Raw genomic sequence first — 230,686 nt, 5'->3', positions numbered from 1 at the left:
GGAATTGCTCAGTTTATTGCAGATTACGAAAAAGGAAATAAATAATTTTCCTAAACTAGATAAAAAAAAAGCGTTCTGAAATTTCAGAACGCTTTTTTTTATGTTTGGTATTTTCTTATTTCAAATTCTGTTCAAAATTAACATCAAACAAATTGGCAAAACCATTCTTAATGGTTCCGTCTGAATTTAAGATGATAATTCTATGAATTTTAGTAATTACCCACTGTTTTCTGATGGTTTCAAAGTCAACAGCGTGTAATTCTTTAATGCCTTCAAAATTGTATTTTTTCAACGAATTTTGCCAATTCATTGCGTTATCATTTACATTCACAGCCACAAAATCATATTCAGGATATTTTACTTTTAAATCACTAATTTTCTTGTGTGAGGCTATAAAATGTGATTCAGCATGACTCGTCCAAAAAAGTAAAATAGTTGGTTTAGTAATAATAGTATTAATATCTACGGGTTTATTTTCAGTATTTACTAATTCAATAGTTGGTAATCGATTCCCAACTTTTAAATTCTGTACAGAATTATATATTTCACTAATTTCTTTTTTGTTTTTTGAATCGGTTGTTAATTGTAAGTAGCGTTCAATAAATTTTTGATTGTTGTACATGTTTTGATCTTCTAACAAGTACATCATGGCAACATTGTTCAATACTACATTTTTTACTTTTTGATTTTTAATTAAAGTATCAGTGATGTTTAATTTCTCAATATTGTTTTCTAATGAATTTTCATCTAAATCTAAATGATCTTTTTGTAAGGAAACGTTATTCAACATAACACTTACATATTTTACAAAAGGAGAATAATTTGTTAATAGTGCGTTTTCAAAATCAACATTTTCTCTGTGCTCATAATAGTTAGAAGGTAATTTTGTTCTTATGTTCTCACCTGTTCTAAATTGGTGAGCGTAGGGATAAATTTCTTTTTTTGTAATGTGATGAAAATCTAATGAAGCTTTTGCTACCAAATCAAAATTTTCATCCCATCCAATTTCTGCTTTGCGTTTTAGATAAAATGATTTACGAATAGCGTAACTAGAATCAATATTTTTTATAAAACTTTTTACATCTTTATCGAAATTATCATACATCATAGATCGATCGGCTTCGTTTTTTAAAAACAATTCCATTAAAAAGTTATTCTTTTCATCTCCACGACCACAAAAAACAATAGAATTGTCAAATTCAAGAGTGTTGATTCTAACCATTAAACTGTCATTCTTATCAAAATAAACATATTGATATTCTGGATTGTGTTTAAAAGTATATAAGCCTGGCGTTAATGAATCAAATTTATGCATGAAGCGATTGTTTTTGTCAAGATAAATGGTATCAATGACTTCATCATCTTTTAAAAACAAAACGTATTTTTCTTGAGGGTTTAATACTTCTCCTCCAAAGTAGGCAACAAAATTATCCTCTTTAAAAACCTTTTTGCAAGAAGTTAAAGAAGTAAAGAGTACTATAGATAGAGGTAAAAAATATTTAATGTAATTCTTAATCATTCAATTGATTATTGATTTCTGAACAAATGTATTAGTTATATCCAAATCTTGTTGTTAAGGTACAGTTAAAATAAATCTATTTTTAATTCTAAATTAAAGTGTTCAAAAATCTACTATTTTTAGTACTTTTGCAACAGTTTTATAAAAAAATACAAAAATGTTAACAGTTTCAAATTTATCGGTTCAATTTGGGAAACGAATTTTATTCGATGAAGTAAATACAACGTTCACACAAGGTAACTGCTACGGAATCATTGGAGCCAATGGTGCAGGGAAATCTACCTTTATGAAAATCATTGCAGGTGAAATGGAACCAACGTCTGGTAGAGTTATTCTTGAACCAGGAAAACGTATGTCGGTTTTAAACCAAAATCACAACTTATTTGACGAACACACTGTTTTAGAAACAGTTTTAATGGGAAATAAAGTATTGCATGCAATCAAAACAGAAATGGATGCTTTATATGCTGATTATACCGATGAAAATGCCAACAGAATTGGCGAATTGCAATTGCAGTTTGACGAAATGAATGGTTGGAATGCAGAAAGCGATGCTGCAACAATGCTATCTAACTTAGAAATTGGTGCAGAATATCATTATACTTTAATGGCTGATTTGGATGGAAAATTGAAAGTTCGTGTCTTATTAGCACAAGCTTTATTTGGAAATCCAGACGTATTGATTATGGATGAGCCTACCAATGACTTGGATTTTGAAACCATTGGTTGGTTAGAGAATTTCTTAGCGAATTATGAAAATACGGTTTTAGTGGTTTCGCATGACCGTCACTTTTTAGATGCGGTTTGTACGCACGTTTCAGATATTGATTTCGGAAAAATCACACATTATTCTGGAAATTATACGTTTTGGTACGAATCTTCGCAATTAGCGGCACGTCAAAAAGCACAACAGAATAAGAAAGCTGAAGAGAAAAAAGCTGAATTAGAAGAATTTATCCGTCGTTTTAGTGCGAATGTGGCAAAATCGAAACAAGCTACTTCTCGTAAAAAAATGATCGAAAAATTAAATTTAGACGAGATTAAACCTTCAAGTAGAAGATATCCAGCCATTATTTTTGATGTAGAAAGAGAAGCGGGAGACCAAATATTAAATGTACAAGATTTAGCAGCTTCAGTTGATGGAGAAACTTTGTTTAAAAATGTAGATTTAAACATGGCTAAAGGTGATAAAATTGTAGTTTTCTCTAAAGATTCGAGAGCAACTACTGCTTTTTATGAAATTTTAAACAATAAAATGACTCCAGATTCTGGAACATTTGATTGGGGAATCACTACAACACAATCCTATTTACCAGTTGATAATCATGAATATTTTGATGGTGTAGATTTAAACTTGGTAGATTGGTTACGTCAATGGGTAAAAACCGAAGAAGAACGTGATGAAGTTTATGTTCGTGGATTCTTAGGAAAAATGATTTTCTCAGGAGAAGAAGCCTTGAAAAAATGTAACGTTTTATCGGGTGGAGAAAAAGTGCGTTGTATGTTGTCGCGTATGATGATGATTAGAGCAAATGTTTTAATGTTAGATGAACCAACAAATCACTTGGACTTAGAATCGATTACAGCTTTTAATAATTCCTTAAATAATTTCAAAGGTTCAGTATTGTTTACTACACATGACCACGAATTTGCGCAAACCGTAGGAAACAGAATCTTAGAATTAACACCAAATGGCGCCATCGACAGATACATGACATTTGATGAATATTTAGAAGATGACAAAATCAAAGAATTAAGACAGAAAATGTATTCTTAATATCATTCCCGTTGCTAGTTTTAGTAACGGGATTTTTTTTATAATACGATTGCTATTAGAAATTTAAATTCTAAATTTGTACAAACAACACATCATGAGTCAAAAAGTTTTGCTCACTTCAAAAGAAGTACACATTATTTTGCATCGATTAGCTTGTCAACTAATTGAAAATCATTTAGATTTCTCAAATACTATCTTAATCGGTTTACAACCTCGAGGCAAATTTTTAGCCGAAAGAATCAAACAAATTTTAGAATCAGAATACCAAGTTTCTAATATTCAATTGGGATTTTTAGACATTACGTTCTTTCGTGATGATTTCAGAAGAGGCGAAAAACCTTTAGAAGCCAACAAAACCCAAATCGATTTTTTAGTAGAAGATAAAAAAGTGGTTTTTATTGACGATGTTTTATATACCGGGAGAAGTATCAATGCTGCTTTAACCGCTATTCAATCTTTCGGAAGACCATCAGAAGTAGAATTATTGACTTTAATAGACAGAAGATTTAGTCGTCATTTGCCCATTCAACCGGATTATAGAGGAAGACAAGTAGATGCCATAAATAATGAAAAGGTATTAGTAAAATGGCTTGAAAACGATGGAGAAGATGCAGTTTACTTAATTACAAAATAAGTTTTTCATCCATCATTAATCAACTAACACCTAGCAATAACAAACACAACTATATATAAATGAAAGAATTATCAGTAAATCATTTAATCGGAATAAAATATATTACCAAACAAGACATTGATTTAATTTTCGAAACGGCTGACCATTTCAAAGAAGTAATTAATCGTCCCATCAAAAAAGTACCCTCATTACGTGATGTTACGATTGCAAACATTTTCTTCGAAAATAGTACCAGAACCAAATTATCATTCGAGTTAGCACAAAAACGACTTTCAGCCGATGTTATTAGTTTTTCGGCTGCACAGTCTTCGGTTAAAAAAGGAGAAACATTAATTGATACGGTAAACAACATTTTATCAATGAAAGTGGATATGGTGGTAATGCGTCACAGTAGTCCTGGAGCGGCTCATTTTTTATCACAAAATATTAATGCAAGTGTTGTAAATGCTGGAGATGGAGCACACGAACACCCAACACAAGCTTTGTTAGATAGTTTTACGATTAGAGAAAAATTAGGTGATGTAGGCGGAAAGAAAATCGTAATTGTAGGCGATATTTTACACTCAAGAGTAGCTTTGTCAAATATTTTCGCATTACAAATGCAAGGTGCAGAAGTTAAAGTTTGCGGACCAAAAACGTTGATTCCTAAATACATCGAATCATTAGGAGTAACTGTTGAGCCAAATCTAAGAAAAGCTTTAGAATGGGCAGATGTAGCCAATATGTTACGCGTTCAGAACGAACGTTTAGATGTGAGTTATTTCCCAACCACAAGAGAATACACCCAACAATACGGTGTAACCAAAGAATTATTAGATTCACTAAATAAAGAAATCGTAATCATGCACCCAGGACCAATCAATAGAGGAGTTGAAATTACTTCCGATGTAGCAGATTCACAGCAATCGGTGATTTTGAATCAGGTGGAAAATGGTGTAGCGGTTCGTATGGCAGTTATTTATTTATTGGCAAGTAAGATTAAGAATTAATTTGTTATATTAGCAATAATCAGTAATACCACCAAAATGAGAGTAGATCAAAAAGGGCATACCACCATCATCAAAGACACACAAAATAATGTGGAAGCTTTTGTGGGTAAAATTACCAATGAATATCATGTGTTTCAAGGTCAGAATTTAATTTTGGATGTATCACACAATAAAACACTTGCTAATGCTGATTTAGTTCATTTTAAAGAATTAGCTAAAACCCATAAAAAAGCAAAAAAATCAATGATTATAGTTTCTGATGTTGTTGATTTTGATAAAGTTCCCAATTATTTAAACGTAGTTCCTTCCGTTTTAGAAGCACACGACATGATTGAAATGGACGAAATTGAACGCGATTTAGGATTTTAATGATGGATGCTGGGTGATGGAAGTTGGAAGAAAAACTTGAAACCTGAAACTTGAAACTTTTTAACCTTGAAACTACAAATACTTGGCTGTTACGCAGCTACTCCAAGAACTATAACCAACCCAACATCACAAGTTTTAGACATAAAAAACCATTTATTTCTAATCGATTGTGGTGAAGGAACGCAAGTGCAATTACGCAAGCATAAAATCAAGTTTTCTCGTATTAATCATATTTTTATTTCGCATTTGCACGGCGATCATTTTTATGGATTAATCGGTTTAATTTCGACGTTTATGTTGCTAAATCGCGAAAATGATTTGCACGTTTATGGTCCAAAAGGAATCAAAGAAATTATTTTATTGCAATTGCGTGCTTCGGGTTCATTTACGGGTTATAATTTATATTTTCACGAACTAGAATCAAAAGAAAGTGAAGTAATTTTTGAAGATGAAACCGTAATTGTAAAAACTATTCCGTTAAATCATAGGGTGTATACCAACGGATTTTTGTTTCAAGAAAAGCTAGGAAAACGCCATTTGAATATTGAAGCCGTTGAGAAATATAAAATTGAAAAGGTATATTTTGATAAAATAAAATCGGGTGGAAATGTAACCTTAGATTCAGGGGAAGTGATTGATAATAAATTACTTTCATTGCCTCCTGATGCAACTAAAAGCTATGCTTTTTGTAGTGATACAGTGTATGATGAATCGATTATTTCAATCATTAAGGATGTAGATGTGTTGTATCATGAATCCACGTTCTTAGATTCCGAAGCACATTACACTGAAAAAACCAAACACACTACCGCAAAAGAAGCCGCTCAAATTGCGAAGTTAGCGAATGTAAAGCAACTAATTTTGGGACATTATTCTACAAGGTATGGTTCCATCGAGCCTTTCAAAACAGAAGCACAAACTATTTTTGAAAACGTACTTTTAGCCGATGACGGTAAAGAATTTGATTTTTAATATAAACAGAATTTTTTGGAACACAGATTAAAGAAATTTCAAAAATTTTAATAATTTCTTTGATCTGTGTTCCCAAAAAAAAACATTTTCAAAATTATAAATTATGATACAAACTGTAATTTTTGATATGGATGGCGTAATTGTAGATACCGAACCGGTACACCATTATGCGTATCACAAACATTTTAAGCAATTAAACATTGAAGTTACTTCCGAAATGTATGCTTCCTTTACTGGAAATTCAACGCGTAACATTTTTCAGAAATTAAAAGCACAATTCAATTTAGTGGAAGAGGTTGAAGATTTGATTTTAACTAAAAGAAACCTTTTCAATGATGCCTTCGATTCAAAAGAAGATTTGTATTTAATTGAAGGAGTTGAAGATTTAATCAAAGATTTACACGCCAACGGAATGCAACTAGTTGTGGCTTCTTCAGCTTCAAATGTTACAATCAACCGAGTGTTTACCCGTTTTAATTTGCATCAATATTTTACGCATATTGTTTCGGGCGAAGATTTTCCGAAGTCGAAACCACATCCTGCTATTTTTGAACATGCTGCGAGTTTATCGATTGCTCCAAAAGAAAATTGTATTGTAATAGAAGACAGCACGAACGGAATTCAAGCGGCAGTTTCAGCTGGAATTTTTTGTGTGGGTTACAATAGCTTTCATTCTAAAAACCAGGATTTATCAAAAGCAAATGTGGTGATTCAGCATTTTAACGAATTGAATTTTGAGAAAGTTCGTGATTTAAATTAACTCATTTCTCGATCTTGAAACGTGTGTTTTTCAACAATTCGTTTGCTGTCTTTTTTAACCGATTCTACTTTTCGCATGGACCAAAAGAAATCACTTGAAAATTTACGTGCTTCTTCCAAATTGACAATTGGAAAAGGATAATCGAGACCTATTTCAAAATCATACAACATTTGTTCAATAGGAGTTAATTTCCAAGGTTCATGAATAAACGCAGTTGGAATATTTGCTAATTCAGGCACCCATTTTTTGATAAAAGTGCCATCAGCATCGTGTTCGTAAGAGTTTTTTACAGGATTGTAAACTCGCAACGTATTAATTCCAGTCACACCCGCTTGCATTTGAATTTGCGGATAATGTATGCCAGGTTCAAAATCTAAAAATTGTTGTGCCAAATGCGGACTGCAATTTTGCCAAGGTTGGAACAAATGATGTGTGTAAAACGAAACTACCAAAGCGCGCATTCTAAAATTCAAATAACCTGTTGTGTTTAAACAGCGCATACAAGCATCAACCAATGGAACTCCTGTTTTTCCTGAAATCCAGGCTTTATGATATTTCTCGTTAACTCTTTGATTCAAATTGCGATAGCCTTTATTCACAGCGATGAATTCCATTGCGCTTTCCATTTCAAATTTCTGAATAAAATGGGCTTGCCAACGTAATCTTGACGCAAAATTAGAAATTTGACGTTTGAATTTTCCTTGTTGATGAATTTCCCAAGCTTTGGTATACACTTGTCGGATAGATAAATTGCCCCAAGCAATATATGGCGATAAACGACTACAACCTTTTCTACCTAATTCGGGTTTTGAAATGTGATTGCTATAATTTTGTACACGTTCTTCAAAGAAAGAATGCATATAACGCATTGCAGTAGGAACGCCACCTTTTTGAAAATTTGGATTATGAACTGTTTTAATCGAAGGAACATCAAATGCATTTTCTAACTCTTCAATTTCTATATATTTTACAAAACTTCTTGGCGTAGGTTGAAAAGGTAAACAATCTTTATCCATATAATCATACCAATCTTCTTTCCATGTTTTTCGGTTTTTGATGCCACGAATGACACCATTTGTGATGTATTCTTTCCAGATAATTCCTTTTTCATTAAGTAATTCAGCCACTGGTAAATCTCTTTCATATGTCAGTTTTATTCCTGTTTCTTGATGGGAATAAATTTCTCGTATAGAAATAAGTTGGGTTAATTTTTGAAAAACTGGTACCGCTTCTCCTTGAACAATTAGAATTTGCGTGTGATATTTTTGCAGTTCTTTTTGAAGCGCTTCTAATGATTGTTTGATGAAATCAAAATGACGCTGACTGTAATGATAATCTTTCATCAGCGAAGGTTCAAAAATATAAAGCAATAAGGTTTTACCCGAAGTCGATAGGGCTTCATGTAAGGCTTCATGATCGTGCAAACGCAAATCTCTCTTGAACCAAACAACTTTCATTTTAATAGGTTTGTGGTTTATTGTTAGTAGTTTATTGTTTTAAACTTACTGTAAATTAATTAACCAACTGCTTCCTTGTAGACTTTTAGGCATTTTTCTCGTGCTTCTTTGTGATCTACAATGGGGTTTGGATAATATTGGGTTTCCAATTCAGGAATCCATTTTTTAATATATTTTAAGTCTTTATCAAACTTCTTGATTTGTTCGGTTGGGTTGAAAATTCGGAAATATGGAGCAGCATCAACTCCTGAACCTGCGGCCCATTGCCAATTTCCAACATTACTCGCCATTTCGTAATCTAATAATTTTTGAGCAAAATAAGTTTCGCCCCAACGCCAATCGATTAGTAAATGTTTGCATAAGAAACTTGCTACAATCATACGGACGCGATTGTGCATGTGTCCGGTTGCATTTAATTCACGCATTCCCGCATCAACAAAAGGATAACCTGTTTTTCCTTGACACCATTTTTGAAATAAATCTTCATTGCTTTCCCAAATAATGGCATCGTATTTTGGTCTAAAACTCGCATTTTTTGTATGTGGAAAATGCCATAAGATTTGCATGAAGAATTCGCGCCAAATTAATTCGTTCCAAAAGGTTTCGTTTTTTTCAGCTATAGCTTTTCCAACCATTTTTCGAATAGAAACCGCACCAAATCTGAGATAAATTCCCAAATAAGAGGTTTTATTCAAAGCAGGAAAATTTCGAGTAGCTTCGTAATTCTGAATTAAATTTTCGGAAACATCAAATGGTGAAACTTTAATACTTGATTTTTCAAAACCAATATCATCTAATGATAAAAAAGGGTAGGAGTGTTTCGTAATTTTATCCAATTTATCTTCCGATGGATAATGAACTAACTTAATTTTTCTGAAGTTCTCTTTCCATTTTTTGGAATATGGTGTGTAAACTACATAAGGCGTTCCATCATCTTTTACGACTTCACTTTTTTCAAAAATAACTTGGTCTTTAGAAGTTAAAAAAGAAATGCCATTGGAAACAAACAACTGATTCATTTCCTTATCGCGCTTACGAGAGTAAGGTTCGTAATCATGATTAGTATAAACCGCAGTAATTTTATTTTCGGAAATTAATTTGGTAAAAACTTCAATTGGATTTCCATGAAAAACAGCAAGCGATTTACCAATTTTATTCAATTCCGACTGAATTTTTTCTAATTGCTCGTGAATAAACGAAACCCGAGCATCATCTTTTGGAAGTTCCGACAAAATAATTTCGTCAAAAATAAAAATAGGTAATACTTCTTCATTACTATTAAAAGCATGAAAAAGCCCTACGTTGTCTTCTATTCTTAAATCGCGTCTAAACCAAAAAATGTTCATGTTTGTTTATTTGTTTCAAGTTTCAGATCTCAAGTTTAAGATTTGATTTTTGAATTTGTTATTGTCGTTGAATTTGTTAGCCGTTTACTAATAATGTTGACATTCCGCCATCTACATGGAAAATTTGTCCTGAAATCCAACTGCTTTTATCACTTAATAAAAAGCTTGCCATTTGGGCGCTGTCTTCTGGTTTTCCAAATCGTTTTAACGGATGGCGCTCGGCTGACTTTTCTTGTTTGGTTTCGTTGTTTAAGAATTTATCAGCTAATGGTGTGTCGGTTAATGAGGGTGCAATTACGTTTACTCTAATCTTTGGAGCATATTCGGCTGCTAATGCTTTTGCAAAACCTTCAATAGCTCCTTTAGCCGCTGCCACGCTAGTATGAAATGGCATTCCCATTGAAGCAGCAACACTACTAAAAAGCACAATGCTCGATTGTTCACCCGCTGTTAAATTCGGTAAAACAGCTTGAATTACTTTTACTAAACTTATGAAGTTAATTTGTAAATCGGCTTCAAAAGCTTCTGGTTTTAATCCTCTAAACGGACGTAAATTAATGCTACCCGGACAATAAACCAAACCATCAATTACAGCAGGTAATTTTGATGTATCTAAAGTATCAGTTGAAGCATTAAACGGAATATAAGTAACATTCAATCCTGCTAAATTTTCATTGGATCTAGATGCAACAAAAATATTATTATCGTTTTGAAGTTCTTGAGCAATGGCTAATCCTATTCCGTAAGATCCGCCTATTAATAATATGTTTTTCATGTTTTATTTTTTCTCTTGTTAGTTACGGACGCGATAAATCGCATCTCTACTTGAATTATCCAAACATTTCGATTAATTTTTTTCTTCTGTATTCGAAGATTTCATTCAATTTAGGTTTTACTAAAAACGGATGAACCAATTGTCCAATAATTCCCATAGGAACTTTATAATCTACAATATCTTCCATTTCCACGCCGCCGGGAATTTCTTTTATAAAGTGTTTGTGATGCCACAACGCATAGGGTCCAAAGCGTTGCTCATCTACAAAATACTGTTTATCAACTACATGTGTTATTTCGGTTACCCATTTAGCAGGAATTCCTAATACAGGTGTAACGATATATTGAATAATTTGTCCTGGATACATCGGTCTATCAGCACCTGATAAAATTTTGAAACCCATATATTCAGGTGTGATTTTTTGAAGGTTTTTTGGATCTGAAAGTAATTCCCACGCTTGGTCTATAGTAATGGGTAAATTTTGTTTGGTATGTAAACGGTATATTTTCATAGTATTTTTTTGTAAAGATATAAAATTGTTTAATAATAATTATAAATGATTAAACAAAAAATAATTCATTTAAGTTTATATTAACATTTGATTCTAATACAATTTGTAAATTTGGTCATCAAAATCAAAACCTATGAGAAAAATTATTGTTATGTTGGCTTTAGTAATAGCCAATTTTGTTATGGAAGCGCAAGTTAAGACGCCTCAATCTAGTCCTTTAGCTAAAATTGAACAAGTGGTTGGTTTAACAACAGTTCAAGTTGAATATTCTAGACCAAGTGCAAAAGGAAGAACCGTATATGGTGATTTAGTTCCTTTTGGGAAAATGTGGAGAACAGGAGCAAATGCAAATACTACTATTTCATTCAGCGAAGATGTAAAAGTGGGTGGAAAAGATTTGAAAAAAGGTAAATATGCATTATTTACATTTCCAAAAGCAGATAGTTGGGATGTTATTTTTTATTCTGACACGAATAATTGGGGTTTACCTGAAAATTGGAACGAAGCTAATGTTGCTTTAAGAGTTACTGTAAAACCAGAAACATTAAGCAAATCTGTTGAATCTTTTTCAATTTTCTTAAATAATCTTACAAACGATTCTGGATTAATTGAATTATCTTGGGAAAGAACAATGGTATCTATTCCATTTACGGTTCCTACGCAAGAAACTGCAATGAAAAGTATTGAAAAAACATTAGCTGGGCCATCTGCAGGTGATTATTTTTCTTCAGCTCAATATTTTTATCAAACGAATGGAGATATGACTAAAGCATTATCTTGGGTAAACAGTGCAATTTCAAATTCACCTAAAGATAAAGATGTACCATTTTGGTATTTAAGATTAAAATCGTTAATTCAAGCAAAAACAGGTGACAAAAAAGGAGCTATTGCAACTGCAAAAGAATCTTTAGCGTTATCTGTGAAAGCAGGAAATGGTGATTATGAAAAAATGAATAAAGATAGTATTGCAGAATGGTCTAAATAATAGAACACACTGAAATAATTTTATAAATATTAAAGCCTTGAGATTAAATTTCAAGGCTTTTTTTATGGAATAAACTTCTTAAATCGAAGTATCAATTTTATACGCCATCGTAAGCGTTAATACATATTGAATACCAACTTCTGTTTGGTTAGGATTAATGACTTTATCAAAACCAGCAGCTGAAATTCCGTCGTAGTAGAAGGTTTTGTTTTTTCGTGCGATTTTCTTTAGGTATTGGTTTCTGTTGTTTTGATTGGTTTCAATTTCTGCCGATTCAAAAGCTTGGTACATTTTGTATTGCGTTTTTGGGAAAACCGTTGCAAATTCTTCTGTTGCTGTTGGTGTACCAATGATTCGCTTTCCAAAGGATTTCATATATCTCATTTTTTTTGTTTCGGCTAAAACCAATGCTTCATCAAAAAGTGAATTGTGAATCGCATTCGTGTCATTATTAAAATATTCGACTTTTATGATGTCATGAATTTCAAAATCGGAAGCTATTGTAATTAATTTTTCCAAACTATTGGCATTGGAAGTAGTAATAATGATGTTCTTTTTGATTTCAAAACCCTTATCAATTTGTTGTGCGGTTTCTAAATTGACATTAAAATCATAAATTTTGGTTTGCGAAATAAAATCGATGTAGCAGTTATCTTTTTTTATTCCCAATGCTTTTATTTTATCTAAAAATCCATCAATTCGAGCATTTATTTTTTTGCTACAACCCGAAACTGTTTCGTCTTCTTGATTCAATCCCAATGTAATTACAAATCCGTCAGCTTTTTTATTAAGCAACATTTTTACGGTAACTGTTAAATGATTGTCATTGATAGAAACAACCGTATTATTAGGCAAACCATTCTGATTGTAATTGTTCTCGTTGTAGCGATTATTTCCATAGACTTGATTGCCGCTAATTTGAGCTTGAGCAACACTAAATGTGAATACTAAAGCTACAATAATCCAGTTGATTTTTCCGTTTAAATAAGAAACTTGTGTTTTCATAATTTTATATTTTTAATGATTTGACTGCAATAGTACTTTCGAAAAAAGAAAAACGTTTGGCAAAACTACTTTCCTGTTGCTGTAAAGTTTTTTCGCTACATTTACAGTGGTTTTACAGTAAATAAAAATTCGCAATCACTTACTTTTGACCCAAACAAACATGAATCTAATAGACGTATTTCATAAACTTAAAAACGATGTGCTTTTGACGTATCAGAAGCAGTATCCTTATTTTGAGGGAAATTGGAAAACGTTTAGTTCGCAAGACATTCAAAATTTAATTGATTTGATAGCTGTTCAAGTAAAACAAACGGTTAGCGAAAAATGGATTTACACGCATTTGAAAGTCGAAGCCAATGATAAATTGCCTCGAAAAGATATGTTGGATATTTTATCGCAATTGGTCGGTTATTCGGGTTGGGATGAATATGTGTTTAAATGGAAACAAGAAGTGGTTCCAAATGTGGTTCAACCAAAACGAAATTATAATGTTGTTTTTAGTCTTGGTTTTATTGGTTTGTTTTTGATAGGATTTTTTTCATATCGTTATTTGAATAGGGAAGAAGTACAAACTATTGAAGTAAAGAATGCGTTTACCGAAGAGCAAATCAACAGCGAAGAAGTAAAAGCTGTAATGATTGAAAATAATGTAGAAACACCAATTGAAATTGTAGATTCTAAAATTCAGATTACAACTAAAGACAGCGCGAAAATTGTTTTGAAAAGTCCGTATTATAAAGACAAAACAATTGTAGTAGGAAAAGAAAATTCCAATACAATTTCTTTACAACCAGATGATTATGCAATGATGTTAAAAGGTTTTATGAAATCAGATATTAAAGATTGGGAAACCCGAAAAGAACAATTGCAAAAGATTTTAGCCGATGATTTAGAAGTTTTGGTAATGCTTAAAAACGATTTGGGAATTGAATATTTTAACAAACAAGAATTTTCTGAAAAATTGATTGTTCCAAGTGTTGCTTTGAAGCGAATGAAAGTGATTGATATTCAAAGCAATGATAAAGATGAAATTAAATTTATACGAATTATACAAGAATAAGATGTTTACAAGAAGTTTCCTTTTGATGTTTTTACTATTTACATTTTCCTTGTTTGGTCAAAATGCAAATACGTCTGCGTCTTCTGCAATAAAAGCTAATTTTACAATAGCTTCAGTGAAAGCGTATCAGGAAAGTGCTACTTTAAAAGTGGAAGATTATTACCAATATCTGACTTTATTGTCAAGTGAATCCACATCGGAAACTTTAAAAGCTGAAATTAAAACCAGTATTTATAGTTTATTTGAAAGTGAAAAAGTAATGGTTATCGATTTTACTTCAATTGAAAATAATGCTATTTCATTACCTGATTTAATTGAAAAAATAATGAATAAGAATTACTCATTTTCCGTTTCCAATTATGAAAATTCGATTGTAGGATTTGATTATTGGACTACGCAATACCAATTGACCATTAGTCAAAATAATAAACGTACAGAAGTACGTTATTTCCAAAAAGTAGCATTTAAACCCATAATTAAAAGTTTTGGCGCTTCTAAAAAAGAAGTATGGACGTTGTTTTTAGGAGAAATCACATTGCCTTAAGTTGTAGTATGAAGTAGTAAAAACAAAAGCCTTGAAATTAAATTTCAAGGCTTTTGTTTTTCATAGCAATGATTCCCGAAAAATTAGAACGCTAACTTAACAGTTAATTCAAATTCGTCGCTAATTGTTTTGTCTCCTAAATCAGAAAAGAAACTACCTGAACCGTATTTGATATCGTATTTAGTTCTGTCAACTTTTAAAGTTGTTGCAGCAGTGTTTCCAGCAACTGTTAATTCAAATTTGATTGGGTGTGTAATTCCTTTAATAGTTAAATCTGCAGTTACAGCGTAAACTCCATTTCCTTTTTCACCAATAGTTTTGAAAACTAATGTAGCTGTTGGGAATTTTTCAACACCAAAGAAATCATCTGATTTTAAATGTCCGTCTAAGTTTGTTTTACCTTTTCCAGATAAATCAGTTGTATTGATAGTTGTCATGTCAACAATAAAGTTACCGTTAACAACTTTTTTTCCTTTGAATACTAAATTTCCTTCTTTAATAGCAATAGTTCCTTCGTGTGCGCCAGTTACTTTTTTACCAACCCAGTTAATAGTACTTTTTGCAGCATCTACTTTCTTAGTTTGTGCTGTAGTTGCGAATGATACGAAAGCTACAAGAGATAAAGCGATTGATTTGAAATTTTTCATGTGTAAAAATGTTTAAGTGTTAATTAATTGATTATTAAATAGTAGTAAATAATTCTTCTTTTGATTTTCTAACTTTTGCATAATGTTGCGTAGCATCTTCTTCATGACGATATCCTACTGCTGCAACTAATGATGCGTTTAATCCTAAAGCGTTTAATCCTAAAATTTCGTTGTATTGTTCAGGTTCAAAACCTTCCATTGGAGTAACATCAATTTTAAGTTCAGCAGCTGCATTCATTAAGTTTGCTAACGCTAAATAAGTTTGTTTTGATGTCCAAACCGATTTTTTATCTACGGGTAATGGTACAATTTTCGATTTCATAAAGTCAGAATAACCTTTTAAATCTTCTACTGATAACCCTCTTGTAGTAGCAATGTTTTGAACATATTCATCAATATGATTTTCTTGAACATCCACAATATTAGCAAAAACTAATAGGTGAGAAGCATCTACAATTTGCGATTGTCCCCAAGAAGCTGGTTGTAATTTTGCTCTAACTTCAGGATTTTCGATGATGAATACTTTGTATAATTGTAAACCATAAGAAGAAGTACTCAATTGAATTGCTTCTTTCAAGGTTTCTAAATCAGCATCCGAAACTTTTTTAGTAGCATCGAATTTTTTCGTAGCATAACGCCATTTTTGATTTTCTATAAAATTTGTCATAGTAATTTTTGGGTTTTTAATTTCTAAATTTTTCAAGCAATTCGTTTAACAATTCTAATTCTGCAGTAGTCAAATTTTTTGAAAAATAGCGCTCATGAGCTTCAACTAAGGGATCTAATTGAAGTAATAATTGCAAACCTTTCTCGGTAATGGTGATTTCCATTTTTCTTCGATTAATAGGGCAAACTTCTCTAAGAACTAATTCTTTTAATAACAGTTTGTCAACTAATCGTGTGGTATTACTTGTTTTTGCAATCATGCGTTCCTGAATCATACACATATTTGCAGGCTTTCCTTTTTGCCCTCTTAAAATACGTAATACGTTAAATTGTTCTGGGGAAAGGTCAAATGGTTTTAATAGCTCATTAAACTTTTCCGAAATGACATTTTCAGTATACATTACATTGAGTAATGTTTTCTTTTCCATTGCCATTGGAGTATTTGGTTTTATGATTTCTTCTATTCTCATTTGTCGTTGTAAAATTTGTATGTACAAATGTAGTAATAATTTTATTTGTATGTACAAATGTTTGATAAATTTTTGTTAAAGTTTTAAAATTGCATTTTTTGATAGTACTTTTGAAAAAAATAACAAAGATGACAAACTTAGATCAAAACACGTGGTGGAGCCAGTTTTCGCAAGATGAAAATGGTGTTATACTAGATGTTCGTACCGAAGATGAATTTAACGATGGTTTTATTCCAGGCGCAATAAATATCGACATTTATAAAGGACAAGGTTTTATCTATAGAGTAGAGGAGTTAGATAAATCGAAAAACTACTATGTGTATTGTGCGGCTGGAGTACGAAGTGCCAACGCTTGTAATGCCATGGAACAATTAGGTTTTGAAAACACCTTTAATTTACTAGGTGGTTTTTCTAATTGGGAAGGACCAACAGAATAAAGAAATCCGCTGAAGAGCGGATTTTTTTTTTTGGTTTATACTTTAAGAAGGGCGAGTAGTCATAAACTGCTATTTAGTTTTGATTTTAACGGTCCGCGGCTTGCCGAAGGCGGGGCATTAGAAGCACTAACCTGTCTGCAAGCACAAATGTAAAATAGAAGCACAACTGTTCAATTAAGCACGTCAGCCCCGCTTTTGGCAAGCCGATGTTAGCGGTTCGTTGTTTTTTCTTGTCCATTGTCCACATTGTTTCATCGGCTTTTTGTCAGTGTATATTTTTGTGGTGATGTCTTTGGAACTCTTGTAATGATTTGTCTTGCTTCAAGGTCAAGTTTAACCCATTCAAGATACCAGTTTAATGAGCCGTCAAATATTATTTTTTTGTCCTTTAAACTTTGAGCAATTCTCTGTGATATTTCTGAAAATGTCCCGTCTTTATTTTCAGTCAAATATTGAACTGTTTCTGTTGTCAATAATTCATACTTATCCTTGTTTATGCTGACAGCTTTTTTTCCCTGCGGATGTTTGAGTTGTATTTTTTGTTCTTCCATAATCTGTCATTTAGATAGTTTATAACCTAAGTAACTGCCAAGAAACTTTGCTGTATTGGCAATAGCAAATATTATGATAAAGTCAGACCATTTCACACCTGCTGCTGTTATTATGACAATGTCCAGCAGAACATAAATGAGTGGGTAGAGAATTACCAATTTTAAAACATTTGGGTATTCCTTTTTCTTCCAATGACGTGTCACGAGAAAGAAGAAAATAAAGCCGAAGATTCCTGAAATATACGGTGCAGAAATGTTTGCATGTGCTTCATAAACACTTTGGTCTTGTCCAGGGTTAATGAGGTAAGAATAAACAGCAACTTCAAGGAATGAAATAATGACTAAGGTTATCATAGTCAGTATTGCCAGTCCAATTAACTTTAAGATGATATATTTTTTCATAATTGATTTTTTTATTTTGCTCTACAAGAACATTCGTGATGTTCACTAATATATTTTATTGATTCGATGCAAAGTTCTTTCAATGCCGATATTTTGATGTCTGAAAGTTTCTTTACATAGATACATCCTTTCGTTATTTTGAATTTACCAAGGTCGGCTAATGCTAATTTACTTTTCTCTGTGTCAGAATATACATAAAGTGTAAGTGCTGGTTTTCTTGGTGAAAAGCCCAAAACTGGTGCATCTCCTTCGTGTCCGCTTGGGTATTTGTAATGATAATTACCAAAACCGATAATGCTCGGTCCCCACATTTTGGGTTCAGAGTCGGACCACTCTTGCATTAGCTCAATAAGTTGAAAACTGTCAACCCTTTTCTGGTCGTTGTCAACATAAGAGTTTATAAAGTCGGTAACGTCCTGCCCTGTGTATGTTGTCTTTGTCTTTGCCATATTTTTTATTCAAGTAGTTGTCTGTCGTGATTGGATGGTCGTCTTTACAATGACCGCTAACTCGTTTATATGCTCAGTTTTTTGCTATTTTATTGAGCATAGCTAACTGTTTTTGGGTAGCTATGCTCAACTATTATTGCGTATTATTTTTTTATAAATCATCAAAAGGACTTTTAATTTGCTGAATGTTTTTAGTACTCACATGCGTGTATATTTCAGTTGTTTTACTACTATTATGCCCTAATAATTCTTGTATGTATCTTAAATCTGTTCCACTTTCTAATAAGTGAGTAGCATAGCTATGACGTAGCCAATGCAATGTAACAGGTTTGTTTATTGTGACCAATTTAATACTTTTTTTCAATATTTCCTCTAAACTTCTTGCAGAATATTGTGTATTTTTTTATGTCCTTCAAAAAAATCCGCTGAAAAGCGGATTATCTTATGTTAATCGTTTTAATTTATTTTTATCTAACAGCGTAATCTTTTTGCCCGTTAACTCAATATGATCTGATTTATTTAAGTCGGATAACAATCGAATACAACTTTCGGTTGCGGTGCCAATCATTCCGGCTAATTCTTCTCTGGATAGTTGGATGTGCAATGAACCATCTTCGTTTTTACCAAAAGTTTCTTCTAAATATATTAAGGTTTCGGCTAAACGTTGGCGTACGGTTTTCTGTGCCATATTCACCATATGATCATCGGCTCCTTTTAAATCTTCACAAATCGTTTTCATTACATTCATCGAAAACTGGTTGTTTTTTGTAAAAAACTGCATCACTTCGCTTTTAGGAATAAAGCAAACTTCCATGTCTTCTAAAGCCACAGCACTTAAATTAGCAGGTTCATCGCTAATCATTGATCGTTGCCCTAATAATTCTCCTGGTTTTACTAGTTTTACGATTTGGTCTTTTCCATTGTCGCTTAACTTAGACAATTTGCAAACACCATCTTTTATACAGTAAATACCATTAGTTACTTCACCTTCTTCAAAAATGGGCTCTCCTTTTTTTATAGTGTAAGATGTTTTGCATTCGGCCATGCGTAGCAATTCTTCTTTATTTAAGGCCTTTAATGAACTAAATTGCCTCACAATACATTGTTCGCATTTACTCATTTTAAGAAATGTTTAAAGTTTGATACAAATATAAACAAAGTATGACAATTATCATATTTTGTTTTGCTTCGAAGTAAGAAATTTGTGCTTAGGTAAAATGAGCAAATCTATGGACACTGAAAATTGTTTCCATTGTGGTAATGAAATAATAAAAAAAGACGAAATTCTATTTGACGATAAAAAGTTTTGTTGCAATGGTTGTAAAACTGTGTACGAAATTTTTAGTCAGAACGATTTAACGTGTTATTATGATTTTCAGGCAGCACCCGGCGCCACACCACAAGATATTCAGGGCAAATATGACTTTTTAGACAATGAAGAAATTGTTTCAAAATTATTGGAATTCCAAGAGCGTACAACACATATTGTTTCACTCTACATTCCTCATATACACTGTAGTTCGTGTATTTGGATTCTGGAAAATTTACAAAGACTTCAACCAGGAATAAACGCTTCTCAAGTTAATTTTGGGGAGAAAAATGTCCGAGTTACGTTCAATCCAGAACAAACTTCCTTAAAAGATATTGTTTATCTATTGAGTTCAATTGGTTATGAACCTTACATCAGTTTAGAAAATTTTGATGAAGGGAAGAAAAAAATTGATCGAAGTTTAATCTATAAAATTGGAGTAGCCTTTTTCTGTTTTGGAAATATCATGCTGCTTTCGTTTCCCGAATATTTTGAAGTGGAGGAATTTTGGATTAATCAATACCGTGGATTTTTCCGTTGGTTGATTTTTGCTTTGTCGCTTCCTACTTTTATATATTCCGCTTCTGGTTATTATGTTTCCGCTTGGAAAAGTATTAAATCGGGCATGCTGAATATCGACATTCCAATTGCTTTAGGAATTGTAGTCATGTTTGTAAGAAGTACAGTTGATATTATTTTTGATTACGGTCAAGGTTTTTTCGATAGTATGGCGGGATTGATTTTCTTTATGCTTTTAGGGAAGTTATTCCAAAAGAAAACATACGATTTTCTTTCGTTTGAACGCGATTACAAATCCTATTTTCCAATTGCTATCACTAAGATTTTACCAAACGGAGAAGAAGAATCGGTTCAAGTTTATGAAATTGAGAAAGGAGACAGACTTTTAATTCGCAACCAAGAGCTAATTCCAGTAGATGGAATTTTAATTTCTGAAAAAGCTTCTATTGATTACAGTTTCGTAACAGGGGAAGCGGTTCCAATCGAGAAAAAATCAGGTGATAAAGTCTTCGCTGGCGGAAAACAATTGGGAAAAGTTATTGAAATGGAAGTTTTGTTTTCAGTATCAAATAGTTACTTGACTCAATTATGGAGTAACGATGTCTTCCAAAAACGCATAGAGCAACAACACAAAAATATTACCGATAGAATTAGTCGTTATTTTACACCAGCTTTATTGGGATTATCTATAGTTTCCTTTATTTATTGGTTTTTTATTGATGTTACTACTGCTTTCAATGTCTTTACAGCTATTTTAATTGTGGCTTGTCCGTGTGCTTTGGCTTTAACGGCTCCGTTTACGTTAGGAAATGTGTTGCGAATTTTAGGCAATCGAAAATTATACTTGAAAAATGCGTTGGTAGTCGAACAATTAGCCAAAGTAGATACCATTGTTTTCGATAAAACCGGAACGATTACAACCAATAAAAAAACAGCCATTACTTACGAAGGAACCGAATTAAATGTATCCGAATTAAAATTATTGAAGAATGTTTTACGAGGTTCAAATCATCCCTTAAGTAGAAGATTGTACGAGTTCATTCCGAATCAAGAAAAATTAGAAACTTCAAGCTTCGAGGAAATCATCGGAAAAGGAATTTTCGCTGAAATCGATGGAAATACAGTAAAGTTAGGTTCGTCACAATTCCTAAAAACCATGACCGAAAACACGCATAAGAAAACCAAAGTGCATGTTGAAATCAATGGAGTTTATAAAGGAAGTTACGTGTTCAATAACCAATACAGAAAAGGATTAGAGCAATTATTTGATGATTTAACGAAGCAATACAATTTAGTGGTTTTATCGGGCGATAATGATGGTGAACGTAGCATATTGGAAAAAATGTTGCCAGCAAAAACTACATTAGTATTCAATCAAAAGCCTGAGCAAAAATTACAATTTATTGAACAACTCCAAAAAGAAGGCAAAAATGTAATGATGGTAGGTGATGGGTTAAACGATGCTGGTGCTTTAGCTCAAAGTAATTTGGGATTGTCTATTTCAGAAAACGTAAATGTGTTTTCACCCGCCTGTGATGGTATTTTAGATGCATCTCAATTTGATAAGATAGCTTTTTTCATGCGTTATTCTAAAAACGCAATGAAAACAATTTACATGAGTTTTGGTCTTTCTTTATTATATAATGTAGTAGGATTAAGTTATGCAGTGACCGGTAAATTAGATCCAATTGTAGCGGCTATCATTATGCCATTGAGCACAATAACCATTGTTAGCTTTGTGACAATTATGACGAATTTGTATGCAAGAAAGCGATTAGTAGACTAAATTTTAAGAAAATTTTAATACATGATAAAAGTCATGTTTTATAAAAACGAGTAAAAGTAACTTTGTTAACACAATTTAAGGTATGAGTGTCATTTATTTATTAATCACGATCAGTATAGTAGTAGCTATAGCTTTTTTAATTGCTTTTATAAAAGCAGTTAAAAGTGGCCAATATGATGATGACTACACACCATCAGTCAGAATGTTATTTGACGATGAAATTGTAAAAGAGAATCCAAACAAATTAATACAAACAGAAAAACAAAAATCAATCTAATTTATGGAGAAGCAACAATTTTATTACGACAACAAAATTGTACGGAATTTCATCTACGCTAGTATCGTTTTCGGAGTAGTGGGGATGTTAGTAGGGCTTATTTTAGCTTTCCTATTTTTGTTTCCAAACTTAACAAGCGGCATTTCGTTTTTAAGTTTTGGGCGCTTAAGACCTTTACACACCAATGCGGTCATTTTTGCCTTCGTTGGAAATGCAATGTTTGCTGGAGTATATTACTCTATGCAACGTTTGTTAAAAACTAGAATGTTTAGTGACTTTTTAAGTAAAGTTCACTTTTGGGGATGGCAATTAATTATTGTTGCTGCAGCAGTATCTTTGCCATTAGGTTATTCAACTTCTAAAGAATATGCAGAGTTAGAATGGCCAATTGATATTGCAATTGCTCTAATTTGGGTAGTTTTTGGTATCAATATGATTGGAACGATTATTAAAAGAAGAGAACGTCATATTTATGTAGCTATATGGTTTTATATCGCTACGTTTGTAACAGTTGCAGTTCTTCACATTTTTAACAGTTTAGAATTACCAGTTTCAGCAATGAAATCATATTCGGTTTATGCTGGTGTTCAAGATGCTTTAGTACAATGGTGGTATGGACACAATGCGGTAGCATTTTTCTTAACTACGCCATTCTTAGGAATGATGTATTACTTTGTTCCTAAAGTAGCAAATCGTCCTGTGTACTCATATAGATTATCAATTATTCACTTTTGGTCGTTAATCTTCATTTATATTTGGGCTGGACCTCACCACTTATTATACACTGCTTTACCAGATTGGGCTCAAAACTTAGGAGTTGTTTTCTCTGTAATGTTGATTGCTCCATCTTGGGGTGGTATGATTAATGGATTATTAACATTAAGAGGTGTTTGGGATAAAGTTCGTACTGATGCTGTATTGAAATTCTTCGTTGTAGCTATTACAGGCTATGGTATGGCAACTTTTGAAGGTCCAATGTTATCATTGAAAAACGTTAATGCTATTGCGCACTTTACAGATTGGATTATTGCTCACGTTCACGTTGGAGCTTTAGCTTGGAATGGTTTCTTATCATTTGGTATGATCTATTGGTTAATCCCAAGAATGACAAAAACAAAATTATTCTCTGAAAAATTAGCGAATTTCCATTTTTGGATTGGTACTTTAGGTATTATTTTATACTCGCTTCCAATGTATGTTGCTGGATTTACGCAAGCTTCTATGTGGAAACAATTTAAACCAGATGGTGGAGCATTACAATACGGTAATTTCTTGGAAACAGTAACCGAATTAATGCCAATGTATTGGATGCGTGCTGTGGGTGGAACTTTATATCTTACGGGAGTTATTGTATTAGTATATAACATCATTAGAACCGTTAGACAAGGTTCTCCAGTAGAGAATGAATTAGTAGAAGCACCAGCTTTAGCTGTAATTTCTCCTAACCGTTTAAAAGGTGAAAAATTACACTCTTGGTTAGAAAGAAAACCAGTTCAATTTATGTTATTGACTACAGTTGCTATTTTAATTGGAGGTTTAATCCAAATTTTGCCAACCATTTTAGTAAAATCAAATATTCCAACTATTTCATCTGTTAAACCTTACACACCTCTTGAATTAGAAGGTAGAGATTTATACATTAGAGAAGGTTGTGTGGGTTGTCACTCACAAATGGTTCGTCCGTTCCGTTCAGAAGTAGAGCGTTATGGTGACTATTCTAAAGCGGGTGAATTTGTTTACGACCATCCATTCTTATGGGGTTCTAAACGTACGGGTCCAGATTTAGCTCGTGAGGGTGTAACAGGAAAACCGTTTAACGGAGGTAGATCAGACGATTGGCATTTTAACCACATGTATGATCCTCAAGGTTTAAATGAGAAATCAATTATGCCAAGATACCAATGGTTAATCAAAAATGAGTTGGATAAATCATCTACTCAAGATAAAATGAGAGCCATGGTAACTTTAGGGGTTCCTTATTCTGATGCGGAAATTAATAATGCTCTTAAACATATGGACGAACAAGCTACTAAAATTGAAACCAATTTATTGGCTAATCCAGATATTAAGAAATCATTTGGAAATGAAACAGCTGCTCCGTTGAAAAATAGAGAAATTATAGCTCTTATTGCATATTTACAAAGATTAGGTACTGATACTCAAGTTAAAAAATAATAATTATGCTAAAATTTATTAAACATAATTTAGAAACCATAACGGGAGTAGAAATTTATCCAATCATTTCATTGACTATTTTCTTTACAGCATTTGTATTGTTCACAGTTTGGGCTTTTACTTACAGTAAAGAAAAAATCAAAGAAATTAGCGAAATGCCATTAAACGACGAATAGTCATAATTATAATTTACTGAAACTGAATCAACCATAAGGTTTTATTTATGGTTGGTCAGCTTCACATAACATCAAAATTTTCTACATATGAAAAAATTAATTCCATCATACGTAAGAGTTCCATTACTGTTTGCATTCGTATTTGCAGCTATGGAATATTTTATCGATTCAGGAGATAGGCCAGCTTTTATAAAGTTTCCAATGGTAGCTTTATTTTTGGGAGTATTCTTGTTTTTATTAATTGCAATCGAAATTGTAATCGATGCGGTTGATAAAGTAACGTATCATTTATTAACAGATGAACAAAAGAAACAATTAGAAGAAGCTCAATCGGTTTCATTTACAGAAAGTAAATGGTATCAAAACATAGTTAGTAAACTTACTCGTTCTAAAGAAATAGAAAGAGAAGAAGATATCATGTTAGATCACGATTATGACGGTATCAAAGAGTTAGATAACGTTTTGCCACCATGGTGGGTTTATTTATTCTATGGTACAATTATATTTGCATTAGTTTATATGATTCGTTTCCATGTAATGAATGAATATGATCAAGAACAAGAGTTTAAAAATGAAGTAGAGTTAGCAGAATTAGAAAAATCTAAATTGCCTAAAAATGCTGCTGATGAAGTAAGTTATGAAACAGTAGTAGCTTTAACAGATGCAACAAGTTTAGCTAAAGGAAAAGAAATCTTCACAAACGCTTGTGCAGCGTGTCATAAAGCCGATGGTGGTGGTTTAGTAGGACCTAATTTAACGGATGACCATTGGATTAATGGAGGTGGAATCAAAAACGTTTTCAAACTAATCTCAGAAGGAAGTAAAAACAACCCTTCAATGGTAGCTTGGAAAAGTAATTTATCTTCTTCTGATATCCAAAACATTGCAAGTTATATCTTAACTTTAAAAGGTTCTAATCCTGCAGGAGCAAAAGCCGCAGAAGGTGAAGTTTGGAAAGAAACAGCAGAAGTTAAACCAGCCACAGAAACTGTTACAGATTCAACAAAAGTAGCAGAACCTGCAAAAAAATAACTAGTACATAAAAAAGGTTTTGAGAATTTCTCAAAACCTTTTTTAAACTAAAAAATGATTCATTATGTCAAATTTACCAGACGATAGTTTTAGAGACACCATTGCTACAATCAATGCCGAAGGTAAGCGAAATTTTATTCATCCAAAAAAGCCTTCTGGGCCTTTTTATGAAAAAAGAAAATTATTAAGTTATTTTCTTTTGGTTTTTTTAATTGCTTCTCCGTTTATCAAAATCAATGGAAATCAGTTTTTAATGTTCAATGTATTAGAAAGACGTTTTAGTATTTTTGGATTTGCTTTTTGGCCTCAAGACTTTCATTTGTTTGTCATTTCAATGATTGTTGGAGTAGTAGGATTAACATTATTTACGGTTGTTTTTGGTAGAATATTTTGTGGGTGGTTTTGTCCGCAAACTATTTTTATGGAAATGGTTTTCAGAAGAATTGAGTTTTGGATTGATGGAGACAGAGGTGCTCAAATGCGATTAGCAAGACAAAAGTGGGATGCTGAAAAAATAAGAAAAAGAATTATTAAATGGATTATCTTTTTTATTTTTTCATTTTTCATTGCGAATGTTTTCTTAGCGTATTTGATTAGCAGTGATGAATTAGTCAAAATGATAACCCAAGGACCAGCAAATAATTTAAGTACCTTAATTGCTCTTTTAATTTTTACAGGTGTATTCTATTTTGTATTTGCATGGTTTAGAGAACAAGTTTGTATTATAGCTTGTCCTTATGGAAGAATGCAAGGTGTTTTATTAGATAATAAATCAATTAACGTTGCCTATGATCATGTAAGAGGTGAAGGTGCAAACGGTAGAAAAAAATGGAGAAACGGAGAAGACAGAACCGCTGAAGGGTATGGAGATTGTATCGATTGTAATCAATGTGTGGTGGTTTGCCCTACAGGTATTGATATTAGAAATGGAACTCAGTTAGAATGTATCAACTGTACGGCTTGTATTGATGAATGTGACATCATCATGGAAAAAGTTGGATTACCTAAAGGGTTAATTCGCTATGCAAGTGAAGATGAAATTGTAAAGAAAGAGAAATTCAAGTTAACACTAAGAATGAAGGGCTATATAGCCGTTTTAACGTTGTTAGTTGGTGTTTTAATAGGAATGTTATTTTTACGTAATGATGTAGAAGCAAATTTCTTACCTATGTCGGGTCAATTATTCCAACATAATGGAGAAAATATCAGAAATTTTTACACTTACAAAGTGGTAAATAAAACAGAACAATCTTTTGATAATGTAATTGTTAAGATTGTAAATTATAAAGGAGAAATAAAATTAGTTGGAAGTCCAGTTATTAAAGTACCAAAACAAGGTTTAGCAAGCGGAACATTATATATTGATATTCCAGAGAGCTTGTTAAAAGAAGAAAAAGTACATTTAAAACTTGAATTATATAATGGAGATACATTGATTGAAGAAACATCAACTAATTTCCAAGGACCGAGAAACTTTAATTAAAATATTAAAAGCTATGAAATTTAATTGGGGAACAGGAATAGTTATTGCATTTGCACTTTTTATGACATTCATTTTATCATATGTATATAAAGTACAATCAAATGATAAATATGATCATGAACTAGTGGTAGAAGATTATTATAAGAAAGAAGCAACTGTTCAAGATAATATCGAAAGAGAGCAAAATGCAAATGCATTAACAAATAAAATAACAATTGAAAACACTGTAGAGGGAATTAAAATTCAATTTCCTTCAGATTTCGATTATTCTAAAATAAATGGAAAAGTGTCCTTATACAGACCGTCAAGTCAGAAATTAGATTTTGAAATTCCGATTTCATTATCTAGTCCACATTTGCTCATACCTAAAAGTAATTTGGCTGGCGGTCTTTGGGACATTTCTATCGATTGGGAATACGATGGTGTAAAATATTTAAACAAAGATTCGTTTAAAATTGATTAAATTGCATTATTGATTTTGAACTTATTCTTTACTTTGAAATTTGTAATTGATGGTATATTCGGCTTTCATATTTGGCTTAATTAGTAGTTTTCACTGCATAGGAATGTGCGGTCCAATAGCTATGATGTTGCCTGTGGATAGAACGAATGAAACAAAAAAAGTTACCCAAATTATAACGTATCATATTGGAAAATTAACCACTTACGGAATTTTAGGCTTAGTTTTTGGGTTATTGGGTAGAAGTTTTTATTTGGCAGGTATGCAACAACAATTATCTATAATCGTTGGGATTTTAATGATTTTAGTCGCAGTAATTCCAGAAAAAGTATTTGCTAAATACAATTTTTCAAAACCTGTGTATAGATTGATTACAAAGGTAAAATCGAGTTTAGGTCAACAGTTCAAAAACAAAAGTTATAAATCGTTATTCACTATCGGTTTATTGAATGGCTTTTTACCTTGTGGAATGGTCTATGTAGCACTTTTTGGCGCTATTGCCATGCAAAATGTAACTTTAGGAATAGGGTATATGTTACTTTTTGGACTAGGAACCATTCCAATGATGGTTGCAGTAATTTATGCTTCAGGATTGATTTCTTTTTCATTTAGAGGAACCATTCAAAAAGCAATTCCGCTAGTAGCGGTAATAATAGGAATGTTATTTATTGTAAGAGGTTTAGGTTTGGATATTCCATACTTGTCGCCAAGTAATATGAGTTTATTTGTGCAACCAGAAGGCAATTGTCATTAATAAAAATTAGTTAATAGGGAAAAAAGAGTGTTGAAGTTTTATCTTTAGCACTCTTTTTGTTTCTTAGGATTCGAATTTATTAAATATTTTTTGTAGTAGTAATGCGATTCCAACAGTTAACAGCGCTCCTATAAAATTCAACCATAAATAACTTACAATATCTAAATAAAAGATATAGAATATAGTTAATTGACTAATACATGCTCCAATAAAAACTGCTTTCCCTTTACAATATTTGATATAAAATCCAATTAAGAATATACCTAAAACAGTTCCGTAAAATATGGAACCAATTATATTTACTAATTGAATTAAATTTTCAAATAGTGAACTAATACAAGCAAATCCAATGGCAACAATGCCCCAAAATACAGTAAAATATTGGGTAGCGTACACATAATGTTTGTCGGATTTAGTATTTACGTTTCGTTTATAAATATCAATTGCTGAAGTTGCTGCTAAAGCATTTAATCCAGAAGCACTTGATGACATTGCAGCACTAAAAATAACAGCTAATAACAAACCTAAAAGCCCTTTTGGAAGGTAATTTAAGATGAAATATAGAAATACGTAATCTTTATCATTTGTTTCCGTTTTACCATCTACTTTTGAAATGACCACCTTTGCTTTTTCTCGTAAATCTTTCTCTTTTAAGGAAAGCGCTACCATTTGTTTTTTAAGCGTTGGATTTTCGTATTCGTTGTGTTTTAGTTGTTCAATGTATATTTGATTAACGATTTTTTTGTCTGTATTCAATTCTGCCAACTTTTTTTCTAAATTTTCATAGGCTTCCTTTTGATTAGAAGTTCTTACTTTTTCAACATTTGTAGGATTAAAGTGCAAGGGTGCATCATTAAACTGAAAGAAAACAAATACTAAAACGCCAGTTAACAAGATAAAAAACTGCATCGGAACTTTTAAAATTCCGTTCATAATTAATCCCATTTGGCTCTCTTTTACAGATTTTCCAGATAAATATCGGCCTACTTGTGATTGATCGGTGCCAAAATAAGAAAGCATCAAGAAAAAACCACCGGTTATTCCACTCCAAAAAGTATAACGAGTTTCTGGATTATAAGAAAAATCTAAAATATCCATTTTACCATTGGCACCTGCAATATGAAGCACGTTTGTAAAATCAACATCTTCGGGAAGATTGGTTAGAATGTAAAAGAAGATGATAAACATCCCCGACATAATTACAAACATTTGTTGTTTTTGAGTAACGTTGACGGCTTTTGTTCCGCCAGTAACAGTATACAGAATTACTAAAATACCTATGATGATATTAAGCATATTCAAATTCCATCCTAAAAGAGCTGATAAAATTATTGAAGGCGCATAAATAGTAATTCCGGTGCCTAATCCTCTCTGAATTAAGAAAAGAGCAGCTGCTAATGTTCTTGTTTCAATATTGAAGCGTTGCTCTAAATATTCGTAAGCGGTGTAAACCTTTAGTCGATGGTATATTGGAATAAAAGTGTAAGCAATTACAATCATTGCTAATGGTAATCCGAAATAGAATTGCACAAATCCCATTCCGTCATGATATGCTTGGCCTGGGGTTGATAAAAAAGTAATTGCACTGGCTTGTGTAGCCATAACTGAAACTCCAACAGTAAACCAAGGCGTTTCGTTGTTATCTAATAAATAGTCTTTTACATTGGCGCTTCCTTTAGTTTTCAGAATTCCGTAAATGACAATAAATGACAAAGTGACTGATAGTACTATCCAATCTAAATTTTCCATATTAAGTATAAATTTCCATTAATAAATAGAAAATCAAAATGTAGATAGCATTCAAAATCAGTACAATGCTATAACTTTTTTTCCATCTGTGTTTTTCTTCCATAAAGTTTTTTGTTTCAGGTTTTTCAGGTTTCAGATTCAAAATCAAATTGCATCATCAATCCAAAGCAATTATGTTTGCTAATAATCTATAAGCGCCACTTACACCTTCTGGAAGTTCTCTAAAGTAACTCAATCCGGTATAAATGTAATTTCCTTTTCCGTGTTTTGCGATTAATAAGGCTCCTTTTTTTGGAGTTTCTCCTTCGTCATTGGAAGCTAAAATAGGAATAAATTCTGAACTCCATTTATTTGGATAATATAAACCTTGTTCTTGAACCCAACCAGTGAAATCTTTTTCATTGATTTTATTCGGTTGATTAAGTACTTTATGATTTGGCGTTAAGAAAGTAACTTTCGCATTTTCATCGGTTACTCGATCTCTTGATAATTCTAAATTATAAGGAGCAATTTCTTTAGTAATCAGGTTGTTTGTGGTGTTGTATTGTACAATGACATTCCCACCATTAAAAACGTAATCAAACAATATTTTGTTTTTAAATTTTAATTCGTCAACCACATTAAAAGCTCGAATCCCTAAAATGATTGCGTCATACGATTTTAAATTTTCAGCAGTAATTTCATTCGGATTTAAATTGGTAACCTGAAAGCCTAAATTTTCTAGATTTTTATTCACTTCATCACCAGCGCCCATGATGTAACCAATATTTTTTCCTTTTGTAGCAATGTCTAATTTTACCGCTTTGGCTGCTGAAGTAACTAAAATAGTTTGTTTTGGAATATGTGGATATTGAATCGTAATCAATTCTTTATCTAAAGTTCCGTTTAAAGTAGCAATTTGCGCCACTAATTTTGTAGTAATTTCGGGTTTAGAAGGATAAATTTTGAAAGAGAATTTTCGCTCTTCATTTTTTGCTTCTATTGTAAACGGAATTTCTTGGGGTTCAATTTTCCAATCAGTAGGAATTACTACAGATAATTTTCCTGAAGCATTTGCTTTATGTGCTTTCACTTTAACTGAAATTTCTTTGGGTTGAGTTGAGTTAAAGATTAAAACTTTTGATTCAATAGTTGATGTAAATTCAGGAAGAATTTTGAAGGGAACATACGTTTCACCATCGTCTGGATTATTGAATTTATAACAAATGTTCTTTACAAATTCGATTGTTTTTCCTTCAATTTCAATTGTAAAAATCACCGGAAAGGAAGTTGAAACTTCGGGTAAAATACGAATCGATTTATCTGAAACCTGATACATTCCTTCAGTTTGTTGTTCTTTTAGCCAAAATAAATTCGAATAATCAACGGCATTACCAACCTCAACATCTTTGAATTGAAAATTTACTTTTTCGTTATTTTTTAAAGGTTTGTTTTGAGTTTCGTTTTTGATATTTAAAGCGTTAACCGAAATCAATTTCACATTTGACTGACTGCGATTTATTACTTCCAATTGCAGATTAAATTTACTGTCTTTCGTAATTGTTTCTGTATCGGCAAGTGCTTCCATAAATAAACCACTACAAGCTTCAATAATTTTGATAATTTGCTTGGATTTAATTTCTTTCCAATGGGAGTCTTCCAATTTTTGAATCAAATCATACGCTTTGATTAAATTTGGAATGTGTATTGATGGATTTCCAAAGTTGAAATTTTTCTCAATTTCGTTTAGTAATTTTCCAATTTCATTGCCGCCTTTTACTCGATTCCATGACGTATCAATTCCTTCAAAAAGATTGGTATTACTTGGTAAATTTCCTTTTAATAGTTCTAAATATTCGGTTTCGTCGCCACGACTTCCTAAAGTTCCAAAGCCTTGACATTTGTGCTGACTTCTGCTTAAAGCCGCGATTTCGTTGTTGCTTTTTCCTTTTAACGGATAATAAACGTTTGAATTTATAGCTAATAATTTTGATTTATCGGCAGCATCAAACGCTTCTTGGCTTCCGTAAAACCACCAAGAAGTGTTGAAAAATATTCGTTTAGGTTGGTATTTTACTAAATCATAGGCTTCCAAACTCAACATAGCCGAAGCCGTATGGTGTCCGTGGGTTGTTCCAGGCGTGTTATGGCTAAAACGATTCACAATAATGTCTGGACGAAAGGTTTCAATTACTTGAATAACGTCTTCCATTACCTCATTTTTATTCCAAATAGCAAATGTTTCATTTGGTTCTTTAGAAAATCCGAAATCATTGGCGCGTGTAAAAAACTGTTCGCCACCATCAATTCTTCTAGCAGCTAGTAATTCTTGTGTTCTAATAGCACCTAATTTTTCTCGTAGTTCCGTTCCAATTAAATTTTGACCTCCATCGCCACGAGTTAATGATAAATAGGCTGTTTGTGCGTGGTAATGATTTGAAAAATAGGTGATAAGTTTAGTGTTTTCATCATCTGGATGTGCAGCAACATACAATACTTTGCCTAAGAAATTAAGCTTTTGAACTTGCTCATAAATTTCAACGGAACTTAATTTTTGTGGGGCTTGCGCAAATGTTATGATTGAAATTAATAATATAAATATTGAAGTAAAGCTTCTGTTCATTTTTATTGATTTGTTTCAAAAATAAGGAAATAAAAAAAAGGAAGTTTTAATTGCTTCCTTTTTAACATTATTTTGTAATTGTTTTAATCAAAAAATTCTCTTTCTTCTGAATTATTTTTTAGCACCGAAATGCCTTTTTGCATCAATAAATTGTTGGGATAGGTAATCATTTCACCGTCCGAAGATTTTAAAATGATATAAAAAGCTTTGATGTCTTCAATTTCACCATCAATAGGAAAATCTTTATCGTGAATTTTTATTTTGTCTCCAATTTTAAATGGATACGAAAAGAATATAATTATTCCAGCCGTAATATTGCTTAAAATAGACCATTGTGCAAACGAGGCTACACCTACCACTGCAAAAACGGAAGAGATAAACAATAAAATTTGATCTTTTTTAACTCCCCAAATAATTACAATAGAAATGAAAGCTAAAACACCTAATAATAAATTGATGTATTTTACTACTAGGTTGGTACGATGCTCTAATATTTCGTTTAAATTGGCATATTTACGAACAAGTTTAGTAAAGCTTATTCTTAAAATAAAGTAAACCATCACAACAATTAATGTTGCAATTTCTTGATCTAAATAGGGATTATTGATTAGTTTAAGCATACTGCATTAATTTATGAAATAACATTTCTGTGGGTAAACCTACCACATTGGTATAAGACCCTTCAATATTTGAAATTCCGATTAGACCAATCCAGTCTTGAATTCCGTAGCTTCCTGCTTTATCGAAAGGTTCGTAATGCTCTAAATAGTAGCTAATAGCCTCGTCGGATAAGCTAGAAAAAGTAACCTTGGTAATGCAATGAAAAACTTCTGTTTTGGCAATAGATTTCAAACAAACAGAGGTAATCACTTCGTGTGTTTGATTGGCTAATTGTTGCAACATTTTAAATGCATCATCATAATCTCTTGGTTTGCCCAAAGCTTTTCCGTTTAACCAAACGATGGTATCACTCGTGACTAAAACATCGTTTTCTTCCAATTCATTTTCGAAAGCACTTGCTTTTAATTCAGCTAAAAAATTGGTTATTTCTGCTCCTTTTAAGTGCTCAGGATACACTTCTTCAATTTCTTTTAAGCGAATGATGTAATGCAAATCCATTTCTTTAAAGAATTGCTGTCTTCTTGGCGAACCTGAAGCCAAAATGATGTTGATTTTATTTAGTTTTTCTTTAAGCATTAGCTAATTTTAAGTTGAAAACAATTATCGCTACAGATAATATTCCGAAAAATAGAATGATTTTTAAAACCAAACTTAAGTGATGCAATTGTTTTTTAGTTTCAGCATTCATTAATTTTACCCCAAAATAAATTAGCGGGCCTATGATGAAAACCATGGTGTAATATATTACATAATCTAATTCAAATAAGTTACTGTTTATGTAATACGCCAACATTCCAATCGAAATTACAGTTAATATTCCAACGATTATTTTTGTTTTTGGAATTCCAATAGTAATAGGCAAGGTGTTGATTCCAGATTGATAATCGCCATCCATATCCTCTAAATCTTTCACAATTTCACGAATCAAATTGATGATAAAAGCAAAAATGGCATAATCCATTAAAATAGAAAAAGCTTCTTTCATTCTAAAACGATTATCTGCATCTATTGCAGGTAAAATATCGAATAAGCCAATAATTATAATACTTGTAGAAAGCAGTAATGCTACTACAACGTTTCCAAGAAGTGGAATTTGTTTAAAACTTGTAGCGTACATATACAAAAGTGTAGCTACAAGGATAAACATAGAGGCAAAAGTAGGTTTGTAAATCACATTGGATAAATAAAATCCAATTCCAACGCCAACGATGGTTAGCCCAATGTACCAATTATAAGCTACTGTTTCCGAAATAGAAACACCCACCACACGGTTTTGCGGTTTTGCAATTTCGTCGGTTTCCTGATCCATGATATTATTAATTACATATCCACCAGCGGCCACACAAACAGTAGCAATCACTAATAAAATATAATTAAAATCGGATAAGGCTAGATCTACATAGGATTGTTCTAAAAATAAATAACGAAATACCAATTGCATAAAGGCTAGCATTAGTAAGTTTTGGTATCGAATGAGTTTTAAGTATTTCATGTTTGTTTTGTGTTTCAGGTTTCAAGTTTCAGATTTTTTTTGGAGCACAGATTGAAGCAATTTGAGCAATTTTTAAAATCTTTTATGGCTTATATGTTTTAATTTTTGTTTCAAGTTTTAGGTTTTTACACAGAGCTTCACCGAGTTTTTTTGTCCCGATGCTTTGGGATGGATTGTTTTGAAAGAGTCACACAGACTCCAAAGCTTCTGACATTTCACTTTTTTAAGGAAACATCCATCTTCCATCTTTCATCATCCATCAATTAATCAAACTTCGCATCAAAATGTTCCATCCATTTGCCTTGCACTTTCATAACTTGTTCAATGACATCACGGACGGCACCTTTTCCGCCTTCTACATGCGAAATGTATTTGGAAATTCCTTTTATTTCAGGAACTGCGTTTTGTGGACACGTTGGTAAACCTACTAATTGCATTACGTGATAATCCGGAATGTCGTCACCCATATATAACACATTTTCAGGTTTGATATTGTAAATGTCTGTGAATTCTTTAAACGTTTCTACTTTGTTTGGAACGCCTAACTGAATATCGGTAATGCCTAAATTTCTTAATCGTACACGAACACCTTCATTACTTCCTCCTGAAATAATACAAACCGTATAGCCATTTTCAACAGCAGCTTTCATGGCATAACCGTCTCTGATGTTCATGTTGCGAAGCATTTCGCCTGTTGGGGTTACGTGTATAGTTCCGTCGGTTAACACTCCGTCTACGTCGAAGACAAAAGTGGTAATTTCGTTCATGAGTTCTTTATAACTTTTTGACATGTTGTATCGATTGTGTAAGTAATTGATAAAGGTTTTTATATTCTGGATTTTCTATAAAATCTAAATGTTTTTCAATGGTTTTGGTGTCGTTTCGTAAGGCTGGACCCGTTTGTGCTTCTCTTGGTGAAAGTTCCGTAATTTTATGAGCTGTTTCCTGAATTAACGGATGCAACACTTCAAAAGGAACGTTGTTTTCTTGGCAAATTTCATTTCCGATTTCGTATAAATGATTTACAAAATTACAAACAAAAACGGCTGCAACGTGTAAACTTTTTCTTTGTTCAGAATTGATTCGAACCACTTTTTGCGAGATACAATTGCCTAATTTTTCCAAAAGTTGATAATCGTCTTGATTTTCAGCTTCTAAACAAATTGGAATAGGAGCGAAGTCGATTTTTTTTTCTTTGGTAAAGGTTTGTAGTGGATAAAAAACGCCTTTTCTGTTTTTATCATTCAATACAGAAAGTTCCGACGAACCCGAAGTATGCACCACCAAACGATTTTCAAACGGTAATTGCGCAGCAACTTCCGCAATCGCATTATCAGAAACTGAAATAATATACAAATCAGCTTCTGTAATTTTTTGATAATCAGAAGTAATTTTGGTTTTAGGTAATAAATGCGATAAATGACTTGGGTTACGAGCAAATGCTTGCACCAAATCTACATTTTTAGCTTGCAACAACACCTGAATTAAATGTTGTGCCATATTTCCTGAACCGATTAAAACTACTTTTATCATTGGGTAAAAATAGTGAATTTTAATTTTATTTTAGTTAAAAATTATACAGGTTTTAGAACGAGATAAGTCTAAATTTTTGAAGTATAGCAAACCTGTCAGGTTTTAATTAGGAAATATTTGTAAAAATTTCTTTGTTACCATTTTTTTCTTTACTGAAATTTTGATGATATGGAAAAACTTTACATTTTATTATTTTTTACTATTGATTTTTCTGCTAATGCGCAGGTTGTGAATATACCCAATGCTAATTTCAAAGTGAGTTTTTTGAGTGCGAACAGATATCTTTGGGCTTTAACACAAACACTTTTGTGCTAATGCTAAGTTTGTGAAGGAATAGTTTTGTGTCATTTCGACGAAGGAGAAATCAGATTATGTAATTACTTTATGCGATTTCTCCTTACGTCGAAATGACAATAGGAACTTTAGATATAAAAAAACTCCCGATTCAAATGAATCGGGAGTTTTTTTATACTGTAAACTGCGACTGTTTTCTGAACACTCTAGCGTAAGCTCGCGCCTAATTGACTTTCAAAATTACCTTGTAACTTACTCATAATTTTATCAATTTGTGAGTCGGTTAGTGTTTTTGAATCGTCTTGTAAAATAAAACTTACTGCGTATGATTTTTTACCTTCAGGTAAATTGTTTCCAGTGTACACGTCGAATAAATTCACTTCTTTTAGCAAGCCTTTTTCGGTTTGTTTGGCAATGTTATAGATTTGTTCGAATGGTACGTTTTCATCTAACAATAAGGCTAAATCTCTTCTAACTTCTGGATATTTAGGAATATCGGTAAACTTAATTTTCGTAGAAACATATTTCTGAATCTTATCCCAAGCAAAGTCAGCATATAATACTTCTTGTTTGATGTCGAAAGATTTTAAGATTGATTTTTTAATCGTTCCAAATTCTACAATGACTTCTTTTCCAACGGCTAAAGCCAGTCCTTCTGCGAAAACATCATTTTCAAAAGGTAAAGAAATTACTTTCTTGTCTAATCCTAAACGACCTAAAACTGTATTGATATATCCTTTGAACAAGAAGAAATCTGATTTAGTGGCAACATTCGTCCAACTTTCACTTTGTCTGTTTCCAGTTACTAATAAAGTTAAGTGTTTCTTTTCTTCATGACCATTCAATGTTTTGTGGTAACTTTTTCCAAATTCAAAGAATTTTAAATCGCTTCTTCTTCTATTGCTATTGAAAGAAACCGCTTCTAATCCAGAGAATAATAATGATTGACGCATTGCTGATAAATCGCTACTTAAAGGATTCAACATCATTACATTACATTCTTCTTTCAATTGTTCAGAAAGTTTAACGTAATCTGGTGTTGTTAATGAATTGGCCATCATTTCGTTAAAACCTAACGAACACAATTGATTGGCAACAATATTTTGTACTTTATATTCTTCCGTTCTTGACGAGTTTGCTGTTGTAGCATTTACTTTTGAAGGAATTTTAATGTTGTTGTATCCGTAAACACGTAAAATTTCTTCTATAACATCAATTTCTCTAGTAACATCCACACGGTAGCAAGGAATAATTAATCCCAAACCAGTTTCTGTAATGCTATTTACTTTGATATCTAAAGAAGCTAAAATTTTCTTGATGGTTTCCGGTTTAATTTCTTCACCAATGATTTTATTTACCTTGTTAAAATGAATGAAAACACTAAAATCTTCAATCTTTTTTGGATAAATATCTATAATATCGGAAGTAATTTCACCACCCGCTACTTCTTGAATTAATAAGGCAGCACGTTTTAAAGCATATTGTGTAATATTAGGATCAACTCCTCTTTCAAATCGGAAAGAAGCATCGGTGCTCAACGTATGTCTTTTCGCAGTTTTTCTAACCGAAACGGGATTAAAATAAGCGCTTTCTAAGAAAATAGCCTGCGTTTTTTCACTCACACCCGAAGTTTTCCCACCAAAAACACCTGCAATACACATAGGTCCAGATTCATCACATATCATTAAATCTTCTTCGTGTAAAGTACGCTCAATATCATCTAATGTGGTAAATTTTGTTCCAGCTGCAACGGTTTTTACAATTACTTTATTTCCTTTGATTTGAGAAGCGTCAAAAGCGTGTAAAGGTTGTCCTAATTCGTGTAAAACGTAATTGGTTACGTCAACAATATTATTTTTTGGCGTTAAACCAATTGCTTTTAATCGGTTTTGCAACCAGCTTGGTGAAGGTTTAACCGTTATTCCTGAAATAGTAACACCGCAATATCTTGGTACTAATTTTTCGTTTTCAACTTTAACATCAATCTTTAAAGTACGTTTTTCTACTTTTAATTTACTAACTGATGGAGTAATCAATTCAGAGGTAATTCCTTTTTGAAGTAAACCAGCTCTTAAATCACGTGCTACTCCCATGTGTGACATAGCATCGGCACGATTTGGTGTTAATCCGATTTCAAATACTTCATCGCATTCTATATTGAATACTTTGGATGCAGGAGTTCCTGTTTTTAAGTCTTCTGCTAAAATCATAATTCCGTCATGACTTTCGCCTAAGCCTAATTCGTCTTCTGCACAAATCATTCCGTGACTTTCTTGTCCACGAATTTTACCTTTCTTTATTTCGAATGCGTTTCCGTCTTTATCGTATAATTTAGTTCCAATAGTTGCTACTGGTACTTTTTGTCCCGCCGCTACGTTTGGAGCTCCACACACAATTTGAACCGGAGTGTTACCATCACCTAAATCTACCGTAGTAATTTTTAGTTTATCTGCATCAGGATGTTTCTCACAAGTTATTACGTGTCCTACAACAACGCCTTGTAATCCTCCTTTTAAACTTTCGTATTTATCAACACCTTCTACTTCTAAACCTAAGTCGGTAAGAATGTCGGCAATTTCTTCCGTTTTTAAATCGGTTTTAATAAATTGTTTTAACCAATTGTAAGATATACGCATTTTGTATCGAATTTTAATAGGCAAATATAAGATAAAGTTTAAGAGTTTGAAAACTTAAAAATTAGTTTTTCAAGAACGAAATTAATCCACTAAAATAGGTTTTTTGGTCGTCTTAAAAAGCCATTTGACTTCCTTTTGGACAGAACAAATACGAACCGTATCGTAAGATTTTCGATATTTCTTCCATGTGCTTTGATCCATCGTATCGTGTTTGGCTCTGATAACCAGAGTTGGAATTTTTACTTTTTTTAAATCGGCTTTTCTATCCCATTTAATGTTTTTGGATGGTTTTAAATTTGAAAGTTATTCATTATTGCAATTATTACTTTATTATAGTAGAAGGTTTTGCTAGGGTACCACAACCTAACCTTTGGTATACCGTTGCTATACCGTTGCTATGGAGTATCTATATTTAAGGCTATAGATTGACCCGTCCTAAAATAACTATACAGATTAATAAATAAATCCTATTATAGTTATACAAATATAATTTTTAATCCTAAACTTACTATACAATTGTTTTTTCATGATAAAAACTCTTATTATAGTTCTTCCATCTTTTGTTTAATTTATCGGATTGCAAATGGGCTTGATTAGGTGTTAAATAATCACAACTTGCATGTGGTCTTAATTCATTATAAGATTTAATACTTCTACTTATTTGATTTCTTGTTTGTTCAAAACCTAATAGACTTGAGTAAAGATTAAATTCTGTTTTTATAATACCATTTACTCTTTCTGCTAAAGCGTTTTCATAAGGATCTCCATTCTCAGTCATGCTTATAGCTATATTATTTTTTAATAGTAAATCAACATAATTATGAGAACAATATTGCGAACCTCTATCAGAATGATGAATAATAGATTGGTTATAAATTCTGTTATTCAATGCCATTTTTAAAGCTTCTATGCATCCTTCCGCTGCCAAATCTTGACGAAAACTATATCCCATTATTTTTCTCGAATAAGCATCTGTAATTAAGCTTAAGTAGCCCCATTGATGAGTAAGACGTATATAAGTAATATCACTTACCCAAACTTGTTCTGGTCTTGTTATTTCAATATCTTTTATTAGGTTGCTATATTTTCTCATCCAATGCCTAGAATCAGTGGTCATAGCTTTTCTTTTTCTTTGCCTAATGAGTAATTTATGTTCTGACAATAAATCAAATAAATAATCTCTACCAAAAGATATTTGATGTGAGATCAACTTATTTTTTATTAGAAAGTGTAGCTTTCTAGTTCCTAGTCGTGGCAAGTTTTTTCTGATGTTAAATACTTCTTGGAGAATAACATCTTCTTTGACTAAACTACTCTCTTTACGCCATAAACTATCGTAATATGCGTGTCTTGTTCTGCCAAACAACCTACACAAAACAGCTATTCCCAATTTTGGAAAATCCTGTTTCATTTTTAGGACTGCTTGGCACCAGACTTTTTTCTAATATCAATTTTTAGTTGGTCTTCGGCTACATCAATTAGGGTGTTTAGGGCTTTTATTTTAAGCTCTGCTTCTTTTAAAGCTTGTAGTAAAGCTTCTTTTTCTAAATCTTTTTTTGTTTTTTTATCTTTAGCCAAAACAGAAGGTTTTTCAATACAAATTTCGACTTTTTCTGTTTTATATTGTGCTATCCAACTACGAATTATTTTTTCCGTTTTAATATTGTGAGCTATTTTTGCTTCTTTAACAGTTAACCTACCTTGTTCTATAGCGGCAACCACAGTACGCTTCAAAAGCGAATTATACGTTCTACGCTTCATGTTTTCTTTGTAGTCTTGTGAGCCGTAATTACGCATCCAACTATCCAAAGTAGGAACACTTAAACCATAAGTTTGAATTGCCTCTTTTCGGGGTAACCCTTTTTCAATTTCTGAAACAACTTTTAAAATTAATCGCTTATCAAAACGACTTTGCTTGTTCTTACGAACCACATAAATTACTTCTTTTTGATTTTGCATATACACTGTTTTTATGTATAGCTATTTTAGGACAAGACAGATAAGTTTGTATTTTGTTTGTAATTTGGTTGATAATTCTTCGTGAAAAGTACTTTTTTTTCAAATAGTATAGCTTATTTTTGAAAATAAAGAGTACCACAACTACGAACAAAACACGAACAAAACCTAAACCTAAACCAATTCTAACCATATATGGCAAAAATAACCTCTTATGAAGGAAAACCTCCCAAAAGGATTGGCGATTATATTGTGTATCCATTAGGAGACGATTTGATTGTTAGGCAAAAAACTGGATTTACAACTAAAAAGTTATTGACTAGCCCTAAGTATGCTTTGTGTAGGCAAAATGCTAGTGAGTTTGGATTGGTTTCTAAAACATGTAAAGCTATTCGAATGCTTTTGAAAGAGCATTTGACCCAACATAATAATTTGGAGGTTGTGAATTCATTCACTAAGAAAATGCGGAGTTTGTTGGTTCATGATGCGATACATCCTCGTGGTGCTCGGGTATTGAAAATGGCTTTGGCAACTACTGCAGCCCAACAAGCTATTGCTGGGTACTCGTTTAATCCTGAATGTAGGGTGGCGGTTAGGGTTACAGACCCTACTCTAACGACTTTAGTGCCTGATGATTTACTAACTACTCCTGCTGCCTATTTGGGGATGCGCGTGTTGTATCTCTTTTTTGATTTTGAAACTTTAACAGGACATTTAGAGGCTTCTACTTGGCAAATGGAAAAAATAGCTCCTGAAATTTCTTTTGCGCTGCCTGCTGAAGCACCCGATGGTTTTTGGTTGCGATTAGTTGCCGTTTCTTTTTTTTCTGATACTAACGGGGAATGGGCGCCTATTTTACCAAAAGAAAGAGGATTAGTGGTTGTTTAGTAGCAAAGACTTTGTCGATGCCTGCTTTGTTGGTGTTTTTTCTTTAGTTGAAAAACAATAACAATTGAATATTGTAAGTAAAAGACTTAAGTTTTTAAATCCCCTTTTTTTAGTTTGTTGTAATTAAATTACTTCCATGGCTTCCGAAATTTTTAATGTTACATCATAATAATTGAAATCATTTGGTGTTCCGTTTTCAGCTTCTATTAAATTTATTACACTATCTACTTTTGTCATTGGTTCAAAATATAACGAATAATATTGCCAATCTTTATTGGATTGGAAATTATGTTTTTGAGGTGCAATTGTTATTCCAGTAGCTTTTATCATTTTGTAGCGTTTTTTAGTAGCTACATTTTCAATAAAAGTGTCTTTTGACATTTTAATCCAGCCACCTCTTATGTATTTGTTAGTAGTGGTATATCCAAAATCAACTTTTGTAAATTCAGGTGTAAGCAACATTCTTAAAAGTATTGGGTTTGTTTCCCCATGTCCTATGCTATTCAACTGAAACAAGATTTTTTTAGTATTTTTTTGTTTAGTTATCATTTTAAAGATTGTGTTTGTTGACGTAACCAATTTGGATTTATAACTTCTAAGTGCTTACCATAAGAACGAAATAGCTTTATCAATTCCATGCTAGGAACAACATTGATTGTAAAATAACTAGAACCCGAACCATTTTTTTCTGCTTTTTGACTTGGGTGAATCGGATAGGCTTCAAAATAGTTTGTAATTTCAATAGAGGTTAAAAAAGTAATTACTTGTTTCTCCTGATTTTCAATCGGATACACTCCGTAAATGTCGTTACAGTAACTTTCAATTTTATTTTCTTTACAACTTATAAATTTTCTTTTCAATTGAATGGGTTCGTAAATTCGGTCTAAACCAAAGGTTCTAATAGTATTATGACTTTCAGAATATCCTATTAAATACCATTTATTATCAAATTCTTTTAATCGAATGGGATGCACAATTAGCGCATTAAAAATTCTTTTAGAATACGAATAATGAACAAATGAAATAGGATACTGATTTTTACAAGACTCAAATAGGATATTAAAATTTTCATATCCTTTTGCGCCCTCAATATAATCGGTTTGGATTATTTTTCTTTGTACATCACCCTCAGGGAACTCCTCCTTGTAAGCAGCTAATATTTTTTGAATAGCATCACCAAATCTTTCATTAACTCTATTACCACCTCCCAAATTCTTGATTAGATCTAGCGCTTCTTTTATGGTTAAAATATCATCATCCGTTAGAGGAATAGAATTAATAGAATAATTGGGATTTGTATAATAATATCCTTTATTTTTTCTGCAATATACAATTGGCGCTTCAAATACATCAGACTGTTTCATGTTGCGAATATCTTTTTCTAATGTATCTAAAGAGGGCGAAAAATCGAGTTTTTGCTCACAAGCTTCCTGAATATCTTCCAAATTAGGGAAAGGTTTGAATGTGTTTTTCAACATTTTATCAATAATACGATACCTACTGTAAGCTGATTTTGAGATTCCCATACTAAATAATTTATATAAAAGTAAGAAAAAAATAATTCCGTATGTAAAATACGGTTGTCTATTTCAACTTTGTATTTAATTACAAAGCAATAATACTTTACTGAAACCACATTTCAGTTAGCGTTATTACTATTGCACAAAACAATGGATATAAGAATTATAATACGAATAGATGAACTCATTTCAAAGGAAATGACCGGGAGCCCTAAAAATTTAGCTTCTAAACTTTCCATAACTGAACGAAGTGTTTACAACTACATTGCTTTTATGAAAAAAGAAATGAATGCTCCAATTGTATATGATTACCATAAAATATCTTACGTGTATTATGATGAATGGTGTTTTAATTTGAATACTAAACGATAAAGTGGAGTTCAGAAACCACTATAAAAAACGAGGCGGAATCGAAAAGCCTTATGAGTAGATAAATTAAATTAAAACAAATGAACATGAAAAAAATTAATTTTTTAATTTTAATGTTAGTAGGATTGACTTTTTTTTCTCTAACAAGTTGTAGTAATGACGACGAAGCAAGCGACCCAAGAGACCAATATGTTGGAACTTGGAATTCTGTTTCAACCGGTAGTTTAACTCTTTTTCAAAATGGTCAAAGTGTAGGAACTGTACCATTAAATGAAAGCCGTACAGTAAGTGTCTCAAAGTCTGGTACTAGTGCTTTGATTATTGATGGGAAAACGTATACGGTAAACGGAAATAGTTTAAGTTCAACTCCAACACCATTAACCGAAACTTCTAATGGGGTAACTATTGTAGCTACTGTAAATACCAGTGGAACATTAGGGTCAAACATAATTAATTTTAATGAGACAATTACGGGCACATGGAATGCAACTAATGGCGCTTCTGGGAACCTTTCAGGCAATGCAGTTACAACTTTAACAAGATAATTGGGGATTTTTGACTGAAAATAAAGTTTTTCAAAAAGACTATCTTTTTTTGATAGTCTTTTTTTATTCCGTATAAATGATGCGGTTTGGTTTTAGAAATTTGACGAATAAATCATAAAACAAATTTATATTACTTATGAAATCGCCACTAACAACAAGTTTGTTACAAACAAATACAATAAACAAAAAGGCGATGCCCTATAAGACCATTATCAAATAAATTTTACATATATGAAAGCAAATTTTAAAAACGAATCTCAACAAGAAATGACTCAAGCAGAAACTATTGTGTTTACAAGTCCAATTTCAGATTTCACACCAAATGAACACATGGGTATCGAGCAAATTACATTAAATGAAGAAAATACTCAAATTGATTTTGTGTATATCTCACCAAAAGATTATAAAAATGGAGGTTGGATTCAAATGGATGCCTATTGCTTTATTAGACCAGTAGGTTCTGAAATAAGGTATAAAATGATACAAGCAATCAATATTCCGATTACACCTAACAAATATCATTTTAAACGTTCTGGACAAGTACTTCGTTTTTCTTTACTATTCCCAGCACTACCAAAAGAGGTTAAAGCTATTGATTTTATTGAAAAACATGCCGAAGGCACTTATTTTAATTTTTTCAATATTGCATTGCAACACAATGAACCCACTTTAATTAGAATTGTCAATGAAAACTAAAATAAATTTTTTAAAAGATAATTTTATTAAAATCGAATTATACTATTAACTCATTTTTAAATATTCCAACATCATGACACCATGTACCATTAAATTTTTTTTAGGCGATGTAGTTCGCTTTAAAAATTACAAACGAAAACCAGAAGACAAAGAAGCTTATTTCATTGTTATTCAAGAAGAAGACGAAAACAATCAACTGGTGCTCTTTACCATCAATACAAATCGATTTTATAAAGCGGGTGAAACCATTATTCCAGAATTTCCAGCGCAAGATTTACGTTTTGTAGACTTAAAATATAGCGATTTACTAAATGAAAAAATCATCACTCAAGACACTACAAGCATGGAAGTTGGCAGTGGAACCGCCACAGCTTTTATTGGCGACGATGCTTACATAGAATTTGACCAAAAAGATGGATATCTACTGTCTAAAAAGGAATTTGAGTTTTTCTCGCATTCTCAATACCCTATACGTGGACATTTATTTATATTAATTGATTATAAAAATATGGACGATGAAAAATATAATATTGTTGACTAAGTACTATTTACAGGGCTTCATATTAGCCTCTGGTATAGGATGCCTTTTCATATTACACAGTTTGTTTATTGATGACACCTATAGTTTTATTGACTTTAGTTTGTTCATGCAAGTAAATAGTATTATGGCGGTTTTTTTTGGTTTGCATTTGTTTATTATTAAATACATAGACCAACCCCAACAAATTAAAAACCCATACCTCAGACGTTTTTATACCATTTTTGCCTGTTATTGGATTGGGGTTATTTTTAGTTTTGTAATATTGTGCTTATTGCAATCACTAAGCAATTTTATAGTGATACCTTATTCGTTTTACATTACTGATGAAAATTTGTTGGTGGGGAGTTTGTTAGGTGGAGTGGTTTTTGGAGTTGGAATATTCAATAAATATAATTATGTTTATGAATAATATGTAAAAAGTTTTTTAAAAATTAAAATATGTCATCAAGTCATCAAAATTTATACTACAAACTTAAAGAAATGGATTTAAGCCATTTTAAAATTGACTTTAGTGATAAAATAGAAGTTCCGTTAAATGTTAAAAAAAACATGCGATTTGTAGGAACAGAATTTGAAAGAGTTTTTACTTCAATTTTAGCAAATAAATATGGTTTAGTTTGTAAATCTATGGACGTTAAAATCAATAAAAAAATAATACATAGAAACATTAATATTGAAATTCTTCAAGGTAAAAATATTGACAAAATAAAGGATTTTAATTTATTAAATTTTATTGAAGATTATAAATGCAATTCATATGATAACGTATCTTTTAATGAAAAAGCAGAAATGGATTTATTTATTAAAGAAATATTAAATAAAGTAAATTTCAATAAATTTAAACCTAGAAGACATATTTCAACAAAGATAAAATTTAGAACTGAATTAGGAAATATAAATATTGCTGGATTATATGGTGAAATCGATTTAATTATAGACGATAAAATTATTGATGTTAAAACAGATACAATTTTGAAATTAAATAATGATTATTTAGTCCAGCTTTTATATTACTATTTTTTAATCAAATATTCTATTAAATTTAATCAATATTCAAATAGTGTTTTAAACAAAATAAAAATTAATAAGATTTGTTTATATTATGCATGTTTTGATGTTTTATTAGAATTTGATGTTAAAAAAATTTTTAAAAACAATAATTTAATTGTTGAAATAGAAAATTTAATTGACAATAATTTTATAAATTATAATTTTAATTTAAGAGAAATTATTCGTTATATTATATACAATAATCAAATAAATAACGATTATTTTGAAAATATACAAAAGAAAAGTAAAGAAAATCAATTTAAATCATATTATCATTACATTGATTCAGCATTTAATTTTGAAATTAATAATAAATATGACTACAATAATGAATTTTTATTACAATTTATAAAAATTAATTTATCATTGCTTGAACTAAGAAAATCAAATTCAATTTCAATTGAAAAATATAATTTAATTGTTAAAAATTTAATATTTTCTTTTAGAAATGCAAATAATAAAGTTCATACAAATAAAGTTCTTAAATTAAAAGATAAACACTTGTTTATGAGTTTAAGAACCTATTTTAAAATGAATAAAAACATAAATATTTTAAGTAATTACAACGAAAATTTAAATAAAAAAATAATTACAAAACACATTTTTGAAACTTCTGATTATTATTATCAATTTTATGAAAGATATATTAATATTAAAAATAATAATATCAATAATTTTAATGTTTTTCTTAAAAATTGGTACATCATATACAATGAAATTTGTGAACAAAAAATAAATAAATTAATTAATGTTACTGAATTTGAAATGATATCTGATTTTATAATAAAATTATTAAAATTTGAAACAAAACCAAATAATCATTTTATTGAAGGGGTAAATAAAATGCTACTTGATGCTAGAAATGATATTAAAAATAATTTAATTACAAAAAAACAATTTGCAGAAAAACATGAACTCATTTTTAAATTGGTTGAAAAAATTTAATTATCAAACAAAATAAACAATGAGCGAAATCCTCTAGCCCAACTGCAAAAAAGCCTTCAAAGTAGATGAGGCTAGTTTTATTCAGACAATCTCTTTAACAAATAACCTGTAAATACTTACTCTAACAAAGAATGGAACAAAAACTTATTGAATATAAAAAAGCAGGTTTTTTTGATACAAAAACAGTTGGCGGGAAAGAAATACTTCATTTATCTGCACCTTGTAGATTTAGAATTATTGATATAATTGTGGCTGACTTAAAAAACAATTGTAAATCAGATAAAGAAATTGGGGGTATATTGTGGTCAAAACCTACAATCCTAGAAGGAGAAATTATCCATATTATAGATAAAGTAAGTTATATAAGAAACGCAATAGGTGATAATCCAAGAACTGACTATAGAAATAGTTCCAATACATATTTGCCCAACTGCAAAGAATATAATAAAATTTTAAATGAACTTTTTTCAAAGGGGTATCTTCCTTTTAAATTTCATACACATCCAGTTCAAGAAACAAATTTTTTGTGTTCGTTAACTTATTCAGACCTAATGAGTGAAACCTCTGATAAAGACCAATATGAAAGTTTACAACCACTTAAAATAGGCAATCAGTATCTTTTAATGCCTCGTGCGTTAATAGTTAATAATGCTTTTTTAAGTAATACTATTTTTATAGGGGTTTACAATGGTTTTATAGCTCCTAACGAGTTTGAAAATAGCAAAAAGAAAATTCAGAAAGAGAATTTTAATAACACAGTAGCTCTACTTTCATCTATAAATCTCAAGGACACAGAAAAATTTGGTCTATCAATTGGAGCGGCATTGCTGCTTTATGCAATAGTTAAGAATCCTAAATTTAGTTTACCTGTTATTTTTGGTCTTAGTGCTATAATACCTTTGCTTATGACAAATACGAAAAATATTGATAATCCCTTTTATTTCAATAAATTGTCATACGGTAGTGCAGATATTTTTATTCCAAAATCATGAATATCGAATTACAGAGGCTCTAAAACATAAATATATCAAATTAATAGTGAATCTAAATTAATAATAAAAATTAATTAAATTGCTTGAACTTATTACAAATTGAATCTAAAAATGAAAACATTATGAACGAAATCATCTGTCCCAATTGTAAAAAAGCCTTCAAAGTAGATGAAGCAGGCTTTGCCGATATTTTAAAACAAGTACGTGACCATCAATTCCAAGAAGAATTGGAAAACAGATTGTCATTGGCTGAAAAAGAAAAAGAAAGTGCTATTAAATTAGCAGAAGCCAATCTTAAAAATAAATTACAAGAAGAACTCGCTCAAAAAGATAAAGAATTATTAGAATTAAAAGCTAAATCAGAAAAAGACTTAGCTGAAAAGCTTGCACAAAAAGAAGCCGAACTAGCCAATGCAAAGGCAAAACTAGAAAATGCAGAAACCGAGAAAAAATTATCGGTAACGGAGGCTATTCAAAAAATTGAAAAAGAACGTGATGCTTTTGCCAATGAACTAAAAACCAAAGAACTGGAAAAGCAAAATATAGAAAGTACTTTAAAGCAACAATTTACCACCGAATTGCAAAACAAAGACACTATCATTAAATACAAAGAAGAAGAAATTGCTCGTATAAAAGACATGAAAGCCAAACTTTCTACTAAAATGATAGGTGAAACATTGGAATTACATTGTGAAAACGAATTCAATAAAATACGTTCTATGGCATTTCCAAAAGCGTATTTTGAAAAAGACAATGATGCCAAGTCAGGTAGTAAAGGCGACTACATTTACAGAGAAAATGACGAACATGGAAATGAAATTATTTCTATCATGTTTGAAATGAAAAATGAATCCGATGCTACAGCAACTAAAAAAAGAAATGAAGATTTTTTAAAGGAGCTTGACAAAGATAGAACCGAAAAAAAATGTGAGTATGCTATATTGGTTTCTATGTTAGAATCTGAAAGTGAATTATACAATACAGGTATCGTTGATATGTCGCATCGTTTTCCAAAAATGTTTGTAGTACGTCCTCAATTTTTTATTCAAATCATAACATTACTAAGAAATGCCACACTGAATTCAATGCAATACAAAGCAGAATTAGCTTTGGTCAAAAGTCAAAATATAGACATTACCAATTTTGAAGAAAAAATGAATAAGTTTAAAGAAGGTTTTGCAAGAAATTACGATTTGGCAAGTCGCAAATTTAAAGAAGCCATTGATGGCATTGATAAAACAATTAAAGAATTGGAAAAAACCAAAGCAGCATTAATGTCCTCTGAAAACAATCTTCGCTTAGCCAATGAAAAAACAGAGGATTTAACTATTAAAAAATTAACGCATAATAATCCAACGATGAAAGCAAAGTTTGATGCGTTGGGAAGTATTGAGTAAAGTAAATTTAAAAATGTAGTAGAAAGCTTAAATAACATTAAGATATTTGAAGATTATATTAATACCCCGCTCGTGCGCGAATCCTTTCGCGTTCGTTTAGTTAGTAAGGAGATGCTTAAGCGATACTGAAACGAGTTCATCTTGACAAAAGGAGAGGAGATGCTGAAACGAGTTCAGCATGAACTGTGTTTATTTCCAAATTTATTTTAGTTAATTTTTACTGAATAATATTCTTTTTTTGTTGCAATTGCAAAAGCTTGTTTTAATAATTTGTTTACTACTGCAATTAAAGCTAGCTTTTTTGATTTTCCTTTTTCTACTAATCTATCGTATAATTCTTTACAACTCTTATTACATTTTTTTGCTGACCATGCACATACATAAAGCATTGCTCTTATTTTACTCATTCCCATTTTACAAATTTTCGATCTACCCTTAACACTTGTTCCTGATTCAAATATTCTTGGCGATATTCCAACATATGAAGCAAGTTGCCTATGATTATTAAACTTACTAAAGCCTCCAGATATTACAATCAATAGCAAAGATGTTTTAGTTCCCATTCCTGGTATACTTTTTAGTTGACTAAACATTTCTTGATGATGTGTTTTAATTATTAACTCCATTTTTTTCTCAATGTTTTTCATCTCTTGTTCTATGGTTTCTAAAACAGAATTGATACTTTTTTCAAGTGTTTCACTCTTAATAGGATTTTGATTAAATGCTTCTTTTTGAACTACAAATCCAGTTCTGTTTTTATTTAATTGTTCTAGATAGGCTTGCATTTGCTTAAGCTCTAGAACATGATTTGCTTCAGGTTTCCATATACCTGGATTTTCGGTTTTTCCATATTCTGCAATAAGCATAGCATCTTTTTTATCTGTTTTTGCTCTACTCATTCGCATTTGAGAAAACCTCCTAATTACCAATGGATTTATCACACAAACATCTATTGCTTGCTCTGACAAAAAAGTGGCTAATTTTAAATAATATGGACCACTAGCTTCCATCACACAAATTGATTCAGAGACCTTTAAATGTTCTAAAAACATCATAAAACCTTCATGATTGTTAGCAAATTTAAAATACTTGTACTTGTCATCATAACTAGAAATAGCGACATCAAAAGTTAATTTTGAGATGTCAATTCCAACATAATTGTTACTTTTTTTCATACATTTGTTTTTAAGGAAATTAAAGTAAACGGAAGAAATCTGCTTGAGACTTATCAATCCTAAATACGGTCTTTATGACCAATGAACTGTCCAAGTTCAAAAGCAGAGAGAGAAAGGAACTAGCATGCTGAACAGTCTTAATTGACCAATGACAAAATATAGCTTTTATCTTTCTCTTTCTTCTGTTGAAATAAATTTATAAAATTTTCAAAGAACTTCCTTTTGCAAACATAGGATGACAAGAAGGAGAAGAGATACTGAAACGAGTTCAGCATGGCAAAAGGAGAGGAGATGCTGAAACGAGTTTAGTGGGACAAAAAAGAGTAGTGAAGTTATGAATGAGTTCAGGATAAAAAGGAGTGGTGTTTTGAATGAATGTAGAAAAATTCCGTACAGAAATTTCTGGTGATTTACATTTTTTTTACAAAATTCACATTTTTTTTTACACTTTAGCTTCGGTTGGGAGTTGGATATCGAACTATATTTGCTTTGTCAATTTTAAAAACAGTAACCTTATGAAAAAATTTATTTCTGTCTTGGTCTTATCACTTGGTGTCTTGAGTATGCTAGTATTAGCAAATCGAGAAATTAATAATGAAACTAAACCAGCTCTCAAACCATTGTCAATTTCAGATAAGAAAGCTAACTTAGATCAACGAAAAAAATGGGAGGCTTCTCCTGATGGAATACATTATAAAAAATGGGAAGCTTCTGCTGAAGGTAAAAAAGTACAAGCTAGTTATCATAAAATAATGAATGACCTAAAAGCTTTCAAAGCTATGGAGGCTGTGGTAACTTCTGTAACATTTAAACGCAAAAACGCGAAGTCATCAGGTCCAAAATGGCTTGTAGTAAGAATTAATAAAGAAGAATATATGATGCAATTTATTCCGAAGGAATTTGAAAATTTAAAAAACCTGAAAGTAAATGATACGATACTTATAAAAAGTCGTAGTGCAGGGCTTTCGCCTAATCATCCTTATTTAATTTTATCTGGCGACTATATTTCGCAAAATAAAAAGGTACTTTTTAAACGTGATTTAAGCAAAAATAATCGTTGCTAAGTATAGTTTTATTAGCATTGGCTCATTTGTGATATCAATTTTAAACAAAGTTAATCTTTTCTAAAAAGTTGTGTATTATAGGTGGTAATGATATGATGTAAAGCATACCCCATTTATAAACTCTTTTTTCTTATTTTTTAGACGATTGAACAAAATTTAACTTTGCAAATTGCTCTAATCCATTACTCTTATAGTTGCATAAGAAATGGCTCCTATTTTTAACAATGAATTTTAATTCTTAAAGAATAAACAAAGATTAACCCGTTAGGTGTAATTATAAAAAAATCTAAATTCGATATTTTTTGTTTAGTAATGCAGAACAAAAATGTATTTAGAATGGTTTTGGAACTAAAATTTTATATTCTCGGTTCAGTTTTCTTTCAAAAAACTCTCGAAAAGTAGGAAATTTAGAATCTAAAATAATTACTCCCAACGGGATATCAAATAATTGTATGCTATATTTTTAAAGCCAGATTTAGTTGTTAAAACTTCACTTTCATTGTAATTTGTTTTCCTTCTCTTACTACGGTTACTTCTTTTTCATCGCCAACATTTAATTTGGCTAAACAATCCATATAACTATATACTTCTTTGATTTCGCAATCTCCAATTTTAACCAAAATGTCGCCCGATATAATACCCGCTGCATGAGCTGGTCGATTTTCGGTAACACCATCAATGTGTAAACCATTACCATGGTCTGTATAATCAGGCATAATTCCTAGGGTTACTTTGTATTTTGGAACTGTTTTTCCAGCATTCATTGCGGTTTGCGTGAATTCAATTTTATCTAATGTTGCAATTTCGTTCGCCACTCTAAATACATAATCCGTTATATTTCTTACACCGTAATAATTGATTTTATCTTCGTCATCACTTGGTTTGTGGTAATCAGTATGGGTTCCGGTGAAGAAAAACAAAACCGGAATGTTTTTTAAATAAAACGAAGTATGATCTGAAGGTCCTTGCCCTGTATTGTCTAAAGTAACATTAAAACCAGCAGGTTTGTTTTTGGTTACAATTGTTGAAAATTGTGCGGCAGTTCCAATTCCGCCCACAGTTAAACTTTTGTCTTTATCTAAACGACCAATCATGTCTAAATTAATCATGGTTATTACATTTGGATATAAGCTTTTTAGTGATTCTGCCATGTGTTTTGAACCAATTAAACCATCTTCTTCTCCAGAAAATAAAGCAAAAATGTAATTGACATTCTCTTTGGTTTTATTTTGAGAATACATTCTAGCTAATTCTAATACAGCGGCTACACCAGAAGCGTTGTCATCAGCACCATTATGTATTTCGCCCTGTGAATTAGGCTTAGAAGAATGGTTGTGTTCATTTAATCCCAAGTGATCATAATGTGCTCCAATTACAATTGTTTTTGAAGCTTTGTTGTCTAAAAAGGCAATCACATTTGTTCCGCTATTTGCTTTATCACTTGAAGCATCTGTGCTGTGCGGATTTATTTTTACTTTATAATTGAAAGTTTGTAAATACGATTTATTAGCATAAGGATTTAGCCCTAACGACTTAAATTCTTTCACTATATAATCTGCTGCTTTTTTTTCACCTGCCGAACCCGTTAATCGTCCTTGTAATTCATCAGATGCTAAATAAGAAATGTGTTTCTTTAATACTTTTGGTTGTGCTATTTCCGCTTTGTCGCCTTCAACCCAATCGGCAATAAAAACATTCGTTTCTCTTGGTTTACTTTGCATTCTATTGCTAGAGAAAACTAATTTTTTCCCATCAGGAGAAAACATTGGAAACGCATTGAATTCGCTTTCGTAGGTAATTTGTTGTAAATTTTCACCATCTGTATCAATCATAAATAACTGGAAATCATAGCCTCTAGTTGAATGATGATTCGATGAGAATATAATTTTTTTATCAGTAGGATGGAAGTAAGGAGCCCAATTGGCCTTTCCTAAATTGGTTATTTGTTTTAAATCGGAACCATCAATGTTGCAGGTATAGATTTCCATTTCAGAGGGAGCAACCAAATTCTGTGCTAATAAATCTTTATATTCTTTAACAGCTTCAGCGGTTTTAGGACGTGATGAACGAAATACAATTTTTTTACTATCATGCGAAAAGAAACAACCGCCATCATATCCTAAACCAGATGTGATTTGTTTTAAATTGGTTCCATCAATATCCATCGTGTAAATTTCTAAATCACCACTTCTAATACTGGTAAATGCAATTTTCTTTCCGTCAGGAGAAACAACTGCTTCTGCGTCATAACCTGGCGTATTTGTTAATTGTTTTGTGATGTTTCCTTTTAAATCGGCAACATAAATATCAAATTCAGGGTAAATTGCCCATAAATATTTTCCTTCAATCGGTTTTGGAGGAGCAGGACAAGCGTGGTCAGCGGCATGAGTGGAAGCATAAATAATATGTTTGCCATCGGGCATATAATAGGAGCAAGTAGTTCTTCCTTTTCCTGTTGAAACCAATTGCAGACTTTTCTCGTTGAATTCTTGTGCTTGTAAATCCAACATGAAGATTTGGTCACATGAAACACCAAATGCTTTATTGGTTACTTGTAGTGTTAATTTATCGCCTTTTGGGTTAAAATAGGCTTCGGCATTGTCGCCACCAAAAGTTAATTGTTTGATGTTTTTTAGATGTTTTTCTTGTCCAAAACCTGTTAGGGTTGCTAATGATAGTAAAAGAAAGAATACATTATTTTGTTTGCTATTGAATGAGAACATATGGTTTTTATTTGTAATTAAAATGAATAGATTGCTAAGGTACAAAAAAGACAAGTTATCAAAAACTTGTCTTTATAATTGTTTTCTATACTAAAATAAATTATTTCGTAGCAGCTGTAATTTCAGCAATTTTCACTATTACTTCTGTAGCTTTAACCATACTTTCTACGGGTACGTATTCGTACTTCCCGTGGAAATTATGTCCGCCCGCAAAAATATTTGGACATGGTAATCCTTTATACGATAATTGACAACCATCTGTTCCACCACGAATGGGTTTGATTAAAGGTTTTATACCTAAATCTTTCATAGCTTTTTCTGCAATTTCAACGATATGAAAAACGGGTTTTACTTTATCTTTCATGTTGTAATATTGGTCTTTTACTTCCGCAATTACAATTTCTTCTCCAAATTGTTTTTTCCATTTTTTATTGAATTTATTCGCTAATTCGTGGATAAATTCTTTTCGTTCTTTGAATTTTTTTGCGCTATGATCACGTATAATTAATTCTACGACCGTTTCTTCAATACTTCCCGAAATCCCTACTACGTGAAAAAATCCTTCATAACCTTTCGTTTTTTCTGGGATTTCGTTCTTTGGTAATTTCGAAATAAATTGATTGGCTAAAAGCATTGAATTTATCATTTTTCCTTTAGCATAGCCTGGGTGAACACTTTTTCCTTTGAAAATGATTTTCGCTCCAGCGGCATTAAAATTTTCATATTCTAATTCGCCAATTTGACTTCCATCCATAGTATAAGCCCATTCGCAACCAAATTGTTCTACATCAAATTTATGCGCACCACGACCAATTTCTTCATCAGGTGTAAAACCTACACGAATTTTTCCGTGCTTAATTTCAGGATGTTGGATTAAATATTCCATTGCCGACATGATTTCTGTTATACCAGCTTTGTCATCGGCACCTAGAAGTGTAGTTCCGTCAGTAGTAATTAAAGTTTGTCCTTTATATTGTAACAAGTCTTTAAAGTAACTTGGTGATAAAATGATGTTTTGTTTTTCATTTAAAACAATATCTCCACCATCATAATTTTTTACAATTTGTGGTTTTACATTAGCACCTGTAAAATCTGGAGTTGTGTCATAATGCGAAACAAATCCAATAGTTGGAACGCTATGTTTTACATTGCTTTCTAAAGTTGCCATTACATAACCATTTTTATCAATGGTTACTTCTGTCATTCCCATTGCTTTTAATTCTTTCACTAAAAGATTGGCAAGGTCTAATTGTTTTTTGGTACTTGGTGTAGTATCAGAATTTGGGTCTGATTCAGTATCAATAGTTACATAGCTTATAAAGCGATCGATTATATGTTGCATGAATTTTAAAATTTATACAAATATAGGGAATGAAGTTTTGAAATTAAAATAATGTAGTGTTTAATAAAAATCGTTAATAAAGGTTTTTAAACTAATTATGTAGAATAAAATTAAATCTCATTTCTGTAGGATTTAATTTGGTGGGCGATTGCTTGTTCCGAATTTCGGAAAGGGGTTCGAACCCGTGACCCTCCCGATGAAATCGGGATGCTCTGAACCAGCTGAGCTAAATGCTATTATTTTTAATTAATTCTTGAATTTTGATTTTACTTTTCCAATTTTTTATTTGTCTTTCTCTCTGAATAGCTTCGCTTTGTGAATTGAATTCTTCATGGTAAACCAAAATCCAATCGTTTGTAGAACCTGTGAAACCTTTGCTTTTTTGATTGTGACGAATAATTCGTTCAGTTAAATTGGCTGTATAGCCGATGTAGAATTTGTCTTTAGTAAGACTGTGAAGAATGTAAACTGTGTAAGGCATATAAATTTAATTTTGGCGTATAAAAAATCCCACATTTCTGTAGGATTTAATTTGGTGGGCGATTGCTTGTTCCGAATTTCGGAAAGGGGTTCGAACCCCCGACCCTCCCGATGAAATCGGGATGCTCTGAACCAGCTGAGCTAAATGCTATTTTTTTTAATTAATTCTTGAATTTTGATTTTACTTTTCCAATTTTTTATTTGTCTTTCTCTCTGAATAGCTTCGCTTTGTGAATTGAATTTTTCTTGGTAAACCAAAATCCAATCGTTTGTAGAACCTGTGAAACCTTTGCTTTTTTGATTGTGACGAATAATTCGTTCAGTTAAATTGGCTGTATAGCCGATGTAGAATTTGTCTTTAGTAAGACTGTGAAGAATGTAAACTGTGTAAGGCATATAAATTTAATTTTGGCGTATAAAAAATCCCACATTTCTGTAGGATTTAATTTGGTGGGCGATTGCTTGTTCCGAATTTCGGAAAGGGGTTCGAACCCCCGACCCTCCCGATGAAATCGGGATGCTCTGAACCAGCTGAGCTAAATGCTATTTTTTTTAATTAATTCTTGAATTTTGATTTTACTTTTCCAATTTTTTATTTGTCTTTCTCTCTGAATAGCTTCGCTTTGTGAATTGAATTTTTCTTGGTAAACCAAAATCCAATCGTTTGTAGAACCTGTGAAACCTTTGCTTTTTTGATTGTGACGAATAATTCGTTCAGTTAAATTGGCTGTATAGCCGATGTAGAATTTGTCTTTAGTAAGACTGTGAAGAATGTAAACTGTGTAAGGCATATAAATTTAATTTTGGCGTATAAAAAATCCCACATTTCTGTAGGATTTAATTTGGTGGGCGATTGCTTGTTCCGAATTTCGGAAAGGGGTTCGAACCCGTGACCCTCCCGATGAAATCGGGATGCTCCGAACCAGCTGAGCTAAATGCTATTTTTTTGAATTAATTCTTTAATTTTGATTTTACTCTTCCAATTTTTTATTTGTCTTTCTCTCTGAATAGCTTCGCTTTGTGAATTGAATTTTTCTTGGTAAACCAAAATCCAATCGTTTGTAGAACCTGTGAAACCTTTGCTTTTTTGATTGTGACGAATAATTCGTTCAGTTAAATTGGCTGTATAGCCGATGTAGAATTTGTCTTTAGTAAGACTGTGAAGAATGTAAACTGTGTAAGGCATATAAATTTAATTTTGGCGTATAAAAAATCCCACATTTCTGTAGGATTTAATTTGGTGGGCGATGAGGGGTTCGAACCCCCGACCCCCTCGGTGTAAACGAGGTGCTCTGAACCAGCTGAGCTAATCGCCCTAATAAGATGCTTTACTATTACCGTATTGCGAGTGCAAATATACAAGGATTATTTGTTTTTGCAAGCGTTTTGATGAAAAAAATTACTTTTTTTCTATCTTTTCTAAAAGGACTTTGTTTGTATAATTTACCATCGTAATGGTAATTTCTTCATTATTAGTAGTTTTGCCTTCGATAACGTAAATTTTACCTTTTCTGTAAGATTCGTTACTTTTTGAAAAATCTACATCTCCATAGCGTAAACTTTGTTTAATATCTTCCATTGTAACCCATTTTTCTGCCAGAGATTTCTTGGCTAGGGTATCAATGTCTAATGATTTACTTCTTAAATCTTTTAAAACACGACAATTCGGGAAGTAACAAAATTCAACTCCTTTATCACTTGCTTTTGCTTTTAAAAACCACATTACAAAAACACCTCCTAAAAATAATCCAAATAAATAATAGGCTAAACGAAACTTAAACTTCATAATAGTATAATTTGTGCAAATTTAGTATAAATTATACACATAAACACGTAGATTTTGTAGTGATTTCTAGTAATATTAAAAAACAATCAAGTCTATATCTCTGTGTTCTAAATTAAACCAATCGGCAATAGCTTTGTTGGTTAGAACGCCATGATAAGAATAAATGCCGTGTTTTAAACCTCTGTTGCAACGAATAGCGGTTTCTATTCCACCATCATCAGCAATATGTAACAAGAAAGGAGAAATAATATTGCTAATCGACATTGAAGCTGTTTTAGAATAACGAGAAGGAATATTGGGAACACAATAGTGAATTACACCATTTTTGATAAAAGTAGGTTTTTCATGAGTGGTTATTTCTGAAGTTTCAAAACATCCTCCTGTATCAATACTAACATCAACAATAACAGCTCCTTTTTTCATGTGTTCAACCATAGTTTCTGTAACAACAATTGGTGCACGATTTTTTCCTTTCATTGCTCCAATAGCCACATCGCAACGACGCAATGCTTTTAAAAGCGATTTTTCTTGAATAGTAGAAGTAAAAATTCTTTGATTTAACGTATTTTGTAAACGACGTAATTTCGTAATTGAGTTATCAAACACTTTTACATTTGCTCCTAATCCTAAAGCGGTTCTGGCTGCATATTCCGCAACGGTTCCTGCTCCAATGATAACTACTTTTGTTGGCGGAACTCCAGTTATATTTCCAAATAACAACCCTTTTCCAATGTTTTCACCAATCATTAATTCGGATGCAATTAAAATGGATGCTGTTCCAGCAATTTCTGATAACGATTTTACAGCAGGATAGGAGCCATCTTCGTCTTTTATGAATTCAAATGCTAAAGCCGTAATTCTTTTGGTTGCTAAAGCTTCAAAATATTCTTTTTTCTGTGTTTTTAATTGAATAGCTGAAATAACGATGGTTTGTGGATTCATCATTTCTAATTCAGCTAGAGTAGGTGGTTCCACTTTTAAAATCATTGGGCAACCTAATACTTTTTTGGTGTCTTGCGTAATTTCGGCACCTGCTTCACTGTATTCTTTATCGGTATAACTTGAACTTTCTCCTGCGCCAGCTTCTAACATCACTCTATGTCCGTGAGAAACTAAAGAAGAAACAGCATCAGGTGTTAAACAAATACGGCGCTCTTGATATGATGTTTCTTTTGGAATTCCAATAAACAATTCACTTTTATGTCTAGCCACTTCTAGCTTTTCTTCTTGTGGTAATAATTGAGATTTCGAAAATGGACTATAAATAGACATGGTGTGTTGTTTTTTGTGGTACCAATTTAGGAATAATTTTTAAAATAGAAAACAGCAATAAGGGAAAAGGGATAAGAATCTACTAATTCTTCAATACTAATTCTCTTTTTCCATCTGCCATAACCTTTATTGTAATGCTTGCGTGATCTATTGGAATTAAATTGGGCGTTTTTTCAGGCCATTCGATAAAACACCAATTATCGGAATAAAAATATTCATCTAATCCCATATCATAGCCTTCTTCTTCCGAATTTAAACGATATAAATCAAAATGATAAACGATTTCGCCTTCAAACGTGCGGTATTCATTCACTAATGAAAAGGTTGGACTGCTCGAATTATCTTTTACGCCTAATTCCTTGACCAATTCTTTTATTAAAGTGGTTTTTCCAGCGCCCATTTGCGCATGAAAAGTAATGACTTTTTTTAAGGAATGCGTCGCTAATATTTGCTTGGCAACGTTTGTGATTTCGTCTAATGAAAAAATTATGGTCATATTAATTTATAACTTTACTGAACACTTATAACTGAATACTGAACACTATTAACGCGGTTCTAAAACTAAAAACGGAATTACCATTTCTTCTAATGAAATTCCTCCGTGTTGGTAGGTGTTTCGGTAATAACTCACATAATGATTGTAGTTATTAACGTAAGCCAAAAATAAATCGTTTTTCGCAAAAATAAAAGAGCTACTCATGTTGAGTGCTGGCAATCCAATTTTCTTAGGATCTTTCACAGCATAAACGTCTTTGTCTTCGTAGGTTAAGCTTCTTCCTGTTTTGTAGCGAAGATTTAAACTCGTGTTTTTATCACCAATAACTTTCGACGGATTTTTACAATTGATAGTTCCATGGTCGGTAGTTATAATCAATTTAAAACCAAGTTGTTGTGCTTGTTGAATCATATCCAAAAGTGGAGAATTTTTAAACCAACTCGCCGTTAAGGAACGATACGCTTTATCGTTTGAAGCTAATTCTTTTACTACATCCATTTCGGTTTTAGCGTGCGATAGCATATCCACAAAGTTGTAAACAATAGTAGTCAAATCGTTGTTTTTTAACGATTTGAAGTTGTCTGCTAATTTTTTTCCTGATGTGAAATTGGTAATCTTATAATATTCTTGTTTGATGTTTAATCCCAAACGTTTTAATTGCTCGGTTAAAAATTCACCTTCATATAGATTTTTTCCTCCTTCATCAGGATCGTTTTTCCAATATTGTGGAAACTTCTTCTCCATATCTAAAGGTGTTAAACCAGAAAAAATTGCATTTCGAGCATATTGCGTAGCCGTTGGTAGAATAGAGAAGTAGCTCACTTCTTTTTCTAGTTTGTAGTGATTGTTTACCACACTTTCAAACGCTTTCCATTGGTCATAACGCAAGTTATCAATGACAATGAATAAAATAGGCTTGTCTTTTTTACGGATTTCAGGTGCTACTAATTCACCAAAAATTTCATGAGAAAGAAAAGGCTTGTCTGCTTTTGGTTGGAACCAATCTTCATAATTACGTTCGATGAATTTACCAAATTGCATATTGGCTTCGGCTTTTTGGCTTTCCAAAATTTCCACCATGCTTTGGTCTTCGATATTTTCTAATTCTAATTCCCAGAATAATAATTTTTTGTACAATTCTACCCAATCTCCATAGGTACGAACCATTGCCATATCCATCGCAATTTTTCGAAATTCTTTCTGATAATCTAAAGTTGTTTTTTCGGAAATCAATCGCGAATGGTCTAAATTCTTCTTCAAACTCAATAAAATCTGATTTGGATTTACAGGTTTTATCAAATAATCTGCAATTTTAGAACCGATGGCTTCTTCCATGATATATTCTTCTTCACTTTTGGTAATCATAATCACCGGAACCGAAGATTTTTTTTCTTTTAATTCTGATAAGGTTTCCAAACCACTTAAACCCGGCATGTTTTCATCTAAAAATACTACATCAAAATTGTTTTCTTCAAACAAATCAATGGCATCTTGCCCATTATTACAGGTAGTTACATGATAGTTTTTCTTTTCTAAAAATAGGATGTGTGGTTTCAATAAATCAATTTCATCGTCAACCCAAAGTATTTTTATTTGGCTCATTTCTTCTTAATTTGTGTGCAAGTTAGTATTTATTAAACGACCATTGTATTAAATTTAGTATAAAATTTCCCATTAGTTTTAAACAATTCTTTTTGTAAAAAATCGCTACATTTGTTATTCAAAATTTATACTTGTGAGCCAAACCAACAAACTCAAAATATTCAACGATCCAATTTATGGTTTTATTACCATTCCTAATACTTTAATTTACGATTTAATTCAGCATCCTTATTTTCAACGTTTGCGAAGAATTTCCCAAATGGGTATGTCGTATTTGGTTTATCCTGGAGCACATCATACTCGTTTTCATCATGCGTTGGGTTGTATGTATATCATGCAAAAAGCGGTTCAAACCTTGCAATTTAAAGGTGTTTCTATTTCGGAAGAAGAAGAAAATGCGTTGTATATTGCTATTTTGTTGCACGATATTGGTCACGGTCCCTATAGTCATGCTATGGAGCATAGTATAGTAGAAGAAGTCCATCATGAAGAATTATCGTTGTTATTCATGGAGCAATTGAATAAAGAATTTGAAGGTAAATTAGGATTGGCTATCCAAGTTTTTAAAGGAGAATACCATCGTAAATTCATGTTGCAATTGATTTCAAGTCAGTTAGATATGGATCGAATGGATTATTTAAAACGTGATAGTTTTTACAGCGGTGTAGCAGAAGGAAACATTAATAGTGAGCGTTTAATCCAAATGATGAACGTGCAGGATGATTATTTGGTCATTGAAGAAAAAGGAATTTATTCAGTAGAAAAGTTTTTGGTGGCTCGAAGATTGATGTATTGGCAAGCCTATTTACATAAAACCAGCGTGGTTGCGGAATTAATTTTGACCAAAATTTTAAAACGTGCTAAAGAATTAACTCAAAAAGGAATTTTATTACCTTGTAGTGAATCGTTACAATTTTTCATGCAAAACAAAATTTCCTTGTCAGATTTTGATAAAAGTGTTTTGGATAAGTTTTCTTATTTAGATGATTATGATGTAATGGGAGCTATTAAATCATGGCAGTTTCATGATGATTTTGTTTTACAATCGTTATGTAAAATGATTTTGAATCGTGATTTATTAAAAATTCAAATAACAGATGATAAACCCAACAAAGAGAATCTGTTAGCAATAAGAAATAAATATATTGCAATGGCTGGAATTTCTGATAAAGAAGCCGACTATTTTGTGTTCAAAGGAAAGTTGAAAAACCAAGCGTATAGTAAACTAAGCGAGCCGATTCGGATTTTAAAAAAGGACAAAACTATAGAAGATGTAGTTGAGGCTTCAGACCAATTACATTTAAAGGCTTTATCAAAACCCGTGACAAAATATTTTATATGTTTTCCAAAAGTGGTCTTAGAAGTATAGCTATTTAATTTAATTTCATATTTTTGCCAAGATGAAGTGGAATCAATGCTTTGGTATTGAATGAAAATGAGTATTTTTATATTTTCAAATCTATCTTTTTAGATAGTAATAAAAATTTTAAATGAAGTTTACAGCAGCGCAAATAGCAGGCATTTTAGAAGGTGAAGTAGTAGGTAATCCAAATGCAGAAGTTTTTAAATTGTCGAAAATAGAGGAAGGAACCGAAGGCTCATTGACGTTTTTGGCGAATCCTAAATATATAAATTATATTTATTCTACTCAAGCAACTATAACTATTGTAAATAATACTTTTGAGCCTGAGCAAGAAATAACAACTACTTTAATCAAAGTAGAGGATGCTTATAAATCATTTTCAAAGTTATTAGAATATTACAATCAAGTCAAATTGATGAAATCAGGAATTGAACAACCTTCGGTTATTTCAGAAGGAGTTACTTATGGTTCTGATTTATATTTAGGAAGTTTTTGTTATGTTGGAAAAAATGTAAGCATTGGTGACAATGTAAAAATTTATCCTAATACTTTTATTGGCGATAACGTTACAATTGGTGATAACTGTGTTTTCTTTGCAGGGGTTCGTATTTATTCCGAAACGGTTATTGGAAATCGTTGTACTATTCATTCGGGTACTATTATAGGTTCTGACGGATTTGGTTTTGCACCTCAAGAAGACGGAACTTATGTAAAAGTGCCACAAATTGGAAATGTAATTATTGAAGATGATGTTGAAATCGGTGCTTGTACAACCGTTGATAGAGCTACTTTAGGTTCTACAGTTATTAGAAAAGGAGTAAAGCTTGATAATCACATTCAAGTAGCACATAATGTTGAGATAGGAGAAAATACTGTAATTGCAGCTCAAACCGGAATTGCTGGAACCACCAAAATTGGCAAGAACTGCTTAATTGGTGGGCAAGTTGGTTTTGCGGGTCACTTAGTAATTGGTGATGGCGTTAAAATTCAAGCGCAATCAGGAATTGGAAAAAATTTAGAAGCAGGAGAAGTGGTTCAAGGAAGTCCAGCTTTTAATTATGGTGATTTTGCGAAGTCATTTGTTCATTTTAGAAATTTACCTAAAATTGTTTCCGATTTAGAAGACTTAAAAAACACAATTAAATAATTTAAATATAATTTTATCATGGCGAAGCAAACAACAATTGCTGCAGAAATATCATTAAAAGGTGTGGGTTTACACACAGGGCAAGAAGTTTCTATGACTTTTAAGCCAGCCCCAGTAAACAATGGATTTACATTTGTACGTGTGGATTTAGAAGGACAACCAATTATTGAAGCTGATGCAAACTATGTTGTAAATACGCAACGAGGTACTAATTTAGAAAAATTAGGTGTAATGATTCAAACACCAGAGCACGTATTAGCTGCTTTAGTGGGATGTGATTTAGATAATGTTATCATTGAATTAAATGCATCGGAATTACCAATTATGGATGGTTCTTCAAAATATTTTGTTGAAGCTATTGAAAAAGCAGGAATTGTTGAGCTAGAAGCTGAACGAAAAGTATATGTGGTTAAAGATGTAATTTCTTTTATGGATGAAGCCACTGGTAGTGAAATTACAATAATTCCATCTGAGGAATATTGTGTTACTGCTATGGTAGATTTTGGTACTAAAGTTTTAGGCACTCAAAATGCAACCATGAAAGGGATTAAAGAATTTAAAAAAGAAATTGCTAATTGTAGAACTTTTAGCTTCTTACACGAATTAGAGTCGCTTTTAAACAATGGATTAATTAAAGGTGGCGATTTAAACAATGCTATTGTATATGTTGATAAAGAAATTTCGACAGAAACGATGGAAAACTTGAAAAAGGCTTTCAATAAAGATACAATCACGGTAAAAGAAAACGGAATTTTAGATAATCTTACACTTCATTATCCTAACGAGGCAGCAAGACATAAATTATTAGATATTATTGGTGATTTGTCATTGATTGGAACTCGTATTCAAGGGAAAGTTATAGCAAACAAGCCAGGACATTATGTAAATACTCAGTTTGCAAAGAAAATGGCTAAATTAATTAAAATCGAAGAGCGTAATAATGTGCCTTCTTACGATATTAATAAAGAGCCTGTGATGGATATTCATGGCATCATGGATTTGTTACCTCACAGACCACCATTTTTATTAGTTGATAAAATTTTAGAACTTTCTGATACACATGTTGTGGGGTTGAAAAATGTAACTATGAACGAAGATTTCTTCGTAGGTCATTTTCCAGGTGCACCAGTAATGCCAGGTGTTCTTCAGGTTGAAGCCATGGCGCAAACAGGTGGTATCTTAATTTTAAGTACGGTGCCTGATCCAGAAAATTACTTGACTTATTTTATGAAAATTGATAATGTTAAGTTTAAAAATAAAGTACTACCAGGCGATACCTTGTTCTTTAAATGTGATTTAATTTCTCCTATTAGAAGAGGTATTTGTCACATGCAAGCATATGCGTATGCAAATGGAAAATTAGTTTCAGAAGCCGAATTAATGGCACAAATTGTTAAAGTAAAATAATTAAACATATGAAATCGCTACTAAAATAACTTTGCGTAAGCAAATACCAAAAATAAAGGCGATAACATATTTTTCCTATAAAAAATAAAATAATAAAATATGAATCAACCATTAGCTTATGTGCATCCAGGTGCCAAAATAGCAAGAAATGTTGTAATTGACCCATTTACAACCATTCATAATAATGTTGAAATTGGTGAAGGAACTTGGATTGGTTCAAACGTTACCATTATGGAAGGCGCTCGTATAGGTAAAAATTGTAATATTTTTCCAGGTGCGGTTATTTCTGCAGTACCTCAAGATTTAAAATTTGGAGGTGAAGAATCGTTAGCGGTTATTGGTGATAACACAACAGTTAGAGAATGTGTAACTATCAATAGAGGTACGGTTGCTTCAGGGCAAACTAAAATAGGTAAAAATTGTCTAATTATGGCAACGGCACATATTGCGCACGATTGTCATATTGGGGATAATGCTATTATTGTAAATGGCGTTGCTTTAGCGGGACACGTAACTGTTGGAAATTTTGCAATTATCGGTGGTTTAGCGGCTGTACATCAGTTCATTTCTATTGGTGACCACGCTATGATTTCAGGTGGTTCATTAGTAAGAAAAGACGTTCCTCCTTTTACAAAAGCGGCTAAAGAACCTTTATCTTATGTTGGAATTAACTCGGTTGGATTGAGACGCAGAGGATTTTCAACAGATAAGATTAGAGAAATTCAAGATATTTATAGAATACTATATCAAAAAAACTATAATACTACCCAAGCTTTAAGCATCATTGAAGCTGAAATGGAAGCTACTCCAGAAAGAGATGAAATTTTAGATTTCATTAGAAATTCTTCACGAGGAATCATGAAAGGCTATACTAGTTCAATATAAATTAGAATCATAAAATTAATAAACAAAATCAAATACAAATAAAACAAAATGGCAAGTACATCAGATATTAGAAACGGATTATGTATCAAATACAATAATGATATTTATAAAATTATTGAATTTCTTCACGTAAAACCAGGAAAAGGACCAGCTTTCGTAAGAACAAAATTAAAATCTTTAACGAATGGAAAAGTATTAGATAATACATTTTCTGCTGGACATAAAATTGATGAAGTACGTGTTGAAACACATACCTTCCAATATTTATATGCTGAAGGTGATCAGTTTCACTTTATGAATAACGAATCATTTGAACAAATTACGTTAGACAAAAAAGTATTAGATGCTCCCGATTTGTTAAAAGAAGGAACTAATGTAATGATTCAAATTAATGCAGAAACAGAAGCGCCTTTATCAGTTGATATGCCAGCTTCTATTGTATTAGAAGTTACATATGCTGAGCCAGGAGTTAAAGGAAATACAGCTACAAATGCTACAAAACCAGCTACTGTTGAAACAGGCGCTACAGTTAACGTTCCATTGTTTATCAATGAAGGTGATAAAATCAAAATTGACACAGCATCTGGAAACTATATGGAAAGAGTTAAAGAATAGTTTCCAGTTTACTGTCGCAGTTGGCAGATTCTAATAAGAACTGAAAAACTGCGACTGTAAACTGTGACTGAACACAAATCACTAATAAATGAAATTTCCAAAAGTTTATCCTCTAAAAGAAATTGCCCAAATTATCAATTGTAATTATGTGGGCGATGCCGATTTTCCAGTTCATGGTATGAATGAAATTCATGTTGTTGAACCAGGAGATATTGTATTTGTTGATCATCCTAAATATTATGATAAAGCCCTTCAATCGGCTGCTACTATTGTTTTAATTAATAAAGAAGTGGAATGTCCTGAAGGAAAAGCATTATTGATTTCAGATGATCCATTTAGAGATTTCAATAAACTTACCAAACATTTTAGACCTTTTCAAGCCTCACATGCTGCAATTTCTGATTCTGCATTGATTGGAGATGGAACGGTTATTCAACCAAATTGCTTCATTGGACATAATGTTCAAATTGGTAAAAATTGTTTAATTCATCCAAATGTTACTATTTACGATAATACCGTAATTGGTGATAATGTAATGATTCACGCAGGTACTATTTTAGGAGCTGATGCTTTTTATTACAAAAAACGTCCAGAAGGTTTTGATCAATTAATTTCTGGTGGACGAGTAGTTATTGAAGATAATGTAGGTATTGGCGCACTTTGTACCATTGATAAGGGAGTAACAGGTGATACAACTATTGGCGCTGGAACAAAAATAGATAATCAAGTACATGTTGGTCATGATACCGTTATTGGTAAAAAATGTTTGATAGCTTCACAAACTGGAATTGCTGGTTGTGTGGTTATTGAAGACGAAGTAACACTTTGGGGACAAGTAGGAACTACTAGTGGAATAACTATTGGCGCAAAAGCTGTAGTTATGGGACAGACAGGTGTTACAAAATCTATTGAAGGCGGAAAAACGTATTTTGGTACACCAATTGAAGAATCTCGCGAGAAATTAAAACAACTGGCCAATGTGAAACGCATTCCAGAAATTTTTGAAAAATTAAAGCAAAATGACAAATAGAGAGAAAATCGAATTTTTGTACAAGGAGGATGGCATCAGAGATAAACTGTTTTTAAATTCCTTAATACATGATGATTTTAAATTAGAATGGGATAGTTCTTCTGGTAATTCTATTTTGGATAAAAATTTTATTTTAAATTTAAGTGATGAAATTAACGCTAACTACGAAATCTCCTACTTTGAAATTTCGCACTTAATTGAAGAAAATAATCAGTTGGTTGTTAAGTATAACCACAAAGTTGCAACTATTGAAAATCCAAAAGAAATAATGTTGATAGCAAAAGTTGTTGCAATTTGGACTTTTCAAGACGAAAAAATTATTAATGGATATCTAATTAGCAAACCTAGTTAAAAAAATATAATAAAAATTACGTGTGTATTTGGTAAAAAACTTACTTTTGCATCACAAATTTAAACACAATTTAATTCATATATCATGAGCGTTTTAGTAAATAAAGATTCAAAAATAATTGTACAAGGATTTACAGGGAGTGAAGGAACTTTTCACGCTTCTCAAATGATCGAATACGGAACAAATGTTGTAGGTGGTGTAACTCCTGGAAAAGGCGGTTCAACACATTTAGACAGACCTGTTTTTAACACAGTAAAAGATGCTGTTGAAAAAGCGGGCGCTGATACTTCAATTATTTTTGTTCCGCCAGCATTTGCTGCTGATGCAATTATGGAAGCTGCTGAAGCTGGTATCAAAGTAATTATTTGTATTACTGAAGGTATTCCTGTGGCAGATATGATTAAAGCATATGATTACATTAAAGGAAAAGATTGTCGTTTAGTAGGTCCTAATTGTCCTGGTGTTATTACTCCAGAAGAAGCTAAAGTTGGTATTATGCCAGGTTTCGTTTTCAAAAAAGGAACAGTTGGAATTGTATCTAAATCAGGTACTTTAACATATGAAGCTGCTGACCAAGTAGTAAAACAAGGATTAGGAATCACTACAGCTATTGGAATTGGTGGTGATCCAATTATTGGAACTACAACTAAAGAAGCTGTTGAATTATTAATGAACGATCCTGAAACTGAAATCATCATCATGATTGGTGAAATTGGGGGTCAATTAGAAGCAGACGCTGCTAAATGGGTAAGAGCTGACGGAAATCGCAAACCAGTTGTTGGATTCATCGCAGGAGAAACTGCTCCTAAAGGAAGAACAATGGGTCATGCAGGTGCAATTGTAGGTGGTGCTGATGATACAGCAGAAGCTAAAAAACGCATCATGAGAGAAAATGGAATTCACGTTGTAGATTCTCCAGCTGAAATTGGTAAAAAAGTAAAAGAAGTTTTAGGTTAATCTTGAAACTAGATTATATAAAAAAAGTCCCGATTTAATCGGGACTTTTTTTATATAATTTCAGCACTTAATCCAGCATCTAATAATGCAGAGCATTGCGGCTTTAATTCGTCAAACGAGCCTGTTTTAACAGTACATCTTCCTTTATAATGTACTAATAAAGCGCATTGTTCAGCTTGTAATTCTTCGTGATTACAAACTCTTATTAAGGTATCAATTACGTGATCAAATGTGTTAACATCATCATTATGTAATACAATCTCATTATTGATGCTTACCGCTTCTTCTACTAAAACTTTTTCTTGTATTTTCTCTATCGTACTCATTTTCTTTACGGTTGAAAGTTCTACAAAAATAATAAAAAATTGTTTCAAATTCAATTACAAAAATCAAAATCAAATTCAAATTTTCATCTCCCCATTCCAAACTTCCAGTTTAAGCTATTTAACAAATTTCAAAGCTACCCAATTGTTGCGTTCAAATTGTTTTACATAGGATAATCCTTTCGATGTACAATTTTCTGAAATTACAGGAATATCTTCAGTGTAAAATCCACTTAAGAATAAAATTCCATTTGTGTTTAAACAATCTACATATTGCTGCATATCGTTTAGTAAAATATTACGATTAATGTTGGCAATAATAATATCGTATTTTTTACCAGCTAATAAAGATGCATCACCTTCATAAACCGAAATATGCTTGCAATTATTACGTTCTGCATTTTCAATGGAGTTTAAATAACACCAATTGTCAATATCAATTGCATCAATAGGTTGTGCACCTTTCATTTCGGCTAAAATGGCTAAAATGGCAGTTCCGCAACCCATGTCTAATGTTTTTTTATTGGTAAAATCTGTTTCTAAAATATGTTGAATCATCATGTGAGTTGTTTCATGGTGACCCGTTCCAAAACTCATTTTGGGTTCAATTACTATATCGTATTCGGCATTAGTTTTTTCATGAAAAGGAGCTCTTACATGACATTTACCATCAACTTCAATAGCTTCAAAGTTTTTTTCCCATTCTTCATTCCAATTTACTTGCTCAATTTCTTCAAAAGTATAACTGATGTTAAATTCGGAATTATCTAAAATTTGAATATCCTCTAAGATATTCTCACTCCACAACTCTTTTTGAACATAAGCAGAAATTCCAGTTTCAGTTTCAATAAAGCTTTCAAACGCTTTTTCGCCTAATTCAGCAATTAAGATTTCGCTACCTAATTCTAGCGGATTAATTTGGAAATGATATCCAATATATATGTTTGACATGTTTGTATTTTTTTGCAAAGGTAGTATTTAGTTCATTCTTAAATATTATTTTTGTATAAAATATCAACGTCACAACAATGAAAAAAATATTAATTTTCTTATTCTTTTCCATAAACACTATTAGTTTTGCTCAAGAGGTAAAAGTCACCACAAAAGATAATGATTTAAAATTAGATGCCCTTCCTTATTATAGTTTTGGAAAAGGGGTAGGAATAACATCACCTGATAGTTTATTTCAGTTAAATATTCGCTTTAGAATGCAAAACCGTGTGACATTTATTCAAAATGAAAGTGAAAGTGCTGCATATTCGGGAGAGATTAGACGATTACGTTTGCGTTTTGATGGATATGTTGGAAATCCACATTTTTTATACGTAATTCAATTATCTTTTGCGCCTGGTGATGTGGGTGAAGTTCAAGATGGTGAAAATATTAATATTATTCGTGATGCGGCTATTTTTTATCGACCAAATAAACATTGGAGTTTTCTTTTTGGGCAAACCAAACTCCCAGGTAATCGACAACGTGTAAATTCCTCTGGGGCAATACAATTAACAGATCGAAGTATTAATAATGCACGATTTACAATTGATAGAGATTTTGGTTTTCAAGCCTATTATTTGAATGAAAAGAAAGATAAATTTTCATATAATGTCAAAACAGCTGTTTCAACGGGTGAAGGAAGAAACTGGACAAAATCGGCGGATGATGGTGTTGCTTTAACCGGAAAATTAGAGTTAATGCCTTTGGGTTCTTTCAAAAAAGATGGAACTAATTTTGAAGGAGATGTTGCTCGTGAAGAAAAACCAAGATTATTATTATCGGGTGCATTTCATCAAAATAATTTAGCTAGAAGAACACAAGGTCAACTTGGAAATGATTTATTTGAACAAAAAACAATGAAATCGGTTTTATTAGATGCCATGTTAAAATATAATGGTTGGGCATTTATGTCAAGTTATATGTCGCGTTCAGCAAAGAATCCAATTGCATTTAATCCTGAAGACATCACAGAATTTAATTATGTACCAGTAGGAAGCGGAATGGATTACCAATTAAGTTATGTTTTTCCAACTAATTACGAAATAATAGGCCGTTTTTCTACTCAAAAAATGCATGAAGACATTAAAGCTTTAACTCCTGATTCTAAGCAATATTCCATAGGTGTTACTAAATATTTATGGGAACATGCGTTCAAATTACAAGGAGAAATAACTTTATCGGATTTAGATTATTTTAATGGAACTAACAAACAAAATTGGTATGTTCGTTTTCAAATAGAAATCGGAATCTAAGTTTTAAAAAATAAGTATAGAAACCACAAGTCAATATTTGATTTGTGGTTTTTTTATTTTCTATATTTCCAATTTTCTAAAATACATTTTCTAATTTTTTAATTGCTTACCTTTGCACTTTATTTATTCAATTATGTTACATATAGGAGAGTTCAATACGTTAAAAATACTTAGAGATACTAAAGTTGGTTTGTTTTTAGGAAGTGAAGAAACTCAAGAAGACGATGTTTTATTACCTAATAAATATGTACCCAAAGAATTTTCTATTGGAGATGATTTGACTGTATTCGTGTATTTAGATCATGAAGAGCGTCCCGTAGCAACAACTCTTAAGCCCTATGTCAAATTGAATGAATTTGCACATTTAAAAGTAAACTACATCAATAAATTTGGTGCTTTTTTAGATTGGGGATTAGAGAAAGATTTGTTTGTTCCTTTTAAAGAACAAGCGCGACCAATGGAAGAAGGAAAGCGTTATTTGATTTATATGCATATGGATGACAAAACGAATCGTTTAGTAGCATCGAGTAGAACAAATAAATATTTATCTAACGAAAATTTAGAGTTAGAGAAAAATGAAGAAGTTGATATTTTAATTTCACATATTACCGAAGGTGGAATTAATTGTATTATCAATCAAAAACACAAAGGGTTAGCTTATAAAAATGAAGTTTACGATGATGTAAAACCAGGAATGAAAACGAAAGGCTACATTAAAAACATTCGACCTGATGGGAAAATTGATGTGATGCTACGTAAGGTAGGAGTAGAGGCCATTGAACCATCTTCAAAAATAATTTTAGAAGAGTTGAAAGCCAATCGTGGCTTCTTACGATTAACCGATAATTCTCATCCAGAAGATATTAAAACGGTATTGAAAATGAGTAAAAAGAATTTCAAAAAGGCCGTTGGAAGTTTATACAAACAACAATTGATTGAAATTAAAGAAGACGGAATTTATTTAGTGTAAATGACAAACAAAAATAAAATATATCTTTTTCTGAGCGTATTGGTCTTATTCTCTACGTTTGTGGCTATTTTTCAAAATTTTGAAACCATTCACTTTATTGGTTTTGAAACGGAAATCATTTGGATTCCTATTTGGATAGCAGTTGTAATCTTACCACTTTTGAATTTGTATGAAATTGCTATAAATACGGATGATATTAATAAATACTATTGGATATCATTGGTTTTAAACGTTTTAACAATTCTTTTTATCCTTCGCTATTTTAAAATAAATTTATTTTAATTATTCGCCTTCTTCATCATTAAATTTAAACGGATAATCGCCAAATCTTGGAGCCAATCGTTTGGTTTGATATGGTTTTCTCGAAAATCTATTCGAGATTGCAATTATAGTTACGGAGTCTTTTTGTAAGGTTACATAAGAGGAAGTATTACCATGCCACCAACCATTATGAAAGAAATACTGTTGACCGGTTTCAAATTCTAACATGCGAATACCTAAACCATAGTTTTTGGTTCCTTTTCTTTCATAACTATATCCTTTAAACATTTCCTCCTTCATAGCTTTGCTTAAGAATTTTTCCGAATACAAAGCCAAATCAAATTGAAGCAAATCGCGAGGTGTTGAATAAATGTTTTTATCACCATACACTTGGTCTAAAAATTCAAAAGCCAAACGTAAATAATTATTTTTATAGGACTGACTAACGTCATCTTGTTTTGTAAGATCATCAAAAACAAAGGTATTTTTCATTCCAAGGGGATCAAAAATTAGTTCTTGAAGTACTTTGGGATAAGTCTTTTTCGTTACTTTTTCTATAATTAAGGCTAATAAAGCATAATTGGTGTTACAATACCCAAAACGAGTTCCTGGTTTGGATTCTAAGCCAATATTTTTCGTAGCCAGTAAAGTTAAAACATCTTGATTGGTTAAAGTTTTCTTTTTATCCCAAACGCCTTTATCATCTGTAAAATAGGCGTAATTTCGTAATCCACTTCTATGATTTAAGAGCATTCTAACCGTAGTATTTTCATGCGGAAATTCGGGTAGAATTGTTGTCACAAAATCATCTAATTTTAATTTTTTTGAATCAACTAATTTTAATAACGTAACAGCCGTTATAACTTTACTTACAGAAGCTATATGTAATGGTGTATCTTGTTTAATCGAATCACCTTTTTCTTTATAAGCAAAACCAGAGTAATTTTCATAGAGTATTTCTCCATTTTTGGCAACTAAAAACGAACCACTAAAATCTTTTGAATTGAATTTCGAATCATAAAAAGCCTCCATTTCATTTCCCATTCTTTTTTTATAAATAGTGGTAAGTGGTGAAAAATTTACGGCAAATTCAGACACATTTCCTTCCTTATCTTTAATGGTGGATTCTTTCGCTTTGTCAGGTGTTTCACGACAACTAAATAATAATAATGTTAGGCTTACAAATATTATTTTATTCAACATAGGGCGTATTCTTAATAGTAATATTGGGGTTTAAGGCTTGCAATGTAGCAATAAATTTGTCTTGTTTTTCAGGTGAAATATAAATATCATCATATTTGTTATAGGTAATAATTATTCCATTATGACTTAATGCTGGTTTCCAAATAGTTGGAACAATTATTCCCGAGTGATATTCAATTTTATTGATTTTAGTAATTTCAATTTTTCCGTAAAAGGGACCCGATTTCCAAAATAAAATTGTGTTTTCTATCTTGTAAAAAGTAGTTTTATACATCCAAATTAAAAATACAATCACTAAAAAATGTATTGAAAATAGAGCTAAAAATGGTTCGATAGAATCTTCAAAAAAAGCAGGAATTGTTAGGAGTAACAAAAAAACAATTACTCCTACATAAATGTACTTATTCAATTTACTTATTGCCGATTTAAAAATCATGCTATAAACCTAATTTTTTCTTTGTTTCTTTTGAAATTCCATCTTTGTGAACCATTACAGAAATTGCTTTTAATTTCATATAAGCTACACTGATATATACATAACCTCTATTGGCCACTTTCTTTTCATCAGTTCCCCATGAATTTTTTACTTTATAGTATATATTACCTTTTTGATCTTTCACTTTTCCAACAATGTGCATTAGATGGTCATCGGTAGTAGACAGATTTTCAAATTCTTGTTGGCGATATTCAGGCGTAATATTTTTTTCAGTGATAATTTCAGCTAAACCTGTTTTGATATCTTCATCATTTACTGGAACAAAAGCAATACCATATTTTCCAGAAAATGTTGGTTCAGAAACATCACAATCTAAAGAAAGCGAATAACCATTTGCCAAGGCACTATCTATATTTGCAATGAATTCGTTTAAAGGCAAATTATACATACTTCCGTTTGAAAAATTATCAGGAATATTCAAAATGAATGATTTGTAATTTGCTTCATGCGTAAACGAAGTCAATGTAATATAATTTTCAGGTTTAATTTGAGCAAATTCGGCAAATGATTTTGGCGTATAATTTTTTCCTTCGTATTCAAATTTAGTCGGAATACTTCCTAAATAAATATCTAAAACGGCATTAATGGCTTGTTTCCAGTTTGATGATAATTTCTTACCTGGATTTTCTACATACGTTTTTAACATCGCTTCTAAAACGGCGACCATTTCGGCATGGTTATGTTTGGTTGTTCCATCGTTCAATCCGTCATAAATACTATTTGGAACTAACCCATATTTTGTCAGACTATTAATTACATCGTGTGCCAAAGCACCTTCACTAAAATTAGCTTTTCCTTGACGCATTACGTAGTTATCGGCTTTAGTCAAATAAGTGGTTCTGGCTTGAAATATTTCTGAAAGGTCGATTTTCTTTCCTGTTAAGCGTATAATTTCCGATTCTAAAAAGGAAGATGTAGAGAAACTCCAACACGTTCCTGTATTATCTTGAGAGATTACAGGTAAGCGTTCAACATCAATAACATCTTGAAATTCATAGTTTTGAGCTGAAGCTGTAAATAGTCCAGATGCAAACAGCAATCCGATATATAGGTTTTTCATAAATCTAATTGTTTTGAACTTGCAATATAATGCAAAAAATGAATTATTTTTACGGAAATTTACAAATTATAAAAATTACAATATCTATTTTAAATATTTGAAAAATGAGCAATATCAATTGGAAAACTGTAAGAGAATTTGAAGATATTACCTATAAAAAATGTGATGGCGTTGCTAGAATTGCCTTCAACCGACCTGATGTTAGAAATGCCTTTCGTCCGAAAACGACAAAGGAATTAATAGAAGCATTTTACGATGCACAAGAAGATACATCAATAGGAGTAGTGTTGCTTTCTGCTGAAGGACCAAGTTCAAAAGACGGCATTTGGAGTTTTTGTAGTGGTGGCGACCAAAAAGCGCGTGGTCACCAAGGTTATGTTGGAGAAGATGGTTACCATAGATTAAACATTTTAGAGGTACAACGTATGATTCGTTTTATGCCAAAAGCGGTGATTTGTGTAGTCCCAGGTTGGGCTGTTGGTGGCGGACATTCGCTTCATGTGGTTTGTGATTTAACGTTAGCGAGTAAAGAACACGCAATTTTCAAACAAACCGATGCGGATGTAACTAGTTTTGATGGTGGTTACGGTTCGGCTTATTTAGCTAAAATGGTGGGACAAAAGAAAGCAAGAGAAATTTTCTTTTTAGGAAGAAATTATTCAGCACAAGATGCTTTTGAAATGGGTATGGTAAATGCCGTAATTCCTCATGCTGAATTAGAAGACACTGCGTATGAATGGGCGCAAGAAATTCTAGCAAAATCACCAACCTCCATTAAAATGCTAAAATTTGCTATGAATTTAACCGATGATGGCATGGTAGGACAACAAGTTTTCGCAGGTGAAGCCACTCGTTTAGCATATATGACAGACGAAGCCAAAGAGGGAAGAGATGCGTTCTTAGAAAAACGTAAGCCAAATTTTGAAAAGAAATATTTACCATAACATAGTAGATAACTAAATGAATATAGTGTTTAATAAACTATTTCTATGAACGAATTCACAAATAATTCCATCGATATTACCCAACTTCCGAAGTTTGAAGAAGTGCATTTAAAAGGATTAAATTCCAAGTATGTTACCGTTTTACTTTTTAATTTTTTATTGCTTTTCATATTGGTAATTGGAGGATTTTCAGCTTTGTTTTATTTCAAACAAGATGCATTTTCGTATCCAATTTGGACAGCAATTTTTGTTGGAATTTTAGTTGTTCTTGTGGGGTTAATTTTTTTTACTAAGCTAGGTTTTAATAAAAAAGGCTACGCATTTAGAGAACACGATGCCATTTATAAATCGGGATTAATTTCTGAAACCACTACAATTATTCCTTTTAATAGAGTACAACATGTAGCTTTGCATCAAGGGTTTATATCTCGAAAATTAGGTTTGGCTTCCATCGAATTATTTACTGCTGGAGGGAGTAGTTCCGATTTAGAAATACCAGGGTTACTATTGTCTGATGCTCAAAGTATTAAAAATTTAGTTTCTCAAAAAATAAATCCTCCCAAAGTGGAAGAAGTCGTAGAATCAAAATCAAACGAATCATTTTTAACAACTGAAAATGAATAATTTAGTTGATTTTTCACAACCACAACGTCAATCGCTTCCTGGAATTTTGGTAATGTTTGCCAATTCCTTGCAGAAGACGATTCGTGCTTTGTGGCCGATGTTGATTCTTTGGATAGTACGATTTGATTCCTTAAATAAAATTATCTTTTTCGGTAGTATTGCAGCGGCTGTTGTTTTGATAGGAGTAATTTCTTATTTACAGTATTTGTTTTTTACATTTCATATAGATGAAGAAAATAACGAATTTGTAATTCAAAAAGGTGTTTTTAATAAAACGAGAATTACTATTCAATTGCATAAAATTCAGCAAGTTAACATTAATCAAAGTTTAATTCAGCGATTAGTAGGGGTTCATAAACTAGAAATTGATACGGCAGGAAGCGATAAAAAAGAAGCGTCTATTAGTGCTATTTCTCATGAATTAGCAACCATTCTAAAAGAACGATTAATTAATCATTCGCAACAAGAAACGATTGTCGATTCTGAAAAAGTTGCTATTGAAGAAAGTCCGTCTTCTTTTATCAAAATTGGTTTATTGAGTTTGGTAAAGATTGGTTTCACATCAAATTATATCAAAAGTTTTGCCTTGATTTTTGTTTTTTTTACAACAATTGTAGAAAACCTTCAACAGTTAAATAAAGAAGTTATCGATGAAGATAAAGTGACTAATTATATTGACGAAATGCCAATTATCACTTCGTTTTTAGTTATTGCAGGTTTTTTTATTGGACTTATTTTAATTGTAAATTTAGTTCGAACAATTTTAAAATATTTCGATTTTACTATTCAAAAAAGTAAGCAAGCAATTATTTTATCTTACGGATTACTATCCACCAAAAATACTTTGTTGAATCCGAATAAAGTCCAAAAAATTAAGATTACACAAAACTATTTTCAAAAAAAGTTAGATGTTACCACTATTGGTGTTCATCAAGCCTCTAGCGATGTTGAAAAAGTAAAAGAAAAAGACCAAATAGAAGTTCCTGGTTGTAATGAAAGGGAACGCAATGCAATTTTAATATTACTATTAGGTCAACTGCCCAAAAAAGGAACCCAATATTTGCCCAATTGGAGAAAATTAGCAGTAAATACTTTTTTCTTTTTACTTGTTCCAATTTTGATAACGTTATTCCTAAATTATAGCACTGAATTCGTAACATGGACAGTATGGTTAATTTACACTTCTATATTCTGTGTATTTGCAGGAATTATGTTATGGTTTTCATTTAAAAATTATAAACTTTTTGTTTCCAATGATTTCATCATCAAGCAAAATGGAGCTTGGGATATTGATACCACAATTATAGAACCATATAAAATTCAAGCCATCGAAACCCAACAATTTTTCTGGCAAAAAGCAACGAATATTGGTTCGGTAACTTTATCAACTGCTGGTGGAACTGTTAGTTTTACCACAGCAAATTATTCCGAAATCAAGGAATTGGTGAATTATTGGTTATACGAAGTAGAAACTTGGGAAAAGAATTGGATGTAAACATTTTAAAATTAATCTATGGAAAAAAATATAAAGCCTATTATTGATAGTGTCATTTTTTTTGTTTCAATGTTAGTTATGTTTTTTTGGATATTAACAAATCGTATAAATATCTATGAAAACAAATTTATTGGCATCATTGCAGAAATACTTTGGTTGCCGTTTATTTTACTAATTTTTGTATTACCTATTTTAACAACGGTATTACTCTTAACAAGAAAGCTAAAAAATTCAAAAATTTTATTTTTGTCATTGACTATTCAAGCCCTTATAATAATAATGCAATTTACAAAGTAAAATGAATATAAAACATTGGATACAAGCCGCACGATTACGAACCTTACCACTTTCCGTTTCTGGAATTATTGTGGGAAGCGCTTATGCCTATCATCAAGGATACTCTGATTGGAGGATTGTTGTTTTAGCCTTGTTTACCACGTTAGGATTACAAGTGTTGTCTAATTATGCCAACGATTATGGCGATGGTGTAAAAGGAACCGATGCTAACCGAATTGGCGAAAAGAGATTAGTGGCAGCTGGAGTTATTACAGCAGAGCAAATGAAAAAAGCTGTAATTATTACAGCAATTTTGACTTTCATTATTGCTTTGTTATTGATTTACGTAGCTTTCGGAAAAGAAAATTTCGCCTTAAGTTTGATTTTTATCCTTTTAGGAATCGGCTCAATTGGAGCTGCCATTAAATATACAGTTGGAAAAAGTGCTTATGGTTATAGCGGTTTTGGTGATGTATTTGTGTTTATTTTCTTCGGATTGGTTTCTGTAGTAGGTTCTAATTTTTTATTTACTCATTTTATCGATTGGAAATTATTCTTACCCGCATCAGCCATCGGATTATTAAGTGTAGCGGTGTTGAATTTAAACAACATGCGCGATATTGAAAATGATAAAATAGCAGGTAAGAATACGTTGGTGGTGAAAATGGGATTAGAAATAGCTAAGAAATATCAACATTTTTTAATTGTGATTCCATTTGTTTTATTATTTATATTTTCAATTGGAATTAGTAAACAAATATTTTTCAGTTTTTTTGTTTTCATTTTCTTTTTAAAACACCTTGAAAAAGTTAGAAAATCAAAAAAATATGAAGACTTTGATCCAGAACTAAAAAAAGTAGCACTCGGAACATTCGTTTTAAGTATATTATTTTGGTTAACTTTAGTCTTTCTTAAATAATCACTTTTCACTAAAATAAAAACTATGAAAATCACATTCTACGGACACGCTTGTATCGGAATTGAAGTAAATGACGTTCACATTTTAGTTGACCCATTTATTTCAGGAAATCCAAAGGCTTCTCATATTGATATCAATACCTTGAAAGCCGATTTTATATTACTAACGCACGCACATCAAGATCATATTTTAGATGTTGAAGCAATTGCAAAACAAACAGACGCAGTAATTGTTTCTAACTACGAAATTGCATCTCATTTTGGTAATAAGGGCTTTAATTACCATCCAATGAATCACGGCGGAAGTTGGGATTTTGAATTTGGAACCGTTAAATATGTAATTGCTCATCACACTTCGTCTTTTCCAGATGGAAGCTACGGTGGTCAACCTGGCGGATTTGTAATTGAAGGCGAGCATAAAAATATTTACATCGCTGGTGACACCGCTTTAACCATGGATATGAAACTAATTCCTATGCGAACTAAGCTAGATTTAGTAATTTTACCGATTGGAAGTAACTTTACAATGGACGTGGAAGACGCCATCATTGCTTCTGATTTTGTACAATGCGATAAAGTGTTAGGTTATCATTTTGATACGTTTGGTTACATCGAAATCAATCATGAAGAAGCTAAACGCAAATTTTTCAATAAAGGAAAAGATTTGATGCTCTTAGAAATCGGACAAAGTATTGAATTGTAAATTTGGTACAAAAATTGGAATAGGTATAAAACACAATAGTCACATAGTATTTTAAATTATGTTTTCTATGAAAAGTGTAACGCCTTAAAAAACACACACAAAGTAAAACTATGATTCTATGTGTTTAAAAAATAAAAATAATGATTAATGAATAAACTGTATTACTTAGTATCCGCCTTATTAATTTCAGTATCGAGTTTTTCTCAAAAAGATGGTTTTTGGGACAAAGAACGTGCTACTACTAAAGAATTTACCCTTTCGGCAGGAAAACGCACTTTAATCAAAACAGAAGATTTGCCTGTTGGAACTACTGAATTCGTTTATCGAATTACCGTTTTAGATGAAAATCAAAAGTTAACATCAAGTTTGGTTTCGGTATTAAAAGCCATTCCTGATCCTACCGGAATTAGTCAGGGAACGGCTGGAGCTATTCATTTAACATCTGCAATTGCTGGAGATGACAAATGCACGTTTGCTTTGTTTCAAGAAGCAAATGCGGCTAATTTATTTTTGAAAGAAGGCAAAATGGATAGAGCCTGCTGGGAACAAAAAGAAAAAGTAAATAAAGACGCCAAGTTGATTTCGTCTTCTTCTTTATGTTTAACTAATTTACCTAATTTATGGTTCGGATTCGAAAGTCAGAATTGGGTTATGAACCAAAAAATTGTTTTAGAAGTCGTGCCTTGGGTAGATTATAAAGCGAGTAGAGGTTGGGATAAAACCGCTAAGAATGAAATTTTAAACTTAACTAAAAAGTTACCTGTAGTTTCAAAATTGAACAAAAAAGATGCGTTTTATGCTGCTTTTATTGAAAATATCAGTAAAAAGTTCACTTATAGAGAGTTTTTTCAACTTTTAGCAGTAGAGAAAAATAGTGCAATTGAAAAGCTTACCGAAGAAAGTTTAAAAGAAACTGGAGAAGTAAAAGCGTATTACGATATCATTCGTGAGAAATCAAATGCTGCTTTCCAAAAAGGAAATTATGAAGAAGCGATTTCGATTCTTTTAACCGAAATGTTTGCTAAAAACCGAGCGACTTATATCGATTATAGAATTTTAGGCGATTATTATTTGTATTCAAGACAGTTCACAAAAGCCGAAGAAACGTATAATAAAGTTATAAAATTAAATCCATCTGAAATTCATTTTCAGTTGAATTTAACCCACGTGTTTTTGTTTACTGATAGAATTTCAGAAGCCAAAGACATTCACAAAAAATACGTTCACGAAAGCCTATCCAACGGAAAAACCTGGATAGCACAAACGAAATTGGATTTCACAACTTTCGAAAAACACGGATTACCAACAGATGACTTCAAGAAAATCTTGAGGGTTATTGAATAATTTGCCAATGTCAAGTATTAGATTGTATTTTCAGGTTTTAATTTTGTTTTTTGCTTTTTCAATGAAAGCTCAAACGACTGATTCATTGAAGTTAGAAAGTAAAAAATCAGTTTCTTTGGAATCGTATAGACAAGTATTTTGGGATAATTTGCCTAAACCACATAATTGGACAAACGATTATGAGAATCTATTTTCGAAAGAGGAAGAGACTAAATTGAATCAAATTATTTCCGATTTCGAAAAAGAAACCACTGTCGAAATAGCCATTGTGACTATTGATACCTTTAAAGTTTCTAAAGAAAAGTTAGAAGATTTATCGCTTCACATTGCCAGAACTTGGGGTGTTGGTAAAAAAGAAAAATCAAATGGAATTTTAATAGCCATTTCTAAAGGATATCTAAAAATTAGAATTCAAAATGGAGATGGAATAGTACTATTTTTATCTGATGATGAAACAGCTAAAATTATTCGAAATGAAATTATTCCATACTTTAAAAAAGAAGATTATTTCGAGGGAACTAAAGCTGGAATTTTAAAATTAATAGAACTACTAAGAAAACGATTATAACCATTGGCACATTTTCAAATTGAAAATTGACACATTAACTTATGAAAGCAACCTATAAAAAATACATCCTTAATTTCAAACGCCCAAGCGGCACTTCTCGAGGCGTGATGACAGAGAAAGAAACTTGGTTTTTACTATTGGAAGAAAATGGTAAAACAGGAATAGGTGAGTGTGGTATTTTGAGAACGCTTTCATTTGATGATCGACCTGATTACGAGGAGAAATTACAATGGGTTTGTCAAAATATTCATTTAGGAAAAGATAAATTGTGGGACGAATTAGTAGCATTTCCTTCGATTCAATTTGGCGTGGAAATGGCATTTTTATCTTTAGCTTCAAAAACATCATTCGATTTGTTTCCTTCAGAATTTACAAAAGGTAAAAAAAATATGTTGATAAATGGTTTGGTTTGGATGGGAGAGGAGTCTTTCATGAAAACCCAAATCGAAGAAAAATTAGCACAAGGATTTTCGTGTATAAAACTAAAAATTGGAGCAATCGATTTTGAAAAAGAATTAGGATTATTGCGATTTATTCGTCAAAATTTTGATGCTAAAACCATTGAAATTCGTGTAGATGCAAATGGTGCTTTTGGTTTAAATGAAGCTTTAAATAAATTAAATCAATTATCTGAATTTGAATTACATAGTATAGAACAGCCTATACCTAAAAGCCACACTGATAATATGGCAAAACTGTGTAAGTCAGCTCCTTTTCCTATTGCTCTAGATGAAGAATTAATTGGCGTGCTTGGAATCGAAAATAAGAAAGAAATACTCTCTGAAATTCAACCACAATACATCATTTTAAAGCCTAGTTTAGTTGGAGGTTTTAAAGGAACTTTAGAATGGATTTCTATTGCTGAAAGTTTAAATATCGGTTGGTGGATTACTTCTGCTTTAGAAAGTAATATTGGATTGAATGCGATAACCCAATTTACTTTTACCTTAAATAATCCTATGCCACAAGGTTTAGGAACCGGTGGTTTGTACACGAATAACTTCGATTGCCCACTAGAAATTGAAAACGGACATATTCAGTATAATCCTGCTAAGAATTGGGATATTTCTAATTTAGGATTGGCTTAATACTTTTTATGTTTTTTCTACGTTTTTATGGAAATAAAGTCATAATTATGAAAAGAAACTTATTAATTGCACTTGTTGTTATTGCCTTTATGTCAATTATGTTTTTTAGTTTTAAAACTTTTATTTCAACTATTAATAATCAGAGAAATTGCGAATTTGCCAACATTGATAATATTGAAATTAATGTTGGAATTAATATTCCTTCGGTCGAAAGTTCAAATTGTAATTATGATGATGTAAAAAATGAAAAATCAGTTTATTTTAAGTTTGATAAAGATGTAAACATAAATGAATACTGTAGTTTAAACAAATTCTCTAAATTGAAAACTTCTAATTTAGAAGATTATTTAGATTTAAATTATACTGGAAATAATAATCCTTTTAAAAAAGGAATTGATAATTTTTATTCTAAAAGTGAAGCAAGATACTCCAATAATTATCATGCAATTTTAAATGCAAAAACAAAGGAATTATGGATTGTGATTTCTTTTAAAGATTGACACAAATAAGCTATTTTTGTAATCTTAAATCATCTATAAAATGTTTCGTTTAAAATTACCAACCGACCCAAGATGGGCTAACATTGCTGAAGGAAATTTAGAAGAAATTCTAACCGATCATGCTTGGTGTGAATTAAAAGCTTCTTCCAATGCCATTATGTTAATCAATATGTTACCTGAATTTACAGAGGTAACGACCGAGTTGACAAAAATTGCAAAAGAAGAAATGGATCATTTTGAGCAAGTGCATAAAATTATCAAAGCGCGTGGTTGGGTTTTAGGTCGTGAACGTAAAGACAGTTATGTAAATGATTTATTCAAATTCATGAAACCAGGAAATCGCAAGCATTTAATTGTGGAGCGTATGTTATTTGCAGCGATGATTGAAGCTAGAAGTTGCGAACGTTTTAAAGTCCTTTCTGATAATATTAAAGACGAAGAATTAGCTGTTTTTTACAGAGAATTAATGATTTCTGAAGCCAATCATTATACTTCATTTTTACAATTTGCTCACGAATTAGCAGAAGAAGGTTACGACGTTAAAAAACGTTGGGAAGAATGGTTAGAATTTGAAGCAAAAGTGATTGAAAGCTACGGAAAATCTGAGACTATTCATGGGTAAAAGTTTGCAGTCTCAGTCTCATTGTTCAGTTATATATTGTGACTGAATACTGCGACTGTCAACTATTCTTCGCTTCAATCCACTTGCTCATATATTTAGTGCTTTGTAAACTTTGATGTTGCAAGATTTGTCCCAAGAAGTTTTGGTTGCGATGTGCATTTAAATGTTCCTGAAGATTTTCTACTTCATTCATAAAATCAGTTTGATATAATTCCTTTTTGAAACGCTTTTCAATGATTTTATAACCATTTTTTTGAGCAGTTTCCCAAACGTTTTTATTAGTATATAATTCGATAGCTTTTTCTATAAAATCAGCTTCATCTGAAGTGATGAATCCATTCCAATCTATATTTCCGTTCATTGCTTCGGCGCCCATTTTGGTCGTTACAGATGGTAATCCCAATTGCATGGCTTCAAATAATTTGCCTTTTAAACCAGCTCCGTAAGGTATTGGTGCTAACAAAGTTTTAGCTTTCGAATACACATCTAAGACACTTTCGGCTCTTCCTTTAATTAAAAAACCTTCTTTTTCGTTATGAAGTTGCTTGGCTTTTTCCGAAACATAAGCGCCATAAATATGAAGTTCAGCTTCGGGAAGTTGCTTTTTAATTGATTTCCAACATTTTTTTAAGGCTAAAACGGTTTGCCAATTGGGTTCGTGCAAAAAGTTACCAATACTTACAAAATGGTTTCGTTCTTCAAATGAAGGAATATTTGTTTGAATTTCTTCTGATAAAAAAGGTAAATAAAACAAAAGAGAAGCATCAATTTTGAATGTTTCAGTGGACAATTGCATTTCATATTCTGAAATCAACAACGTCAAATCGCATCTATAAATGGAAGCCATTTCGCGTTTAAAAACATCGGAAATATAATCTTCAAAAACCAATTCCCGATTTTGTTTGAAGGCAATTTCTCTGGCTTTTCGTAAAAAATGTAAATCTTCAGTGTCTAAAACTCGTAAAGCATTTGGACAATTTTCCAACACGCGCCAACCGTATTGTTCTTCAATCATGAATCGGTCAAATAACACGGCATCGGGATTCAATGATTTAATTTCAGCATCAAAAGAACTATCATTTAATTGAATTGCTTTGGTTTTGACCGAAATCTGATTCAAATCAAACGAAAAATCCGACTTTGAAGCCGAACACAAAAACGTAATTTCATAATCTTGCTTTTGAAACAAAGAAATGAGTTGCAACATTCTGCTTCCAGCTGCTGTTGAAGTTGGTTCTGGCCAAACGGCTCCTATGATGACTAACTGCTTCATGTGACAAAGATAGTTATAAAGAAAAGTAAAAAGTAAAAAGTAAAAAGTAAAAAGTAAAAAGTAAAAAGTAAAAAGTAAAAAGTAAATTTGCACTAATCACTAATCACTAATCACTAATCACTAATCACTAATCACTAATCACTAATCACTAATCACTATAAAATGACTTTTTTCAAATTTTGTCCCAGCTGTGCTTCTACAAATTTTACGTTTCCAGATAATCGTCGGTTTTTGTGTGATGATTGTGGTTTTACGTATTATCACAACATAGCTGCTGCTGTAGCGATTGTTTTTACCTTTGAAGACAAAGTGTTATTTGCGGTAAGAAATGTAGACCCAGACAAAGGAAAATGGGATTTACCAGGAGGATTCATCGATCCGAATGAAACGGCTGAAGAAGCGGCTTGTAGAGAAATCAAAGAAGAATTAGGAATAGAAATTTTAACTAGCGAGTTAAAATATATCACGACGTCTCCCAATAATTATTTATACAAAAATGTTCCCTATAGAACAATGGATATTTTTTATGAATGTCCACTGAAATCAGATGTTATATCTATCAATGCTGAAGACGAAATTCAAGAATTGATTTGGGTAAAACGCTCAGAAATTGATTTGAATCAAATAGGTTTTGTCTCCATTCGAAAAGTAATTGGTGAAAAATATTTAGCTTAAGCACAATTAAAATGGCCGCTTGGCATTGGACGATAGGCGTAATATTGCAATACTTCTTCAATGGCTAATTTGAGTGCTTTATTTATCGGAACAATTACATTTCCCAATTGAAAATCGATTTGGGATAAATTCATGTAATAATCTGTAAAAATGGGAACAGGTAAGCCTTTATTGATTAATTCGGTTGATTTATTGTAGTTTTCAGCTTGTCCTTCTTTGATGATTTTACAAGTTGCTAATCGCAATTGACCATATTTATCAGTATTTGCTCCAAATCCAAAAAGACGACAAATTAATCCGCGGTATTTGTATTGGCTACAGTTTCCTTTATTTTTATCTAACAATGAAAGTGGATTATAGATAAAACATCGGTTTTCAGATGATTTATTTAATGCGGTTAAAACTTTTTCAGCTTCACCATTTAAAAATAAGTGAAAAGCCCAAGGCAAAAATTCGAGAGGTGATGCATCTAGTTCTGGATGATTGCAACATTTACCACAACCAGCAACACAACTTAAATGGGTGTGCGATTGGAATTCGGTTATTTCTAAATCTAAATTATGAAATAATTTTTCAACTAAAACAACCCGTCTTTCAATGGACATAATTTTTTACCGAAGATAGACTATAATTTGGTAGTTTGTTTGATTTGTCGGTTTTAATTCAACTAATTGAAAATAAGTGATTTAAATTTAATTTTTGTAGTTATCAGGAAAAGGTCTGTAGGCGTAATATTGCAAAACTTCTTCTAAAGCAGCTTTCATTGCTTTATTTACAGGTAGAAAAACATTTCCAAGTTTAAAATCTATTTGCGATAATTGCATATAATATTCAGTAAAAATAGGCACAGATAGATTTGTATTTATGGCTTCAGTGGCGTTTTTATAATTTAAAGTCTGACCCTCTTTGATAATGTTGCAAGTAGCAATGCGTAATTTTCCGTATTTATCTGTTGTAGCACCAAAACCAAAAAGTCTGCAAATTAAACCACGATATTGATAGGTACTGCAATTTCCTGATGTAAATTCAGCTAACGATTTTGGACGGTATAAAAAGCAAGTACTTGTTTTGCTTTGTTTTAACTCTAATAACGTTTCTTCGGCTTGACCTTTTAAAAAAATATGAAAAGCCCAAGGCAAAAACTCTAAAGGTGAAGCGTCAATTTCTGGTGTTGAGCAACATTTTCCACAACCTGCAATACAACCTAATTTAGTTTCTTTTTGGAATTCTATAATTTCCACCTCAAGATTTTGAAACAATGTTTCAACTAATCTTACGCGATGTTCAATTGAGTTATCCATTTTTAGCGTTGGTTTGCAAAGAGTTAAAAAAAGAGTTTAAAAACTAAATCAGGTATCAATCCTAACATTTTTTAAACTCTAATTTAAAAAAATAAGATATGCTTGCAGTTTACAAACTAGGCATCAGTTAATTTCTATAATGCAAATATATGAGTTATTTTAAATAAATTCATGGTTTAATTGTCGAGGTATAATTTTTTTAGAAACTCATTTCTTACATAACTTTTAATTACAACCAAAAGAAGTACTTGTATTAAATGTTTTTACGTTCTTTAAAATATTATATAATTTGGTAAAATCAAAAGATTAGAAAAAATTGATGCAGAGATTGATCATAAACAGTTTTTTAGAATTAATTGGAAATTTATAATAACAAAAGAATCAAATCAAATTTAAACAAAGTGAGCCCGATAAAATATCGAGCTCACTAGTATCATAATTTATTATAAATTTGTCTAAACTTTCGATTTCGAACTATTTATTAGGCATTTTTATTATAATTCAAAGGTTAATTATTTTCCACTTAAATTTTTCATTTCACTTTCTATCATCTCGTAAAATTGGTCAATCTTAGGCATAATGATAATTTTAGTTCTACGATTTTTAGCTCTATTGGCTGGGGAATCATTTTCTACTAATGGAATGTAAGAGCTTCTTCCTGCTGGAATTAATTGTTTTGGATTAACACCTAACTCTTTATGTAAAACTCTAACAATTGATGTTGCTCTTTTTACAGATAAATCCCAGTTGTCTAATAATACAGTATTTTTAATAGGCACATCGTCTGTATGACCTTCTACCATACATTCGAAATCAGGTTTGCTGTTGATTACTTTGGCTACTTTTGCTAAAACTCCTTTTGCTCGATCACTTACTTCATAACTTCCAGATTTAAACAATAAATTATCAGCAATAGAAATCATAATAACTCCTTTTTCAACATTGATATTGATATCCGGGTCATTAATTCCTACTTCACCTTTTAAACTGGTTACTAAAGCTAACGTAACACTATCTTTTTTAGTTAAAGCATCTTGTAAACGAGAGATTTTTAAATCTTTTTCTTTTAAACTCTCTAACGATTTTTCAAGGTTTTCAGCCCCTTTTGTAGTCAAAGTGGTTAAATTCCCCATGTTATTGATTAAATCGGTGTTGTTTTTCTTTAGAAAATCAACCTGATTTGCTAAGGCTTCTCTTTCTGTTAAACAAGTATTTAACTTAACCGTTGCCGTGTTTAATAAATCTTGGATTTCTTTGTTTTTAGCTTCTAATTCGGTGAATTTCTTTTTAGAAACACACGATGTAAGTGTCATAGTTGCTAATGTTACTATTAAGATTACTTTTTTCATAATGATTTTGATTTTTCACAAAATTAAATAGATATTGTTAAAAAATAGCTTTTATAAACCTAAACTATTGTTAAAATAGGTTTTCAAAAACCTTGCCATTTTTTACAAAAAAGCTATAAACAATGCTATTTGTTTTGTAATAATTTAATTTTTGATTTGTTCCACGTTTCTTATAAAATTGAAAGACAAGATGATAAAATGTAAAATGAGCTTCTATTATTGCCCAAAAATGTTTAAATTTTCCTTTTAAAATAAATTGTATTCCTGCTAAACCATCTAAACACATTCGCATAAAAAGGATTGGAAACAGTTGGTTTTTCGGTAAATTCTTAGTTAGCATGAACAATGAATTTCTGAAATTCAAAAACGTTTTTCTTGGATTACCTTCGTTTAAAGTGGCTCCTCCGACGTGATAGACAATAGACTTTGGAGTATATTTTGTTTTATATCCTAAATTAAAAGCGCGCCAACATAAATCGATTTCTTCTTGATGGGCAAAAAAATCATCGTCAAAACCATTTAGCTTTCGGTAGACTTCTTTTCGTATAAAAAAGCAAGCACCAGTTGCCCAAAAAATTTCAATTTCATCATCATATTGATGTTTATCTTCTTCAATGGTATCGAAAATTCTTCCACGGCAAAATGGATAACCAAATTTGTCAATAAAACCACCAGCACCACCAGCGTATTCAAAATGGGTTTTCTTTTTGAAGTCTAATAACTTTGGTTGGATAATCGCAGTTTCAGGCTCATTTTCAAAAAGTGCTAAAATAGGAGCAAGCCAATTTTCGGTAACTTCAATGTCAGAATTAACTAAAGCATAATATTCTTCTTCGACAAACTTCAGCGCTTCATTATACCCTTTTGCAAAGCCAAAATTACCGGTATTTTGAATAATTTTAACGGATGGAAATTGATTTTGAATCACTTCAATAGATGTATCGGTTGAAGCGTTATCAGCCACATAAATCGTAGCTTCATGAGAAAACGCCATTACCGAAGGCAAAAACTGTTCAAGTAATTTGGCTCCGTTCCAATTTAATATGACTACTGCTATTTTTTTCATTTAAAAAATTCTTAGAAATCGAATGATACAATCTAAAACCAAAATGCTTAAAAACAAAAAGTCTTTGTTAAATTTTAATTTGGTTTTAATTGAACTGTAAAGGTATAAAATTATTGGAATGACCATTGCGATACTAATATAAGTAGCAAAAGGCCAATTCATAAATGTAAATAACAATCCGACGCTAGTGAATAATCCTAAAACAATAAAATTTGTTTTTTCAATTTTAGAAAGATTATTCATTGTAAATCCTTTTATCATAATCCAAAACGACGCAAGAATACAACTAATTATTCCAATTGAAATAAAAATATCAGAAGTAAACCAAGTGACTAAAATTGAGAAACACAGCAAAAGTGAAACTTCTTTTTTGAAATTAGCCTTTAAATTATATGTTTTAATTAGAACAAATATTGCCAATAATGACATTAGAATTTTTGGAGTCATCTTTTTTCTATTTTCTTTGTTCTATAATCTATCAAAATCAGGAAGTTCTTTCAAGAAAATATATTTCTCATTTTCAAAATCCATTTGGCAAAAATAATGATTTAGTCCATTAGTCACCATTAAATATTTAGCTTTCAAAACTAAATTATAACGGGCAATTTGGTCAAAAGTTTGTTGGGAAATTGGAACTTCCGGTGCTTTGCATTCAATTAATAAAAATATTTCTCCATTTGGTTGAAAAACAACACCATCATAGCGTTTGCTTAAATCGTTAATCTTAATTAATTTCTCAACGTTTATATACGATTTTGGATATCTTTTATCTTGTAACAAAAACTGAATTACATGCTGACGTACCCATTCTTCTGGTGTAAGAAGAATAAATTTTTTTCTAATTTCATCAAAAATAGACACTTTATTTTCACTATTTTTGAACCGAAAGGAATAAACTGGAAAGTTCAACTTTTTCAATGTTTATAGTTTATAGTTAATTGTTTGTAGTTGTATGGCAAAAATAGAAAAATTCGAGGACTTAGAAATTTGGAATAAATCAAGAGAAATTTGTATTGATATTGAAACACTTTTTGAAACTACAAATTTAGGGAAAAGATTTTCAATGAAAGACCAAATGGACAGAAGTTCAGGTTCTATTATGGATAATATTGCAGAAGGTTTTGAAAGAAATGGAAATAGAGAGTTTGTAAATTTTCTAAGTTTTTCAAAAGGTTCTTGTGGAGAATTAAAATCTCAGCTATATAGAGCTTTGGATAAAAATTTAATTTCTCAAAGTGAATTTGATAATTTGTCGGTCAAAATTGAATTAGTAAAAAATAAAATTGGTGCTTTCATGAAATATTTGAATTCAACTGAAATTAAAGGTTTGAAGTTTAATAATAAACAATAAACCAAAAACAATAAACAACAAAATGGACGAAGTAATTCAAATTACGAAAGATATAAAAGCCGGAAACATCAAACCCATTTATTTTTTTATGGGTGATGAGCCGTATTATATTGATAAATTGACTGAGTTTATTGAGCAAAATGTATTGCAAGAACACGAGCGCGATTTTAATCAATCAATTTTATATGGACGTGATGTTACGATGGAAGATGTGATTGGCAGTGCTAAACGTTTTCCTATGATGGCCGACCGCCAAGTTGTAATTGTTAGAGAAGCTCAAGAATTATCTCGTCATATTGACAAAATTGAAGCTTATGCTGAAAATCCTCAACCAACCACGGTTTTGGTTTTCGCCTACAAATATAAAACGTTAGACAAGCGTAAAAAAGTCACGAAACTTTTAGATAAAGTTGGAGTGGTTTACGAAAGTAAAAAACTGTATGAAAATCAAGTTGGTGATTGGATTAAACGCGTTTTATCTGGACAAGGATATAGCATCGAACCCAAAGCAGCGGCTATTTTAGTAGAATTTTTAGGAACCGATTTGTCTAAAATCAATAACGAATTGGATAAACTGAAAATCATTTTACCAAAAGGACATACGTTTACGCCAAAAGACATTGAAGAGAATATCGGTTTTAGTAAAGATTACAACAATTTTGAACTACGAAAAGCAATTGGTGAAAAAGACCAATTGAAAGCGTATAAAATCATAGATCATTTTTCTCAAAATCCAAAAGATAATCCTTTAGTGGTTACTACTGGATTAGTATTTGGGTTCTTTTCACAATTATTACAATATCACGGATTAAAAGACAAATCGCAGTTCAATGCGGCTAAAGTTTTACGAGTGAGTCCTTATTTTGTGAAAGATTACGAAGTAGCATTTAGAAATTATCCTATGAAAAAAGTAAGTGCTATTGTGGCAGCTTTGCGCGATATTGATGTAAAAAGCAAAGGGGTGGGCGCTACTTCAATGACACAACACGATTTATTAAAGGAATTATTGATTAAAATTTTCAATTGATTCAATAAAATAAAAGTTTTAAAATTTGTAACTTCGCAGTCCTAAAATTTTAAAAAGTTTAGCAAAAAAACAGGTAGTATGGGAATGAATAAAAATACAATATTGGCTTGGGCAACTTTCATCATGATTTTGATGGGATTGCTTTTAATTGGTTTAGGAATTTATCGTTATGCAGATGTAGCTGGGTGGGGATTTTCAGCCGTAGGTGTTGGTTTCTTTGCTATTGCATGGGTTTTTAACGCATTAAAAGGTAGAGTTTAAAAAGTACGAAGTTATAAGTACTATTTTCTTTAATTATAAATAACAAACATAAAAATTATGTCAGACGATAAGAAAGTGATTTTCTCAATGCAAAAATTGAGTAAAAGTTATCCTGGAGCAGATAAACAAGTATTAAAAAATATTTATTTGAGTTTTTTCTATGGAGCAAAGATTGGTATACTTGGTTTAAATGGTTCTGGAAAATCATCGTTATTAAAAATTATTGCAGGTATTGATAAAAATTATCAAGGAGATGTAGTATTTCAACCAGGTTATACAGTTGGATATTTAGAGCAAGAGCCACAATTAGATGAAACGAAAACAGTACTTGATATTGTTCGTGAAGGTGCTGCAGAAACGTTTGCATTATTGGAAGAATTCAATAAAATTAATGACGATTTTGGTTTGCCAGAAGTATATGAGAATCCAGAAAGAATGGAAAAACTTATGGATCGTCAGGCAGAATTACAAGACAGAATTGATGCTTGTGGTGCTTGGGAAATTGATAATAAGTTAGAAATTGCAATGGATGCGCTTCGTACACCTGATCCAGAAACACCAATTAATGTATTATCAGGTGGAGAAAAACGTCGTGTAGCTTTATGCCGTTTACTTTTACAACAACCAGATGTTTTATTATTAGATGAACCAACCAACCACTTGGATGCTGAATCAGTTCTTTGGTTAGAACAGCATTTAGCTCAATATTCGGGAACGGTAATTGCTGTAACACACGATAGATATTTCTTAGATAACGTAGCAGGCTGGATTTTAGAGTTAGATAGAGGAGAAGGAATTCCATGGAAAGGGAACTATTCATCTTGGTTAGACCAAAAATCTACTCGTATGGCACAAGAAGAAAAAGTAGCTTCAAAACGCAGAAAAAACTTAGAACGTGAATTAGATTGGGTGCGTCAAGGAGCAAAAGGACGTCAAACGAAACAAAAAGCACGTTTACAGAACTACGATAAATTATTAAACGAAGATCAAAAAGAACTAGACGAAAAATTAGAAATTTATATTCCTAATGGACCGCGTTTAGGAACTAATGTAATTGAAGCAAAAAATGTAGCAAAAGCATTTGGTGATAAATTATTATATGACGATTTAAATTTTGTTTTACCTCAAGCAGGAATTGTTGGAATTATCGGACCAAATGGTGCTGGTAAATCTACTATTTTCAAAATGATTATGGGCGAACAACAAGCGGATGGTGGTACATTTGAAATTGGTGATACCGTAAAAATTGCCTACGTAGATCAGTCGCACTCTAATATTGATCCAAACAAAACCTTATGGGAAAACTTTTGCGATGGTCAAGAATTAATTCTAATGGGAGGAAGACAAGTAAACTCTAGAGCGTATTTATCTCGTTTTAACTTTGGCGGAAGCGATCAAAATAAGAAAGTTGCTACTTTGTCGGGTGGAGAACGTAATAGACTTCACTTAGCTATGACCTTAAAAGAAGAAGGAAACGTATTGCTGTTAGATGAGCCAACCAATGATTTAGATGTAAATACATTACGTGCCTTAGAAGAAGGTTTAGAGAACTTTGCAGGCTGTGCTGTAATTATTTCCCACGATAGATGGTTTTTAGATAGAGTTTGTACCCATATTTTAGCTTTTGAAGGTGATTCTCAAGTATATAGTTTTGAAGGAAGTTTTACAGAATATGAAGAAAACAAACGCAAACGTCTAGGAAAAGATGTTGCCCCAACACGAATTAAGTATAAAAAATTGATTCGATAATATAAAAACAAAACGCTGGTTAATACCAGCGTTTTTTGTTTTTCTTTGAAGCTTCCGATTTTCTTGAATTAGAATTCGGGTTTAACTTATTTTTATCTTTATTTCGTAAATCTGGTTTCGCATCAGGATTTACAACTTCGTCTTTCCAAGTGTACGGATGATCTGTCACCACTTTTACTTTCATTCGGATTAATTTTTCAATATCAAGCCAATAGGGTTTTTCGTCTTTTCCACAAAAAGAAATGGCTAATCCAGAATTACCGGCACGACCTGTTCGACCAATTCGGTGTACATAGGTTTCAGAAATATTTGGAATATCAAAGTTAATTACAAACGGAAGTTGTTCAATATCAATTCCTCTAGCCGCAATATCAGTGGCTACTAAAATGTCAATTTCTTTATTTTTAAATTGTTCCAACACGCGTTGACGTGCATTTTGTGATTTATCTCCGTGAATAGCTTCCGCTTTTATACTGGCTTTTTTCAATACTTTTACAATGTTATCAGCGCCATGTTTGGTTCTGGTAAAAACTAAAGCATTACTCAAACTTTCTTGAATAATCAACTGTTTTAAAAGTAAACGTTTATCGTCTTTATTAACAAAATATACTTTTTGAGAAACGTTTTCAGCCGTACTTGAAATAGGAGTTACAGAAATGTATTTTGGACGCGTTAAAAAAGTATCCGCTAATTCTCTAATAGCAATAGGCATCGTTGCCGAGAACAATAAGGTTTGTCTGTTACTTGGGGTTAATTTAATAATTTTCTTTACATCATTAATAAATCCCATATCTAACATTTGATCAGCTTCATCTAAAACTAGATGATGCATATGATCTAAATCTATAAATCCTTGTTTGTGTAAATCTAAAAGTCTTCCTGGAGTAGCGATTAAAACATCGATGCCCATTTTTAATTCGTTAACTTGTGGCACTTGATTAACACCGCCAAAAATAACTAATGATTTTACATTGGTATATTTTCCATACGTTTTAAAACTTTCATCAATTTGAATGGCTAATTCACGAGTAGGCGTTACTACTAATGTTCTAATGTGTTTTGCTTTTTTAGCCGAACCCACAATTCTGTGAATTAAATTTAAGATTGGAATAGCAAAAGCGCCAGTTTTTCCTGTTCCTGTTTGGGCACAAGCTACTAAATCTTGTCCTAATAATATTTCAGGAATGGCTTGTTCTTGGATGGGAGTGGGGTTGGTATAACCTTCTTCTTCAAGAGCTTGTTGTATGTTGTTGTATAATTTTAAATCGTTAAATGTCATATAATATTAATTTTCTCAATGAAAACGTTCAAAGAGAGTACAAAGATAGTGTTATTTTAAGGAAGTTGTATTTAACAGTTTTTAGCCTTCATGAAATCGGTAATTAATGAAGCTATTAATTTCCCTGTTAAATGGTTGTTTTTAGAATCATCAAGTGATGGTGCTCCCTCGCATATATGTAAGTAAGAAGCATTTTGATGTTTTCCAAAGTAATACACATAATGGCGAGCTTTATCTACACTAAACCCACTTAATGTCATAGCACTCGATGGAATATTTGGAATAGCATCTAAGTCTAATTCAACTCCAAAAGGTTCGTTTTTTATAAAGTTTAGCGCATTTTCTAATTCGCTTTCAAAATTTTTCTCTCGTTTTACTTCTACTTCTTCATAGGTAACATACTTTACTCTTGAAGTAAGTTCTTTTAAGGTATTAAAAACACTTTTTGAAACAAAGTTTTCGTGCAATCCAAAAACAAAATATTTTTTTAGGAATCCGTCTTCATAGGCATAACTAAAACCATTTCCTGAGTGTCTTCCTTCTAAAATTCTAAAATCGGTATGCGCATCAAAATTTACAGCATTTACAGGTTTTCCTTTTGCTAAGGCTAATCCTTTAATATTTCCGTAGGCATTATTGTGACCGCCACCTACAATAATTGGAATTTTTCCAGCGTTACAAATTTTGTGAATAATGTGAGAAACTTCAATGTCTAATTGCTCAACTAATTTAAATAATTCTTTTCGATGTTCTTTGTTGTTGCTATCTAAAAGATTGGCTTTTTCAACTAAATCTGTTACATTTAATTTACCTAAAACTAATAAATAATTCCCTTTACAAAATTTATTATGCTGAATATTTGCTAAACTACTCAATGCACTTTCATAGGCAGTAGCCGTACCAACTCGACCTAAATTAGCTTTTACTCCAATATCTTCAGGAATTCCTAAAAGTACAAATTTAGCTTCGCTATTAGTTATAAATTCCAAAACATCAGAGTCTTTAGGAATAGTGATTATTTTTTCTCCAAATTTTATTTCACCACTTCTGTGGTTGGTTATTTTAGCTAATTCGTTTTGGCTTAAAAGAGTAATATTTTCCATATGAGATTTATAATACAATCAAATGTACTATTTTTAAATAAAATTCGTTTAAAATATATAAAATACTTTAAAAATTGTATTTTTGGACAAACTTACTAATAACATTAATAACCATACAATGGAAAACAAATCAAACAATTCTGGATTAAAAGCTGCCGTAGTAGTTTTGGCTTTACTTTTTTTAGGAAGTGTAGGTTACATTTTTAAACTTACTTCAGCAAATAAAGAAACAGTTACTTCACTTACAACTGAAAAAAATACTTTAGCGGAAGAATTAAAGGGAAAAATAGCAGAATATGATACTATGATTGCTGATAACACAGCATTAAAAGATGAATTGCAAGCTGAACAAGCTAAAATGGTTGCTTTATTAGAGCAAGTACAAAAATCCAAAGGTGATGTTGTGGCTTTGGCAAAGTATAAAAGCCAGTATTTCCGTTTGAAAAGAGAAATGGATAATTTAATAGCTGAAAATAAGATTTTAAAAGAACAAAATGTTGCTTTGACTTCAAGTTTAGATAGTACAAAAGTAGTTTTAACTGATGCTAAAAAATTCAATGATACTTTGTTAACTCAAAACGAGAGTTTAACTAAAACTGTTGAAAAAGGATCTAAATTAGCAGTCTTAAACTTAAAAGTTTTAGCGGTAAAACAAAAAAGTTCAGGAAAACAAATTGAGACAGACAAAGCAGGAAGAGCTGATAAATTAAAAGTTAGCTTCTTAATCGCAGAAAATCAAATTGCAAAAACAGGATCAAGAGAATATTATGTTCAAATAATTGATAGTAAAAGTAATATTTTAGGAGAAAAGAAAACTATTCCTGCTGGAGATAAAACGTTAACTTATAGTTTTATTTCTACTGTAAAATATGAAAATAAAACAGTTCAGGTTAATGAAGAAGTTGCTGGTAAAGATTTTGCTAAAGGAACTTACTTTGTGAATGTATTTGATAAAAACGCTGAATTAGTTTCTAAAACTAGTTTTGAATTGAAATAATTACTTCTTTACAATATTTAAAGTCCAATGAGAGAAATTTCATTGGACTTTTTTTATAGATATTTTGATAAATAACTTCCTAATCCCACAGCTGAAATAGTTAATATTATTGAAGTTATTATGTATAAATAAGCAGTAATTTGTTGGTTGTTTTGAAATAAATTATAGTTTTCGAGTGCAAAACTAGAAAAAGTGGTGAATCCACCGCAAAAACCTACAATTAGTAAAAATTTTAACGGATGGTTTTCGGGAAAATATTTGCTTAAATAACCAATGAACAATCCAATTAGTAAACTTCCTAAAATATTAACTAAAAAAGTGCTCAAAGGAAATGAACTTTGAAAATATTTACTTGTTATCCAATGTGTTAGATAGCGAAATATGCTACCAAAAGCGCCACCCAATCCAATAAGTAAGAGAGTTTTTATCATGTGGTAATTGTATTAAATGAATTTGCCTTCAATCATTACTTTATCAATTAAATTGGTTCCAAAAGCATACGGCAATTGATAAAAACTCATAATTGGTTTTGTAATGATAAGATTTGCTTTTTTTCCTTTGGTAATACTTCCGTGAGTTTTTGAAACTCCCATGGCATAAGCTCCGTTGATAGTTGCTGCATTGATTGCTTCTTCGGGTGTCATTTTCATTTTTATACAAGCTGTAGCAACTACAAAATTCATGTTTCCTGATGGAGTAGTGCCAGGATTGTAATCAGTTGCTAAAGCTAACGGTAATCCAGCATTTAACATTTTTCGAGCTGGAGTATAGGGAATGCTTATAAAATAAGAACAACTTGGTAATGCTACGGGCATTGTTTTGCTGTTTTTTAAAACCTCCATATCTTCATCGGTTACAATTTCTAAGTGGTCAACTGATAAGGCACCGTTTTTAACACAAGCTTTGATTCCGTCTATAGCAGTAAATTGGTTTACGTGTATTTTTGGTTCTAATCCATACGTTCTACCAGCTTCCATGATTTTTACAGTTTCTTCTACTGAGAAATAACCAGTTTCAAGGAATGCATCAATGTAGTCAGCTAAATTTTCGGAAGCAATTTTGGGTAACATTTCATTGATAATTAAATCTATATATGCAGTATGATTTTGTTTAAATTCCATCGGAAAAGCATGTGCACCCAAAAAAGTAGCTTTTATGGCAATCGGATAATTTTCTTTTAAACGTTTTATGACGCGCAACATTTTTAATTCGCCTTCCACGGTTAATCCGTAACCCGATTTAATTTCTACTGCACCCGTTCCTTGTTGCATAACTTCTTCCAATCGTAATTTTGATTGTTCATAAATTTCGTCTTCAGAAGTTTCGTTTAATTTTTTTGCTGAATTCAAAATTCCGCCTCCACGATTAGCAATTTCTTCATACGATAAACCATTGATACGATCAACAAACTCTTGTATTCGGTTTCCTGCATATACAATATGAGTGTGGCTATCTACCCAAGTAGGTAATATAACTTGCCCGGTTGCATCAATAACTTTAACTTCTGAAAGTTCCGGGCAGTTTTCCATCGCACCAAAATCAGAGATGATATTGTTTTCTATTAAAAGATAGGCATTGTCAATTTTTGGTAATTTCGCCATCTCGGCACCAGAAACTTTATCAATATTAGCTTCCCTTATTTGTAATAGTTCTTTTATGTTGATAAATAGTGTTTTCATTCAAAAAATAAATTTCAGTAAAAATACTTCTCATTTTTAAAAACTCCTATCTTTATATAAAATTTGTTTGTTTTGAGAAAAATTAAATATAAAAAAGGAAGAAAAGTTCAGTCTAGTACACTTGAATATACAGGGATTCATAAAGATGTTGCAACAGAAATGCAAATGTTTGTATATGATTTAAATGATGTTACAGAATATCAGCAACTAGAACCTCAAGATATTGATTCAAGTGTGGAGGCTACTAAAGTAAATTGGATCAATATTCATGGTTTGAATAATCATGCATTTATTGAAAAAGTAGGAGCAAAGTTTGAAGCCGATTATTTTATTATAGGAGATATTTTAAATACTACTAAGCGAACAAGAATTGAAGAATATCATGATATTTTATTTTTTAATGTAAAGTCGTTATTACCTTTAAAAGCCTCTGATAATATTAATGTGGAACAAATTAGTTTTTTATTAAAAGACAATGTTTTAATTTCGTTTCAAGAGAAAAGGAGTGATTTTTTTACACATATTAGAGAACGAATTAGAACGAATTCGGGTGTAGTGAGAACAAAAAGAGCCGATTATTTGTTGTATTTATTGCTGGATGCTATTATAGAAAATTTTTACATTACTATTGAGAGTGAAGAAAACAAAGTGGATGATTTAATAGATTTGTCTAAAGAAAATACCAATCCAGAGGTTTTAGCTTTAATTGAAAAACATCGGGATAATTTTAATTTCTTGAAACGATCAATTATTCCATTGCGCGATTCATTGTACTCTATTAAGAGTATTAAAGACGATAATGTTTTTAATGACATTCAACCTGAGAATTTTACGTTCTTTTCCAGATTACATCAAAAATGTTTAGAACTTTTAGAACAAATAGACTCTGATTTAATCACTTTAGACAGTACGTCAAATTACTTTTTTTCGGCTCAAAATCATAAAATGAATCAGGTAATGAAGACATTGACCGTTGTATCGATGTTTTTTTTACCGTTAACATTCATAGTTGGGGTTTATGGACAGAATTTTAAAAATTTACCAGAGTTAGAATGGGAGTATGGTTATTTTATTATTTGGGGAATTATGTTGGCGGTTGTTGCTGGAATGTTTATTTATTTTAAAATCAAAAAGTGGTTTTAGTTGAAAAATAATTCAGATTCTATTGTTCAAAATAAATATTCCTATTATCTTTGGCAAGAATTCATAAATTCCGGAAAATATTATGTTTGAATTTCAACAGTACCTAGGTTTTTTACTTTTCTTAACCATATTAACTATTGGTTTTTGGTTGATGATATTCTTAGTAGGATTTGTTCACTATTGGTTGGGCGGAGCTATTATGGAATTGATTAAAGAGAAAAGAGCTAAAAGACAAGCTGAATTAGAAGGATAATTTCCTTTTAATTTTTAAAATAAAAAAGTCCCGATTAAATCGGGACTTTTTTTATTGTCAGTACTTCAAGAATTAGGGTCTTCTTATAAAATCTCCTTCACTACCGTTATCATCTCTGCGTAGTTGTCTGCCTATTTTAATTATTTGTTTGTAAAATGAAAATAAACATATTGATTATTATTTGCTTGGTTCTTCTAATTTTTTAATTTCAATTTTGAGTTCCTGAGCGGTTTCATCTAAATCCATAAAAATTTGATCGCCTTCATGTATTTTTGAAGTAATAATTTCCTCAGCTAAAGCATCTTCTACATATTTCTGAATAGCTCTTTTTAATGGACGGGCTCCAAATTGTTTGTCAAACCCTTTGTCGGCAATATAATCTTTAGCAGCTTCAGATAACTTAAGTGTATAGCCTAATTCTTTTACTCTTAAATATAATTTATCCATTTCGATATCGATAATTTTATCAATATCGTGTTTTTCTAGCGCATTGAAGACAATTACATCATCAATTCTATTTAAAAACTCAGGTGCGAAAGCTTTCTTCAAAGCGTTTTCAATAATTCCTTTTGAATGTTCTTCTGTTTGTGCATTTTTTGCTGCAGTTCCAAATCCAACGCCTGTTCCAAAGTCTTTCAACTGACGTGCACCAACGTTAGAAGTCATGATTATAATTGTATTTCTAAAATCGATTTTACGTCCTAAACTATCGGTTAAATGACCATCGTCTAAAACTTGAAGCATCATATTGAATACGTCAGGATGTGCTTTTTCAATTTCGTCTAAAAGAACCACACAGTAAGGCTTTCTTCTTACTTTTTCTGTCAATTGACCGCCTTCTTCATATCCTACGTATCCCGGAGGCGCTCCCACTAAACGAGAAATAGCGAATTTTTCCATGTATTCACTCATGTCAATACGAATTAAAGCATCTTCAGAATCGAATAATTCTTTTGCAATAACTTTAGCTAATTGTGTTTTTCCAACGCCAGTTTGACCTAAGAAAATGAATGAACCAATGGGTTTGTTTGGATCTTTTAAACCCGCACGATTTCTTTGGATTGATTTAGCAATTTTCATAACAGCTTCATCTTGTCCAATTACCTTACCTTTAATAAGTTCAGGTAAGTGAGCTAACTTATTACTTTCAGTTTGTGCAATTCGATTAACAGGAATTCCTGTCATCATAGAAACCACATCGGCAACATTGTCTTCTGTTACTGTTACTTTATTATTTTTAGAATCTTCTTCCCATTGTTCTTGCGCTATAGCTAAATCTTTTTCGATGCGTTTTTCATCATCACGAAGTTTAGCTGCTTCTTCATATTTTTGTTTTTTAACGACCGTATTTTTAAGTTCGCGCACTTCTTCTAACTGGCGTTCTAATTCTAAAATTTGTTTAGGAACATCAATATTAATAATATGAACTCGAGAACCTGCTTCGTCTAAAGCATCAATAGCTTTGTCTGGAAGAAAACGATCTGTCATGTAACGATTAGTTAGTTTAACACATGCTTCAATAGCTTCTGGAGTATATAAAACATTGTGATGATCTTCGTATTTAGGTTTGATATTGTTTAAAATGGTGATCGTTTCCTCAACGGTAGTTGGTTCTACAATAACTTTTTGAAAACGACGTTCTAATGCGCCATCTTTTTCAATATACTGACGGTATTCGTCTAATGTTGTAGCACCTACACATTGAATTTCACCTCTAGCCAAAGCAGGTTTAAACATGTTGGAAGCATCAAGCGAGCCTGTTGCTCCACCAGCGCCAACAATGGTATGAATTTCGTCTATGAAAAGGATTATGTCATCATTTTTTTCTAATTCATTCATTACGGCTTTCATTCGTTCTTCGAATTGACCACGGTATTTAGTGCCTGCTACTAAACTTGCTAAATCAAGTGTAACTACACGTTTATTGAATAAATTACGAGATACCTTTTTCTTAATGATTCGTAGTGCTAAGCCTTCGGCAATAGCAGATTTACCAACTCCTGGTTCACCAATTAAAAGTGGATTGTTTTTCTTTCTACGGCTTAAAATTTGTGAAACACGTTCAATTTCTTTTTCGCGCCCTACAACAGGATCTAATTTTCCTTCTTCGGCCATTTCGGTTAAATCGCGACCAAAGTTATCTAAAACTGGTGTTTTTGATTTTTTATTAGTTTTATTACCCGATGAAGGATTGTTAAAAGCGTTTTCTTTAAAACTGTCATCTTGTCCTGAATCGTCATTAAACGACTCCGCTTTTGGTAAGTTTTCTAAATAATCGTCTTCGTTTGTCATCATGGCAGTATATTGTTCTTTAACGGTTTCGTAATCAATTTTTAATTTGCCCATCAATTTAGTTGTTGGGTCGTTTTCGTTGCGTAAAATGCAAAGTAAAAGGTGAGCAGTACTTATTTCGGTGTTGTTAAAAAGCTTAGCTTCTAGAAAAGTGGTCTTTAATGCACGTTCGGCCTGACGTGTAAGGTGAAGATTTTTCTTTTCAATATTCTGAATAGCGTTAGGGTTTGCTGGACTTAAGATTTCAACTTTCTTTCTTAAGTGAGATAAGTCTACAGCTAAATTATTCAAGATATTAATTGCTTTTCCATTACCATCTCTAAGTATTCCTAGCATCAAATGTTCAGTGCCAATAAAGTCATGACCTAATCGTAACGCTTCCTCTTTACTGAAGGTTATTACATCTTTAACTCTTTGTGAAAAATTATCGTCCATAGCATTAGTAATATAAGTAAAAGTACAACATTCTATAAGTAAATACAAAAATCATACCTTATATAAAGTACAGTTAGGCTAAATGACAAAAAATATTTGAAAAAAGAAAGAAACTGATATAAGATTTATAAGCAATTTGTAAACAAAATTGTTAATAAATAAGTAGAAATAAGTGCTGTAAAAGTTGTTATAAAAGTTCAAAATGACGTATATTGGCACGTTTTAGTACTAATATATAATTTTAATATAAATACTTATGTCAGAAGGAGAAAAGTTAATTCCTATTAACATTGAAGATGAAATGAAATCAGCTTACATCGATTATTCGATGTCAGTAATTGTATCAAGAGCGCTTCCTGATGTTAGAGATGGCTTGAAACCCGTACATCGAAGAGTACTTTATGGAATGTATGATTTGGGAGTTAATTCACGATCTGCCCACAAAAAATCCGCAAGAATTGTCGGTGAAGTTTTAGGTAAGTATCATCCACATGGAGATACTTCAGTTTATGACGCAATGGTGCGTATGGCTCAAGAATGGAGTATGCGTTACTTATTGGTTGATGGACAAGGTAACTTTGGTTCTGTTGATGGAGATAGTCCCGCAGCAATGCGTTATACAGAGGCCAGAATGAAAAAGATTTCGGAAGAAATGTTGGCGGATATTGATAAAGAAACAGTAGATTTTCAATTAAACTTTGACGATACATTGCAAGAGCCGACGGTTATGCCAACAAAAATCCCTACTTTATTAGTAAATGGGGCTTCAGGTATTGCGGTAGGTATGGCAACAAATATGGCTCCTCACAACTTAACGGAAGTAGTGGACGGTATTTTAGCTTACATAGATAATCATGATATTGAAATTGATGAGCTAATCAATCATATTAAAGCTCCTGATTTTCCAACAGGAGGTATTATTTATGGTTACGAAGGTGTAAGAGAAGCATTCAAAACAGGTAGAGGTCGTATTGTAATGCGTGCTAAGGTTGGTTTTGAAGAAGTTAATGGTAGAGAAGCTATCATTGTGACTGAAATTCCTTACCAAGTAAACAAGGCAAATATGATCAAACATACTGCCGATTTAGTTAATGATAAGAAAATTGAAGGTATATCGAATATTCGTGATGAATCGGATAGAAATGGTATGCGTGTGGTATATGAATTAAAACGTGATGCAGTTCCTAATGTCGTTCTAAATACACTTTATAAATATACGCAATTACAAGCTTCATTTAGTGTAAACAATATTGCATTGGTTAAAGGTCGTCCTCAAATGTTAAATCTTAAAGATTTGATTTATCATTTTGTCGAACATCGCCACGATGTTGTTGTTCGAAGAGCTCAATTTGATTTAAGAAAAGCAGAAGAAAGAGCACATATCTTAGAAGGTTTAATTATTGCTTCTGATAATATTGATGAAGTAATCAAAATTATTAGAGCTTCTAAAGATGGAGATGAAGCGAGAACTAAGTTAATTGAGCGTTTTAAATTATCGGAAATTCAAGCACGCGCTATTGTAGAAATGCGTTTAAGACAATTGACAGGTCTAGAACAAGATAAATTACGTGCTGAATACGAAGAAATCATGAAATTGATTACGTATTTAAAAGAATTACTAGCAAGCAAAGAAATGAGAATGCAAGTAATTAAAGACGAATTGACAGAAATCAGAGATAAATATGGTGATGAGCGTCGTTCAAGAATTGAATATTCTGGTGGCGATGTAAGTATAGAAGATTTAATTGCGGATGAAAGCGTAGTAATTACTATTTCACATGCAGGTTACATCAAACGTACTTCGTTATCAGAATATAAAACACAAAATAGAGGAGGAGTTGGACAAAAATCTGCTGGAACAAGAGATCAAGATTTCTTAGAACATTTATTTGTGGCAACCAATCACCAATATTTAATGTATTTCACGCAAAAAGGTAAATGTTACTGGATGCGTGTATACGAAATTCCAGAAGGAACCAAAGCAAGTAAAGGTCGTGCGATTCAAAACTTAATCAACATTGAAAGTGATGATAAAGTTAAAGCATTTATCTGTACACAAGACTTAAAAGACCAAGAGTATATTGAGAGTCACAACTTAATTATGGTTACAAAGCAAGGCCAGGTTAAGAAAACATCTTTAGAAAAATATTCTAGACCTCGTATAAACGGTGTTGCGGCGATTACAATTAAAGATGGAGACGAGTTATTAGGAGCAAAATTAACCAACGGTTCAAGCCAAGTATTAATTGCTGGAAAATCAGGTAAAATTGTGCGTTTTGAAGAAGAAAAAACACGTCCAATGGGAAGAACTGCATCTGGTGTTAGAGGAATTACTCTAGCTGATGACAACGATGAAGTAATTGGAATCGTAACCGTTAACAAAGAAGACGTAAACGAAACTCAAATTTTAGTAGTTACCGAAAATGGTTATGGAAAACGTACCAAATTAGTGGACGACGACGGAGAAGACGTGTACCGAATTACAAATCGTGGTGGAAAAGGAGTAAAAACATTAAACATTACCGAAAAAACGGGTGCGTTAATTGCAATTAATAATGTAACTGACGATGATGATTTAATGATTATCAACAAATCGGGCTTAACCATTAGAATGATGGTGTCTGATTTAAGAGTAATGGGAAGAGCAACTCAAGGTGTTAAATTAATCAACATTAAGGGGAACGATTCTATTGCCGCTGTAACGAAGGTGCTTCGCGAAGATGAAGAAGTTATTTTAGATGAAAACGGAGAAATAAATGAGGCAGATAATAACACAGATGTAGATTCGACTGAGGAAGAAACACAAGAATAAAAAGGATAAGGCCCAAATTTATTTTGGGCTTTTGTTTAACCCACATTTTAAAAACATGAAAAAATTAGTATTAAGTGCAGCACTATTGTTATCGGTTGCAACATTTGCTCAAAAAGAAGAGTTAAAAACTTTAAAAAAAATATATGCTAAAGAAACTATTTCAGTTAAGGATCTAGAAGCATACAAAACAGCAAGCGATGCTTTAAATACTTTAGCGGCTGAAGAATCGGATAAAGTTTATGCAAAGTTTTATATGGTAATGTATCCAACTATTGAATTAGCTTCTAAAGGAGATAAAGCAACAATGCAAGATCAAATGAAACTCTATAATCCAGAGTTTATAAAACAATATGGTGCTGTTATCAATGAAACTATTGATTTTGAAACAAAATCAGGAAAAAAAATATATTCAGAGGAATTAATTCAAGAAAAAGCAGAATTCAAGAAAGGATTATCGGCTTTAGCTATGAATTTCAATAATACTTCAAAGTTTAAAGAGGCTTCAGCATTATTTTATTCATTATATACTTTTGACCCAAAAGAAGAAGGAAAATCTCTTAAAAATGCTTCAATTTTAGCCGTACAAAGTGAAGATTATAAGTTAGCTCAAAAAATGTATGAAGAATATGCTAGCAGTGATTATTTGAATAATGGCTTTACTTATTATGCAATTAGCATAGCAAATGGTAAAGAAGAAGAATTTAATTCGAAAACAGAACGTTCTCAATTTATAAAATTAGGTTCTCATGAAAAGCCTAGAGATGTTAAGAATGCATCAAAGAAATTTGAAATTTTAAAACTATTAGCTCTTATATATTCACAAAATAATGAGCTTGAAAAAGCAAAATTAACTTATACAGAAGCTAGAAAATTAGCGCCGAATGATGAAGAGTTAAAAAAAGGAGAATTTCAAATTTATTATAATGCTGGATACGCATTATTAGCAGATGAGGAAAAAATAGTTAATGAAATTAATAGCTCCAGAGACAATGCAAAAAAATACGATGAGCTTGTTAAGAAAAGAAAAGAAATGTTTGCAAAAGCATTACCAGATTTTGAAAAAGCATATTCAATTGATTCAACCAATGAAAGTTTAAAAAGTATTTTAAAGATGTCTTATGATATTGTAGGTCAACCTGAAAAAGCAAAGACTATAAAATAAAAATAGAAAATCCCGATACTTTCGGGATTTTCTATTATAATAAAATATTGATTGCGATATAATTTTTATTTATCGTATTCTAAAATACCCTATTTCTTAATTTCGTACTTTTGAAAATAGAAGCATAAAGGTTTTTATTTGTGCTTATTCAATTATAAAGTGTATTCGTATGAAAATTGTTATATCACCTGCTAAATCCTTAAATTTTGAATCGCCACTTCCTGTTCAAAAGCATACCGATAGTTTGTTTTTGAAAGAGGCCGAAACCATTCAAAAGGCTTTAAAAAAGAAAAAGCCAAAACAGTTAATGGAATTAATGGACATTTCTGAAAAGTTAGCCGATTTAAATTGGGAGCGCAATAAAAATTGGTCTTTACCTTTTACTGCTGAAAACGCACGTCCTGCAATTTATGCTTTTGATGGCGATGTTTATACAGGTTTAGATGCCTACACACTTCCGGTTGAAAAACTTCCGGTTCTTCAAGATAAATTACGTATTCTTTCGGGCTTGTATGGTATTTTAAAACCATTGGATTTAATGCAACCGTATCGATTGGAAATGGGCACTTCTTTGCCTATTGGGACAAAAAAGAACTTGTATGAGTTTTGGAAAAAGAAAGTAACGCAATCTTTAAATGATGAATTGCAAGAACACGAACTTTTCATCAACTTGGCAAGTAACGAATATTTTTCTGCCGTAGATACTAAAACATTGAAAGCTCCTGTGATTACACCTGAATTTAAAGATTACAAAGATGGAAAGCTAAAAATGATAAGTTTCTTCGCTAAAAAAGCCAGAGGTTTGATGGTGCGCTATATTATTGATACCAATGCTGAAACAATAGATGATTTGAAGCAATTCAATTATGAAGGATATGCTTTTGATGCCAACTTGTCTAAAGGAAACACCTTAGTTTTTACACGATAATAAATGAAATTACACCTCAACGATACTTTCAATCAGCAATTACCCGCCGATTCAAATGTTTCAAATACACGACGACAAGTCTTTGAAGCTGTTTTTTCATTTGTGTCACCACGAGTTCCTTCACGTCCTAAATTACTTCATGTTGCCGATGAGGTGTCTCAATTGTTAGGGATTTCTCAAGCAGAAACTCAATCTCTTGATTTTTTAAATTTGGTTTCAGGAAGTACTGTTTATCCCGATACCAAACCGTATGCTATGGCGTATGCTGGACATCAATTTGGGAATTGGGCTGGACAACTTGGGGATGGTAGAGCAATCAATTTATTTGAGATGCTGCATAATAATCAACGTTGGACATTACAGTTAAAAGGAGCAGGGGAAACACCTTATTCGAGAACAGCTGATGGTTTTGCCGTTTTACGTTCTTCTATACGCGAGCATTTGTGTAGTGAAGCGATGTATCATTTGGGTGTGCCAACCACTCGTTCGTTATCTTTGGTGACAACTGGCGACAAAGTTTTACGTGATGTTTTATACAACGGAAATGCCGCTTATGAAGACGGAGCTGTTGTTTGTAGAGTAGCACCTACGTTTATTCGTTTTGGTAATTTTCAATTGTTTGCTGCTCGAAAAGATAGTAAGAATTTAAAAGCGTTAGCCGATTATACGATTCAGTATTTTTATCCTGAAATTAATACTTCTGGCAAAGAAAAGTACTTGCAGTTTTATCAGGAAGTTGTCAATCGAACCGTTGAAATGGTGTTGCATTGGCAACGTGTTGGTTTTGTTCATGGGGTAATGAATACTGATAATATGTCGATTCTGGGATTAACCATTGATTATGGTCCGTATGGATGGTTGGAAGATTATGATCCAGATTGGACACCGAATACTACGGATGCTGAGGGTAGAAGATATCGTTTTAAAAACCAACCTGATATTGCTTTGTGGAATTTGGTACAATTAGGAAATGCTTTGTATCCATTGATTGAAGATATTGCTCCAATGGAACAAGTATTGAATAGTTATAGTCAGCAATTTGATAGCCAGTTTCCAATACTACAACAGCAGAAGTTAGGATTACAAGCAGAATATGATACTTCTTTTCAAGATGAATTAATTTCCTTGTTAACTGCTTCAGAAACGGATATGACCATTTTCTATCGCAACTTGGCCAATATAGTAAAAACAGATAGTTCTGATGAAGCATTCGCTAAAATTACCTTTGCGTTTTATCAACCCGATAAAATTGTATTAACATTAAAAACGAGTTGGTTGCATTGGACGGAATTGTATTTGGAGAAAATTAAAGCAGAAGTTGGTTCAGATGAAGAACGAAAACAAGCCATGAATGCCATTAATCCAAAATATGTGTTACGAAATTACATGGCACAATTAGCCATTGAAGCAGCAGAGAAAGAAGATTACACGCTTATTGACGAATTATATACGTTGCTTAAAAATCCATACGACGAACAACCGCAATATGAAAAATGGTTTGCTAAAAGACCAGATTGGGCGCGAGATAAAGTTGGGTGTTCTATGTTGTCGTGTAGTTCTTAGTTCAATAGTTCAAAATTCATCATTCGTTGATCAAAATTCAACATTTAAGAGATGCTTGACAGTATGATAAACTATGCGGATAGTTTTTGTTTACTATGAAAAGTGAAACGCCTATAATCAACAAAACATATAGCTTATGTATCTATGTGTTTAACAAAAAAATATAAACTATGAAAAACTGGAATCCCATTACTACAGAACAACAAGTAAGAGAAATTGTTGATAAATCGAATGAAAAACCTCAAATTATTTTTAAAGATAGCGTGACCTGTGGTATAAGTGCTTATGCGAAAGAGCGCTTGGTTATTGGAAATGATGTATTGATTGCTAAAGCCGATTTTAATTATTTGGATTTGCTTTCGTACCGAAGTGTTTCTAATTTTATTGCTGAGGAATTGAGTGTGATTCATCAATCGCCACAAATTATTGTTTTAAAGAATGGGGAAGTAGTATATCGTGTTTCGCATCATAGTATTCAGGCGGAAGACATTGCGAAGTATTTGTAGTTTTGATTGATTAAATCGCTGCCTTAAAAATGGATTGTGTAGCTGTTATTTTTGTAACTTTTTATAAAAATAGTATAATAGTTTAGTTTATAGAAGTATATAATTTTATGGTTATAAATTAATGCTAATATTATACTATTATGAAAAAATCAACACTTTACTTATTGATGCTAATTATGTCGATAAGTTTCTTTCCAAGCACCATGACAGCTGCAGCAAGTAATCCTTCAAACACACCTGCTACTGCGCCAAGTGAAGTGCCAGCACATGTACAAGTTCAGTTAGATCGTTTGAAAGAAATAAAAGCAATGGATAAGTCTGATATGACTTCTTCAGAAAAAAAAGCACTTCGAAAAGAAGTGAAAGTAATAAAATCTTCTTTGCGTGATAGTAAAAATGGTATTTATTTATCGATTGGTGCTATTATAATTATTGTTCTTTTATTGATTTTATTGTTGTAATAAGCGATAAATTCGTTTTAATAATACAATGTAAACCCCATAGTTTTTGCTATTGCAAAATGCTTTTGGTACAATTCTTCTACGATTTCAGTTACGTCGTCGTATTCTTGATATAATGCGAAGAATTGGTTGTCTAAAACGGTGCTCAACAATGGTACATTATTTTTATAACCTGAAACAGCATAAGCTCCTGTTACATCTAGGAAGTATTGTGCTGTTTCTTGGTTTATTTCCAATTGCATAGTATTGGCAAAATGTATAAGTTTCCCTGTTAGTTTGCCTTCAAAAAACTCGGCTATTTCTTCTAGGCTATACAAATAATTATCGATGATGATGTTGTTGCCGCTTCCTTGGAATACGAAGTAAATGATTTCGTAATCATTGAAGTTTCGGTCTTCGTAGAGTAGGGTGGATAGGATTTCTTCTAATCCTTCTATGCTGTCGCAGGTATTGTAAACATTGGTGACGTTGTATCGCAACGCTAGTTTTTCTAAAGAGGGTAGGATGATGCTGTTTGTTTGGGAAGTGACATCGGGAACGCTTTCTAGGCAAAATAGTTTTGATTGCATTGTTTTTTTACAAAGATATTGAATTTTTAGTATGCGGATGACACGGGTCCGCTTAGGTGGAGCGCAGATGAGGGCTGATTTTTTTTTAAAATACCTAGGCACATCGTTTTTTACCTTGAGCTACACAGAGGCGTTGCACTTTTTATAGAGCACATTATGTTAAAGGTGTAGTAAGAACTCTTTTATGAACTTTATTCTACGTATCGTTATACTTTTTGCTTATATGGCTTATATGTTTTAAAAATAGTATGGAAGTATTTTTATAAAGAATTGAGTAGATTTCGAAGTTTCGAACTTGTTTTGAATGTTGAAATTTGAAATTAAAACACATAGAATCATAGTTTATTACATAGAGCTGCACCGATTTTTTTTGGAAGTAGATTGTCTTGAGAGAGCTACATAGAGGCGATGCACTTTTTATAGAGCACATTAGGTTAAAGGAGTCGTTTGTTATTCTGTTAAGTATCTCTTCAACTACTTTAGATAAAAAAAACGGAATAAATGAAGACTTTGAATTTGAATTTGCTCATATTCTTGATTTTTTTCTTAAAAAAATAGTTCTATTTATTTACTGACATTCAAATGGTTGGGATTGGGGTGAAGAGGAAAGTGTATTTTTTTTACTTTTTTCTTTTGAAAACGTTTGCAGAAATAAAAAATCATTCTATATTTGCACTCGCAATACGGAAGTAGTGCATGACTTTTTGGAGAAATGGCAGAGTGGTCGAATGCGGCAGTCTTGAAAACTGTTGACTGTAACAGGTCCGGGGGTTCGAATCCCTCTTTCTCCGCAAATTTAAAACCTTAACGATTGACTATCAATTAGTTAGGGTTTTTTATTTCTTGTCCTAGTCCACTTCTAGCCCACAATCAATTTAAAATCAATTTACTAAAGAATACAAGCCTTTTAAGCTGTTTTTAGCTTGTAAATTCCATTCTTGATACAATTTTTAGAGCTTTATCAATTCTGCAAAAGAATAATAATAATTTAATAATATGGAATAAACCCAATTTATATCTTTTCAACTGTTTTAATTATTTTTATTTTAATAGTTATGAAACGTTTTTTCAGTTCCAAAAGCTGAAAAAAGAGCTTTAGCAAATATAAATACAACTCAAATTAAAAAACAACATTTTTGTAACTTGATTAATAATTAAATTAAATTTGCAATCTTTTACTATAAAACTCTTTTCTTATGAAATTACGTAATCTTCTACTTCTTTTTTTATTTTGTATTCTAATATCAACATCTGCCTTCACACAATCAGTAATGGATTGGCAAAAAAATATACTTCAAAATAATGTAGGGTCATCAAGTCCACAAACGCTTGCAAGAGGTGATATAAATGGTGATGGTTTGTCTGATATTGTGTCGGGAGATGCTTATGCAGGAATATGCTGGTTTAAAAATATAGACGGAAATGGTACTTTTGGAAGTTCAAATTCAGTAGTTAATACCTCGGGAAGCTATGGTGTTTCAAATATCTTTATTGCCGATATTGATGAAGATGGTTATAATGATATTGTTTATGTAAGCACTTTGACCTATTGGGTAAAAAACCTTGATGGTAATGGAACTTTTGGTACTCCAATTACGATTAGTACCACAACCTATTCAACAATTGGTTTGCAAGTACTAGATATGGATAATGATGGCGACTTTGATATCATTCAGTGCAGAGTTACTTCTTCACCATCATATACAATTGAACTATTAAAAAATAATGGTAATGGTACTTTTACTTCTCCCATATCCATAGCGGGATCGTCGTCTATGCTACGTTTTACTGCGATTGACATTAATGGAGATGCATTGCCAGATATTGTATATGAAAGCCCAAGTGCAGTAGTTTATTATCAACAAAATTCAAATAATACTTTTCCCTCCACTTTTACGGAAAATATGGGTTCTACAAGTAACAACATGAGTTCTGGAATGTTGAACATGGGAAATATTATGGGTGGTGATATTGATGGTGACGGCGATAATGATATTGTGAATATATATCAAAATGGAGCAGCTCGAAGTATTAAATGGTTTAGAAATGACAACAATGTTTTTTCAAATTCACAAGTATTGTTAAACATTCCACCTGATAATGGTTCTGCTAGTAACGATTATTTTAAACTAAGACTTAGAGATTTAGATAATAATGGAAAAGTGGATATCATTATACATAATTCTTTTACAAATAGTCTTACTTGGTATAAAAATTTAGGTAGTAGTACTTTTGGAACACAACAACTAATTTCTAATAGTGTATTACAAAACCGAGATGTTTTGATTGCTGATATAAATAGTGATACTAAGTTGGATATCATGGCTCCTGATGATACCAATAATATAATAAAGTGGTTTTCTAATAACAATGGAAATGCAACCTCATTTACAGAATTTGCAATAGACGACAATGTAAATCTTCCTTTTTTAGGGGATATAGGTGATATTGATGGAAACGGAACTAAAGATATAGTGCTAGCTTCAAGAAATACTGGAAAACTAGTTTGGCGTAAAAATAACGGTGTGGGAAATTATTCTGATTTGCCAAATATCATTACAACTAGTTTACCAAGTTTTACTTCTGTCATCTTGATAGATGCTAACAATGACGGACATAAAGATATAGTATGCAGTTCTACAAATGAAAAAATTGTATGGCTTACTAATAATGGACAAGGGAATTTTTCAAATGAACAAACATTATTTACTTCAAATGTGCATACACTAATTGCTGAAGATGTTGACAATGATGGCGATAAAGATCTTATTGCATATTATAGCTATACCAATAGCACCATAACTACATCAGATTTGAAAGTTTTTAAAAATAATGGAAATGGTTTTGATGCTCCAAACATTTTTAGTTACCCAACCAATACATTTAAAAGTATTAAGTCAATAGATATGGATAACGATGGCGATTTAGATTTTATGATTTATCTCTCAACGTCAACTCCTCAAAATGCAGCGGGTTTATATTGGATTGAAAATACAAATGGACAAGGCAATTATGCCACGCTACATCCAACCAATCTTACCCTAGTTTCTTCTAAAAATTTTGATATTGCAGATTGGAACGAAGATGGGTTAAATGATTTAGTTTATAATTACAGAACTCAAATTGGGGTAAGATATTTAAAAACAGTAACCATTAACAGTGATGGTACTTTAGGTACTCCAGAAAACATGACTATTCTTGGAGCAGATTTTAATTTATTGAAGTTGGTTGATTTAGATAATGATGGTGATTTAGATATACTTGCGCAAATTAATACAGGTAACACTGTTTTTGGATGGTATGAAAATATAGGAAATAACGCTTTTACATATCGTTCCATATTTAATTCTACAGTTCTTGTTACAACTCCAAATTTTTTAGAAGATATTAATGCTGATGGTAATATTGACTTTGCTTTTACTGATAATAATACAAACTCAGAGGTAGCATGGTATAAAAATTTAGGACTTAATTTCAACCAAATCAAAGGAAATGTAAGTTTAGATGTTTTATTAAATGGATGCACCAATGGTAACGTTGCTGCTCAACAAGTATTAGTAACCACTACTGATTCAAATTCTAACGAAAGTATTTCAGTTTTTACGACTCCAACTGGTAACTTTTCTTTTAAAGTTGAAGCGGGTAGTTATTCAACTTCTGTTACCCACGATTTACCGTATTTTAACTCTAATCCGAGTTCAGAAACTAGTCTTTTTAGTAGTAATACTGGTGAATCTATTGTTAATTTTTGTTTGGTTCCTACACAATTTTTTAATGACTTAGAAATTAGTTTTTATCCATTAGGCGATGCAAGACCTGGATTTAATGCTAAGTATCGTATTGTAGCCAAAAACAAAGGTACTAATCTAATAAACACAACTATTGGTTTACAGTATAACAATCAAAAAGTTAATTTCGCTAACGCTTTACCTTTACCAATTTCTCAAACGCTAAACTCAATGGTATTTGAAATAGCTAATTTGCAACCGTTTCAAACATTTCAAGCTACGGTTACCTTTTTAGTCAATACCATTCCTACAGTAACTATTGGTGAAACAATAGCTTTTGCTTTAGAAAATAATCTATCAAATGATATTACTCCAGAAAATAATAGCATTCTATATAATCAACAGGTTGTGGGTTCTTATGATCCTAACGATATGTTAGTCTTAGAAGGTGCACAAGTAGCAATAGATAATAGTGATAAGTATTTACATTATATTATTAGATTTCAAAATACAGGCAACTATTTTGCCGAAAGAGTATTAATAACCACTTTACTTGACGATAAACTGGACTGGGAAACAATAGAACTTGAAGGTTCGAGTCATGCCAATCGTGTTGAAATATCAAACGGCAGTTTAATGAATTTTATTTTTGATGCTATTTATCTTCCAGCGGTTAGTACTAATGAAGAAGCTTCTAAAGGGTATGTAGCTTTTAAAGTAAAACCAAAATCAAGTGTTGTTGAAAACGATACGGTATTAGGTACTGCATCAATTTATTTTGATTCTAATCCTCCAATTATAACAAATCAGGTTGCTACTACATTTGTTTCAACTTTATCAGTAGCTGATTTTGAGTCCAATAAATTGAGCGTTTATCCAAATCCTACAAATGGAATTTTGAATATTGCTCATGATGTTTCAATTAAAACTATTGAAATTTATAATTATTTAGGGCAATTGATGTTGTCAGAAAAAGAAACTTCGTTGATTAATGTTTCAAATTTAAGTGAAGGAATTTATACACTGATTTTACATGATTCAATGGGTAAAACATTCGTAAAAAAAATTATTAAGAAATAAAATACAGCATTAATAGAGCAGCCAACGCAAGTTCAAGTGGAAGATGAACCTGTAAAAAAAGAAATTCCTCAACAGTTATTCAATGCCAAAACAAATAGTCCAGAAACAATAAATAAAAGTGTTGGTATGGAACTAATTGGTGTTGCTACTGTAATCATTGTCATGCTTATAGTTTTAATCTATGCAATAGTTTCAGTAATTAATCTTCCTTAATAAAACAGTTAAAAAAATAATTTATTACAATTGATGAATACACCGCAACCTAAAACCGGTTCAGAAATGAATCGGTTTTTTTTATGGCTTTTTTTAAACACAATAGACACATGGTTTTTACACATAGCTACACAGCGCTTTTTTGAAGTAGATTATGTTGAGAGAGACACTCAGAGTCCAAAGTTTCAGATGTTCCACTTTTCATAGTTCACATAAACCACACACATAGTTTGTCATGCTGTTAAGCTGCTCTTTTATGAGCTTTATTGTGCGGAATAATATACTTCATTTTCCTTCTATGACTTATATGGTTTAAAACTGAACTAGCAAAAGCATATAGGGATTTGGAGAAATAGTGGCTTCGAGAGCCTCAGCCACCGTTTAGAAAAGTCAGCCACCGCTTCCTGTTGTTGCCTGAGGCTCTCGAAGGCAACAACAAGGCACTCGAAAAGGCAACAACAAGGCACTCGAAGGCAACAACAAGGCACTCGAAGGCAACGGTCTAAATTAGTTCTAATAAAAATTGTAATAAGAGTGGTTTTTGATGGGGGCTGAGGTTCTCGAAGCCACCATTTAATTGAAGGCAACAACAACAATACCTTTTTGCATTATTTTGATTTTAAAAAAATCCTCACAAGTTCTTTGTGAGGATTTACTATATAAGTTAAAAAAGAATTACTCAGCGCTTTCTTGCATCGTATGATACACGTTCATTACGTCATCGTCTTCTTCAATTTTTTCTAATAGTTTTTCAACATCAGCCACTTGGTCTGCTGTTAACTCTTTTGTTATTTGTGGTATTCTTTCAAATCCAGAAGATAAGATTTCTAAACCACGGGTTTCTAATTCTTTTTGGATGGTTCCAAAGCTTTCAAAAGGAGCATACATCAAAATACCGTCTTCGTCAGCAAAAATTTCTTCTACACCAAAATCAATCATTTCTAATTCTAATTCTTCCACATCTTGTCCTTCTGCTGGAATTCTAAAATTACACGTATGATCAAACATAAATTCAACCGAACCTTGTGTACCAAACGTTCCGTTGCATTTGTTGAAGTAACTTCTAATGTTAGCAACTGTTCTGTTGTTGTTATCGGTAGCGGTTTCAATTAAAATCGCAATACCGTGAGGTGCATAGCCTTCAAACAACACTTCTTTAAAGTTAGCCGTGTCTTTATCCGATGCTTTCTTGATAGCGCGTTCTACGTTATCTTTAGGCATATTCGCAGCCTTCGCATTCTGAATTACAGCTCTTAAACGTGAGTTGGTTTCAGGATTTGGTCCGCCTTCTTTAACGGCCATTACAATATCTTTTCCTATACGTGTAAACGTTTTAGCCATTGCTGACCAACGTTTCATTTTACGGGCTTTTCTAAATTCAAACGCTCTTCCCATTTCTTTTTTGGTTTAAAGTTTCAGGTTGCAAAAATAATAATTTCAAATTTAAACGCAAAGTTCACAAGGTTTTACGCAAAGTTCGCAAGGCGATAATCTAAAAATCTTTTATGAACTCGTATTCGCAATATCATTTAACTTAAAACTTATATGACTTTTATGTTTTAAAATTTAAAAGTGAAACGCTCTGTGAATCTCTAAATCAGCACAATCTAATTCAAAAATACTCTGCGAATCTCTGTGTAATTATACGTGCTTATTTTTTGTAAAACGGCATTTTAACCACTTTTGCTTTAATATCTTTATTTCTAATTCTAATATAAATTTCAGAATCTGGTGTAGCTAAAGCTGTTGGAACATATCCCATTCCAATAGCAATTCCCATAGAAGGTGATTGCGTTCCAGAAGTTACGATTCCCACTACATTACCATTAGCATCAGCAATTTCATATTCGTGACGAGGAATACCTCTCTCTATCATTTCGAAACCAACTAATTTACGAGCAACACCCGCTTCTTTTTGTTTTTTCAAGTTTTCAGAATTGGTAAATTCTTTATCGAATTTAGTAATCCATCCTAAACCAGCTTCTAATGGAGAAGTTGTATCGTTGATGTCGTTTCCATATAAACAGAATCCCATTTCTAAACGTAACGTATCACGCGCTGCTAATCCAATTGGTTTAATTCCAAAAGCGGCTCCAGCTTCAAAAACTTTGTTCCAAATGTATTCGGCATCTTCATTTTTAAAGTAAATTTCAAATCCTCCCGAACCGGTATAACCTGTAGCTGAAACAATTACATCGCTTTTTCCTGCAAAATCACCAATTTGGAACGTGTAATATCCCATATTCGTTAAATCGATAGAAGTCAATGATTGCATAGCAGCGGCAGCTTTTGGACCTTGAATAGCTAGTAAAGAATATCCTTCAGAAAGGTTTTGCATATCCACACCTAAATCATTGTGCGATGCAATCCAATTCCAATCTTTTTCAATATTAGAAGCATTTACTACTAACATATAATGATTATCAGCAATTTTATAAACAATTAAATCGTCAACAATTCCGCCTTCATTATTTGGTAAACATGAATATTGAGCTTTTCCATCAACTAATTTAGACGCATCATTTGAAGTTACTTTCTGAATCAAAGCCAACGCATTTTCTCCTTTTAAGAAGAATTCGCCCATGTGAGAAACGTCAAAAACACCAACGCCATTTCTAACGATTTCGTGTTCTGCATTTACTCCTTCATATTGCACAGGCATATTGTATCCTGCAAACGGAACCATTTTAGCTCCTAAACTTTCGTGAATGTGCGTTAACGCTGTATTTTTCATGATTTGATGTTGTATTATTTGAGAGCGCTAATTTATTGAAAATTCTTAAAAACGCACCCTGATTTCCCTTAAAATTTAGGAACTATTTATTTTTTGTTAATAATGCTGATAAATCTTGCATTTTAACAATTGTTTGCGGAATTTTGGACTTTTAAAATTAATCAAATGGAAACCACACATTATATAAGTTCAGATTTATTGTCTATTGATATGATTAACGAGATTGTTTTTCAAGGAAAACACTTGGCATTATCAGAGGAAGCTATCGTAAACATTGAGAAATGTAGAAAGTATTTAGATGATAAAATGAAATCAAATTCCGATCCAATTTACGGCATTAACACTGGTTTTGGTTCGTTATGTAATGTGAAGATTTCGAATGAAAATTTATCAAAACTGCAAGAGAATTTGGTAAAATCGCACGCTTGCGGAACAGGGGAGGAAGTACCTCATGAAATTGTAAAAATCATGTTGGTATTAAAAATCCAATCGTTAAGCTACGGACATTCTGGTGTGCAGTTAGTAACCGTGCAACGTTTGATTGATTTTTATAATAATGATATTTTTCCAGTAATTTATACACAAGGTTCGTTAGGAGCTTCGGGCGATTTAGCTCCGTTAGCACATTTATCATTACCATTGTTAGGAGAAGGTGAAGTGTATTTGGATGGTTTCAGACAGCCTTCAGCTAAAGTATTAGAGAAATTTGGATGGGAACCAATCGTTTTACAATCGAAAGAAGGTTTAGCATTATTGAACGGAACGCAGTTCATGAGTGCTTACGGTGTTTATTGCTTGATAAAAGCTGAGAAAATTTCGTATTTAGCCGATGTTATTAGTGCAGTTTCATTAGAAGGTTTTGATGGTAGATTAGAACCATTTACTGATTTGATTCATTTAGTTCGTCCGCACAAAGGGCAAATTCAAACGGCTGAAAGAATGCGCGTTTTGTTAGAAGATAGCGAAATCATTGCGCAAGCAAAAGTTCATGTTCAAGATCCTTATTCATTTAGATGTATTCCACAAGTGCATGGCGCTTCAAAAGATGCAATTGATTATGTGAAGAAAGTATTCCGTACAGAAATTAATTCGGTAACCGATAATCCAAATATTTTCGTAGGAGAAGATTTGATTATTTCTGGAGGAAATTTCCACGGACAGCCTTTAGCATTAGCATTAGATTTCTTAGGAATAGCTTTGTCAGAATTAGGAAGTATTTCGGAAAGAAGAACGTATCAATTGATTTCTGGATTAAGAGGTTTGCCAGCATTTTTAGTAAACGACCCAGGATTGAATTCAGGTTTCATGATTCCACAATATACAGCGGCAAGCATCGCAAGTCAAAACAAACAATTAGCAACACCAGCAAGTATTGATAGTATTGTTTCCTCAAACGGACAAGAAGATCACGTGAGTATGGGTGCCAACGCTGCCACTAAAACGTTGCGTATTGTTGAAAATGTGGAACGTATTTTAGCTATTGAATTATTAAACGGTTCGCAAGCTTTAGAATTCAGAAGACCTTTACAGTCAAGTGAATTTATTGAAAGCTTTGTAAAATCATACAGAGAGGAAGTTTCTTTTGTGTCTGAAGACAGAATTTTACATTATGACATTGAAAAATCTATTATATTTTTAAATAGTTTTCAAATAGATATGGAAGAATAAAAGAATAAAACATAATATAAAATGCTCATGATTTTCTTGAGCATTTTATATTTAGAGTTAACTTTAATTATTCAGTTCACCCAATGTTTTATGCACTTTTCTTTTGTGATGTGTTTGTTTTAAATTTTCATTTCCAGAAATAATACTAATATTTCCATCAATTTCAAACATTGCTAATTTCACATCTTTATAATATTCTATTCCGTGTTCTCGCATAGCTTCTTCTAATTCTTCTGCTGTAATTCCTAATCGTGCAATGGTTTTAAATTCAATCTTTCCATTATGAATTAGAACTTCTGGTTTATCTTGAACCAATTCTTTAATAAATTTTGATTTCAACATCACTTTCTTAAAAATATAATTGATTAAGAAAAGTGAAAATGCTGCAATTATACCTCCATACAAAGAAGTATTGGCGCCAACCATTGCATTTTGTACAGAATTACTAATTAGTAAAATTAGAATAACATCGGCAGTATTAAGTTGTGAAAGCTCTTTTTTACCAAATATGCGCAATGCAATTATCATAAAAAAATAAACAGCTACACTCCTTAGTGTGATGTCAAGATACGCATTCATTTCGTATTTTTTAGTATGACTACTATTAGGGTAATAATAGCAATAGCTTCAGTAAGCATTCCAATGATTAGCAAGAAATTAGCTCCAGGCCAATGCATTAATTTAAATAATGCACCAATAATTGTAATAATCATTCCCAAAAGAAACAAAACCAACGTAAGTTTATAATGCTTTTTCATAATTTATTAAATCTTGAACACTGAACTATTTCCACTTAAAGTTTTTCTCAATTGCTTTGATCATTTCACCTGCAATGTCTTTTTGAGTGGCACCTTCAATTCCTTCTAAACCTGGAGATGAATTCACTTCTAATAATAGCGGACCTTTTGAAGAACGAATAATATCAACACCAGCCACTTTTAAATTCATTGCTTTTGCAGCTTTGATGGCAATTCTCTTTTCATCAGGGGTTATTTTAACTACAGAAGCAGTTCCTCCCATGTGAATATTTGCTCTAAATTCTCCCGGTGCAGCTTCACGTTGCATAGCAGCTACTACTTTACCATCTACAACAAAGAGTCTCAAGTCTTTACCATTAGCTTCTTTAATGAATTCTTGAACTAAAATATTAGCGTTTAAACTTTTGAAAGCATTGATAACCGATTCAGCAGCTTTTTTAGTTTCAGCCAAAACAACTCCTTTTCCTTGTGTTCCTTCTAATAATTTTACGATTAAAGGCGAACCACCAACCATTTTAATTAAATCGTCGGTATCTAAAGGAGAGTTAGCAAATCCAGTGGTTGGAATATCAACGCCGTTATTTAATAACAATTGTAATGAAAATAATTTATCTCTAGATTGGGTTATTGCTGATGCATTGTTTAATGCAAAAACTTTTAAAGCTTCAAACTGACGTGTTAAAGCACAACCATAGTAGGTCATACTAGGACGAATTCTAGGAATTACAGCATCAAAATCGTTCAATACTTTTCCACCACGGTAATGAATTTCGGGTTTTGTAGCATCTAATTTCATATAGCAGTATTTTAAATTTAAGAAATGCATTTCGTGCCCTCTTAATTCGCCTGCTTCTAAAATTCGTTTGTTACTATATAATTCGGGATTACTTGCTAATAACCCAATTTTCAACCCTTTTTTAGATTCATTGGTTGCGTAGTAATATTCTTTTAGTTTTTCGGTGGTAGGTTGCCCAAGTAAATAGCGTTGTTCTGGATCAACCAAAACACGACCAGACATTGCTTCGCGTCCTAGTAGCATTCGGAAACCCATTGAATCACGATTGGTTAATGTAACTTCGATTTCCCAAGTTTTTCCACCAATCTCTAATTTAGTTTTGATTACATAGCGTTGCTCTCTAAAACCACTAGAACTTTTAACGACTCTTTTGTCAATCAAAGGAGCTTCACAATGTATTACCGCCTTTGCATTATTTTGGATAGGGTTGATATCAAACTTCACCCAATTTTCACTATCTTTTTCAAACGTGACAATATTGATAGCATGAAGAGCAGAAGTTTTTGCCCCAGAATCAACACGTGCTTTAATAATTGGAATTCCTAAAGTAGGGAAGGAACACCATTCTTCGCTACCTACGATAACTTTGTCTAACATTTTTTAAACGAATAAATTAAAAATCTAATGTAGTATTTTATATTTATAATTTAACTACAATTATATGATTTATCTAATAAAAATAATAAAAATAAACACTTGTAAATAATTTTACAAGTGTTTATTTTTATTGTAACCAATGAAATTTTTAAATAATATAAAAATTTAAGCAAATCTAGTTATGAACGAGTCAACTTTTAAGCTTCAACTCATTCTAAAAATTCAAGAATTAGGGTCTTCCCATAAAATCGCCTTCACCACCGTTATCATCTCTACGTGGTTGTCTGTCTCTTTCGTTTTTCTGTTTGTTAAAACGGTATGTAAAAGTTACCATCACTTGACGAACTCTCCATTGCATTTCACTGTAAGAGCATACTACATTTGGAATATTTGTTTCCATTATTCTTTTTCTTGAATTAAAAACATCGCTTATATTTAAAGAAATACTTGCTTTATCTTTTAAGATATCTTTGCTAAATGCTAAATTCATAGAAGCTACGCCTAATGATTTTCCTTGTGCATTGGTTTGTGGGGCATTATAAGTAGCATTAGTTTGCCAATCGATTTTATAAGGTAATGTAATTTTAGAAGTAATTCTTGTAAACCAAGTAAACGCCACATTATCAAAATTTTGTGAAATGGTATTTCCTAAATAATCAACATAGCTATAATCACCTTGGGTTTCGCTTCTAAATGTATTGAAGTTACCATTTAATCTCCACCATTTGTATGGTGTATAGTTTAAGTTAAATTCGAAACCAGCTCTATATTCTTTAGAAAGGTTAATAGGTGTACTTAAAATAACAGGAACTCCATCTACAAATAAACCTGATTCTTTTCTAATGAATTGAAAAACATCATTCGTAATATTGATATATGCAGAAGTATTAAAAGTTAATTTACTCCATTTTTTTAAATAGCCTAAATCGATTGCATCGGTTAATGAAGGGTCAATATCAGGATTACCTTGGAAGATATTGATGTTACTTGATAACGATGAAACAGGGTTTAAGAAACGGCCTCTAGGACGGTTAATTCTTTTACTGTAACTTAAACTTACAGAGCTTGATTCTGAAAATTCATAATTTACAGTAGCCGATGGGAAAAAGTTATTGTATTTTTTGGTGTTGTAATTGTTTAAAGATAAAGAATTTACTTCAATATGACTGTCTTCAAAACGCAATCCTAAGAAATATGAAAACTTGTTAAATTTAGACCCAAATTGGGTGTAAAAAGCATTTACATTTTCAACATATTCTAGAGTGTTTGAAAAATTTGATATTGGAGTTACCGCAAAATCAGTTAAATTCTTTTGAAAACTTCCTCTATAACCTGCTTCAAATCGACCACTTTTTCCAATTGGAAGTACATAATCGGTTTGTAATAAATTACGTTGTTGTTTGTTTTTATTTGTAGTACCTTGAGTTTCTAATGATGAAGGGTCTCCTATAATCTGATCGTAAATTGTTGCATATTCATTTTCTTTATTTTGAGAAAAAGCAAGATCAACGGTTAATTTATGGTCGTCTTTTTTGAATTTTTTTGTAAAGTTTGAAGAGTATTCCATACTTAATTCATCACTTATTTGATCGTTTAAACGATTTCTTACACCGGTTGGATTATAAGAAGCATCAAAGTAATTGAAATACACATTATCTGGATTTTTCCCATCATTTTCTCTAAAGGTTAATGCATTAGTCCAAGTTAATGATTTTGATAGATTTAAATCAATTCCAAAGTTAGCGTTGTAACCTTCGCTAATTCGATCATTCGTTCTTCTTTCTTCAATAAAACGACTTGTTGTTCCATCAGCATTAAAATATTCCGCATCTACCAATGAATTACCTGGGTTGTTTCTATAATTGTATCCAAAATTTGAAAACAAATTATAGTCGTCACTTTTCTTATTTAAGTTTACACTTGTACCATAAGTTTCAGGATCACCAGCGTTTACCATTATAGACCCATTAACACCATTTGCTTTTCCTTTACGTAAAACAATATTTATGATTCCTCCTCCGCCTTCAGCATCGTATCTAGCAGATGGATTGGTAATTACTTCAACTTTTTCAACAGCATCTGCAGGTAAAAGTTTTAAAGCGTCTGCGATGTTAATTCCCGCTAAGCCAGATGGTTTTCCATCAATTAAAATTTTCACACTTTCATTACCTCTTAAAGCAACAGTTCCTTCTGCGTCAACAGTTACAGATGGCACATTATCTAATACATCGCTTACAGTTCCACCTTTGACCATCATATCTTTACCAACGTTGTAAACTCTTTTATCTAGTTTAATTTCAACAGTTGATTTTTCAGCGATAATGTCAATATCTTTCAATTGAGCCACATCAGCTTCCATCTGAATAATTCCTAAATTAATATCTGAATTGTACTCTTTTTGTGGAATATTTACGTTTTTAAATGAAATATATTCAGCTCTAACATTATAATTTCCTGCAACAACTTCAAATTTAAAAACACCATTTTCATCGGTAATTCCACCTGAAAGTTGTTTTGTTTTTATATTTTCAAATACAATAGTTGCGTATTCTAAAGGAAGATCTGTTCCTTTCTCGATTACTTTTCCAGAAACGGTAATTTTTTTACTTTCTGGTCTTTGTGCAAATGCAGTTAAACTTATAAATAAAGTCACTACAGCAATAAGAAGTTTTTTGTTCATAGTTATTTTTCCTAGTATGACTGCAAAAGTAACTTTAGGTTTAGCCTTACTTTCCTAAATCTTTGTTAAAACTGCTAAATGATTTTGTTAATGTTTTCAATAGGTCTTCCAATTACGGCATTATTTCCATTAACTATAATTGGACGTTCTATTAATTTTGGATTTTCAAGCATGGCTTGAATGATTCCTAAATCGCTTAATTCTTTTCCTTTGTAATTATCAATCCAAATACTTTCTTTGGTTCTAACGAGTTCGATAGGGTGTATGTTTAGTTTTTTGATAACTTCTTCTAACTCGACTTTTGTAAAAGGTTCGTCAAGATATTTCCGTATTTTAAAAGGTTGGTTTAAGTTTTCAATTTCGCATAAACCTTCTCTTGATTTTGTGCATCTAGGATTGTGGTAAATAGTTATCATATTTTCTTTTTTACAAAGAAATAAAAAATAGTACTTTAGTGGCAAACTTAAGAACACTAAAAATTATGTATATAGAACAATTAAAAAACCGTAAATACAGTTTGGGAAGTTATATTCCAATTCCTTTGGGATTTATTTTATTAATGATTTTTAATTATATAATGTCTGATGGAGTTGATACCAATGAAGTTATCCAGCAGACTATTAGTATGATAGGAGTTAATTTAACTTTTGTTGTTTTGGTTGGTCCATTAGCTTTTGGATTATTATTGGTTTTATTTTGGGTGAAATTCATACAAGGTCAAACAATTTTAAGTTTAACTACATCACGATCAAAAATAGATTGGAAACGTGTTTTTTTCTCCTTCTTTTTGTGGGGAAGTATCACAACTTTAATGATTGTGTCACTTTATTATACTCAACCCGCTAATTTTGTTTGGAATTTTAAACCAGAAAAGTTTTTTATTTTTTTAGTATTAGCCCTATTTTTAATTCCAATGCAAACTAGTTTTGAGGAATATCTTTTTAGAGCTCACATGATGCAAGGAATTGGCTTGGCAACAAACAGCAGATTAATCCCTTTAATTGTAACTTCGGTTTTATTTGGTTTAATGCATATTGCTAATCCAGAAGTTGGTAAAATTGGTTACATTATTATGGTGTATTATATAGGTACCGGTTTTTTTCTTGGTATCATTACTCTTATGGACGAAGGATTAGAATTAGCATTAGGATTTCACGCAGCCAATAATTTAGTAGGCGCTTTGTTAGTAACAGCCGATTGGACTGCTTTTCAAACCAATTCTATTTTAAAAGATATATCAGAACCTTCTGCTGGTTTTGATATTTTAATGCCTGTGTTTGTAATTTTTCCAATTTTGTTATTTGTTTTTTCTAAAGTTTATAGTTGGACTAATTGGAAAGAAAAATTAACTGGTAAATTAATAGATAGTAACACCCAATCAAATGATACCTCATTATAAAAATATTCATAATCGCTTTAAAATTAATGGGATTCATATAGACAAAGAGGCTGTTTTTCTGTTTTCTTATAATTTAATTAAAGAAGGTGATGCATTTGAAAAGGAGTTGGGTAATTTCTTATTAGATTGGTTTGACGACAAAGAAACCATTGAGTTAACAACTTCTGGGACTACTGGAACACCTAAAAATATTACAATAAATAAACAATCGATGGTGCATTCTGCTATTGCAACTGCAGATTTTTTTAATTTGCATCCGCAAGATAAAGCATTATTGTGTCTTTCGCCACGCTATATTGCGGGCAAGATGATGATTGTAAGAGCTTTAATTATTGGATTGGAATTAGATATTTTAACTCCAAGTTCGCATTTAGACGATTTGCAATTAGATAAAAAATATGATTTCGTAGCAATAGTTCCTTTACAAGCAGAAAATAGCTTAGCTAGGTTGCACCAATTTAAAAAGATTCTTGTTGGTGGTGCTAAAGTTTCTGATGAACTAGCTAATAAATTACAATTGATTCAATCTGATATTTACGAAACATATGGTATGACCGAAACGATAACCCATATTGCAGCTAAAAAAATAGGGGAGGATTATTTTAATGTCTTATCACATGCTACTGTATCATCAGATACTAGAAATTGTTTGGTTATAGATGCACCAAGTATTTCTACTGAAAAAATTATAACGAATGATATTGTTGAAATTCAAAACAGCAAACAATTCAAGTGGTTAGGACGTTATGACAATGTAATTAATAGTGGAGGAATTAAATTATTCCCGGAGCAAATTGAAGCTAAATTAACTTCAAAATTAACAAATAGATTTTTTATTTCTGGCCAACCCGATGCAATTTTAGGAACTAAAGTTATTTTAGTTATAGAGGGTGAAGAATATAAAATTGATGCAGACTTTTTTAATTCACTATCTAAATTTGAAAAACCGAAAGAAATCTTTTTTGTTTCTCAATTTTCAGAAACAGCAACTAATAAAGTAAATAGAATACAAACATTAAAAAGTATAAGTAAGTTAAAAAAATAAAAGAAGACTAATTGTCTTCTTTTATTTTAACAAAAAACTGATTATCATAAATTTGAAAACTCTTTTTACTAAGTTTTTTTAATTTAATTTTTTGTTCTTTGATGGTAGGCTGCAATCTAATTTTTGTATCCTCGAAACCAATATCTAAAGGCATATTAAAATCATCAGTAGTATTATTCCATGAATAATAGAGATAGTCACCTTTTATTTTATACAAGAATACAGGCACCTGATTAGTATATAAGTATTGATGGAATATTGTTGATAAATCCATACCAGAAGCTTTATTGAAATAATTAATAACGGTATCTGAGGTAATTATTTTCTTTTTAAAAGTTTCTGAATAATTATATAAAATTTTCCACCATTTTTCATCGTCTCCAATAACATGTCTTAATGTATTCAATAATAAAGAACCTTTATAATACATATCTCCAGAACCTTCGTTGTTTACGCCATATTGACCAATGATAGGTTTGTCATTTCTAACGTTTCTTGCTTGACCGTTTACATATTTCATGGCATCATTATAGCCTTTAATGCATTCGATAAATACTGTTTCAGAATAAGTTGTAAAACCTTCGTGAATCCACATATCAGCAATATCAGTACTAGTTATACTATTTCCAAACCATTCGTGTCCAGTTTCGTGTATGGTTATAAAATCAAAAAACATTCCAACACCGGTACCTGATAAGTCCATTCCCATGTATCCTTTCTTGTACTTATTACCATAGGCTACAGCACTTTGATGTTCCATCCCTAAATAAGGAGTTTCAACTAATTTATAGCCATCTTCCCAAAATGGATAACGACCAAATTTAGACTGAAAACAATCCATCATTGGTTTTACTTCCATAAAATGTTCACGCGCTTTGGCTTCGTTTTCTCTCAAAACATAATAATCCAAATCTAAATCAGGCATTTTGTCCTGAATATGAACGTAATCAGCAATATTTACTGTAATGGTGTAATTGTTAATTGGATTTTTTACTTCCCAATCCCAACGAGTATAACCATTTTTTAAATCTTGAGATCCTAAAAATCGTCCGTTAGAAACATTCATTAATCCATTTGGAACAGCTACTTTTATTGAAGCGCCATTATCAGGTTCATCACTTTGAGAATCTTTCACGGGGTACCATAAACTAGCTCCAGTTCCTTGAACAGCAACACCTATAAAATCTTTTCCATTACTATCCTTTTTGAAAACAAAACCGCCATCCCAAGGCGCATTTTTAGCAATTAATGGATTTCCTGAATAATAAAATTTAAGTTTATGATTGGATTTAGAAGCTAATTTTTCAGGAAAATCAATAAAAACTGCATCATTATCGCGTTTATAATTTAATTTCTTCGTATTCCAAATAATAGAATCTACTTTCATATTCTCAAATAAATCTATTTGAATTTTTTGAGTAGGAGATACCACATCAAAAGTTATTTCATTAAATCCTTTGATGCTTCTTTGTTCCGGATTTATAGTGATGTTTAAATCATAACGCTTTATGTCATACGCTGTTCTTTCGGCTCGTAAACCTCCTTGTAAAGAATCACGGCGCGTAAATTGCGCATTCATTTGTTGAATACCAAGTAAAATTAAGATAACTAAAAATCTGTTTTTCATAGGTGTTATATACTTTATAATAATTTATTGAATATCTGTAAAACTATAAAGTTAAACTCATTAAGTACTAGTCTATTATAAATTTTTTAGTTTCTTTATGTCCATTTTCTTCTAAAACAAAAATATAAGTGCCTTTATTCAAAGAGGTTATTGAAATACTCTCAATATTGCTTTCAATATTGCTGAAAAATGTTCCATTCAAAATATTTTTGCCATCAATAGTATAGATAGAATAATTTGGATTTTGGTATTTTATTGGATCAAATTTTATAGAAATTGTGCCGTTTTTTATATCATTTGAAATAATGTTTAGGGGTATATTATTTTGTGAAGAAAAATTTGATGTACTTAATAATGAATTCCATGATTTAGAAACCGATACTAGGCCAATATAACCAGTTGGAATAACAGCCCAATTAGTTCTAAAATTCATTCTATCTATCGAAGTAAATTCACTTAAATTTGAACCTAAAGTGGTTGTAATGGAAGGAGTTGGTTCAGTAGATGAAATATCAGGATTTAGAAAAAGAGAAACGGCATCGTCAGTAGTACCTGGATTAAAAGTATATTTCATGACTACAAGATAATTTGTATTAAAATTTAATGCAGAGGTTAATACTTTGGTACCAGATTCTTTTTGTAATGCAAGAACAAAATTGGAACCCACTTTGTAGGCGCTTAATCTAAAAAGAGTATTATAATTACCAGCACCCATCACTCTAAAAAAATCAGTAGAACTAGAATTATTAGGATCTAAAACTGCATTAGAAAAATTTAGTACAAATGAAAAATAAGCTGTACCAGAGCTTATTGAAGAAAAGACTGTACCTGTAGCATCTCCACTTGGAGCAATATTAATCGCACTATTTGAAGAGCCGTAACCAGTATATGAAATAGCAAAATTTTTCACTTGTGTATTAACACAACCAAATCCAGAGCAAACACCCAATCCAGCAGGATTTGAGGAATTATTTGTCCATGTACCTTGACCACTTAAATTTGAATTAACAGTGTAATTAGAAAAGTCGTCATAAAACACATTTTGTCCAAAACTTGTAAAAAATAAAAAGAAAAAAAATAGAGATAAAGTTGTTTTCATAAAAATAAATTATATTTTAAAATATCTAAATTTCAAATATAATCAAATTAAAAAAAGGTACAAAAATAGTTGAAATTATATTTCAAAATAAATAGAAATTCTAATTAAAATTCAGCATTTCTTTGAATATAAATTTCTTTGTTAGATTTTGGATGAATAAAAATCAATTCCTCTGCGTGTAAATGCAAACGCTTGCCTTTTGTACCATATAAATCATCACCAACAATTGGGGTATTTAAACCTAATTCATGTGAAGCATGAACTCTTAATTGATGTGTTCTTCCTGTAATCGGGTAGAAGTAAACTAATGTTTGATTATTTCTAATTTCAATTTTTTTCCATTTAGTTTGTGCGGGTTTTCCATGTTCGTAACAAACTAATTGTCGTGGTCTGTCATCTAAATCTACTCGAAGCGGTAAATCTATAAAGCCTTCGTTTTCTTCTAAAACTCCATCTAATAAAGCAACGTATCGTTTTTTAATGGTTCTTTTAATGAATTGACTTTGCAATTTTACATACGTTTCTTCGTCTTTAGCAATCAGCATTAAACCCGAAGTTGACATGTCTAAACGATGTACAATTAGCGGTCCGGTTGCGTTTGGATATAATTCTTTAACTCTTTGATAAACAGAATCGGATATGATTTTTCCGGGAACCGATAAAAATTCAGCAGGTTTATTTATTACGGCAAAAATTTCATCCTCATAAACAATTTCAATATTTTTTCCTTCTGCTGGATTTTCCTGAAACGGATTCGCTTCCATATCCAAACCATCTAACATGTGCGATAATAAAATGGGTTCGCACTTGCTTTTACAAGCTGGATAAAATTGTTTGTGCTTACGAATTTCCGATTTTGGCGATTGTCCCCACCAAAATTCAGCCATTGCAATAGGTTTCAAATTGTGTTCAAAGGCATAATGTAATAATTTGGGAGCAGCACATTCCCCAGCGCCCGCAGGGGGATTATTGTTGAAAATTTCTCCAATGCTTTTTCGTTCGCCAAATTGATTTAAAAACGAATATTCAGCAAACAATTTTTGTTGTAAAGCACCCGATTTTTGTCGACGTTCATCTTTATGTTGATTGATTTCATCTAAAAGTAAATTGACTTCATTTTGAGCCTTTTCGATTTGAAAATTCCAATATTTGGTCATTTTTTTGAGTAAAATGCTTTCTTTTTTGCTTTCTTCGGATAGTTCAAATTCTAATTGTTCAATTTCTACTGAAGATAAATTGGTGAATGAAATTCGTTTTTCATCGCGTTCAACCTTCAATCTTTTGATTTTATCTTTCTGATTTTGAATGTCTGAATTGGCTTCGTTTTTTGTGTTTTCTAATTGCTTTTTTTTATCTCGAAGTTCGTCTGAATTTTCTAATATTTCAATTTGACGATTGATTGCATTTAAAACTTCTTCTTCTTTTCTAAAAAAACCATCTTCGTGTAACATATCAAAAATCGTTGGTACAAAGTAGGGAAGGTGATTCACACCCGCCAGTTTTCCAGAAAAAGCCCATAAATAGCCTAATTCTTCTTCTTGATTTTGACAAACTAAAACACCAAACATTTTTCCAATCACTAAACCTTCTTGATTTTCTTGTAAACCGAAATTGTGTTCAAAATCAGATTGTGTTTCTAAATATGCTTGCAATTCAATTGAAGCAATAATGCTCAACTCATGCGGTTCGTAATAAAATGGAAACGTAAATTTTTCGGGTAATGAAATACCTGAAATATTAGTTTTGAAAGGTTGGAAGATTGATTTTGACATGATGCAAAGATAAAGTAATTGAAATAATATTTATCTTTGTGTAAATCAGTTTACTTATGAATATCGAAACGCACAGAAAAATCATCATTCACAGGATATTAGATGTCCAAAATGAAGCAGTTTTAGATAAAATTGACCAACTTTTAAATCAAGAAGGCTATGTTTATGATGTTTCAGGAAAGTTGTTATCTGTTTCAGATTATATGCAAGAAATAGAGGATATTCTTAAAGTTTCAGAACAAAATGATGTGTATAATTCCGAAGCAATAAGAAATAAGATTTTTAAGAAATGAAATCTGTTCTTTGGTCAAAAGCTTCGTTAGATTCTCTTGAAACAATTTATAATTTTATTTTCGAAAATAGTCCTCAAAACGCAGAAATGGTAGTTGATACTTTGTTAAATTTAGGAGATGATTTAGCAAAGTTTCCAGAAAGAAATCCTAAAGAACCTTTATATAATGACGAATCTATTCGCTATTTTCCAAAATGGAATTTTAAAATTGTATATCGTATAGAAGAAAATAGAATTTTGATTATCAATATTTATTCGACTAAGATGAATTGGTAAAAAAAAAGAATTTCACGAATTAATACAAAAATGAATTAGTGTTAATTCGTGAAATCATAATATTAATTAAACTTGAATCACTCCTAAATTAAACTGTTTTTCAATAGGAGCGTGGTTAGCCGCTTCAATTCCCATAGAAATCCAATTTCTGGTTTCTAAAGGATCAATGATAGCGTCTGTCCACAAGCGAGAAGCTGCGTAGTAAGGCGAAACTTGTTCGTCGTAACGTGCTTTTATTTTATCAAATAATTCTTTTTCTTTTACTTCATCAATTACTTCACCTTTTGCTTTTAAAGAAGAAGCTTCAATTTGTGCTAATACTTTTGCGGCTTGCGTTCCACCCATAACGGCTAATTCTGCACTTGGCCAAGCGAAAATTAATCTTGGATCGTAAGCTTTTCCACACATCGCATAATTTCCTGCTCCGTATGAATTTCCAACAATTACAGTAAATTTTGGAACTACCGAATTCGCCATCGCATTTACCATTTTAGCGCCATCTTTGATAATTCCGCCGTGTTCTGATTTTGATCCTACCATAAATCCAGTAACATCTTGTACGAATACTAAAGGAATTTTCTTTTGGTTACAATTGGCAATAAAACGTGTTGCTTTATCCGCCGAATCCGAATAAATAGCGCCTCCAAATTGCATTTCGCCTTTGGCATTTTTCACAATTTTACGTTGGTTAGCTACAATTCCAACTGCCCAACCATCAATGCGAGCATACGCTGTGATTAAGGTTTTTCCATAATCGCCTTTATACTCGTCAAATTCTGAATTATCTACCAATCGTTTGATGATTTCATACATGTCGTATTGGTCAGCTCTTGATTTTGGTAAAATCCCGTAAATATCTTTGGGTTCTAATGCTGGTTTTTCGGCTTTCACACGATTGTATCCTGCTTTATCGAAATCGCCAATTTTGCCTACAATACTTTTAATTCTATTTAAGGCATCTTTATCGTCTTTGGCTTTATAATCCGTCACCCCTGAAATTTCACAATGTGTTGTGGCTCCTCCAAGTGTTTCGTTATCAATAGTTTCTCCAATAGCTGCTTTTACTAAGTAACTTCCAGCTAAAAAAATACTTCCCGTTTTATCTACAATCATGGCTTCATCGCTCATAATAGGTAAATAAGCACCACCCGCCACGCAACTTCCCATTACAGCGGCAATTTGGGTAATTCCCATACTGCTCATGATGGCATTATTTCTAAAAATACGACCAAAATGTTCTTTATCTGGAAAAATTTCGTCTTGCATTGGTAAATAAACACCCGCCGAATCTACTAAATAGATAATTGGTAATCGATTTTCCATAGCAATTTCTTGCGCTCGAAGATTCTTTTTTCCTGTAATTGGAAACCATGCACCCGCTTTTACTGTAGCATCATTAGCTACTACAATACATTGTTTGCCCGAAATAAATCCAATTTTTACAACAACTCCTCCAGAAGGACAACCACCGTGTTCTTTGTACATGCCGTCGCCAACAAAAGCACCAATTTCAATGCTTTTTGCTTTTTCATCCAAAAGATAATCAATGCGTTCACGAGCTGTCATTTTTCCTTCAGCGTGTAATTTTTCAATACGTTTGGTTCCGCCACCTAATTTCACTTGGGCAAATCGGTTTTTTAAATCGGAAAGTAAAAGTTTGTTATGATCTTCGTTTTTATTGAAATTAATGTCCATTTGGGTTTTGTTGTTTATTGGTTGGCTAAAATACGAAATCCATCTGAAAAATATATTCTTTAGATGGATTTGAAATAAATTTAACTAATGTTAATTTTTATTATTGTGAGTTAGTATCTCTAGCTTGACTATCTCTTGTGTTTTTTTGTACTGTTATGGCTCCAAAAATGGATAGTAAGAATGAAAATGCATAAAATCCTTTTTCACTTGCAAGCAAAGTTGCATTCCATAATCCTACAATTAGTAAAACAATTGATAATATGGTGGCAAACCAGCAAATTCCGTAATATAAATCGGTTACAGGAATATTTTCTAAACGGTCTCGAACACTTTTTTGCAAAGAAACCACAGCGAAAAGTCCGAACATTAAAACGGTGAAATAATATCCTTTTTCGTTTAATAGCATATCAGCTCTGAATAATCCGATTAAATAACCAATCATTCCAGTTCCTAATGCAATCCAAGATGCAGCAATAAAAGCCGCAGAAGGTTTTTGATACATAGATTTTTATTTTATAGTTATTACAATATTACTTTATTTTTTAGAATCGTTGACCATTCTTTTTAAAATAGCCCATTGCCTTAACGCATCTTTGGCATCAATTGCGGGATATCCTAATAATGTTTTTCCAGCTTCTACATCGCCTGTTACACCAGAACCAGCTCCAATAATAGCTCCATCTCCAATATTGGTATGGTCTTTAATGGATGCACTTCCACCTATGATTACTCCATTTCCTAACGTTACAGAACCTGCTAATCCACTGTTTCCGGCCATGATACAAAACATTCCTAATTTAGAATTATGTCCAATTTGAACTAAATTATCAATTTTACAGCCATTTCCTAATATAGTAGAACTGAATTTTCCTCTATCAACACAAGTATTAGCACCAATTTCTACATTATCTCCTATGATTACATTTCCAATTTGCGGAATTTTTACCAATCCTTTTTCAGAATCAGGACGGAAACCAAATCCGTCTGCTCCAATGGTTGCATTTGGATGAATGATACAATCATTTCCAATGTGACAACGTTCTCTAACCACTGCTCCTGACCAAATGGTAGTATTTTTACCAATGGTAGATTCGTCTAAAACAGTCACATTGGGATATAAAATAGTGTTTTCTCCAATCACCACGTTTGGACCAACGTAACAATTGGCACCAATTTTTGCACCATCACCAATTTGAGCTGTATCGTCAATGGTAGCCGTTGGATGAATATCCGATTTGAAAACGGGTGGAGGAGGTGCAAAAATTGACAAAACTTGTGACATAGCTAAATCCGCATTTTTTACTTTTATAAACGCTCTATTTTCGCCGGGTTCAATAGAAATATCTTCATTAACAACTGCCACACAGGCTTTAGATGTTGCCCAAAATTTTTCGTATTTTTTGTTTCCGATGAACGAAATTTCAGTTTCTTTAGCAACTTCTAATTGCTCGGGAGCTGTTATTTTTGTTGTAGTTGAACCAACGATTGTTCCCTTTAAAACGTCATTGATTGCTTCAATTGTTATTTGTTTCATTGATTAGTTTGATTGGATATAATTATCGAATATACAAAAACATTACATTTATTTTAATTTTGCTCTAAAAAAAATCCGAATATCAATTACTGAAACTCGGATTTTTAGATTTCACAGTGTATTTTTATTATTCTTCTTTTTGTCCCATCATCATTAAATAGGCTTTTAGGAAGTTATCAATTTCTCCGTTCATAATGCCTTCCACATCACTGGATTCGTAACCTGAGCGAACATCTTTCACTAATTTATAAGGATGCATTACATAATTTCGAATTTGCGAACCCCATTCGATTTTCATTTTTCCTGCTTCGATGTCGCTTCGTTGTGCTTGTTGTTTTTTTAATTCAATCTCGTATAACTGCGATTTTAGCATTTGCATGGCACGTTGGCGGTTGTCTTGTTGCGAACGAGTTTCTGAACACTGAATTTGAATTCCAGTTGGTTTGTGAAACAATTGTACTTTGGTTTCTACTTTATTTACATTTTGCCCACCCGCACCACTTGAACGCGAAGTTATGATATCTATATCAGCCGGATTGATTTCAATCTCGATAGAATCATCAACCAAAGGATACACATAAACCGAAGCAAATGAAGTATGGCGTTTCGCATTACTATCAAAAGGAGAAATTCGCACCAAACGATGCACACCATTTTCACCCTTTAAATAACCAAAAGCAAAATCACCTTCAAATTCTAAGGTTACGGTTTTAATTCCAGCCACATCACCTTCTTGAAAGTTTAATTCTCTGATTTTGTAGCCTTGTTTTTCACCCCACATTAAATACATACGCATTAACATAGAAGCCCAATCACAACTTTCGGTTCCACCAGCACCCGCTGTAATTTGCAGCACAGCACTCATGCTATCTCCTTCATCGGAAAGCATGTTTCTAAATTCTAAATCTTCAATATGACTTAAAGTACTTTGGTAGAGCGTTTCTACTTCTTCTTCAGTAACATCACCTTCTTTGAAGAAATCCATCATAATTTGAAGTTCTTCAGAGAATTCGATACCTTTATTATAATCTTCTACCCATTTCTTTTTGGAGCGAAGGTTTCTTATAATAATTTCGGCTTCTTTGGCGTTGTTCCAAAAACCAGGTGCGAAGGTTTTTTCTTCTTCATTCGTTATCTCAATCGTTTTGGCATCAATGTCAAAGATACCTCCTTAACGCACCAAGGCGATCAATAATATCTCTGACTTGTTCTGTATTTATCATAAATATTGTAGTTTTGTTTTGAAATGGGATGTACTAGCCCCGATAGCACTTGAAATCCTTTTTGTTTTTTATCAAAAAAATAAAAAGATTGCAATGTATAGCGGGAATTAGCTCCTAAAAATTTTATCAAAAATAAGGTATCTAATTGATATATGGAAATAAATTTAGTAAGTGATACAGTAACGAAGCCTTCTGTAGAGATGTTAAAGACGATGTTTAACGCAAAAGTAGGTGATGATGTATATAAACAAGACCCAACAGTCAATGAATTAGAGGAAACCTTAGCAGATTTATTCGGAATGGAAGCGGCATTGTTTTTTCCTTCGGGAACTATGGCAAATCAAACAGCTATTAAATTGCATACACAGCCTGGCGAACAAGTAATTTGCGATAAATATTCTCATATTTATCATTATGAAGGAGGAGGAGCTTCTTTTAATAGTGGTGTTTCGTGCTGTTTAGTAGATGGAAATCGTGGTATGATAACAGCCGATTTAGTTAAAAACGCCATAAATGACCCTGAATTTTATCATACGCCATTGACATCGTTAGTAAGTATTGAAAACACAACCAATAAAGGAGGTGGTGCTTGTTATGACATTCAACCGCTTCAAGAAATAAAACAAGTGTGTCTAGACCATAATTTAAAATACCATTTAGATGGTGCCCGTTTATGGAATGCTTTGATTGCAAAAAAACAACATCCAAAACAGTTTGGAGAATTGTTTGATACGATTTCAGTTTGTTTATCAAAAGGATTGGGTGCTCCAGTAGGTTCGGTTTTATTGGGAAGTAAGGAAGATATGAAACGCGCTTTGCGTATTAGAAAAATTTTTGGTGGCAATATGCGTCAATCAGGATATTTAGCTGCGGCTGGATTATTTGCGTTACAAAATAACATCAGCCGTTTAGAAATTGACCACAGAAGAGCGAAAGAATTAGGAAGTTTATTAGAACAAATGCCTTGGGTTGCCAATGTAGAACCTGTGGAAACTAATATTTTGATTTTTGGATTACAATCTTTTGTAGATGAAAAACTTTTCATGGAAAAATTGAAACAAAAAGGGATTGCGATTAGTTCGATGGGACATGGAAAATTAAGAATTGTAACGCATTTAGATTACAAAGAAGTGATGCATGAATATGTGATGGAAGTGTTTTCTAAACTAACGTTTTAGTTTCACAGAGATACACAGAGTTTTTTTAATATTTGTAATGTTAAAAAAGAGTTACAACGAGTTTTCTTTGTTATCTATGAAAAGTGTAACGTTTAAAATTACGACAAAGTAAAACTATTGTGTCTCATGTGTTTAATTTTTTATGAATAATATATGGAAATCATAATCATATCAATCGTAGCCTTTTTAACCGCTATCTTGACTTTTTTCTCAGGATTTGGATTAGGAACTTTGTTAACGCCAGTTTTTATGTTGTTTTTCCCTATTGATATTGCGATTGGTTTGTGTGGAATTGTACATTTTGCGAATAATTTATTCAAGTTTTTCTTAGTAGGTAAGCATGCTAATAAAGAAGTTTTACTGAAATTCGGAATTCCAGCAATTTTTGCTGCTATGATAGGTTCGTGGTTATTATTGCAAATTTCCGATTTAGAACCTTTGTTTAGTTATTCTCTTTTTGGAAAACACTTAGACGTTTATCCTGTGAAATTTATCATTACGATTTTATTGATATTTTTTGCGCTTTTAGACTTGATTCCGTTTTTAAGTAAATTAGAATTTGGAAAAGATAAATTACCTTTAGGAGGAATTTTAAGCGGATTTTTTGGTGGACTTTCTGGGCATCAAGGTGCTTTACGAAGTGCATTTTTGATTAAAGCTGGTTTGTCCAAAGAAAGCTTCATCGCTACAGGAATTGTAGTTTCCATGTTTATCGATTTTACCCGATTGAGTGTTTATGCTTCAAAAATAACGACTTATACGTTGTATGAAAATAAAGTATTGCTAATATCTGCAACGCTTTGTGCAATCACGGGAGCGTATTTGGGTAACCAACTTTTAAAGAAAGTTACCCTAAAATTTCTCCAAGTGTTTGTTGCTTTTTTATTGCTTTTAGTGGCAATTGGATTAGGAATGGGGGTTATTTAAACATATCCATTCCGGGAATGTTTGGCATGCCTTCTTTAGCTACTGCAGCTAATTCAGTTTCATGGATATTTGTAGCTTTTTCGATGGCTTTATTTAATACAGTAACTAAATAATCTTCAAGCATTTCCTTATCTTGAAGTAAATCATCACTTAAGGTAATGCTTTTAATTTTTCTGTTAGCGGTAAGTGTTACTTCAAGTAAGCCATCAGCACTTTTTTCATCAATTAAAACAAAGTCTAAACGTTTTTTAGTTTCTTCAACTTTTTGTTGGGTTTCTTTAATTTTACCCATCATGCCCATAATATCTCCAAACATACTTTTTATTTTTAAATATGGTGTAAAAATAGCAAATTAGACAACAATTAATATTGTAAAATTTAATTTAAACCAATTATGTGTTTTTTTAATTTGCTATTATTATTCTACTTGGATTGTTCTTTATAATATTCTCTTAACTAATTTATTTCAAGGTACTTGGGCAAACAAAAGCAGTTAATGGAACATCAGTAGTTCTGATACCTGCCATTCCTTTTTCCACGTTAATCATGTTGTGGTAGCCTCTTGCTTTTAAGATAGAAGCCATAATTACCGAACGATAGCCTCCAGCGCAATGTAAAAAGAAAGTGTCATCTTTAGGTATTTCTGCTAATTGTTCGTTAACATAATCTAGTGGAATATTTACGGCACTTTCAACGTGCTCAGCCTTAAATTCACTTGGCTTTCTCGCATCAACAACTAGTGCGTTTTCATATTTTGAAGCAAATACTTCAGGTGATATAGAGTCTATTGTATCCGTTTCAAATCCTCCAGATTTCCATGCGGTTAAACCGCCTTTTAAGTATCCAAGTGTGTTGTCAAATCCTACACGTGATAGCCTTGTAATGGTTTCTACTTCTAAACCTTCTGGAGTAACCAATAAAATAGGTTGTTTCGTATCTCTAATTAAAGCACCTACCCATGGGGCAAATTGCCCATGTAGACCAATAAATATTGAGCTTGGAATATGTTCTTTTACAAATTCGGCTTCATTTCTAACATCTAATATCAACGCTTCTGTTTGGTTGGCAATAGCTTCAAACTCTTTTGGAGATAGAGGAGTGTCTCCTTTTTTTAATATCGTGTCTAAACTTTCATACCCGTTAATATTCATCATCACATTTTGAGGAAAATAAGCAGGAGGTGGCGTTAAACCATCTAATAATTCCGCTTTAAATTCTTCTTTAGTCATGTCGGCTCTTAAAGCGTAGTTGGTCTTTTTTTGATTTCCTAAAGTATCTGTTGTTTCTTTACTCATGTTTTTACCACAAGCACTTCCAGCACCGTGATTTGGATAAACAATTAAATCATCACTCAAAGGCATGATTTTATTTCTTAGCGAATCAAATAAATATCCCGCTAATTTATCCTGCGTTAAATCTTCAACTAAAGCTTGGGCTAAATCAGGGCGACCCACATCTCCAATAAACAAAGTGTCACCTGTTATAATACCATGTTGTTTTCCGTTTTCATCAGTAAGTAAATAACAAGTACTTTCTAATGTATGACCAGGAGTATGAATTACTTTAATAGTATAATTTCCTACTTTATATTCTTGGTTATCCTCTGCGGTTGTACAATCGTACCCACATTTTGCTGTAGGGCCAAAAATAATTTCCGCAGCTGTTTTTTTTGCTAAATCGATATGACCTGAAACAAAATCTGCGTGAAAGTGTGTTTCAAATATATATTTAATTTTAGCATTATCTTTTTGTGATCTATCAATATAAGGTTGTACTTCTCTTAAAGGATCAAATATTGCGGCTTCTCCATTATTTTCAATGTAATAAGCAGCGTGAGCAATACAGCCTGTATATATTTGTTCGATTTTCATATGTTTAAATTTTATTTTTACAAATTTACTATCTAAATTTTATTTTTATGTGCCTAAAGTTACATTTACGATTCTTTTAACAAGATTATGGCAGCCATGAGTAATACAAAGTAAGCAAAAATCTTTTTTAATTGGCTTTCATTCGTATATTTTGTAAGGTACATACCTATAAATATTCCAACTACTGAAATAGCTGAAAAGGTTAATAAAAATAACCAATCAATTACCAAGTTCTGCATATCACCAGTAAATCCTACCAATGAGTTCATAGCAATAATGAATAGGGAAGTACCAACGGCTTTTTTCATAGGCAATTTGGCAAACAAAATTAGCGCAGGAATGATTAAAAATCCGCCACCTGCACCTACTAATCCGATAATGATTCCGATTATAAAGGTTTGAATTCCAATTAAAATCAGATTTCTCTTTTCCTCCACAGTAGTGTCTTGACTTTTCTTTTTTAATACCGAAAGCGCCCCAAAAATCATAATTACTGCAAAAAACAGCATTAAAAACCTGTTTTTTGTGATGAGAATTGGTGCTTCTAGGATGATATCAGGAATTCTTGGTACAATATATTTTCGGGTTAAATACACTGCTATGAAAGACGGAATTGCAAATAGGAATCCGCTTTTGATGTCTACCAAATTTTTTCGGTAGTTTTGTATCGCTCCAAAAGTTGATGTAGTTCCTACAATAAATAACGAATATGCCGTTGCCGTAACTGGACTTATACTCATTAAATAGACTAAAATAGGAACGGTTAAAATAGAACCACCACCACCTGTAAGTCCTAAAACTAATCCTATAAATAACGCGCCAACGTAGCCTAAAATCTCCATTAGAATTGAAGTATTTCAATTTTATTTCGGTGTAATTTGATTTTTCCGTTTAGTTCTAAAGCTTTTAATAATCGAGAAATTACAACTCTTGAAGTATGCATTTCATAAGCAATTTCTTGATGCGTATTTTTGATTTCGGTATCGCCTATAACTTTCGCTTTATCGGTTAAATATTTGTACAAACGTTCATCTAAATTCATGAAAGCCAAGGTGTCAATTGCTTCTAACATTTCGTTTAAACGCACATTGTAACTATCGAAAACAAAGTTTCTCCAGGTTTTGTATTTGGTCAACCATTCTTCCATTTTCTCTACAGGAATCATTAGCATAGCTCCATCAGTTTCGGCAATCGCACGAATACGACTTTTCGATTGCCCCATGCAACAAGTTAAAGTCATCGCACATGTATCGCCACGTTCTAAGAAATATAACAATAATTCATCACCATTTTCATCTTCTCTCAATATTTTAATTGCTCCTGTTAATAAAAGAGGCATGGTTTTGATGTAATCTCCAATTTCAATTAGGTAATCGTCTGCTTTGAATTCTTTGTAAACCGCTACTTTTGCAATTTCATCCAATAAAGCTTCTTCAAAAATATAGCTGTATGCTTGGTCTAAAATATCTCTCATTTGCAATCCTTTTTGTAAAGATACAACGAATCTTTAAAAATCAAATGTTACTTTTGTTACAAAGAAATCGAATCAACATTATATGACCTCAAAAAAATACAATAAAACCAATTTTCACAAACATACTTTTTGTGAGTTTACCGAAGTAGAACTTACAACTATTTCCAATATTGATTGGACTTACCAAAGTAAATCGGGTAGTGGTTATTGTTTTACAGAAGAAGGTGTTTATCGTAGTTCCAATCATTGGGGAAGAGCTGCAAATTGTAGATGGCGATTGATTTCAAGTTCAAGAACAAAAATTAACAATGGTCAAAATCGTATTGGTTATGCTAAATGGACTGACTTTTATCCAAATAACGAAACCGATAATTTATTTTATATTGAGGTGAATTTCGATACAAAAGAAGTAACGTTTCAACACAAAAATAATACCAACTACGATGGGAATTTTTTTTTACGAAATGCTTCAGAAACAGCAAAAGTAATTCGACAAATCAAAGAAATTTTAGATTCTGATGCCTGGGCAAAATATTATTGTTTTGAAGATATCGAAAAAGTGAGATTGCATATAATTCAGAAATTAATAAGTACTAATGTTTCTTTGAATCAAATTAGAAAAGAATTAAAATAAAAGATGGAAGATAAATTTATAGCAATAAAAAAGAATGTTCAGTTAATTATAGATTATATGGCATTACAAAATTATTCAGAAGCTAGTATCAAGTTGATTAAAGTTAGTGATGATTTAGATAACATGATTGATGCTACTACTGATGAAGTGATTTTGAGAGAAATCAGTAAATATCAAATATTATTGAATCATTTACTGATTAAAATGAGTGACAAAGAATAAGATACAAAACTCCAAAAAAGTTTTAATAAAAAAATAGTACTTCTAATTAAAACGTTAAATAGCATTAAATATTCTAGCTTAATGATTATTTTTGCACCAAAATTTAGTTCCTATGTTTAATAGAGAGAAAATGCTACAATTGTGCAATGATTGGAGTAAAAATACCTTAATGAATACCCTAGATATCGTTTACACGGATGCTGGTGAAGATTTCCTAACCGCTACAATGCCAGTGAATCCAAGAGTGCATCAGCCTATGGGATTATTGCATGGAGGGGCAACGGTAGCACTAGCAGAAAGTGTAGGAAGTGCTGCATCGTTGATGTTTGTAAATCCAGAAAAACAAGAAGTTCGTGGTATTGAAATTTCTGCCAACCATTTGAAAAGTAAGCGTGAGGGCGTGGTGACTGCAACTGCTAAAATAATCCATAAAGGTGCTAGTATTCATTTATGGGAAATTAGAATTGTAGATGAAGAAGGCAAGTTAATTTCGCTTTGTAAATTGACAAATATGGTCTTATCAAGAAGACAATAATGCAAGTTATTGAAGAAATAAATACACTTTTATCAGCACAAAAACCTTTTGTTTGCTATGTAAAACCAAATGAATCAATTTGGAATTTACTCATTCAACAATCCAACGAACTAATCAAATTTTACAATCAAGAGGGATTTGTATTTATGCCTTTTTACGAAGGAGATCAGGTTGTAATTCCTTTTGAAGGGAATTCCTTTTCGCAAGGGACTGTTGAAACATTTGTACAAATAACAGCGCCAAATGGCACTTTTGAAAATAAGGAGAATGAAGATTTTCAAAAGCTCGTTTCTCAAGGAATTGAAGCAATTCAAAAGAACAAATTTGATAAAGTAGTTTTGTCACGTAAAATAGTTTTGAAGAAACAAATTTCAATTGTAGCAACGTTTCAGAATTTGATAGCTACTTATCCAAGCGCTTTTCGCTTTTTGTTTTTTCATCCAAGAATAGGGTTGTGGATGGGAGCAACACCTGAACAATTGGTGAAAATTAATCAAGATCAATTTGAAACAGTGGCCTTGGCAGGAACGCAATTGTATTCCGAAAATGTAATTTGGACAACCAAAGAAATCGAAGAACAGCAATTTGTAACCGATTATATTACTACTAAAGTAAAAAATAAAGTAAAACAACTTATAGTTACTGATGTAGAAACAGTTAATGCTGGAAATTTAATACATTTAAAATCGTACATTAGAGGCGATTTAACTTCAGATTTTCAGGCAAATGATTTGATTCAAACACTACATCCAACCCCAGCCGTTTGTGGTTTGCCTAAAGAGAGAGCAATTGATTTTATTCTGAAAAATGAAGGTTATGATCGAAAATATTATGCTGGATTTTTAGGTGAATATAACAAAGAAAATCTAACCGATTTATTTGTAAATTTACGCTGTTTAGAAGTGGAAAATGATGTTGTGAATATTTATGTTGGTTGTGGTATTACAAAAGATAGTATACCAGAAAAGGAATTCATTGAAACCGAAAATAAATCCATGACCATGCGAAATGTTTTAGTTTCAAAATAAAAATGAAACACACAGGCACATAGAAAATTTTAAAAGACATTGTATTTTAAATAGTTCAATAGAAATACTATGTAAACTATGTTAAGTAAAATACTAAAATAAACACATAGAAAATCTATGATTCTATGTGTTTAAAAAATATAAAAGTTTAAAAATGAAATTAGACATATTAGCTTTTGGAGCGCATCCAGATGATGTAGAATTAGGTTGTAGTGGCACAATTGCCAAAGAAGTTAGCTTAGGTAAGAAAGTTGGAATTATAGATTTAACACGTGGTGAATTAGGCACGCGTGGTTCTGTGGCTATTCGTAATGAAGAATCGGCTAAAGCTTCTGAAATTTTAGGTGTTACAATTAGAGAAAATTTAGATATGCGAGATGGTTTCTTTGTGAACGATGAAGCGCATCAATTAAAAGTAATTCAAGCTATTCGTAAATACCAACCAGATGTTGTATTGTGCAATGCTATTACCGACAGACACATCGACCACGGAAAAGGTAGTAAATTGGTTAGTGATGCTTGTTTTTTATCGGGGTTGATTCAAATTAAGACTGAACTTAATGGTGAAGCGCAACAAGCTTGGCGTCCAAAAGTAGTATATCATTATATTCAATGGCAAACAATTGAACCCGATTTTGCGGTAGATATTACAGGGTATATGGACAAAAAAATGGAATCGGTATTAGCTTATAGTTCACAATTTTACGATCCAAAATCAAATGAACCTGATACACCTATTGCCTCTAAAAACTTTTTAGACAGTATTAGATACAGAGCTCAAGACCTTGGTCGACTAGTAGGAGTGGAGTATGCCGAGGGGTTTACAACAGAAAGATATGTGACCGTAAATAGTTTAGGAGATTTGAAATAAATGGTACGCTTTAACTGAAACAAGTTCAGTTTAACAAACAATCCTTCATAGTTTCCTCTTGTCACAGCTCATTACTAACTGAAAAGAACACAAAGGGTTCAGTAGCTACCTTTAATTGTTTGTTCATTCTTATTCCGAAATGATATTAATTTTAAGTATTTTCCAATCACCATTTTCTTTAATCAATGTAATTTTGGGCTTGGAATAAAAATTTTGCGCTAACGAATCAGATAATTTTAAGGTTACAAATGCGTATTTTCCTCTGATGGTACAATTGTCGTAATCTACTTTATTTATTATTTCACCTTGTCCATTTGTCCAAACCATATACTTGGTAAAATCACATTCGTTTCCATCAAGAAAATCTGCGGGATTAATTGCTCCCGATTTTTCTACTTCTTTCCAGCTTACTTTCACTAACTCTTTTTCGCAATTTCTAAATGTAAGCTCTTCATTGTCATAAAATGATTTTGAAAAAAAACTATTTTCTTCAATAAATTTTTTATGCTTTTTTGTATCTAATACATAAACACTATCCTTATTAAGTTTTACTTCAGGAGATTCAACATATTTTTTCAAATAGATATCCTTCAAATACCATTTGTAAAAATTAAAAGCAACTAATTCGGGAGTTTCATTATTTAAATTTAATTTATGGTTTGTAGCATCTTTTACAGTTTTTGCTTTTGTGTATTCTAAATCTTCATTTTTATCATCTTTACAAGATAATAAAAATAATGTCAAAAGGAGTACAATTAATTTTTGTTGCATTGTAGTATCGAGTTAGGTTATAGGACGTTTTTTCTTTTTACATATCAAATTCAAAATAGTATGCTTTATGTTCAGCTTTGTCGTACCAAAAATATTTTAAATATTGATGTTCTCCTTGCCAACTGTATAAATCTAATTTCTCAATTTTCATCTTGTTCCACCAATCAAAGTCGTGTTGAAGTCCAAACGCATAGTCGGTTGTTTCTTTGTCAAGTTTTAGTTTGTGCTTGTTAATTATTTCTTTCACAGTTGTCGTGTTGCAGTTGAATGAAAACATATAGTCAGCATCAATGCCAATAGCATCTTCATAGCAATAAATGTTTTTAATGTCTTGTGTCAAGCCAACTTTTAAAAAGTCTTGGAACCGTTCTTTATTGTATTTTGTGTCTGGTTGATAAGCATCAAAATGTGGGATAACTTTGTCAACAATGTCATTTGATTTGTTTTTTAGTTTTTTTTCTGCCATGTTAGCTAGTTCATGTCCTTTGTTTCTAATTCTGTCACAAGAAATGAATGTCAAAACAAAAATGATTGTTAATATGTAAAATATGTGTTTCATTTTCGTTCTATATATCTGTGATTAGATTTTATTCTAAGAATTAATTTGAAGTAAATAAAAATAATAATTATTGCTGTTGCCCAATAATATATTGAAAATAACAAAAAGTAAATGGAAAAATAAATAAACCAAACGCTAATATATTCAACCCAATGTTGTGTAAAGTATTTTTCAAAAAATACACAGTCATCAATGAAAATGCCAACCCAATAAACAACGGTAAATAAAATAACCAAGTATTTAAAGATTGTCAGTGCTTTTTTAAAACTGTTTTTCATTTTGCTATTTGTAGTCATTAGCGCAAAAGTCTTTTCGTCGTATTGTTCTAAAATGGCCTAATTCCCCAGCTTTGCGAAGATGAGAACTAAAAAAGCCCAAAATCTGAGTTGGTACCAGTATTAATTCCATTCCTGTTGATCTTTGTCAAATTCTTTTTGATTATGTTTTAATGTTTCAAGCTCTAATTTATAATCGTTTCCATCATTTTTGTACGCTATTTTGTTTGCAATATAATTTTGAAATAAGTTTAAATTTAGTTTTTCACGAATACTATTAATTTCGTTTGGATATTTTCCATATTCGCTTTTATAAGTTTCAATTTCATTGGTAAATTTTGTTCCTACATTGTTTGATATTGAATCATAAATTTCAAAAAAAAGTAATAATATGACCAAATTTATAAAACCTAAATATGTCATAATTCTGGCATATTTATAAAGTTTTGTTTTGTTATTTGTTCCTGAATACCATTTTACTATTAATGCAGAAATTCCCATTGATATAATTATTGTCATAAAAGCAATAAAATTACTTAGAGAAACCATTGCTAAACCGATCAAAACGAAAAAATAAATTATAAAATTCTGGTAATTAAAATTTGTTTCTAATTTTTGATTTGAAATAAATGTTCTGATGAAATTAAGTCGTTCATTTTTTTCTGAATTAGCTATTTTATTGATTAAATCAGAAAGTTTATTTTCGTTAATTTCTATTTGACTTAGGTTTAGATTTAATTTTTGCGCACCAACGAGCTTGTTTAAATTTTCTGCCCATTTGTATTGTCTTTTTTTAAACTCAAATGTTTCGTCAACAACTATTGCAATAAATTTTTGGTTTTGAATATCAAGTGGATAGGCTTCAATAATTTGTTCCCATTTTATGATACCTTGTTTTAAAGTTCTGTCTAAAATGCCATTTTCATTAATTATTATTCGTGCGCTATTGTCTAATAAATTAAAAATTCCAATTAGAATTCCGATGCCAAAAAAAGAAACACAAATCCAAGCCATAATGCAATCAAAAGTTCCATTCTGTTCTTTAGAAATCATCCAAAAACCAATTATAACAAAAGGTAATGTTAGTGCAATGAGTTTAATGCCTTTCCATCTCGATTTGTATAATTTTATTTCTGTCATTTTGTTTAAAGGCTCATTTTCCATGAGCTGTTAAAATGTTGCTATCAATGTTCACAAACTTTGCGTGTTTTCGTACTAATGAAGCCGAAAATTTCGGTTAATCACTGAACTCAAAGATACAAAACCAACTTTAAATTCAGCCTAAAATCAGCAATCTTGCAAACCTATGTTGTGTACTGTTTTTCTAATAGTATTCGATTTCATAAACAATTTCACTTTTTGAAGATGGTATGTCTGAAAAAGTAGTTATAGTTTTGATAAGATGTCCATATTCGTTGTATAAGTATTCAACTTCTAAATTACCTTTATTATCAGTAATTGCTTGCTTTACTAACGATTCATCATCTGAATGGAAATAGTATGTAAAACTAAATTTACCTTGTTGTTTGCTTAAACCTTCTTGCACTTCGGAATATACTAAAAGGGTGTTTTCGTACTTTTTTGTCCGTTTCATTTGAGAGGTTATCATACCGTCAGAATTGTTCTTTTTTATTTCAATAAAGGTAATCAGGTTTTTATCTTTGTCGTAAGTATAAGTTCTTTCAATGGTTTCAGAATTGTCTATTAATTTTTTTTTAATTAATAAATTATTTTTGTATTCCAAATTAACTGTTTGGATAACATTCTTTTCTGTTAATTTATTGTTTTCAAAAGTGGTTCTTACAGATTCATAAAAAACAATTTGGTCATCTTTATTGTACTTGTATGTTTTGTCGGTAACGATTTTTGTATTTGCACTTACTTGTAATATTGCTTCTATTCGGATCAAATTTTTCCCTGAATAATAAAAATTTTGCCCACTTAAGCCTGTGGAATCTGTAGTTTTAATTAATCTATTTTTATTATCATAATACTGATAACCAATTACTTTAAATATACTATCTTTTAATAATTTAAAAGTTTTACCGTCTAATATTTTACCCTTATCATTTAGATTTAACTTAGTGGTTGTGATTTCATCAGGACGGATTTTATTTCCACTTTTATCAAGATTATAGATTTTCTTTGTTGTGGCTTCAACAATCTTATCGTCTTTGTATTTTGTAATCACACTAGTGGTAAAATCGTTCCAAATAACATTTCTTTCAATATGTCTCCCTATAGAATCAAACAAATCAATAGTTCTTTTACTTTTTATTATTTTTTTATAAGGCTTCTTAGAAAAATCCCATTTATCCCATGTATTTTCAGTATTTTGATACGACCTTTCTATATCAAGATTTGGTGTAGGATCTCCGATTTGCCCGAAGGACAAAACCGAGAAGAATAAAATCAATACATAAATTATTATTTTCATTTTTTAGCAATTTCTAAATTTTCAAATAACGGACTTAACCAAGTGTCTAATGTTTTTCCGAAATAACGAATCGTAATGGCATCTGATACTTTTACCCACCAAAAACCCTCTACATTCCTAAACAAATAATAATCAGAAGTTGGCTGTGTGTCTAACCCACATCCCATACGATAACCAGGATAAGAGGCTAAAATTTCTAATTTATCACTCTTGATTATTCGGGTGTCATTTAGATACAAATAATTTTTATCCATAACAAAACCATTAAAAAATAGTGCAGTTTCAGCATCAATATAAGTAATTGCTTTTAAACCTTTTTCTCTATCGAATATGTAAACATTATCTTTGTCTATGTAGTAATTGTTGTCGAGTTTCCTAAAAGTAAAAGCATCAGCACTTGTTTTTTTATCATCGTGATAAACAAAATTATCATCTTTGGACAATTTGTAGTCGAAAAGTATTCGTAACACGGTTTTCCCACTAATTTTAGCCAAACGCACCATATTATTTGGTGTGTGTGGTCTGTTTTTGGTAATTTCTATTTGCTTGGGGGTTAAGTTATCGTATAGTTCATTTGTACTTTTACTATATGCCTGATTTTTGTAGTAAACATATAATTCACTGCCTTTTGTAATTTGTAAATTTTTACTACTCACAGCATCAGTATATTTAAATGGAAATTTATCATACACCACCTTTTTTAATTTTTCATCATACCGCCTTGTATAAACACCATTTTTATCGTAAACAAAATCAGTAAAACCAAAAGTGCCAAAAGTAGCCACATCAAATTCACCTTTTGGAAACATATTTTCTCGATAAAATAAATTTTTCCCGTCAGTAATGTAGGCAGAATTTGTATGGTCAAAAACTTTTATTTTGTTAAAATCAGCATTGTTTATGGGCAAAGTTTGTATTCTATCAAATGTATTGCAATATACATTGTTTTTGTCTTTTGCATAATGCCGAGAAAGCCCAACTAATGTTTTGGCATCTATAGTTGGAATTATTTTATTGTTATAAATAACTTTTGTAGCCGTTTTTTTTAAAGAATTGTTTACATAGAGCAATGGTTCACCTTCAAAATATACAATTTCGCCATCTTTGTACATATAATTTTTGTCATAAAACAGGTGGTTATCATTATAAACTAAATCAGCAGTTGCCAGGTCTGCACCTTCAATTTTCTTGTCGAAATAATATACATTTTGATTGTCTTTGAAGTAAATTCTACTATAACTTTCTTCTTTTTGACTAGATAATCGTGTAAACTCATTAGCATTAAGTTCAGACAAAACCGTTGTGTTTTTATAAACCGAAGTATTGGTTTTCCATAAAAAATCTTTTTCGTTATTTCCTAAAAAAACAAATCCCGTAGTATCAGTAGCTACAAAATTTCCCTTAACATATACACCGTTTTTGTCCAAAGCCAAACCATATTCGCCATAATGATTGACCATTTTAAAAGTAGGAATGTCAGCATAAAGTATTTTCCGAGTAGTACAGTCTTGATACACTACATAATTTTTGTTTAGGTAATAAACAGGTAGTTCAAAAAACATACAGCCACCATTCATACCGCTTGATGTCCAAATGTCTAAATTGTCGTTTTGCGTGGCTTGAGTAGCTTGGTATTTTTCTTGTGCATAACAAGATGTCGCAAGTAAAAATGTAATTGTATAGATTAGTATTTTCATAATTCAGTTGAAAATTGTAACTAATACGATTTTTTCCATCGTTTTGCAGCTACAAGTAGTGGCGTGAATTATTAGCAAGCCATAACAAATATATACTTATTTTAGAAAATACAGAGAATTTTCAGGATATTCCTGAACTAGCCAATACGTGTAACTACTTTTGTGTGCTGTTTTTTTATTTAAAATTATCTAATCCAATTGCATCTTTTCTGATCTCTGTCAGCCAAGATTTCTTGTATTTCTTTTTAAGATGTTTAAAAGTTAGCTTATTGTATTTTTTTAAATAATCATTTTGATAACTACCAATTAAAGAATATTTTACATTATATCTTTGTTCAAATTCTAAATCTTCATTGTTCAAATCGTATGAAGTCAATTCCGAAACAAATATTACAAAAACATTGTTATTAGCATTCTTTTTAAAATTGTATTTTGGATTATTAGACTTTTCAATGTCTTCTTTTGATACTATAGTTGTTACTTCAAGCCTTTTAGTTTTTGGATAATAAGGAGGACCAACTGCTTCCTTTAATTCTACTTCTTCTAATTCAATATTTATTTCTTGCTTATCAGCTTTAACTTTTAGAGTTTTCATTCCTATCATACTAAAGATTAAAGTATCGTTTAATGAAGCTTTAAGTGAATATTTGCCATCAAAATCAGTAGTTGTTCCAATTCCATTTTTGTTAATTCTAACGGTTGCAAAAGGTAATGGTTCTCCATTTTTTTTATTAACAACTTTCCCAAAAAGGTTAGTTCCAAAAACATTTATAGTTACTTCAATAATAGTTAAGTTTTCTTGATGATCTATTCCAACCACAAATTTGTGTCTAAAATTCCCACTTGAGTTATTCAAAATTTTAACGGTTAATGAATCTGACTGATTGGGAAGAATTGATTTTTTACTTGCTGAAATAATTGATGTTGCATTCGTACTTTGACACTTGGTAATTATCATTGGCTCATTTCCAATATTTGAGAAAGGAATTTTTAAAAATATAGTCTTTCCAATATTTACAGGTGAAAGATTATATTCTAGAGAGTTAAACTTTATTTTACCTTGACTAAAAGCAAATAGGGGATAAAGAAATAGTAATTTAAAACACAAAGTTAATTTCATAATAGTATACTTTATTATGTTCGATTTTCGGTAAAATTACAGCCAACCAGCGGAGCTTTCCGAAGGCGTTTCCGCTTGCGGAAAGGTCAAGTTGGAAGAAGCTCTTTCAGACCTTCTTCCTTTGGAAAGCTCCGCTGGTTGGGAAGAAGTCGGAGACTTTTTCCCAACGTTATGAGGCTTGCTCTCAGTGGCGTTGAACCAGCACCAAGCCATTACAAATATAGCAAAACATTCCATTCAGCAGCGGATTTTCCGCAGGAAAATCCCGAAGTAGCCATTGAAGCAAACTGCTGTTATCCTGATTATAAATATTGATGTTTCAATTTACGTCTAAAGTACTGTATTTATTGGTTTTTTTAAAATAATGGATTCAATTTGATGTAAAAAAAAGCATTTAAATGCTTGTTTTGTTGTACCTTTTGTTGTACTTTCGTTTTCGTTTGCTTTGAGTTGCATTCCCTTTTTTTATAGGCTTTCACTCGTTTGCATCGCATTACAAATATAGTATAACATTTGAAAATATCAAAATATGGTATAGTGGGTAATGATTTAATTTATGACCCTACTACTGATTCTTTAATTGGCAATATTGAAGGAACAAAAGATCCAATGTTAAGAAGAGGTAGAGAAAATTTCGATGATTATGTTAAAAATATTTATCGTATTTTAATGACAAGAGGTATGAAGGGATGTTATGTATATTTTGTTGACAAGGAAGTTGAAAAATACTTTAAAAATAGAATTGATTTTACAAACAAATAATATTTGTGATAAAACTATCAATGATAAACTTATTTCATTAATAAATTATGAATAAGAGTTTTTAAACTAATAAATACCAAATTATGAAATCAATAACATCAATCCTTTTATTATCACTTTTATTCACAGGTTGTAAAAAAGAAGCTCTTTTAGTAAGCCCAAAAATCGAAAGCGAATTAGCAAAATCAGCTTACTATCCAACGAAAGAGATATCTAAAGAATATTCGGTATCAACTTTTATTAATGATACTATTCAAAAAATTGCTCAAGACAATCTTTCAGAGATTTTAAAAGAGTATGAAGCAGATCATGGTTGCGTTTTGGTTATGGAAACCGAAACAGGTAAAATTTGTTCCATGGTAAATCTAACGAGATTAAAGAGTGGTTCATACAAAGACACACTTAACTATGCAGTTTATGAATATGCTGAACCAGGTAGTTTTGTAAAAACACTGGATTTAATGGCTTTGCTTGATGATAAAAAAGCTGACACTAGCGCTGTATATAGTTCAAATAATGGAGAAATTGAATTCTATGGTCAGAAAGTTAGAGATAGTCACGAAGGTGGGTATGGTGATTTATCATTAGGTAATGCATTGTTATATTCATCCAATACAATCTTCGCACAAGCTATAACAAAAGCCTATTCAAGCAATCCAAAACAATTTACAGATAAGTTTGCTCAATTCGGTTTAAACAAGGATTTGAAGTTAGCCTTTGGTAATACAAACGAACAATTTATTCCACAACCAAATACAAAAGAATGGAACAACTTATCTTTACCTTGGATGTCTTTTGGTTATGGACTTACTTTATCACCGGTTAAAATATTGACCTATTACAACGCTATTGCTAATAATGGCGAAATGGTAAAACCTTTATTTTTAGCTGAAGTTAAGAATAAAGACGGTGCAAGCAAAGTATATTCAAAAAGTGTTTTAAATCCTAAAATCTGTTCAGAAAGCACAGTTTTAAAAATACAAGACTTGATGAGAAAAGTAGTTACAAATGGAACTGGTTTGAGTTGTAAGTCTGACAAAATAGCTATTTCAGGCAAAACATCTACAGTACAAACAAACTACGATAAAGACAACTCTACACCACAATATACATCTGGATTTGTTGGTTATTTCCCAACACAAAAGCCAAAATATACAGTATTGGTATTAGTTAATAATCCAAAAGTAACCAAAGAATTTTATGGTTTTGATATGGCTGGTTCAGTAGTTCGTAAAATTGCTGAGAACATAAAATAAAATTTATTGTATGAAATATTATTACCTAGATGGAATTGAAAAAAAAGGTCCTTACTCTTTAGCAGAGTTACGATCAAGAAATCTAAGTTCAGATACGATGGTTTATCGTGAGGGTAGACAAAATTGGGCTCGTTTATCTGACTTTGAAGATATTAACAGCAAAATAGAGTTAGCGCCAAATAAAATAAAAAAGGAAGTTAAAAACGATATAAATAAATATAAGTGGGACAAAAAGAATAATAAAAAATTGTTTAGTTCGATTATTATTATTTTCCTTATTGTCACTAGTTACTTTGTTTATCAGCGTTTTGCCTTGACTGAAGATACAGCTAGAGAAACATCAAACAGATTTTTTAATATGTTAATGATGAAAAATTCAAATGGAGATGAAATTAAAAAATTATATCCTGATTTTGATTTGATAGGTTCTAGAATAAAGTTCCTTAATTTATGCACAATCAATAATATTTCTCGAAACTCTGATGGAGATTATGAAATTTATGCGTCTTATGCACCAGATAAATTCGATAGTTATCCTATTTACTTGCTAATAAGTAGAGAAAACAATGAAACTTATATTAAATCATCTAAAGGTATAAATTATGCTTATTATGATAAAGTTTTAGAATATGGAAAAAAGAAAGGATGTTTAACAGGGAACGAAGATGATGTAAAAATGGGAGATATTATTTCAGAAAAAAGATTGCGAGGCGAATTAGAATTTGATACAGACGTTAGAATACAATCGCTATATAATAATATAAAGACATCTAGTGATATTCAAAACAGATGGGGTTCTGTTTCTGGAGATGTTACAGTTACTAATAAAAATGATATTGATTTAAGCAGTTATGATATTGATTGTAGAGTAGAATTTTATAACAGAGCTGGTCAAATAACAAGTACTGAAAAGGTTTATTTATTTAATGGAGTTCCTGCGCACGGTTCAGCAAGTGGGTCAGTTTTTTCTACTTCTCAAAATTCATCAACTTTTAGAATAATTCGAACACTCAAGAATAATGATGAATTGAGAAATAAAGTTAGAGAAAAAATTATTGAAGAGACACTGTACGGTTGCAATTAAAAAAATCTTGATAAATACAGATGAAAAAAATTACTATTACACTCATTCTAATTTTGCTTACAGCTAAAACTGCCTTAAGCCAGACTAAAACCTCAAATATTCCAAATTTTAAATTTGAAACAATTGATAAAATAAAGTTAGGTTTATCTAAAGAGAAATTTTTAAGCGAAATGAAACTTTTAAAGATAAATAAACAAGATTACTCTTCAAATCTCATGTTGAGTAAAAAATTGTTAAATCAAAATAGTGAATACAATGTAATCAATTTTTATTATACTCAAGCCTTTAATTTTGATGAGTACAAAATCATTGCTAAATCAATAGAACATCCAACTTTAATTCATACAGAGTCAATAGATAATAAAAATATTTCTTCAATAATACTGCTTTTAGGGCATACTGGAGAAGCTATGGGTTTAACCAAACAAGACTCGCTTAAAGGGAAGGCATTATACTTTAAACAAGATATAAATCAAGATTTATTTTTCAAAATTGTTGATTTATATGAACATAAATATGGGCGACCAGAAATGGTTAAAGACACAACAAAGCAAATTAAATATTATAGACTATACAATAAAAATGTTTTAACAGAAAATATAGAATCATATAATAATTATATTCTAAAGTGGAAAACTGAGTTTTTAAATATTGAAATATTTCCTGGTTTTAATTACAATGCCTTTTTTATTCCAAACGAATGGTACAGTACTTCTACTAATTGGGTCTATAGCAATTCGGATGAAAAGCCGCTTGAAGATGACCAAAAACCCTGCTTTACTTTTCCATATATAAAATATGAACTAAACGAAAAAGCATTAAAAATGCTAGTAATAAATAAATTAAAAATATAATTTTTTTAAAAATTTAAACAAATCATTATATAAAAAAATAAAATCATGAAGTACTTTGTTATTATTCTTTGTTCTATTTCCTTATTTGTTTCTTGTAAGTCATCTGATGACAAAATAGAAGATATGCTGTCAGAATATGTAAAAAAAATAGTTAAAAATCCTAACTCTGTTGATATACATAAATTTCAGGTTTATGATAAAGTCTACAATTCTAAGGCTGGTATTGTTGGATGGGACAAAAGTAAAAATAATACGATAACAGGAAAAAGTGATTATATAATTTTTTTATTTTCAGCAAAAAATTCAGATGGCATCGAGATATTTAGAGAAGTATCTGTATATTTTGATAAAACAAAAAAAACTTTTAAAAGTTCATACCCAGAAAATATTGATATTGAAAATGGCAATCTTTCTGGAACTTGCAAGTATTATTTTGGAAACCTTTTAACAAATTGGCAAATTCAAAACTATTGTAACGATGCTAATATAACTATAATGAATGTTGACACACTTGGTGGCAGAAAAAAACACATTACTACAGTTCAAAATGGAACATATGAAGTTAATAAGATAATTCCAGGCAAGTATTTTTTCAAGTTAATAAATTATAGCATCAATCTTGAAAATGTTTATGGTAATTATGGAAATAAGAAGAACTATTTTATGCTTATTGAAATAAAAAAGATAATGGATTTTTATCAAATATATTGCAGAGAACTCTATGGATATTCAGACAAGAAATTATTTGATGTAACGCTCAAAAAACTTGAAACATTTTCAGGAGAAGGAAATGAAACAGATTTTTTTGACAACGATGTAACTGATATATGGAAGGACTTTAAAAAAAGCGTAAATCATAAATTTATAGATGACTTTGATATTGAATACGATTATAGATATTTGAATCAGTTTGATAATATTTCAATTGAACCAAGTACACCTACAAATCATAATATATATATAAAGAACTTCTTTTTCTAACACATAATAAAAATATCTGGACGTCAATCACTAATTCCGTTAAAAATTAAAAACGTGCATTAGAATTATCATAATAAGAGTGTTTTGATTAAAACATAAATATTTTAAAAAAGACTATTTTTTTTCGTCCTCGTATGTTACGTTCATTTTCTTTAAAATTATTCCAAATGTCTTTACATTAAGAGCTTTAGTAGGTAATGAAACAAATCTAAGTTCGATAGGTCCTGGATATAAATAATAAAAATTTAAGCCGCTTTTTTCACTTGGCTCTGAATACATAAAAATTGCAAGTTTATTATTTTTTATATTTTCCTTTATTGCATTGAAGTGAAGGTTATCGGAAAAAATATATTGTAATAAATCACATTCGGGGCTAAAAGTTTTATCATTACATTCTTTATATATGAATTCGTTTGATTTGTTAGAATTTGTATCATTGTAATTGTGTCTTTTATAATACCACAATGTTACCAATTTCCCATCCTTTAATTCAGTTTTATCATAAACAAACCCTTTTTGTGTTAATAACGCATCGCATCCCTCGATGTTATTATTGTATAAATAATCTAAATCATTCATAGTCAAATGCTGTGAATAAAGATTTAAATTGTAAAATATAATAATTATTAGAATTATTTTTTTCATGTTGTTTTTCTAAAAATGTTTTTATTCGTAATAATATTTTTTTATAGTAATTTTATTTTTCGAAATATCTTTATCTTGAGTTTCAATTATGAGATTATTGTTATTATACATATAATTTTTTTGGTACTTCCATTGACTAACATTACTTTTTCTTAATATTATATTTCCAAAATCATTGTACATGTATTCTGTTGAAGTATGAATTTTATCATCACTTTTTTTGTATTTTCTTTTGAGTTGTCCTAAAGAGGTATATTCGTAGTAAGCCATACCGTCGAATATCATTTGCTTATTTTTATTGTACAAATACTTTCTTGAATTTGTATATGGTTTTTCATTTCTAATCTCAAAACTACTATCAGTAGCAACTTGTACATTTTGTTCTGAATCATACTTATATTTTATGAATGTACACATATTTGCACTTTCATTACTTGTAACGCATCTTTTAATAATATTATTATTATTGTCGTACGTTAAATCAAGTGAAGATCTCCATTGTCTTGTTGCATCTCTTGGGAAACTTTCAATTTTATTTATTAGCCTATTTTTATTGTCAAAAACATAAAATGTACTGTCATTAAGTCCAGTCGAAACATTGCTTTCTCTCGAATTTAATCCAGTATTATCAATTTTTATAAATAAATATCTTGGTTTTACTTTTAAAGTACATAAACCTTTCGAATTAAAGTAAAGTATGTCTCGTAGCTTTCTCTCAGAAGTTTTGTTTTCGTAAGTTTCGATTTCATAACATTTCCTCATTTGAATATTATTTTTCACAATTAATTCAGGACTATATTCTTCTTCTAAAAAATGATTTGTGATATCGAATGTTTGTTTTTGTTGACCACAAGAGCTAAAAATTATTAAAGAAAAATGTAATGTTAGTATTTTTTTGAATGCTACAATCATAGTTTTTTTATTTATAGATTTTATGTTATGTAAGTTCAAGTAATAAGTGGAATTTTTTTAATATAGTTAAACCAATAAAGTTATGGATTTGTTATTTCCAAGTCTGAGTTTGCAGACGGCATTTCTCGTTCATAATTCTGTGATTCATTTTCTACTCCTGTTTTCATTTTTCCAAATTGGTCCGTAGGATAAAGCCAACTATTTTTTGTTTTATTTGGAACTTCATTTATGTTTTGAATGACGTCTTTATTTCTGACTAGATTTTCACATTGATTCGTTTCCTTTCGAAAAGAATTAAGAAGCTTCAAAGTAATTTTTTCAAGCAAATAACCAGCTTTTATTTTCCCCATGTTTATCTATTATCTTAGTTTCTGTTGGTAAACTACCTTTGCTAACGTTTTGAAAACTACTGTTGCTAGTAGCTATTTCTTCTATGTATTTAGATGTCTGTTATTTTGTCTAATTCTAATTTATTAATTACTTCTGTTTTTAACTAATACTCAAGGTATGGAAAACTGTAACAATCCATGACATCTAAACTATTAATATTCACTGGTGATATTAAAATTGTTCAATATTATATCCATTAATATTTCTTTCTTTTTCACTAAAACTAATACCAATACCAATAATTTTTTTCTTTTCGACAAAGAACTTTTGAGGATAGTTTTTTTCTTTAATTTGATTTAATGCTAGCATACTTTCATCCTCAATTTTAGAGAATTTAAATTCTAAAATATAAACAGTGTCAAGGAATCTAATGACTGAATCAATTCTACCAACATTAGTAAGTTCTTCGGATACTATTTCAAAACCTAATAATTTCAAAATTAGGTGAACATTAGAATGATGATAACCTTCTTTACTTTTTGTTATTGCATAAGAAACTGATGCCAATATACTTTTAATGCATTCAATAAAATTTGGAATTTCTCTACGAATTAGATAATATCTTAAATCTTGATAGGGAATAATTGAATCTTCAATTTCATATAATTCTTTTGTATAATCAATCATATGCACTATTTCATTTTTTAATTGCAATAGCTCACTCACAATATATGAAGTAGTTTCTCCATTAAGATTTTCGTTCAATAACCATTCATTTTCATTAAGATATTCTTTAAATGCATTAAGAGAATTAAATAAATCTTCTGGTGTACTAAATTGGTGTGGAATTAATTTTTTTGAATAGAATTTTTCTGTAATATTTCCATGAATGGAATTAAACAAATCCATTATTCTTGTTCCATTTTTTAAAAGATAAATTCCAGTTTGTCGACTTTGACTAACTGAGAAATAAAACATATTTAAATTCTCAATTCGTGAAGAAAAGAAATCAAAAATATATTCTTCAATCCTGTTAATTGATGTTGTCATTTATATAGTTTTTTAGAATTTATTGTTCAGCTATTCACTTGTAGCTAACTAGTTTATATGCGCTACATTGTAGCGCTAATCTACCCAATTTTGGGTGTATATGCGTTATAAAGTAGCGTTTATCAAATATAGTATTTTTTTTATTCCTACAAATAATCAAATGGGCTTTTTATTTGTTGTATGCTTTTTGTATTAACATGCAAATTTCAGTATTTTTACTGCTATTATGCCCTAATAATTCTTGAATATATCTTAAATCGGATCCGCTTTCAAGTAAATGGCACATTCTCCCAAATTGCCCTTTAAATAAATACTCATTGGGTTTGTAAACGAGGTTTTCCTTCATAAGAGGTTATTTTTGCCATATATGGTTAGAATTGGTTTAGGTTTTGTTCGTGTTTTGTTCGTAGTTGTGGTACCCTTTATTTTCAAAAATAAGCTATACTATTTGAAAAAAAAGTACTTTTCACGAAGAATTATCAACCAAATTACAAACAAAATACAAACTTATCTGTCTTGTCCTAAAATAGCTATACATAAAAACAGTGTATATGCAAAATCAAAAAGAAGTAATTTATGTGGTTCGTAAGAACAAGCAAAGTCGTTTTGATAAGCGATTAATTTTAAAAGTTGTTTCAGAAATTGAAAAAGGGTTACCCCGAAAAGAGGCAATTCAAACTTATGGTTTAAGTGTTCCTACTTTGGATAGTTGGATGCGTAATTACGGCTCACAAGACTACAAAGAAAACATGAAGCGTAGAACGTATAATTCGCTTTTGAAGCGTACTGTGGTTGCCGCTATAGAACAAGGTAGGTTAACTGTTAAAGAAGCAAAAATAGCTCACAATATTAAAACGGAAAAAATAATTCGTAGTTGGATAGCACAATATAAAACAGAAAAAGTCGAAATTTGTATTGAAAAACCTTCTGTTTTGGCTAAAGATAAAAAAACAAAAAAAGATTTAGAAAAAGAAGCTTTACTACAAGCTTTAAAAGAAGCAGAGCTTAAAATAAAAGCCCTAAACACCCTAATTGATGTAGCCGAAGACCAACTAAAAATTGATATTAGAAAAAAGTCTGGTGCCAAGCAGTCCTAAAAATGAAACAGGATTTTCCAAAATTGGGAATAGCTGTTTTGTGTAGGTTGTTTGGCAGAACAAGACACGCATATTACGATAGTTTATGGCGTAAAGAGAGTAGTTTAGTCAAAGAAGATGTTATTCTCCAAGAAGTATTTAACATCAGAAAAAACTTGCCACGACTAGGAACTAGAAAGCTACACTTTCTAATAAAAAATAAGTTGATCTCACATCAAATATCTTTTGGTAGAGATTATTTATTTGATTTATTGTCAGAACATAAATTACTCATTAGGCAAAGAAAAAGAAAAGCTATGACCACTGATTCTAGGCATTGGATGAGAAAATATAGCAACCTAATAAAAGATATTGAAATAACAAGACCAGAACAAGTTTGGGTAAGTGATATTACTTATATACGTCTTACTCATCAATGGGGCTACTTAAGCTTAATTACAGATGCTTATTCGAGAAAAATAATGGGATATAGTTTTCGTCAAGATTTGGCAGCGGAAGGATGCATAGAAGCTTTAAAAATGGCATTGAATAACAGAATTTATAACCAATCTATTATTCATCATTCTGATAGAGGTTCGCAATATTGTTCTCATAATTATGTTGATTTACTATTAAAAAATAATATAGCTATAAGCATGACTGAGAATGGAGATCCTTATGAAAACGCTTTAGCAGAAAGAGTAAATGGTATTATAAAAACAGAATTTAATCTTTACTCAAGTCTATTAGGTTTTGAACAAACAAGAAATCAAATAAGTAGAAGTATTAAATCTTATAATGAATTAAGACCACATGCAAGTTGTGATTATTTAACACCTAATCAAGCCCATTTGCAATCCGATAAATTAAACAAAAGATGGAAGAACTATAATAAGAGTTTTTATCATGAAAAAACAATTGTATAGTAAGTTTAGGATTAAAAATTATATTTGTATAACTATAATAGGATTTATTTATTAATCTGTATAGTTATTTTAGGACGGGTCAAATTACAAACAAAATACAAACTTATCTATAGCCTTAAGTATAGATACTCCATAGCAACGGTATAGCAACGGTATACCAAAGGTTAGGTTGTGGTACCCTAATTAAATTATTTTTGTAAGCAATATTTAGGTTATGCGCATCATATCCACACTTTTACCTATTATATTTGTTACTTATTTCTGACTAATTGAAATTGTAACGACATTGTATGAACTTCATACAAGCCCTTGTTTGACAAGTAGGAGAGGCGTATACCAACGATTTTGTAGTGGAAAGATATTTGACCGTCAATAGTTTAGAAAATTTGAAGTGAAAAAGTAGTAAAAAAATAAAATAAATCTTTGCTAAATTCTAGGGAATACCTATATTTGCACTCGCAAAAGAATAATAATTCTCTTGTCAAAACAAATGGTGATTGTAGCTCAGTTGGTTAGAGCGTCGGATTGTGGTTCCGAAGGTCGCGGGTTCGAGACCCGTCTTTCACCCTTTAAATTAGAAAGCTTCGAGTAAACTCGGAGCTTTTTTTATTTCATCTAATTACTTTATTTTCAATAACTTACAAAAAAACAAAAGAACGGTTTCTTACTTATTAAGTGTCTGATTAATATTCCCGTAAAGTTAATAAAAAAAAGTCAAAACTCCTATTTTTTTGGCACACTTTTGACACACATTTCGAAAGATTTAAAATTTTCTTTAGAATTTATTTTTATATTTTTTTCTTGAATTTATTTACTGTAAAAATTCTGTATGCATTCATTTTTAAGCTTTTAAACTTGCCTATTTCAGTATTTTTTTGTAATTTTGCAAAAAATATCAAGAGTTAGGTTTATCCTATGCCAACCTGCGTAAACGTATGTAAGGTGGAAAAAAGATGTGAGTGTTTAACTAAAAGAAAAACGTATTTATGGCAAAAACTGTCTGTTTTCCTAGCAGTGTGTTCTTTTACTGCAAAATTCCTTTATCAATTGTATTTATTCTTTGTCGCTTCAAAGTGTATTGACTTTTCATGCTTTTTTATTAGCTTTTTAGGCTAGTTCCCAATTTAGTAATTTAAAATTAACTCACAAGATTTAGCGGTGTTTCTAACATCGTAGGCATCGCTTTGTCTAAAAACTTCGAACAAATGAAAGCATACTATATCCTAAAACCAAAGAATTTAAACCTTGAATATTTAGTAAGAAAATACAATCACGATTTCAAGTTCAATACTGACTTTGCTTACTTGGTCATCCATTTTGTGATTTTGTACCAAAGCAATAAATCTTCAAATTATACTAGACTGCACTCAAAGTATCTTCAAAAGTTTAACAGAATATATTATAAACATATACAATTTTTAATTGAAAACTTCCCCAATGACGGGGCTGTTCTTAGGGGTGCAAGATATGAAAAAGGCAAACCCTTTGGTTATAAACTTCAGAAATACTATTCCGACAGTGAATTAGAAATATATACAATTACAGATAAATCTCTCTTAAAAAGATTAAATGCAATAAAATTAAAAAACATCACTAATGAAATGATTAGATTGAATTATTATTTCTTAATGAAGTATTTTAAAGATGGTAAATTAACCATTTATGAGCCTTCATTAGCAATGGAACGTATAAACAAAATCTCCGATAAAGAAAAACGCCTTAGAAACGCTAAAAGTATTATCAAAATAATGAATGGAGATACTAAATTAACATTAAAACCAAAAACCGATGGGAGAGTTCACTCCAATATTACACGTTTGTCAAAAAATGCTAGAAATCATCTACAATATGATGGGGAATTCCTAGCCGAAGTCGACATCAGCTCGGCAATACCATTTTTCCTATTTCTGACTATGAAGTACTATCTTGCTAATCGCCTTACTTACGTTTCGGAGGAATTTCAGTATGATATTTCTATCATTTATATGTTGGCAAAAATGCCCGTATATCTATTAAATACTGAGGTTGACGACTTTGGTGGTTTGGTATTAAATAAAAAACTATACGAACGGTTTGCGGATAGAATCTTTAACGAAGAAGTATATTCATCAAAAGGATACAATTTTGAAAAGGTGATGAAGTATTATAATCACGAATTTAAAGAGCAATTTGGATATTATTTTGATGGCAATATGAAAGACTTGGAAAAGTTTGCTAAGAAAAGGCTATTGTCAATGCTTTTTGCCAAAACTAGTATCTATAAATTTGAACAACTTGCTTTTGGTTCTTTATTTCCACAAGTCCTAAATTTTATAAATGAGTTTAAAAATATTGAGCAAAATAGTGGAGACTCAAAAGAGCGACATAAAAAAATAGCTTATTGTACCTTCCAATTTGAAGCCAAAACGATGATTGATAAAATAGCTAGGGAGTATGATAAAATTCATAAAGGTAAAGTTCCAATCTTTACACTTCACGATTGTTTAATTACAACAGTTAGCTATGTGGAGGAACTTAAAGATTTCATGGAGAAGAAATTTATTGATTTGTTTGAAGTTGCTCCAAACCTAACCATTGAAAAGTCAAATTTCGCAATTGATTCTCGCCAAGTGATTTAATTAAAAATGACTCATCTAAAAAAATATTTTTTTTTACTTAACATTTTTTCTTTTGATTAATTATTTTTCACATGTTTGTAAATATTTTCATCTTATGTTAGTTAAAACTCTTGTTATTGCTAATATAAAAAATAATGGTTACTATAATCATTTTTAGGAATAAATTTAGTTGTTTATTATATCAATAAAATAATTGATTTGTATTATGATTACATACATCGACCTAGATATTCAAAAAATTGTTTTTTCAACTCTTGTTATAAAAGTTTCAACCGTTGTTGAGAAATTTGGTAGTATAGAGAAATTTTCAACACAACACAATTTTACAGGAGTTACAAATGGAACTATTGTAATGACTGCTGAAATGAGTTCGCCACCTTTTCAGCTAGAAGAATTTGCACAAAAAGTTCTTATTGCTAATGGATTAGAATTACAGAAAGATTTCTTATTCATTGAAGAAATGTTAACACAAGGAGCTAGAGGAGAAGTTTCAGAATTAATAAATGAACCACACCCCGAATGTAATGAAGTTAAATGGCTTGAAAGCGTAATTGTCTCCAGCGGAAATTACATTTGGTTTTCAGAACCAAGTTTGAGTGATTTTGAAAGAGATGCTAATTTTAGACTTTTCAAAAATCTTTTGTATTGTGATGCGGATAAAATTCAACTAAATCCTAGAATAACACATATTAACGAAACTTATGTACATTACACTGTAAGTGATTCCAAAATGAATTATAAAATACATAGAGATGCTTTGTGGTATAATGAATTAAAGTATGGAAAAAAGTAGTCTTTTAAAAACGAGAGATTGATTCAATTTTAAATATAATTGCTGTGAAATTATCTTCTGAAAATGTTTCACAGCTTTTTTTTAATTCTTGAATAATTTCACTTGAAGATTTTAAACTAAAAAACAGTTCTTCTAAATCAGAATCAATCCACGATTCTGTAATCCCATCGGTGCAAATTAAAAAGTAATCATTTGGTTGAATATCTTCAATTAATACTTGTTCTAATTTTGAAGGTTTTGAGCTGTCTTTTATTGATTTTGTTAACTCATTAGCTCTTGGATGGGAAAGTGCTTCTACAGGTCTTAAAACACCTTTTTTGACCGCATTAGCAACCCAGCTGTGGTCAGAAGTTATAAATATAATTTTACCATCTCGAAATTGATAAACTCGGCTGTCGCCAGCCCATGAGACTAAAACCCCATTATCTAATATTTCAGCAATAGCAATTGTTGTTGCCATTCGTTCTGTAGAAGGATTCTTTCTTTTGTAAGCAATTAACTTTTTTTCAGCTTCTTCAATTGCTTCAGTAATAAACTTAGATTTTAAAAATACTTCTTTTATGGTTTCCCCAACTAATTTTGAAGCTATTTCTCCATTTCCATTTCCCCCAACCCCATCAAGAACAGCATAAAATTTATTTGGATGATAAATTAAATAGTCTTCGTTGATTTCTCTCTTGCCTTTTTCTGACAGAAACACTTCCAAACTTATTCCATTCTTAGCCAGCATAAAATTCTTTCATTATCAACCTTCCATTTTCCGTCAATAAAAATTAAGTCATAATCTTCTCTACTGTTTAAAAATACATTCTGCTGAACCACTTCAATTGAATTATCATTTACTCTACTCACAATAGAAACATGTCCGAACTTATTAAAGATACTTTTATCCAAAACTAGTATATCATTTACTTTTGGTTTTGAAAAACTTGGATTATTAAATTGTATCAAATTTCTACTATTATTTAATTCTCCGTCTAATGTTTCTCTGTCATAAAAGTCTTTAGCATGACCATAACTATTTGGCATCTTATGATTTAAATATTCATAATAATATCGCTTAACAAATTCTACACATTGATAATTCAATCCTAAATTGTAACCGTCTTTTGTTAAATTTCTTCCATTAACATTTTTTGGATTACCATTGTAATAAACCGATACATTATTAAAGCTGTCTATTTTTTTACCTATGTAATATTTATTGTCAAAAACAGCTATAACTACTAAAAGCATTACAGATATTATTGTTAATGACAATAAAATTTTCTTTAATCTATTTTTCATAATTTACAAACATGTACTATCTTTTCCACTAAGGTCACCTGAAAAATAACCTATGCAAATAAAATAAATTATAATCATGAAAAATGCATAAGATTGAATTGAAATATACGCAAAAAACAAGTCCTTTCTTTTAGCGAATTTTAATTTAGTAGGATTTATTAAACCATAAATCATGATAAAAAAAAGTATTGTACCAATAAAAAGCCAAATTATTGAACTAAGCCAAAAATCTTCAATATAACATCCCCATGCAATTGAATTACCTTTTTCCATACTACCGCCAATATTATATGATACTCCAGCTAAAAAAGGGAAGAGAATTGAAATATAAAAAACAGTCCAATAAATTTTATATTTAGATGCTATTTTGGTAAATAAATTACCTTTTGAAAGTTTATTTGAAATAATTATAAAGGCAATTAAATAAGTCAAACTCCAAAGAAATATAGATGATAATACCGCAAAATGTCTTCCTTCCATGATAAATTTATTTTAGTAACAATTCCATGATTTTCCTGACAAATAACCTGATGTATAATATATAAATAACAAATAAATTATAATCATTATAAAATTATAAGATTGTAATAAAATATATGAAAATATTATATCTAGTCTTTTTTTAAACCCAAAAAATGATGGTTTGACTAGAGTTATAATCATAATAAAAAACATTATCAAACTAACAAGTTTCCAAATAAAAAAAGTTTTATAAAAATCCTCTATAAAACATCCCCAATATATCAATCTATTTCCCTGTAAAAACCCTCCAATTCTATAAACTGTTGCCGCCAAAAGAGGTAAAATAAAAGTTATTAGAAAAAGAATTTTATAGAAAATACCTTTATTGACAATTGTCTTTAATTTTAAAATACATGAAAATCTACTTAAAATTAAAATAAGTGAAATTAAGTAAGTTAAACCCCAAAGAAAAATTGCAGACATTACTGCGATATATCCAATTTTCATTTTTGTGCATTTATTTTTTTATAAAATGCTTTAATCTTTTTGGGCATAATTTCCTCTTTATAATCATAAAGATAAAAGCCTACTTCTTTTAGATGATTTAGAAGTACAAAACGTATTTTATAGAACTCCGTCTGCTTAAATTGACCCAGCGAATAGTTTGGGTCTTCATCAATTTTAGATGAGTATCCTTCCAAAAACATTAAGCTAATTTGAGCCATTAATTCTTCAATTGTAGCTTCGTTTGTATCTAAACCAATTTTTTCAAACTCTTTTTTGATTACTGAATATGGAGAAAATCGACAAACCAATTCCTGTTCAGAATTGATATAATATAATTCTTCGTAGAAAGTTGGTTTCTTTATTTTTGGTCGTGAGAATAACATATTAATTTCTATCGTATCTAGCTTCTGAATCTCTTATATATTCACATTCATCACAAGCTTCTTCATAAGAATAACCCTCTTCTTCAATTAATTTATCCACACATTTCTCTGTTGTTGTTTTACATGAGATTAATGAAGTTATTGCAACTAATAATATAAATATTTTTCTCATAAGTACTTTACTCTCTTAAACTATAATCCTTTAGCGTTTTTCATAGCTTCATTATTCTTTATATTACTATCATTACTATTTAGATAATCTAATTGTAATTGTTCCAGTTTTTCAACTAAATTTTCGTCATTTTGATATATTTTAATTATGGACATTTCATTAGAGTAATAATTACTACCATTATTTTGGCATTCTTTCATTTTTTGAATAATCTGCTCATCATACATATTTAGTGTATCTTTAAATAGTAACAATTCATAACTCAAATTTTCATTTTTCCATAATAATGAAATAACAATACTGTTTGGGTAATTTGGATAAGTTTGACAAAATTTATTGAAGCAATCATCCCAGTTTTCGCTATTACACTCTAAAGTTTGGTCATTAATATACAAACTTCTATTATTATAGAGGGTTGTTTTTAATGGTTTCCCAAATATATTTAGATATAAATTGATAAGACTATGCTCTCTAAATTCGGCAACATAACTAAGATTATTTACATAATAGCTATTTATAATCAATTCATTGTGTATCAATTCAATGTATTTTAATTTATTTTCAAGATAACGTAATTTTACTAATGAAATTTTTCCATTACCTAGATTTAGTGATTCATTATTAAAATTAAATTCAATATTTGAATATTTAGGATTTATAATTGAATAAGATTCCTCACAACCATTTAATGAATAAGAATTAATATCACTACCTAGTTTAATATTTCTAAATCCATTTATAATATTTAAATTATTTAATTCCTCTTTTTTAAGATTACTATAATCAACTTCATTTTTAAGTTGTTCTTTTAAATTTAGTTTTGTTTCATTTGTTGAATCTTCAATTTTTAAACTTTCATCCACATTTGTTATTGCTTTGTTTTTGCACGAAAACAAAAAAACTGTAATGAAACAAATAAAACTGTATTTAATATTCATAATGAGATACTTTAAATTATTTTTCGGATTTTTTTATGCTAACTAATAAACCAATACCTACAATAATATCAATTATATTCCAAGTTATTTTATTTAAACTTACTGTATTGAAAGGCTGAAAAACAAGTACTAAAAAGACATAAGTGATAACATTAGTAAAATCATTATCGTTTTTATATGAATTGTAGGCTAATATGGAAAACCCTAAAACACAAGCTATTCTAACAAATTGATAATATCCATAAGGCATTTTCAAAACACATAAAAAAAGTAAAATGGCTACTATTATTTTTATTGATTTTGTCATAGTGATTCACGGTATTTTTTATCTATAAGATTGTTAAGCTTTAACTTAAATTCCTCTTCGGTTATTAATCCAGTATTTTTAGTTTTTTCTAGTAATTTATATTCCTCAGTTAATTTAATCTCTGTCTCTATTTTCTTTTTTAATATAGTTTCTTTCTTGGAGTTAAATTCTTGTTCACTAATTTGACCCAATTCTAATAATTTTTTTAAATCACCTAAACTGTTTGAAAATTTCTTTTCCTCATTATGCTTTATTTCGTTTGAAAGGTCAACAGTTTCTCCAACGAATGTTTGTCTATATATTATGAATAAATGTGGAATGAAAAGTAAATAATTAATAAAATAAGTTTTGCAAATTCTATAAGCATAGTCACCGTACATTTGTCGGTCAATTAAACCAACAATAATAGAAATAACATAAATAAACCATATTACTAGAATTAATTTTTGTATGCCTGATTTGAAATCTTTAATTTTATTTATAATTATTATTAGAGACAATATAACAGAAATCATTAAAACATTCGCCAAAATATCTTGTTGAGATTTTGTGAAATCTATAAAGTTTTTATAATTTGTATCAGTATAATAGTCATAATTAGTCTCCCCTTGATATTCAAGATTATCTATATATTCATAATAAATTTTAGCAATAAATAAAGCTAGGAAAATTAAAATTGATATAATCAAATATTTATAGCTTCGTACCGTTTTTGATGTTTTCATAGATGTTTAATATTAATAACTTAATTACAAAATTTATAATAACCGTCACATGCTTTAGATTCTCCTAAATTACAAGCTCTTTTGAAATATTCACAAGATTTTGTTTTGTCGTTTAGTTTTGCATAAACAACAGCACACTTCATTGTTGCATCAATATGTTTTGGATTTAAAGATAACGTTTTTTTATAATCAATAAGTGCTTTGTTTAAATCATTCATTTTTTGAAGAATCATCCCTCTTATATAATAATAATTTGCATTTTTAGGATTAATTTTTATTGCTTGATTTATTTCATAAAGTGCTGTCTGATTATTTCCATTCATAAGTTCATCAATTGCCTTATCATTGTGGTTTTCAGCAATAGTTAAATTCTGAGAAAAAAATAATTGAGAAAGAAATAATGTAATGAATATTAATAATTTTCGTTTCATTTAAAGGAATGTTTTAATTTATATTATTTAACGGATTACAATTGAATAGGCTGTTTCTTGAATTGATTCAAAACTAAAATAAGGTTTTTTTTATGAAAAATATAATTGAGCCAGACTTGATAAAAAAAATACTAATCATGAAAATAAAATAATTTATTTGTCATACTGTATTATTTTGTCGCCTATAAATATTATTACCTTATCTCTATTTAAAGTGTTTGAAACAATTACTCCATCTTGAATCTCGGTTGAAAAATAATAACCCTGCTGGTAAATTTTACCATTAAATTCTTTATTATCATACTTTTTTACTAAAGCAAAATAGCCAATTTCTTCATTATTTATGTATTCTGTAAATACATCTTTACCATCAAGACCATTTTTTTCATAATATAATTTAAAATTGCCTGTATTAGCTTTTATTACTTTTGAAGTATTTTTCCCATTTGAATCAATATACTTAACAGATTCAGTTCTTTTACTGTAATAATAATTTTGTGCAATTAATTGACTTGATGTAAAAAGAGAATTAATAGAATATTTTTTTTCATAATTGATTGTTAATGTTAGTTTATAATTAACAAATATAAAAAATTTGATATCATATATGTGTCCATTTTGAAATTATTTATTTAGAATTTTGAGTATGGAAATTTCTGAAACTCAATTTCTAGAAGAACTAGGCATTCATATCAGACAGTTGAGAGAGAAAAATAGTCTTTCTCAGCAAGAACTTGCCAACTTTTGTAGCGTTCCCAAAGTTCAAATTGGAAGAATCGAAAGAGCAGAAATAAATACTACGGTAAGAACACTAGTAAAAATTGCAAATGCACTTGATGTTGAGCCAAAAGAGTTGTTAAATATCATTTCTAAAAAATAATTCATATTATTTTACAAAAATAACCTTTAAACTAATGCTTTTATTAAAGTTGCAACCTTGCAACTTAGTATAATTCACAATTAAAAGTAACTCCTTCTCTATCAAGCATAATTTTTTTAGGCTTTCCTTTATCTCCAGTGATATAGTATTTAAATGCTATAAATTCAGAAAAATGGTTTAAAAATGCCTTTCTAATTCTTGAAAAATGCACATAAATAGCTTGGTTATCCTCCTTTAAAAGTTCTTCAACAGTTTCTTTTATTCTATCATAAGAATTTTGATTCGATACTTGTTTGTATATAAATAACAAGCGGTCTTTATAAAGATATAAATCTTTCAAGTCAATTGGTTCGTTGTTGGATAAAAACAATAAGTAAATAGCTTTTGTAAAATGACTTAGTTTAATTTCATGATTATTACAATGTGGTATTAAGATTTTAAAATCCTCTGTTATGACCATAGGATAAGTATTATTATAGATAATTCCGTCTATGTTCTTTTTCAAAAACTCATAAATTTTTGGTGCTAATATTGCTAGTTGTCCCGATTTTCGTAATTGTTCAATCTCTTCGTTTATAATTTTTAATCTTTCTAGTGATTCTTCTTGTATGCTTGGTAATTCTTTCTTGTTAGTCTCTAAACAATAATACCTTGCACCAATATTAGGATTCTTGAACGATAGATTTTCAATATATCCTTTCATAAACTCTTCTATTGTTTCTTCGTTTTTTTGTTCAACAATAGTGTAGCCTGAGTTACGGCTTATACATCCTTTTGAAATAGTGCCTTTATAGACAATAAAATAAAAAAAATCAGATAAAATAGCATCATAATCGAATTTAGCTGTTTTCAATTCATCAATAATTCTATTATTAATGTTGTCAGATAAGAAAGGAAATGATGATTTCAAAGCTGGTAAGATTTCAAAATCAATATTTTCTAATAAAATTGGCAGATAAAAAAAATCCCTACCTTTATTGTAGAACTGTTCTTTTAAATCTGTATAGTTTTGTCTTATATAGGTATCTGATTCCTCTGAAATTTTATTTTCAAAATACAAAACGAAGTTTTCTCCGAAATTGAATAGTTCATAACCTTTAAGATTAGTTTCGTCAACATCAATAGGTCTTACATCATCAATTTTCCTGTCATCAAAAAAAGCTGGTAAAATAACTTTTTCAATTACACGAGGTGTATAAGGATATTTTTCTTTCTTTTTAAAAAAAGGAGAAATTAAGCCAAAGATTCCCATAAAGTAGTTTTTTTTATTCAGCTACAGAATTAAACAAAATATTTGAAATATGCAAGTAATTTTTTCTGTGTTTAAATCAATGGTGGATTTGAATGGTGGTAATTTAAGTAAAATGTAATTACTATATGAAATCAAAAAATTGTGTAATTATGTATCCTTAAAATTATATACGTTAGCTTGATTCAATTTTTTATAGAAGAAGAAATCGATTGTTGTAATAATAAGTCTTAACACTAGACTTTAATTAATATCTCTAAAATAAAATAGTATTGTCACAAGTATATATATGATTTTTAAGTCATTTTTAGTTTATATAAACGACATATTAGGGTACTACCGAAAAGAGGCGTTATGAAGGTTGTTTTTTTTGTATACCCCCCACATTATTATTAAAAATTTAATTACTTGGTAAGTGGGGGAAAATTAGAAAATTTTTATAGGTCTGGCATATCCTCTACTGACAACTGTTTAATTCCAAGACCTCTCAAATAGGTTAGAGAAACACTAATATTACCATGTCCCATAACTTGTTGTAATTTATTTAAACTTCCTGTCTTTTCATAAACGCTAATTGCTCCAGTATGTCTGAAACTATATAATGTATTATCAGGTTCTAGTAATTGTGATATCTTCTTATATCTACTCCAAAGTGTTTTGAAATAATCTTCATTGAAAGGAGATTCATTATTTGAAAAAATATTATCCCCTGAATTACCCTTTGTTAAATATTTTTGAACAAACGGTGGAATAGGTACAATTCTATTTTTTTTACCTTTATTTCTATTTCCAGCTAAACTAATTTGAGTACAATCTACATTAAAATCATCCCATTTTAAATTTCTAATTTCTCTATGTGGTCTTAAAAGACAGCCGTATGCTAAAAGACAACATAAATGAAGATTTGAATTGAATTTTTCTACTTCATCAAATACAAGCTTAATTTCTTTAATTGGTTTGTGTAGTACTTCCTCTGTTTTAACTAATTTGATAAGCGGAAACGGATTTTCAAATTTATATTCTTTAAAAATATCTGAAAGCAATGCAGAATAATTTCTTTTAAAGTTTAATTGTACTCTTTTTGAGTTGCTAGTAAAATTTATCAAATCTTTAGCAATATTTATATTAAAATCACTAAGATTTAAATTTTGGTATTTTCTATTTACTATAAAATCATTAAGTCTATTATATGAAATGGTTAAGTCTTTTTTATAACTTTTACTGTAGTCTAAGTTTAGTTTGTTGTTGTAACAAAGATTAACCGCTTCAATTATTTTTATGTCTATAGGCTTTATTTTCTTTTGCTTTTTTTCTTCAATTGGTCGCCATCCTTTTTCTAATTTTATAAAAAACGATTGATACAATAAATCATGCTGTTTTTCCTTTAATGATTCATCACATATATTTGGATTAAAATTTTCTCCAATTACAGAAGAGTTAAAGAATCGAAATCGTTTTTCATTATAAAAAAATGAAATTCCCATTCTACCATTTGATAGTTTAAACTTTTTTAAGTTTTTAAATTCATAATTCATATTTGTGACACACTTGTGACACACATAAATAAAAGACAGTTTCTTAATATTTTTTGATTGTTACCAAATATTGAATTGTTACTATAAATCCATGCACTCGCAAAACAAATGGTGATTGTAGCTCAGTTGGTTAGAGCGTCGGATTGTGGTTCCGAAGGTCGCGGGTTCGAGACCCGTCTTTCACCCTTTAAATTAGAAAGCTTCGAGTAAACTCGGAGCTTTTTTTATTTCATCATTCCTAGGGTATTCCTAAATTTTAGAATTTGATTATAATAATTACTTTTTCATTTAAATTGAATTCTTTTGAATAGATTTTTTACTTTTACATAAAACCTATATTTTATATTTACTTTGATTTAAGAATTAATTAGATTTTAAACAATTATAAAAATCTGGAACAAACCACTTGTTTTAATTACTGAAAAGGAGTGGACAATAATCTATTATAAGTAAAATAATATTATAATTCATGATAGTATGTTACAAAAATCAACCTTAGAATTTCTAACACAACTCAAAGAAAACAACGACCGTGATTGGTTTGCGGCTAATAAAAAAGCCTTTGAAACAGAACAAAAGTTAGCCAAAACATTTTTTACATCAGTAGGAGAGCAGCTAGGAAGAATAGACAGTATCGAACGCATTCAAATTTTTAGAATTTATCGCGATGTGCGTTTTTCAAAAGATAAAGCACCTTATAAAAATCATTTTAGCGTAGGCCTCACACGAACAAAACCAATGCTTCGTGGTGGCTACTATTTGCATATTGAGCCAGGAGGAAGTTTTGTAGGTGGCGGTTTTTGGGAACCTAATGCAGAAGATTTAAATCGCATTCGTAAAGAATTTGAAATGGATGATGAAGAAATTAGAACCATAATAGCTGAAGACACTTTTAAAAAATTCTTTGGTGAGTTGAAAGGCGAGGAGTTAAAAACTGCACCAAAAGGTTTTGATAAAACACATCCAGCCATTGATTTGATTCGTAAAAAGCAATTTTTACTTACCAGAAGTTTTTCTGACAAGGAAGTAATGGCTCCTAATTTTGAAGAAAACGTATTGATAACCTTTGAAGCTATGCGTCCTTTCTTTGATTATATGAGCGATGTATTGAGTACCGATTTAAATGGGGAATCTTTGTATAATTAGCCAATTTTTCAATGTGCCGATGTGTCAATTATTTTCTTTCCATTGGCACATTGACTAATTGATTTATTTCCAACTTAAATAATCTGTATTTGACTTTTCAAACGTTCAATCAATAAATTCATCATACGTTTGTTTATATTCGACGAATTTTGAATGTATTCTTTATATTCAGAACTAGTAAACATCCCAATAATTATACCTTTGAGCGAATTTCTAAATTTAATATCACGTTGAATCGCATTTTCAATGTAAATCATTTTCTTTTCTGGAGTCAACGAAAAAAATACGTTTTTCTGCTTGGAGGCATAATTTCTAAAAACTTCAATAAACAAATCATTTTGAAACTTTAAAATAGGGCGTAGGGTTTGATTTTGAAACTTTTCTTCCGAACTAGATTGTTCTGTAATCTCACCAATACTTGCACCTCTTATTTCTAAAAGCAATTCGTCTTTCGTTTTCATGATAAAGTGAATTAATTTTATTTAAAGTTAAAAAAAATAACCTTCAATATATTGAAGGCTATTTTAAGTTATTAAGATTAAGGTGTTAATTACTTTTCGTTAGATTTATTTGTTGGTGTAGAAATAGATTCAAATATTTCTAAATCAAAATGATTTACTGATGCCATAATATGATCAAATAAATCAGCCATAATATGCTCATAATTTAACCATGTTTTATCTTTGGAAAAGCAATAAATTTCTAACGGGATTCCTTTTTCAGTAGGTTGTAAATACCTTACCATCAAAAGCATATCTTTATTAATTCCCGGATGTGAAAGAATATACTGGTTTATATATTTTCTAAACAATCCTAAATTAGTAAGGTTTCTACCATTAACAATGACCGTTTTATCGATATTATTTTGATTATTATATTTATCAATATCAGCCTGACGATGTTCAATATAAGAAGTTAAATGCTGAATTTTTTTATATTTATCAATATCTAAAGTTTCTATAAACTTAACAGAGTTAGCCTTGATTAATAAATGACGTTTAATGCGTCTTCCATTTGAATCCAACATACCACGCCAGTTTTTAAAACTATCCGAAATTAAGCTGTAAGTTGGAATAGTAGTTGTTGTGTTATCAAAATTCCTAACTTTTACTGTTGCTAAATTAATTTCAATAACATCGCCATCGGCACCAAATTTCTCCATAGTTATCCAGTCGCCAATTCGAACCATATCATTTACAGAAACTTGAATACTAGCCACAAATCCTAGAATTGTATCTTTAAAAATAAGAAAAATTAAGGCCGAAATTGCTCCAAAAGTAGTTAACAATGTTTTCATTGTAGTATCAAACATTATCAGCACAAAAGAAGTAATTCCAAAAATCCACAGCACAATCATAATTACTTGAATGTAACTATCAATAGGCTTATCACTATAACGAGGTTTGTTTTTTAAATAATCTTTTAAAGCATTAAAAATACTTCGCGTAATCCAAAGTGAAAGAATAATAATATAGATTTTTACCCCTTTTTCAAAAAAATCTTCCCAATAGGTAAATTTACTTAAAATAACAGGAACTGTTTTGTAAATAAATAAAAGTGGAAATAAATGCGCTAAATACTTGGCAGTTTTATTAGCCACTAGAAAATCATCAAAAGAAGATTTTGTGCGAGCTGCAATTAAGGCAAGTACAATAATAAATATTTTTTTAAAGAGAAAATCTAAAACATAGGAAACAAAAACTAAAACAATAATATTAACTCCTAGATTAAAATAGGAAGCAATGTCATCATTAAAGTTGAGACTTTTAAATAAATCGTATGCCCAGTTAAAAATTTTCATTTCAATTTATTGTAAATATTTTTTTTCAATATAAAAGGTTCCAAATGGAACAACTGAAGCCAAACAAACAATAGCAAATGTTTTTACATTCCATTTTTGTTCATTTTTAATTAAAATAGCAAAAGCAACATACAATATAAATAATATTCCATGAGCCATACCAATATTTTTTACATAAATTGGGTCACCAGCAATGTATTTCATTGGCATTGCAAAAAACAATAATGCTAGTAACGAAAGGCCTTCTAATAAAGCAATTGAGCGAAATGATTTTATCATGATAAAGCGGCATAAATTACAAATCCATAAATGGCAAACCTAAAAAAGCGAAGTAATCCAAATAAAAAGAAATGTTTTCTTGAATAATTTATCATACCTGCTGCTAAACAAGCAATAGCAAAGGGTAATGGTAACAATGCACCAACAGCAATTAAAAAGCCGCCCCATTTTTGCATATTAATAACATGCTTAGACATTTTACCATACAATTTACGATTAACAGATGGAATAGCTACAATTGCCATACCCATAAAATAGGCTATAACACCTCCTAAATATGATAAAAATGCTAAAATAGATAAGTAGAGTAGAGGACTTTCAGTATTTTTTGTCCAAGCAATAAAAATATCTGGTGGAATAAGTCCTAAAACACTTTCTGAAGCAAGAAAAATACTAAAAATAAAGAAATCGCTAAAATTTTGTGTGATATATATTAATCCTTCGTTAAGGTTTATAACTTTATAATTTACGTAAAAAAGTATTGCAACTATAACTACAGTAGGCAAAATGGCGCTTTTAACACCTTGCCAAATGAAGGAATAAAAGCCTGTATATTTGTAGTATTGGTGTAAAAGTTTTGCTTTAGATTTTTTTTGTTTCGACATGAAATTTAGATTTTGAACAAAATTAGTTAGATTAGGACAATTATAGCGTTAAGAAAAACAAAAAAAATCGGTATTAAGTACCGATTTATATTATGTAAAATAGAAATTAAATTAATGCGCCAAAAAAGCTTTGTTGTATTCTTTTAAATCTAATACATTATTTTTCTTTGTCAAATCTGTGAATAATGAAAGGAAATAATTAAAACTCTCGATATTATTTTCTTCTGAAATAGAAGTCGCAACTGTTCCTTCTTTAGAATCTATTGGTTCATCATCTGGAATACCAATTAAAAAAGCATTATTAGATGCTAAATGTTCGTATGCTAAACGTAAAGCTTTAGTTACAACAGGATTATTTAATTCTAATGAAATTTCTCTAATTTTTTTTAAATCGTCTACAATTTTTGAAACTTCAAATTTATTTTGCAATAAATCTTTCTGGATTTTTTCAATTAATTTAAGGGCTTGTTTATTTTCCATGCTTAGTGTTTAATAAGCAACAAAATTAATCTTTATATAAATCATACACAAACCTTTTTAATAGTTATTTTAACTTCATCAATATTAAACTATATTGAATTATAATATACATTATGTAAAATAGATAATTTAATTAATCCTATTTAGAATACTTGTTTAAATTTGTATCTTCGTATGGTAAATGCACAATGTTATGAAAAACCCTATTGCTGAACGTATCACCGATTTCTTAAAAAACTATCCTCCTTTTTCTAGTTTATCCTATCAAAAATTATTAGATATAGCTAAGAGTTGTCACGTTTTATATTTGGAAAAAAATCAAACCTTGTTTAAAATTAATGATGCAACACATACATTTTTTTATGTCGTGGCGTCTGGAGCTGTTGGATTATCTGTAACATCTGATGCAGATGACATTTTAATTGATAAATGTGATGAAGGTGATATTTTAGGATTACGTCCGTTTTTTGCAAAAAATAATTATTTAATGACTGCAAAGGCACGCGAAGAAAGCATTATATATGCAATTCCGATTGAAATATTTAAACCTCATGTTGCTGAAAACGCAGATGTCTTGAGTTTTTTATTGGAAAGTTTTGCCTCAAATACAAGAAATCCTTATGATAAAAACAATAAAGGAAAATTGATTTCTGAGAATGTTATTTACAATGATCAAAATGCTGAAATTCAATATTATCAGCCTATAAAATACACCGCAAATCCCATCACAGCTTCACCAAGTGATATTGTTCGTTTTGTAGCACAAACTATGTCTAGTAGTAAAATTGGCAGCATGATAATTCATGAAAACAGAAAACCTATTGGGATTGTAACCGATAAAGATTTGCGTTCAAAAATCGCAACCGGACTATTTAGTATCGAAGTAACCATTGACAAGATTATGTCTTCTCCTGTAATTACTGTAGCAGATAATTTATCTATTGCAGAAGCACAAATTATGATGCTTAAAAATAATGTTTCGCATTTGTGTGTAACTAAAGATGGTTCTGTGGACTCTGATATTACAGGAATTATTACTGAGCATGATATTGTTGTAGCGCAAGCAAACAACCCAGGCGTTTTACTTAAACAATGTAAAAGAGCTCAAAAATCAGCCGATTTAAAAGAAGTTAGAGAAAAATTATCTGATTTAATTCAGCATTCACTTGATAAAAATGTACCTATTCAACATATTTCTTCAATTATTGCCGAAATAAATTTAGCCATAACCAGTAGAGCAATTGAATTAGCCATCGATAAAATGGAAAACCCTCCGCCTACTCAGTTTGCTTGGTTAAATATTGGTAGTCAAGGAAGAAAAGAACAGTTATTAATGACCGACCAAGACAATGCAATTGTTTTTGAAGATGTAGCGGAAGATAAATACGATACGGTTAAAAAATATTTTATTGAATTAGCTGAAAATGTAACTAAAACACTTAATAAAGTTGGTTATGCCTATTGTCCTGCAGACATGATGGCAAGTAATCCGCTTTGGTGTAAATCGGTTTCCGATTGGAACAATCAATTTAAAGGATGGATTACAGCGCCTGGAGAAAAAGGTATTTTGATGTGTACCATTTTCTTTGATTATGATTTTGTCTACGGAAATGAAAGTTTAGTTGATGCGATTACTAAAACAATTCATGAAGAAACTAATGATAACCAATTGTTTTTTGCTTATTTAGGAGCTGACGCATTGAAAAACCCGCCTCCATTAGGCTTTTTCCGTCAGTTTTTAGTTGAAAATGATGGAGAACATAAAGATACTTTTGATTTAAAAGGAAGAGCTTTAATGCCTTTGATTGATGCGGCTAGAATTTTATCGTTAAGTAAAGGTATTAAAAACACAGCCAATACGATTTCGAGATATGCTAAATTAGCTGAATTAGAACCTCAAAATGCACCAATTTATGAAGCGTGCGCCGATGCTTTTGCTGAATTATTAAAGTTCAGAACCGAAGAAGGTTTAAAAAACCAATCAGATGGTAGGTATTTGAATTTAAGCGAGTTATCAAAGTTAGATAAAGTAAAACTTAAAAACGATTTCCAGCCTATAAACGATATTCAAGAAGTAATTAAAAATCGTTTTCAATTAACTTATTTCACTTAAAATATGACGTTCAATTGGTTTAAGAAAATAGTTAAAGATCATCCTAAATTTTGGGAAACGTATCTTACACATTTTGATGAAAATCAAGATAAAAAGAAACGTTTTGTAGTATTTGATTGCGAAACTACTGGTTTAGATTACAGAACGGATCGAATTTTATCGATTGGTGCGGTGGCTATCGAAAATAACCAAATAATCGTTGGTGATTTCATGGAAGTTTTTTTGTTACAAGATGTGTTTAAAGCTGAATCAGTGCCTATTCACGGTATTTTAAAAGAAGGTAAAGAGGAGAAAATTGTAGAAGCCGAAGCTATTATTCGATTTTTAGACTTTATCAAAGATGCCACTTTAGTTGGTCATCACGTTGATTTTGACATAGAAATGATTAATCAAGGCTTAGGACGATTAGAAGTTGGAAAACTGAAAAATCAAGCAATGGATACGGATGTTATGTATCAGAAATTGAAATATTTACCACAAGAACAACTCAGTTCTTTAGATGAATTATGTGATATCTATAAAATAAGAAAATCGGACCGACATACAGCAAGTGGCGATGCTTTTATTACGGCATTATTGTTTTTGAAACTTAAGAAAAAATTAGAGATTTAATTTTTGAATGATGCAAAACGATTGGGCGTACTTGGAAAAATATGCAATAGAAAATCAGCTATTACTAAAACTACCAAATAATGGTAACCGAATTGTTTTTATAGGTGATTCTATTACTGAATTTTGGCAACAATATGATTCTGCATTCTTTACTCAAAATAAGTATATTAACAGAGGAATTAGTAGTCAAACCACTTCTCAAATTCAGGAACGTTTTCAAAATGATGTCATTGATTTAGAACCCAAATATGTAATTATTTTAGCAGGAATCAATGATATTGCTGAAAATAACGGTCCAATTTCCATAGAAGAAATCATGAATAATATTGTTTCAATGGTTGAAAAAGCATTAAAAAATAATATTGAAGTAGTTCTTTGCTCAATACTTCCTGCAAGCGACTTTTATTGGAATCCTAAAATAAAACCCATTGAGAAAATCAAACAGTTAAATGTATTAATTGAAGCCTATTGCCTAATTGAAAAAATAAAATTTGTCGACTACTATACTCCAATGGTAGATGAAAATTTTGGTTTAGATAAAAAATTTACTGATGATGGTGTTCATCCAAATTTGAATGGATATTTAAAAATGAAAACTATACTTGAATCTTACTTGAAATTATGAATCGTTTACTAAATTTTGGATTATTAATTACATTTCAATTTTGTTATTTAGAATGGCCTCCAAGTAATTCTATGTTTCTTTTTCACGCAGAATTTGAAATATTTTCAAAAACAGAAAGTCTTTTTCAAAATTTAACGCATCCAATTATTTTATTGGGATTACTCACACAAATAGTGCTTTTAACAGGTGTTTTTTATCAAAAATTAAATAAAAGAGTAAATAATATAGCCGTTTTATTATTATCAATTTTAGTATTATTTTTCTTCTTGATAGGAATTTTAGGCTGGAATTACAAAATAATGGCTTCCACTACTCCATTTTTGATTTTAGCGGGAATTTATTTTACTAGATTAAGATTAAGATTAAAATAAAAAAACTGCTCCATTGCTGAAGCAGTTTTTAACCAATAAAACTAAAAACTAGAGTTTGCCATCTTTAATTTCATCCACTATTTCAGGATTTAATAAAGTGGAGATGTCTCCAAAGTTAGAGAAGTCACCTTCAGCAATCTTTCTTAATATTCTGCGCATGATTTTACCCGAACGTGTTTTTGGTAAACCACTCACAAACTGTATTTTATCTAATTTTGCAATTGGACCTATTTGATCAGAAATCAATTGATTAATCTCTTTTGCAAGATTATTTTTATCACGACTTTCTCCAGTTTCTTTCAGAATTACAAAACCATATAATGCATTTCCTTTGATATCATGTGGGAATCCTACAATTGCACTTTCTGCTACTGCTGGATGTTCATTGATAGCATCTTCAATTGGAGCCGTTCCTAAATTATGTCCAGAAACAATAATAACATCATCTACTCTACCCGTAATTCTATAATACCCTACTTCATCGCGTAAAGCGCCATCTCCTGTGAAATATTTTCCTGGAAAAGCTGTGAAATAAGTTTCTTTATAACGTTGGTGATCACCCCAAATGGTTCTCGCCATGGATGGCCATGGGAATTTAATACACAAAGCTCCCGTAACTTGATTTCCTTCAATTTCATTACGTAATTCATCCATTAAAACTGGCTGAATTCCTGGTAATGGTAATGAAGCATACGTTGGCTTGGTAGGTGTTACAAACGGAATAGGTGAAATCATAATTCCCCCAGTTTCAGTTTGCCACCAAGTGTCTACTAACGGACAGCGCTTTCCTCCTACGTGGTCGTTATACCAGTGCCAAGCTTCTTCGTTAATGGGTTCACCAACAGAACCAATTACTTTTAATGAACTCAATGGATGTTTTTGAACAAAATCTAAACTTTCTTTTGCCAATGCACGAATTGCTGTTGGAGCTGTATAAAACTGAGTAATTTTATGTTTTTCAATCACTTCCCAAAAACGACTAAAGTCTGGATAAGAGGGTACTCCTTCAAAAATCACTGTGGTAGCGCCATTTAAAAGTGGTCCGTATAAAATATAAGAGTGACCTGTAATCCAACCAATATCTGCTGTACACCAATACACATCATTTTCCTCATAATTGAAAACGTTTTTAAAGGTGTAAGCAGTGTAAACCATGTAACCAGCGGTTGAATGTACCATTCCTTTTGGTTTTCCAGTTGAACCCGAAGTATATAAAATAAATAACGGATCTTCGGCATCCATAATTTCAGCAACATTGTTTCCAATAGCGGCATCTAATAGCGGTTGTAACCACAAATCTCTACCTTCTTTCATGGTTACAGCTGTATTGGTTCTTTTTACAACCAAAACAGTTTCAACACATGGACATTTTTCTAACGCTTCATCAACAATTCCTTTTAAATCAATTGATTTATTACCTCTATAACTTCCGTCAGAAGTAATTACCATTTTACATTCACTATCATTAATACGACTAGCAACTGCTGAAGATGAAAAACCAGCAAAAACTACTGAATGTATTGCTCCAATTCGAGCACAAGCCAAAACAGCAACGGCTAATTCTGGAATCATTGGTAAATAAATACAAACTCTATCGCCTTTTTTGATACCTTGTTCTCGCAAAACATTTGCCATTTTAGATACACGAACATATAATTCGTTATAAGAAATATGTTGTGCTGCTTCGCTTGGATCATTTGGTTCAAAAATAATAGCGGTTTTATCGTCTCTTTTTGCTAAATGTCTGTCGATACAGTTTTTAGTGATGTTAACTTTTGCATTTAAAAACCATTTAAAATTAGCTTCTTGCATGTCTACTTCAAAAACTTTATCCCATTTTTGGTACCATACAAAGTTTTCATCAGCAATACGATCCCAGAATTTTCTTGGTTCGCGCACCGACTTCTTATACATTTTAAAGTAGTTTTCTAAATCGTGTATTTTGTAATAACTCATTTTTTAGTTTTTTTTTAATTGATAATGTAAATATAACCAATCTATTTTTTGAATTTCATATTTTTTTGCTAAATTACTATATATGCTATATTTCTGAAAATTAAACACATAGGCACATAGCTTTATGATAAATGAATGTGTAGGCGTTACACTATATTTAGTTAACATAGGAAATCTATAAAAATCAGCGTTTCGATTTATCAAATCCGTTTTATCAGCGTGCCTTTATTTAAAACAACCTATTTTATCATGTTGTAAAACGTCTCGAATTTCATCAATAATTGCTTCATCGTCAATAGTAGAAGGAACTTGAAAGTTTTCACCATCGGCAATGCTACGCATCATTTTTCGAAGTATTTTTCCTGAACGAGTTTTAGGTAAGCGTTGCACCATAACTACATCCCGTAACGATGCAACCGCTCCAATTTGTTCTCTTACTAATTTAACAACTTCGTGTTGTAGTTGGAAATGTTCAATATCTTCTCCCGATTTTGCAACAACCAATGCTAATGGAATTTGGCCTTTTAATTCGTCGTTAATACCAATTACAGCACATTCTGCAACCGAGTGATGTGAGGCTACAATTTCTTCCATTTCAGCGGTTGAAAGGCGGTGACCAGCAACGTTTATGACGTCATCTACTCTACCTGTGATGAAAATATAATCTTCCTCGTCTTTAAATCCGCCATCACCAGAGAAATAATACCCTGGAAATTTATTCAAATATCCTGATTTAAAACGTTCATTATCTTTCCATAAATCCAATAAAGTTCCGGGAGGCAAAGGTAATTTGATAACTACATAACCTTCTTCATTTGGACCTAATTCTTGTCCATTTTCTCCAAAAATTCGGATATCATAACCTGTCACAGCTTTTCCAGCAGAACCTGGTTTTATAGGCAAATACTCCACTCCCATCATATTAGCAATCATTGGCCAACCCGATTCTGTTTGCCACCAATGGTCGATTGCTGGAACGGGTATATGTTCGCGATACCATTCTAAAGTAGCTACATCACAACGTTCTCCTGCTAAGAATTGAATTCGTAAACACGATAAATCATATTGTTTGATGAATTCGCCATTTGGATCTTCTTTTTTAATAGCTCTAATGGCAGTTGGTGCGGTAAACATCACGCTAACTTTGTGTTCGGCAATTACGCGCCAAAAAGTACTTGCATCTGGTGTACGAATTGGTTTTCCTTCAAAAAGAATGGTTGTATTGCGATTAATTAAAGGTCCGTAAACAATATAACTATGTCCTACCACCCAACCCACATCGGAAGCAGCCCAAAACACTTCACCTTCTTTTGCATCGTAAATATGTTGCATTGAAAATTTAAGTGCCGTAACATAACCTCCTGTATCTCTGACAATTCCTTTTGGTTTTCCAGTTGTTCCAGAAGTGTATAAAATATACAAAGGATGAGCTGAATTTACCGAAACACAAGCTGCTTCTTCTGAGCCATAAACCAGAGCATCGTAATCAACATCATATTTTTTAAAAGGAACTCTTGCTCCTAATTTTCTATTGAAAACTACAACCTTTTCAGGTTTGTGATGGGCTAATTCGATAGCTTCGTCAACTAAAGGTTTGTAAGCAATTAATCGGTCGATTTCAATTCCTGAAGAAGCGGTAATAATGGCTTTAGGCTCGCAATCGTCAATACGAATAGCTAATTCATGCGGTGCAAACCCTCCAAAAACTACCGAATGCGTTACTCCTATTCGAGCACAAGCTAACATAGCAAAAGCGGCTTGAGGAATCATTGGCATATAAATTACAGCGGTATCGCCTTTTTCTAATCCCAATGAAAGTAAACCACCAGCTAATTTTGCAACTTCGGTTTTAACTTCGTTAAATGTATACTTTTTTACAGTTTGTGTAACGGGTGAGTCATAAATAATAGCAACTTGTTCTCCAAAGCCATCTTCTATGTGTTTATCTATTGCTAAGTAACAAGCATTAAGTTCTCCGTCTGCAAACCATAATGGGTAATCATTCGAATCGTTAGATAAAATTGTACTTGGATTTGAAAACCACGCAATGTTTTGAGATTGTTCTTTCCAGAAGTCTATTGCTGATTCGTTACTTTTTTTATAAAATTCGTAATAATTCATTTGAATATTTCGGTTTGTGTTATTTTTTCTTTAGTAAATTTAAAGAATAAAATAATGCCAAATGAATTAATATTGCTAAATAGGTATAGATTGTTTAGCGTTTAAAGAATTACAATTTATCAATACGTTTTGAAATCCAATTTTTATATTTTTTTGTAAGTATAGCTTTATCAGTTTCTGATTTTAAGATAATATCAATTCCTCCATCATAAGGAGCTACTATAATTTTACTATCTAATGAAATAAAAAAAAACCTTGAAATATCGTTAACAATTTCTTTCAAAATTTCATTGTATGAAATTAAATTCCAACATTTTCTACTTACAAAGACTTCTAATATTGCATCATTATCAAAGTCATTAGGAAAATACATTTCTAATTTAAATGAGCAACTTTTTTTAAAATTTAATTCAGGGTGAAAATTTAATAATTCAAATTTTTCATCATTATGAGTTATATTAGTATGAACTAAATAGATTTCTTCGTTTTCATTATAAATTTCAGAAAATATTTGATTATATCTTTGCAATATAATATTCATCTCAATATCGCTTTCAGGATATCTTTTCGAATCTGGTAAGCTATGAAATCTTAGCCATCTTTCATGATAAACTTCTTTAAAAAGGTAGCTTAATGGGATAGTTTGGTTAAAATTACTATTCCAAAACTTTTTAAATTCTACTTCGATCATTTTAACTATGAATTTAGTTAATTCAACAACTCCTCCACTTGCTCCACTACTTTCTTAATCGAAAACGGCTTCGTCATGTAAGCATCGGCGCCTAGAGCTAATCCTTTTTCAATATCGCTTTCTTTGTTTTTTGCGGATAAGAATAAAACTTTGGTATGTTGTAAATTAGCGTGTTTTCTAATTTGTTCTAAAGTAGCAAAACCATCAACCATAGGCATCATAATATCTAAAATAATCACATCGGGGAAATTAGTTTTTAAAATGTCTAATGCTTCTTGTCCGTCACGTGCTATAAAAACTTCGTAATTGCTTTTTTTGAAGGTATATTCGAGCGTCATTACGATGTTTGGTTCGTCGTCTACAATTAAAATCTTCTTCATCTTCTTTTAAATTTCAATATTTTTTACTGGTAAAGTGAATACAATACAAGCACCTTTTATACTTGATTCTACCCAAATTTTACCTTTATGATGTTCTATAATTTGTTTGCAAATAGCCAATCCTAATCCGCTACCAACAGGTTTTTTAAAATTCTGATTGGAAGCTTGATAAAATTTGTCAAATATAATGTCAAAATCGTTAGGATTGATACCTTTTCCGTTATCTTGAACAGAAGTTATCACAAAATCATCTTCTTTTTTTACTTGAATGGTAATTAAACCTTCACTTTCAGGACAAAATTTAATGGCATTAGAAAGCAAATTTGTAACCACTTGAATGATTCGATCTTCATCGTAAAACGCAAAAAGAGTGTCTTTACTTTCTACATAAATACTGATTTTCTTGTTTTTAATCAATTGTTGTAAAGGTTCAATCGAATGTTCAATAGTTTCAATTAGGTTATTTTCTGTAGGATGAATGGTTTGTTTTCCTGTTTCAAATTTTTCTAAATCTAAAATCTTATCAATCAAACGATTCAATCGATCAGATTCTGAAATAATATTTTGCAAAAACTGTTTTTTTAATTCTTCTGGAATTTCGTCGTCATCATGCAAAATTTCACTTGCTGCCCGAATAGCGGTAATTGGTGTACGAAGTTCGTGCGTTACGGTATCTAAAAATTCATCTTTCTGAACATCTTTTCGAATCAACGTTTCGTTTGCTTTTTGTAATTCGGAGGTAATTTTTTGAAGTTGATTTGAAGTTTCAGTCAATTTTTTGTTAATAGTGATATTTTCTTTCGATTCTTCTAATATTTTCAAAACTTCAGGCAATGTAATTTTCTCTTCTTTTACAACACTTGAAATTAAAATTCGAGCAGAAGCCGTTCCGATGTGTCCAGTAAGTAAATTTTCAGCAAATTTTACCAATCTCGCATCAGCTAGTTCTTGATTTTTATCAACATTGTATTTCACGTTGAAAATATTCATGGCGCGTTTTGTTCGTTCTTCTCCTAAAAATCGAATCAATACTTTTTCAATATCTCTTGTGTATGCAGTTCCTTTCCAAACAAAAGCATTTTCGTGATTGGTGCTGTATTTGTCAATATCTACATACATTTCAGCATAATTACGTTCACGATAATTTCCCTTAAAACTAACCGAAACCGCAAAATAGGTTAAAGTATTAAACAACATACTCCAAAATAAAGCATGAGGCACAGGTTGCAAGTAATCTAATCCGAAAAGCTGAAAGGGTTTTAACAAGCCTATTTTCATAAAACCTTCAGCAATAAAAGAACTTTCGCCGTTAGTCAATCCTATAGTATAAGGCAAAAGTAAAGTATAAATACAGATTAAAAAGCCAATCAAAATTCCATAGATTGCCCCCATTCTTGACCCTCTTCTCCAAAAAATGGCTCCAAAAAATGCTGGCGCTAATTGAGCAATTATTACAAAAGAAATTAAACCGATAGAAACTAAATTATAATCTAATGCAAAGAATCGGTAAATGAAATACGCCCCAATAATTAATGAAAAAATGCCTATTTTACGAATGTTGACAATTTTTTTATTGTTGATGATTTGTTCTTCATTTCTTAATTTTCCTAAAAACGAATAGGGAATTAACAAATTGTTACTCAGCATAGTAGATAAACTGATACTTGAAACTACAATCATAGAAATTGCTGCTGAAAATCCACCTAGAAAAACCAAAACAGTCAAAGTTTTGTTATCAAAAAATTGAGGAATTAACAGCGAATAGGTGTCGGCGTTGACATTTTTACCTTCAAATAACACATTTCCACCCCAAGCGATTGGATATACAAATAAATTGAAAAGTAAAAGATAAAGAGGAAACAACCAAATAGCAGTCTTAATATGGCGTTCTCTGTTATTTTCAACAATTGCCATTTGAAATTGACGTGGCAATAAAAAAATCGCAAATAAAGAAACCATACTAAGGAAAAACCAATTTAAACCTTGTTCTAAACCTCCAATGGTATTTTTTTCTTTAAAGTTATCTAACAACGAAGCTTGGGCATAAATATCATCATAACCATCAAACACAAAGAAAGTTACATAAATTCCAATAATTAAAAAGAAAACTAATTTCAATATACTTTCTAAAGCAACTGCGGTAACAATTCCTTTTCTTTTTTCCGAAGCATCCACATAGCGTGTTCCATAATATGAGGCAAAAAGAGCTAAAGCCACAGCAACATAGGTAGTTGTATCATCAAAAATATAGGAACTTAAGTTGGTTTTAGTAACAATATGAAACGTTTCAGAAATAGCTTTCAATTGGAGTGCTATATAAGGTAAAATTCCAACCAAACAAACTACAGTAACAATTGCTCCTAAAAAACGGCTGTTACCATAACGAAGCGAAATAAAATCAGCAATACTTGAAATTTTATTCACACGAGAAATGCGAATAATTTTCTTTAAAATGATAATCCAAGCTGGAATAATAATAATGGGACCGATGTAAATAGGCAAATAGCTAAGTCCTGAATTGGCGGCCACTCCTATACTTCCATAATACGTCCAAGCCGTACAATACACAGCTAATGATAAAGAATAGATGTACGAATTATTAGTCCATTTAACATTTTCTTTTTTTTCTGCCCAATGTGCAATAAAAAAAAGAATACCTAAATACCCTAATAAAATAAGTAATAAAACAGCACTATTCATAATAACGTTGTACTACAATCCAAGACATTAATACGGAAAATAACCAAGCTGAAAAGATATAAATATAAATGATAGGAAAACCTAAAAAACTTTCAGAACTATCAAATAACAGTACTATTGGCAAGTTAAGTGCCAAAAGCAATAGCAATGACAAAACCACTAATTTTTGTTGATGTCTTTTTTTCATTTTTATATCCATTTATAAAACCCAAAAGCTCTTATGTAAAATAAGAGCTTCTAAGTTAAGTATATTTTTTTTAATTAATCTTCATATTCATCAGTAATTGCATACCAACCAAAAATAGTTAATCCGGTAACAATCATAGGTAAAAGTATAAAGAAAATAATAATTCCAAAAACTAAATCATCTTGTTTTCCAGAAGTTAATTTACCTCCAAAAATTCCAATCGAAAAATAAGCTATTGCAATTGCAAGTACTATCCATACGATTCCTAAATATTTTTTTATTGTGTTCATGATTATTGTTTTTTAGTCGTGAAGTGTGTTAATTTTTCTATCAATATATATCATTCCAATTACAAAGCAAATTGCAGCAATTCCAATTGGATACCAAAGTCCTTCTAAATAAAACTCTACATCACCTGCTTCTTTAGAAGTGGTAACAAAATAAGTTGAAATTGCAGGCAGTAATCCACCAAAGATACCATTTCCTACGTGATAAGGTAACGACATTGAGGTATATCTAATTTTAACAGGGAACATTTCTACTAAGAAAGCAGCAATTGGACCATAAACCATAGTTACAAAAATCACCTGAATAAAAACCATTAATACTAAGAACCAACGGTCGCTATTATTAATCATTTTAGTAACTTTTGTTTCTATTTTGTCTTTTCCTTTATCATCTACCATAACTTTTCCGCTTTCAAAATGGATTGTTTTGATTTCTTCTAAAGTTGTTCCATCGGTATATACTTTTGTAGTAGTATAGATAGAATCCGTTTTAGTAGCATCAATTTCTTTTAGAGAAGGAACTACCTTAGTTTGATTAACTATTTCTGTTTTTAAAGTTAAATCTGTTGAAGCATACATGGCTCTATAAATTGGGCGATAGGCTAAAATGGCAATCAACATACCACTCATCATGATCACTTTTCTTCCAACTTTATCACTCAACCAACCAAAGAATACGAAGAATGGCGTTCCTAATAAGAGTGCAATACCTAATAGAGTATCTACTTGAGAAGATTCTATACTTTGTACAGTTTTTAAGAAGTTCATGGCATAAAATTGACCAGTATACCAAACAACTCCTTGTCCCATAGTTGCACCAAATAATGCTAAAAGAACAAATTTCAAATTGAATTTATTTCCAAAACTTTCTTTTAATGGATTAGTCGATGTTTTTCCTTCTTCTTTTGCTTTTGCAAATACAGGAGATTCGTGCATGTTTTTACGAATCAAGAAAGAAATATAAACCATTACAATTGAAACCCAAAATGGAACTCTCCATCCCCAATCATCAAAAGCTTCTTTTGACATTACTCCTTTAGTAATTAAAATTACCATTAACGAAATAAACAAACCAACTGTTGCAGTAGTTTGAATCCAAGAGGTCCAATATCCTTTTTCGTTTTTTGGAGCATGCTCAGCTACATAAGTTGCCGCACCTCCATATTCACCTCCAAGAGCTAAACCTTGAAGTAAACGTAGAATCAAAACTAAAACTGGAGCAGCGTACCCAATAGTTTCAAAACTTGGAATACATCCAATTATAAAAGTAGCTCCCCCCATTAACATTAAAGTTACCATGAAAGTATACTTTCTTCCAATTAAATCGCCTAATCTACCAAAGAAAAGGGCTCCAAACGGACGAACTACAAAACCAGCTGCAAATGTTGCTAACGTTGATAAAAATGCTGCTGTTGGATTGTCAGAAGGGAAAAATTTAGTAGATAAAACTACGGCTAAACTACCGAAGATGTAGAAATCGTACCACTCAATCATTGTTCCCATAGAGGAAGCTGAAATAACTTTCCAGATTCCTTTTGATGATTTATTTTCGCTCATAATTTAAATATATTTAATTGTTATTGTTTGATTAAAATGAATAGACACAAGAAACCATTGCTCTAAAATTTCCTACTTTGTTTTCAGCACCAGAAATAGATAAATCACTTTGTGTGGTTCCATGAGTAGCTGCGGTATACTCTATTTCTGGAGTAAGTCTAAATTTATTTTGTTTAAAATCAATTCTAGCAGAAGCTCTCCACATGTCTTTTACACCTCTTGAGGCATTAATTCCTCTTGCATAAATATTTAATGCTGTTGAATTTGATGAAGTACCTTCTTGGTTAGTATATCCAAAGAAAAAACCAGGTGCTGTTTTTTTATTATTACTAGCAATATCTAACCAAAACGAATTAGTTCTTATTCCTTCATATGTAACAGGATTGGCTCCATTAGCATAGCTAGCATAACCTCCTAACATAACTAAATGATGTAGATTTTCACCTGTAATTCCATAAACTTTAACATGAAATTTATCATTATTGTATTTTAAATAAGCTAAAAATGAAGTTGAATTTAAACTTTCATCAGAATTTAATCCATTAGATTCTATGAGTGGTTTATTTGGATATAATTCAGCACCAAATCCTGCTAAAATTGATTTATTTCTAAATTCAATTTTACCATGCATTGCAGGTAATACACTATTATAAACAGGTGAATTATTATTTCCATCAGCAGAAAAAGCTCCAAACTCTCGATCTTTATATGCAATAAAAGAAAATCTAAATTTATCATTTAATTTTTGATCGATTCTGAATTGAGTTGCCCATCCAAAAGGATTAAAAGGAATTCCAGTAGAAAAATTTGCTACACCAGGGAACACCTCAGGAATAAATGTTGGGTACCATGTTTGACCAAATGTTAAAGATGATTTTTCCCAATCTAACTTGGCATAGGCATGACGTAGTCTAAATAACGCAATAGATTGTTGTGTATTTCCAAAGAAATCTCCTTCAATAACTCCTGATACTTTAGCACCCCACACATCGGGACCAGATGCTTTTACACCTAATCTCGAAACTACTGATAAAAAATTCGATGCTCCAGAAGCATTAATATCATCATTATTAGCATCTAGTTTTTCGTCCAATGGCCATAAGTTTAAATGATACTCTCTTACTTGAGCTGATTGTCTGGTATCCCAGATATAATCAACTCTAGCAAAACCATAAAGATCAACCTTATATGGCTTTTCTTGTGGTTTATCCTCTTGTGAAAAGGAAATCGCTGAAAATAAAAATCCAGCAACAATTAATACTTTTTTCATAATTTAAGTTTTGGTTAGTATTGCATTTCTGCTTGACCAAATTCTAAAATTATGTTAATGAAAAAAATTACAATATATAATTTTGTAAAGCAATATAGTTAATCCTTAAAACGCTCCCATTTAATAAGCATAAACTTATCCCCTAGCTCAGTAATAATCATACCCGCTCCCGATAATCTATCTTTGTTTTGAAGGTATTCAACTAACTCATTATGCTTAAAAATCTTATAAGTAGGGTGATAATTTGGATGCGGTGGCTTTTTTATTTTAAACTCCTTTACCCAATTACTAATGGATACGTGTGAAACCCCAATAATACGCTCTATTTCTCTAAAACTCAACCCTTCTAAATACAATTGCAAGGCTTTAGTTACATAGTAATCATCGATCTTTTTACCTAATTTATTGACAGTGAAGTAATAATTACAAGATTTGCACAAATACCTTTGTCTGTCTTTGATTACACCACTTTTAACAATTGAATCACTTTGGCATTTGGGACACGCTAAAATTTCCATATATATAATTTTTGCATAAATATACTAATTTTGCAAAATATACAAAAATATTGTTCGTAATTTTTCAATTATTATTTTTTACATATCGTAATTATTTATAATAAAAATTACACATAATGCAATAATTATCAAATAGTAGCCTTTTCAGGTTTTCAAAATGTTAATAAAAATATACAACTTTATCAAAAAATTATAGTTACGACTTTAAAATTATTTACTTAATTTGTACAAACAACACACAAATATGCAATTCGATATTCAACATACCGAATCTTCCGCTTTATACAAGCTTTTAACAGGCACTGTAATCCCAAGACCTATTGGTTGGATTTCTACTATTGATGCAAATGGAATTAACAACCTTGCTCCTTTTTCTTTTTTTAATGTGGTGAGCGAAGATCCACCTCATGTTATGTTTTCAACCGTAAGAACAGGCAATAAAAACAAAGACACCTTAAACAATATACTTTACAACAATCAATTCGTTGTTAATTTGGTCACTGAAGATACAGTTGAACAAATGAATTCTACGTCTCAGTCTGTAGCTGCTGATATTGATGAATTTGAATTGGCAAATGTAACACCAATAGATTCAATATATATTCAACCTAAACGTGTTAAAGAAAGTTTAGTTCATTTTGAATGTGAAATGGTACATAACTATTTCATTGAAAATCATCAAAATGGTGGTGCTTGCATTATCATCGGGAAAATTATTACGATGCATATTGACGATTCTATTTTAATGGAAAATCACAGAATTAATTTAGAAACATACAAGCCTGTGGCACGTTTAGCAGGTTCGAATTACAGTAAACTAGGAGAAATATTCTCAATTAAAAGATAATAAAAACAATAAAATCTGCGAATATCAGCGTTTTGCTTTAGCAAATCCGTTTTATCCGCGTGCTAATCAATATGAAAATAACAATTATAGGTGGTGGTCCAGGCGGACTTTACTTTTCGATATTAACCAAAAAGGCGATGCCACATTGCCAAATCGATATTTACGAACGCAATAAACCCGATGATAGTTTTGGTTTTGGGGTCGTTTTTTCAGATGAAACATTAGGTGAATTCCTAAAACGCGATATGCAATCCTATGAATTAATTCGAAGCAAATTTGCGTATTGGGACGATATTATCGTGGCTCGTGATGGTGAATCAGTAAACATTGCTGGAAATGGCTTTTGTGGTTGTTCGAGAAAAACATTGTTACAATTATTACAACAACGTTGTATTGAAGAAGGTGTGAATTTGCATTTCGAACAAAATGTAGACGATTTATCGCAATTTGCAGATTCAGACATCATTTTAGCTTCAGACGGAATCGCAAGTGCTATTCGAACGCAATATCAAAATGAATTCGGAACCAAAATCGAATTAAAGAAAAACAGATTCGTTTGGTTAGGCTCCACAAAACCGCTGGATGCATTTACCTATTTCTTCAGAAGTACTCCTCACGGAACTATTGTAGCACATAGCTATCAATATGAAGAAGGCATGAGCACCTGGATTTTTGAATGTAGCGATGAAACTTGGCAAAAACATGGTTTTGAAGTGACCAACGAAGAAGATACCATGACCAAAATCGCTGAAATCTTCAAAGATGAATTAGATGGTCATCCACTCATTTCTAACAAATCGCATTGGCGCCAATTTCCACATGTAACGAATGAAAAATGGTATCATAACAATATTGTTTTGTTAGGAGATGCAAAAGCTACAGCCCACTACTCTATTGGTTCAGGAACTAAATTAGCCATGGATTGCGCCATCGGGTTATCAGATGCAGTAATTGCCAATCCAAATAACGTACAAGCCGCTTTTGAACAATACGACAAGTCAAGAAGAAATACGGTAGAAATGATTCAGTATGCCGCAATCGTTTCTTTAGATTGGTTCGAAAATATGGATCGTCACATGCAACATTCCTTCCAACAATTTGCTTTTGGATGCATGACCCGATCTAAAAAAGTTACGTATGAAAATTTACGTTTAAGAGATAGTTCGTTTACAGATAAAGTTTTAGAAGAATTCAATGACAATTGCAAAGTCAATGAAAAAAATCAATCAGCAGCTTTTTCAAAATTTAAATTAAGAGAACTAGAACTCCCAAATCGCATCGTTATGGCGCCAATGGGACAATATTCCGCCACAGACGGATTGGTTTCTGATTGGCATTTGGTTCATTACGGAAGTAGAGCTACTGGAGGTGTAGGCTTAATCATTACCGAAATGACGGCAATTTCCGAAACTGGAAGAATTACAGAAGGTTGCGCGGGAATTTATAATGCAGAGCAATTAAATCAATGGAAAAAAATTACCGATTTCATTCATAACAATACATCCACAAAAATTGCAATTCAATTAGGATATTCGGGAAGAAAAGGTGCTACTAAAAAACCATGGGAAGGCACCGGACCAATGGAAACGCCTTGGAATTTAATTTCGGCTTCTCCTATTCCATTCAACAATAATTTTGCTATGCCAAAGGAAATGACTTTGGAAGATATGACATCGATTAAAGCACAATTCGTACAAGCAGCTAAAAATGCAGATGAAGCTGGATTTGATATGATTGAATTACAAGCGCACCACGGATTTTTATTAGCTTCATTCTTATCTCCATTGACTAACATTCGCTCCGATGAATTTGGTGGAAGCATCGAAAATCGTTTGAAATATCCGTTGGAAGTTTTTAAAGCAATTCGTGAAGTATTTCCAACTGACAAACCTATTTCAGTTCGAATTTCAGCAACAGATTGGGCAGAAAACGGAATTTCGGAACATGAAGTTATCACTATTGCAACTGCTTTTAAAGCTGCTGGAGCTGACATCATTAATGTTTCCACAGGAAATACTGTAGCAGGTCAAAAACCATTAACGGGTAGAATGTGGCAAACGCCTTTTTCGGATGCCGTTCGAAATACCGTTCATATTCCAACCATAACTACTGGCTATATTCAAGACATCGACCAAATTAACACCATAATTCTTAACGGAAGAGCCGATTTAGTCGCTTTAGGACGTCCATTATTGATAGATGCTAATTTCGTTAGAAACGCACAAGCATACGAACAATTTCAAGCGAATGATATCCCAAATCCATATAAAATGGGTGTTTCGCATTTGTATCCGCTTAAGGCTTCAGAAAGAAAACAAGTGGAAGGAATGAAAAAAGCGTTGAAACCGAAAAGTAATAAAAAGTAGTATTAAGATTGTATAATTAAGTATTAAGACAAAATTGCGCCTTTTGCTCCCGAAATTTCGGGATTTGCGAGAAACTAATTATTATGAAACATTACGAAGATAATTTTGCTCATTTAAGTTTACCTATTTCTGAATTACAACCAGAATATACCTTTTTGGATTTACCGCAATTCCAACAACCTGAAATGTTGAATTGTGTAGATAAACTATTAGATAATCACATTCGTGAAGGCCGTGGAAATAGTATTTGCATTCGTACTTTTGAGGAAACTTGGACGTATCAAGATTTATATGAAAAAGCAAATCAAATTGCACATGTTTTGGTAGATGATTTAGGGTTGCAATCAGGCAATCGAGTTTTAATTCGTTCAGCTAACAATCCGATGATGGTGGCGTGTTGGTTTGCTATTTTAAAAGCGGGCGGAATTGTTGTGGCTACAATGCCATTGCTTCGTTCTAAAGAATTGACTACGATTATCGATTGTGCTGAAATTTCGCATGTATTGTGCGATAAAGAATTAGAAGAAGAAATTCACTTAGTAAAATCAAATTTCTTAAAACAAACCTGTTTTTATGGGAATTTACAATTAGAAGAATTAATGGTTGCTAAACCAAAAACTTTCGATAATTATCATTCCAAATCAGATTCGGTGGCTTTGATTGGTTTCACTTCTGGAACAACAGGTTTACCCAAAATGACGGCACATTATCACAAAGATATTTTGAATATTTGTGAAGCGTTTCCTAAATATTCGCTACAACCTACTCCAAATGATATATTTACAGGAAGTCCGCCAATCGGATTTACTTTTGGTTTAGGTGGATTGGTGTTGTTTCCAATGTATTTCGGCGCTTCAACATTTCTTATCGAAAAACCAAGTCCAGACTTGTTGTTAAAAGCAATTCAAGACTTTAAAATTACGATTTGCTTTACCGCTCCAACCGCTTGGCGTATCATCACAACAAAAGTTCAGGAGTACGATATTTCTAGTTTAAGAAAATGTGTTTCTGCTGGCGAAACGTTACCATTTAAAGTTTGGCAAGATTGGTATGATACTACAGGTTTAAAAATCATAGATGGAATTGGAGCTACCGAAATGTTGCATATTTTTATTTCGTCCAATGAAGAAAATATGAAACCAGGCGCAACTGGTAAAGCAATAACAGGGTACGAAGCTAAAATCATAGACCAACAAGGCAACGAATTACCAAGAAACGAAGCCGGAAGATTAGCGGTTCGCGGAATTACAGGTTGTAAATACCTAAATCGAGAAGAAAAACAAAGAGAATACGTAGAAAACGGTTGGAACATCACAGGCGATATTTTCCGTCAAGATGTAGAAGGTTATTTTCATTTTGTGGCACGTGGCGATGATATGATTATTTCTTCTGGCTATAATATTGCAGCAATTGAAGTAGAATCCGTACTTTTAACCCACGAAGATATTTTAGAATGTGCAGTAGTTGGTTTACCCGATGAAGAACGAGGAATGTTAGTTTGTGCTCATATTGTATTACACGATAACGCTAAAGCAACAGATGTAATGAAGAATCGTATTCAACAATGGTTCAAAGAAGTAGCGGCACCTTATAAATACCCAAGAGTAATTAATTTTGTGGAATGTTTGCCGAAAACGGAGACGGGAAAAATACAGAGGTTTAAATTAAAATAATTATAAAGATTTTAGTATTAAGTATCAAGACATATATAATGAGTCAATTTACAAAACAAGAAAAAGTCCGTTTCCAACATGTTGATTACGCTGGAATTGTCTTCTATCCCCGATTTTTAGAAATGCTAAACTGTTTGGTTGAAGATTGGTTTGAAGAAGCCTTAGAACGTCCTTTTTCAAAAATGCACGAAACCAACGGGATTCCAACGGTTGATTTAAAAATTCAATTCAAAAATGCAGCAAGATTGGGAGAAATCTTAACCAAAAAACTTTGGGTAAAAGAATTAAAAAACTCCTCTATTCTTTGCGGATTTCAATTTGTAAATGAATCAGAAAACACCGTTTTAGAAGGCGAAGTTACCTTAGTTAACGTAGCTTTTAACCCAGAAAGAAACGGCATCAATGCAGAACCTTTTACAGAAGAAATGAAGAATAAAATTTCAGTATTTAGTCTTAATACTTAATACTCAAATCTTAATACAATTATTATGGAATTCAAAAAATTCAAAGCCGCAACCGTTCAAACGTCACCTGTATTTCTTAATGTAGAAAAAACAGTCGACAAAGCCATTTCTTTTATTAAAGAAGCTAGTAATAACGGAGCAAAATTAATCGCTTTTCCAGAGGTTTTTATCGCTGGATATCCGTATTGGAATTGGATTATGATGCCTGTTCAAGGGAGTAAATGGTACGAAGAATTATATAAAAATTCGGTTGACGTAACAGGTCCAGAAATCAAGAAACTTTGCTTAGCCGCTAAAGATAATGATATTCATATTGTGATGGGTATCAACGAACGAGGCAAAAGCTATGGCGAAATTTACAATACGAATTTAATTATTGACAACAAAGGCGTTATCGTTGGAAAACATAGAAAGTTAGTCCCAACATGGGCTGAAAAACTAACCTGGTCTTCAGGTGATGGTTCTTCTTTAAAAGTCTACAATACAGAAATCGGACCTATTGGAACTTTAGCTTGTGGCGAAAATACAAATACATTAGCACGTTTTACACTACTTTCTCAAGGCGAATTGATTCATATAGCGAATTATATTTCCCTTCCCGTAGCACCACCAGATTACGACATGGCGGAAGCGATTAAAATTCGTGCTGCTGCACATTCGTTTGAAGGAAAATTATTTACAATTGTTTCTTGTTCAACTATTTCGCAAGAAATTAAAGACGCTTTACGTGCCGATGTTCCGAATGTAGATGAATTATTAGATAGAAAAAGTTCCGCATTCTCAGGATTTATAGGTCCGAATGGAGCTGTTATTGGGCAACCATTAATTGATGAAGAAGGAATGGTGTATGCCGAAATTGATTTAGTAAAATGCATCCAACCAAAACAAATGCACGATATTTTAGGACATTACAATCGATTTGATATTTTTGATTTACGAGTAAATACCGCTCCAACTCGAAAAATTACGTTTATCGATAATCACGAAGAGTTCAATAAGAGATAACAAAAACCTGATAGGTTTCGGAAACCTGTCAGGTTTAAAAAAATAAGAATATGGAAGAAAACAACTATTCAGACGACCAATACGGAAGAGCGCGCGTTCAGGACTCTCTCGAATTAATTGCTTACTATAAAGAATTAGAAACACTTGGAGCTGGTGCATTATGGACAGTTGCCAATGACATTGAACCTTGGGAACCACGTTCTTCATCGGTTCCAATGTTATGGAAATATGATGATTTACGCGATTTGGTTTTAAAATCATCCGAATTAGTAACGCCTGAACAAGCTGGAAGACGTGTTGTTTATTTGGTTAACGATAAACGAAAAGACGTTTCAGCAGCTGTGGGTTGGTTATACACTGGAATTCAAGTAACACGACCTGGCGAATTTACTTCGGCGCACCGTCATCGTGCTTCTGCCCTACGTTTTATTATGGAAGGCGAAAAAGGATATACCGTGGTTGATGGCAACAAAATTATGCTAGAAGTGAATGATTTTGTCATTACTCCTAATTCTACATGGCACGAGCATGGCGTGGAAGAAGGCGGAAAAACATGTATTTGGCAAGATGGTTTGGATATTCCGTTAGTCAATGCTTTAGAAGCCAATGATTATGCGGTTTATGATGGGAAACAACCCTTAACAGCGCCACTGAATTTTTCACCAATTACATATGGTTGTGCAGGATTAATTCCAGCCGATAAAACCTGGGATAAACCATATTCCCCGCTCTTCAAATATTCTTGGAAAAACGTTTATCCAGCCTTATTAGAAGCTCAAAAAGTGAATGAAATCAATCCGTTTGACGGTATTTTTATGCAATATTCGAATCCTTTAACAGGCGGACACGTGATGCAAACGATGGGTGCAGCGATGCAATTATTACCTGCTGGATTCAAAGGAAAAGCACACAAACATACAGGTTCATTTGTGTACCAATGTGCGAAAGGAAAAGGCTACACCATCATCAACGGAAAACGTTTCGATTGGAAAGAAAGAGATATTTTCTGTATTCCTAGTTGGGCTTGGCACGAACATCACAACTTATCTGAAACAGAAGATGCTTGCTTATTCAATTTTAACGATTTACCTGTAATTGAAAAATTAGGCTTATTTCAAGGAAGAGAATTAACAGAAAACAACGGACATCAACAAATTCAATAGCAATATCAAGTTCAAAAATCAATAATAACAAAAAACTTTGCGAACTTTGCGTAAAACTTAGCGCTCTTTGCGTTTAAATAAAGAATATGAAACTACTTACTTATAAAACACAAGATACTGAGCCTCGTTTAGGTTTCATTCATAACAACCAAGTCATCGATATGCAGGATTTTGGTGATATTTCTAATTTTCCATTACCAAATGATATGTTGGAATTAATTGATATGGGATTTGAAATTATTCCAGAAATTACCGAGATGATTGCGGAAACACCTACAAATTTCTTCGAAGAAATCGCTTACGAAATGAACGAAGTAACCATTTTGGCTCCTATAGAAAAACCAAGAAAAAACATCATTGGAATTGGTTTAAATTATACCGAACACGTTGCCGAAAGTGCTCGTACGTTAGATACTACAGGAAAGCTTCCAACAAAACCGATTATCTTTTCAAAACCACCAACAACTGTTACAGCTACCAATACAGAAATTATCAAAAACACCAAACTAACATCACAATTAGATTGGGAATGTGAATTAGCAGTAATCATCTCAAAGAAAGGTAAATACGTGCCTAAATCGGAAGCTTTAGATTATGTATTTGGATATACAGTAATTAACGATATCTCAGCGCGTGATTGTCGCCGTGAAGGACAATGGATTGTTTCTAAAGGTCAAGACACATTCGCTCCAATGGGACCTGTTTTAGTAACGAAAGACGAAATCGAAAACCCACACAACTTGAATTTATCCCTAAAAGTAAACGGAGTTGAAAAACAAAATTCGAATACTAAATTAATGTTATTCAACATCAACGATTTGATTGAAGATTTAAGTACGGTTTTCACTTTAGAAGCAGGTGATATTATCGCAACTGGAACTCCAGCAGGTGTTGGCGCAGGAAGAAATCCACAAGAATGGATGCATGATGGTGATGTGGTTGAAGCTACTGTGGAAGGAATTGGAACCATAGTAAATACAGTTAAGGAAATATAATAAAAGTATTCAGTCGCAGTTTTCAGTTTTCAGACTGCTAACTGTGACTGAGACTGTAAACTAAAAAAAATGAAATACAGAATAGGCCAAATAGTTCCATCCTCAAACGTAACGATGGAAACCGAAATACCAGCAATCTTTCGTTCACGCGAAACCATTTTACCAGAACGCTTTACGTTTCACAGCAGTAGAATGCGCATGAAAAAAGTAACCAAAGAAGAATTGGAAGCGATGGATGCTATGAGTTTGAAGTGTGCACAAGAATTATCAGATGCGCATGTAGATGTAATGGGTTATGCTTGTTTAGTAGCCATAATGAGTATGGGACGCGGTTATCATTGTGTATCGGAAGTGAATTTACATCAAGAAACAGTGGCAAATGACTTCCCTACTCCTATTGTTACTTCAGCAGGAGCTTTGATTAATGGATTGAAGGTTTTGGGTGCGAAACAAATTTCGATTATTACTCCTTATATGCGTCCGTTAACCGACATGGTGGTAGATTATATTGAAAACCAAGGCATTAAAGTTAAACAAAGTATTGCTTTAGAAATTCCAGACAATTTAGAAGTGGCTGCTCAAAATCCGATGAATTTATTGGAGATTTATAAACAATTGGATTTAACTGATGTGGATGTTTTGGTTGCTTCAGCTTGTGTACAAATGCCATCGTTAGAAGCTATTGATTTAATTCAAGCAGAATGCGGTATTCCTGTAACTTCAGCTGCCGTTTGCACAACATACGAAATGATGAAAAAAATAGAAATCGAAGCAAAATCAGCTATTGGCGGTGAATTGCTGAGTGGAAAATATTAATGAATTATTTTCAATATAAATTACTTTTTATTTTATTTTTAGTAGTTGGAATAGTATTATTAAAAATTTTTGGTTTGTATTTCGTTCTTAGTATTCCAATTTTGATTATTATATATATTATTTTGATAAAAAAACTTTAATACAACTAATTAGCAATTCATTAGAAAATCATTTGTTTATAAAACGATATAAAATAAAATAACTAAAGAACCTATTGAAATTATTATATTAAACAAAAAATGTTTTAATTGTATTTTATGTTCATAAATCACTTTGATTTATAAATTTCAAACTTTAAAAAATGAAAAAAATATAATTTTATTTATAATTTATTTTTAATTCGCTGAAAAGCCATAAATTGCAAAAAAAAATCTAAAAAAATTAACTTAATGAAAAAAACACTACTCTTAATTATTTCATTATTTTTTACTTTTCACATTGCTTCTGCTCAATGTGATAGTCCCACTTTTCCTGGGGTAAATAATATTTCTCAAAACTCTGCAATTATTTTCTGGGAAGATGTTACTTCAACTGCAGAATGGAGAATTGAAGTATCTTATAATGGAGTTGCAGGAACTCAATATAATGTAACTTCAAAGCCATATACTTTGTCAAATTTACCTTGTGGCTCAAACATAATGGTTACAATAACTTCTATTTGTTCTCCAAATGTAATGAGTACCCCTATTACTATGACCTTTATGACGGCTCCTTGTAATCAACCAGGTCAACCGCAAAGTTTTTCAGCTTGTGTAGACGGGCCTAGTCAAGCGTGTTTTGACTTAACACTTAATGATGTAAACTTGATAGGAACGCTTAATCCTGCTGAGCATGTTGTTACATATCATGCTTCTAATGATGATGCAAATAATAATATTAATCCACTTTCTTCACCATATTGTGTAGGTTTAGGAGTAAATCATCCAGTATATTGTAGAGTAACTAATACTACAAATATGAACTCTTATATTTCAGTATTTTTCTTGCATGTTACAGGGTATGTATACAATCAAGCAGCATTGACTCAAATGGAACAATGTGATCAAGATAACAATGGTTCTATTACTTTTAATTTAACATCAACTGCAGCACAATTAAATACTACAAATGTATTAACGTATTATGCTACCCAAGGTGATGCTGAAAATGAACAAAATCCAATTACAAACCCTACAATATTTACAGCTGTAGTTCAACCTTCTACTATTCCTATTTATATTAGAGAAAGTATTGTTAATAGTTGTGATAGTATATATACATTTAATTTGCGAACATATGCAAATTGTAACTTAGCTTCAGTTTGTAGTTTAGCAAATTCACTATGCGGTACATTGGGTATTACATTTCAAAATACAATCAATGTTTCTTCGACTGGTACACAAGGATGTTTAAATACAACACCTAATCCAACTTGGTTTTATTTACCAATTAGTAATACAGGGAATATTAACTTAATGATTCAACAAAGTGTAGATCCAAATTTTAGTAACTCAAATTTAGATGTTGATTATGTTATTTATGGGCCATTTTCAGATCCTGTAACCCCTTGTAATGGGCAAATTACAACAAATAATATTGTGAGTTGTAGTTATTCTGCTTCACCAACTGAATATCCTGTTATAAGTAATGCTATTGCTGGTCAATATTATCTAATTATGGTAACTAATTTTAGTAATATTGCAGGCTACATAAGAATTAGCGATTTCGGAAACTCACAAGGAACAATCGATTGTACGGGGATTCGATTAAATGCATTTTTGGATACGAATGCAAATGGAACTCAAGATAACGGTGAAAATAATTTTCCTTTAGGACAGTTTCAATATGAAAAGAACAATAATGGTACTATTCACAATGTAACTTCACTAACGGGAGTTTATAACATATATGAAAACAACTCATCAAATTCATATGATATTAACTATGTAATTGATCCTGCATATGCAGCAATGTATTCATTAACAACAAGCTCTTACAGTAATGTAAATATAACATCTGGTTCTGGTATAAATATTTATAACTTCCCAATCAATGTAATACAATCTTATAATGACTTAGCTGTAACTATAATACCATTTTCTTCACCTCGACCAGGATTTACATATAGTAATAAAATTATATATGCTAATATTGGTAATCAAACAATTCCATCAGGAACAGTAACTTTTAACAATGATAGTAATGTTACTATAACCAATATTTCTCAAAGTGGAACTAACCCAACAACAACTGGTTTTAATTATAATTTTACTAATTTATTACCTTTTGAACATAGAGAAATCACGGTAACTTTTCAAGTACCAACAATTCCAACTGTTAATGCAGGACAATATTTGACAAATACGGCTTCAATTATACCTTTAACAAATGATATTTTACTTGAAAATAATAACAATTCTTCATCTCAAATGATAATTAATGCATATGATCCTAATGACAAAATGGAGTCTCATGGGGAAGAAATTTTACACAGTTCATTTACTTCTGAAGATTATTTGTATTACACCATTCGTTTCGAAAACACAGGAAATGCAAGCGCAATTAATGTAAGAATTAATGATGTATTAGACGCTAGATTAGATGAAAATTCAATTAAAATGGTAAGCGCTAGTCATTCTTATATTTTAGATCGTGTTGAAGATAATTTAACATGGAAATTTAATAACATAATGTTACCCGTTTCAATTGCGAATTCAGCTATTGGAAAAGGATATATTATGTTTAAAGTTAAACCAAAACCAGGTTACGCTGTTAACGATATTATTTCTAATACAGCTTCAATTTATTTTGATTTTAATCCAGCAATTATAACAAATACCTATACTACTACTTTTGTAGCAACATTAGGAACTAACACTTTTGAAAATAATCAATTTATAGTTTATCCTAATCCTACAAATGATTTTGTGACAATAACATCAAGCAATTATAATACTATTAAATCTATTATTATTTATGATATGCTGGGTAAAGTAATTATTTCGAAAGATTGTAATGATTCGGTAATTCAAACAATTAATACTTCAGAATTAAATTCTGGCATCTATTTAATTGATATAGTAAGTAAAGACAATGCACGGACAACAAAAAAACTAATTATTAGATAATTTTTTTGTTAAATATTAAATTCAAAGAGCCCTGAAAAATTAATTCAGGGCTTTTTATTTTTTATGCATTAATATTTTGCAGATTACAAACTAATATTTAATACTTCTTTATTTTGTTTATTATTAGAATATGCTATTCTAAATTATTTAAAAGAGGCTGATTTCAGTATTTAGCAATTCTGAACAATAAAAAAATACAATGGCATTCCAATGGTTATATTAACTGGAAATGTAATTGCCAATGCCATAGGTAAAAATAATCCTGGATTTGCTTTTGGAACAGTTATTTTCATTGCTGCTGGCACAGCAATATATGAAGCACTTGCTGCTAGTATCGAAAAAATGAAACGATTAGAAATATCATCTGTAACAAAACCACTCAACCAAGCAAAAATACTTCCATTTACTAACGGAATTAATAAGGCAAAAGCAAAAGGAAACCAACCATGAGAAAAGAAAGATTTCAATTTTTTACCACTAGTAATTCCCATATCTAATAAAAAGATTGCTAAAAAACCTTTGAATAAATCATTTGTAAAAGGAGCTATTCCTTGTGCATCTTTTGCACTCGTTAGATAACCAATTATTAAACTACCAATAATTAATAAGACACTTCCATTAGTGAATGAATGTCTAATAATTTCTGCCTTATTAATTTTATTTGATTGCTCTTTGTTAAATATTGAAATTAATACCAAACCAACAATAATAGCTGGTGACTCCATAATAGCCATAATAGCCACCATATAGCCATGGAGTGAAAGTTGATGTGATTCTAAATAAGATACCGCAGTAACAAAGGTAACAGCACTAATGGAACCATAAGCAGCCGCAATTGCACCTGCATCATGAACATTTAATTTGCGTTTAAGAATAAAAAAAGTATAAAACGGAATTATAATAGCAATTGATACTCCAAACAGCATCGACCAAAGAATTTCACTAGTAATTGTTTCGTGAGACAATTCTTGTCCTCCTTTAAAACCAATAGCAAAAAGCAGATAAAGCGAGATAAACTTAGAGGAATTTTGAGGAATTTCTAAATCACTTTTTAAATACACAGCTACGATCCCAAGAATAAAATATAATAATGCGGGATTTGTTAAATTTTCAAGAAGTAAGTTAAAATTCATTTTCTGTTGTTAAGTAGTTAGTTATTATGTTGTCTTTTTTTGAGGCGCGTTCTAATCGGTCATTAATCGAATTTCCTAGTTCATACTCTGGAAAACGTTCGGCAATAATTACCTCTAAATTCATTTTATCTAATTCATGAAGTACCTCATATAATTTTGAAGCCGCTTGTTTTAAATCCCCATCTTCAGAAAGTACTCGTTGATATGTTGGGTTAAAATCAGGCTCAAATTCATTAAAAAGTAAAAGACCTATTTTTTTACCAGAATACCAATCCAATTCTTCTTTTACATTTCTAGTTAGAATAAAATCAGTTTTAGGAGCATAATGCTTTAAAAACATACCTGGAGTAATAGTCTTTTTTTCTTTTTTGTTAGATACAATTAGTGATCCTGTAATTTTTTCAATGGCTTCTACAGGGAGCGCACCTAAACGATATAAAACTACTTTGTTATTATTAAATCCTACAATTGTTGATTCTATTCCAGCCTTGCAAATACCTCCTTCTAAAACCATATCAATTTGATTTGCAAAGTAATCTTCAACATGATTTGCTGTGGTGGGACTAATACTTGTAAAAGGATTTGCACTTGGCGCCACCAAAGGATAATCTAATTTATTAAGAAGCTCTAAAGCGATAGGATGATTTGGAACACGAACCGCTACCGTATCTTGATTTGCGGTAACTAAATCAGGAATATGCGGTTGCTTTTTTAATATGAATGTCAAAGGTCCTGGCCAAAATACATTTGCCAATTCATATGCAATCGATGGGATTTCGGTTGCAACTTTATCTAAATCTTCAATTCCTTTAATATGAACAATCAACGGGTTAAACGTAGGTCGTTTTTTAACATCAAATATTTTATGAATAGCTGCTGTATTAAAAGCATTTCCAGCCAAACCATAAACTGTTTCTGTTGGAAAACCAATGATGCCATTTTTGTTGAGATGCTGAACAGCTAAATTTATATCGTTACTTATCATTTTTTTTAGGGGTTACAAAAATCACAATACATTGGGTCTTCTGTTTTCTTTCCGTTTGGATAACACACCTTGGTTTCGTATTGGCAATGTTTACATTTTAAAATATGTGCCGATGTAGATCGCGTAGGGATTGAACAAGTACTACATAATAAACCGGCTTCGGTACTAACCACACCAAAGCCGGGTAAAAAACAGACGGGGCAAACCGAGTGCAACTTGTTTATTAACTTTAAACTAGCTTCTTTTATAATTTTCATTCGAGAGGGATTGTGCATTGCTCGCATGTCGGTTTCAATGAAGCACTGCATTCCACTTGAAGTAAATTCGTGATATACTTTTTCAAGGGTTTCAAAATCACAAATACCTTTTTCAATTCGCGTCCAATTTTTCTCAGCATTTTTTAAAATAACACCGTGCGATGGAAATTGAACAATATCTAAAAACGAATACAAGTCGCCGATTGAATGAATTTCTGTACTTTGAAAATTGGTTTCTAAGCTCAAAACACGTTCAACAATTTCAAGATGATTTTTTTGATCTATAAGCATTATCAATTCATCATTCGCAGGAGCAAAAAAGACTGTAGGATGATTTCCAAAAGAACCCTCTGTTGCTACAGCTAAATCAAATTTTTCTGATTTCATGCCTTCCAAACACTTTTGTCTTAACGTGGTTAAAGCATCTTCTTGCCTAGATATTTCTCCCGAAAAAGTACCCAAACTATCGGTATCAAAGTCTTTTGCTACTACACATTGTACTCCCAATGCTTCTTCAAGTAAAGGAGCAATAACGGTTTCCTTTTGATGCTTGGTAACAATAAGCAAACGACGACCAGAAAAAAAATCGGAATCAATCTTCATACTCGATTTCAATAAACGATTTTATCTTTAGTTTTCTATTATTTGCTTTAGCATCTTGCAAAATATCAGAGATGGATTCTGCACTTTCTCTTAATTGAGATATACGATGCAAGGCTTTTTCATCCTCTTCACCAAAACGAACTTGAGAACTAAAGTTTTGGACTTTATTAAAATGGATGTTTTTATTGCACATATCTAGTAATATTTCACGTGCTTCAAACGAATTGAATTCACCATTGAACAAATTAATTTTCTTCAGGGTTTCCATACGCAATATTGGTTAAATTATTTATTAATCGAATCATTACTAACATTATCAAAATGGCAAGTCCAGTATAAAGTTCTTGATAAATAATTGCCGGTGTAATTAATATCTTAAAAATCAAAAATGATTCAACTACTACACATAAAATCAAAATAATTTGTATTATTATCTTTCTCATAACTTAGATGTTGCTTTTAAAATGATTTCTATTGCAAATTTTAGGATAATTATTTATATATTTTTATTTATATTTGTAATGTTATATATAAATTTAATTAATGAATTACACATTAAACCAGTTGCGAATATTCTTGAAAGTAGTGCAAAACCAGAGTGTTACTAAAGCTTCGGAAGAGTTACATTTGACCCAGCCAGCCGTATCCATTCAATTAAAAAATTTTCAAGATCAATTTGAAATTCCGCTAACAGAAGTAGTAGGAAGAAAGATATATGTGACTGATTTTGGAAAAGAAATTGCAGAGGCGGCCGAGCAAATCTTACAACAAGTAAATACAATCAATTATAAAACCTTAGCGTATAAAGGACAGCTTTTTGGAAAAATTAAAATTTCGGTAGTATCTACAGGAAAATATGTAATGCCTTATTTTTTAGCTGACTTTTTAAAAATGCACCCAGGAGTTCAATTAGAAATGGATGTTACAAACAAGAATAAAGTGGTTAAAAGTTTACAAAACAATGAAGTAGATTTTGCCTTGGTCTCTATTTTGCCTGAGAAGATTAAAGTTGAAAAAATAGATTTAATGCAAAACAAATTGTTTTTAGTAGGCAATATGGAGGAGGATTTTAGTAAGAAAAAAAACATTGAAGCTATCTTACAAAACCGTCCGTTATTGTTTAGAGAAAGTGGATCTGGAACACGCCAAACTATGGAACGTTTTATTGATCAAAATGCCATTAAAATTGAAAAAAAGATGGAACTTACTTCTAATGAAGCTATCAAACAAGCCATTTTAGCAGGTTTAGGCTATTCAATCATGCCTTTAATTGGTATTCGTAAAGAGATACAAAACAATGAATTACAAATTATACCTTTAAAAGGATTACCTATTAAAACCAATTGGAGTTTAATTTGGGTGAAAGGCAAAAACCACAACCCTGCTGCCCTAGCCTATTTGGATTATTTAAAAAAGGAAAAAGAAGCCATAATTCATTCCAAATTTAGTTGGTATGAGTCGATGTAAATCTATTTTGGGACGAAGACAGATAATCAAAAAATGCTTAACAGCAAGACAAACTGTGCGGTTAGAAAACTCAAATAAGTTAAACGACTCTGTGTAACTCTCTCAACGCAATCCACTACAATAAAAACTCTGTGATCCTCGGTATAAAATCTATGATGCTATGTGTTAAAAATCTAATAAGCTAAAAGCTCTTTTAATTCGGTTTCAAATCTAACCTTTGGTAAATATTGATCTTCTAACGACTTCATAAACGGAATAGCCGATTCTAAACTTCCAACTCTTCTAACTGGAGCATCTAAATGTTCGAAGCAGTTTTCCATAATCATAGCTGAAATATCGCTAGCAACACCACCAAATAAAGTATCTTCTTGTAAAATAATCACTTTATTAGTCTTCTTAACTGAAGCGTAAATCGCATCCCAATCCATTGGTTGTAATGTTCTTAAATCTAATAAGTCTGCTTTAATTTCTGGATTTTTTGCTAACGTTTCTAAAGTCCAATGAACACCTGCTCCAAACGAAATTATTGTAACATCCGTTCCTTCTTTAATCAATGATGCCTTTCCAAAAGGTAATGTGTAATAATCTTTTGGCACATCTTGATAAACACTTCTATACAATTGTTTGTGTTCGAAGAATAATACTGGATTTGGATCGTTAATTGCGGTATTCAATAATCCTTTTGCATCATAAGGAAACGCAGGATACACTACTTTTAAACCAGGTGTTTTGGTAAACCAAGCTTCGTTAGTTTGCGAATGGAAAGGTCCTGCTTGCGTACCACCACCACAAGGCATACGCACCACTACATCCGACTTTTCTTGCCATCTATAATGTTGCTTTGCTAGTAAATTTACGATTGGATTAAATCCGGTTGAAACGAAATCCGCAAATTGCATTTCCATTACTGCTTTAAATCCGTTGATAGATAATCCGTTAGCCGCTGAAACGACAGCACTTTCACAGATAGGTGTATTTCTAACTCTTTCTTTTCCAAATTGCGCTACAAATCCGTCCGTAATTTTAAAAGCACCACCGTATTCGGCGATGTCTTGTCCCATGATAACTAAATTCTCATGGCGTTCCATCGACTGACGTAGACCATTCGAAATCGCATCAATCACACGGATATTTTCTACTTCTGAAGAAGGATTGAATGCTTCAAACGTATAAGGTTGATAAACATCACCTAATTCTTCTTCCAAAGAAGCTACAATTTCTGGCTCTTCTTGCACTTTTGCCCAATCGGTATCAATTTCTTTCTTAATTTCTGCTCGGATTGCTTCATCATCTTCTTCTGATAAAACTGCTGTAGCTTTTAAGTAATTTCTATAATTCTCTACTGGATCTTTGATTGCCCACATGTCCATCAATTCTTGAGGAACGTATTTCGTCCCACTTGCTTCTTCATGTCCACGCATTCTAAACGTTTTGAACTCCAATAACACTGGACGCGGATTTTCTACCATAGATGCTTTTAATTCCGAAATCAAATGCACTACTTCTAACAAGTTATTTCCGTCAACCACATGACTTTCCATCCCGTAACCTACACCTTTATCGGCAAGGTTTTCACAACGGTATTGCTCGTTTGTTGGTGTTGATAATCCGTAACCATTATTTTCTATCACGAATAAAACCGGTAATTCCCATACAGCAGCAATATTCAATGCTTCATGAAAATCGCCCTCTGAAGTAGCGCCTTCACCTGTAAATACTGCGGTAACTTTCCCGTTTTTTCTTAGTTTATTGGCTAAAGCAATTCCGTCTGCAATCCCTAATTGAGGACCTAAATGCGAAATCATTCCAATAATTTTATATTCTTGCGTTCCAAAGTGGAAACTTCTATCACGACCTTTAGTAAATCCGTTTTTCTTGCCTTGCCATTGCGAAAACAAACGGTGCAACGGAATATCACGAGTAGTAAACACACCTAAATTACGGTGCATAGGTAAAATATATTCATCTTTATCCAAAACCGAAGTTATTCCCACAGAAATAGCTTCTTGCCCAATTCCAGAGAACCATTTTGACACTTTTCCTTGACGGATTAAAATCAACATTTTCTCTTCAATCAAACGCGGTTTTAAGATTTTCTTATATAAATCAAGTAGTTGCGGATTTGATAATTCTTTTCTTTCAAAGTTCATGATAGTGGAACAATTAAATTTTGCTCAAAAGTAATAAAAATAACATTTTGAAAGTGAATTGTTATAAAAAAAGATAAGACAAATATCAATAGCAAGAACAAGGTCAAGTTCAAATTTAAACGCAAAGTCGCAAAGTTATTTCGCAAAGAGAACAAAGAATTAATCATTAAAGTTGAACAACCGAAGCTTAGGAAACTGTGTAGCTCTCTTAAAACAAAGTATTTAAAAAAAAACTCTGTGTAACTCTGTGTAATTTTAAACGCAAAGTCGCAAAGTTTTTTCGCAATGAGCGCAAAAGAAAAATAAAAGATTAAAATAAAATGTCTCTGTGTAACATTTAACATAAAAGTCATATAAGATTTTTATGCTAATTTCTTTGTATTCAAAAGTTCATAAAAGATTATTTTGATTTCTTGCATTTTTTTAATCTGTGTTACAAATTCCCAACTCCTAACTTCGATCAAAATCCCCCATCAATGTTAACAACTTTACTCATTCACAATTAAAATATTTAATTACATTTGTATTCACTTGGGTTACTACCCTAAATGATTTAATAATAACAAAGCTTAAGTATGCAACAAATTCCTAGTGTTGACTTACGTGATTTCCTGTCGGATGATCCGGCACGTAAACAAAAATTTGTAAATGAAATCGGAAAAGCCTACGAAGAAATCGGATTCGTAGCATTAAAAGGTCATTTTTTAGATGATAAATTAGTTGAAGGATTGTATTCCGAAGTGCGTAACTTCTTTACACTTCCTTTAGAAACCAAAGCAAAATACGAAATCCCAGGCATTGGCGGACAACGTGGTTATGTTTCTTTTGGAAAAGAACATGCTAAAGGTCGCTCTGCTGGAGATTTGAAAGAGTTTTGGCATTTTGGACAATACGTTAGCAAAGATTCAAAATATGCTGGCGAATATCCGGATAACGTAGAAGTAACAGAATTACCTAAATTCAATGAAGTAGGTAAAGAAGCGTACCAAATGTTAGAAAAAACAGGGGTTTATGTGTTAAGAGCGTTAGCTATTTACATTGGTTTAGACGAATTCTACTTTGATAAATACATCAAAGATGGAAACAGTATTTTACGTCCAATCCACTACCCGCCTATTACTGACGAGCCTAAAGATGGTGCCGTTCGTGCAGCAGCACATGGCGACATCAACCTGATTACCTTATTAATGGGTGCTCAAGGAAAAGGATTACAAGTACAAAATCACAACGGAGAATGGATTGACGCTATGGCACAGCCAGACGAATTAATGATTAACGTTGGGGATATGTTATCAAGACACACCAACAATAAGTTGAAATCAACGATTCACCAAGTGGTAAATCCACCAAGAGAATTGTGGGGTTCTTCTCGTTATTCAATTCCTTTCTTCATGCACCCTATAAGCGACATGAGTTTAAATTGCTTACCAGAATGCATCGATGAAAACAATCCAAAATTATATGAAGACATCACTGCTGGTGATTTCTTATACGAACGTTTGGTAGAATTAGGTTTGATTAAAAAGTAAATAATTTTATAATAGATAGAAAAGGCATTGAGTTTTCTTGATGTCTTTTTTGTTTTTTATAAAATCTACCATAAAACACACTAACTTTGTTACGATAGAACTTGTTAACTTATTAAAAATGGATTTAAGCGAACAATTAAAAAAAATTTTCCCTGACCACGAAGTTTCAAACGAACCAGAAGCTATCGAAGAAACGCCCCATGAATTATTCGTTCAAAAGGAACCAATGATTTGCAAATATGAGAAACGTAAAGGAAAACCTACTACGATTATTTCAGGCTATGAAGGCGAAGACGAAGATTTTAAAATCTTAGCAAAAGAAATAAAAAGTAAATTAGCGGTTGGTGGAACGTTTAAAGATGGTGAAATCATCATTCAAGGTGATTATCGTGATAAAATCATGAAAATACTACAAGATAAAGGATTCAAAACAAAACGCGTAGGAGGATAAATTTGTTTCAAGTTTCAAGTTCAAAGTTAAAGAACCTGAAACCTGAAACTTTAAACAAAAAAACAAATGATAGCAGCATCAGAATTAATATTAAATCCAGACGGAAGTGTATATCACATTAATTTAAAACCTGGACAAATCGCTAACGATATTATCTTCGTTGGGGATCAAAATCGTGTAGAAAAAATTACAAAACACTTTGATTCTATTGAGTTTAGCACGCAAAAACGTGAATTTAAAACGCAAACCGGAATCTTTAAAGGTAAAAGAATTACCGTAATGTCTTCTGGAATTGGTCCTGACAATATTGATATTGTAATGAACGAATTAGACGCTTTAGTAAACGTAGATTTAGCAACCAGAACCGTTAAAAAAGAATTGACTTCGTTGAATATTGTTCGTATTGGAACTTCAGGTTCCTTACAAGCAGATATTCCTTGCGATAGCATTGTGATGAGTCAGTATGGCTTAGGGTTGGATAACATGCTTCGCTCCTATTTAATTGACGAAATTTCAGAAACTGAAATGGAAGATGCGTTTATCAAGCAAACGAATTGGGACATGAGAAAAGGTCGTCCGTATGTAATTGCAGGAAGTAAATCACTAGAAAAACGTTTAGAAAGCGATAAAATCTTTAAAGGATTCACAGGAACGGCTGGTGGATTTTACGGACCGCAAGGACGTGTAGTGCGTTTAGGAATTCAAGATCCAGAATTAAATTCTAAAATGGATAGTTTCAATTTCAACGGAACTCGAATGACTAATTTAGAAATGGAAACAGGTGCTATTTATGGTTTAGGAAAACTATTAGGTCACCAATGTTTATCGTTAAATGCCATCATTGCAAACCGTGCAACTGGAACTTTCAGTGAAGACCCATACAAAGCTGTAGATGAATTAATTGAATATGCCTTAAATAAGTTAGCAGAATAACAAAAACTTCAATATTCGTTGTTCAAAATTGACTATTCCAAGTTTAAACGTTGAATAACTAATAACAAATGTTGAATGATGAAATTATAAAAATGAACTTAATACTCAAAACACCTAGATTAATCCTAAGAGAAATGCGACATGAAGATGCAAATTCATTATTTGAAATGGATTGCAACTCTAATGTTCATAAATATTTATGGCAAAAACCAGTTGTTCATATTGATGAAGTTCATGCATACATTGATATGGTCAGACAGCAATACATTGATAACGGAATTGGGCGTTTTGTTGCTATTACTAAAGACACGAATGAATTAATCGGTTGGACAGGCATTAAATTTGTAAACGACCACGTTGAAAACGGCAATACTAATTTCTATGATTACGGCTATCGTTTAAATGAAAAATTTTGGAACAAAGGTTTCGCTACAGAAGCCTCAAAAGCATGGCTAGACTATGGTTTTAATCAAATGAAGATTCAAGTGATGAATGCTTATACACATGCCGAAAACGGAGCTTCTAATCATGTTTTGCAAAAAGTAGGCTTCAATTTTATGGAAGATTACCCTGATGAAAATGGCGTGATATGGAAATGGTGGCAATTAGAAAATAATTCCGTAAAATAGCACTACTTTTGTGCTAAATTAAAAATCGAATGAAAATAATCCTTACAGGTGCAACAGGTGTTTTAGGTTCTCATATTATGTATGATATCCTAGAAAATTTTATAACCAATAACATTGAAGGAAAACTATTTCTAATCACAAGAAATAAAGGAAAAGTAACTGCTAAAGAGCGTATTAACGAATTATTGTCTAGCAATTATACGCCTAAATTTTTGTTGGATAAAGGAGTTGATAAACTTAATCAGTATCTTGAAATTATCGATACCGATTTGGCTACTCTACAAGATTCGTTTTCAGAAAAAATAAAAGGCGCCTATTTTATTCATTCCGCTGGTTATGTAAATCTATCGACAGACGAAGACCAAAAAGAAAAAATATTCAATGAGAATGCGGCTATAACAAAGGCAATTTTCAAAATGTTTGCTCCTTTCATTAAAAAGTTTATTTATATCAGTACTGCTTTTTCATCGGGAGCTCGTAAAGGCTTGATTGGTAATGACTTTCATAATTTAGATTTTAAATTAGAGCATCGAAATGCCTATGAAAATGCTAAATTTCATTCAGAAGAATTTGTTATTCAACAGTGTAAGGAATTAAATTTACCGTATCAAATTTTACGACCAAGTGTAATTGGTGGAAAAATGTTAGGCACTGAAAACCGCTATTTTATCCCAAAATACATGGTTTTTTATTTAATGGCAAAGTTTTTCCATTTTACAGCACAACGTAAAGACCAACAAGAAAATGTTCGTTTTGCCATTAGTGAAGAAACAGGGTTGAATATAATTCCTGTTGATTATGTAGCAAAAGTTATTGTCAATACATTTGAAAGAGAAGACATACAGCAACTAAACATAGTTCATAACGAGAGTTTTAATTTAGTAAAAGGTTTACAACTCATCATGAAAGAAGTAGGTTATTCAAACTTTAGTGTGATTCAAAATACATTAGATTTTGATTATAAAAACACCATTGAAAAATTATACTACGAAAGCATTGGCAAGCATTTGAAACCTTATTTAACTTCGGCTGCTAATGAATATGATACTACTTTATTAAATTCAATTTTAGAAATACCAAAATTAGATGCTGAATCGTTTACTAATATGATTCGCTATGCGCGATTACAAAATTTTAAAGACATCAATGTTTAATTTTTAAGTTGAATCGAAGATTTGCAAATACGAATAAACCAGAAAACACATGAGTAAAACAATAAAAATAGCTGGCGTTCCAGAACATTTTAATTTACCTTGGCACATGTGCATTGAAGATAGCGAATTTGAAGCCGTTGGAATCGATTTACAATGGACTGATGTTCCTGAAGGTACGGGTAAAATGTGTCAAATGCTTCGTGAGGGTGAAACAGATATTGCCGTAATTTTAACTGAAGGTATCATCAAAGATATTACCGTAGGAAATCCGTCATCTATTGTGCAGATTTATGTGCAAAGTCCTTTAATTTGGGGCATTCACGTGGCAGCTAATTCTAATTACAAAGCTTTAAGCGATTTAGAAAACACGAAAGCAGCTATTTCTCGAATGGGTTCAGGTTCGCATTTGATGAGTATTGTGAATGCTCAAAATCAAAATTGGAACACAGAAAAATTACAATTTGAAATCGTAAACACTATTGATGGTGCGGTTGAAAGTTTAAATTCAGGTAAAGCCGATTATTTCATGTGGGAACGATTTATGACACAACCCTTAGTAGATCAAGGGATTTTTAGAAGAATTGCCGATTGCCCTACTCCATGGCCTTGTTTTGTAATTGCTGTTCGCAATGAAGTGTTAGAACAGCATCCAAAAGTAATCAATCAAATTTTAGACATTATCAATACTACTACCGAAGAATTCAAAATGATACCTAGTATTGATAGAACGTTAGCTTCTAAATACAATCAAAAAGTGGAAGCAATTCAGGAATGGCTAAAATTAACACGTTGGTCACAAAAACAAATGACTGCTCCAACATTTGACAAAATAATGGAACAACTTTTGAAGCTTCAAATTATCGATAAAAAAATACCTAAAGAATCGATACTTAAATAATTCCGTATTTTTATCGTTTTAAACGAAATGACAATTAAAATTCCAACCATCGCTCAATTAAAAGAAAAGCTTTCTTTACCAAAGCCATGGGATATTGTTGTTATTTTTATTTTAAATATTCTAATCGCTATTCCTCTCTTTTTGATTGCGCATCAAAATCTAATTGACTTAAATTGGAAATTGCATTTAGACCGAATTCTACTTTTTATTTTAATTGTAATCAGTATTCAACTCCTATTACGATTAGTCAAAACGATTATTATACTAATTGTTTTTCTTTATTTAATTACTTTATTGTACGGAACATTAATTGGCAATTACGGATTTAAAAGAGTTTTTGAAGATTACAATTACATGGTTTATTCCATGAGTGAAAATCCAAATCCGGAAGACATAATTGTAGCCAAACTACTTCCCTTTCCAAATAAATCTAAAATTATTGACGCTGTAGATTTTACCAATCCTAGAGTAAGAAATTTTTCCTTATCAGCTACCGCAAAGCACTTTCGTGATACAAAACAAACTGGAAATAAAAGGCGTTTGATTCAATGTTTTGCAGTTTTTAAAGAAATTAGAAACCGTTGGAATTATGTCAATGACCCGAAAGGAAGAGAGTATATTGCTTATGCCTCAGAAACATTGCAACACTTTTCAGGAGATTGTGATGATCATGCCATTTTGATGGCAGCGTGTATTAAAGCTGTTGGTGGCACACCTAGAATTATCCATACAGGAGGTCATTTGTATCCAGAAATGTTGATTGGCAATAAAAACGATTTAGAAACCGCAATTTATCTAATCAAAGAAGTGCTTTTTATCCAAGAAAGTCACCACCAACAAATTTATTATCATATTGATGAAAGAGATCAAATCTGGTTGAATTTAGACTACACTGCGGCGTATCCTGGTGGTAAATTTATGAGTGAAGAAATACTGGGTGCGCTTACTTTTAATTGATTACCAAACAATTTTTATTTTCATATTTTTAATTAAATAATCATTTGTTATAATAAAATGATTATTACCAAACCACAATCCGCGATTTGCACTTAATGGAGATGGATGGCCTGTTTCTAAAACTAAATGTTTATTTCGATCAATTAATTTACCTTTTTTCTGTGCAAAACTGCCCCAAAGTAAAAAAACCACATTTTCAGATTGTTCGTTAATCAAGTTTATAACAGCATCGGTAAAAACATTCCATTGCAAGTGTTTATGACTGTTAGCTTCGTTTTTTCGAACCGTTAATCCAGCGTTCAATAATAAAATACCTTGTTTTGCCCATCGTTCTAAATTTCCTGAAGTTGGAAAAAGAATTCTATCGTACTCGTTATTAATTTCTGTGTAAATATTTTTCAACGATGGAGGAATAGCCACACCATCATTTACCGAGAAACACAAACCATTCGCTTCACCTACTCCATGATACGGATCTTGTCCAATAATTACCACTTTGGTATCTTGAAAATCAAATTGTTCAAAAGCTGAAAAAATGAGTTCTTTTGGAGGGAAACAAGTCGTATTAGCATACTCTTGCTCAACTTGTTGCATCAATGTTTCAAAATAAGGTTTTTTGAATTCAGATGATAATAGGGTTTGCCAAGACGTATTTTTGATATACATTTTATAATTTTTACCAAAAATATAAATTTCTATTGCATTATGCCTTTTTTACTTTGTAACTTTGACCTAACAGAAAAAGAAAAATGATTTCGATTACACAAAAAACACTTCAAGATTTAGAATTTAATACCGTTTTAGAAACGATTGCTAGTCGCTGTAACACTGATATTGGTGAAGCAAAAGCTATGGCAATTATTCCTTTTAAAAACAAAGAAGAATTGCTTATTAATTTGAAGCAAACCTCTGAATATTTGTCTTCGTTTTCAAACAATAACGCCATTCCGAATCACGGATTTGAAAATATTAACTACGAACTAAAATTCTTAGCTATTGAAGATAGTTTTTTAGAAGTGGGAAGTTTTAAAAAAATTGGAAACCTTTCAGAAACTGCTATTACGCTCATTCAATTTTTAAAGAAATTTGAAGATTACTATCCAAATTTATATCAAAAAGGAGCGCAAATTGACATTGTAAAATTGATTTTGCAACGTATTGATGAAGTGGTTGATAAATTTGGCATTATCAAAGACAACGCTTCCCCCGATTTGATAGATATTCGTCGTAATATAAATCTTGTGCGTGGTAAAATTAACCAGAGTTTTGGTATGGCTTTGAGTCAATACAACTCACTTGGTTACTTAGATGATATTAAAGAAACAGTAGTTGAAAATCGTAGAGTTTTAGCGGTTTTAGCCATGTATCGCAGAAAAGTAAAAGGCTCTATTTTAGGAAATTCTAAAACAGGTAGTATCGCTTATATTGAACCCGAAGCAGCGCAACGATATTCACGCGAATTAAATAATTTCGAATTTGAAGAACGAGAAGAAATCATGCGAATTTTAAAGCGTTTAACTAATGAAATTCGTCCATTTACAGAAACGATTTCGGCTTATCAAGACTTTTTGAGTGATGTAGATGTGATTTCTGCCAAAGCGAAATACGCCTATAAAATAAATGGAATACTTCCCAATATTATTGAAGAGAAACGTTTGTTTTTTAGAGAAGCCTTCCACCCTATTTTGTATTTAAACAATAAAGAAAAAAAAGCAACTACCTATCCACAAACCATCGAATTACATAACGAAAGTCGCATTATTGTGATTTCGGGACCGAATGCTGGTGGGAAAACAATTTCATTAAAAACCGTTGGATTATTGCAATTGATGTTGCAAAGCGGTATGTTAATTCCAGTCCACGAAAGAAGCGAAACGTTTTTATTTGATCGTATTTTAACAGATATTGGAGACAACCAATCTATTGAAAATCATTTAAGTACTTACAGTTATCGATTAAAAAACATGAACTATTTTTTAAAGAAATGTAACGATAAAACATTGTTCTTGATTGATGAATTTGGTACAGGTTCTGATCCTGAATTGGGCGGCGCATTGGCTGAAACATTCTTAGAAGAATTTTACGCTCGTGAAGCATTCGGAATCATTACAACACATTATAGTAATTTAAAAATATTAGCCAACGAATTACCTTTCGCATCCAATGCCAACATGCTATTTGATGAGAAATCATTAGAACCTATGTACAAATTGATTTTAGGTCAAGCCGGAAGTTCGTTTACGTTTGAAGTCGCTCAGAAAAACGGTATTCCATTTGGACTAATCAATCGTGCCAAAAAGAAAATTGAAGGTGGAAAAGTTCGCTTTGATAAAACGATAGCTACTCTTCAAAAAGAACGTTCAAAATTAGAAAAAACGTCTTTAAATTTAAAAGAAGAAGAAACCAAAGCGCGAGAGGAAAGCAAGAAAATGGAAACTATCAATGCGAAAATTCAGGATAAATTAGAACGTTATCAAGAATTGTATGACGCAAACCAGCGTTTGATTTATATAGGGCAAAAAATAGATGATATTTCGGAAAGCTACTTCAATAACAAAGACAAAAAGACTTTAATTGGTGAGTTTTTGAAAATGGTTGAAATTGAAAATTCGAAACGTAAAAAGCTTTCTGTAAAAGAAAAGAAAGTGAAAGAAGTTATTCAGAAAAAGGTTGAAGAAGAAGTCAAAGTGATTGTAGAAGAAATCAGAGTAGTTAAAAAAGAAAAGAAAATCAAAGCCAAGATTGAAGAAGAAAACAAACCAAAAGTTATTCTAAAAGTGGGTGACAGAGTTCGAATGATTGATGGAAAAGCCATTGGAACTATTGATGTAATTGAAAAAACAAAAGCAACTGTCAATTATGGGATTTTTACTTCAAAAGTAAGCTTAGAGCAATTGGAATACGTACAACCTGCTTAGTTTAACACAGAGATTCGCAGAGTTTTTTTTAAATTATGTTTATGTTGAAAAGAGCTACACAGAGAGGTTTCACTTTTGAGTGCGATTTTAATAACTGAAAATAATCTTTCATTAACTTCTAAAAACAAACTAATTCAATTTTTATAAACTTACATGACTCATATGTTTAATTTTATAACATGAATATAGTTTTAATAATTTTTAAAATTTTAAAAATCGGTGTTCCTAAATTTTTGAATTTGAAATTGACATTAAAATTGATATATGGAAATACAAGACTTACCTCAAGATAAAAAAATCATATTGTTTGATGGTGTTTGCAATTTGTGCGATTCATCTGTTCAATATGTTATTAAACACGATAAAAAAGACATTTTTCGATTTGTAGCACTACAATCAGATTTAGGTCAAATGATTCTAAAGCACATTGGTATTAATCCAATTCATAATGATAGTATTGTTTTGTATGAGCCAGGGATTTCGTACTATTATAAATCAACAGCTGCTTTACAAATTGCAAAAGGATTAAGTGGTGTTTTTACTTTGGCAAGAGTTTTCACACTTTTACCCACAGGAATTAGTGATACTATTTATGATTATATTGCAAAAAATAGATATAAATGGTATGGCAAAAAAGAAGCTTGTATGATTCCAATATTGGAATTAAAAGCTAAGTTTTTAGAATAAATCCACATGATAATTATCAGTTTATAAACAATTATGAACATTTATCTTTGTGTAAATTCTAACCTTTGTAACTATGGCAAATTTATTATTACCACTTTATTCTTGGGGAAATGGAGCATTTATTATGATAGCAATTTTTGCAATTGTAATTCTCGGCTTAGTAGGCGCCGTAATGCTTATGATGAATAGTGATAAAAAGAAAAAAAACGACCAGTAATACTGGTCGTTTTTAATTTACTATTCTTTTAGAAAGAAATTATTGTTTGATAAATTTCTTAGTTGTTTTACCTTCAGCAGCTTCAATAGTTACAAAGTAAACACCTGCATTTAAGTCAGAAACGTTTATTTGAGTTAATGAACCTGTTTCATTTTTAACAACTCTTCCATTGATATCTGTTACGGATATGTTTTTGATTTCAACATTATTAGTGTTTGAAATATTTAACATTGTAGTAACTGGATTTGGATAAATCTCGAAATTATATGTTTCAAAATTTTCACTTGAAAGAGTTGAAGTTAAACTAAAGGAATCTAGACCTAGTGAAACAGCACCTGCTACACCTGGCGTGAAATGATGAAAACCTAAATAATATACACCTGTTGAAGTAGGTGAATAGTTAACAGTATATTCTGTCCATGTAGTATTTGCAATGGTAGATGACGTCCAAAGTGTATTTGTTTGAGAAGCAACTAGAGGCTCATTTCCTATTGTCATTTTTATACTTTGAGCATTTGCTGCACCAAAATTTCTCAAATAAAATTTTATTACATTAGTTGAATTAGCTACTAAATATATAGGTCTAGAAAAAAGCCATCTATTAGTAGGAGTTCCAACTGTAGTACTAGAATTCGAAAATGTCATTTGAGTACCAGATTGAGGGTTACCCGCGGTTGCATTTGTTGACCAAGCACCAGACCAACCATCAGATGAAAATCCATTAGCATTGTCAAAACCATAATTGTAAGACGGTGCCCCTACTACAGCTGTAAAAAGTGAATAAGGTCCTATCCAACCGCTTCTGTTTGTTCCTGATTTACTTCTAACAAAATATTGGTAACGAGTATTTGAAATTAATGAATTCATTGTAACAGAATTAGTACTAACAGTATTTGTAACTGTTGGTATGTGGCCTGCTGTACCCCATGAATATTCATATTCGGTAATACCTCCAATTGCAGCAGTCCAATTAAAAGTACCACTATTTAAACCAATATTAGAATTTGTCATTAATCTAGCTGGAGATGGGCAAGTTCCACTCACGACATATACATTATCAATTCCTAATAAAAACATATCATTAGAAAAATTCTGAAAAGCTATATAAACTGTTTGTCCTGCAAAAGAAGATAAATCAATACTCTTATTTTGCCATGTATTAGATTCACCCGTAGATGTACCATTTCCTACAGTAAGTAATGGTGTAGTAAAATCTGATGGAGTATTTCCTGTAGTAGAAACATATACTTTATAAGAATCTGGATAAGTAGCATCATAAGCTCTAGCTTGCCAGTATAAAGTTGAACTTCCTGACGGTAATGATATAGCAGGACTAACCATCCAATCATTAGAAACTCCTGCAGAAGCATACCATGAAGTGCTTAATGCTACATTATTATCAAATTCTGATAAAGATTGCACCCATGCACCATTAACATAACTAACATTTGTGTTTGGAGTTAAATTATCCTGATTGTAAAGAGTCCATTGAGAAAGCGGACCATTTACATTTTCAAATCCTGATTGGAAAATCTGTGCATTTGAAAAAAATGGTAGCAATAAAAAAAGTAAAGTTTTTTTCATAATATTAAAATTAAATTTAATCAAAATTAATATTTTTTTTTTAATAAAAAAAATTTATTCATTTTACAATTTCCTTCTCTCCTTTTCTTTTTTAATTAACATCAATTCCCTACTAGTTTGTCCAGCAACTGAAGTGTTTTCTTCTGCTCTTCTAATTAAGTATGGCATAACATCTCTTACTGGTCCAAATGGCAAATATTTAGCAACATTATAACCATTAGAAGCTAAATTAAAACTAATATTATCACTCATCCCTAATAATTGTCCAAAAAAGATACGATTATCGTTTTTAGCAATTCCTTTCTCTGTCATTAATTGCATTAATTTGTATGAGCTTTCTTCATTGTGTGTTCCAGCAAAAACAGCCATTTTGTAAATATTTTCAACCATATACAAAACGGCTGCATCGTAATTAATATCAGTAGCTTCTTTAGAAACACATATTGGAGATTTTAATCCACGTGCTTCTGCTCTTTCATTTTCTTTTTCCATATAAGCTCCACGAACTAACTTCATTCCAATAAAAAAACCTTCTACTTTCGCTTGGTCATGAAGATTTTTTAAATAATCCAATCGATCCCAACGATACATTTGCAACGTATTGAATACAATAGCCTTTTGTTTGTTGTACTTGCGCATCATATCGGAAACAATTGCATCTGCTGCATCTTGCATCCAGCTCTCCTCTGCGTCAATTAGTAATAAAACATCTTTTTCATGTGCGGTTCTACAAGCCAAATCAAATCGAGCAATTACACGATTCCATTCTTGTTGTTCAGCTTTCGTTAAAACCGACTTCTCTCCTACTTTTTCATACAAATCTAAACGACCAAAACCGGTTGGTTTAAAAACTGCAAACGGAATGGCTTCACGTTCTCTAGCAAATTCAATTGTTTTCAATGTCATTTCTAAAGCAGCGTCAAACTGTTCTTCTTCTTCTTTCCCTTCTACAGAATAATCCAAAACCGACGAAACACCTTTGGTAAACATATTATCTACCACTTTTAAACAATCTACTTCGTTAACACCACCACAAAAATGATCAAATACAGTTGAACGAATCAATCCTTCTACAGGTAAATGTGCTTTAAGAGCAAAATTTGTAACCGCAGTTCCTATTTTTACAAGTGGTTGACTAGCAATTAATTTGAAAAGAAAATAAGCTCTTTCGAGTTCTGTGTCACTTTTTAAAGAAAAAGCAACTTGTGTATTGTCAAATATTTTATTCATGATATTTTTAATAAAAAGCGACACAAATATACGTTAGATTTTGCTAATTTTAAATAAAAAATGCCTTATTTTGCAATAAAATTCAAGCTTTTTACATGCAAACAATTACAGCAACCCAATATAGTGTTTACTTTGATTTAGAAGGATATGAAACTTTAGCAGAACTACTAATTCCTTCGCGTTATTCAAAAATATTTATTTTAGTTGATGAAAATACTTCACAATATTGTTTACCACATTTACTAAATAATTTAGTTACGGAAATCGAAATTGAAATAATCGAATTGGAAGTGGGTGAAATTCATAAAAATATTGAAACATGCACTGAAGTTTGGGGAGCGTTATCAGAACTTGGAGGCGATCGTAAAAGCGTATTAATTAACTTAGGAGGTGGTGTTATTTCGGATTTAGGAGGGTTTGTAGCTTGCACATTTAAAAGAGGCATAGATTTTATTAATATCCCAACAACATTGCTATCTATGGTTGATGCTTCAATTGGAGGTAAAAACGGTGTAGATTTAGGAAATTTAAAAAATCAAATTGGGATAATTCGTGAACCAAAAGCTGTAATAGTTGATACTCAATTTTTAAACACATTGCCTCAAAACGAAATGCGATCTGGTTTGGCTGAAATGCTGAAACATGGATTGATTTTTGACAACAAATATTGGGATAAATTTAAAGATTTAAAAGACTTACATACAGATGATTTAAACAACTTAATTCATCAATCAATTCAAATAAAAAATACAATTGTTTGTGAAGATTTAACCGAAAATGGGATTAGAAAATCTTTAAACTTTGGACACACTTTAGGTCATGCTATCGAAAGTTATTTTTTAGAAAAAAATGCTAAAACAACATTACTTCATGGCGAAGCAATTGCGGTTGGAATGATATTAGAAAGTTATATTTCAAAAGAAAAAAACTTACTAACCAATGAAGAATATCAGGAAATTAAATACATTATTAATGATGTATTTGAGAAAATTGAATTCACTCCATTTGATATTGAAAAAATCATTGAACTCCTTATTTTTGATAAAAAAAATGAGTTTGGAAAAGTGAAATTTACATTACTTGATGGGATTGGTAAAATAAAAATCAATCAAGAATCAGACAACACATTGATTTACAATGCTTTTAAAGATTATTCCATCTAATTATTTTTTTTTTTTTTCTTTATTTTTTAGCGATTTAATTTTTTAACTTTGCCCTAATGAAAGAAAACAAAAAACAATCTAATTTTAACAGAAAACGAAATAATAGAAATGTCGACATATCTATTATTGCTCGGTTGTTTTTTTCTATCTTTAGCTTTCATATTACTGATTTATTTGAAACCTCAAAGGTGTTTAGCGAAAAATTACTAATTCGCTTTGCCAATATTAGGGTTTGAAAATCGAGATTAAAAATAGATGTTACCTTTTATAATTTAATCTAATTTTCAAAATGAACACAAAATATTACGATTTAATAAATCAGACTTTTTATTTCCCACAAGAAGAATTTACACTAAACAAAGATGAACTTCAATTTCATGGTATTGACTTAATGAAATTAGTTGAAGAATATGGTACACCTTTGAAGTTTACTTATTTACCAAAAATTTCTCAAAACATTAATAGAGCCAAAATGTGGTTTAGAAATGCTATGGAAAAGCATGATTATGATGCTAAATATTTCTATTGCTACTGTACTAAAAGTTCACATTTTGAATTTATTTTAAATGAAGCCTTAAAAAACAACATTCATATTGAAACTTCTTCTGCTTTTGATATCAACATTGTTGAAACATTAATGGAACAAGGAAAAATCAATAAAAACACTTTTATTGTTTGTAATGGCTTTAAACGCGATCAATATGTAACCAATATTGCACGTTTAATCAACAACGGACATAAAAATACGATTCCGGTAATTGATAATTTTGAAGAATTAGATTTACTTCAAGAAGAAATTGACGGAAAATTTAAAATCGGAATACGTATTGCAGCTGAAGAAGAGCCGAAATTTGAGTTTTATACCTCTCGTTTAGGAATTGGATATAAAGATATTGTACCATTTTATCGTAAACAAATTGCAGAAAATAAAAAAG

Annotated in this window: 231 protein-coding genes, 4 tRNA genes and 1 riboswitch (2 of these 236 running past the window's edge); of the genes, 119 read left to right on the top strand and 116 right to left on the bottom strand. The window is 31.2% G+C overall.

Going from position 1 to position 230,686, the window contains the following annotated elements:
* Nucleotides 1–45: the 3' end of a fructose-6-phosphate aldolase gene (gene fsa / locus RSE15_RS02485; protein ID WP_324069409.1), read on the top strand. It extends 612 nt beyond the left edge of the window; the window shows 45 of its 657 coding nt (coding positions 613–657); its start codon lies beyond the left edge, outside the window; it ends in the stop codon at nt 43–45.
* 70 nt (nt 46–115) lie between these two features.
* On the opposite strand, the gene RSE15_RS02480 is transcribed toward fsa, so the two are convergent.
* Complete coding sequence (locus RSE15_RS02480; RefSeq protein ID WP_324069408.1) at nt 116–1,519, bottom strand: TlpA family protein disulfide reductase; 1,404 nt, start codon at nt 1,517–1,519, stop codon at nt 116–118.
* Between the two features lie 157 nt (nt 1,520–1,676).
* Between RSE15_RS02480 and RSE15_RS02475 the strand changes: the two genes are divergently transcribed.
* From RSE15_RS02475 to RSE15_RS02450, 6 genes are all read left to right on the top strand, one after another.
* Entirely contained in the window at nt 1,677–3,296 is a 1,620-nt protein-coding gene (locus RSE15_RS02475) for an ABC-F family ATP-binding cassette domain-containing protein (RefSeq protein WP_324069407.1), read from the top strand.
* 94 nt (nt 3,297–3,390) lie between these two features.
* Nucleotides 3,391–3,930, top strand: a complete 540-nt coding sequence (gene pyrR, locus RSE15_RS02470) for a bifunctional pyr operon transcriptional regulator/uracil phosphoribosyltransferase PyrR (RefSeq protein WP_166236036.1) — start codon at nt 3,391–3,393, stop codon at nt 3,928–3,930.
* A 59-nt stretch (nt 3,931–3,989) separates the two neighbouring features.
* On the top strand, nt 3,990–4,919 hold the full coding sequence (locus RSE15_RS02465; protein WP_324069405.1) for an aspartate carbamoyltransferase catalytic subunit: 930 nt from the start codon (nt 3,990–3,992) through the stop codon (nt 4,917–4,919).
* A 36-nt stretch (nt 4,920–4,955) separates the two neighbouring features.
* On the top strand, nt 4,956–5,288 hold the full coding sequence (locus tag RSE15_RS02460; RefSeq protein ID WP_324069404.1) for a ribonuclease Z: 333 nt from the start codon (nt 4,956–4,958) through the stop codon (nt 5,286–5,288).
* 66 nt (nt 5,289–5,354) lie between these two features.
* Nucleotides 5,355–6,260, top strand: a complete 906-nt coding sequence (locus RSE15_RS02455) for a ribonuclease Z (RefSeq protein WP_324069403.1) — start codon at nt 5,355–5,357, stop codon at nt 6,258–6,260.
* Between the two features lie 103 nt (nt 6,261–6,363).
* Nucleotides 6,364–7,020 (top strand): HAD family hydrolase, encoded by a 657-nt coding sequence (locus tag RSE15_RS02450; RefSeq protein WP_324069402.1) that lies wholly within the window; start codon nt 6,364–6,366, stop codon nt 7,018–7,020.
* Here RSE15_RS02450 and RSE15_RS02445 read toward each other — a convergent pair.
* From RSE15_RS02445 to RSE15_RS02430, 4 genes are all read right to left on the bottom strand, one after another.
* A complete protein-coding gene (locus tag RSE15_RS02445; protein WP_324069401.1) occupies nt 7,017–8,477 on the bottom strand; it encodes a cryptochrome/deoxyribodipyrimidine photo-lyase family protein in 1,461 nt (486 codons plus the stop codon). The genes RSE15_RS02450 and RSE15_RS02445 overlap by 4 nt on opposite strands.
* A gap of 59 nt (nt 8,478–8,536) precedes the next feature.
* Nucleotides 8,537–9,823: a cryptochrome/photolyase family protein gene (locus RSE15_RS02440; protein WP_324069400.1), complete on the bottom strand. Its 1,287-nt coding sequence runs from the start codon at nt 9,821–9,823 to the stop codon at nt 8,537–8,539.
* 76 nt (nt 9,824–9,899) lie between these two features.
* Complete coding sequence (locus RSE15_RS02435) at nt 9,900–10,598, bottom strand: SDR family NAD(P)-dependent oxidoreductase (RefSeq protein WP_324069399.1); 699 nt, start codon at nt 10,596–10,598, stop codon at nt 9,900–9,902.
* 55 nt (nt 10,599–10,653) lie between these two features.
* Nucleotides 10,654–11,109 (bottom strand): SRPBCC family protein, encoded by a 456-nt coding sequence (locus RSE15_RS02430; RefSeq protein WP_324069398.1) that lies wholly within the window; start codon nt 11,107–11,109, stop codon nt 10,654–10,656.
* A gap of 133 nt (nt 11,110–11,242) precedes the next feature.
* Between RSE15_RS02430 and RSE15_RS02425 the strand changes: the two genes are divergently transcribed.
* A complete protein-coding gene (locus RSE15_RS02425) occupies nt 11,243–12,094 on the top strand; it encodes a DUF2911 domain-containing protein (RefSeq protein ID WP_324069397.1) in 852 nt (283 codons plus the stop codon).
* A 78-nt stretch (nt 12,095–12,172) separates the two neighbouring features.
* Here the strand turns inward: RSE15_RS02425 and RSE15_RS02420 are convergent, their stop codons facing one another.
* Nucleotides 12,173–13,099, bottom strand: a complete 927-nt coding sequence (locus RSE15_RS02420) for an SIMPL domain-containing protein (RefSeq protein WP_324069396.1) — start codon at nt 13,097–13,099, stop codon at nt 12,173–12,175.
* 160 nt (nt 13,100–13,259) lie between these two features.
* Between RSE15_RS02420 and RSE15_RS02415 the strand changes: the two genes are divergently transcribed.
* Together RSE15_RS02415 and RSE15_RS02410 are read left to right on the top strand one after the other, a co-directional pair.
* Entirely contained in the window at nt 13,260–14,159 is a 900-nt protein-coding gene (locus RSE15_RS02415) for a hypothetical protein (RefSeq protein ID WP_324069395.1), read from the top strand.
* On the top strand, nt 14,125–14,703 hold the full coding sequence (locus RSE15_RS02410; RefSeq protein WP_324069394.1) for a hypothetical protein: 579 nt from the start codon (nt 14,125–14,127) through the stop codon (nt 14,701–14,703). The genes RSE15_RS02415 and RSE15_RS02410 overlap by 35 nt, the downstream gene beginning before the upstream one ends.
* 83 nt (nt 14,704–14,786) lie before the next feature.
* Here the strand turns inward: RSE15_RS02410 and RSE15_RS02405 are convergent, their stop codons facing one another.
* From RSE15_RS02405 to RSE15_RS02395, 3 genes are read right to left on the bottom strand one after another with little or no spacing between them, the layout of a single operon-like run.
* Entirely contained in the window at nt 14,787–15,350 is a 564-nt protein-coding gene (locus RSE15_RS02405) for a YceI family protein (RefSeq protein ID WP_324069393.1), read from the bottom strand.
* 34 nt (nt 15,351–15,384) lie between these two features.
* A complete protein-coding gene (locus RSE15_RS02400; protein WP_324069392.1) occupies nt 15,385–16,017 on the bottom strand; it encodes an NAD(P)H-dependent oxidoreductase in 633 nt (210 codons plus the stop codon).
* 16 nt (nt 16,018–16,033) lie between these two features.
* Nucleotides 16,034–16,486 (bottom strand): MarR family winged helix-turn-helix transcriptional regulator, encoded by a 453-nt coding sequence (locus RSE15_RS02395; RefSeq protein WP_324069391.1) that lies wholly within the window; start codon nt 16,484–16,486, stop codon nt 16,034–16,036.
* Nucleotides 16,487–16,614: 128 nt separating this feature from the next.
* Here RSE15_RS02395 and RSE15_RS02390 point away from each other — a divergent pair, with 128 nt between their 5' ends.
* Nucleotides 16,615–16,923 (top strand): rhodanese-like domain-containing protein, encoded by a 309-nt coding sequence (locus RSE15_RS02390; RefSeq protein WP_324069390.1) that lies wholly within the window; start codon nt 16,615–16,617, stop codon nt 16,921–16,923.
* A gap of 251 nt (nt 16,924–17,174) precedes the next feature.
* Here the strand turns inward: RSE15_RS02390 and RSE15_RS02385 are convergent, their stop codons facing one another.
* The 5 genes from RSE15_RS02385 to RSE15_RS02365 form a co-directional block, all read right to left on the bottom strand.
* The gene (locus tag RSE15_RS02385; protein WP_324069389.1) at nt 17,175–17,474 is read right to left on the bottom strand and encodes a DUF6958 family protein; all 300 of its coding nucleotides are present in this window, start codon (nt 17,472–17,474) and stop codon (nt 17,175–17,177) included.
* Nucleotides 17,475–17,480: 6 nt separating this feature from the next.
* Nucleotides 17,481–17,876, bottom strand: a complete 396-nt coding sequence (locus RSE15_RS02380; protein WP_324069388.1) for a hypothetical protein — start codon at nt 17,874–17,876, stop codon at nt 17,481–17,483.
* Nucleotides 17,877–17,887: 11 nt separating this feature from the next.
* Nucleotides 17,888–18,325 (bottom strand): DUF1801 domain-containing protein, encoded by a 438-nt coding sequence (locus RSE15_RS02375; protein ID WP_324069387.1) that lies wholly within the window; start codon nt 18,323–18,325, stop codon nt 17,888–17,890.
* Nucleotides 18,326–18,476: 151 nt separating this feature from the next.
* The gene (locus RSE15_RS02370) at nt 18,477–18,671 is read right to left on the bottom strand and encodes a tyrosine-type recombinase/integrase (RefSeq protein ID WP_416380763.1); all 195 of its coding nucleotides are present in this window, start codon (nt 18,669–18,671) and stop codon (nt 18,477–18,479) included.
* Between the two features lie 96 nt (nt 18,672–18,767).
* Nucleotides 18,768–19,445, bottom strand: coding sequence for a Crp/Fnr family transcriptional regulator (locus RSE15_RS02365; protein WP_324069386.1), 678 nt, complete (start codon nt 19,443–19,445; stop codon nt 18,768–18,770).
* Between the two features lie 109 nt (nt 19,446–19,554).
* Between RSE15_RS02365 and RSE15_RS02360 the strand changes: the two genes are divergently transcribed.
* From RSE15_RS02360 to RSE15_RS02325, 8 genes are all read left to right on the top strand, one after another.
* Nucleotides 19,555–21,939, top strand: a complete 2,385-nt coding sequence (locus RSE15_RS02360) for a heavy metal translocating P-type ATPase (protein WP_324069385.1) — start codon at nt 19,555–19,557, stop codon at nt 21,937–21,939.
* An 82-nt stretch (nt 21,940–22,021) separates the two neighbouring features.
* Nucleotides 22,022–22,216, top strand: coding sequence for a cbb3-type cytochrome oxidase assembly protein CcoS (gene ccoS, locus RSE15_RS02355; protein WP_291135422.1), 195 nt, complete (start codon nt 22,022–22,024; stop codon nt 22,214–22,216).
* A gap of 3 nt (nt 22,217–22,219) precedes the next feature.
* Complete coding sequence (ccoN, locus tag RSE15_RS02350) at nt 22,220–24,391, top strand: cytochrome-c oxidase, cbb3-type subunit I (protein ID WP_324069384.1); 2,172 nt, start codon at nt 22,220–22,222, stop codon at nt 24,389–24,391.
* Nucleotides 24,392–24,396: 5 nt separating this feature from the next.
* The gene (locus RSE15_RS02345) at nt 24,397–24,567 is read left to right on the top strand and encodes a CcoQ/FixQ family Cbb3-type cytochrome c oxidase assembly chaperone (protein WP_133607121.1); all 171 of its coding nucleotides are present in this window, start codon (nt 24,397–24,399) and stop codon (nt 24,565–24,567) included.
* Nucleotides 24,568–24,654: 87 nt separating this feature from the next.
* Nucleotides 24,655–25,599 (top strand): cbb3-type cytochrome c oxidase N-terminal domain-containing protein, encoded by a 945-nt coding sequence (locus tag RSE15_RS02340; protein ID WP_324069383.1) that lies wholly within the window; start codon nt 24,655–24,657, stop codon nt 25,597–25,599.
* 64 nt (nt 25,600–25,663) lie between these two features.
* A complete protein-coding gene (ccoG, locus tag RSE15_RS02335; RefSeq protein ID WP_324069382.1) occupies nt 25,664–27,082 on the top strand; it encodes a cytochrome c oxidase accessory protein CcoG in 1,419 nt (472 codons plus the stop codon).
* A 13-nt stretch (nt 27,083–27,095) separates the two neighbouring features.
* Complete coding sequence (locus RSE15_RS02330; RefSeq protein WP_324069381.1) at nt 27,096–27,545, top strand: FixH family protein; 450 nt, start codon at nt 27,096–27,098, stop codon at nt 27,543–27,545.
* Nucleotides 27,546–27,594: 49 nt separating this feature from the next.
* Nucleotides 27,595–28,296: a sulfite exporter TauE/SafE family protein gene (locus tag RSE15_RS02325; RefSeq protein WP_324069380.1), complete on the top strand. Its 702-nt coding sequence runs from the start codon at nt 27,595–27,597 to the stop codon at nt 28,294–28,296.
* 63 nt (nt 28,297–28,359) lie between these two features.
* Here RSE15_RS02325 and RSE15_RS02320 read toward each other — a convergent pair whose 3' ends face one another.
* The 10 genes from RSE15_RS02320 to RSE15_RS02275 form a co-directional block, all read right to left on the bottom strand.
* A complete protein-coding gene (locus RSE15_RS02320; RefSeq protein WP_324069379.1) occupies nt 28,360–30,045 on the bottom strand; it encodes a sodium:solute symporter family protein in 1,686 nt (561 codons plus the stop codon).
* A gap of 157 nt (nt 30,046–30,202) precedes the next feature.
* Nucleotides 30,203–32,647 carry a PIG-L family deacetylase gene (locus RSE15_RS02315; RefSeq protein WP_324069378.1) on the bottom strand — a complete coding sequence of 815 codons (2,445 nt, stop codon included), beginning with the start codon at nt 32,645–32,647 and terminating at the stop codon, nt 30,203–30,205.
* Nucleotides 32,648–32,730: 83 nt separating this feature from the next.
* Nucleotides 32,731–33,267 (bottom strand): mechanosensitive ion channel family protein, encoded by a 537-nt coding sequence (locus RSE15_RS02310; protein WP_324069377.1) that lies wholly within the window; start codon nt 33,265–33,267, stop codon nt 32,731–32,733.
* Nucleotides 33,260–33,844 (bottom strand): Maf-like protein, encoded by a 585-nt coding sequence (locus RSE15_RS02305; protein WP_324069376.1) that lies wholly within the window; start codon nt 33,842–33,844, stop codon nt 33,260–33,262. Before RSE15_RS02305 ends, RSE15_RS02310 begins: the two co-directional genes overlap by 8 nt.
* On the bottom strand, nt 33,837–34,760 hold the full coding sequence (locus RSE15_RS02300; protein WP_324069375.1) for a geranylgeranylglycerol-phosphate geranylgeranyltransferase: 924 nt from the start codon (nt 34,758–34,760) through the stop codon (nt 33,837–33,839). Before RSE15_RS02300 ends, RSE15_RS02305 begins: the two co-directional genes overlap by 8 nt.
* Before the next feature lie 263 nt (nt 34,761–35,023).
* On the bottom strand, nt 35,024–35,551 hold the full coding sequence (locus RSE15_RS02295) for a KdsC family phosphatase (RefSeq protein ID WP_324069374.1): 528 nt from the start codon (nt 35,549–35,551) through the stop codon (nt 35,024–35,026).
* Nucleotides 35,535–36,293: a Rossmann-like and DUF2520 domain-containing protein gene (locus RSE15_RS02290; RefSeq protein ID WP_324069373.1), complete on the bottom strand. Its 759-nt coding sequence runs from the start codon at nt 36,291–36,293 to the stop codon at nt 35,535–35,537. Before RSE15_RS02290 ends, RSE15_RS02295 begins: the two co-directional genes overlap by 17 nt.
* A 500-nt stretch (nt 36,294–36,793) precedes the next feature.
* Nucleotides 36,794–39,223, bottom strand: a complete 2,430-nt coding sequence (gene pheT / locus RSE15_RS02285) for a phenylalanine--tRNA ligase subunit beta (protein ID WP_324069372.1) — start codon at nt 39,221–39,223, stop codon at nt 36,794–36,796.
* Nucleotides 39,224–39,731: 508 nt separating this feature from the next.
* A complete protein-coding gene (locus tag RSE15_RS02280; protein WP_324068955.1) occupies nt 39,732–40,634 on the bottom strand; it encodes an IS3 family transposase in 903 nt (300 codons plus the stop codon).
* Between the two features lie 2 nt (nt 40,635–40,636).
* Complete coding sequence (locus RSE15_RS02275; RefSeq protein WP_324068956.1) at nt 40,637–41,182, bottom strand: transposase; 546 nt, start codon at nt 41,180–41,182, stop codon at nt 40,637–40,639.
* A gap of 192 nt (nt 41,183–41,374) precedes the next feature.
* Here RSE15_RS02275 and RSE15_RS02270 point away from each other — a divergent pair, with 192 nt between their 5' ends.
* Nucleotides 41,375–42,067, top strand: coding sequence for a hypothetical protein (locus tag RSE15_RS02270; protein ID WP_324069370.1), 693 nt, complete (start codon nt 41,375–41,377; stop codon nt 42,065–42,067).
* Nucleotides 42,068–42,190: 123 nt separating this feature from the next.
* Here the strand turns inward: RSE15_RS02270 and RSE15_RS02265 are convergent, their stop codons facing one another.
* Both RSE15_RS02265 and RSE15_RS02260 read right to left on the bottom strand, forming a co-directional pair.
* Nucleotides 42,191–42,616: a hypothetical protein gene (locus RSE15_RS02265; RefSeq protein WP_324069369.1), complete on the bottom strand. Its 426-nt coding sequence runs from the start codon at nt 42,614–42,616 to the stop codon at nt 42,191–42,193.
* The gene (locus RSE15_RS02260; protein WP_324069368.1) at nt 42,613–43,593 is read right to left on the bottom strand and encodes a helix-turn-helix transcriptional regulator; all 981 of its coding nucleotides are present in this window, start codon (nt 43,591–43,593) and stop codon (nt 42,613–42,615) included. The genes RSE15_RS02265 and RSE15_RS02260 overlap by 4 nt, the downstream gene beginning before the upstream one ends.
* A gap of 144 nt (nt 43,594–43,737) precedes the next feature.
* On the opposite strand from RSE15_RS02260, the gene RSE15_RS02255 reads away from it, so the two are divergent.
* From RSE15_RS02255 to RSE15_RS02225, 7 genes are all read left to right on the top strand, one after another.
* Nucleotides 43,738–43,959 carry an HTH domain-containing protein gene (locus RSE15_RS02255; protein ID WP_324069367.1) on the top strand — a complete coding sequence of 74 codons (222 nt, stop codon included), beginning with the start codon at nt 43,738–43,740 and terminating at the stop codon, nt 43,957–43,959.
* Nucleotides 43,960–44,042: 83 nt separating this feature from the next.
* Nucleotides 44,043–44,501 carry a hypothetical protein gene (locus tag RSE15_RS02250; RefSeq protein ID WP_324069366.1) on the top strand — a complete coding sequence of 153 codons (459 nt, stop codon included), beginning with the start codon at nt 44,043–44,045 and terminating at the stop codon, nt 44,499–44,501.
* Nucleotides 44,502–44,732: 231 nt separating this feature from the next.
* Nucleotides 44,733–45,197, top strand: a complete 465-nt coding sequence (locus RSE15_RS02245) for a hypothetical protein (protein ID WP_324069365.1) — start codon at nt 44,733–44,735, stop codon at nt 45,195–45,197.
* 73 nt (nt 45,198–45,270) lie between these two features.
* A complete protein-coding gene (locus RSE15_RS02240; RefSeq protein ID WP_324069364.1) occupies nt 45,271–45,738 on the top strand; it encodes a hypothetical protein in 468 nt (155 codons plus the stop codon).
* A 438-nt stretch (nt 45,739–46,176) separates the two neighbouring features.
* On the top strand, nt 46,177–47,733 hold the full coding sequence (locus RSE15_RS02235; protein ID WP_324069363.1) for a hypothetical protein: 1,557 nt from the start codon (nt 46,177–46,179) through the stop codon (nt 47,731–47,733).
* Between the two features lie 131 nt (nt 47,734–47,864).
* On the top strand, nt 47,865–48,725 hold the full coding sequence (locus tag RSE15_RS02230) for a hypothetical protein (RefSeq protein ID WP_324069362.1): 861 nt from the start codon (nt 47,865–47,867) through the stop codon (nt 48,723–48,725).
* 122 nt (nt 48,726–48,847) lie between these two features.
* Nucleotides 48,848–50,122, top strand: a complete 1,275-nt coding sequence (locus tag RSE15_RS02225) for a DUF2130 domain-containing protein (RefSeq protein ID WP_324069361.1) — start codon at nt 48,848–48,850, stop codon at nt 50,120–50,122.
* Between the two features lie 206 nt (nt 50,123–50,328).
* Here RSE15_RS02225 and RSE15_RS02220 read toward each other — a convergent pair whose 3' ends face one another.
* The gene (locus RSE15_RS02220) at nt 50,329–51,297 is read right to left on the bottom strand and encodes an IS110 family RNA-guided transposase (RefSeq protein ID WP_324069360.1); all 969 of its coding nucleotides are present in this window, start codon (nt 51,295–51,297) and stop codon (nt 50,329–50,331) included.
* A 515-nt stretch (nt 51,298–51,812) separates the two neighbouring features.
* On the opposite strand from RSE15_RS02220, the gene RSE15_RS02215 reads away from it, so the two are divergent.
* Nucleotides 51,813–52,361, top strand: a complete 549-nt coding sequence (locus tag RSE15_RS02215) for a hypothetical protein (protein WP_324069359.1) — start codon at nt 51,813–51,815, stop codon at nt 52,359–52,361.
* Between the two features lie 482 nt (nt 52,362–52,843).
* Here the strand turns inward: RSE15_RS02215 and RSE15_RS02210 are convergent, their stop codons facing one another.
* The 11 genes from RSE15_RS02210 to RSE15_RS02160 all read right to left on the bottom strand — a co-directional run bounded on the left by RSE15_RS02210 (nt 52,844) and on the right by RSE15_RS02160 (nt 62,062).
* Entirely contained in the window at nt 52,844–55,084 is a 2,241-nt protein-coding gene (locus RSE15_RS02210) for a M20/M25/M40 family metallo-hydrolase (RefSeq protein ID WP_324069358.1), read from the bottom strand.
* A gap of 100 nt (nt 55,085–55,184) precedes the next feature.
* Nucleotides 55,185–56,426: a peptidase T gene (gene pepT, locus RSE15_RS02205; protein WP_324069357.1), complete on the bottom strand. Its 1,242-nt coding sequence runs from the start codon at nt 56,424–56,426 to the stop codon at nt 55,185–55,187.
* Between the two features lie 226 nt (nt 56,427–56,652).
* A complete protein-coding gene (locus RSE15_RS02200; protein ID WP_324069356.1) occupies nt 56,653–56,907 on the bottom strand; it encodes a GIY-YIG nuclease family protein in 255 nt (84 codons plus the stop codon).
* A gap of 140 nt (nt 56,908–57,047) precedes the next feature.
* Nucleotides 57,048–57,302, bottom strand: a complete 255-nt coding sequence (locus RSE15_RS02195; RefSeq protein ID WP_324069355.1) for a GIY-YIG nuclease family protein — start codon at nt 57,300–57,302, stop codon at nt 57,048–57,050.
* 140 nt (nt 57,303–57,442) lie between these two features.
* Nucleotides 57,443–57,697 carry a GIY-YIG nuclease family protein gene (locus RSE15_RS02190; protein WP_324069355.1) on the bottom strand — a complete coding sequence of 85 codons (255 nt, stop codon included), beginning with the start codon at nt 57,695–57,697 and terminating at the stop codon, nt 57,443–57,445.
* A gap of 140 nt (nt 57,698–57,837) precedes the next feature.
* Nucleotides 57,838–58,092 (bottom strand): GIY-YIG nuclease family protein, encoded by a 255-nt coding sequence (locus RSE15_RS02185; protein WP_324069354.1) that lies wholly within the window; start codon nt 58,090–58,092, stop codon nt 57,838–57,840.
* A 52-nt stretch (nt 58,093–58,144) separates the two neighbouring features.
* A tRNA-Val gene (locus RSE15_RS02180) sits at nt 58,145–58,222 on the bottom strand.
* 83 nt (nt 58,223–58,305) lie between these two features.
* Entirely contained in the window at nt 58,306–58,692 is a 387-nt protein-coding gene (locus tag RSE15_RS02175) for a DUF4258 domain-containing protein (protein WP_324069353.1), read from the bottom strand.
* 75 nt (nt 58,693–58,767) lie between these two features.
* The gene (locus RSE15_RS02170; RefSeq protein WP_324069352.1) at nt 58,768–59,964 is read right to left on the bottom strand and encodes an alanine dehydrogenase; all 1,197 of its coding nucleotides are present in this window, start codon (nt 59,962–59,964) and stop codon (nt 58,768–58,770) included.
* A gap of 82 nt (nt 59,965–60,046) precedes the next feature.
* Nucleotides 60,047–60,460, bottom strand: coding sequence for a tRNA (adenosine(37)-N6)-threonylcarbamoyltransferase complex ATPase subunit type 1 TsaE (gene tsaE / locus RSE15_RS02165; protein WP_324069351.1), 414 nt, complete (start codon nt 60,458–60,460; stop codon nt 60,047–60,049).
* A gap of 48 nt (nt 60,461–60,508) precedes the next feature.
* A complete protein-coding gene (locus RSE15_RS02160; protein ID WP_324069350.1) occupies nt 60,509–62,062 on the bottom strand; it encodes a T9SS response regulator signal transducer PorX in 1,554 nt (517 codons plus the stop codon).
* 133 nt (nt 62,063–62,195) lie between these two features.
* On the opposite strand from RSE15_RS02160, the gene RSE15_RS02155 reads away from it, so the two are divergent.
* From RSE15_RS02155 to sucD, 8 genes are all read left to right on the top strand, one after another.
* The gene (locus RSE15_RS02155; RefSeq protein ID WP_324069349.1) at nt 62,196–63,431 is read left to right on the top strand and encodes an HD domain-containing protein; all 1,236 of its coding nucleotides are present in this window, start codon (nt 62,196–62,198) and stop codon (nt 63,429–63,431) included.
* Nucleotides 63,432–63,552: 121 nt separating this feature from the next.
* Entirely contained in the window at nt 63,553–64,572 is a 1,020-nt protein-coding gene (gene lpxD / locus RSE15_RS02150) for a UDP-3-O-(3-hydroxymyristoyl)glucosamine N-acyltransferase (protein WP_324069348.1), read from the top strand.
* An 18-nt stretch (nt 64,573–64,590) separates the two neighbouring features.
* Nucleotides 64,591–65,979 carry a bifunctional UDP-3-O-[3-hydroxymyristoyl] N-acetylglucosamine deacetylase/3-hydroxyacyl-ACP dehydratase gene (locus tag RSE15_RS02145; RefSeq protein ID WP_324069347.1) on the top strand — a complete coding sequence of 463 codons (1,389 nt, stop codon included), beginning with the start codon at nt 64,591–64,593 and terminating at the stop codon, nt 65,977–65,979.
* Between the two features lie 99 nt (nt 65,980–66,078).
* Nucleotides 66,079–66,864, top strand: a complete 786-nt coding sequence (gene lpxA / locus RSE15_RS02140) for an acyl-ACP--UDP-N-acetylglucosamine O-acyltransferase (protein WP_324069346.1) — start codon at nt 66,079–66,081, stop codon at nt 66,862–66,864.
* Between the two features lie 48 nt (nt 66,865–66,912).
* Nucleotides 66,913–67,479 (top strand): elongation factor P, encoded by a 567-nt coding sequence (efp, locus tag RSE15_RS02135; protein WP_133607314.1) that lies wholly within the window; start codon nt 66,913–66,915, stop codon nt 67,477–67,479.
* Nucleotides 67,480–67,567: 88 nt separating this feature from the next.
* Nucleotides 67,568–68,509, top strand: coding sequence for a UDP-3-O-(3-hydroxymyristoyl)glucosamine N-acyltransferase (locus RSE15_RS02130; protein ID WP_324069345.1), 942 nt, complete (start codon nt 67,568–67,570; stop codon nt 68,507–68,509).
* Entirely contained in the window at nt 68,499–68,861 is a 363-nt protein-coding gene (locus RSE15_RS02125) for a nuclear transport factor 2 family protein (RefSeq protein WP_324069344.1), read from the top strand. Before RSE15_RS02130 ends, RSE15_RS02125 begins: the two co-directional genes overlap by 11 nt.
* 84 nt (nt 68,862–68,945) lie before the next feature.
* A complete protein-coding gene (sucD, locus tag RSE15_RS02120) occupies nt 68,946–69,818 on the top strand; it encodes a succinate--CoA ligase subunit alpha (RefSeq protein WP_324069343.1) in 873 nt (290 codons plus the stop codon).
* A gap of 50 nt (nt 69,819–69,868) precedes the next feature.
* Here the strand turns inward: sucD and RSE15_RS02115 are convergent, their stop codons facing one another.
* Both RSE15_RS02115 and prmA read right to left on the bottom strand, forming a co-directional pair.
* Nucleotides 69,869–70,144: an ATP-dependent Clp protease adaptor ClpS gene (locus RSE15_RS02115; protein WP_324069342.1), complete on the bottom strand. Its 276-nt coding sequence runs from the start codon at nt 70,142–70,144 to the stop codon at nt 69,869–69,871.
* A 114-nt stretch (nt 70,145–70,258) separates the two neighbouring features.
* Complete coding sequence (prmA, locus tag RSE15_RS02110; RefSeq protein ID WP_324069341.1) at nt 70,259–71,092, bottom strand: 50S ribosomal protein L11 methyltransferase; 834 nt, start codon at nt 71,090–71,092, stop codon at nt 70,259–70,261.
* 77 nt (nt 71,093–71,169) lie between these two features.
* Here prmA and RSE15_RS02105 point away from each other — a divergent pair, with 77 nt between their 5' ends.
* The 3 genes from RSE15_RS02105 (at nt 71,170) to RSE15_RS02095 (ending at nt 73,639) form a co-directional block, all read left to right on the top strand.
* On the top strand, nt 71,170–72,387 hold the full coding sequence (locus RSE15_RS02105) for a porin (RefSeq protein ID WP_324069340.1): 1,218 nt from the start codon (nt 71,170–71,172) through the stop codon (nt 72,385–72,387).
* A gap of 133 nt (nt 72,388–72,520) precedes the next feature.
* Nucleotides 72,521–73,357: a CvfB family protein gene (locus tag RSE15_RS02100; protein WP_324069339.1), complete on the top strand. Its 837-nt coding sequence runs from the start codon at nt 72,521–72,523 to the stop codon at nt 73,355–73,357.
* Complete coding sequence (locus RSE15_RS02095) at nt 73,358–73,639, top strand: hypothetical protein (protein WP_324069338.1); 282 nt, start codon at nt 73,358–73,360, stop codon at nt 73,637–73,639.
* Here RSE15_RS02095 and RSE15_RS02090 read toward each other — a convergent pair whose 3' ends face one another.
* The 3 genes from RSE15_RS02090 to RSE15_RS02080 are packed head-to-tail and all read right to left on the bottom strand — an operon-like array spanning nt 73,640 to nt 76,377.
* The gene (locus RSE15_RS02090; protein WP_324069337.1) at nt 73,640–74,821 is read right to left on the bottom strand and encodes a serine hydrolase domain-containing protein; all 1,182 of its coding nucleotides are present in this window, start codon (nt 74,819–74,821) and stop codon (nt 73,640–73,642) included.
* Nucleotides 74,811–75,257: a PH domain-containing protein gene (locus RSE15_RS02085; RefSeq protein ID WP_324069336.1), complete on the bottom strand. Its 447-nt coding sequence runs from the start codon at nt 75,255–75,257 to the stop codon at nt 74,811–74,813. Before RSE15_RS02085 ends, RSE15_RS02090 begins: the two co-directional genes overlap by 11 nt.
* 1 nt (nt 75,258) lies before the next feature.
* Complete coding sequence (locus RSE15_RS02080; protein ID WP_324069335.1) at nt 75,259–76,377, bottom strand: C1 family peptidase; 1,119 nt, start codon at nt 76,375–76,377, stop codon at nt 75,259–75,261.
* A gap of 104 nt (nt 76,378–76,481) precedes the next feature.
* On the opposite strand from RSE15_RS02080, the gene RSE15_RS02075 reads away from it, so the two are divergent.
* The 11 genes from RSE15_RS02075 to RSE15_RS02025 all read left to right on the top strand — a co-directional run bounded on the left by RSE15_RS02075 (nt 76,482) and on the right by RSE15_RS02025 (nt 85,459).
* A complete protein-coding gene (locus tag RSE15_RS02075) occupies nt 76,482–77,321 on the top strand; it encodes a 1,4-dihydroxy-2-naphthoyl-CoA synthase (RefSeq protein ID WP_324069334.1) in 840 nt (279 codons plus the stop codon).
* Nucleotides 77,322–77,366: 45 nt separating this feature from the next.
* Complete coding sequence (locus RSE15_RS02070) at nt 77,367–77,945, top strand: PH domain-containing protein (RefSeq protein WP_324069333.1); 579 nt, start codon at nt 77,367–77,369, stop codon at nt 77,943–77,945.
* A complete protein-coding gene (locus tag RSE15_RS02065) occupies nt 77,938–79,440 on the top strand; it encodes a PH domain-containing protein (RefSeq protein ID WP_324069332.1) in 1,503 nt (500 codons plus the stop codon). The genes RSE15_RS02070 and RSE15_RS02065 overlap by 8 nt, the downstream gene beginning before the upstream one ends.
* An 18-nt stretch (nt 79,441–79,458) precedes the next feature.
* Nucleotides 79,459–79,737, top strand: a complete 279-nt coding sequence (locus RSE15_RS02060; protein ID WP_324069331.1) for a hypothetical protein — start codon at nt 79,459–79,461, stop codon at nt 79,735–79,737.
* A gap of 1 nt (nt 79,738) precedes the next feature.
* The gene (menA, locus tag RSE15_RS02055; RefSeq protein WP_324069330.1) at nt 79,739–80,635 is read left to right on the top strand and encodes a 1,4-dihydroxy-2-naphthoate octaprenyltransferase; all 897 of its coding nucleotides are present in this window, start codon (nt 79,739–79,741) and stop codon (nt 80,633–80,635) included.
* A gap of 24 nt (nt 80,636–80,659) precedes the next feature.
* Entirely contained in the window at nt 80,660–81,337 is a 678-nt protein-coding gene (locus tag RSE15_RS02050; RefSeq protein WP_324069329.1) for a metal-dependent hydrolase, read from the top strand.
* 147 nt (nt 81,338–81,484) lie between these two features.
* Nucleotides 81,485–82,681, top strand: a complete 1,197-nt coding sequence (locus tag RSE15_RS02045; RefSeq protein ID WP_324069328.1) for a tetratricopeptide repeat protein — start codon at nt 81,485–81,487, stop codon at nt 82,679–82,681.
* 7 nt (nt 82,682–82,688) lie between these two features.
* The gene (locus RSE15_RS02040) at nt 82,689–83,249 is read left to right on the top strand and encodes a TPM domain-containing protein (protein ID WP_324069326.1); all 561 of its coding nucleotides are present in this window, start codon (nt 82,689–82,691) and stop codon (nt 83,247–83,249) included.
* A gap of 41 nt (nt 83,250–83,290) precedes the next feature.
* Complete coding sequence (locus RSE15_RS02035) at nt 83,291–84,337, top strand: o-succinylbenzoate synthase (RefSeq protein WP_324069325.1); 1,047 nt, start codon at nt 83,291–83,293, stop codon at nt 84,335–84,337.
* Between the two features lie 47 nt (nt 84,338–84,384).
* On the top strand, nt 84,385–84,837 hold the full coding sequence (locus tag RSE15_RS02030) for a hypothetical protein (protein ID WP_324069324.1): 453 nt from the start codon (nt 84,385–84,387) through the stop codon (nt 84,835–84,837).
* A 40-nt stretch (nt 84,838–84,877) separates the two neighbouring features.
* Nucleotides 84,878–85,459: a MiaE family protein gene (locus RSE15_RS02025; protein ID WP_324069323.1), complete on the top strand. Its 582-nt coding sequence runs from the start codon at nt 84,878–84,880 to the stop codon at nt 85,457–85,459.
* Between the two features lie 58 nt (nt 85,460–85,517).
* Here the strand turns inward: RSE15_RS02025 and RSE15_RS02020 are convergent, their stop codons facing one another.
* Nucleotides 85,518–86,732, bottom strand: a complete 1,215-nt coding sequence (locus RSE15_RS02020; protein ID WP_324069322.1) for a glycosyltransferase — start codon at nt 86,730–86,732, stop codon at nt 85,518–85,520.
* A 162-nt stretch (nt 86,733–86,894) separates the two neighbouring features.
* Between RSE15_RS02020 and RSE15_RS02015 the strand changes: the two genes are divergently transcribed.
* Entirely contained in the window at nt 86,895–87,407 is a 513-nt protein-coding gene (locus tag RSE15_RS02015) for an NUDIX hydrolase (protein ID WP_324069321.1), read from the top strand.
* Here RSE15_RS02015 and RSE15_RS02010 read toward each other — a convergent pair.
* Nucleotides 87,404–88,012 carry a YkgJ family cysteine cluster protein gene (locus RSE15_RS02010; protein WP_324069320.1) on the bottom strand — a complete coding sequence of 203 codons (609 nt, stop codon included), beginning with the start codon at nt 88,010–88,012 and terminating at the stop codon, nt 87,404–87,406. The two genes, RSE15_RS02015 and RSE15_RS02010, sit on opposite strands and share 4 nt — an antisense overlap.
* 87 nt (nt 88,013–88,099) lie before the next feature.
* Entirely contained in the window at nt 88,100–88,708 is a 609-nt protein-coding gene (locus tag RSE15_RS02005; protein ID WP_324069319.1) for a YkgJ family cysteine cluster protein, read from the bottom strand.
* Between the two features lie 356 nt (nt 88,709–89,064).
* Between RSE15_RS02005 and RSE15_RS12860 the strand changes: the two genes are divergently transcribed.
* A complete protein-coding gene (locus RSE15_RS12860; protein ID WP_395655768.1) occupies nt 89,065–89,139 on the top strand; it encodes an IS3 family transposase in 75 nt (24 codons plus the stop codon).
* A gap of 81 nt (nt 89,140–89,220) precedes the next feature.
* Here the strand turns inward: RSE15_RS12860 and RSE15_RS02000 are convergent, their stop codons facing one another.
* The 3 genes from RSE15_RS02000 to RSE15_RS01990 all read right to left on the bottom strand — a co-directional run bounded on the left by RSE15_RS02000 (nt 89,221) and on the right by RSE15_RS01990 (nt 92,041).
* On the bottom strand, nt 89,221–90,057 hold the full coding sequence (locus RSE15_RS02000) for an OmpA/MotB family protein (protein WP_324069318.1): 837 nt from the start codon (nt 90,055–90,057) through the stop codon (nt 89,221–89,223).
* Nucleotides 90,058–90,127: 70 nt separating this feature from the next.
* Entirely contained in the window at nt 90,128–91,123 is a 996-nt protein-coding gene (locus tag RSE15_RS01995) for a glycosyltransferase family 2 protein (protein ID WP_324069317.1), read from the bottom strand.
* Nucleotides 91,124–91,591: 468 nt separating this feature from the next.
* Nucleotides 91,592–92,041: a type I restriction enzyme HsdR N-terminal domain-containing protein gene (locus tag RSE15_RS01990; RefSeq protein ID WP_324069316.1), complete on the bottom strand. Its 450-nt coding sequence runs from the start codon at nt 92,039–92,041 to the stop codon at nt 91,592–91,594.
* 34 nt (nt 92,042–92,075) lie between these two features.
* Between RSE15_RS01990 and RSE15_RS01985 the strand changes: the two genes are divergently transcribed.
* The 4 genes from RSE15_RS01985 (at nt 92,076) to ettA (ending at nt 95,511) form a co-directional block, all read left to right on the top strand.
* The gene (locus tag RSE15_RS01985) at nt 92,076–92,474 is read left to right on the top strand and encodes a four helix bundle protein (protein ID WP_324069315.1); all 399 of its coding nucleotides are present in this window, start codon (nt 92,076–92,078) and stop codon (nt 92,472–92,474) included.
* A 22-nt stretch (nt 92,475–92,496) separates the two neighbouring features.
* Nucleotides 92,497–93,501 carry a DNA polymerase III subunit delta gene (holA, locus tag RSE15_RS01980; RefSeq protein ID WP_324069314.1) on the top strand — a complete coding sequence of 335 codons (1,005 nt, stop codon included), beginning with the start codon at nt 92,497–92,499 and terminating at the stop codon, nt 93,499–93,501.
* Between the two features lie 78 nt (nt 93,502–93,579).
* Complete coding sequence (locus tag RSE15_RS01975; RefSeq protein WP_026725732.1) at nt 93,580–93,762, top strand: CAL67264 family membrane protein; 183 nt, start codon at nt 93,580–93,582, stop codon at nt 93,760–93,762.
* Nucleotides 93,763–93,819: 57 nt separating this feature from the next.
* Complete coding sequence (gene ettA / locus RSE15_RS01970) at nt 93,820–95,511, top strand: energy-dependent translational throttle protein EttA (RefSeq protein ID WP_324069313.1); 1,692 nt, start codon at nt 93,820–93,822, stop codon at nt 95,509–95,511.
* A gap of 19 nt (nt 95,512–95,530) precedes the next feature.
* Here ettA and RSE15_RS01965 read toward each other — a convergent pair whose 3' ends face one another.
* Nucleotides 95,531–96,790: a DEAD/DEAH box helicase gene (locus RSE15_RS01965; RefSeq protein WP_324069312.1), complete on the bottom strand. Its 1,260-nt coding sequence runs from the start codon at nt 96,788–96,790 to the stop codon at nt 95,531–95,533.
* 71 nt (nt 96,791–96,861) lie between these two features.
* Nucleotides 96,862–97,893, bottom strand: a complete 1,032-nt coding sequence (locus tag RSE15_RS01960) for a formimidoylglutamase (protein WP_324069311.1) — start codon at nt 97,891–97,893, stop codon at nt 96,862–96,864.
* Nucleotides 97,894–98,011: 118 nt separating this feature from the next.
* On the opposite strand from RSE15_RS01960, the gene RSE15_RS01955 reads away from it, so the two are divergent.
* Complete coding sequence (locus RSE15_RS01955; protein ID WP_324069310.1) at nt 98,012–98,890, top strand: DUF8428 domain-containing protein; 879 nt, start codon at nt 98,012–98,014, stop codon at nt 98,888–98,890.
* Between the two features lie 53 nt (nt 98,891–98,943).
* Here the strand turns inward: RSE15_RS01955 and crcB are convergent, their stop codons facing one another.
* Together crcB and hutI are read right to left on the bottom strand one after the other, a co-directional pair.
* Complete coding sequence (crcB, locus tag RSE15_RS01950; RefSeq protein ID WP_324069309.1) at nt 98,944–99,321, bottom strand: fluoride efflux transporter CrcB; 378 nt, start codon at nt 99,319–99,321, stop codon at nt 98,944–98,946.
* 12 nt (nt 99,322–99,333) lie between these two features.
* Nucleotides 99,334–100,569, bottom strand: a complete 1,236-nt coding sequence (hutI, locus tag RSE15_RS01945) for an imidazolonepropionase (RefSeq protein WP_324069308.1) — start codon at nt 100,567–100,569, stop codon at nt 99,334–99,336.
* Nucleotides 100,570–100,641: 72 nt separating this feature from the next.
* On the opposite strand from hutI, the gene corA reads away from it, so the two are divergent.
* Together corA and RSE15_RS01935 are read left to right on the top strand one after the other, a co-directional pair.
* Nucleotides 100,642–101,712: a magnesium/cobalt transporter CorA gene (gene corA, locus RSE15_RS01940; RefSeq protein ID WP_324069307.1), complete on the top strand. Its 1,071-nt coding sequence runs from the start codon at nt 100,642–100,644 to the stop codon at nt 101,710–101,712.
* An 82-nt stretch (nt 101,713–101,794) separates the two neighbouring features.
* Nucleotides 101,795–101,965 carry a hypothetical protein gene (locus RSE15_RS01935; RefSeq protein ID WP_008258162.1) on the top strand — a complete coding sequence of 57 codons (171 nt, stop codon included), beginning with the start codon at nt 101,795–101,797 and terminating at the stop codon, nt 101,963–101,965.
* A 177-nt stretch (nt 101,966–102,142) separates the two neighbouring features.
* Here RSE15_RS01935 and RSE15_RS01930 read toward each other — a convergent pair whose 3' ends face one another.
* Complete coding sequence (locus tag RSE15_RS01930; RefSeq protein ID WP_324069306.1) at nt 102,143–104,692, bottom strand: ATP-dependent Clp protease ATP-binding subunit; 2,550 nt, start codon at nt 104,690–104,692, stop codon at nt 102,143–102,145.
* A gap of 256 nt (nt 104,693–104,948) precedes the next feature.
* Here RSE15_RS01930 and gyrA point away from each other — a divergent pair, with 256 nt between their 5' ends.
* From gyrA to RSE15_RS01900, 6 genes are all read left to right on the top strand, one after another.
* Nucleotides 104,949–107,504: a DNA gyrase subunit A gene (gene gyrA / locus RSE15_RS01925; RefSeq protein ID WP_324069305.1), complete on the top strand. Its 2,556-nt coding sequence runs from the start codon at nt 104,949–104,951 to the stop codon at nt 107,502–107,504.
* Nucleotides 107,505–107,559: 55 nt separating this feature from the next.
* Nucleotides 107,560–108,666: a hypothetical protein gene (locus RSE15_RS01920; RefSeq protein WP_324069304.1), complete on the top strand. Its 1,107-nt coding sequence runs from the start codon at nt 107,560–107,562 to the stop codon at nt 108,664–108,666.
* A 169-nt stretch (nt 108,667–108,835) separates the two neighbouring features.
* Nucleotides 108,836–109,594: a peroxide stress protein YaaA gene (gene yaaA, locus RSE15_RS01915; RefSeq protein ID WP_324069303.1), complete on the top strand. Its 759-nt coding sequence runs from the start codon at nt 108,836–108,838 to the stop codon at nt 109,592–109,594.
* Nucleotides 109,595–109,597: 3 nt separating this feature from the next.
* Nucleotides 109,598–111,157 carry a protein adenylyltransferase SelO gene (locus tag RSE15_RS01910; RefSeq protein WP_324069302.1) on the top strand — a complete coding sequence of 520 codons (1,560 nt, stop codon included), beginning with the start codon at nt 109,598–109,600 and terminating at the stop codon, nt 111,155–111,157.
* Nucleotides 111,158–111,327: 170 nt separating this feature from the next.
* Nucleotides 111,328–111,663, top strand: a complete 336-nt coding sequence (ytxJ, locus tag RSE15_RS01905) for a bacillithiol system redox-active protein YtxJ (RefSeq protein ID WP_324069301.1) — start codon at nt 111,328–111,330, stop codon at nt 111,661–111,663.
* 140 nt (nt 111,664–111,803) lie between these two features.
* A complete protein-coding gene (locus RSE15_RS01900) occupies nt 111,804–112,124 on the top strand; it encodes a hypothetical protein (RefSeq protein ID WP_324069300.1) in 321 nt (106 codons plus the stop codon).
* Between the two features lie 17 nt (nt 112,125–112,141).
* Here the strand turns inward: RSE15_RS01900 and RSE15_RS01895 are convergent, their stop codons facing one another.
* Nucleotides 112,142–112,693, bottom strand: coding sequence for a DUF6642 family protein (locus tag RSE15_RS01895; RefSeq protein WP_324069299.1), 552 nt, complete (start codon nt 112,691–112,693; stop codon nt 112,142–112,144).
* A gap of 706 nt (nt 112,694–113,399) precedes the next feature.
* Here RSE15_RS01895 and RSE15_RS01890 point away from each other — a divergent pair.
* From RSE15_RS01890 to RSE15_RS01880, 3 genes are all read left to right on the top strand, one after another.
* Nucleotides 113,400–113,484, top strand: a tRNA-Ser gene (locus RSE15_RS01890).
* A 480-nt stretch (nt 113,485–113,964) separates the two neighbouring features.
* Nucleotides 113,965–117,501, top strand: a complete 3,537-nt coding sequence (locus tag RSE15_RS01885) for an FG-GAP repeat domain-containing protein (protein ID WP_324069298.1) — start codon at nt 113,965–113,967, stop codon at nt 117,499–117,501.
* Nucleotides 117,502–117,537: 36 nt separating this feature from the next.
* Nucleotides 117,538–117,714 (top strand): hypothetical protein, encoded by a 177-nt coding sequence (locus tag RSE15_RS01880; RefSeq protein WP_324069297.1) that lies wholly within the window; start codon nt 117,538–117,540, stop codon nt 117,712–117,714.
* A 675-nt stretch (nt 117,715–118,389) separates the two neighbouring features.
* Here RSE15_RS01880 and RSE15_RS01875 read toward each other — a convergent pair.
* On the bottom strand, nt 118,390–119,109 hold the full coding sequence (locus RSE15_RS01875; protein ID WP_324069296.1) for a YebC/PmpR family DNA-binding transcriptional regulator: 720 nt from the start codon (nt 119,107–119,109) through the stop codon (nt 118,390–118,392).
* Nucleotides 119,110–119,365: 256 nt separating this feature from the next.
* The gene (gene gcvT / locus RSE15_RS01870) at nt 119,366–120,448 is read right to left on the bottom strand and encodes a glycine cleavage system aminomethyltransferase GcvT (protein WP_324069295.1); all 1,083 of its coding nucleotides are present in this window, start codon (nt 120,446–120,448) and stop codon (nt 119,366–119,368) included.
* 165 nt (nt 120,449–120,613) lie between these two features.
* On the opposite strand from gcvT, the gene hutH reads away from it, so the two are divergent.
* Nucleotides 120,614–122,116: a histidine ammonia-lyase gene (gene hutH / locus RSE15_RS01865; protein WP_324069294.1), complete on the top strand. Its 1,503-nt coding sequence runs from the start codon at nt 120,614–120,616 to the stop codon at nt 122,114–122,116.
* A 63-nt stretch (nt 122,117–122,179) separates the two neighbouring features.
* Here hutH and RSE15_RS01860 read toward each other — a convergent pair whose 3' ends face one another.
* From RSE15_RS01860 to arsC, 5 genes are all read right to left on the bottom strand, one after another.
* A complete protein-coding gene (locus RSE15_RS01860; RefSeq protein ID WP_324069293.1) occupies nt 122,180–122,695 on the bottom strand; it encodes a DUF421 domain-containing protein in 516 nt (171 codons plus the stop codon).
* A complete protein-coding gene (locus RSE15_RS01855) occupies nt 122,692–122,874 on the bottom strand; it encodes a GldL-related protein (protein ID WP_324069292.1) in 183 nt (60 codons plus the stop codon). The genes RSE15_RS01860 and RSE15_RS01855 overlap by 4 nt, the downstream gene beginning before the upstream one ends.
* 25 nt (nt 122,875–122,899) lie before the next feature.
* The gene (gene rimK / locus RSE15_RS01850; protein WP_324069291.1) at nt 122,900–124,267 is read right to left on the bottom strand and encodes a 30S ribosomal protein S6--L-glutamate ligase; all 1,368 of its coding nucleotides are present in this window, start codon (nt 124,265–124,267) and stop codon (nt 122,900–122,902) included.
* Nucleotides 124,268–124,496: 229 nt separating this feature from the next.
* A complete protein-coding gene (locus tag RSE15_RS01845) occupies nt 124,497–126,947 on the bottom strand; it encodes a TonB-dependent receptor domain-containing protein (RefSeq protein WP_324069290.1) in 2,451 nt (816 codons plus the stop codon).
* Nucleotides 126,948–127,021: 74 nt separating this feature from the next.
* Nucleotides 127,022–127,363, bottom strand: coding sequence for an arsenate reductase (glutaredoxin) (gene arsC, locus RSE15_RS01840; protein ID WP_324069289.1), 342 nt, complete (start codon nt 127,361–127,363; stop codon nt 127,022–127,024).
* A gap of 65 nt (nt 127,364–127,428) precedes the next feature.
* Here arsC and RSE15_RS01835 point away from each other — a divergent pair, with 65 nt between their 5' ends.
* Together RSE15_RS01835 and RSE15_RS01830 are read left to right on the top strand one after the other, a co-directional pair.
* Nucleotides 127,429–128,346 carry a CPBP family intramembrane glutamic endopeptidase gene (locus RSE15_RS01835; RefSeq protein ID WP_324069288.1) on the top strand — a complete coding sequence of 306 codons (918 nt, stop codon included), beginning with the start codon at nt 127,429–127,431 and terminating at the stop codon, nt 128,344–128,346.
* Entirely contained in the window at nt 128,330–129,391 is a 1,062-nt protein-coding gene (locus tag RSE15_RS01830) for an AMP-binding protein (protein WP_324069287.1), read from the top strand. The genes RSE15_RS01835 and RSE15_RS01830 overlap by 17 nt, the downstream gene beginning before the upstream one ends.
* Before the next feature lie 7 nt (nt 129,392–129,398).
* Here RSE15_RS01830 and RSE15_RS01825 read toward each other — a convergent pair whose 3' ends face one another.
* The 3 genes from RSE15_RS01825 to RSE15_RS01815 all read right to left on the bottom strand — a co-directional run bounded on the left by RSE15_RS01825 (nt 129,399) and on the right by RSE15_RS01815 (nt 133,889).
* Nucleotides 129,399–131,018 (bottom strand): M1 family metallopeptidase, encoded by a 1,620-nt coding sequence (locus RSE15_RS01825; protein ID WP_324069286.1) that lies wholly within the window; start codon nt 131,016–131,018, stop codon nt 129,399–129,401.
* Between the two features lie 67 nt (nt 131,019–131,085).
* Nucleotides 131,086–132,117 carry a T9SS type A sorting domain-containing protein gene (locus RSE15_RS01820; protein ID WP_324069285.1) on the bottom strand — a complete coding sequence of 344 codons (1,032 nt, stop codon included), beginning with the start codon at nt 132,115–132,117 and terminating at the stop codon, nt 131,086–131,088.
* Between the two features lie 104 nt (nt 132,118–132,221).
* Entirely contained in the window at nt 132,222–133,889 is a 1,668-nt protein-coding gene (locus tag RSE15_RS01815) for an RluA family pseudouridine synthase (protein WP_324069284.1), read from the bottom strand.
* Between the two features lie 56 nt (nt 133,890–133,945).
* Here RSE15_RS01815 and RSE15_RS01810 point away from each other — a divergent pair, with 56 nt between their 5' ends.
* Both RSE15_RS01810 and RSE15_RS01805 read left to right on the top strand, forming a co-directional pair.
* A complete protein-coding gene (locus RSE15_RS01810; RefSeq protein ID WP_324069283.1) occupies nt 133,946–134,182 on the top strand; it encodes a hypothetical protein in 237 nt (78 codons plus the stop codon).
* Nucleotides 134,179–134,457 carry a type II toxin-antitoxin system RelE/ParE family toxin gene (locus RSE15_RS01805; RefSeq protein ID WP_324069282.1) on the top strand — a complete coding sequence of 93 codons (279 nt, stop codon included), beginning with the start codon at nt 134,179–134,181 and terminating at the stop codon, nt 134,455–134,457. The genes RSE15_RS01810 and RSE15_RS01805 overlap by 4 nt, the downstream gene beginning before the upstream one ends.
* A gap of 66 nt (nt 134,458–134,523) precedes the next feature.
* Here the strand turns inward: RSE15_RS01805 and RSE15_RS01800 are convergent, their stop codons facing one another.
* From RSE15_RS01800 to prfB, 4 genes are all read right to left on the bottom strand, one after another.
* A complete protein-coding gene (locus RSE15_RS01800) occupies nt 134,524–136,152 on the bottom strand; it encodes an acyl-CoA carboxylase subunit beta (protein WP_324069281.1) in 1,629 nt (542 codons plus the stop codon).
* Between the two features lie 100 nt (nt 136,153–136,252).
* A complete protein-coding gene (gene yiaA, locus RSE15_RS01795) occupies nt 136,253–136,654 on the bottom strand; it encodes an inner membrane protein YiaA (RefSeq protein ID WP_324069280.1) in 402 nt (133 codons plus the stop codon).
* A 33-nt stretch (nt 136,655–136,687) separates the two neighbouring features.
* The gene (gene lpxD, locus RSE15_RS01790) at nt 136,688–137,686 is read right to left on the bottom strand and encodes a UDP-3-O-(3-hydroxymyristoyl)glucosamine N-acyltransferase (RefSeq protein WP_324069279.1); all 999 of its coding nucleotides are present in this window, start codon (nt 137,684–137,686) and stop codon (nt 136,688–136,690) included.
* A gap of 127 nt (nt 137,687–137,813) precedes the next feature.
* Nucleotides 137,814–138,909, bottom strand: a protein-coding gene (gene prfB, locus RSE15_RS01785; protein WP_324069278.1) for a peptide chain release factor 2 whose coding sequence is annotated in 2 segments (ribosomal slippage) — nt 137,814–138,845 and nt 138,847–138,909 — 1,095 coding nt in all. Because the reading frame shifts where the segments join, the coding sequence is not laid out codon by codon here.
* Nucleotides 138,910–139,061: 152 nt separating this feature from the next.
* On the opposite strand from prfB, the gene RSE15_RS01780 reads away from it, so the two are divergent.
* Nucleotides 139,062–140,087 carry a threonine aldolase family protein gene (locus tag RSE15_RS01780; RefSeq protein WP_324069277.1) on the top strand — a complete coding sequence of 342 codons (1,026 nt, stop codon included), beginning with the start codon at nt 139,062–139,064 and terminating at the stop codon, nt 140,085–140,087.
* Nucleotides 140,088–140,240: 153 nt separating this feature from the next.
* A complete protein-coding gene (locus RSE15_RS01775; protein WP_324069276.1) occupies nt 140,241–141,014 on the top strand; it encodes a TSUP family transporter in 774 nt (257 codons plus the stop codon).
* Here RSE15_RS01775 and RSE15_RS01770 read toward each other — a convergent pair.
* The 4 genes from RSE15_RS01770 to RSE15_RS01755 form a co-directional block, all read right to left on the bottom strand.
* Nucleotides 141,007–141,330: a YbaB/EbfC family nucleoid-associated protein gene (locus RSE15_RS01770; protein WP_324069275.1), complete on the bottom strand. Its 324-nt coding sequence runs from the start codon at nt 141,328–141,330 to the stop codon at nt 141,007–141,009. The two genes, RSE15_RS01775 and RSE15_RS01770, sit on opposite strands and share 8 nt — an antisense overlap.
* A 145-nt stretch (nt 141,331–141,475) precedes the next feature.
* Nucleotides 141,476–142,885: an MBL fold metallo-hydrolase gene (locus tag RSE15_RS01765; RefSeq protein WP_324069274.1), complete on the bottom strand. Its 1,410-nt coding sequence runs from the start codon at nt 142,883–142,885 to the stop codon at nt 141,476–141,478.
* Between the two features lie 65 nt (nt 142,886–142,950).
* The gene (locus RSE15_RS01760; RefSeq protein WP_324069273.1) at nt 142,951–143,727 is read right to left on the bottom strand and encodes a sulfite exporter TauE/SafE family protein; all 777 of its coding nucleotides are present in this window, start codon (nt 143,725–143,727) and stop codon (nt 142,951–142,953) included.
* Nucleotides 143,727–144,359, bottom strand: a complete 633-nt coding sequence (locus tag RSE15_RS01755; protein ID WP_324069272.1) for a Crp/Fnr family transcriptional regulator — start codon at nt 144,357–144,359, stop codon at nt 143,727–143,729. Before RSE15_RS01755 ends, RSE15_RS01760 begins: the two co-directional genes overlap by 1 nt.
* Nucleotides 144,360–144,441: 82 nt before the next feature.
* Between RSE15_RS01755 and RSE15_RS01750 the strand changes: the two genes are divergently transcribed.
* From RSE15_RS01750 to bshB1, 5 genes are all read left to right on the top strand, one after another.
* Nucleotides 144,442–144,993 carry a hypothetical protein gene (locus RSE15_RS01750; RefSeq protein WP_324069271.1) on the top strand — a complete coding sequence of 184 codons (552 nt, stop codon included), beginning with the start codon at nt 144,442–144,444 and terminating at the stop codon, nt 144,991–144,993.
* Nucleotides 144,994–145,050: 57 nt separating this feature from the next.
* On the top strand, nt 145,051–145,215 hold the full coding sequence (locus RSE15_RS01745; protein ID WP_324069270.1) for a hypothetical protein: 165 nt from the start codon (nt 145,051–145,053) through the stop codon (nt 145,213–145,215).
* 112 nt (nt 145,216–145,327) lie between these two features.
* The gene (locus RSE15_RS01740) at nt 145,328–145,750 is read left to right on the top strand and encodes a PaaI family thioesterase (protein ID WP_324069269.1); all 423 of its coding nucleotides are present in this window, start codon (nt 145,328–145,330) and stop codon (nt 145,748–145,750) included.
* Nucleotides 145,750–146,778: an isochorismate synthase gene (locus RSE15_RS01735; protein WP_324069268.1), complete on the top strand. Its 1,029-nt coding sequence runs from the start codon at nt 145,750–145,752 to the stop codon at nt 146,776–146,778. The genes RSE15_RS01740 and RSE15_RS01735 overlap by 1 nt, the downstream gene beginning before the upstream one ends.
* A gap of 154 nt (nt 146,779–146,932) precedes the next feature.
* A complete protein-coding gene (gene bshB1 / locus RSE15_RS01730; protein WP_324069267.1) occupies nt 146,933–147,649 on the top strand; it encodes a bacillithiol biosynthesis deacetylase BshB1 in 717 nt (238 codons plus the stop codon).
* Between the two features lie 129 nt (nt 147,650–147,778).
* Here the strand turns inward: bshB1 and RSE15_RS01725 are convergent, their stop codons facing one another.
* From RSE15_RS01725 to RSE15_RS01700, 6 genes are all read right to left on the bottom strand, one after another.
* Entirely contained in the window at nt 147,779–148,420 is a 642-nt protein-coding gene (locus tag RSE15_RS01725) for a hypothetical protein (RefSeq protein WP_324069266.1), read from the bottom strand.
* A 37-nt stretch (nt 148,421–148,457) separates the two neighbouring features.
* Nucleotides 148,458–148,979: a hypothetical protein gene (locus tag RSE15_RS01720; RefSeq protein WP_324069265.1), complete on the bottom strand. Its 522-nt coding sequence runs from the start codon at nt 148,977–148,979 to the stop codon at nt 148,458–148,460.
* A gap of 398 nt (nt 148,980–149,377) precedes the next feature.
* Nucleotides 149,378–150,394, bottom strand: a complete 1,017-nt coding sequence (locus RSE15_RS01715) for an STM3941 family protein (protein ID WP_324069264.1) — start codon at nt 150,392–150,394, stop codon at nt 149,378–149,380.
* 184 nt (nt 150,395–150,578) lie between these two features.
* A complete protein-coding gene (locus RSE15_RS01710; protein ID WP_324069263.1) occupies nt 150,579–151,691 on the bottom strand; it encodes a hypothetical protein in 1,113 nt (370 codons plus the stop codon).
* Complete coding sequence (locus RSE15_RS01705; protein ID WP_324069262.1) at nt 151,688–153,388, bottom strand: DKNYY domain-containing protein; 1,701 nt, start codon at nt 153,386–153,388, stop codon at nt 151,688–151,690. Before RSE15_RS01705 ends, RSE15_RS01710 begins: the two co-directional genes overlap by 4 nt.
* Nucleotides 153,389–153,563: 175 nt before the next feature.
* Nucleotides 153,564–154,508, bottom strand: a complete 945-nt coding sequence (locus RSE15_RS01700; RefSeq protein WP_324069261.1) for a carboxypeptidase-like regulatory domain-containing protein — start codon at nt 154,506–154,508, stop codon at nt 153,564–153,566.
* A 537-nt stretch (nt 154,509–155,045) separates the two neighbouring features.
* On the opposite strand from RSE15_RS01700, the gene RSE15_RS01695 reads away from it, so the two are divergent.
* From RSE15_RS01695 to RSE15_RS01675, 5 genes are all read left to right on the top strand, one after another.
* A complete protein-coding gene (locus tag RSE15_RS01695; protein ID WP_324069260.1) occupies nt 155,046–155,270 on the top strand; it encodes a DNA/RNA helicase domain-containing protein in 225 nt (74 codons plus the stop codon).
* 83 nt (nt 155,271–155,353) lie between these two features.
* Entirely contained in the window at nt 155,354–156,526 is a 1,173-nt protein-coding gene (locus RSE15_RS01690) for a penicillin-binding transpeptidase domain-containing protein (protein ID WP_324069259.1), read from the top strand.
* 10 nt (nt 156,527–156,536) lie between these two features.
* Nucleotides 156,537–157,610 (top strand): DUF4339 domain-containing protein, encoded by a 1,074-nt coding sequence (locus RSE15_RS01685; protein WP_324069258.1) that lies wholly within the window; start codon nt 156,537–156,539, stop codon nt 157,608–157,610.
* 20 nt (nt 157,611–157,630) lie between these two features.
* Nucleotides 157,631–158,464 carry a hypothetical protein gene (locus RSE15_RS01680; RefSeq protein WP_324069257.1) on the top strand — a complete coding sequence of 278 codons (834 nt, stop codon included), beginning with the start codon at nt 157,631–157,633 and terminating at the stop codon, nt 158,462–158,464.
* A gap of 45 nt (nt 158,465–158,509) precedes the next feature.
* Entirely contained in the window at nt 158,510–159,445 is a 936-nt protein-coding gene (locus tag RSE15_RS01675) for a hypothetical protein (protein ID WP_324069256.1), read from the top strand.
* Nucleotides 159,446–159,559: 114 nt separating this feature from the next.
* On the opposite strand, the gene RSE15_RS01670 is transcribed toward RSE15_RS01675, so the two are convergent.
* The 4 genes from RSE15_RS01670 to RSE15_RS01655 all read right to left on the bottom strand — a co-directional run bounded on the left by RSE15_RS01670 (nt 159,560) and on the right by RSE15_RS01655 (nt 162,382).
* Nucleotides 159,560–160,024 carry a hypothetical protein gene (locus RSE15_RS01670; protein ID WP_324069255.1) on the bottom strand — a complete coding sequence of 155 codons (465 nt, stop codon included), beginning with the start codon at nt 160,022–160,024 and terminating at the stop codon, nt 159,560–159,562.
* Nucleotides 160,025–160,111: 87 nt separating this feature from the next.
* Nucleotides 160,112–161,002 carry a hypothetical protein gene (locus RSE15_RS01665; protein WP_324069254.1) on the bottom strand — a complete coding sequence of 297 codons (891 nt, stop codon included), beginning with the start codon at nt 161,000–161,002 and terminating at the stop codon, nt 160,112–160,114.
* An 80-nt stretch (nt 161,003–161,082) separates the two neighbouring features.
* On the bottom strand, nt 161,083–161,352 hold the full coding sequence (locus tag RSE15_RS01660; RefSeq protein WP_324069253.1) for a hypothetical protein: 270 nt from the start codon (nt 161,350–161,352) through the stop codon (nt 161,083–161,085).
* Between the two features lie 211 nt (nt 161,353–161,563).
* A complete protein-coding gene (locus RSE15_RS01655; RefSeq protein ID WP_324069252.1) occupies nt 161,564–162,382 on the bottom strand; it encodes a PD-(D/E)XK nuclease domain-containing protein in 819 nt (272 codons plus the stop codon).
* Between the two features lie 551 nt (nt 162,383–162,933).
* On the opposite strand from RSE15_RS01655, the gene RSE15_RS01650 reads away from it, so the two are divergent.
* The 5 genes from RSE15_RS01650 to RSE15_RS01630 all read left to right on the top strand — a co-directional run bounded on the left by RSE15_RS01650 (nt 162,934) and on the right by RSE15_RS01630 (nt 167,795).
* Entirely contained in the window at nt 162,934–163,479 is a 546-nt protein-coding gene (locus RSE15_RS01650; protein WP_324068956.1) for a transposase, read from the top strand.
* Nucleotides 163,480–163,481: 2 nt separating this feature from the next.
* Entirely contained in the window at nt 163,482–164,384 is a 903-nt protein-coding gene (locus RSE15_RS01645) for an IS3 family transposase (RefSeq protein ID WP_324068955.1), read from the top strand.
* Nucleotides 164,385–164,876: 492 nt separating this feature from the next.
* Nucleotides 164,877–164,952, top strand: a tRNA-His gene (locus tag RSE15_RS01640).
* Nucleotides 164,953–165,271: 319 nt separating this feature from the next.
* Nucleotides 165,272–165,369: riboswitch (SAM-I-IV-variant riboswitch) on the top strand.
* 220 nt (nt 165,370–165,589) lie between these two features.
* Nucleotides 165,590–167,002 (top strand): hypothetical protein, encoded by a 1,413-nt coding sequence (locus RSE15_RS01635; RefSeq protein WP_324069251.1) that lies wholly within the window; start codon nt 165,590–165,592, stop codon nt 167,000–167,002.
* 205 nt (nt 167,003–167,207) lie between these two features.
* Complete coding sequence (locus RSE15_RS01630; RefSeq protein ID WP_324069250.1) at nt 167,208–167,795, top strand: hypothetical protein; 588 nt, start codon at nt 167,208–167,210, stop codon at nt 167,793–167,795.
* 4 nt (nt 167,796–167,799) lie between these two features.
* Here RSE15_RS01630 and RSE15_RS01625 read toward each other — a convergent pair whose 3' ends face one another.
* From RSE15_RS01625 to RSE15_RS01585, 9 genes are all read right to left on the bottom strand, one after another.
* Complete coding sequence (locus RSE15_RS01625; protein ID WP_324069249.1) at nt 167,800–168,525, bottom strand: PP2C family protein-serine/threonine phosphatase; 726 nt, start codon at nt 168,523–168,525, stop codon at nt 167,800–167,802.
* Complete coding sequence (locus RSE15_RS01620; RefSeq protein ID WP_324069248.1) at nt 168,504–169,082, bottom strand: CHAP domain-containing protein; 579 nt, start codon at nt 169,080–169,082, stop codon at nt 168,504–168,506. The genes RSE15_RS01625 and RSE15_RS01620 overlap by 22 nt, the downstream gene beginning before the upstream one ends.
* Nucleotides 169,083–169,085: 3 nt before the next feature.
* Nucleotides 169,086–169,562, bottom strand: coding sequence for a hypothetical protein (locus RSE15_RS01615; RefSeq protein WP_324069247.1), 477 nt, complete (start codon nt 169,560–169,562; stop codon nt 169,086–169,088).
* A 485-nt stretch (nt 169,563–170,047) separates the two neighbouring features.
* Nucleotides 170,048–170,434 carry a hypothetical protein gene (locus RSE15_RS01610; RefSeq protein ID WP_324069246.1) on the bottom strand — a complete coding sequence of 129 codons (387 nt, stop codon included), beginning with the start codon at nt 170,432–170,434 and terminating at the stop codon, nt 170,048–170,050.
* Between the two features lies 1 nt (nt 170,435).
* On the bottom strand, nt 170,436–170,606 hold the full coding sequence (locus tag RSE15_RS01605) for a hypothetical protein (protein ID WP_324069245.1): 171 nt from the start codon (nt 170,604–170,606) through the stop codon (nt 170,436–170,438).
* Nucleotides 170,607–170,626: 20 nt separating this feature from the next.
* Nucleotides 170,627–171,544: a hypothetical protein gene (locus tag RSE15_RS01600; RefSeq protein WP_324069244.1), complete on the bottom strand. Its 918-nt coding sequence runs from the start codon at nt 171,542–171,544 to the stop codon at nt 170,627–170,629.
* A 16-nt stretch (nt 171,545–171,560) separates the two neighbouring features.
* Nucleotides 171,561–171,851: a DUF6804 family protein gene (locus RSE15_RS01595; RefSeq protein ID WP_324069243.1), complete on the bottom strand. Its 291-nt coding sequence runs from the start codon at nt 171,849–171,851 to the stop codon at nt 171,561–171,563.
* Nucleotides 171,848–172,576 (bottom strand): SHOCT domain-containing protein, encoded by a 729-nt coding sequence (locus RSE15_RS01590; RefSeq protein ID WP_324069242.1) that lies wholly within the window; start codon nt 172,574–172,576, stop codon nt 171,848–171,850. The genes RSE15_RS01595 and RSE15_RS01590 overlap by 4 nt, the downstream gene beginning before the upstream one ends.
* A gap of 20 nt (nt 172,577–172,596) precedes the next feature.
* On the bottom strand, nt 172,597–173,007 hold the full coding sequence (locus RSE15_RS01585) for a tetratricopeptide repeat protein (protein WP_324069241.1): 411 nt from the start codon (nt 173,005–173,007) through the stop codon (nt 172,597–172,599).
* Nucleotides 173,008–173,653: 646 nt separating this feature from the next.
* Here RSE15_RS01585 and RSE15_RS01580 point away from each other — a divergent pair.
* The gene (locus tag RSE15_RS01580) at nt 173,654–173,887 is read left to right on the top strand and encodes a type II toxin-antitoxin system RelB family anti-toxin (RefSeq protein ID WP_324069240.1); all 234 of its coding nucleotides are present in this window, start codon (nt 173,654–173,656) and stop codon (nt 173,885–173,887) included.
* 64 nt (nt 173,888–173,951) lie between these two features.
* Here RSE15_RS01580 and RSE15_RS01575 read toward each other — a convergent pair whose 3' ends face one another.
* Both RSE15_RS01575 and RSE15_RS01570 read right to left on the bottom strand, forming a co-directional pair.
* On the bottom strand, nt 173,952–175,139 hold the full coding sequence (locus RSE15_RS01575) for a hypothetical protein (protein WP_324069239.1): 1,188 nt from the start codon (nt 175,137–175,139) through the stop codon (nt 173,952–173,954).
* Between the two features lie 434 nt (nt 175,140–175,573).
* A complete protein-coding gene (locus tag RSE15_RS01570) occupies nt 175,574–176,671 on the bottom strand; it encodes a tyrosine-type recombinase/integrase (RefSeq protein ID WP_324069238.1) in 1,098 nt (365 codons plus the stop codon).
* Between the two features lie 110 nt (nt 176,672–176,781).
* Between RSE15_RS01570 and RSE15_RS01565 the strand changes: the two genes are divergently transcribed.
* Both RSE15_RS01565 and RSE15_RS01560 read left to right on the top strand, forming a co-directional pair.
* Nucleotides 176,782–176,857 (top strand) — tRNA-His (locus RSE15_RS01565).
* A 291-nt stretch (nt 176,858–177,148) separates the two neighbouring features.
* Nucleotides 177,149–177,817 (top strand): DUF2461 domain-containing protein, encoded by a 669-nt coding sequence (locus tag RSE15_RS01560; RefSeq protein WP_324069237.1) that lies wholly within the window; start codon nt 177,149–177,151, stop codon nt 177,815–177,817.
* Between the two features lie 74 nt (nt 177,818–177,891).
* Here the strand turns inward: RSE15_RS01560 and RSE15_RS01555 are convergent, their stop codons facing one another.
* The 5 genes from RSE15_RS01555 to RSE15_RS01535 all read right to left on the bottom strand — a co-directional run bounded on the left by RSE15_RS01555 (nt 177,892) and on the right by RSE15_RS01535 (nt 180,982).
* A complete protein-coding gene (locus tag RSE15_RS01555; protein ID WP_324069236.1) occupies nt 177,892–178,278 on the bottom strand; it encodes a glyoxalase in 387 nt (128 codons plus the stop codon).
* An 89-nt stretch (nt 178,279–178,367) separates the two neighbouring features.
* On the bottom strand, nt 178,368–179,618 hold the full coding sequence (locus RSE15_RS01550; protein ID WP_324069235.1) for a mechanosensitive ion channel family protein: 1,251 nt from the start codon (nt 179,616–179,618) through the stop codon (nt 178,368–178,370).
* Nucleotides 179,619–179,624: 6 nt separating this feature from the next.
* The gene (locus RSE15_RS01545; RefSeq protein WP_324069234.1) at nt 179,625–179,897 is read right to left on the bottom strand and encodes a DUF3817 domain-containing protein; all 273 of its coding nucleotides are present in this window, start codon (nt 179,895–179,897) and stop codon (nt 179,625–179,627) included.
* Nucleotides 179,894–180,502: a YqaA family protein gene (locus RSE15_RS01540; RefSeq protein WP_324069233.1), complete on the bottom strand. Its 609-nt coding sequence runs from the start codon at nt 180,500–180,502 to the stop codon at nt 179,894–179,896. Before RSE15_RS01540 ends, RSE15_RS01545 begins: the two co-directional genes overlap by 4 nt.
* Before the next feature lie 111 nt (nt 180,503–180,613).
* Nucleotides 180,614–180,982, bottom strand: coding sequence for a hypothetical protein (locus tag RSE15_RS01535; RefSeq protein ID WP_324069232.1), 369 nt, complete (start codon nt 180,980–180,982; stop codon nt 180,614–180,616).
* 193 nt (nt 180,983–181,175) lie between these two features.
* Here RSE15_RS01535 and RSE15_RS01530 point away from each other — a divergent pair, with 193 nt between their 5' ends.
* The 4 genes from RSE15_RS01530 to RSE15_RS01515 are packed head-to-tail and all read left to right on the top strand — an operon-like array spanning nt 181,176 to nt 184,703.
* Nucleotides 181,176–183,095, top strand: a complete 1,920-nt coding sequence (locus RSE15_RS01530; protein ID WP_324069231.1) for a DUF294 nucleotidyltransferase-like domain-containing protein — start codon at nt 181,176–181,178, stop codon at nt 183,093–183,095.
* Nucleotides 183,096–183,098: 3 nt separating this feature from the next.
* Complete coding sequence (locus tag RSE15_RS01525; protein WP_324069230.1) at nt 183,099–183,707, top strand: 3'-5' exonuclease; 609 nt, start codon at nt 183,099–183,101, stop codon at nt 183,705–183,707.
* A 10-nt stretch (nt 183,708–183,717) separates the two neighbouring features.
* A complete protein-coding gene (locus RSE15_RS01520) occupies nt 183,718–184,332 on the top strand; it encodes a GDSL-type esterase/lipase family protein (RefSeq protein WP_324069229.1) in 615 nt (204 codons plus the stop codon).
* Nucleotides 184,329–184,703 (top strand): hypothetical protein, encoded by a 375-nt coding sequence (locus RSE15_RS01515; RefSeq protein WP_324069228.1) that lies wholly within the window; start codon nt 184,329–184,331, stop codon nt 184,701–184,703. Before RSE15_RS01520 ends, RSE15_RS01515 begins: the two co-directional genes overlap by 4 nt.
* A gap of 48 nt (nt 184,704–184,751) precedes the next feature.
* Here the strand turns inward: RSE15_RS01515 and acs are convergent, their stop codons facing one another.
* The 9 genes from acs to RSE15_RS01470 all read right to left on the bottom strand — a co-directional run bounded on the left by acs (nt 184,752) and on the right by RSE15_RS01470 (nt 196,370).
* Entirely contained in the window at nt 184,752–186,659 is a 1,908-nt protein-coding gene (gene acs, locus RSE15_RS01510) for an acetate--CoA ligase (protein ID WP_324069227.1), read from the bottom strand.
* A 225-nt stretch (nt 186,660–186,884) separates the two neighbouring features.
* Nucleotides 186,885–188,780 (bottom strand): acetate--CoA ligase, encoded by a 1,896-nt coding sequence (locus RSE15_RS01505; protein WP_324069226.1) that lies wholly within the window; start codon nt 188,778–188,780, stop codon nt 186,885–186,887.
* Nucleotides 188,781–188,889: 109 nt separating this feature from the next.
* Complete coding sequence (locus tag RSE15_RS01500) at nt 188,890–189,471, bottom strand: DUF3885 domain-containing protein (RefSeq protein ID WP_324069225.1); 582 nt, start codon at nt 189,469–189,471, stop codon at nt 188,890–188,892.
* A 17-nt stretch (nt 189,472–189,488) separates the two neighbouring features.
* Nucleotides 189,489–189,851, bottom strand: a complete 363-nt coding sequence (locus tag RSE15_RS01495; RefSeq protein ID WP_324069224.1) for a response regulator transcription factor — start codon at nt 189,849–189,851, stop codon at nt 189,489–189,491.
* 6 nt (nt 189,852–189,857) lie between these two features.
* Entirely contained in the window at nt 189,858–192,551 is a 2,694-nt protein-coding gene (locus tag RSE15_RS01490) for an ATP-binding protein (RefSeq protein WP_324069223.1), read from the bottom strand.
* A 261-nt stretch (nt 192,552–192,812) separates the two neighbouring features.
* The gene (locus tag RSE15_RS01485) at nt 192,813–193,028 is read right to left on the bottom strand and encodes a DUF6814 family protein (RefSeq protein ID WP_324069222.1); all 216 of its coding nucleotides are present in this window, start codon (nt 193,026–193,028) and stop codon (nt 192,813–192,815) included.
* Between the two features lie 12 nt (nt 193,029–193,040).
* Nucleotides 193,041–194,582, bottom strand: a complete 1,542-nt coding sequence (locus tag RSE15_RS01480; RefSeq protein WP_324069221.1) for an MFS transporter — start codon at nt 194,580–194,582, stop codon at nt 193,041–193,043.
* 31 nt (nt 194,583–194,613) lie between these two features.
* Nucleotides 194,614–195,852: a DcaP family trimeric outer membrane transporter gene (locus RSE15_RS01475; RefSeq protein ID WP_324069220.1), complete on the bottom strand. Its 1,239-nt coding sequence runs from the start codon at nt 195,850–195,852 to the stop codon at nt 194,614–194,616.
* A gap of 98 nt (nt 195,853–195,950) precedes the next feature.
* Complete coding sequence (locus RSE15_RS01470) at nt 195,951–196,370, bottom strand: IS1/IS1595 family N-terminal zinc-binding domain-containing protein (protein ID WP_324069219.1); 420 nt, start codon at nt 196,368–196,370, stop codon at nt 195,951–195,953.
* Between the two features lie 244 nt (nt 196,371–196,614).
* Here RSE15_RS01470 and RSE15_RS01465 point away from each other — a divergent pair, with 244 nt between their 5' ends.
* The 9 genes from RSE15_RS01465 to RSE15_RS01425 all read left to right on the top strand — a co-directional run bounded on the left by RSE15_RS01465 (nt 196,615) and on the right by RSE15_RS01425 (nt 208,806).
* On the top strand, nt 196,615–197,217 hold the full coding sequence (locus RSE15_RS01465; RefSeq protein ID WP_324069218.1) for a flavin reductase family protein: 603 nt from the start codon (nt 196,615–196,617) through the stop codon (nt 197,215–197,217).
* A gap of 71 nt (nt 197,218–197,288) precedes the next feature.
* Entirely contained in the window at nt 197,289–199,583 is a 2,295-nt protein-coding gene (locus RSE15_RS01460) for an oxidoreductase (RefSeq protein ID WP_324069217.1), read from the top strand.
* Nucleotides 199,584–199,666: 83 nt separating this feature from the next.
* Nucleotides 199,667–201,256, top strand: coding sequence for an AMP-binding protein (locus RSE15_RS01455; RefSeq protein WP_324069216.1), 1,590 nt, complete (start codon nt 199,667–199,669; stop codon nt 201,254–201,256).
* Between the two features lie 38 nt (nt 201,257–201,294).
* Nucleotides 201,295–201,720, top strand: coding sequence for an acyl-CoA thioesterase (locus RSE15_RS01450; protein WP_324069215.1), 426 nt, complete (start codon nt 201,295–201,297; stop codon nt 201,718–201,720).
* A 24-nt stretch (nt 201,721–201,744) separates the two neighbouring features.
* Nucleotides 201,745–202,725 carry a carbon-nitrogen hydrolase family protein gene (locus RSE15_RS01445; RefSeq protein WP_324069214.1) on the top strand — a complete coding sequence of 327 codons (981 nt, stop codon included), beginning with the start codon at nt 201,745–201,747 and terminating at the stop codon, nt 202,723–202,725.
* A 50-nt stretch (nt 202,726–202,775) separates the two neighbouring features.
* The gene (locus RSE15_RS01440; RefSeq protein ID WP_324069213.1) at nt 202,776–203,888 is read left to right on the top strand and encodes a cupin domain-containing protein; all 1,113 of its coding nucleotides are present in this window, start codon (nt 202,776–202,778) and stop codon (nt 203,886–203,888) included.
* Nucleotides 203,889–203,974: 86 nt separating this feature from the next.
* Nucleotides 203,975–204,883, top strand: a complete 909-nt coding sequence (locus RSE15_RS01435) for a fumarylacetoacetate hydrolase family protein (RefSeq protein ID WP_324069212.1) — start codon at nt 203,975–203,977, stop codon at nt 204,881–204,883.
* Between the two features lie 69 nt (nt 204,884–204,952).
* The gene (locus RSE15_RS01430; protein WP_324069211.1) at nt 204,953–205,699 is read left to right on the top strand and encodes a maleate cis-trans isomerase family protein; all 747 of its coding nucleotides are present in this window, start codon (nt 204,953–204,955) and stop codon (nt 205,697–205,699) included.
* A 389-nt stretch (nt 205,700–206,088) separates the two neighbouring features.
* A complete protein-coding gene (locus RSE15_RS01425) occupies nt 206,089–208,806 on the top strand; it encodes a DUF7619 domain-containing protein (protein ID WP_324069210.1) in 2,718 nt (905 codons plus the stop codon).
* Nucleotides 208,807–208,976: 170 nt separating this feature from the next.
* Here the strand turns inward: RSE15_RS01425 and RSE15_RS01420 are convergent, their stop codons facing one another.
* Genes RSE15_RS01420 through RSE15_RS01405 form a run of 4 tightly spaced genes read right to left on the bottom strand, consistent with a single transcriptional unit; the run spans nt 208,977 to nt 212,052 of the window.
* Complete coding sequence (locus RSE15_RS01420; protein WP_324069209.1) at nt 208,977–209,939, bottom strand: sodium-dependent bicarbonate transport family permease; 963 nt, start codon at nt 209,937–209,939, stop codon at nt 208,977–208,979.
* Nucleotides 209,929–210,924 (bottom strand): L-threonylcarbamoyladenylate synthase, encoded by a 996-nt coding sequence (locus RSE15_RS01415; RefSeq protein WP_324069208.1) that lies wholly within the window; start codon nt 210,922–210,924, stop codon nt 209,929–209,931. The genes RSE15_RS01420 and RSE15_RS01415 overlap by 11 nt, the downstream gene beginning before the upstream one ends.
* Before the next feature lie 5 nt (nt 210,925–210,929).
* Complete coding sequence (locus RSE15_RS01410) at nt 210,930–211,784, bottom strand: DUF6671 family protein (protein WP_324069207.1); 855 nt, start codon at nt 211,782–211,784, stop codon at nt 210,930–210,932.
* Nucleotides 211,774–212,052, bottom strand: coding sequence for a hypothetical protein (locus tag RSE15_RS01405; RefSeq protein ID WP_324069206.1), 279 nt, complete (start codon nt 212,050–212,052; stop codon nt 211,774–211,776). Before RSE15_RS01405 ends, RSE15_RS01410 begins: the two co-directional genes overlap by 11 nt.
* Before the next feature lie 275 nt (nt 212,053–212,327).
* Here RSE15_RS01405 and RSE15_RS01400 point away from each other — a divergent pair, with 275 nt between their 5' ends.
* Nucleotides 212,328–213,251 (top strand): LysR family transcriptional regulator, encoded by a 924-nt coding sequence (locus RSE15_RS01400; RefSeq protein ID WP_324069205.1) that lies wholly within the window; start codon nt 212,328–212,330, stop codon nt 213,249–213,251.
* Nucleotides 213,252–213,424: 173 nt separating this feature from the next.
* Here the strand turns inward: RSE15_RS01400 and RSE15_RS01395 are convergent, their stop codons facing one another.
* Entirely contained in the window at nt 213,425–215,401 is a 1,977-nt protein-coding gene (locus tag RSE15_RS01395; RefSeq protein ID WP_324069204.1) for an alpha-ketoacid dehydrogenase subunit alpha/beta, read from the bottom strand.
* A 575-nt stretch (nt 215,402–215,976) separates the two neighbouring features.
* On the opposite strand from RSE15_RS01395, the gene RSE15_RS01390 reads away from it, so the two are divergent.
* The 7 genes from RSE15_RS01390 (at nt 215,977) to RSE15_RS01360 (ending at nt 221,952) form a co-directional block, all read left to right on the top strand.
* On the top strand, nt 215,977–216,930 hold the full coding sequence (locus RSE15_RS01390) for an isopenicillin N synthase family dioxygenase (protein ID WP_324069203.1): 954 nt from the start codon (nt 215,977–215,979) through the stop codon (nt 216,928–216,930).
* A gap of 118 nt (nt 216,931–217,048) precedes the next feature.
* The gene (locus tag RSE15_RS01385) at nt 217,049–217,381 is read left to right on the top strand and encodes a translation initiation factor (protein WP_324069202.1); all 333 of its coding nucleotides are present in this window, start codon (nt 217,049–217,051) and stop codon (nt 217,379–217,381) included.
* Nucleotides 217,382–217,447: 66 nt separating this feature from the next.
* Nucleotides 217,448–218,314 (top strand): nucleoside phosphorylase, encoded by an 867-nt coding sequence (locus RSE15_RS01380; protein ID WP_324069201.1) that lies wholly within the window; start codon nt 217,448–217,450, stop codon nt 218,312–218,314.
* Between the two features lie 92 nt (nt 218,315–218,406).
* Nucleotides 218,407–218,943, top strand: a complete 537-nt coding sequence (locus tag RSE15_RS01375; protein WP_324069200.1) for a GNAT family N-acetyltransferase — start codon at nt 218,407–218,409, stop codon at nt 218,941–218,943.
* A gap of 29 nt (nt 218,944–218,972) precedes the next feature.
* Complete coding sequence (locus RSE15_RS01370) at nt 218,973–220,097, top strand: SDR family oxidoreductase (protein WP_324069199.1); 1,125 nt, start codon at nt 218,973–218,975, stop codon at nt 220,095–220,097.
* A 49-nt stretch (nt 220,098–220,146) separates the two neighbouring features.
* Nucleotides 220,147–220,995: a substrate-binding domain-containing protein gene (locus RSE15_RS01365; RefSeq protein WP_324069198.1), complete on the top strand. Its 849-nt coding sequence runs from the start codon at nt 220,147–220,149 to the stop codon at nt 220,993–220,995.
* 27 nt (nt 220,996–221,022) lie between these two features.
* Nucleotides 221,023–221,952 (top strand): transglutaminase domain-containing protein, encoded by a 930-nt coding sequence (locus RSE15_RS01360; RefSeq protein ID WP_324069197.1) that lies wholly within the window; start codon nt 221,023–221,025, stop codon nt 221,950–221,952.
* Here the strand turns inward: RSE15_RS01360 and ung are convergent, their stop codons facing one another.
* Nucleotides 221,953–222,618: a uracil-DNA glycosylase gene (ung, locus tag RSE15_RS01355; RefSeq protein ID WP_324069196.1), complete on the bottom strand. Its 666-nt coding sequence runs from the start codon at nt 222,616–222,618 to the stop codon at nt 221,953–221,955.
* 83 nt (nt 222,619–222,701) lie between these two features.
* Here ung and RSE15_RS01350 point away from each other — a divergent pair, with 83 nt between their 5' ends.
* The 3 genes from RSE15_RS01350 (at nt 222,702) to RSE15_RS01340 (ending at nt 225,774) form a co-directional block, all read left to right on the top strand.
* Nucleotides 222,702–224,870, top strand: coding sequence for an endonuclease MutS2 (locus RSE15_RS01350; protein WP_324069195.1), 2,169 nt, complete (start codon nt 222,702–222,704; stop codon nt 224,868–224,870).
* Between the two features lie 270 nt (nt 224,871–225,140).
* Complete coding sequence (locus RSE15_RS01345) at nt 225,141–225,557, top strand: thiol-disulfide oxidoreductase DCC family protein (protein WP_324070390.1); 417 nt, start codon at nt 225,141–225,143, stop codon at nt 225,555–225,557.
* Between the two features lie 73 nt (nt 225,558–225,630).
* The gene (locus RSE15_RS01340) at nt 225,631–225,774 is read left to right on the top strand and encodes a hypothetical protein (protein ID WP_153208057.1); all 144 of its coding nucleotides are present in this window, start codon (nt 225,631–225,633) and stop codon (nt 225,772–225,774) included.
* Nucleotides 225,775–225,813: 39 nt separating this feature from the next.
* On the opposite strand, the gene RSE15_RS01335 is transcribed toward RSE15_RS01340, so the two are convergent.
* Entirely contained in the window at nt 225,814–227,358 is a 1,545-nt protein-coding gene (locus tag RSE15_RS01335) for a T9SS-dependent choice-of-anchor J family protein (protein ID WP_324069194.1), read from the bottom strand.
* Between the two features lie 63 nt (nt 227,359–227,421).
* The gene (locus RSE15_RS01330) at nt 227,422–228,588 is read right to left on the bottom strand and encodes a proline dehydrogenase family protein (RefSeq protein ID WP_324069193.1); all 1,167 of its coding nucleotides are present in this window, start codon (nt 228,586–228,588) and stop codon (nt 227,422–227,424) included.
* A 95-nt stretch (nt 228,589–228,683) separates the two neighbouring features.
* Here RSE15_RS01330 and aroB point away from each other — a divergent pair, with 95 nt between their 5' ends.
* Entirely contained in the window at nt 228,684–229,751 is a 1,068-nt protein-coding gene (gene aroB / locus RSE15_RS01325) for a 3-dehydroquinate synthase (protein WP_324069192.1), read from the top strand.
* A gap of 289 nt (nt 229,752–230,040) precedes the next feature.
* Nucleotides 230,041–230,686, top strand: the beginning of a protein-coding gene (locus tag RSE15_RS01320) for a type III PLP-dependent enzyme domain-containing protein (protein ID WP_324069190.1). The gene runs 764 nt beyond the window's last position; the window shows 646 of its 1,410 coding nt (coding positions 1–646); the start codon lies at nt 230,041–230,043; the stop codon falls past the right edge of the window.

Source organism: Flavobacterium sp. (assembly GCF_035195345.1).
GTDB lineage: Bacteria > Bacteroidota > Bacteroidia > Flavobacteriales > Flavobacteriaceae > Flavobacterium.
This window is presented reverse-complemented; position numbering and strand designations above follow the sequence as displayed.

Excerpts from the sequence above, each read along its gene's own strand:
- RSE15_RS02480 (WP_324069408.1), bottom strand. The coding sequence starts at position 1,519 with ATGATTAAGAATTACATTAAATATTTTTTACCTCTATCTATAGTACTC.
- RSE15_RS02475 (WP_324069407.1), top strand. The coding sequence starts at position 1,677 with ATGTTAACAGTTTCAAATTTATCGGTTCAATTTGGGAAACGAATTTTA.
- pyrR (WP_166236036.1), top strand. The coding sequence starts at position 3,391 with ATGAGTCAAAAAGTTTTGCTCACTTCAAAAGAAGTACACATTATTTTG.
- RSE15_RS02465 (WP_324069405.1), top strand. The coding sequence starts at position 3,990 with ATGAAAGAATTATCAGTAAATCATTTAATCGGAATAAAATATATTACC.
- RSE15_RS02460 (WP_324069404.1), top strand. The coding sequence starts at position 4,956 with ATGAGAGTAGATCAAAAAGGGCATACCACCATCATCAAAGACACACAA.
- RSE15_RS02450 (WP_324069402.1), top strand. The coding sequence starts at position 6,364 with ATGATACAAACTGTAATTTTTGATATGGATGGCGTAATTGTAGATACC.
- RSE15_RS02445 (WP_324069401.1), bottom strand. The coding sequence starts at position 8,477 with ATGAAAGTTGTTTGGTTCAAGAGAGATTTGCGTTTGCACGATCATGAA.
- RSE15_RS02440 (WP_324069400.1), bottom strand. The coding sequence starts at position 9,823 with ATGAACATTTTTTGGTTTAGACGCGATTTAAGAATAGAAGACAACGTA.
- RSE15_RS02435 (WP_324069399.1), bottom strand. The coding sequence starts at position 10,598 with ATGAAAAACATATTATTAATAGGCGGATCTTACGGAATAGGATTAGCC.
- RSE15_RS02430 (WP_324069398.1), bottom strand. The coding sequence starts at position 11,109 with ATGAAAATATACCGTTTACATACCAAACAAAATTTACCCATTACTATA.
- RSE15_RS02425 (WP_324069397.1), top strand. The coding sequence starts at position 11,243 with ATGAGAAAAATTATTGTTATGTTGGCTTTAGTAATAGCCAATTTTGTT.
- RSE15_RS02420 (WP_324069396.1), bottom strand. The coding sequence starts at position 13,099 with ATGAAAACACAAGTTTCTTATTTAAACGGAAAAATCAACTGGATTATT.
- RSE15_RS02415 (WP_324069395.1), top strand. The coding sequence starts at position 13,260 with ATGAATCTAATAGACGTATTTCATAAACTTAAAAACGATGTGCTTTTG.
- RSE15_RS02410 (WP_324069394.1), top strand. The coding sequence starts at position 14,125 with ATGAAATTAAATTTATACGAATTATACAAGAATAAGATGTTTACAAGA.
- RSE15_RS02405 (WP_324069393.1), bottom strand. The coding sequence starts at position 15,350 with ATGAAAAATTTCAAATCAATCGCTTTATCTCTTGTAGCTTTCGTATCA.
- RSE15_RS02400 (WP_324069392.1), bottom strand. The coding sequence starts at position 16,017 with ATGACAAATTTTATAGAAAATCAAAAATGGCGTTATGCTACGAAAAAA.
- RSE15_RS02395 (WP_324069391.1), bottom strand. The coding sequence starts at position 16,486 with ATGAGAATAGAAGAAATCATAAAACCAAATACTCCAATGGCAATGGAA.
- RSE15_RS02390 (WP_324069390.1), top strand. The coding sequence starts at position 16,615 with ATGACAAACTTAGATCAAAACACGTGGTGGAGCCAGTTTTCGCAAGAT.
- RSE15_RS02385 (WP_324069389.1), bottom strand. The coding sequence starts at position 17,474 with ATGGAAGAACAAAAAATACAACTCAAACATCCGCAGGGAAAAAAAGCT.
- RSE15_RS02380 (WP_324069388.1), bottom strand. The coding sequence starts at position 17,876 with ATGAAAAAATATATCATCTTAAAGTTAATTGGACTGGCAATACTGACT.
- RSE15_RS02375 (WP_324069387.1), bottom strand. The coding sequence starts at position 18,325 with ATGGCAAAGACAAAGACAACATACACAGGGCAGGACGTTACCGACTTT.
- RSE15_RS02365 (WP_324069386.1), bottom strand. The coding sequence starts at position 19,445 with ATGAGTAAATGCGAACAATGTATTGTGAGGCAATTTAGTTCATTAAAG.
- RSE15_RS02360 (WP_324069385.1), top strand. The coding sequence starts at position 19,555 with ATGGACACTGAAAATTGTTTCCATTGTGGTAATGAAATAATAAAAAAA.
- ccoS (WP_291135422.1), top strand. The coding sequence starts at position 22,022 with ATGAGTGTCATTTATTTATTAATCACGATCAGTATAGTAGTAGCTATA.
- ccoN (WP_324069384.1), top strand. The coding sequence starts at position 22,220 with ATGGAGAAGCAACAATTTTATTACGACAACAAAATTGTACGGAATTTC.
- RSE15_RS02345 (WP_133607121.1), top strand. The coding sequence starts at position 24,397 with ATGCTAAAATTTATTAAACATAATTTAGAAACCATAACGGGAGTAGAA.
- RSE15_RS02340 (WP_324069383.1), top strand. The coding sequence starts at position 24,655 with ATGAAAAAATTAATTCCATCATACGTAAGAGTTCCATTACTGTTTGCA.
- ccoG (WP_324069382.1), top strand. The coding sequence starts at position 25,664 with ATGTCAAATTTACCAGACGATAGTTTTAGAGACACCATTGCTACAATC.
- RSE15_RS02330 (WP_324069381.1), top strand. The coding sequence starts at position 27,096 with ATGAAATTTAATTGGGGAACAGGAATAGTTATTGCATTTGCACTTTTT.
- RSE15_RS02325 (WP_324069380.1), top strand. The coding sequence starts at position 27,595 with ATGGTATATTCGGCTTTCATATTTGGCTTAATTAGTAGTTTTCACTGC.
- RSE15_RS02320 (WP_324069379.1), bottom strand. The coding sequence starts at position 30,045 with ATGGAAAATTTAGATTGGATAGTACTATCAGTCACTTTGTCATTTATT.
- RSE15_RS02315 (WP_324069378.1), bottom strand. The coding sequence starts at position 32,647 with ATGAACAGAAGCTTTACTTCAATATTTATATTATTAATTTCAATCATA.
- RSE15_RS02310 (WP_324069377.1), bottom strand. The coding sequence starts at position 33,267 with ATGCTTAAACTAATCAATAATCCCTATTTAGATCAAGAAATTGCAACA.
- RSE15_RS02305 (WP_324069376.1), bottom strand. The coding sequence starts at position 33,844 with ATGCTTAAAGAAAAACTAAATAAAATCAACATCATTTTGGCTTCAGGT.
- RSE15_RS02300 (WP_324069375.1), bottom strand. The coding sequence starts at position 34,760 with ATGAAATACTTAAAACTCATTCGATACCAAAACTTACTAATGCTAGCC.
- RSE15_RS02295 (WP_324069374.1), bottom strand. The coding sequence starts at position 35,551 with ATGTCAAAAAGTTATAAAGAACTCATGAACGAAATTACCACTTTTGTC.
- RSE15_RS02290 (WP_324069373.1), bottom strand. The coding sequence starts at position 36,293 with ATGATAAAAGTAGTTTTAATCGGTTCAGGAAATATGGCACAACATTTA.
- pheT (WP_324069372.1), bottom strand. The coding sequence starts at position 39,223 with ATGCGTATATCTTACAATTGGTTAAAACAATTTATTAAAACCGATTTA.
- RSE15_RS02280 (WP_324068955.1), bottom strand. The coding sequence starts at position 40,634 with ATGAAACAGGATTTTCCAAAATTGGGAATAGCTGTTTTGTGTAGGTTG.
- RSE15_RS02275 (WP_324068956.1), bottom strand. The coding sequence starts at position 41,182 with ATGCAAAATCAAAAAGAAGTAATTTATGTGGTTCGTAAGAACAAGCAA.
- RSE15_RS02270 (WP_324069370.1), top strand. The coding sequence starts at position 41,375 with ATGGCAAAAATAACCTCTTATGAAGGAAAACCTCCCAAAAGGATTGGC.
- RSE15_RS02265 (WP_324069369.1), bottom strand. The coding sequence starts at position 42,616 with ATGATAACTAAACAAAAAAATACTAAAAAAATCTTGTTTCAGTTGAAT.
- RSE15_RS02260 (WP_324069368.1), bottom strand. The coding sequence starts at position 43,593 with ATGGGAATCTCAAAATCAGCTTACAGTAGGTATCGTATTATTGATAAA.
- RSE15_RS02255 (WP_324069367.1), top strand. The coding sequence starts at position 43,738 with ATGGATATAAGAATTATAATACGAATAGATGAACTCATTTCAAAGGAA.
- RSE15_RS02250 (WP_324069366.1), top strand. The coding sequence starts at position 44,043 with ATGAAAAAAATTAATTTTTTAATTTTAATGTTAGTAGGATTGACTTTT.
- RSE15_RS02245 (WP_324069365.1), top strand. The coding sequence starts at position 44,733 with ATGAAAGCAAATTTTAAAAACGAATCTCAACAAGAAATGACTCAAGCA.
- RSE15_RS02240 (WP_324069364.1), top strand. The coding sequence starts at position 45,271 with ATGACACCATGTACCATTAAATTTTTTTTAGGCGATGTAGTTCGCTTT.
- RSE15_RS02235 (WP_324069363.1), top strand. The coding sequence starts at position 46,177 with ATGTCATCAAGTCATCAAAATTTATACTACAAACTTAAAGAAATGGAT.
- RSE15_RS02230 (WP_324069362.1), top strand. The coding sequence starts at position 47,865 with ATGGAACAAAAACTTATTGAATATAAAAAAGCAGGTTTTTTTGATACA.
- RSE15_RS02225 (WP_324069361.1), top strand. The coding sequence starts at position 48,848 with ATGAACGAAATCATCTGTCCCAATTGTAAAAAAGCCTTCAAAGTAGAT.
- RSE15_RS02220 (WP_324069360.1), bottom strand. The coding sequence starts at position 51,297 with ATGAAAAAAAGTAACAATTATGTTGGAATTGACATCTCAAAATTAACT.
- RSE15_RS02215 (WP_324069359.1), top strand. The coding sequence starts at position 51,813 with ATGAAAAAATTTATTTCTGTCTTGGTCTTATCACTTGGTGTCTTGAGT.
- RSE15_RS02210 (WP_324069358.1), bottom strand. The coding sequence starts at position 55,084 with ATGTTCTCATTCAATAGCAAACAAAATAATGTATTCTTTCTTTTACTA.
- pepT (WP_324069357.1), bottom strand. The coding sequence starts at position 56,426 with ATGCAACATATAATCGATCGCTTTATAAGCTATGTAACTATTGATACT.
- RSE15_RS02200 (WP_324069356.1), bottom strand. The coding sequence starts at position 56,907 with ATGCCTTACACAGTTTACATTCTTCACAGTCTTACTAAAGACAAATTC.
- RSE15_RS02195 (WP_324069355.1), bottom strand. The coding sequence starts at position 57,302 with ATGCCTTACACAGTTTACATTCTTCACAGTCTTACTAAAGACAAATTC.
- RSE15_RS02190 (WP_324069355.1), bottom strand. The coding sequence starts at position 57,697 with ATGCCTTACACAGTTTACATTCTTCACAGTCTTACTAAAGACAAATTC.
- RSE15_RS02185 (WP_324069354.1), bottom strand. The coding sequence starts at position 58,092 with ATGCCTTACACAGTTTACATTCTTCACAGTCTTACTAAAGACAAATTC.
- RSE15_RS02175 (WP_324069353.1), bottom strand. The coding sequence starts at position 58,692 with ATGAAGTTTAAGTTTCGTTTAGCCTATTATTTATTTGGATTATTTTTA.
- RSE15_RS02170 (WP_324069352.1), bottom strand. The coding sequence starts at position 59,964 with ATGTCTATTTATAGTCCATTTTCGAAATCTCAATTATTACCACAAGAA.
- tsaE (WP_324069351.1), bottom strand. The coding sequence starts at position 60,460 with ATGACCATAATTTTTTCATTAGACGAAATCACAAACGTTGCCAAGCAA.
- RSE15_RS02160 (WP_324069350.1), bottom strand. The coding sequence starts at position 62,062 with ATGAGCCAAATAAAAATACTTTGGGTTGACGATGAAATTGATTTATTG.
- lpxD (WP_324069348.1), top strand. The coding sequence starts at position 63,553 with ATGAAGTTTACAGCAGCGCAAATAGCAGGCATTTTAGAAGGTGAAGTA.
- RSE15_RS02145 (WP_324069347.1), top strand. The coding sequence starts at position 64,591 with ATGGCGAAGCAAACAACAATTGCTGCAGAAATATCATTAAAAGGTGTG.
- lpxA (WP_324069346.1), top strand. The coding sequence starts at position 66,079 with ATGAATCAACCATTAGCTTATGTGCATCCAGGTGCCAAAATAGCAAGA.
- efp (WP_133607314.1), top strand. The coding sequence starts at position 66,913 with ATGGCAAGTACATCAGATATTAGAAACGGATTATGTATCAAATACAAT.
- RSE15_RS02130 (WP_324069345.1), top strand. The coding sequence starts at position 67,568 with ATGAAATTTCCAAAAGTTTATCCTCTAAAAGAAATTGCCCAAATTATC.
- RSE15_RS02125 (WP_324069344.1), top strand. The coding sequence starts at position 68,499 with ATGACAAATAGAGAGAAAATCGAATTTTTGTACAAGGAGGATGGCATC.
- sucD (WP_324069343.1), top strand. The coding sequence starts at position 68,946 with ATGAGCGTTTTAGTAAATAAAGATTCAAAAATAATTGTACAAGGATTT.
- RSE15_RS02115 (WP_324069342.1), bottom strand. The coding sequence starts at position 70,144 with ATGAGTACGATAGAGAAAATACAAGAAAAAGTTTTAGTAGAAGAAGCG.
- prmA (WP_324069341.1), bottom strand. The coding sequence starts at position 71,092 with ATGTCAAACATATATATTGGATATCATTTCCAAATTAATCCGCTAGAA.
- RSE15_RS02105 (WP_324069340.1), top strand. The coding sequence starts at position 71,170 with ATGAAAAAAATATTAATTTTCTTATTCTTTTCCATAAACACTATTAGT.
- RSE15_RS02100 (WP_324069339.1), top strand. The coding sequence starts at position 72,521 with ATGTTACATATAGGAGAGTTCAATACGTTAAAAATACTTAGAGATACT.
- RSE15_RS02095 (WP_324069338.1), top strand. The coding sequence starts at position 73,358 with ATGACAAACAAAAATAAAATATATCTTTTTCTGAGCGTATTGGTCTTA.
- RSE15_RS02090 (WP_324069337.1), bottom strand. The coding sequence starts at position 74,821 with ATGTTGAATAAAATAATATTTGTAAGCCTAACATTATTATTATTTAGT.
- RSE15_RS02085 (WP_324069336.1), bottom strand. The coding sequence starts at position 75,257 with ATGATTTTTAAATCGGCAATAAGTAAATTGAATAAGTACATTTATGTA.
- RSE15_RS02080 (WP_324069335.1), bottom strand. The coding sequence starts at position 76,377 with ATGAAAAACCTATATATCGGATTGCTGTTTGCATCTGGACTATTTACA.
- RSE15_RS02075 (WP_324069334.1), top strand. The coding sequence starts at position 76,482 with ATGAGCAATATCAATTGGAAAACTGTAAGAGAATTTGAAGATATTACC.
- RSE15_RS02070 (WP_324069333.1), top strand. The coding sequence starts at position 77,367 with ATGAACGAATTCACAAATAATTCCATCGATATTACCCAACTTCCGAAG.
- RSE15_RS02065 (WP_324069332.1), top strand. The coding sequence starts at position 77,938 with ATGAATAATTTAGTTGATTTTTCACAACCACAACGTCAATCGCTTCCT.
- RSE15_RS02060 (WP_324069331.1), top strand. The coding sequence starts at position 79,459 with ATGGAAAAAAATATAAAGCCTATTATTGATAGTGTCATTTTTTTTGTT.
- menA (WP_324069330.1), top strand. The coding sequence starts at position 79,739 with ATGAATATAAAACATTGGATACAAGCCGCACGATTACGAACCTTACCA.
- RSE15_RS02050 (WP_324069329.1), top strand. The coding sequence starts at position 80,660 with ATGAAAATCACATTCTACGGACACGCTTGTATCGGAATTGAAGTAAAT.
- RSE15_RS02045 (WP_324069328.1), top strand. The coding sequence starts at position 81,485 with ATGAATAAACTGTATTACTTAGTATCCGCCTTATTAATTTCAGTATCG.
- RSE15_RS02040 (WP_324069326.1), top strand. The coding sequence starts at position 82,689 with ATGTCAAGTATTAGATTGTATTTTCAGGTTTTAATTTTGTTTTTTGCT.
- RSE15_RS02035 (WP_324069325.1), top strand. The coding sequence starts at position 83,291 with ATGAAAGCAACCTATAAAAAATACATCCTTAATTTCAAACGCCCAAGC.
- RSE15_RS02030 (WP_324069324.1), top strand. The coding sequence starts at position 84,385 with ATGAAAAGAAACTTATTAATTGCACTTGTTGTTATTGCCTTTATGTCA.
- RSE15_RS02025 (WP_324069323.1), top strand. The coding sequence starts at position 84,878 with ATGTTTCGTTTAAAATTACCAACCGACCCAAGATGGGCTAACATTGCT.
- RSE15_RS02020 (WP_324069322.1), bottom strand. The coding sequence starts at position 86,732 with ATGAAGCAGTTAGTCATCATAGGAGCCGTTTGGCCAGAACCAACTTCA.
- RSE15_RS02015 (WP_324069321.1), top strand. The coding sequence starts at position 86,895 with ATGACTTTTTTCAAATTTTGTCCCAGCTGTGCTTCTACAAATTTTACG.
- RSE15_RS02010 (WP_324069320.1), bottom strand. The coding sequence starts at position 88,012 with ATGTCCATTGAAAGACGGGTTGTTTTAGTTGAAAAATTATTTCATAAT.
- RSE15_RS02005 (WP_324069319.1), bottom strand. The coding sequence starts at position 88,708 with ATGGATAACTCAATTGAACATCGCGTAAGATTAGTTGAAACATTGTTT.
- RSE15_RS02000 (WP_324069318.1), bottom strand. The coding sequence starts at position 90,057 with ATGAAAAAAGTAATCTTAATAGTAACATTAGCAACTATGACACTTACA.
- RSE15_RS01995 (WP_324069317.1), bottom strand. The coding sequence starts at position 91,123 with ATGAAAAAAATAGCAGTAGTCATATTAAATTGGAACGGAGCCAAATTA.
- RSE15_RS01985 (WP_324069315.1), top strand. The coding sequence starts at position 92,076 with ATGGCAAAAATAGAAAAATTCGAGGACTTAGAAATTTGGAATAAATCA.
- holA (WP_324069314.1), top strand. The coding sequence starts at position 92,497 with ATGGACGAAGTAATTCAAATTACGAAAGATATAAAAGCCGGAAACATC.
- RSE15_RS01975 (WP_026725732.1), top strand. The coding sequence starts at position 93,580 with ATGGGAATGAATAAAAATACAATATTGGCTTGGGCAACTTTCATCATG.
- ettA (WP_324069313.1), top strand. The coding sequence starts at position 93,820 with ATGTCAGACGATAAGAAAGTGATTTTCTCAATGCAAAAATTGAGTAAA.
- RSE15_RS01965 (WP_324069312.1), bottom strand. The coding sequence starts at position 96,790 with ATGACATTTAACGATTTAAAATTATACAACAACATACAACAAGCTCTT.
- RSE15_RS01960 (WP_324069311.1), bottom strand. The coding sequence starts at position 97,893 with ATGGAAAATATTACTCTTTTAAGCCAAAACGAATTAGCTAAAATAACC.
- RSE15_RS01955 (WP_324069310.1), top strand. The coding sequence starts at position 98,012 with ATGGAAAACAAATCAAACAATTCTGGATTAAAAGCTGCCGTAGTAGTT.
- crcB (WP_324069309.1), bottom strand. The coding sequence starts at position 99,321 with ATGATAAAAACTCTCTTACTTATTGGATTGGGTGGCGCTTTTGGTAGC.
- hutI (WP_324069308.1), bottom strand. The coding sequence starts at position 100,569 with ATGAAAACACTATTTATCAACATAAAAGAACTATTACAAATAAGGGAA.
- RSE15_RS01935 (WP_008258162.1), top strand. The coding sequence starts at position 101,795 with ATGTTTGAATTTCAACAGTACCTAGGTTTTTTACTTTTCTTAACCATA.
- RSE15_RS01930 (WP_324069306.1), bottom strand. The coding sequence starts at position 104,692 with ATGGACGATAATTTTTCACAAAGAGTTAAAGATGTAATAACCTTCAGT.
- gyrA (WP_324069305.1), top strand. The coding sequence starts at position 104,949 with ATGTCAGAAGGAGAAAAGTTAATTCCTATTAACATTGAAGATGAAATG.
- RSE15_RS01920 (WP_324069304.1), top strand. The coding sequence starts at position 107,560 with ATGAAAAAATTAGTATTAAGTGCAGCACTATTGTTATCGGTTGCAACA.
- yaaA (WP_324069303.1), top strand. The coding sequence starts at position 108,836 with ATGAAAATTGTTATATCACCTGCTAAATCCTTAAATTTTGAATCGCCA.
- RSE15_RS01910 (WP_324069302.1), top strand. The coding sequence starts at position 109,598 with ATGAAATTACACCTCAACGATACTTTCAATCAGCAATTACCCGCCGAT.
- ytxJ (WP_324069301.1), top strand. The coding sequence starts at position 111,328 with ATGAAAAACTGGAATCCCATTACTACAGAACAACAAGTAAGAGAAATT.
- RSE15_RS01900 (WP_324069300.1), top strand. The coding sequence starts at position 111,804 with ATGAAAAAATCAACACTTTACTTATTGATGCTAATTATGTCGATAAGT.
- RSE15_RS01895 (WP_324069299.1), bottom strand. The coding sequence starts at position 112,693 with ATGCAATCAAAACTATTTTGCCTAGAAAGCGTTCCCGATGTCACTTCC.
- RSE15_RS01885 (WP_324069298.1), top strand. The coding sequence starts at position 113,965 with ATGGATTGGCAAAAAAATATACTTCAAAATAATGTAGGGTCATCAAGT.
- RSE15_RS01875 (WP_324069296.1), bottom strand. The coding sequence starts at position 119,109 with ATGGGAAGAGCGTTTGAATTTAGAAAAGCCCGTAAAATGAAACGTTGG.
- gcvT (WP_324069295.1), bottom strand. The coding sequence starts at position 120,448 with ATGAAAAATACAGCGTTAACGCACATTCACGAAAGTTTAGGAGCTAAA.
- hutH (WP_324069294.1), top strand. The coding sequence starts at position 120,614 with ATGGAAACCACACATTATATAAGTTCAGATTTATTGTCTATTGATATG.
- RSE15_RS01860 (WP_324069293.1), bottom strand. The coding sequence starts at position 122,695 with ATGAATGCGTATCTTGACATCACACTAAGGAGTGTAGCTGTTTATTTT.
- RSE15_RS01855 (WP_324069292.1), bottom strand. The coding sequence starts at position 122,874 with ATGAAAAAGCATTATAAACTTACGTTGGTTTTGTTTCTTTTGGGAATG.
- rimK (WP_324069291.1), bottom strand. The coding sequence starts at position 124,267 with ATGTTAGACAAAGTTATCGTAGGTAGCGAAGAATGGTGTTCCTTCCCT.
- RSE15_RS01845 (WP_324069290.1), bottom strand. The coding sequence starts at position 126,947 with ATGAACAAAAAACTTCTTATTGCTGTAGTGACTTTATTTATAAGTTTA.
- arsC (WP_324069289.1), bottom strand. The coding sequence starts at position 127,363 with ATGATAACTATTTACCACAATCCTAGATGCACAAAATCAAGAGAAGGT.
- RSE15_RS01835 (WP_324069288.1), top strand. The coding sequence starts at position 127,429 with ATGTATATAGAACAATTAAAAAACCGTAAATACAGTTTGGGAAGTTAT.
- RSE15_RS01830 (WP_324069287.1), top strand. The coding sequence starts at position 128,330 with ATGATACCTCATTATAAAAATATTCATAATCGCTTTAAAATTAATGGG.
- RSE15_RS01825 (WP_324069286.1), bottom strand. The coding sequence starts at position 131,018 with ATGAAAAACAGATTTTTAGTTATCTTAATTTTACTTGGTATTCAACAA.
- RSE15_RS01820 (WP_324069285.1), bottom strand. The coding sequence starts at position 132,117 with ATGAAAACAACTTTATCTCTATTTTTTTTCTTTTTATTTTTTACAAGT.
- RSE15_RS01815 (WP_324069284.1), bottom strand. The coding sequence starts at position 133,889 with ATGTCAAAATCAATCTTCCAACCTTTCAAAACTAATATTTCAGGTATT.
- RSE15_RS01810 (WP_324069283.1), top strand. The coding sequence starts at position 133,946 with ATGAATATCGAAACGCACAGAAAAATCATCATTCACAGGATATTAGAT.
- RSE15_RS01805 (WP_324069282.1), top strand. The coding sequence starts at position 134,179 with ATGAAATCTGTTCTTTGGTCAAAAGCTTCGTTAGATTCTCTTGAAACA.
- RSE15_RS01800 (WP_324069281.1), bottom strand. The coding sequence starts at position 136,152 with ATGGACATTAATTTCAATAAAAACGAAGATCATAACAAACTTTTACTT.
- yiaA (WP_324069280.1), bottom strand. The coding sequence starts at position 136,654 with ATGTATCAAAAACCTTCTGCGGCTTTTATTGCTGCATCTTGGATTGCA.
- lpxD (WP_324069279.1), bottom strand. The coding sequence starts at position 137,686 with ATGAAACAAATAACAATTGAAGCAATCAATGACGTTTTAAAGGGAACA.
- RSE15_RS01780 (WP_324069277.1), top strand. The coding sequence starts at position 139,062 with ATGGAAATAAATTTAGTAAGTGATACAGTAACGAAGCCTTCTGTAGAG.
- RSE15_RS01775 (WP_324069276.1), top strand. The coding sequence starts at position 140,241 with ATGGAAATCATAATCATATCAATCGTAGCCTTTTTAACCGCTATCTTG.
- RSE15_RS01770 (WP_324069275.1), bottom strand. The coding sequence starts at position 141,330 with ATGTTTGGAGATATTATGGGCATGATGGGTAAAATTAAAGAAACCCAA.
- RSE15_RS01765 (WP_324069274.1), bottom strand. The coding sequence starts at position 142,885 with ATGAAAATCGAACAAATATATACAGGCTGTATTGCTCACGCTGCTTAT.
- RSE15_RS01760 (WP_324069273.1), bottom strand. The coding sequence starts at position 143,727 with ATGGAGATTTTAGGCTACGTTGGCGCGTTATTTATAGGATTAGTTTTA.
- RSE15_RS01755 (WP_324069272.1), bottom strand. The coding sequence starts at position 144,359 with ATGAGAGATATTTTAGACCAAGCATACAGCTATATTTTTGAAGAAGCT.
- RSE15_RS01750 (WP_324069271.1), top strand. The coding sequence starts at position 144,442 with ATGACCTCAAAAAAATACAATAAAACCAATTTTCACAAACATACTTTT.
- RSE15_RS01745 (WP_324069270.1), top strand. The coding sequence starts at position 145,051 with ATGGCATTACAAAATTATTCAGAAGCTAGTATCAAGTTGATTAAAGTT.
- RSE15_RS01740 (WP_324069269.1), top strand. The coding sequence starts at position 145,328 with ATGTTTAATAGAGAGAAAATGCTACAATTGTGCAATGATTGGAGTAAA.
- RSE15_RS01735 (WP_324069268.1), top strand. The coding sequence starts at position 145,750 with ATGCAAGTTATTGAAGAAATAAATACACTTTTATCAGCACAAAAACCT.
- bshB1 (WP_324069267.1), top strand. The coding sequence starts at position 146,933 with ATGAAATTAGACATATTAGCTTTTGGAGCGCATCCAGATGATGTAGAA.
- RSE15_RS01725 (WP_324069266.1), bottom strand. The coding sequence starts at position 148,420 with ATGCAACAAAAATTAATTGTACTCCTTTTGACATTATTTTTATTATCT.
- RSE15_RS01720 (WP_324069265.1), bottom strand. The coding sequence starts at position 148,979 with ATGAAACACATATTTTACATATTAACAATCATTTTTGTTTTGACATTC.
- RSE15_RS01715 (WP_324069264.1), bottom strand. The coding sequence starts at position 150,394 with ATGACAGAAATAAAATTATACAAATCGAGATGGAAAGGCATTAAACTC.
- RSE15_RS01710 (WP_324069263.1), bottom strand. The coding sequence starts at position 151,691 with ATGAAAATAATAATTTATGTATTGATTTTATTCTTCTCGGTTTTGTCC.
- RSE15_RS01705 (WP_324069262.1), bottom strand. The coding sequence starts at position 153,388 with ATGAAAATACTAATCTATACAATTACATTTTTACTTGCGACATCTTGT.
- RSE15_RS01700 (WP_324069261.1), bottom strand. The coding sequence starts at position 154,508 with ATGAAATTAACTTTGTGTTTTAAATTACTATTTCTTTATCCCCTATTT.
- RSE15_RS01690 (WP_324069259.1), top strand. The coding sequence starts at position 155,354 with ATGAAATCAATAACATCAATCCTTTTATTATCACTTTTATTCACAGGT.
- RSE15_RS01685 (WP_324069258.1), top strand. The coding sequence starts at position 156,537 with ATGAAATATTATTACCTAGATGGAATTGAAAAAAAAGGTCCTTACTCT.
- RSE15_RS01680 (WP_324069257.1), top strand. The coding sequence starts at position 157,631 with ATGAAAAAAATTACTATTACACTCATTCTAATTTTGCTTACAGCTAAA.
- RSE15_RS01675 (WP_324069256.1), top strand. The coding sequence starts at position 158,510 with ATGAAGTACTTTGTTATTATTCTTTGTTCTATTTCCTTATTTGTTTCT.
- RSE15_RS01670 (WP_324069255.1), bottom strand. The coding sequence starts at position 160,024 with ATGAATGATTTAGATTATTTATACAATAATAACATCGAGGGATGCGAT.
- RSE15_RS01665 (WP_324069254.1), bottom strand. The coding sequence starts at position 161,002 with ATGATTGTAGCATTCAAAAAAATACTAACATTACATTTTTCTTTAATA.
- RSE15_RS01660 (WP_324069253.1), bottom strand. The coding sequence starts at position 161,352 with ATGGGGAAAATAAAAGCTGGTTATTTGCTTGAAAAAATTACTTTGAAG.
- RSE15_RS01655 (WP_324069252.1), bottom strand. The coding sequence starts at position 162,382 with ATGACAACATCAATTAACAGGATTGAAGAATATATTTTTGATTTCTTT.
- RSE15_RS01650 (WP_324068956.1), top strand. The coding sequence starts at position 162,934 with ATGCAAAATCAAAAAGAAGTAATTTATGTGGTTCGTAAGAACAAGCAA.
- RSE15_RS01645 (WP_324068955.1), top strand. The coding sequence starts at position 163,482 with ATGAAACAGGATTTTCCAAAATTGGGAATAGCTGTTTTGTGTAGGTTG.
- RSE15_RS01635 (WP_324069251.1), top strand. The coding sequence starts at position 165,590 with ATGAAAGCATACTATATCCTAAAACCAAAGAATTTAAACCTTGAATAT.
- RSE15_RS01630 (WP_324069250.1), top strand. The coding sequence starts at position 167,208 with ATGATTACATACATCGACCTAGATATTCAAAAAATTGTTTTTTCAACT.
- RSE15_RS01625 (WP_324069249.1), bottom strand. The coding sequence starts at position 168,525 with ATGCTGGCTAAGAATGGAATAAGTTTGGAAGTGTTTCTGTCAGAAAAA.
- RSE15_RS01620 (WP_324069248.1), bottom strand. The coding sequence starts at position 169,082 with ATGAAAAATAGATTAAAGAAAATTTTATTGTCATTAACAATAATATCT.
- RSE15_RS01615 (WP_324069247.1), bottom strand. The coding sequence starts at position 169,562 with ATGGAAGGAAGACATTTTGCGGTATTATCATCTATATTTCTTTGGAGT.
- RSE15_RS01610 (WP_324069246.1), bottom strand. The coding sequence starts at position 170,434 with ATGTTATTCTCACGACCAAAAATAAAGAAACCAACTTTCTACGAAGAA.
- RSE15_RS01605 (WP_324069245.1), bottom strand. The coding sequence starts at position 170,606 with ATGAGAAAAATATTTATATTATTAGTTGCAATAACTTCATTAATCTCA.
- RSE15_RS01600 (WP_324069244.1), bottom strand. The coding sequence starts at position 171,544 with ATGAATATTAAATACAGTTTTATTTGTTTCATTACAGTTTTTTTGTTT.
- RSE15_RS01595 (WP_324069243.1), bottom strand. The coding sequence starts at position 171,851 with ATGACAAAATCAATAAAAATAATAGTAGCCATTTTACTTTTTTTATGT.
- RSE15_RS01590 (WP_324069242.1), bottom strand. The coding sequence starts at position 172,576 with ATGAAAACATCAAAAACGGTACGAAGCTATAAATATTTGATTATATCA.
- RSE15_RS01585 (WP_324069241.1), bottom strand. The coding sequence starts at position 173,007 with ATGAAACGAAAATTATTAATATTCATTACATTATTTCTTTCTCAATTA.
- RSE15_RS01580 (WP_324069240.1), top strand. The coding sequence starts at position 173,654 with ATGGAAATTTCTGAAACTCAATTTCTAGAAGAACTAGGCATTCATATC.
- RSE15_RS01575 (WP_324069239.1), bottom strand. The coding sequence starts at position 175,139 with ATGGGAATCTTTGGCTTAATTTCTCCTTTTTTTAAAAAGAAAGAAAAA.
- RSE15_RS01570 (WP_324069238.1), bottom strand. The coding sequence starts at position 176,671 with ATGAATTATGAATTTAAAAACTTAAAAAAGTTTAAACTATCAAATGGT.
- RSE15_RS01560 (WP_324069237.1), top strand. The coding sequence starts at position 177,149 with ATGTTACAAAAATCAACCTTAGAATTTCTAACACAACTCAAAGAAAAC.
- RSE15_RS01555 (WP_324069236.1), bottom strand. The coding sequence starts at position 178,278 with ATGAAAACGAAAGACGAATTGCTTTTAGAAATAAGAGGTGCAAGTATT.
- RSE15_RS01550 (WP_324069235.1), bottom strand. The coding sequence starts at position 179,618 with ATGAAAATTTTTAACTGGGCATACGATTTATTTAAAAGTCTCAACTTT.
- RSE15_RS01545 (WP_324069234.1), bottom strand. The coding sequence starts at position 179,897 with ATGATAAAATCATTTCGCTCAATTGCTTTATTAGAAGGCCTTTCGTTA.
- RSE15_RS01540 (WP_324069233.1), bottom strand. The coding sequence starts at position 180,502 with ATGTCGAAACAAAAAAAATCTAAAGCAAAACTTTTACACCAATACTAC.
- RSE15_RS01535 (WP_324069232.1), bottom strand. The coding sequence starts at position 180,982 with ATGGAAAATAAACAAGCCCTTAAATTAATTGAAAAAATCCAGAAAGAT.
- RSE15_RS01530 (WP_324069231.1), top strand. The coding sequence starts at position 181,176 with ATGAAAAACCCTATTGCTGAACGTATCACCGATTTCTTAAAAAACTAT.
- RSE15_RS01525 (WP_324069230.1), top strand. The coding sequence starts at position 183,099 with ATGACGTTCAATTGGTTTAAGAAAATAGTTAAAGATCATCCTAAATTT.
- RSE15_RS01520 (WP_324069229.1), top strand. The coding sequence starts at position 183,718 with ATGCAAAACGATTGGGCGTACTTGGAAAAATATGCAATAGAAAATCAG.
- RSE15_RS01515 (WP_324069228.1), top strand. The coding sequence starts at position 184,329 with ATGAATCGTTTACTAAATTTTGGATTATTAATTACATTTCAATTTTGT.
- acs (WP_324069227.1), bottom strand. The coding sequence starts at position 186,659 with ATGAGTTATTACAAAATACACGATTTAGAAAACTACTTTAAAATGTAT.
- RSE15_RS01505 (WP_324069226.1), bottom strand. The coding sequence starts at position 188,780 with ATGAATTATTACGAATTTTATAAAAAAAGTAACGAATCAGCAATAGAC.
- RSE15_RS01500 (WP_324069225.1), bottom strand. The coding sequence starts at position 189,471 with ATGATCGAAGTAGAATTTAAAAAGTTTTGGAATAGTAATTTTAACCAA.
- RSE15_RS01495 (WP_324069224.1), bottom strand. The coding sequence starts at position 189,851 with ATGAAGAAGATTTTAATTGTAGACGACGAACCAAACATCGTAATGACG.
- RSE15_RS01490 (WP_324069223.1), bottom strand. The coding sequence starts at position 192,551 with ATGAATAGTGCTGTTTTATTACTTATTTTATTAGGGTATTTAGGTATT.
- RSE15_RS01485 (WP_324069222.1), bottom strand. The coding sequence starts at position 193,028 with ATGAACACAATAAAAAAATATTTAGGAATCGTATGGATAGTACTTGCA.
- RSE15_RS01480 (WP_324069221.1), bottom strand. The coding sequence starts at position 194,582 with ATGAGCGAAAATAAATCATCAAAAGGAATCTGGAAAGTTATTTCAGCT.
- RSE15_RS01475 (WP_324069220.1), bottom strand. The coding sequence starts at position 195,852 with ATGAAAAAAGTATTAATTGTTGCTGGATTTTTATTTTCAGCGATTTCC.
- RSE15_RS01470 (WP_324069219.1), bottom strand. The coding sequence starts at position 196,370 with ATGGAAATTTTAGCGTGTCCCAAATGCCAAAGTGATTCAATTGTTAAA.
- RSE15_RS01465 (WP_324069218.1), top strand. The coding sequence starts at position 196,615 with ATGCAATTCGATATTCAACATACCGAATCTTCCGCTTTATACAAGCTT.
- RSE15_RS01460 (WP_324069217.1), top strand. The coding sequence starts at position 197,289 with ATGAAAATAACAATTATAGGTGGTGGTCCAGGCGGACTTTACTTTTCG.
- RSE15_RS01455 (WP_324069216.1), top strand. The coding sequence starts at position 199,667 with ATGAAACATTACGAAGATAATTTTGCTCATTTAAGTTTACCTATTTCT.
- RSE15_RS01450 (WP_324069215.1), top strand. The coding sequence starts at position 201,295 with ATGAGTCAATTTACAAAACAAGAAAAAGTCCGTTTCCAACATGTTGAT.
- RSE15_RS01445 (WP_324069214.1), top strand. The coding sequence starts at position 201,745 with ATGGAATTCAAAAAATTCAAAGCCGCAACCGTTCAAACGTCACCTGTA.
- RSE15_RS01440 (WP_324069213.1), top strand. The coding sequence starts at position 202,776 with ATGGAAGAAAACAACTATTCAGACGACCAATACGGAAGAGCGCGCGTT.
- RSE15_RS01435 (WP_324069212.1), top strand. The coding sequence starts at position 203,975 with ATGAAACTACTTACTTATAAAACACAAGATACTGAGCCTCGTTTAGGT.
- RSE15_RS01430 (WP_324069211.1), top strand. The coding sequence starts at position 204,953 with ATGAAATACAGAATAGGCCAAATAGTTCCATCCTCAAACGTAACGATG.
- RSE15_RS01425 (WP_324069210.1), top strand. The coding sequence starts at position 206,089 with ATGAAAAAAACACTACTCTTAATTATTTCATTATTTTTTACTTTTCAC.
- RSE15_RS01420 (WP_324069209.1), bottom strand. The coding sequence starts at position 209,939 with ATGAATTTTAACTTACTTCTTGAAAATTTAACAAATCCCGCATTATTA.
- RSE15_RS01415 (WP_324069208.1), bottom strand. The coding sequence starts at position 210,924 with ATGATAAGTAACGATATAAATTTAGCTGTTCAGCATCTCAACAAAAAT.
- RSE15_RS01410 (WP_324069207.1), bottom strand. The coding sequence starts at position 211,784 with ATGAAGATTGATTCCGATTTTTTTTCTGGTCGTCGTTTGCTTATTGTT.
- RSE15_RS01405 (WP_324069206.1), bottom strand. The coding sequence starts at position 212,052 with ATGGAAACCCTGAAGAAAATTAATTTGTTCAATGGTGAATTCAATTCG.
- RSE15_RS01400 (WP_324069205.1), top strand. The coding sequence starts at position 212,328 with ATGAATTACACATTAAACCAGTTGCGAATATTCTTGAAAGTAGTGCAA.
- RSE15_RS01395 (WP_324069204.1), bottom strand. The coding sequence starts at position 215,401 with ATGAACTTTGAAAGAAAAGAATTATCAAATCCGCAACTACTTGATTTA.
- RSE15_RS01390 (WP_324069203.1), top strand. The coding sequence starts at position 215,977 with ATGCAACAAATTCCTAGTGTTGACTTACGTGATTTCCTGTCGGATGAT.
- RSE15_RS01385 (WP_324069202.1), top strand. The coding sequence starts at position 217,049 with ATGGATTTAAGCGAACAATTAAAAAAAATTTTCCCTGACCACGAAGTT.
- RSE15_RS01380 (WP_324069201.1), top strand. The coding sequence starts at position 217,448 with ATGATAGCAGCATCAGAATTAATATTAAATCCAGACGGAAGTGTATAT.
- RSE15_RS01375 (WP_324069200.1), top strand. The coding sequence starts at position 218,407 with ATGAACTTAATACTCAAAACACCTAGATTAATCCTAAGAGAAATGCGA.
- RSE15_RS01370 (WP_324069199.1), top strand. The coding sequence starts at position 218,973 with ATGAAAATAATCCTTACAGGTGCAACAGGTGTTTTAGGTTCTCATATT.
- RSE15_RS01365 (WP_324069198.1), top strand. The coding sequence starts at position 220,147 with ATGAGTAAAACAATAAAAATAGCTGGCGTTCCAGAACATTTTAATTTA.
- RSE15_RS01360 (WP_324069197.1), top strand. The coding sequence starts at position 221,023 with ATGACAATTAAAATTCCAACCATCGCTCAATTAAAAGAAAAGCTTTCT.
- ung (WP_324069196.1), bottom strand. The coding sequence starts at position 222,618 with ATGTATATCAAAAATACGTCTTGGCAAACCCTATTATCATCTGAATTC.
- RSE15_RS01350 (WP_324069195.1), top strand. The coding sequence starts at position 222,702 with ATGATTTCGATTACACAAAAAACACTTCAAGATTTAGAATTTAATACC.
- RSE15_RS01340 (WP_153208057.1), top strand. The coding sequence starts at position 225,631 with ATGGCAAATTTATTATTACCACTTTATTCTTGGGGAAATGGAGCATTT.
- RSE15_RS01335 (WP_324069194.1), bottom strand. The coding sequence starts at position 227,358 with ATGAAAAAAACTTTACTTTTTTTATTGCTACCATTTTTTTCAAATGCA.
- RSE15_RS01330 (WP_324069193.1), bottom strand. The coding sequence starts at position 228,588 with ATGAATAAAATATTTGACAATACACAAGTTGCTTTTTCTTTAAAAAGT.
- aroB (WP_324069192.1), top strand. The coding sequence starts at position 228,684 with ATGCAAACAATTACAGCAACCCAATATAGTGTTTACTTTGATTTAGAA.